Here is a 230,686-nt window from a genome sequence, read left to right as displayed (position 1 = left end):
ACGCCAAACTCTTTGATTAAGTCATCGCTCTGACCAACTGCCACCCAATGACTTCTACTACCAATATCAATGCCTGCTGCATTTTTATTGACTACATCTAAGCTAATTTGTTCTTTCATACTTAAAGATTTTAAAAAGCTCTAAGGAAATGTGCTTTAGGCAAAGAGATTATTCTGAACGGGATTCCCGATAGCTATCGGGATCGCCAATGTACTGATGGCAAACATTTCAACCAGGATTGCGCACGTGCTTACACGCAGTAGCAACACTTTGAAAAACGGCCTTGCAAAGAGCTCAAATTAATTATTTAGAAAGATACGATTTTTACGTTAGCCAACGTAATGAGGAAAGAAGCTTTCTATGGGGGATTGTGGCCAACGGTTTTGTATATGGTTTGTTGCGTGTTTCAAGCAACTAATTTAGTAAATAATTTCCGACCAAGAAAGTCCGCGAGGACTTTCGTAAGTAGGCAAGAAGCCAGCAATAAATTATATACGGTGTTGCCATTTCGTTGTTTTTTCAGTTTCCAACTTATTCCATTTTTTAAATTCCATTGTAATCACAGGGAAAATCTTGAAAATTATCTTCAAATATTTGTTCTTGCTCATTCCATCTTGGAATATTAACTTGTTTAGTGCAAATATCTTCTTCAATGCAACTGTTAAAACATAAAATTATTACAACCAAAAGATTTGATGTTAAGATAAACTTTCCAAATGTTTTGTTTTTTAACCTAAAGTCCATATTTTTATTTTATAAATAGATATTTAAAACAGCAGAGAATCTCATAATTGGATCGTTTCGACTTATACTTGAGTGCCAAGAAGTAGAAATTCCAGCTTCTAAAAAATTTAAATCATAAAGAAAATCAATTGAAATCTCTGAATCAACAATTCCTAAATAAAACTTATTTTCATTTGTAGATACTGATACCAAAAATAAACTATTTTGATTCATTTCATCTTGGTAAATTAAGGTTAAATCTACTTTTGAACTATTGAAAAAAGGAATATATAAACCTGCTCTAATTATAAATTTATTTCTAACCAAAATGTCATAAAAACCGCTTATTCTAATTTGTTGACTTTCAGTTTTAGATATGAATTTATTTCTTTCTAATACAGGACTTAAAGAAAGACTTACAGGATTTATTTCATTGTATGAATTAAAATCATAATAATCTACTCCCAAAAATAAACGTGAGTTTATCTTTCTATGATAAGAGATGTTAGCAAATATTGTTCTCACTCAAACGCTGAAAAATAGTGAATTAAAACTAATCGGTTTTATCACAAAAAAGGAATTTCAAAATGCTGAGCACTCGCTCGCTCGTAAGATTTTGCATGGGAATTTACTCAAATGTGGAATTATAAAACGTGAGAATTTTCTTAAACTCAAAAAAAAATTCGATTCTTTTTCCGCTGATTTTTTCCGTCCGAGTAAAATTCGGCGCAATAGTTTTCGGTTCAGTTTTTTATTCCGCAATAATTTTCACGTTTCTTATGCGTTTCGCTTGTCAGAAATCGGCTTAAAACTCAAAAATTTTCGGTTCAGCTTTTAGTCGGCAAAAAATCCGTTTTCATTCGGTTTTGTATTCAGTTCAGTTTGTCAATTCCGCAATTCAATTCCGCCCACAATATTTTTTTCGGTTCTATTTGGCTGGATTTTTCAAATGTTTACGGATTTTTCTTAAATGGTTGCCAACGTTGTTGTGTAGGAAAAGTTGCGGGTTTAAGCACTAAAGTTAGTAAATAAAACACAAACCAAGAAAAACCGCGAGGTTTTTCGCAAGTAGGCAAGAAGCTAGCAATTTTTTTTACACGGTGTTGGGCTTTCGTTTTTAATTTTCAGTTTTCAATTATTCGTTTTTCCCTTTTTTTTCATAAATAGAACTTAATTCGTATTCACCATTTTTTTTGATATAAAAACCTGCTTCTCTTTCCTTTTCAAATTCGTCATTTGATTTAAACTTACCATTTCTCCAATTTTCAATAATTTTTTCTGTAGAAACAATAATTTCAGGAGATGAAATCATTTGAGAAGGAATTTTATTCCAGGGTAGACTATAAGTTGCTTGTTCAAATTTTATTGAAACAGAATCTCCATATATTTCCTTAAATAATTCAGAAAATTTTTTATTTTTAATTGGTAATGGATAATTATTGAAAGGATTATACATTAGTGGATTTAAAAATTTAGATCCAGCAACTTTTCCTTTTTTTAAAGGAGCAATATATATTCCTGTTCCGCAACCAAAACCTCCAAAAGGAATAGAGTCTTTTGCTCCATTTTTAAATACTGAATAGCTAATTCTAATTCTTGAATTAGGCTTTCCCCAAGTTACATAATAAAATTTTTCATTTGTGGTGTTTTTTAAACCTAAATATATAGAATCTAAATTTTCGAAATCTTTTTTATTATATAACCATTCAACATTTCTGTTTTCATTATTAGGAACATTATTCCAAGCATTTCCCCAAAATTCTATCCAAGGATATTCTTCATCTTTTTCAAAAAATGATTGAACTATAAATAAATCTAAAGAAGCAGGTTGTTCATACAGGCTGTTCTTCCAATTCAAATATTTCCAACCAAAAATTCCAATTAGAATAAATAAAATTAAAAAAAATGTAATTACTATCTTCTTTTTCATTTTTTAGAGTTCGAGTGAGAAATGAAGCCCAACGTGTTTGTATAAGAATAGTTGCGATTTTGTGCGCGAGGAATTTCAGCATGAAATTCAGAAGTGTGCAAAATTGCAACGACCTTTGGTTAAGCTAAAATTAGCAATTATTTTTATACTTTGTTGCCAAATGTAGTTTTTTTCATTGTTAATTTGAGTTTTTGTCAATTCCTCATTTTTTATTTTTCAAGTTTGAGTAAGAATCCCGCTAATTTTCTAAATTCAGTTTCCGAAATTTTGGGATTGAGTGATAATTCCACCATTTAGTTTTCAATTCCGAAACTTCGAAAGAGTAGTTTTTCACATTTTATAAACTCAACATTTTGCTAAAATTCCGATTATCGAGAGAGTGTTTCACAATTTTTAAATTCCTTTTTTAGCTTTAAAAACTCAATTTTCAATTCAGGTTTTGAGTGAGTGAGCTATATTTGGCAACGTGTTTGTATAAGAATAGTTGCGATTTTGTGCGCGAGGAATTTCAGCATGAAATTCAGAAGTGTGCAAAATTGCAACTACCTTTGGTTAGGCTAAAATTAGCAATTATTTTTATACTTTGTTAGCTTTAGTGCTTTTTTGTCCGTTTATTTTTTGGTCAATATTATGTTTCAGTCGGCTTTTTAATTCCGCATTTTGTGGGCGCTTTCATAAAACAACGCATCCCTTGTTTTTACGAGGGATTTGTTGTATTTTGTAGCTATAATAAACCCCGAAAATGGCCAATATAGGCAAAAAACGGGGTTTTAATTTCGATAATTATGAAAGTACGAAGAATTTCTGAAATGCAACACCGCATTTCAATTTTTTCCCCTCAGCGAGAATTATGATGCTCATTATGCGCGATTTTTAGAGGGAGATTTAGGTAAAATCTACTCTGCAATTCCTTGGAATGATTTAGTTAGCTCTTTTGGTATTTCTGAACAATCAAAAGGGAGAAACTATCTTTTTAGTCCTAAAGGAAGACTAGGTTTAATGTTTTTAAAACATTATGCTAATTGTTCAGATAGAAAATTGATTGAGCAACTAAACTCGAATTTAGACTATCAATTTTTCTGTGATATAGAACTAGGTTTTGAACGTTTAACAAACTATAAAATAGTGAGCCAAATACGTTGTGAATTAGCAGAGAAACTCGATATTAATTCCATAGAAAAAATTCTATTCAACTCTTGGAAAAACGAAATTGAAAACCCCAATCAAATTGTAATGGATGCTACTTGTTATGAAAGTGAAGTTCGTTACCCTAGCATCCAAAAATTACTTTGGGAGTCGGTTCATTGGTTGTACAATCAATTACGTAAAACCTGCTCTATATTAGGGGTTAAAATGATTAGAAGTAAATATATCAAGTGGAAAAAACGTTATCAAGGATTTAGTAAAATGCGAAGAAAAACCAAGTCGAAACGTATTTCATTAACCCGAGGTTTACTCAATCTGTTAAGTAAATTTATCAACTTTGAAAAAGAGTTGTCAGAAAATCACAATATTGAGTTTATAGCTTTGTATTATAAGCGAATAAATACAATTCAAAGGATTTACAAACAACAAAAAGATCATTTTGATACAGGAGAAAAAATCAAAGATAGAATTGTAAGCATTCAAAAGGATTATATTCGTCCTATTGTTCGAGGAAAGGAAGTAAAACCTGTTGAATTTGGAGCAAAAGTTAACAAAGTTCAAATTGATGGAATTAGCTTTATCGAACATATTAACTTTAATGCATTTCATGAAGGAAATCGTTTTATTCAAACAGTCCAAAAAGCACAAGGATTAACTCGAAAAAAAGTAAAAATAGCTGGAGCAGATAAAATTTATGCCACCAATAAAAATAGAAAACACTGTAGTTCTAAGAACATAGAAACAGACTTTATCCCCAAGGGAAAAAAGCCGAAAAATCATAAAGAAAAAAAGCAACTTAGAGCTATTATCGCAAAAGAAAGAGCTACAAGATTAGAAGGTTCTTTTGGAAAGGATAAAGAATATTATCACTTACGAAAAATAAAAGCCAAAACTAAAAAGAATGAAATTCTATGGATATTCTTTGGAATACACACAGGGAATGCTCTTGAAATTGGCCGAAGAAAAATAGCTAAAACAGCACAACAAGTAGCCTAAATTTGAAGCATTGAATATAGTTTTATGGGAGAGGTATGTCTTGTTGGGAAATTTTTAAGAAACTGAACCCTTAAAACAGCTTTAAAACAAAAATTGAGGGTAGAATTTAAATAATTATGCCCGCAATTTTAGCTGCATTTTTAAAAATAACCTATTTTCTGAATGTGCCAAAATAATCTTTTTAATTCTCAGAAGCATACCATTCTGCAAAACTGGTATCTGTTTCTTGTAGTTTTATAGAATGAAGTTTGATGTTTTTTGGCAATCTTTTTTTAATTTTTTTAGCAAAATCAATTACCATCATTTCACTCGTTGGCTGGTAATCTACCAATAAAACATCATGTCCTCTGTCCATTAATTCTTTGGCTAATTCTACATGAGGTGTATTTTTATTAAAAACAGTAGCATGGTCGAAAATATCTACAATTTCTTCGTTTACAATTTTTTTTAAATCTCCAAAATCGATAACCATCCCAAATTTTACGTTTGTAGTATCTTTAATTGGTTTTCCTGAAACAGTTACAGAAAGTTTATAAGAATGTCCGTGAACATTTTTACATTTTCCATCATAACCATATAAAGCATGACCTGTTTCAAAATTAAATTGCTTTGTAATTCTAATTGTACTCATTAACGTCTGTTTCTAAATTTATTAAAATAGTATATAATAACTAAAGCTATCGCGATTATTAAAAATAAATGATTTCCTCCCATTTTACGTGTATTTATTATGGTTATGTAATTATTTCTCCACTAAAAAATTATCTAAAACATCAGCAATTTTTCTGTTGTCCGACAATTGCGGAATTTTGTTTTGTCCGCCAAATTTACCAATAGATTTCATATATTCGTGAAAACCACCTTTTTTTACTTTTCTAATAACAAGTTTACGTAATATTTTTCCTTCAATTAAATCGAAGTAATAAATATTTTGTGCCTGCATAGAAGCATCTACTTTTTCGGCAAATTGGTCTAAATTTTCTGGTTCATTTTCAAACTCTATAAACCATTCGTGGTAAGGCAAACCACTTGTAGGATTTACTTGTGGCGCCACTGTAAACTCACTAATATTTATATTGGTTCCTTTTATGGAATCATTCAAGGCTTTCTCTACTTCTTTACCAATAACGTGTTCGCCAAAGGCAGAAATAAAGTGTTTTATTCTTCCTGTTACTTTAATTCTATAAGGTTTTGTTGAAGTAAATTCTACAGTATCGCCAATATTGTAACCCCAAAGACCTGCAGTTGTATTTAAAATAATCACGTAATTCACGCCTATTTTTACATCTTTTATAGAAATTCTTGTAGGATTTTCATCAAAAAACTCGGTTGCAGGAATAAATTCATAAAAAATTCCTGAATCTAATTGCAACAACATTCCTTTTTCGGTTTGCGAATCTTGGTAGGCAATAAAACCTTCGGAAGCTGGGTATAACTCTATATAATCGATTTTTTTACCAATTAAACTTTCGAACTTGTTTTTATAAGGTTCAAAATTTACACCTCCGTAAATAAAGAAATTAAAATTTGGGAACAATTCAGAGACCTTTTTACCCGTTTTTTCAATCAGTTTTTCGAAATACATCTGTACCCAAGATGGTATTCCACTGATAACAGTCATGTCTTCATTTACAGTTTCCTCTACAATAGCATTTACTTTGGTGTCCCAATCTTCAATACAATTGGTTTCCCAACTTGGCAAACGATTTTTTAATAAATATTGTGGTACATAATGTGCCACAATTCCACTTAAACGCCCTAATTTAACACCATTTTTATCTTCTAAAACTGGGCTTCCTTGTAGAAAAATCATTTTTCCATTCACAAAACTGGCGTCGTTTTTTTCAACAATATAAAATAACAGTGCATTTCTGGCTGCTTTTATATGTGTTGGCATCGATTCTTTGGTAATAGGAATGTATTTTGCGCCAGAAGTTGTACCAGAAGTTTTTGCATAATAGAGTGGTTTTCCTTTCCAAAGTACATTTTCTTCGCCAGCAACCATTCTATCTACATAAGGTCTTAAACCTTCGTAATCTGTAACTTTTACGTGTTTTTTAAAATCTTCGTATGTGGTAATTTCATTAAATTTATGATCCTTTCCAAAAGCAGTTTTACTTCCTTCCGCAATTAAATTTTTAAAAACTTTTTCTTGTGTTTCAAATGGTTTTTTAGCCCATTTTTGCACTTTTTTGGTGGCGAATTTGGCAAACGGAATTGCAAAAAAAGATTTGATACTCATTATTTAAAATCGATAAAATTAGTAGGATTTACAGCATAACCACCACTCCAAAGTTCGAAATGCAAATGTGGACCCGTAGTTAATTCTCCAGTAGAACCAACAGTAGCAATAACTTCGCCCGATTTTACAAAATCGCCTTGTTGTTTTAGTAAATTTCCATTGTGTTTGTAAACGGAAATATAATCGTTGCTATGTTTTAGAATAATTACGTAGCCAGTTTCTGTATTCCAGCCAGAAAAAATAACGGTTCCATCTGCAACTGCTTTTATTGGTGTTCCTGTTGTAGCAACAATATCTACTGCAAAATGCTTGGTATTTGAATCGAAATTTTGAGAAATTGAACCCGATAATGGGGCGAAAAAAACAATATTATTCTTATTTCTTGAATTATTTAAGATAGAAAAACGTGTTGCTCGATCTATTTTTTCTCTAAATAAAGAATCTTCTTTAGTAGCATTTAATTTACTTTCGTCAACAATAATAGGAGTATTTTTCGAAATAATAGAATCGATGCTTTCTGGTTTTATTTCTCCTGTTAAAACAGGTTTTAAAGCTTTTGTATAGTTTTCTAAAGTGGTTAATTTGGCTTTTAAAGAATCTGTTTCGAAAGTTAATTTTACAGCAGTTGCTTTTAATTTAGAAGAAGAATAGCCTGGAATGTACTCTTTAATGGGTGTAAATGCAATTAAAACTGTGGTTAAGATAATTAATAAAATTGAGAAAACACCTCCTAAAACAAACACATTTAAACGTGATAGTTTTAAGGAAAAACGCTCTTCGAACGTGTTTTCGTTTAAAACGACTAATCTGTATTTATCAGTTAGTTTTTGTTTTAGTTTTCCCTTTTTTTTATCCTTTTTAGCCACAAATTAAAATTTGAATAGTACAAATATACAGAAACACTTACAGAGCGTATATTTTAGTAACGGAATAAAAATAATTAAATTATTTTTTGTAGAAATTCATTTCGTCTATATAATCCCAAACTTCTTTGGTTAACATAGGTTGTACATTTTTACTTTCTTTAATTCCATTTCGTATCATTGTTGAAGAAATCTCTACAATTGGAGCCTCTACTTTATGAATTTTTGGGTGCTTATCGAATCGAGTTGCTACTTTTCCTTCAGAAATTCTTGGATAAACATATATATGATGATGCTCTAAAATGGTTTCATAATTTTTCCATTTATGAAAACTCTTCAAATTATCTTCACCCATAATTAAACAAAATTCTTTATCAGGGTATTTTTCAGTAATATTTGCTAAGGTAAAAACGGTATAATTGGGTTGAGGTAATTTAAACTCGATATCCGAAGGTTTAATTTTCGGATAATTTTCTGTGGCTCTATAAACCAACTCAAACCTGTGATGATTTTCCAGTAAAGAACTTTTCTTCTTAAATGGGTTGTGAGGAGTAACCACCATCCAAATCTCATCTAAGTCTGAATTTTCTACCATTTGATTGGCAATAATTAAATGCCCCACATGAATGGGGTTAAAAGTGCCAAAATATAAGCCGATTTTCATTGTAAACGGTTTGAAGTTGGAAGCTGGGAGCTTGAAGTATTCAGTCAATATTTAACTTGCTACTTCCCACTTCCTACTTCCCACATTTTTTAAATTTTCTCTATACTTTTCTAATAATCAATTTACCTTCCTGCTTCTCTACTTCGTGCTTTCCACCTTCATACTCCCAACTTCATACTCCCAACTTCCTACTTCAAACTTCCAACTTCCTCTTCATTCAAAAAATCACTCACTAAATCTTCTGCTTCCTTTAAAGCGATATCTAAATCGTAATTTTTAATAATTTTATCGAATTGAGGTGCAGTTGCTAATTCTACTGAAGCTTTTGCGATTCGCATATTTATTTTTTCTTCGCTTTCTGTTTTGCGTTTTTTTAAACGAATTTTAAGTTCATCTACACTTGGTGGTTTCACAAAAACCGACAATGTTTTTTCTGGATATTTCTTCTTAATTCTTAAACCTCCAACCACATCAATATCAAAAATAACATGTTTTTTTTGCGCCCAAATACGTTCGACTTCACTTTTTAAAGTTCCATAGAAATTGTCTCTGTAAACTTCTTCCCATTCTAAAAATTCATTGGCTTTAATTTTATCTTTAAAATCTCTTAGAGAGATAAAATAATAATCTTCGCCATCTTTTTCGAAACCTCTTGGTGATCTTGAAGTTGCAGAAATAGAAAAGGCTAAATTAAATTTTTCTTGTGCCAATAAATGGCGAACAATCGTAGTTTTTCCAGAGCCTGATGGTGCAGAAAACACGAATAATTTTCCTTTAAAATCTTTCATTTTGATAAAATATAATTTTCACTCTAAAGACAGAAAGGAATGTCTGGTTGAGCGCAGTCGAAACCTAAATTTATAGTACGTTTAAAATCTGTTCTTTAATCTGTTCCAACTCATTTTTCATTTGAATAACCGCTTTTTGCATTGGCGCAAAATTGGCTTTAGAACCAGTTGTGTTAATTTCACGTCCCATTTCTTGAACGATAAAACCTAATTTTTTTCCATTAGAATCGTCGGAAGCCAAGGTTTGTAAGAAATAATCTAAATGATTTGCCAAACGAACTTTCTCTTCATTAATGTCTAATTTCTCTAAATAATAGATTAATTCTTGCTCGAAACGATTCTCGTCTGTGTCTACTTTTAAATCGTCAATTGCCTTTTTTAAACGCGTTTTTACATTCTCTACTCTGTCTCCATCCAACGCTTTTACTTCCTCTAAATAGGTTTTAATATTTGCAATTCTTTCCTTAAAATCAATCTCTAAAGAAGATGCTTCATCAATTCTATATTGCACAATTTCTTTAATTGCAATATCTATATGTTCGTTAATGATATTCCACTCATTTTCATCTAATTCTTCACGTTCCGTTTTTAAAGCATCTGGCATTCTTACTGCCATTTTTAGCAATTCAACATCGTTTGAACTTCCAGTTTGCACCACATTTCTTAATTGTTGCATGTATTGTTGCACAACACCATTATTTAAAACAGTTGAAGTTTCATCTGCAGTCATTTCAACGAAAATAGAAAAATCTACCTTTCCTCGAACCAAAGCCTTTGCTAATTTCTTACGAACATTTAGCTCTTGTTCTTTGTAATAAGAAGGAATTCGAACGTTTAAATCGAGGTTTTTACTGTTTAAAGATTTAATTTCTATGGTTACTTTTTTGGTTGGTAATTGTAAAACTGCTTTTCCATAACCAGTCATAGATTGAATCATAAATTCGTCGTTTTTAATAAGTTGCAAATATAGTTTTAATAATGTTTTTTTGAGCTATTATTGAAGTAAAATACAAGACAAACTCGTTAAGTTTTATTGCCACAAATTCACGAATTTTGTTTCTTTCCTAAAAAATAATCAGTATATTTTAAAAAATAATTCGTGAATTCGTGGCATTATTTTATTAAAATTAATTCGTGTTTTTAGCGAAATTCGTGTTTATTTTTTCACCTGCTTTGTTACCAAATAAACACCAAAAAAGATTAATAAAGTAGCACCTATTTTTACCAAATTTAAAGAATCGCTACCTACAATTAAGGCATAAATAGAAGCAATTACAGGTTGTAAATAAATAAAAACACTTACAGTTGTTGGTTTTAATTTCGATAAACCATATAAGTTGAATAAGTAAGTGATACACGTTGTAAAAACAACCACAAAACCAATATTCCAATACATATTAGTAGGAATTGCCTCCCAAACAATTTCCGAAAACTCCCAATAACCAACAGGAATTATAAAAATAAGTCCGAATAAATAGAGCCATTTTACAAAAACAAGCGGATGGTATTTTTTAATTAAATTTTTCGCCAAAACTAAATACAAACCATAGGAGGAAGCATTAACAAAAACCAAGAAATTACCAAGATTGTTATTGGTTGCAGTTCCTTTTGAAGAACTTCCATAGGTAATTAGTAAAATAGTACCAATTAAACCGATAAATACACCAATTATTCGTTGTTTTCCAATCGCTTTTCGAATAAGAATACTCGAAAAAACAAGCACCATAATTGGCGAAGTTACCATCATTACAGAAGCACTTATGGGCGTTGTTAGGCTTAGACCTTTAAAGAAAGACAACATATTTAAACCAACTCCAAAAAAGGAAGCTAAAAGAATTTTTTTATAATCTTCTTTTTCTATTTTTTGAGATTTTACAAACAAACCTAAAACCCAAAAAATGGCAGTAGCACCTAAGACCCTAATAAAAATAAAGCCATAAGGTTTTATGTACATGGGCATAACATCTTTTGCAATGGTGTAATTTACCCCATAGATTATTGTAGCAATGGTAACTGCAATTAATGCTAAAACTCTTTTATTCATAATAATTTATGTAAGAAAAATGAATTTGCAAAGTTGAGGATAATTTTAAAACTAGGCGTAAAAAAAGAGCTTCAAAATAAATTGAAACTCTTTTAAGTTAGGTTAATTAACTTTTGGTTGATTTTTTTTTTAGTTTAATCCACTAAAGGCGGAATTCTTAAAACCTGCCCAGGATAAATTTTGTCTGGGTGAGATAACATAGGTTTGTTCGCTTCAAAAATTACAGGATATTTCATAGCATTTCCATAATATTCTTTGGCAATTTTACCTAAAGTATCTCCACTTTCTACAGTGTGGAATTTTGCCATTTCTGCTTCTTCGATAATTGCTATTTCTGCAACAGACATATTATCTTCCACAGAGGCAACTCCATTGGTATTTCCTACGACTAAAACTACTTTTTCTTTGGTCGCCAAATCTAAAGCTTCTCCCCAAAGTTTTACAGCATCGTCATCTACCTCAATAGATAAATCTTTTACCTCTAAACCTAAGGTTGTAATTACGTTTCTTAACTGTTCAGATTTTTCTGCATTTTCTTCTTCTGTTGTTTTACCAATACCAAAAACTTTTGCTCCTGCATTTTTAATAAATGAAAAAATTCCCATTTTTTTTATTTTTTTTAGTTCTTAAAATTTACCTTAATAAGGTACAAGATACATTTTTTTGCGATAAAATTGCTCGAAAAAAATATTTTTTATGGCATAGTTTTTGTTTAGAGTTTTCTTTTTAGTAATCAATCCAAAACAATTATATAATGAATAAACAATCTTTATTAGCAGTCGCATTTCTTTTTTCAACCTTTTTTTTATTTTCTCAAAACAGTAAAGATAAAGTAGGTGTAAAAAAATCTATGTATGGAGTTCAAACAGGTATTTTAGGTGCTTGGGTTTACAACGAAGCCAGATTAAATAATGAGTTTGCTTTGCGAACCGAAATAGGTTTAGATGCAGGATTTTCTTATGGAAGTAACGATACCCCAAAATATCAATATATTTTATTGCCAGCATTATCTTTAGAACCAAGATGGTATTATAATTTTGAGGAAAGAACTAAAAAAGGAAGATCCGTTAAAAATAATGCAGCCAATTTTTTTAGTTTAAGAACAAAATATAATCCTAATTGGTTTATTATCTCTAATAATAAGAATGTAACAATTAACAGTGGTTTTTTTACGATTATTCCTTCCTGGGGAATTCGAAGAGATTTAGGGTCTAATTTCGATTTTGAATTAAGACTTGGGTATGGTTATGGTTTTATTTCAAGTAAAAACTCTTCTGCCAGTGGTTGGTTAGGCGATTTTTCTGTACGTTTTGGGTATAATTTCTAAAGCTACATAAAATAGTATTTTAAAGCGCAATTTTACTTTTAAAATTGCGCTTTCTTTTTTGTAATTTTGTTAGAAAGACATTACAAATGGAAATACATCATATTGCTGAAAAGAATTCAATCTTAAATAAATTTATCGCAGAAATTAGAGATGTTAACATTCAAAAAGATTCGCTTCGATTTCGAAGAAATATCGAAAGAATTGGCGAAGTTTTAGGCTACGAATTAAGTAAAAAATTATCGTATTCGGGTGTGTATGTTAAAACTCCTTTAGGAAAGAAAAAAATACAATTGTCTTATAATGATGTTGTTTTGTGCTCCATTTTAAGAGCAGGTTTACCTTTACACCAAGGTCTTTTAAATTATTTCGATGATGCAGAAAATGCGTTTATTTCTGCATACAGGCATCATCCTAAAAACGATAATAAATTCGAAATTGTTGTCGAATATTTTGCATCGCCATCAATTGATAATAAAACGTTATTGCTGGCAGACCCAATGTTGGCAACTGGGCAAAGTTTAGTTGCTGTTTACGAAGCAATTAAAAAATATGGAATTCCAAAAGAGATTCATATTGTTGCTGTAATTGGTTCTAAAGAAGGTGTCGATTTTATTAAAAATTATTTTCCAGAAAACACAAAATTATGGATTGCTACAATAGACGATAAATTAAACGATAAAGGCTACATCGTACCAGGTTTGGGAGATGCAGGAGATTTGGCTTACGGAACAAAATTATAGCAATACTGTATATAATACTGAGCTAATTAACAATAAATAGAAAACGACATTCTTAATTAAATCGTTCTTTATCATTTCAAGTCCGTTTGCAACAACTACAGCTGCTGGAAAAATAAGAAAAAGAATTTCTACACCCGTTTTTTCAGGAATTAAAAGCAAGAAAAAAATGGATATTATTAAATTGAATGTTAAAATAATCCAGTTTTTCTTAAAAGAATTATTTACAGAAAGTGCTTTTGGAGTTTTTAAGAAATAGCCAACAACTGTAAATGTTAATATGGCAATTACAATCCAATAAAAATTATTTTCAGCATAAAAAGAAATTTCATTAAACTGCTTAAAAACAAACATATTTGCAAAAAGAGCTACTTCGTTAAACCACAAACAATACGCATAATAAATAAATAAAGGAGCACAAAAACCAACAATTGGCGTTAGCAAAGTGTGTATTGTAATTTTATGGTGCACATAAGTTGCTACATAAATTAGCAATGCAAACATTGCAGAAAAAGGTTCGATAAAAAATAAAATAGCGAGCCAAAAACCACTATCAAATAATTTTTGAAGCACTTTTTTTGAAGATTTTAAGCTGTAAATTTTTCTTAGAAATAGCATGTAAATCAGCAATAAAAAAAGCACTTTAAAAGAAAATAATTTTACAATAAAATAACTTAAAAACACTGTAAAAATAAAGAACGCGTAGCTATTGTCTTTTGTTAAGCTGTTCTTAGAAATCACAAAATTATAAAAGAAAAATATGAGTAAAAAAAGCAATAAAAAGCCAAGATTTTCCATAAAAATAGTAAGCGTAAAAGCTTTGGAAGCATATACTGTAATTGCATCAAATAAAAAGACACAAAAGAATAGTGCTAAAAGCACAATAAAATTGATTGGTTTAGATTTGCTTAAAAAATTGGCTAACATCGTTTTCTTTTGTTATTTTTGCACTGTAAAGATAATTAAGTTATGATAGCAAGCAATATTTTTAGATGGATTGGTAGTTTATTTACAGATCTCTTATTCATCCCTTTTGAATGGTTACGTACAAGTGTAGCACATGCAGATTTTGGATGGTGGGTTTCTAACGCAGTAAACTGGTTTTTTCTATTAGTTTTATTAGTTCTTTTTGCCTACTGGATGAAAGAATCTAAGCGATTTGTAAGAGAAGGAACAGAAGATAGAGCATAATTTTACACCTTGGGAAGCAAAAATAAACTAAAACGTTTCAAAGAAAATGAAACGTTTAAAAATGTCATTCAACCAACGAGAGAAGAAGTTGTAACCAACTTTACTTACAAAGGTAAATGGCATTCTTTTTTTGGAAACGAGAATCCTATTATCGTAGAATTGGGTTGTGGTAAAGGCGAGTATACAATTGCCTTGGCAAGAAAAAACCCAAATAAAAACTATATTGGAATCGATATTAAAGGTGCTCGTTTTTGGCGAGGAGCAAAAACGGCTCTCGAAGAAAATTTGCCAAACGTGGCATTTGTAAGAACACAAATCGAGTTGGTAGACTTTATTTTTGCAGAAAACGAAGTTTCCGAAATTTGGATTACCTTCCCAGATCCACAAATAAAGTACAAGCGTACAAAACACAGAATGACAAATGTAGATTTCTTGAAGAAATATCATCATATTTTAAACGAGAAAGGCATTGTAAACCTAAAAACCGATAGCGAATTTATGCACGGTTACACTTTAGGGTTGTTACATGGAGAAGGGCATGAAGTTTTATACGCAAACCATACAGTATATAAAAACGAAGGCGCTCCAAAAGAAGTAGTGGAAACACAAACTTTTTACGAGAACCAATATTTAGCAGTAAACAAACCTATTACATACATTCAATTTCGATTGAAGTATTAGACGTTTTATTTGCGACGAATTCGCTAATTTTTCTTTAAATTCGATAATAATTAAATTTAGGGACTAATACCTAATAATATTGCACTAAGCTTATTGAAGCGTTTTATATGTTTTCTAAGTACTCATTTGGTAAGCTTAAGAAGCGAAAAGGCGAAATAACAAGTATTTATCAAAAATATTTTTTTAAATCTTGTGAATCTCTGTGCTTTTCTCTGTAAAACTCTGTGTATATTTCCTATCTTTCAAAAATGAAAGAGTCAGATAATTTTTTTGATAAAGTGTATAAAGTGGCACGTTTAATTCCACATGGAAGAGTAACAAGTTATGGCGCAATTGCTACGTATTTAGGTGCTGCAAAATCTGCAAGAATGGTGGGTTGGGCAATGAATAATTCTCATAATCAAAAAAAAGAAGTTCCAGCACATAGAGTTGTCAATAAAAAAGGATTATTAACAGGAAAACATCATTTCGATGGCACAAATCTAATGCAACAATTATTAGAAAGCGAAGGAATTGTGGTTGTTGAAAATCAAATTCAGGATTTAGAAACTGTTTTTTGGAATCCGATGGAAGAGTTATCTTAAAATTTATTACACAGAGTTTTACAGAGAATTAAAGAGATTCGCAGAGTTTTTTTTAAATTATGATTATAAAAAATTAAAAAAAGACACAGATTTCACAAATTTTCACAGATTGTTGCGACGTGATTCACAGATAAACACAGCACTCACAAAGATTGGCTATGTTTTCTATGCTATGTGGTAAAAAAACACTCAGTTTTAACAAATACCCTTTGAGTCTTTGCATCTTTGCGTTTTTTCGAGAAAAAAACTTTGCAAGAAAAAAACAACCATCATTTCCACTTATCAATCTATAAATATTCACAATCCACAAGCTTTCTTTTTTAAACAGTTAAGTGTATCTTTGTAATCAAGATTAAATCTTAATTAAAACTATAAATAGTCTTCTTAAGCATTATTAAAAAATTAAAAACATTTTAATTTGAAGATAAAAGCGCAGCTTATGAGAGGTTTTTATAGAACAAACAAATATATAAGGTCTCGATTGCGCTCGACCTGACATTCGAAAAAAAATGAGTTTTAACAAAAAAGACATACAACAAGCATTAGAAACCATAACAGCTCCTGGAGAAGGAAAAAGTTTGGTGGAAAATAACAACTTAAAAAACGTAGTAATATTTGGTAAAGAAGTAATTGTAGAAATTACAATTAACAATCCAACATTACAGGCGAAAAAGAAAGTTGAGTCAGAAATTATAAAAGCGATTAAAAGCAATGTTTCTGAAGATATAGACATAAAAGTAAATGTAACAGTAGAAAAACCAGTTGCCAAAGAAAATTCAAACCCGAATCAAATTCGTGGTAAGGAAATTCCAAATATTAAAAACATTATTGCAATTGCATCAGGAAAAGGTGGCGTTGGTAAATCTACAATTACAGCAAATACAGCAATTTCACTATCGAAAATGGGCTTTAATGTAGGTATTTTAGATGCCGATGTTTATGGACCATCGCAACATATTATGTTCGATGTAGAGAAAGAAAGACCACTTTCTGTAAAAGTAGATGGACGTTCGAAAATGAAACCCATCGAAAATTACGGAGTAAAATTATTATCTTTAGGGTTTTTTACCGATCCAAACCAAGCTGTAATTTGGAGAGGACCAATGGCTTCAAAAGCATTAAATCAGCTTATTTTCGATGGAGACTGGGGCGAATTAGATTTTCTTTTAATCGATTTACCACCAGGTACAGGAGATGTGCATTTATCAATTGTACAAGCATTGCCAATAAATGGCGCAGTTGTAGTAAGTACACCACAAAATATTGCATTGGCAGATGCTAAAAAAGGAGTTGCCATGTTTCAGCAAGAAAACATTAACGTTCCAGTTTTAGGAATCGTAGAAAATATGGCATATTTTACGCCAGAAGAATTACCAGATAATAAATATTACATTTTTGGAAAAGATGGCGCAAAAAACTTGGCAGAAGATATAAAAACGCAATTTTTAGGCGAAATTCCTTTAGTACAAAGCATTCGTGAATCTAGCGATGTTGGGCATCCAGTGGCGTTACAAGAAGGTACTCTTTTAGAAGAAGCTTTTAACAATATTACCAAAGAAATGGTGGCTCAACTTTTAAAAAGAAACGAAAATTTACCTCCAACAGAAATTGTTAGAATTACAACAATGAGTGGTTGCAGTTCAGTAAAAAAATAAAATATGACAACACAAGAAACACTAGACAATGTAGAAAAAGCGTTAGATGAAATTCGTCCGTTTTTAATGAGCGATGGTGGTAATATTAAGTTACTTTCAATCGAAGATTCTGTTGTAAAAGTACAATTAGAAGGCGCTTGCACAGGTTGTTCTGTAAACCAAATGACGCTAAAAAATGGAGTGGAAGCAACCATTAAAAAGTACGCGCCACAAATAGAAGAAGTTATAAACGTAGCTTAAACTGATAAAAATCAGCTTTTAAACAAACAGAATAATATAATTTTGGGCGTTCCTTAAAAAGGTGGGGTTTTACGTTATATCTTTTTTTAAGAAAAATAAAAAAAGGATGCCACTTCTCCTGGAATTTCGAAACTTAACGTGCTCACGAGAAAGAAAAAAAAGACCTCAAGGATTTTTAAAGCCTTTGAGGTCTAAATAGATAAAGAAGAAAAAAAGTGATTACAACAGATATTTTAATTATTGGTGCAGGGCCCACAGGATTATTTACCGTTTTTGAAGCAGGATTATTAAAACTGCGTTGCCATTTAATAGACGCTTTGCCACAAGCAGGTGGGCAATGTTCAGAAATTTATCCCAAAAAACCAATTTACGATATTCCTGCATATCCAGAAATTTTAGCAGGCGATTTAACCGATAAATTAATGGAACAAATTAAACAATTTGAACCAGGCTTTACCTTAGGCGAACGTGCAGAAACCATCGAAAAACAAGAAGACGAAACTTTTATAGTTACTACAAATAAAGGTACAAAACATCAAGCAAAAGTAGTTGCAATTGCTGGTGGATTAGGTTCTTTCGAGCCAAGAAAACCACCAATTCCTAACATTGCAGATTTCGAAGACAAAGGAGTAGAATACATTATTCGCGATCCAGAATTTTATAGAGATAAAAAAGTGGTGATTTCTGGAGGGGGAGACTCTGCTTTAGACTGGTCTATTTTCTTAACAGATGTAGCTTCTTCAGTTACTTTAATTCACAGAAGAAACGAATTTAGAGGCGCTTTAGATTCTGTAGAAAAAGTACAAGAATTAAAAGACGCAGGTAAAATAAACATGATTACACCTGCAGAAGTAAAAGGAATTATAGGAACAGACAAAGTAGCAGGAGTTTCTGTGGTACAAAAAGGAGGGGAAGAATTCACGATTGAAACAGATCATTTTATTCCGCTTTTTGGCTTGTCACCAAAATTAGGACCAATCGCTAATTGGGGATTAGAAATTGAGAAAAACGCCATAAAAGTGAACAACGCTTTAGATTATCAAACTAATATTCCAGGAATTTACGCAATTGGCGATGTAAACACCTATCCAGGAAAATTAAAATTGATTCTTTGTGGATTCCACGAAGCAACTTTAATGTGCCAAAGTGCGTTTCAAAGAATTTTTCCAGATAAAAAATATGTAATGAAATACACAACAGTTGGTGGTGTAGATGGTTTTGATGGAACCAGAAAAGAAGCCCCAAAAGCAGTTGTTAAAAAGATAGAGTAGGAAGATTTAGTATGTCATCGATCTCTTGTGGAGAAATATTACTTGACGATTACAAAGTTATTGAGCCACTTCAAGTTTTGAATATTTTTTAATAAAACAAAAAAATACAATTTTCTTGAATTTTATTTTAATTTATTCTAAATAAAATTTATATTTGTACTATGGAAATGTTAATTGATGTAACTTTTAATATTCAGCTTAAAAAACATACTTTTTGCAACTATCAATTAAAGATAGGCGAAAAAGTAATGCCCCTTACTTTTCCACAAGTACTTCAGTTAAGAAATAAAATAAATCTTTTAACCACTTTAGATAATTTAGAACACATTATCTCAAATGAAAATTTTGTGTTGTTGTTTATTGCAGATAGAAAGCATTTGGTGTTTTTAGATATCCCTACACTATTAGATTTAAAAGAAGAAATTTCGTACACTTTTTCAGAATTTTAAAGAAAAGTATATTTATTTAGACTGCTTTTAAATTTTTTTATATCAATAAATCAAGTAATTTTTACTGTACCTTTGTATAAAATTAAGAAATTATGAAAACAGCAATAAGAAAACAAATGACAATTCATCCAGAAGTTATGGATGTTTTAAACGATCAAATCGCATTAGAAATGCATGCATCTGCCTCTTATTTGGCAATGGCATCTTGGTGCGACCAACGCGAATTATTAAATAGTAAAGCTTTTTTTTACAAGCAAGCAGAGGAAGAAAGAGCACATGGAATGAAGATTTTTAACTTTATAAACGACGCTGGAGGCGCTGCAATTTCTCCTTCAATTCCAGAAGTTAATAACGACTTTGAGGGACTAAGAGAAATTTACGAAAAATCTTTAGACCAAGAAATACACGTAACACAATCTATTTACAAATGCTTTAAACAAGCAAGAAAAGTAGACGATTTTGCATCGGAAGTATTTTTACAATGGTTTGTAAGCGAGCAAGTAGAAGAAGAAGATACAGTAAGAAGCATTTTAGATGTTTTTGAATTGATGGGAGATATGCCATTAAAAATGATTGACGAACGTTTACCAACAGAGTAAATATTTTCTAAAAATAACAACAAAACCGAAACTTTAAAGTTTCGGTTTTTTTATTTCTATTTTTTTTTAATAAAGTCTTAATATCCTTAAAAAGGAAATACGTATACTTTTTTGTATATTTGAACAACAAACGAAATAGATTGAAATGTATTCAGATTTATTAACATACTTAAAATTCCTAATAAAGCGCAATCCTGAATGAGCGTTTAATGTATAAGTTTTTCAATGTAAAAAATGTAACAATACTTTGCTAAAGCACAATTGTTACGTTGTTTTTATTAACTCATTAATACATTAGCAAATGCCTTTTTATCATAAACTAGGAGAAATTCCACCTAAAAGACACACACAATTCCGCAAAAAAGATGGCAGTTTATATTACGAACAGTTGTTTGGTACCATTGGTTTCGACGGAATGTCTACCAACAGCTATCACGAACACAGACCAACAATGGTTAAACATATTGGTAAACAATATTCCGTAAAACCAAAAATTGCCAAAGCAAATAATATTAAATCTTACAGATTTCGTGGATTTCAAGTTCCGCCAGAAAACGACTATTTAGAAAGTAGAAAAGTTGTTCTTACAAATGCTGATTGTAATATTATTTTAGCGGCACCAAAGAAATCTACCACAGAGTATTTCTATAAAAACACAGATGCAGACGAAGTAATTTTTATCCATAAAGGAACAGGAAAATTAAGAACGCATTTGGGAAATCTCGATTTTAAATATGGAGATTATTTAGTAATTCCACGTGGAATTATTTACAAATTAGATTTCGACAACGAAAATAATCGACTTTTTATCGTAGAATCTTACAGTCCAGTGTATACACCAAAACGTTACAGAAACTGGTTTGGTCAGTTATTAGAACATTCGCCATTTTGCGAGCGAGATTTAAGAAGACCACAAGAATTAGAAACATATAACGAGCTTGGCGATTTCTTAATCAAAGTAAAAAAGCAAGGCGAAATTATAGAAATGACCTACGCTTCTCATCCTTTTGATGTCGTTGGTTACGATGGCTATAATTTTCCTTACGCATTTTCAATTCACGATTTCGAACCAATTACAGGTCGAATTCATCAACCACCACCAGTGCACCAAACTTTCGAGACAAACACATTTGTAATTTGTAGTTTTGTGCCACGTTTGTACGATTACCATCCAGATTCCATTCCTGCGCCTTACAATCATAGTAATATCGATTCAGACGAGGTTTTGTATTACGTAGATGGCGATTTTATGAGTAGGAATGACATCGACCAAGGTCATATTTCCTTGCATCCAGCAGGAATTCCTCATGGTCCACATCCTGGAGCAACAGAACGCAGTATTGGGCACACAAAAACCGAAGAATTAGCAGTTATGGTAGACACTTTTAAACCTTTGCAGGTTACAGAAGAAGCTATGAAAATTGCAGATGAAGATTATTATAAGAGTTGGTTGTAAAAGCCCATCAAAAGGAATTAGCAACATAATTAAAAAACTATGTTTTCTATGTTGCTTTGTAGTAAAAAAAGTTCATTAAAATAATTATTAGAAGCTATTTCCTGCTTTCCACTATATCTTTTTGCAAAAAAGCAAAAAGGATGTCGTTTCAATCAGGGCTATACTTGTTTGCGAACGAATTGCTTTAAGAAATAAAATAGCTACTTTATTAGTAACAAAGACCTCACAGGTTTTTAAAACCTGTGAGGTCTGAAAAAACAAACAGTCAAGAACCCAGAACCCAGAAAGGGTTTAAAACCCTTTCTGGGTTACATTCTGGGTTACAAAACATAAACAAAATGAGTAAAAAAGAAATAAAATCAGTTAATTACGGATTAGAAAAAATATTCGAAGGAGCACAAGATTTCCTTCCATTATTAGGAACAGATTATGTAGAATTTTACGTGGGTAACGCAAAACAAGCTGCACATTTTTACAAAACAGCATTTGGGTTTCAATCGTATGCGTATCGTGGCTTAGAAACTGGCGCAAAAGATTCCGTGAGTTATGTGTTAACCCAAGATAAAATCAAAATTATTTTAACAACACCTTTAAACAGTAAATCGCCCATAAACGACCATATTGTAAAACATGGAGATGGCGTTAAAATAGTGGCACTTTGGGTAGAAGATGCAAGAAAATCTTACAAAGAAACCATTTCTAGAGGCGCAAAATCTTATATGGAACCCACTGTAGAAAAAGACGAACATGGAGAGGTTGTAAGAGCAGGAATTTATACCTATGGAGAAACTGTACACATGTTTGTGGAGCGTAAAAACTACAATGGTGCATTTTTACCAGGTTTTAGAAAATGGGAATCCGATTACAATCCACCAACTTCAGGTTTAAAATATATAGACCATATGGTTGGTAATGTAGGTTGGAATCAAATGAATAAATGGGTAAAATTTTATGAAGATGTAATGGGTTTTGTTAACTTTTTATCATTTGACGATACCCAGATTCATACAGAATATTCAGCATTAATGAGTAAAGTAATGTCGAATGGAAATGGAAGAATTAAATTTCCAATAAACGAGCCAGCAGAAGGAAAAAAACGTTCTCAAATCGAAGAATATTTAGATTTTTACGAAGGTGCAGGTGTACAACATATTGCTATGGCAACAGACGATATTATTAAAACTGTTTCGCAATTAAAAGCAAATGGAATAGAGTTTTTATCTACACCACCAGAAGAATATTACAGGGCAGTTCCTGGAAGATTAGAAGAATTTAGCCACGAATTAAGAGAAGACATCGAAAAATTAAAAGGTTTAGGAATTATGATAGATGCAGATGAAGAAGGCTATTTATTACAAATTTTCACAAAACCAGTAGAAGATAGGCCAACCTTGTTTTTTGAAATCATTCAAAGAATGGGTGCTAAAGGTTTTGGAGCAGGAAACTTTAAAGCGCTTTTTGAATCTATAGAAAGAGAACAGGCAAAAAGAGGAACGCTTTAAAATAGTTTTCAGTTGCAGTTTACAGTATAAATATTACCAGACCCCAAAGGTTTTTAAAACCTTTGAGGTCTTTTTTTTACAAAACTATTTTATCTTTGTTTAACAACTTACAATAATGGAAAGAGGAAAAATTTTAAAAGCAATAGAAGAAAAATACGATAAATTAGGTGTTCCAGTAGACGCAATGTTAGAAGGATTATTGCATAGCAAACCAATTACATATTGGGATTATATTCAAACAGATGCACTTTTAGGTTTGCAAACAACAAGAACTACACAACCAGATGAGATGGTGTTTATTATGTATCATCAAGTAAACGAATTATTGTTTAAAATGATACTTTGGGAAATAGACCAAGTCGCAAAAACAATTGAAGTTACAGTAGATAAATTTTCGATGCATTTGGGACGAATTAGCAGATATTTTGATATGCTTTGTAGTTCATTTAATGTAATGGCAGATGGAATGGAAAAAGAACAATATCTAAAATTTAGAAACACGTTAACGCCTGCAAGTGGTTTTCAATCGGCACAATACAGAAAAATTGAATTTGCTTCCACAGAACTTATTAACTTAATTGATGTGCGTTTTAGAGATAGTATAAACAGAAATTCCTCATTTAAACACGCTTACAATCATTTGTACTGGCAAGCTGCTGGTAAAAATTACACAACTGGACAGAAATCAACCCTATTAAATCTTTTCGAGAAAAAATATATAGGAGATTTTATTGATTTTATGGAAGATTACAACGATATTAATCTTTCTAAAAAGTTTAAACAATTGCCAAAAGAAGTCCGAGAAAACGAAGATTTAATAAAAGAAATGCGTCATTACGATTATACAGTAAACGTAAAATGGGTAATGGCTCATTACAATGCAGCAGCAAAATATATTGGAGGAAAAGAGCAAGATTTAGAAGCAACAGGAGGTAGTAATTGGCGAAAATATATGCATCCAAAATATCAAAGGAGAATCTTTTTTCCCTATTTATGGAGTACAGATGAATTAAAAAACTGGGGAACTTTTTAGCATCAAAAAGAAATTTAAGAAAACGTTAAAAAGTCTATTATAAATTCACTGTAAATAAATTTTTCTTTTTTGGAATGGTAATTGTCAATACTTTTTTATAAGTTTGATAACTATGAAAAAAAATACAATAATTACACTCGTTTTATTTTTAACATTTTCTGTCTTTGCCCAAGAACAAAAGCACGCATTTAAAAGTGGCGAATTGCTTCGTTATAAAATGAGTTATAGTGGGGTTTTAAGAGCTGGAACTGCGGTTTTAGAAGTAGAAGAAACAGAATTAAATGGAAAAAAAGTGTTTCATACCAAGGGTTCTGGTTGGACCTCTGGAATGATAAAATGGTTTTTTAAGGTAGATGATATTTATGAATCTTATTTCGATAAAGACAATGTAAAACCTTATTTATTCAAAAGAAAAATTAATGAAGGAGGTTATAAAAAACATAGAAATACTTCTTTTAATTATACTTCTAACAAAGCGTATGTTCAAGATTTTATAAAACAGAAAGATACTTCTGTCGCTTTTTCGAATGTACAAGATATGTTATCGTCTTTTTATTATTTAAGAAACAAAGACGTAAAAAACATGAAAAAGGGTGATGAAATTGCTATTGATATGTTTATGGACGCACAAATTTATCCTTTTAAACTTCGTTTTTTAGGAAAAGAGGTTTTAGATACAAAATTCGGAGACGTTAATACATTAATTTTTAGACCACTTGTACAATCAGGAAGAGTTTTTAAAGCGCAAGAAAGTGTTACCATTTGGATTACAGACGATGCCAATAAAATTCCAATTAAATTAAAAGCAAACCTTTCTGTAGGTTCTTTACGAGCAGAATTAGAGCAGTATAAGGGTTTAGCGAACGCTTTTGAAACAAAATAAAAGTTTACTTCTGGTAAAATTATAAAAACTTTAACGAAACCGTTATCGGAACTTCATAGGTTAGATTTAAAATAAATCAATTTTATTTGTACTTTTGGGCAACTTATAAAATCACTCCCATTTTTTTGAAAAAAGCACTGCACCTTTTATTGTTTATAATCGTTTTTTCAGCCTGTAGTAATGCTGAAAAAAAGCCAGTTCCAACACCTGTAAAACCAGTAAAACCAAAACCCGTTTACAGGTATGGTTATAAAATTAACGATTATAAAGTAATTCAAGATACCATAAAAAGTGGCGAAAGTTTTGGATATATCCTAGACAGGCATCATGTAACTTATCCGAAAATTAATAATATTGCGACTTCCATTAAAGATATTTTTGATGTTAGAAGAGTAAGAGCAGGAAAGCCTTACACGATTTTAGCGAGTAAAGATTCTCTTGAAGAAGCAAAGATATTTATTTATAAAAATGATAAAATCCGAGCAACAGTTGTCGATTTTTCCGATTCTATTGTAAAAGCACATACGTATTTACAACCCATAAAAACGGTGGAAAGAATTGTGGAAGGAAAAATACATTCCAACCTTTCGAATGCGATGGATAGTTTGCATTTGTCAGCAAATTTAACAAATAATGTTGCAGATATTTATGCGTGGACACTGGATTTTTACAAACTTCAAAAAGGAGATTCTTTTAAACTTGTTTTTGAAGAAAAGTTTATAAAAGATTCTTTATTTGCGGGTTATGGTGAGATAAAATCAGCAGTTTTTAATCATAATGGTAAAGATTTGTATGCTTTTCGCTTTATTGCAGATTCCATAAAAGGCATTCCAGAATATTACGATGAAGATGGAAATATGTTGCGAAGTCAGTTTTTAAAATCACCCATTAAATTTCAATACCGAATTTCTTCAAGATATAATTTAAAAAGAAGAATTGCTTATTATGGAAACAGAATTAAACCTCACAGAGGTACAGATTTTGCGGCAAATATTGGAACTCCTATTTTAGCAACTGCAAGTGGAACTGTTATCGAATCTAGAAGAAAAGGTGGAAACGGAAATTATGTTAAAATAAAACATAATGGAACTTATGCAACACAATACTTGCATATGAAAAGGCGAAAAGTAAAAAAAGGAGATTATGTAAAACAAGGGCAAGTAATTGGTACAGTTGGAATGACAGGAAATACTGGTGGCCCACATGTTTGTTATCGTTTTTGGAAAAACGGAAGACAAGTAGATCCTTTCAGAGAGAAATTACCTGCTGCAGAACCACTAAATAAACAGATAAAACCAAGATTTTTAAAGTTTATAGAACCTTTAAAATATCAATTAGATTATAACCAATTACCAACAGAAGAGCCTTCTAAATTTACAGAAGAAGTTGCACAAAACTAAAGAAATGGCATTAAAGAATATCAACCCAACCAATACAAACGCGTGGAAAAAATTAACAGATCATTTTAATGAGCTAGAGAATATAAACATTAAAGATTTGCATAAAGATGCCAATAGGAAAAACCATTTTTCTTTAGAGTTGAATGATTTATCAGTAGATTTTTCTAAAAATAGAATAACACAAGAAACCATCGATTTATTAGTAGAATTGGCAAAAGAGGTAGATTTAAAAGATGCCATTGAAAAGCAGTTTAATGGAGAAATAATTAATGTTACAGAAGGAAGAGAAGTTTTACACACAGCTCTAAGAAGCAATTCTGAAGCCCCAGTTTTAGTGAACGGAAAGAATGTAAAACCTCAAATACAAACTGCTTTAAGGAAAATTAGAAGCTTTAGTAATAAAGTTATTTCTGGAAAATGGAAAGGCTACACTGGAAAATCGATTACAGATGTTGTAAATATTGGTATTGGTGGAAGTGATTTAGGCCCAGATATGATTGTGGAATCACTACAATATTATAAAAACCAATTAACAACGCATTTTGTTTCAAATATAGATGGAGATCACGTTTCAGAAATCATTAAAAAACTGAACCCAGAAACTACTTTATTTGTAATTGTTTCTAAAACTTTTACAACGCAAGAAACTATAACAAATGCAGAAACGATTAAAAATTGGTTCTTAAAATCCGCAACAATTTTCGATATTCCAAAACACTTTGTGGCGGTTTCTACAAATTTAGAAGCTGTGGATAATTTTGGAATCGACAAAGCAAACGTTTTTCCAATGTGGAATTGGGTTGGTGGTCGTTTTTCTTTATGGTCTGCAGTTGGTTTATCTATTAGTTTATCAGTAGGTTTCGATAATTACCGAGCTTTATTAGATGGAGCAGAAGAAATGGATTTGCATTATAGAAATACAGATTTCAATAAAAACATTCCAGTAATTTTAGCTTTATTAAGCATTTGGTACAATAATTTTTACGGAGCAGAAACCGAAGCTGTTTTACCATACACACAATATTTAAAGAAATTACCAGACTATTTACAGCAAGCCATTATGGAAAGTAATGGAAAAGGAGTCGATAGAAATGGCGATAAAATAGAGTACCAAACAGGAACCATTGTTTGGGGAAGTACAGGAACCAATATGCAACATGCATTTATGCAATTGGTGCATCAAGGAACCAAATTAATCCCTGCCGATTTTATTGGTTATAAAGAATCTTTATATGGTTTAACCGACCATCATAAAAAATTAATGGCGAATTATTATGCACAAATGGATGCTTTGGCTTTTGGAAAATCGAAAGAAGAGGTGCATTTAGAATTAAAATTTGCTGGAGACGAAGATAAAATTGCAGCATTGTTGCCTTTTAAAGTTTTCGAAGGAAATAGACCAAGCAATGCCATTCTTTTTAATAAATTAACACCCCACTCTTTAGGTAAATTAGTCGCTTTATACGAGCATAAAATCTACACACAAGGTATTCTATGGAATATTTATAGTTACGACCAATTTGGTGTAGAATTAGGAAAAGAATTAGCTAAAAAATTGCTAAATAAGCAATAGTGATTCATTTTTAAAGTAGAGAATTTAAAATTTTAACCTTTTTTTGTCTTTGGTTAATAAGTTTGTTAATATGTAATATATTGATAATTAGATAATAGCGCTTATTTTAGTAATTTTCGACATCTTAATCTTTTGTTAAAACTTAACATTAGGTTAACATTAGAAATCTGTAAAAGAAAGAATTTTGCAGAATATTAAAATAATCTAAAATTCAACAATGAAACATTTTAAAAACTTATTATTTGTAGCATTATTTTTTGTAACTGCAACAGTTTTAGGACAAACAAAACTTACTGGAAAGGTGGTAGATGAAACCAACCAACCATTACCAGGAGCAAGTGTTATGGTTAAAGGTACAACAAATGGAACATCAACAGATTTTGATGGAAATTTTACCTTAAACGCAAATTCAAACTCTGGTGCTATTGTAGTTTCATTTATTGGCTATAATAACAAAACAGTTGTTTTTTCATCATCAAAAACGAACTTAGGAACAATTCAACTTACAGAAGATGCAGATTCTTTAGACGAAGTTGTAATTGTAGGAAAAGGTGTAATTGATTTAGCAGGTGGAAGAAAAACCCCTGTAGCTGTATCAACAATTAAAGCAGCTGAAATTCAAAAGAAAATTGGTACACAAGATGTTACAATGACTTTGGTAAATACACCTTCAGTATACGTTTCTGGTCAAGCTGGTGGTTTTGGTGATTCTAGAATGTCAGTTAGAGGGTTTCAACAAGATAATACTGCATATTTGTTAAATGGACAACCTATTAACGGTATGGAAGATGGTAAAATGTATTGGTCTAATTGGTCTGGAATTAATGATGTAGCATCAGCAATTCAAATTCAAAGAGGTTTGGGGGCTTCTAAGTTAGCAATTTCTTCAGTTGGAGGTACAGTAAACTTTGTAACAAAAACAACTGCTAAAAAAGCTGGGGGTTATGTATCATCTTCTTTTGCAAATGATAGCTATTTTAAAACAACTGCATTTTATAATACTGGTCAAAATCAAAATGGATTAGCAGCTTCTGTTATGCTTTCTCATTGGCAAGGTGATGGGTATATGGATGGTACAAGAGGTCAGGGTCAAACATACTTTATTTCATTTGGTTATAAATTAAATGATAAACATAATTTTAACTTATTGGTTACAGGAGCGCCACAATACCATGATCAAGCTTTCAACGAGAAAATATCTACTTATATAAAGCGTGGACAAAGATATAATGGTAATTGGGGTACTTACAAAGGTGAATATCAAACAGAAAGAAGAAATTTTTATCATAAACCAGTTATAAACTTAAATTGGGATTATGATATTAATGAAAGCTCAAATTTATCAACAGTTTTATATGCTTCTTGGGGTCGAGGAGGTGGAACTGGTCCAAGAGGCGCAAGAATTAATGATACGCCTGAAGGTCAGGTAGACTATGACGCTATTTACGCATTAAATGCTAGTACAGGTGGAGATGCATCAAACTTCGGCTCTAAACAAGGTTATATTACTAGAGCTTCAATGAATTTACATAGCTGGTATGGTTTGGTTTCTAATTTTGAGAAAAAAATTAATGATAATTTTACTTTTAACATTGGTTTAGATTTAAGGACTTATTACGGAGAGCACTTTAGAATTGTTGAAAACTTTAGAGGTTTGAATTCTTGGACTGAAGGTATTCGTTTAAGAAATCAAAATGATAGACATCAAACTTATGGTAGTTTTGGGACTTATAAAAATGTTACAACTAAAAAAAGTTTAAATGCTAGTCCTTGGGCAGCACTAACAGCAGATTTTGACGAAAAAGATAAAATTAATTATAGTAACGATGAGAGAATCTCTTATGGTGGTGTTTTTACTCAATTAGAGTATGCAACAGATAATTTTTCTGCATTTTTTCAGGGATCTTTATCAAATCAAACTCATCAAAGATTTGACCACTACCAATATGCCGATCAATCTTTAATAGATGGGACTTCACCACAGTCTACTGGAACACCTTTACCTGCTGGAATAACTTCAGGTGTAGATTCTGAAAAAGCTAACAACCTTGGTTATAATATTAAGAGTGGTAGTAGTTATGTTATAAATGAAAGTAATAAAATATATGGAAACATAGGTTATTATTCTCGTCAGCCATATCATGATAATATTTATTTAAATAATACAAACCAAATTAACCCACTAACTAAAAATGAAAAAATATTTGGTTTAGAAGCTGGTTATAGTTTTTCAAAACCAAATTTTGTTGCTAATGTAAACTTATATAGAACTTCTTGGAAAGATAGAGTTATTGGTTCTTCAAATGTGGTAAATGATGTTGTGCAATTTGAAACGAATCAAGGAGTTGAACAACTACACCAAGGTATTGAAATTGATTTTAATTCAAAATTATTAAATGGAAAGTTAAACTTTAAAGGGTTTACTTCTATTGGAGATTGGAAATTTGTTGGTTCAGGTATAACAAGAGTTGTGGATGAAGATCAAAATGTAATAAGCGAAACGCCAGAAGATTTTGATGGTGGTAAGGTTGGTGATGCAGCACAATTTACTTTAGGTTTTGGTTTAGATTACGATATTACAAATGATTTATCAGTAGATTTTGATTGGAGATTTTACGATAATTTATATGCTAATGTTGGAGCTGTTAAAGAAAACTTACAACTACCATCTTATGACATTACGGATTTTGGTGTTTCTTACAAATTAAATTTAAAAGGAACTAAAAACCAATCAATCAACTTTAGATTAAATGTAAACAATGTTTTCTCTGAAATATATATATCTGATTTAAGAACTAATATTCAAGCGAATTCGGGAGACACTACTTACAATGGAATAAATGTAGATAATAAAGGTATTTTTGGTTGGGGTAGAACTTGGAATGCTAGCGTTAGATATAACTTCTAATATAAATCTTATTATTAAAAACTTAAAACCACCTCTTTCGAAGTTTCGGAAGAGGTGGTTTTTTATGCATAAAAATTAGTAACTTTGTAAGAATTAATAAAACAAACTATTATGATGAAAGATGTGCACTCTTATTGGGCATATTTAGTGCTGGCAATTTTAATTTTTACAGTAATAAATGCAATTATTGGTCTTAGCCAAAAGAAACAATTTACAGACAAAGACTTACGATTAGGTTTATTTACCCTTATTGTCTCTCACATTCAACTTTTAATAGGTTTGGCGTGGTATTTTATGTCTCCTTGGTATAAAGCCCTAAAAGCAGATGCAGGTTCTGTTATGGGAGAAAAAGCTACAAGATTATTAGCAGTAGAACACCCAATTACTATGATTTTAGCAATCGTACTAATTACAATTGGTTGGTCTAAACACAAAAAGAAAACCACAGATACAGCAAAATTTAAAACATTTGCAATCTTTTATGGAATTGCATTGTTATTAATACTTTCAAGAATACCTTGGAACAACTGGTTATAAAATGAAAATAATAAGTTACATACTATCACCAATCTTTGTATTGGTGTTTTTTTTATTCCTAATCATCTTTCATCCACTACAATGGTTAAGTTTAAAATTATTTGGGCATAAAGCACACGATGCAGTTGTTGCTGCTTTAAACTTTTGTTTAATAAAATCGATGCTAATCATTGGAGTTCCTATACGATTAGTAAATAAATATAAAATTCCCGAAAATACTTCCGTTATTTTTGTATCCAACCACCAATCTACATTCGATATTCCACCAATTGGATGGTTTTTTAGAAAACAACATCCAAAATTTGTAGCAAAAATCGAATTAGGAAAAGGCATTCCAAGTGTATCTTTCAATTTAAGAAACGGAGGTGCAGCGTTAATCAATAGAAAAGATCCAAAACAAGCAATTAGCGAGCTGGTCAATTTTTCAAAAAGAATTAACCAAAATAAATGGGGAGCAATCATATTTCCAGAGGGCACAAGAAGTAGAAATGGAACACCAAAAAAATTCGCCATAAATGGCTTAAAAGTAATCACAAAATACAATAAAGAGGGTTATATAGTACCTTTAACCATAAATAACTCCTGGAAAGTTTTTAAATATGGAAAATTTCCATTAGGAATTGGAAGTCCAATAACCATTACAACACACGAGCCAATTAAAATTAATTCCTTATCTTTTGAAGAATTAGTAGAAAAAACAGAAAAAGTAATTAAAGAACATATAAAATAAGAGAATGTCCACAATTAAAAATATTAGAAAAGAAGTAATGTTGCAGCTAGAAAAAAGCATGGATACTTTCATGGAAAGGTATTTAATTCCTGCAGAAAAAATCTGGCAACCAACAGATTTTTTACCCAACTCACAAAAAGATACTTTTATTTCTGAAGTAGAAGAAATAAGAGAATTATCTAAAGAATTACATGACGATTTTTGGGTAGTTTTAGTAGGAGATACAATTACAGAAGAAGCCCTACCAACCTACGAATCTTGGTTATTAGATTTAGATGGCGTTAGCCAAGACCCAGATAATAGCTGGGCAAAATGGGTAAGAACTTGGACTGCAGAAGAAAATAGACATGGAGATACTTTAAATAAATATTTGTATTTATCTGGTCGTGTAAACATGCGTGAAGTAGAAATTTCTACACAACATTTAATTGCAGATGGTTTTGATATTGGTACATCTACAGATCCTTATAAAAACTTCGTGTACACCACATTTCAAGAGTTGGCAACCTACGTTTCTCATAACAACGTTGCGAAAATTGCACGTAAAAAAGGACACAAAGCCTTGGCAAAAATGTCTAAAATTATTGCAGGAGACGAAATGCGTCATCACCAAGCGTATGCACATTTTGTAAAAGAAATTTTTAAAATAGATCCAAGTGAAATGATGTTGGCTTTCCAACACATGATGAAACATAAAATTGTAATGCCAGCCATGCATTTAAGAGAATCTTTTGGTTCAAAAGGAAGTTTATTCGACGATTTCTCTGCAGTTGCACAAAGAGTTGGTGTGTATACAGGTTTCGATTATGTAGATATTTTAAAGAAATTAAATACCATGTGGGAGATAGACAAGATTACAAATCTTACTCCAGAAGCAGAAAAAGCAAGAGATTATTTAATGAAATTGCCAGAAAGAATGTACAGAATTACAGAAAGAATTGTAATTCCAGATACGAAGTTTAATTTCAAATGGATGGTGCCAGCATAAGAAAGCTGTTTAATCGTGTAATTGTTTAACTGTTTAGGCAAGTAAATAATGTAAGTGATTTATTTTTTTTTAAAACACTAGAATTATACAGACCTCACAGATACTGTGTTAAAATCCTAATTTATTTATATTAATTTTCTATTTTTATATTTCATTTAGGAAATCAATTTTATGATTATCCTGTGGGCGATTCATTTCGCCCTTTTTTATTTCCATTGATATTCTGGATTATACTGTTGCTCATTTTTCCATAAGGTATAAATTACAATTAATAGTTTTCTCATCACAGCAATAACTCCTTGTTTTTTAGTATTTTGTTTTTCATTTAATCTTTTATAGAAAGTTTTCATTCTCTGATCAAATCTACAAGCACAAAGTGCTGGCATATACAACGCTTCTCTTATATGCGAGTTCCCTTTTTTTGAAATTCTAGTTCGCCCTGATTTAGTTCCAGATTGATTTTCTACAACATCTAAACCAGCATAACTGACTAATTTACGAATACTACTACATTTTCTAAAACCATCTGTTTCTGCTAATAATTTAACAACAGTAAGCATTTGAATGCCTTTAATTGCTGTTATTCTATTAATTTTTTCTTCTAAATCTTTGTCTTTTGAGACCCATAATTTTATTTCTTTTTCACACTCATTTATACTATCTTCTTGCTGAACCAATAGCTTATTCATAATTGTAAGCACTTCTTCCAAAACACCGTGTTTACTCTCAAACGCATGCAATTGAGATTGTGTTGCAGATTTAGATTTTTTTAATTGTGATAACATTCTACACAAGTCTTTTATGGCTTGAAAATGTTCACTAATTGGTTCCCATAATGCTACTGAAAATGAAAACCCAAAAAGAGCGATTAATTTAGCATCAGCTTTATCTGTTTTTGTTTTTTGATGTAAACTTTTTCCAAAATATTTTATCTTTTGTGCTAATTGTACACTTACTTTTTCTTGCTGTTCAAATAAGAAATAACATAAATTCTCATGATAAACACCTGTAGCCTCCATAATATGAACTAAATAAACTTCCTTTTTACGTTTAGAAAACCATATTAAATAGTCTTTAAAGCCTTTTAGATCATTACTAAAACTACGTGTGCCTTTAATACTTAAACTTCCTGTTTGTGTTTGCTCTTGAAAACATACATCAAATTTCTTACAAGAAACATCAATGCCTACTACTTGTTTAATTACTTTGTCCATTTTGTTAGATTTACAAAGAATTCTTCCCACAGCCTAACCTCGTAATAATACTGGATATAATTATTGAAATTATTCCTAAAATACTGTTCAGGTTCTAAAGAAAGAAAGCTAGGTAAGAGGATATTCTGAAAGACGATATATGCAAATGCATTATCAAGGTTTGTTTCTTGCACTTACCTAGTTCTTTGTTTGTTTAAGTATCAAAACAAAACATTTTTATCCTTTTTTCAATGAACTTTATGTATTTTTATTCTTCAATTTAATCAAACACAAACATACGAGGTTTCCATAACCTGTGAGGTCTTTTTTGTTCCAGAATACAAAACCCCAAAAGGGTTCCAAACCCTTTTGGGGTTACTAAATACCAATTTTTTTAAACCAGCAACTCGTCACAACTTCCTCACCAATTCTATGTTTTCTATGGCCCAATGTGGTAAATTTTCCATCAAAAATCACTCGAACTGACAGTAAAAAAGGATATCGTTTCAATCAGAGCTCAAACTTGTTTACAAACGAATAGAATTATAAAGAATTTCTATATTTTTTGAAATACACAGACCTTACTAGGTTTCCAAAATCTGTGAGGTTTTTTTTATAAAATACCAAAACCCCAAAAGGGTTTGGAACCCTTTTGGGGTTGATAAGTATTAAGTTAATTTAATGTATAAAATCCGTAAAATTCCACATCAATTCTATGTTTTTTTGTGGTAATTTTTCCATTAAAATTTAATAGAAAAAGCATCCATATCATTCAAAAACCCCAATTTATTTCTTACCCTTTCTTGTTTGTTCTTAAAAATTGTTGCAGATACAATACCAACTTCATTTTCAGCTAAAGAAGAAATTTCCTCACCCAAATAATCAATAATTAAAGAATTTCCAGAATACTCGTAATTATTTGCATCTTTTCCAGTTCTATTTACGCCAATAACATAACACATATTTTCAATTGCACGCGCTTTTAAAAGTGTATCCCAAGCTTTAATTCTTGCAACAGGCCAATTCGCCATAAACAATAATAAGTCGTAATTTTCGGCATTTCTTGCCCAAACAGGAAAACGTAAATCGTAACAAATTAGCGGACAAATTTTCCATCCTTTATATTTGATAATTAATTTTTTAGAATCAGCAGTGTACACTTTATCTTCGCCAGCCAAAGTAAAAGAATGTCTTTTATTATACGTTTCAATTGCTCCTGAAGGAAAAACAAAAACAAACCGATTATAGAATTTTCCATTTTCAGAAATCACCAAACTTCCACAAATAGCGGTTTGTTTTTTAGAAGCTATTTTTTGCATCCAAGAAACGGAAAAACCATCCATTTTTTCGGCAACATTTTTAGGATTCATGGTAAAACCAGACGTATACATTTCTGGTAGCACAATTAAATCGACATCCGAATCTAGTTTTTCGATTTTTTGTTCAAAAAAAGCACTGTTTTTAGTGGGGTTTTCCCAAACCAAATCAGCCTGAATGCCCACAATTTTTAATTCGTTTTTCATTTTAAAATCATAAAATTAAAAGATTCAATCACTCAAAAATAAGATAAAAATTGTAATTTGGTTTTTTGAATACAACCTCTCGAAAACTGCGGTTCTAATTTCAATCAAAATTTATTTTGATTTCATTAATGCTCGAGAATACACTTATTTATTTATGTCTGTTCGAGTGCAGTCGAGAACTAATTAACGCTATGCAATCTTTTATTTCCGAAACTTTAGACGATATTTTAAAAACAACCACTTCTTTTGAGAATGTGCTATTTGTACTGCCTTCTCAAAGAGCAAAAGTATTTGTAAAACAGACGTTAAAAGAAAAAATATCAGTCGGTTTTTTGCCAGAAATACAGAATATAGAACAATTTGTGCAACAAGTTTCTGGAATCGAAAAAGCAGATAGTATTCAATTATTATTTCACTTTTATACCATTTATAAAAATATTGAGGAAAACCCAGATTCGTTTGATGTTTTTTCTTCTTGGGCATTTACAGTTTTACAAGATTTTAATGAACTCGACCAACATTTAATAGATACAAAAGAGATTTTTATTTATTTAAGAGACATTCAGCGATTAAAAAAATGGTCGGTTACAGGAACCTTTAAAGAAACAGAATTGGTAAAAGACCATTATGCTTTCTTAGAAAGATTGCATAAGTATTATCCTGTTTTTTATGCTTTTTTATTGGAGAAAAAAATTGGATATCAGGGAATCATGTACAGAGAAGCTTCAAAAAATATTTCTGCTTTTTTAGAGAAAAATTCTCATAAAAAAATAGTTTTTATTGGTTTTAATGCGCTAAATAAAGCTGAAGAATTTTTATTTCAAAGAGTATTAGAAAATGGAAATTCAGAGATTTATTGGGATTTGGACGAGGCATTTTTCAAAACCAATCATCAAGCTGGAACTTTTATTAGAAAGTATAAGAAAGAGTGGAAATATTACGAAAAGCACGATTTAAAAACCCTTGGAAGCTCATTTTCCGAACCGAAAAACATACAAGTTATTGGTGCTTCTAAAAACACAACACAAATAAAATATGCTGGAGAAATTTTAGAGAAATTCGAGAATTTTAACAATACTGCTTTGGTAATGGCAGATGAAACGTTGTTGCCAATAACATTGAATTCTCTGCCTAAAAACATAAATGCCATAAATATAACAATGGGTTATCCTTTGAAAGATATTCCAACAACGACATTAATTTTTTCGATATTTCAGCTTTTTACTTCACAAGAAAAATTGCAAAAAACAGCAACAAATGAGTTTTATTACAAAGACGTGGTTCGGTTTTTTAAAAATCAGGCGATTTATAAATTACTAATTGAAGAAAAAAATGCACTTGTAGATAATTTCTGTGATAGAATTGCGAAAGAAAATTTAACCTTCATTTCTAAAAATGAAATAGACCAATTATTAGAAAAAAGTAACGAAGAAACAAGAAAAGGAATCAGCACTATTTTTATGCCATTTTCTACAATTGCAGATTCTATTGAAGGAGTTTTAGGGCTTATTAATTTATTAAAAGAAGAAACAACAGATTTAGAAAAGGAATATTTATTCCGTTTTTATACGGTTTTTACGCAGTTGAAAAACTTGCATTTGGAATATAATTATTTCCAAGATTTAAAAACATTAGCGTTGTTTTTTAGACAATTAATAGCTTCAGAAACCTTATCTTTTCAAGGAGAACCGTTAAAAGGATTGCAATTAATGGGCATGTTAGAAACGCGTGTTTTAGATTTCGAAAACGTAATTTTAACTTCTACAAACGAAGGTGTTTTACCAGCAAGTTCGCAACAAAATTCGTTTATTCCTTTCGATGTAAAAGTGGCTTTTGGTTTGCCAACTTACAGAGAAAAAGATGCTATTTTTTCGTATCACTTTTTTAGATTGTTGCAAAGAGCAAAAAACATTTTTATTTTATATAATACAGAACACGACGTTTTTGGAAGTGGAGAAAAAAGCCGATTTGTTACGCAATTAGAAATGCTAAAGCCAAACATTATTCAGAAAATAGTTTCGCCAGAAGTGGTTTTAGATACGATTGATTTAAAGCAAATTAGTAAAAATAAATCTGTTTTCAAGCAATTGAAAATTTTGGCAGAAAAGGGTATTTCTCCATCTGCATTTACAAACTATTTGCACAACCCTATTTCGTTCTATAAACAGAAAATTTTAAAGTTAAAAGAGTTTGATGATGTTGAAGAAACAGTTGCTTTTAACACCCTAGGAACTGTTGTGCATGAAACTTTAGATGAATTATATACGCCTTTTGTAGGTAAATTTCTAAACAAAGAAGTTGTTTCAAAAATGGAGAAAGAAGCAAAAAGTTTGGTCGTAAAACATTTCAAAATTCATTTTAAAAATGGAGATATTTCAACAGGAAAAAACCGCTTAATTTTTGAAGTTGCAAATAGATTCGTTTCTAACTTTTTATCACATGAAAAAAAGTTGGTTTCAGATATTAATAATCAACTTAAAATATTGGCAACAGAGGAAAATTTAGCCACAGAAATTACCATTGATGGTATTGATTTTCCCATAAAGATTCATGGTCAAGTAGATCGAGTAGATGAGTTGAATGGCGAAATACGAATTATAGATTACAAAACAGGAATGGTAGATGCATCGAATTTGCGAGTTGTAAATTACGACGATTTACGAGAAGATAAATTCCACAAAGCCATTCAGGTTTTATTGTATGCGTTGTTATTTACAAGAAGTAAAAACTACGATTTTAAACAACCATTAACAGCAGGAATTTATTCTTTTAAAAACTTAAATAAAGGGTTTTTATCCGTTAATTTTTCATCGAATTATAGACAACCAGACACGTTAATAACCCAAGAAAAATTAGATGAATTTTTGGAAGAAATAAAAATTTATATTAAAGAAATTTACGACCCAGAAATAGATTTTATAGAACCTGCAGATTTGAAGTATTAGAAATTAATTTCTAAATAAGCAATTGTTTTGTATTTTTCTTTTTGAATGAATTCAGAAATAACTTCAAAGCGATTTTTAAGGATTTTAGCAATGTTTTTTGTGCTTGTATTTCCAGTTCTCAACCAAAGAATTTTTGGAGGATTTCCTTTTATATTTGCAATATCAGAGAAATCTGCATCAAATGTAACAATTACAAAATCATTTTCTTTTGCAAATTCCCATTTTTTAGAATCCGACGCATTTTCTAAATTTAAAACTCGAACTTGTTTAGAATTTGGGTAATAAGAATCGATTTGTTTTAGAATACGAAAAGAAATATTTTGGTCGAATAACAACTTCATTAAGCTACTCTTATGCTATTTTCTCTATTTGCAACAAAAGATAAACATGCATTAATACTTTCTTCTTTTAGCTCTGGAAAGTCTATTAAAATTTCTTTTTTAGACATACCATTTGCCAACCAATTTAAAACATCATAAACAGATATTCTTGTTCCAATAAGTATTGGTTTTCCAAATCTTTTATTAGGCTCAATTGCTATATATTTTTTATAATCAACCATCATTTTTTTCTTAAATATAGAGAATTTAAAACGAAACTCCTATTTCCCTTTCAAAATTAACAAAGGAACAGCAGTATAAAATTCTTCTTTTAAGATGGTACTTTTTTCCCATAATTTCTTAAAAAAGCCTCTTTTACGTCTAAAAACACATAATAAGTCAGGATTATGGGTTTTACTATGCTCTAAAACAGCCTGAAATGTAGTTGCATTTTCAGTAACTGTTAATGTAGATTTTAGTTCTTCTAAACCTTTATTTAAAACCAAATCTTCTTCAGTATAATCAGGTGTTTTTACCAATAATAAATTTACTGTAGCGTTAAATTTCTTAGTAATAAACTGTAAAGGTTTTAAAGCGTGTTTTCTTTTTACAATTCCCGATTTAAAAGCCATTAAAATATTTTCTATCGGTTTAAAAACATAAGATTCTGGAACTACTAAAACAGATAAATCGGACATTTTTGCTAATTTTCCAGCAGTATTTCCTAAAAACAATTCTTCTTTAATAGAATTACTTTTTGAGCCAACAATTATTAAATCGACACCAATTTCGTTGTGCACGGCTTCTACACTATCAATTAAACTTCCTTGAGAAGCGATTAATTTAATGTTTACATTTTTCGTATTTACAGAAGCAACTAATGTGCGTAAATATAGGTTGGTTTCACGTTCTATAATCGAGTTTACATTAATCATTGTTCCTGCTTTCGATTTTGCATTGTATGCTCTAAAAACAAATACTTTTGCATCGATTTCAGATGCGAAATCAATAGCATACTGTAAAGTGTTTTGTGCGCTTACTGTAGATCCAATAGGTACTAAAATGTGTTTCATAGTGGTAAAATTTTAACTATGCAAAGTTAGTTAAATTTCAGAGAATCCATTCTATTTCTATTTTTTAGATATGTACATTTGCAAAAAATATTTTTTTTTTGAACACAAATATTAGTTTTAAGAATATTAATAAATTGGCAATTCCTGCCTTAATTGCTGGTATTGCAGAGCCTGTGTTATCTATTACAGATACTGCAATTATTGGTAATATAGATATAAATGCCACAGAAAGTTTGGCAGCTGTTGGTATTGTTGGAGCATTTATTTCGATGCTGGTTTGGGTTTTCGGACAAGTTAGAAGTGCCATTTCTTCGATAATTTCGCAATATGTTGGTGCTAATAAATTAGATGAAGTTAAAAATTTACCAGCACAAGCCATTACAATTGTAGTTTTAGGAAGCTTATTGGTTTTAGCGATTTCTTTTCCGTTTTCTAGAAAAATTTTTGCATTTTATAATGCATCAGGAGAAATTTTAGAGTATTGTATTACCTATTTTAATATTAGAATTTTTGGTTTTCCCTTTTCATTGTTTGTATTTGCTATTTTCGGAACATTTAGAGGTTTACAAAACACTTTTTATCCGATGATAATTGCCATTATTGGAGCTTCGTTAAACATTGTTTTAGATATTATTTTGGTTTATGGAATCGAAGGCTATATTCCTGCAATGGACATAAAAGGAGCTGCGTATGCAAGTGTAATTGCCCAAATTACTATGGCAATAATTTCTGTAGTTTTATTATTGAAAAAGACAAAAATATCTTTAAAAATTTCGTTTCCTTTTCATCCAGAAATAAAACGATTGTTAGGAATGATGGGAAATCTTTTTATAAGAACCATCGCTTTAAATACGGCTTTGTATTTTGCAACTTCTTATGCCACAAGTTATGGGAAAGAATACATTGCAGCATACACAATTGGTTTAAATTTATGGCTTTTAGGTGCTTTTAGTATCGATGGTTATTCGAGTGCTGGAAATATATTATCAGGAAAACTATTAGGCGCAAAAGATTACAAAACATTATTAAAATTAAGTAATAAATTAATTTTCTACGGTTTTTTAACTGGTGTTGTTATGGCATTTATTGGATTTGTTTTTTATGAACCAATTGGTAGAATTTTTACAAAAGACAATTTAGTTTTAGATCAATTTTATATGACTTTTTGGTTAATTTTAGCCATGCAACCCATTTGTGGAATTACCTATATTTTAGATGGAATGTTTAAAGGAATGGGAGAAATGAAGTTTTTAAGAAACCTTTTAATAGCATCTACAGGACTGGTTTTTATTCCTTCTTTGCTGTTTTTCGATTCTTTAGATTTAAAATTATATGCAATTTGGATTACTTTCGTTTTATGGATGATTATTAGAGGGCTTCCTATATTTATTAAATTTAGAAATAAGTTTTTACCATTGGCGGAAAAGTGATTTTATTTTGAGATAGATTTCACAGGTTTTTACAGAGAATGTTTGCAGACTTTATGATTTTTTTTTTTGACAGTTTGTTCTCTTGATTTGAAAAGAAATTAGAAAAGCGATTTGAATAATTAAAACTACAAGAGTGAAATTTCTCTGTGTAACTTTGCGACTTCTTTGTATAACTTTTTGTTATAATTAATTCCCTAATAATTTTGATTATTTTAGATAAAAATAAAAATTATTTAATCTTCTCTATATTCTAAAATATCTGCAGGTTGGCAGTCCAAAGCATCGCAAATTGCTTCTAAAGTAGAGAAATGAATTGCTTTTGCTTTGCCAGATTTTAAAATGGATAAATTAGCGGTTGTAATGCCGATAATTTCTTCCAAATCTTTGCTTTTCATTTTGCGTATGGCAAGCATTACATCTAAATTTACTACGATTGCCATATTTATATTGTTAAATCGTTTTCTTGTTTTAGGTTTCTTGCATTTGTAAATATTTTACTAAACAGAATAAAAAACAATCCTGTGATGATTAAAAAAACACATTTCAAATCAAAAGCAGCAATTATAATATTAAATATTGTAATAAAGATGTTAATTGGTTTATATAAATTGAAGAAATTAACTGAATTAAAATTGTTGGAAGCCCAATTATCAAAAAAAAAATCAGCACTAAAAAGTACTGATTTTCTTTAAATTTATAAGATAAATGCCTTAATCCCTAGACATAAAAATCGATAATACATACCAGAAAAGTAACATTAAAGAAGCGAATAAACCTAAGGCTGCAGGAATGTAATCTTCTGTACCAAACTTGTTTACCAAGTTAGAGGTTTGGTATAAAATAGCTCCACCAGCCAAAACACACATACCCACTGAGAACCACAAACCTAAATTAAAACCGAATAAAGAGCCAGCAATAATTAATCCAATTGCAATAAAGAAACCAATTGTTAACCCAGATTTTATAAAAGAAAAATCTTTTTTTGTAATAAAAACAATAGAAGAAATTCCCACAAATAAAGCCAAAGTAACAATAGTTGCTTGTTGCAATAAATCGTAACTTTCTGTATAAATAATTGCCATATATAAAAGTGGTACAAAAATAATAGCTTCAGCAAAAATGTAAATTGCATAGGCTAAATATTGTTTATTTTTATCAGCAGTTTTTAAGGCAGTACTTTCTGCATAATTGGTTATAAACATAAAACCACCTAGCATTACTAACCATTTCCAACCCTGTGTCATCGAAAGCATAAACTCTACAAGAGTATTGCTTTGCAGTAAAAGATATTCGAAAAGTATAAATAATAAGATGCCACCACCAACATGTGCGTATGTTTTTTTATAAAATTCTACACGAACTTTATCTGTTGCTTGTGTTAAAAGTAATTTGTTTTCAAAATTTTCAAAAGCATTTTCCATAATTTAAAATTTAAATATTATTTTGTTATAATTTTTTAATCACGTTTGTTACAATTCCCCAAATTATAAAATCGTTTTCTTCTGTAATTTTTATAATGGGATAATCTGGGTTTTCTGGTTGCAACCAAACTTCATTATTTTGAACTCTTAGTCGTTTTACAGTAAATTCTCCATCGACATAACAAACTGCAATTTTTTTATCTTCTGGCTGTAAACTTCTGTCAATAACTAATAAATCGTTGTTATTTAGCCCAGCATTAATCATCGATTGACCTTTTACTTTCGCAAAAAAAGTACTGTTTTTATTTTTAATTAACTCTTCATCTAAAGAAACCTTTTCTTGCTCAAAATCTCCTGAAGGAATAGGAAAACCTGCAGAAATACCAGTATCTATTAATAGAGCACCATCGATTGTAGATGGTTTTGGATTGAAAAAAATAAGATTTTTAGATGTTTCCATTTGCTTGTAAAATTATAACTTTTCTTTAAATTTTACAGAATTTATTTTAAAATAAGTTTTCGAAAAATAATTCTAAAATATTGTCTTACAGTTATTACAAATGTGTCTTATTTTTTCGAAAAATGGGAATAACATATAAAATACATTCTTTTTTTGAATCGATGCAATTAATATTCTGTTAGAATTACAATTGGAGCAAAAAATATCGTTTCCATTTTTCAATGTAAATTGAGTATGACCTTTACTAGACAAAGGGTTGGTATAAAAATTATCAAAGCAAGAATTTTTAGGAGCTAAGGGAGGTGATAATGGAGAGTAGTTTTTGTTTAAGTCAGTTGGATTAATGATTTGATTACCACCACTAATATTTAAGCTACTATAAGTTGGTACAAAGTTAAATTGTCTTTGTTGTATATATTCATGAAGTTCATTTGGTAGTTCTGCAAAGTTTTCAATATCATAAACTCCACCATTAGCGTTATCTATAGCTAACATAGTTGAATTGGAATTTAAGCGTTTTTCATCAATTAACTTTTTCCGCCTTTGCAATTTTAATTTGTAATGACTTTTTTATTTAAGTATCTTGTCGTTCTTAAAAAGAACTCAAGATGAAATCAATATTTTTTACAATTCTAATCGTTTTCGGAATGCTTTTTGTTGCTTGTAAGAAAGAAAATCCATTAAAAAAATATATGGCAAAGAGTTGGCAAACAACGTATTTAAAATTAGAAATGCCAACCTATCAAAAATCAGATTCTTTAGAAATATACGAAGATAAGTTTGATGATGATCCAGAAATTTTAGCACAATCTAAATACAATTTAGATGGAACATTTTCTGCTTGGTTTATGAATAAAAAAGGAGAAAAAACTTCCAATTCTAATGGAAAATGGCGTGTAGAAAACGATTCTCTTTTTGTAGAATTTTTTTATATAGATCGAGAGATGAAAGTGAGTTATCATATTACAAAAACAAAAGAAGGTTTTCTTGCCAAAAGTAAATACGATTGGGATAAAGATGGCGATTTCGACGATCTTTTAACAATGAAAACAAAACAAATAAAAGAATAATAATTTGAAAATATTCAAAAATGTTTCCTTAAGGATTCGTATTTTTTTATCGATGATTTTATTGGTGTTATTAGCATCAATTTTAATATTGGTTGTTACTATCTATCAATATGACGAGCAAACGAAAGACTATAACATTCAGCGTTTCGAAAGAAAAGAAGCCATTGCAAAACAAATTATAGATTTAGAACTTACCAATAAAACAACCTATGCTGTAAATACAGAAAATTTAGATAAAATTTTTAAAGAACGTATTTACGAAATTTCTTCAATAAATAAGTTGAACATTGCCATTTACGATTTGAATGGAAATTTGTTAAAATCTTCAATAGCAAGTGCTTTCGAAAAGATAGATGTAATGCCACTTTCTGAAGAAATAATTAAAGAATTGGCGCAAAACTCTAACCATAGAATTTTAAAAAATTTAGAAGTAGAAGATAAGAGTTATCAAACTTCGTATTCTTATATAAGCGATGCTAAATACAAAAGAATAGGTATTTTAGAATTGCAGTTTACACAAGATAATTCCGAAATCGAACACGAACTTCGAGAGTTTATGTACAGGTTAAGTTTGGTATATATCTTAATGTTTTTAATTGCAATTGCCCTTGCGTTTTTTCTATCAAGTTACATTACACGTTCTATAAAAACGATTTCAGACAAGATGCAACAAACGCGTTTGAATGAGCAAAATGAGAAAATTATTTTAAATAAAGCAAGTTCAGAAATTGAGGTTTTAGTAGATGCATATAATAATATGATCGACCAATTAGAAGAAAGTGCTGTAAAATTAGCAAAAAGCGAAAGAGAACAAGCGTGGAGAGAAATGGCAAAACAAGTGGCACACGAAATTAAAAACCCGTTAACTCCAATGCGATTAACTGTGCAAAGTTTCGAGCGAAAGTTTAATGCTGAAGATCCAAAAATTAAGGAGAAATTAAAAGAGTATTCGCAAACTTTAATTCAGCAAATAGATGTAATGAGTTCTATTGCCTCTGCGTTTTCTGACTTTGCAAAAATGCCATCTCAGAAAAAAGAAAAAATAGAAGTAATTGATGTGGTAAAGTTAGCTTTGGATATTTTTAACGAAAAAGCGATTAAATACATTGCTAAAGAAGAGGAATTGTATGCTTTTTTAGACAAGACACAGTTGATTAGAATTGTAACAAACTTGGTAAAAAATGCTTTACAAGCAACAGAAAAGGAAGAAAATCCATTAGTTGAAGTAGAAGTTTTATCTGAAAACGAAAATGTAAAAATTATTGTTTCAGACAATGGAAAGGGAATTTCAGAAGAAGTAAAGGAATTAATATTCGAACCTAAATTTACGACCAAATCAAGTGGAATGGGCTTAGGTTTAGGGATTATAAAAAATATTATTGAAGTGTATGGAGGCTCTATTTCATTTACTTCTAAAGAAGGAGTTGGAACTACTTTTACAGTTATTTTACCAATGGAATAAAAAAAATTTGCAGTCTAAGTTATAGTTTACAAATAGCGTTTAAATAAAAATAATAACAAAATTATTTTTGTGAAATAAGAGCCTATAAAAATTAAATGTTATCCACGAAATTTCGGAAGAGCTAGTCTAAGTAAAGTCTTAAATATAATTTTTAAAACATAATAAATATGAATTACGAAAATCTATTAGTTTCAAAAAGCAATGGTATCGCACAAATAACCATTAATCGCCCTAAGAAATTAAACGCTTTAAATAAAGCAACCATACAAGAATTACATAAAGCTTTCGATACTTTAGAAAGCGATTTAAGTGTAGAAACAATTATTGTTACAGGAAGTGGAGATAAAGCTTTTGTTGCAGGTGCAGATATTGCAGAATTTGCTCATTTTTCAGTAGAAGAAGGCGCAAATTTAGCAAGAGCAGGACAAGAAATGTTGTTTAACTTTGTGGAAAATTTAGCAACTCCTGTTATAGCAGCTGTAAATGGTTTTGCTTTAGGTGGAGGTTTAGAGTTGGCAATGGCGTGTCATTTTAGAATTGCATCTAACAATGCAAAAATGGGGTTACCAGAAGTATCTTTAGGTGTAATTCCGGGTTATGGAGGTACACAACGTTTGCCACAATTGGTTGGTAAAGGAAAGGCAATGGAGTTAATTATGACAGCTGGAATGATTTCTGCAGAAGAAGCAAAAGAATGTGGTTTGGTGAATCATGTGGTTTCCCAAGAAGAATTATTACCATTGGCAGAAAAAATTGCCAGTAAAATTATGCGAAATTCTTCTGTAGCAATTGCAGCAGCGATTAAGGCTGTAAATGCGAATTTCGAAGATGGTGTAAATGGCTTTGATATAGAAATAGAAGAGTTTGGAAAATGCTTTGGAACCGAAGATTTCGAAGAAGGAACTACAGCTTTTTTAGAAAAAAGAAAGCCAAATTTCTCGGGGAATTAATTATATAAATGAAGCTTATTTTTAATAAAAAATTAGAAACACAAAAAAAAGCGAACTAATAAAGGTTCGCTTTTTCTAATCAAAATAAAAGAAATATTTTATTTGATATTTTACTTTATTTTTTAAAGATTAAAGTCCTGTTCGTAAGATTTATTGTTTGTGTAAACAATTACTTTATAGTCTCCTCTTAATTTTTTAGAAACTCTATAAACTCTACTTAAAATTCTCTCTGTTTCTTTAATTGTTTCAGAATAAATAACTTCATTTTTATAAAAAATAGTTACTTGTAAAGGTTTTTTGTTGAAAGAAATTTTGGAAATTAAAACCAATTCGTTTTCAGTTCTTATTACTGGTTTAAATTCAGTTTCATTTTTTTTAGAAAAAAGAACAGTTCCATTTTCTACTTTAAAAGTCTTTTTAATAATTTCGAAATCTTTCTCTAACGCTGCAATGTAGTTTCCAGAAGCCAATGCAGAAAAGTCGAATGTTTTAGAGAATGTTCCTGCTTCTGTAATTTTAGATGTATATAAAGTAACACCATTTTCTTGTTTTATAGTAAGTGTGTTTCCTTTTTTAACAGCGTTAAATTCAACCTTTACTCTCTTGCCATTAATAGGGTTAATAGATGTATTGTTTTCTTTTGCGTAACTTAATAATGTTCCGAATATTAATGCTACTACTAAGTATTTTTTAATTGTTTTCATTTTTCTTTTTTTGTTTGTTATAATTAACACTGCAAATTTATGGCAGATTCAAGTGTCTGAAAACATCAAAATTGACAAGTATCTATGCTAAATTATCACAGATACTATTGTTAAATTAATGTAAAGTTAATATAGCATACAATAAAGGTAATTTTATATATTTTATTACTTTTTAGAGTTGTAATTTTGCTTTTCGAAAAAGAAGATTATGAAAACAAAACCAACATTAGAGAAAATTGTACCAAGTTTTGGAAGTTCTTTATTGGTTAAAAAACACGTACAGTTTTTAAAAACGAAAAAAGCGTTCTGGCATTTTCATCCAGAAATAGAATTGGTTTACGTGAATAAAGGAAAAGGGAAAAGACATATTGGAAACCATATTAGCTATTTTAACAATAGTCAATTAGTTTTAATAGGTTCTAATTTGCCACATTTAGGGTATATGGATCGTTTAACAACAAATGGTTCCGAAACTTTAATACAGTTTAAACCCGAATTTTTAGGCGATAATTTCTTTAAAATTCCAGAAATGCTTTCCATCGATCAACTTTTCGAGCGTGCTAAAAAAGGAATTCGTTTTAATATTGAAATTAAAAAAAGAATAGGAGCCAAAATTGAAGAGTTAGTAGATTTAGAAGGTGCAGATAGAATTATATCGTTCTTAGATATTTTAAAAGAGTTGGCAACTACAAACGATTATACCATTTTAAATGCAGACGGATTTGCTTTTGAAACCCAACCACAAGATAGCGAAAAGATAGATTTGGTTTTTAAACACATAAACGAAAACTTTACAAGACACATTTCTTTAGATGAAGTTGCAGATGTGGTAAGTATGACAGTTCCTGCATTTTGTAGATTTTTTAAAAAAACAACCACAAAAACATTTACAAAATTGGTAAATGAATATCGAGTTGTGCATGCAACAAAATTATTATCGGAAAGTAATATGAGTATTGCAGATGTTTCTTACGAATGTGGTTTTAACAATTTTTCTCACTTTAATAAATTGTTTAAAGAATTTACGGGAAAATCTGCATCGAAATACAGAAGCGAAATGTTAAATCTTGTTCAATAAGAAAAATTTACGAAAAATATCATAAAACAATTTTTAAGGAGTTTTAAAGGTACTTTTAGTAGGTGTCTTAAGAATTACTATAAGAAAAAAAGAAACGTCTTTAAACAATAACTTAAAAAGATATTTTTTATAGTTTAAATTTATAATTATTTTTTATTTATCAAAAATATTTATTTAACACCATTCCACTCATTATAGAATTGTTCTAAATATTTTTCCATAAATTTATGTCTTTCTATGGCGATTCGTTTTCCAGTTTCTGTGTTCATTTGATCTTTTAACAATAACAATTTTTCATAAAAATGATTAATTGTTGGGGCAGAAGAACTTTTGTATTCCTCTTTGGTCATGTTTAAATTTGGTGCAATTTCTGGGTCGTATAAAACGTTGTTTTTAAAACCACCATAATTAAAGCAACGAGCAATTCCAATCGCACCAATTGCATCTAACCTATCTGCATCTTGTACAATTTCTAACTCTTTAGAAGTAAATTTCTTGTTATTTACTTGTGTTGAACTTGTTTCAGTATCAAAGGAATTTTTAAAAGAAATATGCTTTATAATATTTACTACATGCATGCCAATATCTTTCGGAATTTTCTCAGAAATTAAAAAATCACGTGCTTTTTTAGGTCCTATAGCTTCATCTCCATTATTAAATTTTGGATCTGCAATATCATGTAATAAAGCCGCTAAAGAAATCACAAAAACATTGGCTTTTTCTTCTCTAGAAATTAGAATTGCGTTGTTAAAAACACGTTTAATATGAAACCAATCATGGCCACCTTCAGCATTTTTTAATGCTTCTTTTACAAATGCAATTGTGTTGGAAATTACTTTTTCTTTGTTCATTATTTAGTTCTGTCAGCCAATTCTTTTTTTAGTTTTTTTAATTCAAAAAGCATTATAATTTCCATTGGGATAAAAAATAGAGGTAAAAAAGTTTGAAAAGAAATTCCATTTTTTATAGAAGAAAAAATAGCAAAAGCAATCATTAATAAAATAATAAACCCATGAATTATTGCCATCTTTTTTTGGGTTTTAATTTTCTTTTTTAACTCTTCAGTTGTGTTGGTAGAATGTAAAGAAGCCATTTGTTTGGTTTTTGTGTAAAAGTAAAAAATCCACTCTATATAGAATGGATTTTAAAAGTTATCTTTTTGAAAAAACAGAAATTAATTATAGATTTAAAAACCTGTTTACAATTCTTAAAATTTTCAAAAAAAGAAAAAGCTTCTTAAAGTCTTTCTCTAAGGGAAGTATTTAAGATGAGATTAGCAAAACTCTTCGTAAGCCTGTGCTAAATTCTGTGCAATCATCTGTGCAGAACGACCTTCTATATGATGTCTTTCTAACATGTGTACCAAGTTTCCATCTTTAAACAACGCCATTGCTGGAGAAGAAGGAGGAAAAGGAATCATAAACTCACGTGCTTTTTGCGTAGATTCTTTCTCTACACCAGCAAAAACAGTAGTTAAATTGTCTGGTGTTTTCTCTGCTCCTAAAGAAGCAATTGCTCCTGGTCTTGCAGTTCCTGCTGCACAACCACAAACAGAGTTTACAACCACTAAAGTTGTTCCTTTTTTTGCCATTACTTCTTCTACGTCTTCACTTGTATATAATGCTTTAAAACCTGCATTAATTAACTCGTCGCGCATTGGTTTTACTAATTCTTCTGGATACATAATTTTTAATTTAATTCTCTGCAAAGATACTTAATATTTTCTTTTTTTGGGGCATGCCCATTTTTAAAAATACTATTCTGTTATCACTACATTCTATTTTAAAAAATCGTCAGGTTGGAGTTTATTTTAAGCTTAGTCGAAAGACACTCGCTTTTTTATGCTGAATTTATTTCAGTACCTTTTAATTCAAGTTAAACCTCTTAATTAAAGAACATATATCGTATCGAGTTAAGCATAAAAAGAGCTCAAACAAATATCTCTATCCTTCACGCAAAATTTTCTCTTGCATTAAAATAGAGATAAATTTTCAAAGTCGCAAAGTTTTAAAACACGATAAACAGAAGATTTGAAAAACGAAACTTTAAAAGGAACTTTGTAACTTTGCTCCTTAATATAAAGAAAAAGAATAAAATATGGCAAATTTTACAAAATGGTTGGGTGCAGGATTAGGCTTTACTTTAGGAGGGCCAATAGGTGCAGCTATAGGTTTTGCAATAGGTAGTTTTGTAGATGGTTTTTCGGAGAAAGATTTACTTTTAGAACAAGGAGAATATCAGCAAAAACAAAAAAGAAATACGACTGTAAATACACAATCTGGCGATTTTGAAATAAGTTTGCTTGTTTTGGCATCAATAGTTATAAAGTCGGATGGAAAAGTAGACAAACGAGAATTAGAGTTTGTAAGATCTCAGTTTTTAAGTATGTATGGTAAAGAAAGAGCCAACAATGCATTTAAATTATTTAAAGGAATAGTAAAAAAAGAGATTTCTGCAAGACAAGTTTGTATTCAAATTAGAGAACACATGTCTCATGCTTCTCGTTTACAATTGTTACATTTCTTGTTTGGAATTGCAAAAGCAGACGAGTTTGTCACCGAAAAAGAAGTTAATGAAATTAATAAAATTGCCAACTATTTATATATTAATTCAAGAGATTTTGAGTCTATAAAAGCCATGTTTTACGATGCTTCAGATAATGCATATAAAATCTTGGAAATTACAAAGTCTGCCACAGACAACGAATTAAAATCTGCCTACAGAAAAATGGTGAAAAAGTACCATCCAGATAAATTACAAGATTTAGGTAAAGAACATTTACAAGGAGCTAAAGAAAAGTTTCAAAGCATACAACTAGCATACGAAAAGATTAAAAAAGAGAGAGGTTTGTAGAAGTAATAATTGCTTTTTAACATAAAATTAATATTTTTTGTTTAATTTTGTGTTATATATAATGTATGTACTATGAGTGCTCAGATACGCATAAGTAATATTAATTTTTTATTAGTATTAATTCTATCTTTCTTTAGTTTAAAGTCTCATGGGCAAGCCTCATGTAAAAATGCAGCAGATTATACAACAGTGTGTATTGGTACAAACCAAACATTTGCAGCGAGTACAACAGGTGTAAATGCTAGCACAACAAATCCTGGAAATAATTATGGTTGTTTAAGGAGTTCTCCCAATCCTGCATGGTTTTATTTTAAAGCATCTTCTAATGGTTCTTTAAAAATTAATCAATCTAACTCTGCAAATCGCGATGTGGATGGTGCTTTGTGGGGACCTTTTGATTCTTTAGCAGACATGACAGCTTCTTGTAATGCTTTTGGAGTACCCTTAGCATGCGATTATGCTTCTGCATCAACATTTTCTTTTAATATAACTGCTCAAAAAGATAAATATTATGCATTATTAGTTGCAAATTATTCTGGTAGAGCTACAAATATTACACTTTCTGATGGAGGAAGTACAGCAACAACAGATTGTAGTCCGGATATTGTAGTTGAAAAAAAAGTAAACAATACCACACCTGAAGAGAATGATACAGTAAATTGGACAGTTTCTGTCGAAAATAAAGGAGTAACAAATGCTACCAACGTTAAGTTAACAGATTTGTTACCAGCTGGAGTAAGTTATGTTTCTCATACTGTAAATGGAACCTACGTACCAAGTTCTGGTCTATGGACAATTGGAAGTTTGTCTGTTGGACAAGTAAAAACTTTAAATATAGTTAGTACTGTAGATTCAGGTACACAAGGTAAGTCAATAATAAACCAAGTAAAAGATGTGTTATTAGATCAAGTGGAATCTAATTCTTTTCCAGATAATTTAACAGCAACTATAAATGTAGAAACTAATTTTGCAGATTTAAGCATTAAAAAAACAATAGGTAAAGCGATTGTTAAAAAAGGAGATCAAGTTGTTTTTACGCTGTTGTTAAAAAATAATGGACCAAGAATTGCTAGTAATATAAAGGTAAAGGACGTATTACCATCTGGACTAACATATAATCCTTCAGGTTCTATTATTCCTGCAGGAACAACTTACAATCAAATAACTGGCATTTGGGATTTATTAACAACTACTTTAGCGGTTGGCGGTTCCATTGAGCTTAAGATAGCAGTAAAAGTTATAAATACGGGTGCTATTATTACAAATGCTTCAGAAGTAATTAATCTTTCGGAAACAGATCCAGATTCTGTTCCAAATAATGGTAATTAGTTTTTAAAATATTAATAACTCAATATTTTAGGTAAAATGTTAAAGTATAAGTTAGTGCACTTTGCTTAATTTTGTAAGGGTTTCTCTAAAAAATCTTGTTTTATGTATGTATTGAATTGTAAACTGTTTACTTTTCTTAAAATAATATTATTTTTAAGTGTTTGGTTGTTTGGTGTTCGATCTTATGCACAATTAGATAATGAACATTATTTACCACCTTTAAAACAAGTAGCTAATAAACAAAGTATTGTGCAGCAGGCAGTATATTTTTCTACGCCAGAGACGACTCCTTTTTCAATTGAAATATATAGAGGTACAAGTACAACTCCTATAAGAACAATAACGGGTTTATCGAAAGGAAATGCTAAGGTTTTCGATAATACGAATGGTTTAGGAAATGGAGATAATAATATTACTTTAGTAACAAATGCAAATACTGGTAAAGTTTTAGCAAATGCTGGGTTAAGAATTGTTTCATCAAATGGTAAGAAATTTTATGTAAACTACAGGGGTAGGTCTAAGTCGCAAGCAGGTTCTTTAACCTCTAAAGGAGCCAAAGCAAAAGGAACCGAATTTAGATGGGGTGGTATTCCAAACAGAGCAAAAAATGCAAATTTAACAACCAGTTTAGGAATGATGGCAACAGAAAATGGAACTGTTGTTACAGTTTCTGGTTACGACCCAAATTGTAAGTTTAGAAAAGGAAATGCAAGGGGAGGAATCACTGCAGACACACAAACGATTACATTAAATAAAGGACAATCTTTTGTCTTAGAAGCTGCAAAAAACGAAACTACGGCTAATATAGATGGTTGGTTAGGCTCAAAAATTCAATCTACAAAACCTATAGTAATAAGTAATGGAGGTTTAAACGTTGGGGTAAGGTCTACAAGTCAGGCAAGAGATGTTGGTATAGATCAACCTGTTGACGTTTCTTCTTTAGGAAGGGAATATGTTTTTGTAAGAGGTTTAGGGGCTAACGAAACAGAGTTTCCAATAATTGTAGCAACCCAAAATAATACAGAAGTATATGCTGGTGGAACTTTAATAGGGACCATTAACGATGGAGATTATTTAGAGGTTCCAGGAAGTTATTATTCTTCGAACTCTGCAGGTGCAAGTATGTTTGTAACCACTTCAAGAGAGGTATATGCATATCAATGTTTACAGGGTGCTACAAATAAAATACAAACTATTGGTATGAATTTTATAGCACCTGTAAATTGCTTGTTACCTAATTTAATGGACGAAATTTCTGATATAGATAAAATTGCTGGCGCAAATTCAAATATATCTGCAATTACAATTATAGCCTCGTCTTTAACTGCAAATTCGAATATTGTTGTAAGAGAAAATGGTGTTAGAGTGGCTTTGCCAGCACCAACAATTCCTGCAGGAACTTCCGATTGGAAAACTTTCTATGTAACAGGTTTGGCTGGAGAAATAGACGTAACTTCTACAGGGCCAATTGCAGTTGGTACATTTATGAGTTTAGGTTCTAATGCTGGTTTGGCAGGTTATTTTTCTGGTTTTGATACAGTGCCAGTAGTTGGAGTACAAATTACGGGTGGAGGTTGTTATCCAGCTGGAGATTTGGAGGAAACTACAAAGAGTTTTGACGCATATCAATGGTATAGAAACAATGTTTTAATTCCAGGAGCAACATCATTTACTTATACACCAACAGGAATTGGGGAATATAACGTTATTGTAACAGAAGGTACTTGCTCTTATTCTTCTAAAATAGTATCTGTTTATAATTGTGACCCAGATATTGCTATTAAAAAAACGGCAGATAAATCAAATGTTACAGATGGAGATATTATCAATTTTACAGTTACAGTAGAGAGTTTTGGTTTACAGCCAGTAACAAATTTAGTAATTAAAGATATTTTTCCTACAGAGTTAGATTTAATTAGTGTAACTCCAAGTCAAGGAACTTGGAGTAGCCCAGACTGGACCATTGGAACTATGGAAGCAGGAGAGTTGTTTACATTAAAATTTGTTTCTAAAGTGCCAAAAAAACCTCAAGAAGGAACTTTTACTAATGTGGTTTCTAATACCCAAGATCAAACAGATTCTAACTTATCTACAGACGATTTAACAGAGAGTTTTACGATAACTGCTAAAAAAATAGATTTATCTATAGAGAAAAAAGTAGATAAACCTATTGTTAAAAAAGGAGATAATGTAACTTTTACCATTTCAATAACCAATAAAGGGCCACAAGTTGCTACAGGTGTAGAAATAAAAGATTTATTACCATCTGGATTAACTTATGTGTCATTAGGTTCAATAATACCAACAAACACAACTTACAACGCAGTTACTGGTATTTGGAAGCTTACAAGAGATATACAAAATAACGAAACAATTACATTAACACTAAAAGCAAAAGTAACAGCTACAAATATTGTATTGAATACTACAGAAGTATTTAAAACGGAACAAAAAGATTTAGATTCAAACCCCAATTCTAAAAACTAATTTATAAACTCTTTTTTTTAAAAAAATAGTTTTTTTGTTAAAAAATGTTAAAAAAAACTTATATTCGTTTTTTAAAGTGTCTATTTAATTACTTATCTTTAGCAAACAAAACCTAATATTATAGAATCGTTTAAAGGTGGGGTATTATTTATTTTTTTTGACACTTATAAGACCGATTTTGGTTATTTGAGATGTTATAGTAACTATAAAATGGCACGATGGTTTTATTTGTGTGAAGTGCAAACACACTAAGTATATAATTCGAAAGCCTAACTATGCACGCGATTGTAACTTATGTTATAGAGAGCCCAACAGTAAATACCTTATTTTATAAGGTTAAGTTTGGAGTTCGTAAAGCATTTGCTATTGTTTTTGAGATGAGTGCTACAACAAAAAAAGTATCTCTTCGTCTCAAATGGCAAGACGTTTAAAAGTTACAAAAGAAATAACTTGGTTATTTATGTGTAAAGTATGTATGGCAATGAAAAGCAGTGAACTGAAGCCTATAATTGGCTATGTATTGAATTGATGAGTTCGTTTATGGAGGTAACGAATATTTGAAACAAGGAAGAAGTAACAATAGTAAAAACAAGAAAATAGTTGTCGCTATAGAAGTTGATAATAAACGAGGTGTTAAACGTGTTTTTTTAAACGAATAGATAATTACTCGTCAAAGGAACTAAGTAAAACTTTTGTTAGCTATGTTTCTACGAATACAAAATAATTACAGACAAATGGAAAGGCTTTTGCTGCTAAAAAAAGACTATTACATCACTCAAATAAAAAGTAATGTTTCAGTTTTTTTGAAATAAACACAATTACTCATCAATTAAAAGCTGGATTAAGAAGCAAATGCTCTTGGATGGCATTAAGGAGCTATTGAAAAGTATTTAGATGAGTATAGTTATCGTTTAAACGGGTCTATTCATAAACAAACTATTTTTGACAACCTAAATAAAAAGAATGATTAAAAACAAAAATATTAGTTATCAACAAATTAACAAATTAAAATAAGAACCTAAGTAGATACCTCTATATTTTTTTAACTTTAATACATTCAACAGTTCATTAGTAACAATTATCGAACAAGTTTGTTGTTTCAACGAATACTTATGCAATTAAGATTTTAAATTGAATTTAAGTATTAATTTTATCAGCCAATTTTAAAAAATAAGATTTTGAAAAAAAAAATACTTTTATCAATCACATATATACTTTTAATTTGTACATCTGTCTTTGCAGATGGTACTAAACAAGTGATGCCAGACCCTAATAATGGTGTGGCGATGTATATTACAGATGATGGAAGATATGGTCCATATTTAAATGCTCCAGCATCACAAAGATTACAATTTAGAATTTTAGATCACACAACAGAAAATTTATATTTTGGAATAAATCCTAGAGAAAGAGATGGTAATCCTTTAGTTTTAAGTAATAATTTATACTATGTAATAAAAAATGCTGCAGGAGCAACTGTAGCAGGACCAATAAAATTTAACACTACAGGTGCAGGTTACATAAGTACTTATAACCAAGCAGTTGCAGGGCCAAACATTGGGGGAGCTGTTCCTGCTGGTTACACGCCTTTGAGTTTTAACCCTACAGCAAACGGAGACTATTATATAGAAATGTATAAGAGTAATGATGCTGGTGTTACAAGAACCACAGATGGCGATAATATTGTTATTCCATACTTTGATTTTACAGTATCAGATACATCAAATAATAGAACAGAAGGTCGTATTTTTTCTCAAAAATGGGGGTTCATAACTTATGACCCTGCTACGTTTGTTCCTTCAATTAACTTTGATTTTAAAGGAAAATTTTTCGGTTATACAGATGATAAGATTGTTGTTACTGTAGAGTTTCAAGAAGGATTTAGACCTTTTGGTTATTTATTAGCAATGAATAAGTTTGGTATTGTAGATGATGATAATGATCCTACAAATGTGTGGACAACAACAAGAAAATCTATTTCTTACAATGGGGCTACAGGAAATACAATTCCAACATTATTAAACGGTTTCCCCGTTTTTATTACAGAACCAGATGCTGCTGCTTTTCCTATTGGTGTTCAAGTAATTCCCGTTTCTGTGGGTAAAATATTTGGCTGTCCTGGTAATTATTTAATTCCTGTAAAAATCCAAGAAGCAGGAGATGTAGACGTAACAATAGATTTAAATGGAGTTCCTGGGTATCAAAAAAATACGAAAGATGTTATAGTGCAAGCATTTAATCAGCCCAAAGGAAATATTGTAATTCCTTGGGATGGTTTAGATGGGCAAGGTAACCCTGTTTCTGGGAATACAACATCTGCAGCAAAATTAACAAGTTTAAGAGGAAGAACAAGTGTGCCAATGATAGATGCAGAATTAAATCCTAATGGACTGGTTATAAATTCTGTAAAGCCAGTTTTGCTAAATAGAAGAATGTATTGGGATGATTCAGGAGTTGTAGTAACACCTAACAATAATACAGTTGGAGGAGCAGATCAATCAAGACCAGAAGATGGTAAACTCGGTCCAACACATAAATGGAATGGAGATAACCCACCGATTAATAATACAGTAAACACACCAGCACCTTCAGGTTCTAAAGGGAGTACTACAAATTCTACAACAGATGATTTTGGTAATGAAAGAGTGTTAAATACTTGGTTTTATGGAGAAGAGGTTACTTCACCAAATGCTTCTGTAGTTTTGCCAGATTGCGATATAGATAATGATGGATATTCAGACAATGTAGATTTAGATGATGATAATGATGGTATTTTAGACACAGTAGAATTAGGTTCTTTCGACCCAAATGGAGATCATGATGGAGATACAATTCCAGATTACATAGATCCTCAATTCCCTGGCTTTGTAGATACAAATTCAGATGGTGTAGATGATCGTTTCGATTTAGATTTAGATGGTATTGTTAACCATTGGGATCTAGACTCAGATGGAGATGGAATACCAGATGCAGTAGAGGCGCAAGCAACAGTTGGTTATGAAACACCAAGTGTAAATGTAAATATAGAAGGAATACCAACAAATTTTATATTTGCTTCTGCACCAATAGATACAGATTTAGATGGTAATGCAGACTTTTTAGACACAGATTCAGATAATGACGGCTTGCTAGACACACAAGAAGCTGGAATTACATTAACCAATTTAGATGCAGATAATGATGGATTAGACAATGCTACAGATGTTACAACTGGTCCAACAGATGTAGATGGAAATATTGTACCCAATGCGCTTCCAGATGAAGACAACGATTTAGGAATTGACGGAGGAGATGTTAATTATAGAGATATATTTTTTAGTGATAACGATAGAGATGGCATTCCAAATGGTACAGATTTAGATGATGATAATGATGGTATTTTAGATAATGATGAAGGCTGTTTTATAAGTAATGTTGAAAATTTCGAAAACTCAACAACTTCAAATAGTGGTTATGATAATTATAGCGCAGCTTTTCCAACAGGAACAAGTCAAATTAGAAACTCTAGAGGTTCTGCAGGCTATTTTAAAAACCCTCCTTCACTTTTAGGGCAAATTACTGCATTAGAAGGAGTTGCTTTTATGGGGTTGCATAGTAATGGATCTTATTCACAAGAAGTTGTTAAGATAGATTTAGCACCAGGTGAAAAATTAATTCCTCAACTTGTCTATAATTTTTCATTTTTATCATATCAAATGAATTTAGGAAGAACTGCAGGAGGCGTATTTAAAAACCCTGGTCATATTGATATATATGGGATTAGAGTAGGAGTTGCAAACCCAACAAATGCACAACAATCAAATACAAATACAATTGCTTCACAAGCTGGAATAGATTTTTTAGGTAGATCTCTTAAAATTACAAACACTGATAGTTGGAAAAGATACACTATTTCATTTAAAGCAAACCATAATTACGATCGTATATTAATTGTGCCAACATCAGAATCTTTAGCAGGTACAGGAACAAGTACAGATACATATTTAGGTATAGATGATATAAAATACCCAGTTAAAGTAGATACAGATAATGATGGTATTTCAGATTGTTCAGACACAGATAGCGATAACGATGGTTGTGCAGATGCCATAGAAGCAGCAGGAAGCTTTCAGAACTCTAATTTAGTTAATCCAGGAACAGACGATAGCTTAGGAGATGTTGTAGAAACAAATACACAAAGTAGTAACTATGGTGTGCCAATTATTAATGGTAATTCAACACAACAAGCAAATACTGCAGGAGTTAAAGATAACACTGTAAAAGATGCCTGTTTGGTAGATTTAAGTGTATTAAAAACGGTAGACAAACCTATAAAAAAAGTTGGCGAAAAAATTGTTTTTACCATTACATTAAAAAATGAAGGAAATGCTGATGCTACAAACATAAAAGTAAAAGATTTGTTACCACCAGGCTTAACTTACAACCCTTCAACTTCTATTGCACCACCTAACACGACCTATACAGCCACAACTGGTATTTGGGATTTAAGCGCCTTAACAATTACAAAAAATCAAACAATTGAATTAAAAATTGGCGCAACAATAACAACAACAGGTACAATAATTACAAATAAAACAGAAGTTTTTTCTGTAACAGAGACAGACAAAGACTCAACCTCTAATAGCAACAACTAACAAGTAAAAGAATAAAGATGAAAAAAATGTACACAATTTTCAACTTAAATGGAAAAGTCCAGAAAAAGGCAAGAAAACTTTTACTTGTTTTAATAATTGGGCTTTTATCGAGTTTTTCTTACGCCCAAGGTGTAAAAATTATTGTAAATGCAACAACACCAAATGGTAGTGATGATGCTGGAGATACCATAGAGTATACAGCATCTGTTATTAATTCTGGTGGTACAGCACTAAATGCAGTAACATTTACTTCTTCTTTAGGAACAACAATGACTCTGCAAAGTGGTGGAGACATAAATAATAATTCTATTTTAGACCCAAACGAATGTTGGATTTATAAAGGAACACACACAGTTACAGCAGCAAATATTACAGCTACAAAAGTAGAGAATACATTCTCTTTAAACGCTACAGAGTTGCCAACAGCTCCAACTTTTACACATACAGAAAATGTACATGAAGACGATATTTCTTTTGCAAGTGTAATTGCAATAAACGATATAGATGCTGTAAATGATGACTTTTCGGCAACAGCAATTAATGGTATTACAGGAAACCCATCATCTGGTGATATAACAACAAACGATTTATTAAATAGTGTTGCTGTTACAGATACAGCCATTAATATTACAATAGAAAATAATGGAGGTTTAACAGGAGTTACTGTAGATGCAAATGGAAATATTAGTGTACCAGCCAATTCTGCAACAGGAACCTATACAATTACCTATAAAATTTGTGAAAAAGCAAATACAACAAATTGTGATACTGCAACTGTAAAAGTTAAAGTAGATGGAGACACAGACAAAGATGGAGTTTTAGATTCAGTTGACAAATGTAATGGTTTCGACGATAATGCAGATAATGATAACGATGGAGTAGCAGATGGTTGTGACTTAGATGATGATAATGATGGAATTTTAGACACCGCAGAAAATGCTACAAGTGGAGATCCATTTGTAGATGTAAATAATAATGGAGTTTTAGATTATAAAGACCCAGCTTTACCAGGATTTGTAGATGGTAATGGAGATAATATCGCAGATAAATACGATATCGATCAAGATGGAAAAATAGACCAATTCGATACAGATTCAGATGGCGATGGTTGTAACGATGTTATTGAAGCAGGTCATAAAGAAAGTGCTACAAAAGCAGGAGAAGTTAGTGGAACAGGTTACAATGCTACAGATGGTAAAGTAACAGGAGTTACCACAGCATATACAGGAACAAATTCTAACGTTTCATCAGCAGGAACACCACCCACAATAACAGCACAACCACCAAATAGAAATATAATTGTTGGCGGAACAACTACTTTTCCAGTAACTACAGATGGTACAGTTTTTAAATGGGAATCAAGTACAGATGGAGGTACTACATATAATACTATTTTAAATGGAGGCGTTTACAGTGGAGCAACAACAAATACATTAACAATTACAGGAGTAACAGCCGCACAAAACAATAGTAAGTTTAGAGTAATTGTTTCTAAAGCAGATTATGTTTGTCCAGTTACCTCAAGTGCAGGAACATTAACAACATTTACAAACGATCCGCCAGTTGCAAGTAGTAATGCAATTACAGTAGACGAAGAAAGTACAGGAACATCTTTAGGGCTAACAGCTCCAACAGATCCAGATGGAAACACACTAACAATTACAGTTACAGGTTTACCAACTTTAGGAATTGTTAAAAAAGCAGACAATACAGTAGTAACAAATGGAGCTACTTTAACTCCAGCAGAAGTTGCGGGTTTAAAATACGATGCACCAACAAGTTACGATGGTGCTGCAGACCCAGGAGATTTTACATATACAGTTTCAGATGGTATTGCACCAGCAGTAACAGGAACTGGAGATATTACAGTTAATGCAGTAAACGATTTACCAGTTGCAGTTGGCGAATCTGGAACAGCTTTAGAAGACAATCCAATAACATTAACAACAATTGGTGGAAATGATACAGATGAAGATGGAAATGTAGTTCCATCAACAATAACTTTAATAGATCCAACAAATGCTGCGAACACTGGTAAAACAGGAACACCATTAGTAATTACAGGAAAAGGAACTTATACAGTAGATGCTGCAGGGACTGTGGTTTTTACACCAGAAGCAAACTTTAATGGAAGTGCAGATATTAAGTACACAATTAAAGATAATAGTGGTTTTGCTTCAAACCAAGCAACTTTAGGCTTTACAATTACACCAGTAAATGATGCACCTACTTTAGTTGCAGATGTAAATTCAACAACAGAAAATACAACTTTAACAGTTGCAGTACCAAATGGAGTTTTAAGTAATGATACTGATGTAGATACAGGAACAACTCTAAGAGTTGTAAGTTTTACAATAGCAGGAAGTACAACAGTTTATACAGCAGATAATACAGCAACTAAAACAGCTACCAACACAGCTACAATTGTAGGGGTTGGTACATTAAAAATTAATGCAAATGGTAGCTACGAATTTGTTCCAGAAGCAAATTATACAGGAGCAGTACCAGTAGCAACATATTCTGCAACAGACGATGATGCAACTGCACCAGCAATTGTTTCAACAACATTAACAATTACAATAGACCCAGATTCAGATAATGATGGAGTAGCAGATAAAATAGATTTAGATTCAGACAACGATGGTATTTTAGATGTTGTTGAAGGACAAGGAACAGACCCAACTGCAGATGCAGATGGAGATGGAATACTAAATTATTTAGATGCAGATTTCCCTGGAGGTACAGCACAGTTCGATTTCGATGGCGATGGAATTCCAAACCATTTAGATTTAGATTCAGATAACGATGCAATTCCAGATGTTTTAGAAGCAGGTTATACAGATGCGAATAACGATGGTATTGCAGATGCTTCAGCAACACCAGCATTGGTAGGTGCAAATGGATTTGGAAATGCTTTAGAAACGACACCAGAAAGTGGTATTGTAGCAACAGCTCCAAGAAATACAGATGCCTCTTCAGATATTGTATCAACATTAATTAACTCATTAGATAGAGATTCAGATAATGATGGTATTTCAGATACAGAAGAAGCATTTTCAAATAACGCAACTTTTAACGACACTACAAATGATGGTATTATAGATGGTTTTGTAGATGTAGATAATAATGGTTGGGACGATAGAATATCAGCTCCAACACTAGCAACATTTCCAACTTTCTTAAATTCAGATGCTGATGCCATTCCTAACTATTTAGACTTAGATTCAGATGGAGATGGTCTACCAGATACATTTGAAGGAAACTTCCAAGTTATAGATGGAGACAACAATGGTATTGTGGGCACTGGAAAACCTGCAGATGCAGACAAAGATGGTCTTGCAGATACAAACGATCCAGATGCTGCAGGAAATATTTTAGGAAGTTTTGGTTTCAACAAAGACAGAGATGGAGATGGTGTAAAAAACTACTTAGATATCGATATTGATAATGATGGAATTATAGATAATATCGAAGGTCAGGCAACTGCGTCTTACGTAGCTCCAAAAGGAACGGATGCAGATAACGATGGTATAGATGATGCTTATGATGTAGATTCTGCAGGTGTGGCAGTTGGTTATACAAATATAGACGGAGGTTCTGCACCAGATTACGCAGATACAGATGTAGAGAATGATGGTATTTTTGATATTAATGAAGGATTTTACAAAGCAATAGTTCTTACTAATAATTTAGATACAGACGCAAACGGAATCGTAGATCCTGTAAAATTTGTAGATGTAGATGGAGATGGTTTACATGACGATTTTGATGAGGTTCTTACAGGTACATCAACAGCAAATAACGCAACAAATGGAGGGCAAACTCCTCAAACACATCCAGATGATGATCCTGCAGCACCAGGTGGAAATAGAGATTGGAGAGAAGCATCAGCTCAAGATAATGATGGAGATGGAATTAATGATATTGTAGATTTAGATGACGATAATGATGGAATATTAGATACAGATGAAGATTTAAATCTAGATGGAGATAATAATCCAAGAACAGGAGTTTCTGATTCAGATGGAGATGGTATTCCAAATTATTTCGATTTAGATTCAGATAACGATGGTATTCCAGATTACGCAGAAGCAGGTGGTACAAACGACCCTGATGGAAATGGACAACCAGGAACAGGAACTTTAACTAGTACAGATGTAAACACAAAAGGTATTCCTTTAGATGTTTCTACAGATACAGTTGTTGCTGGTATAGCTGAAACTTCTAATTTAGCAATTCCAGACACAGATGGAGATACAATTGAAGATTTTATTGATATTGATTCAGACAACGATGGTATTGTAGATGCAATTGAAGCTGGAGGTACAGATCCTGATGGAGATGGACATATTGGTGCAGGTACTGCAAATGATGCAGATTCAGATGGTTTGGCAGATGCAGTAGATCCAGTAGATCAAGATGCTAGTGGTAGTTCTGGCTTTACTGCTGGTACAAAATTACCAATTACAAATAGCGATACAGATACGATTCCAAATTATTTAGATTTAGATTCAGACAACGACACAATTCCAGATAATATTGAAGCACAAACAACCGCTGGTTATATAGCACCTTCTGCAACTTTTACAGATACAGATAAAGATGGTTTAGATGATGCTTACGATACAACAAATTCTGGAACAGCAATCATTCCAGTAAATACAGATGGTACAGACAATCCAGATTATTTAGATTTAGATTCAGATAATGATTTAATTAATGACATTATAGAGTTTGGAAATCTTTCTAAAGACACAAATAACAATGGAACTACAAACGGAACTGTTGGAACAAATGGTTTAGACAATACAGTAGAAACCGCAGATAATTATACAGATGTTAATGGAAATCAAACAAATACTTTAGATGAAGACAACGATTTAGCTTCAGGAGGAGATGTAGATTTTAGAGATATTTTAGATGCAGATAAAGATGGTGTTGCAGATGCTATAGACGAAGATGACGATAATGATGGGATTTTAGACATTGCAGAAACTCCAGGTGGAGTAAATCCAGATGCAGATTCAGATAATGATGGTATTCCAAATTACAAAGATGTAACTCCAGCGAACGATACCAATAACGATGGTATTGTAGATACTTTTGATACAGATAATGATGGTAAACCAGATCATCAAGATACAGATTCAGACAACGATTCTTGTCCAGATGTTACAGAAGCAGGCTATACAAAGAGCACAACAAAATCTGGCGAAGTTGCTGGTACAGGTTATGAAACAAACGGAAGAGTATCAGGGCACACCTATACAGCTACTCTTGCAGAACCAAACAAAACAAATAAAGTTACAGCAGGATCACCAGTTGTAATAAGTACACAACCATCAGACCAAACAGGTTTTATTGCTGGTTCAGCTAAATTTAAAGTGGTTTCTACAGGTTCTGTTTTCCAATGGCAACAAAGTACAGATGGTGGAACAACCTTTACAAACATTACAGATGGAGGTATTTATTCAGGAGCAACCACAAACGAGTTAACAATCTCTAATTTAACAACTACACAAAACGGATATAAATACCAAGTAGTTGTTTCTAAAACAGATTATGCTTGTGATATTCCATCAACACCACCAGCAACATTAACGGTTAGTAATAACCCACCAGTTGCAGTAGACGACCAAGATGGAACAAATCCTTTTACAACAAATGAAGACGTTGCAATTACAATCCCAACAATTGCTGCAAACGATACAGATGTAGAAGACACAACACCAGATGCATCAACAATTACGTTAATCGATCCAAATAATGCATCAAATACAGGAAAAACAGGAACACCTTTAGTAATCGCTAATGTAGGTTCATATACAGTTGATCCATTAGGAAACGTGAAGTTTACACCAGTTTTAAATTTCAATGGAGATGCAGATATAAAGTACACTATTAAAGATAGTAGTAATAATACTTCAAATCAAGCAAATATAGATATTGCTGTTACAGATGTTAATGATGCGCCAGTGGCAAATAACGATTCTTCCACAGGTTTAGAAGGAGCTGCTCAAACAATAACAAGTATTGGAGCAAATGATACAGATGTAGATGGAACAATAGATTCAACAACCATTACTTTAATAGACCCAAGTAACCCTTCTAATACAGGAAAAATAGGGGTGCCATTAGTAATTGCAAATGTTGGAACATATAGCGTAAATGGATCAGAATCAGGAACTGTTACTTTTACACCTTTTTCAGAAAACTTTAATGGTTCTGCAGATATAAAATATACAATAAAAGATAATGATGGATTGGTTTCTAACCAAGCAACATTAGATATTACAGTAACACCTGTAAATGATGCACCAGTTGCACAACCAGATTCAGTAACATCTCCAGAAGATGTTACTTTAAATGTAGCAACAGCAGATGGTTTATTAAAGAACGATTCAGATGTAGATGCAAATCCATTAAGCGTTACGAAATTTGTAGTGGGTGGAACTACAGTTACTGTAGATCCTACTTCAGGAGGTAGCACAACAATTGCAGGAAAAGGAACATTAACAGTAAATAAAGATGGTAGTTATACTTTTGTACCAGTTGCAAACTTTAACGGAACTGTACCTCAAGTTACCTATACAGTAAGTGATGGAATAAATTCTGTAAACTCAACTTTAGATATTACAATAAGCCCAGTAAATGATAATCCAGATGCAGTAGACGACTATTATACTACAGATGAAGATACCTCAGTTACTTTATTCCCATTAACGGGTGATAGTAATGTCGATGGAGATGCATTTAGAATTACAAACATCAACGGAACCCCATTAGTTTCAGTACAAACTATTACAGTTCCAAATGGAGTTGTAAATAGAACAGTTACAGGTGAATTAATATTTACGCCAACAGCTAATTATAATGGAAGCTCTACTTTTCCTTACACTATTACTAGTAATAGAACAGGGAGAACAGACATTGCAAATCAGATTATTACAATAAATGCAGTAAACGATTCACCAGTAGCAGTAAATGATACAGGAACTGTAAACGAAGACACTACTTTAACAGTAGCAAAAGCAGATGGATTAATCGATAAAAATGATTCAGATGTAGATGGAGACGCTTTAAATGTAACTCAATTTGTAGTTGGTGGAACCAGAGTAACAGTAACCCCAACCACACCAGGAGTAAGAGCAATACCAAATGTTGGAAGCATTACTGTAAATACAGATGGTAGTTACAGTTTTGTACCAGTTGCCGATTTTAATGGAGTTGTACCAGAGATTACTTATACCATAAGTGATGGAACAAATACCAACAATGCGAAATTAAACATTACAGTTACTCCAGTAAACGACGATCCAGTATTAGTAGCAGACACAAATTCTACAAATGAAGATGTTACCTTAACAGTAACAGGCGCAAATGGAGTATTAAAGAATGATACAGATGTAGATGCAGGAACAACCTTAACAGTTTCAAGCTTTACAATTCCAGTAATTGTAGGAAGTACAAACGCAGGCGATCCAGCAGTAACAATTCCAAATGTAGGAACTTTCCAAATGAATGCAGATGGAGGTTATGTTTTTGCACCAGCAAAAGATTATGTAGGGGAAGTTCCAGTAATTACATATACAGCCACAGATGGGGCCTCACCAAAAACAAGCACATTAACAATAACGATTGTACCACAAAACGATGCACCAGTAGCAGTAAATGATACAGGTTCCGTAAATGAAGACACTACTTTAACAGTAGCAAAAGCAAATGGATTAATCGATAAAAATGATTCAGATGTAGATGGAGACGCTTTAAATGTAACTCAATTTGTAGTAGCAGGAACTACAGTAGCAGTAACTCCAACCACACCAGGAGTAAGAACAATACCAAATGTTGGAACCATCACTATAAATACAGATGGTAGTTACAGTTTTGTACCAGTTGCCGATTTTAATGGAAACGTACCAGAGATTACTTATACAATAAGTGATGGTACAAACACAGGCAATGCAAAATTAAATATTACTGTAAATCCTGTAAATGATGTACCAATTGCAAGACCAGACACAAAATCAATAAATGAAGATACCGTTTTAATAGTTGCAAAAGCAGATGGTTTAATAGATGCAAATGATGAAGATGTAGATGGCGACATTTTAAGAGTTATGCAATTTATAATTGATGGAGGAAGCTCAACAACATTAAATCAAGGAGAAACAAAAAACAATATAATTTCGGGTGTAGGAAGGATTACTATTAGTTCAGATGGAAGTTATAATTTTATACCTCTTTTAAATTTCAATGGTAATGTACCAACAATAACGTATAGAATAACTGATGGACCAAACATCGTAAACTCAACATTAAATATAACTGTAAATCCTGTAAATGATGCACCAGTTGCCAGACCAGACACAAAATCAATAGATGAAGATACTACTTTAACAGTTTCAAAATCAAACGGTTTAATAGATGTTAATGATGAAGATGTAGATGGCGACACATTAAATGTAACTCAATTTGTAGTCGATGGAACTACAATAACAGTAAGCCCAACCACACCAGGAGTAAGAGCAATACCAAATGTTGGAACCATCACAATAAATACAGATGGTAGTTACAGTTTTGTACCATTTACCAATTTTAATGGAAACGTACCAGAGATTACTTATACAATAAGTGATGGAACAAATACCGACAATGCAAAATTAAACATTACAGTTACTGCTGTAAACGACAATCCAGTATTGGCAGCAGACACAAATTCTACAAATGAAGATGTTACTTTAACAGTAACAGGCGCAAATGGAGTATTAAAGAACGATACAGATGTAGATGCAGGAACGACTTTAACAGTTTCAAGCTTTACAATTGCAGGAGTTTCAGGAAGTACAAACGCAGGCGATCCAGCAGTTACGATTCCAAATGTAGGAACTTTTCAAATGAATGCAGATGGAGGTTATGTTTTTGCACCAGCCAAAGATTATGTAGGGGCAGTTCCAGTAATTACATATACAGCGACAGATGGGGTCTCACCACAAACAAGCACATTAACAATAACAATTGTACCACAAAACGATGCACCAGTAGCAGTAGATGATACAGCCACTGTAAATGAAGACACTACTTTAACAGTAGCAAAAGCAAATGGATTAATCGATAAAAATGATTCAGATGTAGATGGAGACGCTTTAAATGTAACTCAATTTGTAGTTGGAGGAACCACAGTAGCAGTAACTCCAACCACACCAGGAGTAAGAGCAATACCAAATGTTGGAACCATCACTATAAATACAGATGGTAGTTACAGTTTTGTACCAGTTGCCGATTTTAATGGAAACGTACCAGAGATTACTTACACAATAAGCGATGGTACAAACACAGGTAATGCAAAATTAAATGTTACAGTAAGCCCAGTAAATGATAATCCAGTTGCAACAAACGATACAACAGGTACAGATCCAGGAGTTGCTATAGATATTCCAGTTTTAACGAATGATAATGACTTAGATGGAGACGTAATTACAGTAAGTAGCATTACTGCACAACCTTCAAATGGAACAGCAACTATTAATTCTAATGGAACAATAAAGTACACTCCAAATGCAGGTTTTAATAATGGTACAGATAGTTTTACATACGAGATTTCAGATGGAAATGGAGGAACAGATACAGCAGTTGTAAATGTTACAGTGCCAATTTCACCTTTCCCACCAGTTGCAAATCCAGATACGAATTCAGTAAATGAGGATACTACTCTAACAGTTACAGCAGCAAATGGAATTCTTAAGAATGATACAGATGGAAATTTAGACGCTTTAAAAGTAGTAAACTATACAATTGCAGGCATTCCAGGAACAAAAACATTAGGAACAGTTACAAGTATTCCAAATGTTGGTTCAATAAAAATTAACGAAGATGGTAGTTACGAGTTTATACCAGTAGCAAACTTTAATGGAGCAATTCCAGAAATTACTTATACAGTTACAGATAGTTCTGGTTTAACAACAGACGATACAAGTACTTTAAATATTACTGTAAATCCTACAAACGATACTCCAGTAGCAGTAGCCGATACCAATTCAACAGCAGAAGACATTAAATTAACAGTTTCAGCAGCAAATGGTGTTCTTAAAAACGATTCCGATTTAGATGGAGATGCAATAAGCGTTAAAGAATTTAAAATTAATGGAACAACTGTTACAGCTGGTACAGCAGTTACTTTAACAGAAGGAGTATTTACATTATTATCAGATGGTAGTTATACATTTACCCCAGCAAAAGATTTTAATGGAAATGTACCAGAAGTAACTTATACAATGACGGATGGAACAGTAGATGTAGATGCAACATTAAACATTTCTGTAACACCAGTTAACGATCCACCAGTAGCAGTAGATAATTTAGGAAATGTTGCTAATGAAGACAATCCTGTAACAATTACAGCAATTGGAACAAACGATACAGACGATGGAACAATAGATCCATCAACAGTAAGATTAATAGATCCTAATAATCCATCAAACTTTGGAAACTCTAGTACACCATTAGTAATTTCTGGAGTAGGAACATACACTGTAAATGCAAATGGAGATGTAGTATTTACTCCAGTTGCAAACTTTAATGGTTCAGCAAATATTAAATATACTATCAAAGATAATGATGGAGTTACTTCATTAAATCAAGGAACTATTGGTATTACAATTACGCCTACAAACGATGTTCCAGTTGCAGTAGCAGATACAAATACTGTAGATGAAGAAGCTACTTTAACAGTTACAGCAGCAAATGGAGTTCTTAAGAACGATACAGATATAGATGGTAATCCATTAACAGTAACTCAAATTACTATTGGAGGAACTTCATATCCAGCAGGAACTACAGCAACAATTACAGAAGGAACTTTAGTCGTAAAATCAGATGGTAGTTATACATTTACTCCAGCAGGAGATTTCAATGGAGACATTCCTCAAGTTACGTATACAGTTTCAGACGGAACAACAACTACAACAGCTACTTTAGATATTAAAGTAAACCCAGTTAACGATAGACCAGTTGCTAGTCCAGATACCAACACAACAAACGAAGATATTTTATTAACAGTTACAGCTGTAAATGGAATTCTTACAAACGATTTAGATGTAGACAACGATCCATTAACAGTAACAGGTTATACTGTAAATGGCGCAACAAGAACTATTGGAATAGATGTAGTATTAACAGAAGGAACATTAAAAATAAATGCAGATGGTAGTTATACTTTTCAACCAGCTTTAAACTTCAATGGAGATGTGCCTCAAGTTACTTATACAGTTTCAGATGGTAATTTATCTGCAACAAGTACTTTAGATATTAAAGTGAATCCAATTAACGATGCTCCAACAGCAGTGCCAGATACAAACACTGTTGCAGAGGATGTTACCTTAACAGTAACAGCTGCAAATGGAGTTCTTAAAAATGATTCCGATATAGATATGGATGGTTTAACAGTAACTAAATTTACAGTTGGAGGAACAACTTATAATGCAGGAGATACTGTACCATTAACAGAAGGTTCACTTAAATTAAATTCAGATGGTAGTTATTCATTTACACCAGCAGCAAATTTTAATGGAACAGTTCCAACCATAACATACATAGTTTCAGATGGTACAAATACATCCAATACAACATTAAAAATTACAGTAACTCCAGTGAACGATGCACCAGATTTAGTTGCAGATACAAATACAACTATAGAAGATACACAGTTAACAGTAACAGCAGCAAATGGAGTTCTTAAAAACGATACAGATAAAGAGAACAATACAATTTCTGTAACTAAATTTACAGTTAGTGGAACAGATTTCACAGCAGGAGCTACAGCTACTTTAACAGAAGGTACTTTAAAGTTAAATGCAGATGGAGGTTATGTATTCAAACCAGCACCAAACTTTAATGGGTCTTATCCACAAGTTATTTATACAGCAACAGATGGTACAGATACAGCAACATCTACATTAAACCTTACTGTAACACCAGTAAACGATTCGCCAGTAGCATTAACAGATATAAATTCTACAAACGAAGACACACCATTAAATGTTACAGCTACAAACGGATTGTTAAAGAACGATACAGATCCAGAAAACGATCCATTAACAGTTACACAATTTACAGTTGGTGGAAACACTTTTACAGTAGGAACAACAGCTACAATTACAGAAGGAGTTATAAAAATTAATTCTGATGGTAGTTACACATTTACACCAGCAACAAATTATAACGGACCAGTTCCTGTAATTAATTATACAATTACAGATGGTACAAATACAGCGAACAGTACATTAAAATTAACTGTAAATGCAGTAAATGATGCACCAACAGCTGTTGCAGATACAAACACAACTACAGAAGACGTTACGTTAACAGTTGCACCAGCAAATGGAGTTCTTAAAAATGATTCAGATTTAGATGGTAATGCAATTAATGTAACAGGTTTCGAAGTAGGAGGAAATTCTTATTTAGCAGGAGAAACAGCAACAACAGCTGCAGGAACTATAAAATTAGATTCTAATGGAGGTTATACATATGTGCCAGCAAATAACTTTAATGGAGCTGTACCACAAGTAACATATACAATTACAGATGGTTCTTTAACAGCTACAACAACATTAGATATTACTGTAACACCAGTTAACGATGCACCAGTTGCAACACCAGATACAAATTCTACAAATGAAGATGTAACTTTAAATGTACCAGCTGCAACAGGATTATTAAATAACGATTCAGATCCTGAAGGAAATGCAATTTCTGTAACCAAATTTACAATTAACGGAACAGTGTACACTGCAGGAACATCTGCAACAATTACTGAAGGAGTTATAAAAGTAAATGCAGATGGTAGTTATTCATTTACCCCAGCATTAAATTATAATGGAGCTGTACCAGTTGTAAATTATACAATTTCAGACGGTTCTAGTACTGCAAATAGCACATTAACACTTACAATAAATCCTATTAATGATGCTCCAACAGCAGTTGCAGATACAAACACAACTCCAGAAGACGTAACATTAACAGTTACAGGAGCAAATGGTGTTTTAAAGAACGATTCAGATATCGATGGAAATACAATAACAGTATCGCAATTCGAAGTAGGTGGAACAACTGTTACAGCAGGAAATCCAACTACAATTACAGAAGGAACGATTACTGTAAATACAGATGGTGGATACGTATTTGTACCAACAGCAAACTTTAATGGAACTGTACCAACAATTACATACACAGTTTCAGACGGAACAACAGACGTAGCAACAGCAACATTAATTATTACAGTAACACCAACTAACGATACACCAACGCTAGTTGTAGATACAAATACAACACCAGAAGATACTGCACTTTCTGTGAATGCAGCATCTGGAGTTTTAAGTAATGATACAGATATAGATGGAGATACAGTTACTGTATCTAAATTTACAGTTGGAGGAACAACATACAATGCTGGTCAAACAGCAACCATCCCTTCAGGAACTATTAAATTAAATGCTGATGGAAGTTACAATTACACTCCAGTATTAAATTTTAATGGAACTGTACCAACAATTACTTATACAGTAACAGATGGTTCTAACACAGCAAACAGTACATTAAAAATTACAGTTACTCCAGTTAACGATAACCCAGTAGCTGTTGATGATACTTCAGCTACAGACCCAGGTGTTGCAGTTAACATTCCAGTATTAACAAATGATTCAGATTTAGATGGAGATATGTTGTCCATTAGTACAATTACTGTAGGTCCTACAAAAGGAACAGCTGTAATTAATGATAATGGAACACCTGGAGATACTTCAGATGATGTGGTGAGATATACACCTCAAGCAGGGTTTAATAACGGAACAGATACTTTCACTTATCAGATATCTGATGGAAATGGAGGGTTAGATACAGCAGTGGTAACAATTACAGTACCACAATCTGCATTCTCTCCAGTAGCAAACCCAGATACGAATGTAACAGATGAAGAAGTAACTTTAACAGTTGCTAATGGAAATGCGAAGAGTTTAATTAAAAACGATACAGATGCAAATTTAGACCCTATAACTGTAATACAATTTGTAGCAGCAGGAACGATTTATAATGCAGGAGATACTGCAAATCTTACAGAAGGAGACTTAACAATTAATGCAGGTGGAGGATATGTTTTCGTGCCAAAACCAAACTTTAATGGAGTTGTACCAGCAGTAAATTATACAATTACAGATAGTCAAGGAACACCAAATGCAAGTAGTACATTAACTATTACTGTAAATCCAATTAACGATACACCAGTTGCAAATCCAGATGTAAAAACTACTTTAGAGGATACTACATTAACAGTTAATACAGCAAATGGATTGTTAGACAACGATACAGATATAGATGGAGATGCACTTTCAGTTAAAGAATTTAAAATTGGTGCTACAACTTATGCAGTTGGAGTAGCAGTTAATTTACCAGAAGGTTCATTAACAATAAGTTCAGATGGTAGTTACACATTTGTACCTGCACCAGACTCAACAGCCAATTTACCACAAGTAACTTATACAATTACAGATGGTATAATAGATACTGTTACAAGTACTTTAGATATTTCAGTAACAGGAGTAAATGATGCTCCAGTTGCAGTAGACGATTTAGGAAACACAACGAATGAAGATACAGACAAAATTGTAACAACAATTGGAACTAATGATACAGATGATGGAGCAGTAGATGTTGCAACAATAACATTAATAGACCCAAGCAATCCAGCAAATACAGGAAAAACAGGAACACCTTTAGTAATTACAGGAGTTGGAACATATACTGTAGACAATTTAGGAAATGTAACTTTTAATCCAACAGAAAATTATAATGGTCCAGCAAATGTAAATTATACAGTTAAGGATAACGATCCAACAACACCATTAACATCTAATGTTGCAACAATAGCAATTACGGTTACCTCTGTAAACGATATTCCAGTAGTTCAAAACGAAACAGACACAACAGCAGAAGATACACAATTAGTAGTTTCTGGAACAAGTACAGACAGGTTATTGAATAACGATACAGATGTAGATGGAGATCCATTAACAATTACGACTTTCACTATTAATGGAGATGCAACTGTATACAATGCAGGGACAACCGCAACTTTAACAGAAGGTACATTAAAATTATTTGCAGATGGAGGTTATGTATTTACACCAGCATCTAACTTTAATGGAACTGTACCTCAAGTAACCTATAATGTTACAGATGGTAAAGTAGTAACACCAATTGCTGGAACTTTAGACATTACAGTTACTCCAATTAATGATGCTCCAATAGCAGTAAACGATTCAGGAAACATTACGAATGAAGATACTGATAAAATTGTAGCAACAATAGTAGGGAATGATACAGATGATGTTGGAATAGATGTTGCAACAGTAACATTAATAGATCCAAAGAATCCTTCAAACACAGGAAAAACAGGAACACCATTAATTATTCCAGGAGTTGGAACATATACAGTAGATAATTTAGGAAACGTAACATTTAAGCCAATACCAAATTATAATGGTTCAGCAAACGTAAATTATACAGTTAAAGATAACGATCCAACAACACCATTAACATCTAACGTTGCAACGATTGAAATTACAGTAACTTCTGTAAATGATGTTCCAGTAGTTCAAAATGAAACAAATACAACTCCAGAAGATACCCAGTTAGTAGTATCAACTGCGAATGGATTATTAAATAACGACTCAGATCCAGATGGAGACCCATTAACAATTTCAACATTTGTAGCAGAAGGAACTACTTATAATGCAGGAAATACTGCAGTATTAAATAACGGAACATTAAAAATGAATTCAGATGGTAGTTATATATTTACTCCTAATGAAGACTTTAATGGAGCAATTCCAAAAGTAACTTATAATGTTACAGATGGTACAGATACAGTTGTAGGAGAATTAGATATTACTGTAAGTTCAGTAAATGATGCACCATTAGCAGTAGACGATTTAGGAAATACAACAAATGAAGATACAAATCTACTAGTAGCAACTATTGGAGGAAATGATACAGACGATTCTGGTATTAATCCAGCAACTGTAACTTTAATCGATCCTAAAACCCCTTCTAACACAGGAAATACTACAACACCATTAGTTATTCCAGGAGTTGGAACATATACAGTAGATAACTTAGGAAATGTAACATTTAAACCAGTACCAAATTACAATGGTTCTGCAAATGTAAACTATACAGTTAAAGATAACGATCCAACAACACCATTAACATCTAATGTTGCAAAAATTGGTATTACAGTAACAGCTGTAAATGATGCACCAATAGTTGCAAATGAAACAACAACAAACTTAATTTTTGAAGATATTCCTTATACAGAGTCAACAGCAACAGGATTATTAATTAATGATTCAGATACAGATGGAGATCCTTTATCAATTTCAACATATATTGTCGATGGTAAAACCTACAATGCTGGTCAGTCTGCCAACTTAACGCAAGGAACATTAAAAATTAATACAGATGGTAGTTACACATTTACATCAGCGTTAAATTACTTTGGTTCAGTACCTCCAATCACCTATAATGTTTCTGATGGAACAACAACGACACCAGCATCCTTAACAATTGCTGTAGTACCAGTTAACGATCCACCAATAGCAGTAACCGATAAGAATACTACAAATGAAGATACAATATTAACAGTATCTCAAGCAAATGGTATTTTAACAAATGATTCTGATATAGAAAACGATGCTCTAACAGTTACAGCATTAACAGTAAATGGAAACCCAGCAACAGTTGGAAGCCCAATTAATTTAACAGAAGGAGTTTTAACAATACAATCTAATGGTAGTTATGTATTTACACCAACCGCTAATTTTAATGGAACTGTACCAACAGTAACATACACAGTAAGCGATGGAACAGATACAACAACAAGTACATTAAAAATTACTGTTTTACCAATAAATGATGTGCCTATTGCAGTAGCAGATACGAATACTACACCAGAAGATGTAGCAATTACAGTAAATGTTACAAACGGATTGTTAAAGAACGATTCAGATCCAGAAAATAATTCATTAACTGTAACAAGATTTACAGTTGGCGGAACAACATATCTTGCAGGAAACACTGTTACTTTAACAGAAGGTTCTTTAGTAATTAACTCTAATGGTAGTTATACATTTACACCAGCATTAAATTATAATGGAACTGTACCTACAGTATCATATACTTTAAGCGATGGAACAAACACTGCAAATAGTACATTAGATATAACAGTAACACCAGTTAACGATGCACCAGTGGCAACAGATGATATTTCATCTACAGACCCAGGAGTTTCAGTTATTATACCAGTCTTGCCAAACGATAAGGATTTAGATGGAAATACATTAACAATTTCTAGCATTGTAACACAACCAGGAAATGGAACAGTTACAATAAATGCAGATGGAACAATTACATACACACCAACCCCAGGCTTTAATACAGGTACAGATGTATTTGTATACCAAGTTTGTGATGGAAATGGACTTTGTGATACAGCAACAGTTTCTGTTAAAGTTCCAAAGTCATTACTACCACCAATAGCAAACCCAGATGTAAGATTTACATCAGAAGATGTTACATTAACAGTAGCAACTGCTAATGGATTATTAAATAACGATACAGATGCAAATCCAGGAGAAACGTTAACAGTAACTAAATTCCAAATTAAAGGAACAAATTACAACCCTGGAGATACAGCAACAATTACAGAAGGTACAATTACAATAAACGCAAATGGTAGCTATACATATGTGCCAGCAGCAAATTATAATGGTTCTGTGCCAGTTGTAAACTATACAATTTCAGACGGTACAGGAACTGCAACAGCATCTAGCACTTTAACAATAACAGTTACAGGTATTAATGATACGCCAGTAGCAAACCCAGATATGAATACAACACCAGAAGACACACAATTAAGTGTTTCTGCTGCAAATGGTTTAATTAATAATGATACAGATCCAGATGGAACACCATTAACATTAACTCAGTTTGTTGTAAAAGGTATTACAAGTACTGCAGGAGCAACAGTTACATTAACTGAAGGTTCTTTAACAGTAAATGGAGATGGTAGTTACACATTTAACCCAGCAAAGGATTATGTTGGAACTCTACCACAAGTAACTTATACAGTTACAGATGGTGTAGAAAATGTAACAAGTACATTAGATATTACAGTAACAGGAGTAAATGATGCACCTATTGTAGTAGACGATTCTGTTACAACAGCAGAAGACACACCAGTAACAATTTCTAACATTACAGGAAACGATACAGATGATAATACTGTAGACCCTTCTACTGTTACATTAATTGATCCTAATAATCCTTCAAATACAGGAAATTCAAATACACCTCTAGTTGTAACAGGAGTAGGAACTTATACAGTAGACAATTCTGGAAATGTAACATTTACACCAGATCCTAACTTTAATGGTTCTGCAGATATAAATTATACAGTAAAAGATAATGATGGATTGATAACAAAAACACCTGCAAAAATTAGTATTACTGTAACACCAGTAAACGATACCCCAAGTGCAGTTGCAGATATAAACACGACAATAGAAGATACTCCATTAATGGTATCATCTGCAAACGGAGTTTTATCTAACGATTCAGATGTAGAAGGAACTCTATTAACTGTATTAGAATTCACAATTAATGGAACAGGCTATCCAGCTGGAACAATAGCAACAATTACAGAAGGAACTTTAGTAATAAATTCTGATGGTAGTTACACGTACACACCAGCATTAGACTATGTAGGTGCTGTGCCACAAGTTACTTATACTGTTTCAGATGGAGTTAATAATACAAGTACAACATTAAATATAACAGTAACAGGTCAAAACGATGCACCAGTCGCAGTAAACGATTCTAGTACAACCATTCAAAATAACCCAGTAACAATACCAACAATTGGAGGTAATGATACAGATACAGATGGTACAGTAGATGTAAGTACAGTAGAATTAATAGACCCTAAAAACCCTACAAATAAAGGGAATTCAACAACACCATTAGTAATCTCAGGAGAAGGAACTTATACAGTAGATAATTTAGGAAATGTAACATTTACTCCATTGCCAGAATTTACAGGAGATTCGAAAGTAAATTATACTGTAAAAGATAACGATGGTTTAGTTTCTAATGTTGCAGAAGTTAAAGTTACAGTTCAATCAGATAATGATGGAGATGGTATTATAGATACTGTAGATTTAGATGATGATAATGATGGTATTCCAGATACTGTAGAAAATGGAGGAGACGATCCTTTAAAAGATACAGATAACGATGGTATTCCAGATTATAAAGACACAGATAACATCACCACAGACAAAAACAACGATGGTATAGATGATAAATACGATTCAGATGGAGATGGTATTATAGACCAGTTTGATACAGATGGAGATAATGATGGAATTCCAGACTTAGTAGAAGGTGGAGGAACAGATACAGATGGAAATGGTAAAGTAGATAATTTCACAGATACGAATAAAGATGGTTTAGATGATAACATTGCAACTACACCATTAACAACTCCAGATACAGATGGAGATGGAGTACCAAACTATCAAGATATAGATTCAGATAACGATGGAATTATAGACAATATTGAAGGCCAAAACCCTGCAAATTATATCTCTCCATCAGGAAATGATACAGATAAAGATGGTATAGACGATGCTTACGATACAGATTGTACACCTTGTGGTTCTGTAACAGGAAGCCCAATTAACACTCCAGAAAATTCAGATTCAGATGCAATACCTAACTATTTAGATATCGATGCAGATAATGACGGAATTGTAGATAATATCGAATGGCAAGCAACGTCAGGATATATTGCACCAGGAGTAGATACAGATGGTAACGGTTTAGCAGATGTTTACGAAACAATGCCAGGTTCTGGTATTCCAATCAGTAATCCTGTAAATACAGATGGAACAGATACACCAGATTATACAGATACAGATTCAGATGGAGATGGAGTATTAGACACTGTTGAAGCATATGATACAAATGGAGATAATGTAGCAGAAATCGTTGCATCTGGAATAGACACAGATAAAGATGGTTTAGACGATGCATTTGATTTAAATGCGAACGGACCAGCAGATTCTGGAGCAGCATCAAATAACAACCAAGATGTTACAAAGTTCCCTAACGATCAAGATCCAGGAACCGCAGAAGTAGATTTTAGAGATAAAGTTACATTTGGTGTATTAGTAGATACAGATGGAGATGGTATTACAGATAATATTGATATTGATGACGATAACGATGGTATTATAGATGTTGTAGAATCTCTAGGATTCACACCATCAGGAAATGCAAATAGTTCAAATTGTATTTTGCCTAACGTAAGCTTTAAAAACCCAGTTTATATTACAGGTACAGGAGTAACAGGCTCAGGTTCAATTGGAGCAAAGTATCGTTTCGAAGATGTAATAGACGTAACAGGTTTTGGAGGTACAGGAGGTATTTTAGATGCAATTGTTGAAATTACAGACATCCAAGGAGGAGCCTCTTTAATCTCCATTGATAATTCTACAACAGGTAACCCAGATGCTTGGCAGCCAGAATACACAGTGCCTACACCAACAGGTAATAAAGCAGAAATGGCATTCAAAGTCATTTTAGTAAACGACAATACAAATACGTTATATAATATTAGCAGATTTAGTGGAGTTATATATGATATAGATGGCGCAAATGCAAGAGAATCAGTAATCTTATCAAGACCAGGACTATATGCAGTAGACAATGAAACATTATTAAATGTTACAGACAATCCAGCAACAGGTTTAGTAACTTTCCAAGGGCCAGACGATACCTATTCAGGAGTAGATTTATCACCAAGATTGGCAACATTCTTTGGTTATTATAACTCAGCTTCGTTTAATATTCGTTTCTCTGCGGAATTATTATCAGCAACTTCGAATACTAGCTTAGGTTCTGTATTATTTTCAGGATGTGCAATCAATGGTTTATTTGATGCATCTAATACAACATCAGCAAGTGCATCACAAACTACAGGCTCATCATTACCTTCAGGTCCTGGTACATTCCCTGTATTTACTGTAAATGATGGAATTGATAGCGATGGAGATGGAAAATCAGACGAAAAAGATATCGATTCAGATAACGATGGTATTCCAGATAACGTAGAAGCACAACCAACAGTTGGATATATAATGCCAAATAATCCATTTGCAGACGCAGATAATGATGGTTTAGCAGATATCTATGATAATGCAACAAACGATGGATTAAAAACTGTAGATACAGATGGAGATAATATTCCAGATTATTTAGATAAAGATTCAGATAACGATGGAATTGATGATACAAAAGAAGCAGGTTTCACAAAATCAACAGCAAATAACGATGCAGATAACGATGGTTTATTAGATGCTTACGACGATGTAAATACAGGAACAGGATTATTTGATGTAAATGACAACCAAAATAACGGAGCAATAGATTTACCAGATAACGATAATACAGCAACTACAAACGAAGTTGACTATAGAGAAATTAAAGATAATGATGGAGATGGTATTCCAGACTCTGTAGATTTAGACGACGATAATGATGGTATTCCAGACACAGTAGAACAAAATGGAAATCCTAATAGAGATACAGATAAAGATGGTACACCAGATCATTTAGACTTAGATTCAGATGGAGATGGCGTAAATGACTTAACAGAATCAGGTTTCGGTCAAACAGATTTAAATGACGATGGAGTAATTGATGGTTCAGATACAGGTTCTGGTTCAAATGGTTTATTCGATTTAATTGAAACAACACCAGAAAGTGGAGTAACAAAAGATACTCCAATGGATACAGATAAAGATGGAACACCAGACTTCCAAGATGTAGATGACGATGGAGATGGAGTTCCAACAAAAGAAGAAGACGTTGTTACAGTTAATGGAGATCCAAGAGACGATGATACAGATAAAGATGGTACTCCAAACTATTTAGATGTCGATGACGATGGAGATGGAGTTCCAACAAAAGAAGAGGACAACAATAATAATGGAGACTTTACAGATGATGATGACAATGGAGATGGAACACCAGATTATTTAGATAATTTAGATACAGATGGAGACAAGATTCCAGATAGCAAAGATTCAGATGACGATAATGATGGTAACCCAGATGCAGCAGATCCAAATCCATTACTGCCAACAGTAGCAGGAGATCTACTAACAGTTGTAGAAGGTGTACCAGGAAAAGTAAACATTTTAATCAATGACGATTATCTTCCAGGCTCAAACACTACCATCGTAGATGCAGGAACAGGAACAGCGAAAGGCCTTATAGTATTTGATCCATTAAGTGGAGAATTTACTTACACATCTTTCCCTGGAGAAGAAGGAAAAATTGTAACCGTAGATTATACAGTTTGTAATACAGCAGTAAACCCTGAAGTATGTAAAAATTCAATAATTACAATTACAGTTCAAGCAGATAACGATAAAGATGGTATTCCAGATGTAACAGATTTAGATGACGATAATGATGGTAATCCAGATACAACAGATCCAAATCCACTGGTTCCAACACTTACAGAAGATGTATTAACAGTTGTAGAAGGTCAATCAGGAAAAGTAAACGTCTTAACCAATGACGATTATCTTCCAGGATCAAACACTACCATTGTAGATGCCGGAACAGGAACAGCAAAAGGTCTTGTAGCATTCGATCCATTAACAGGAGAAATGACGTATACACCAGCAACTGGAGAAGAAGGAAAAACTGTAACTGTAGATTATACAGTCTGCAACACAGCAGTAAACCCTGCAGTATGTAAAACAGCAACTGTAACCATTACAGTTCAAACAGATAATGATAAAGATGGTATTCCAGACGTAACAGATTTAGATGACGATAATGATGGAAATCCAGATACAACAGATCCAAATCCATTAGTGCCAACAGTGGCAGGAGACTTGTTAACAGTTGTAGAAGGAGTTTCTGGAAAAGTAAACATTTTAACCAATGACGATTACCTACCAGGTACAAACACTACCATTGTAGATGCAGGAACAGGAACAGCAAAAGGTCTTGTAGCATTCGATCCATTAACAGGAGAAATGACGTATACACCAGCAGCTGGAGAAGAAGGAAAAACTGTAACTGTAGATTATACAGTCTGTAACACAGCAGTAAACCCTGCAGTATGTAAAACAGCAACTGTAACCATTACAGTTCAAACAGATAATGATAACGATGGTATTCCAGATGTAACAGATTTAGATGACGATAATGATGGTAATCCAGATATAACAGATCCAAATCCATTAGTACCAACACTTACAGAAGATGTATTAACAGTTGTAGAAGGTCAATTAGGAAAAGTAAACATTTTAACCAATGACGATTACTTACCAGGTACAAACACTACCATTGTAGATGCAGGAACAGGAACAGCAAAAGGTCTTGTAGCATTCGATCCATTAACAGGAGAAATGACGTATACACCAGCAGCTGGAGAAGAAGGAAAAACTGTAACTGTAGATTATACAGTCTGTAACACAGCAGTAAACCCTGCAGTATGTAAAACAGCAACTGTAACCATTACAGTTCAAACAGATAACGATAAAGATGGTATTCCAGATGTAACAGATTTAGATGACGATAATGATGGTAATCCAGATACAACAGATCCAAATCCATTAGTACCAACAGTGGCAGGAGATGTGTTAACAGCAACTATCGAGGTACCAGCAATCGTTAATGTATTAACTAACGACGATTATCTTCCAGGTTCAAACACTACCATTGTAGATGCAGGAACAGGAACAGCTAAAGGATTTATAAGTTTCAATCCATTAACAGGAGAGTTAACATATATTCCAACATTGGCAGAAGAAGGAAAAATAATTACAGTAGATTATACAGTGTGTAATACAGCAGTAAATCCAGCAGTATGTAAAACAGCAACTGTAACAATAACTGTTAGAGGAGATAATGATGGAGATGGTATTCCAGATGATGTAGATTTAGATGACGATAATGATGGTATTCCAGACTTAATAGAACAAGATGGAGATCTTAATAGAGATACAGATGGAGATGGTACACCAGATCATTTAGATTTAGATTCAGATGGAGATGGCGTAAACGATGTTATCGAATCAGGAAGTGGAGAACTAGACCAAGATAACGATGGTATTATCGATGGTTCAGACACAGGTTCAGGTTCAAACGGATTATTTGATGGAGTAGAAGATACACCAGAAAGTGGTAATTTAGATTATACACCAATAGATACAGATAAAGATGGTACACCAGATTTCCAAGACACAGATGACGATGGAGATGGAGTTCCAACGAAAAACGAAGACGTTGTAAATGTAAATGGAGATCCTAGAGACGATGATACAGATAACGATGGCATACCAAACTATTTAGATATCGATGATGATGGAGATGGAGTTCCAACAAAAGATGAAGACGTTGTATTTGTAGATGGAGACCCAACAAATGATGATACAGATAACGATGGTACACCAAACTATTTAGATATCGATGATGATGGAGATGGAGTTCTTACAAAAGACGAGTTTATGTTAGATTGTGATACAGATAACACCCCAGATCATTTAGATGTAACAAATTGCGATTTAGTTCCAAATGCGTTCTCTCCAAATGGAGATGGTGTTAACGATACTTTTGTAATCCCAGCAGTATCTAAATACCCTAACTTTAAGTTAGAGATTTATAACAGATGGGGTAATCAAGTATATGATTACGAAAACAAAGGTAAAACCAATCCAGATTGGTGGAATGGTTATTCAACAGGAAGATTAACGTTAAATGATAGTAAACCATTACCAGTAGGAACATATTACTACATCATATATTTTAACGATGGATCAAGAAAACCAATAACAGGATGGGTATATTTAAACAGATAATTAAGATAAAGGCAAAAGAGATGAAAAAAATTATAGTAATACTTGCAGTTATATTATTTACTGTTTCTGCAAAAGCGCAACAAGACCCACAATACACACAGTACATGTACAACATGAATATCATAAACCCAGCTTATGCTGGGTCATATGATGTGTTAAGTATTAATTTACTGGGAAGATCTCAATGGGTTGGTATAGATGGAGCACCAAGAACACTTACAATGGGTATTAATTCGCCAGTAGGTAAAAATGTTGGTTTAGGACTATCTGTAATTGTAGACGAAATTGGGCCCGTACAAGAACAAAATGTATATGGAGACTTTTCCTACACGTTAAAAGTAGGGGAAAATGCAAAGTTAGCATTAGGTTTAAAAGCGGGTTTTACATTCTTTAATATTTGTTTACCATGTTTAGAAACTGTAAATGGAGGAGACCAAGCCTTTGTAAATCAAAACGCAAATAAAATAATGCCAAATATAGGAGCAGGTGCATTTTATTACACAAATAAGTTTTATGCAGGTTTATCAATACCTAATTTGTTAAAAACGTTTCATTTTGATAAAAAAGGAGGACAGATATCGAGAGCCTCAGAAACGAATCACTTTTTCTTTACATCTGGTTATGTATTCGATTTATCGAACGATGTTAAATTAAAGCCATCTACAATGATAAAAGCAGCAGAAGGCTCTCCATTATCCATAGATTTCTCTGGAAATGTATTGTTATACGATAAGTTAGAATTTGGTCTTTCTTATAGATTAGACGAATCTGTATCTGCATTAATTAACATAAGAGCCTCAAATACACTAAGAATAGGTTACGCATACGATTATACCTTAACAAACCTTGGAAATTACAATTCAGGATCTCATGAGGTATTTGTACTATTTAATTTCGATTTTGAAAGAAATAAAATTAAATCACCAAGATTCTTCTAGTTAATAAAACAATTATGAAAAAAACAATACAACTTACACTCGTACTTTTATTCAGCTCTCTAACCATACTTGGGCAAACTAAAGATACGAAAAAAGCAGACGTCCATTTCGAAAATTTATCTTATGCATTAGCAGCGCAAGAATATAAGAAACTTGCAGAAGAAAATGCTACAGAGCATGTATTGCAAAGACTAGCAGATAGTTATTATTTTAACGTAAAGATGCAAGAAGCATCAGCTGCATACAGTAGGCTATTTACTAATTTTCCAACACAAAAACCAGAGTATATTTTTAGATATGCACAAGCATTAAGAGCGACAGGAAATTTTAGCGATTCAAATGCTTGGATGAAAAAATTTCACGAAGCAAAAAAGAACGACTCAAGAGGAATTCACTTTACAAATCACAAAGCCACTTTAAATGAACTTAGAAATGGGAAACCAAACTATACTGTTAGTAATTTAAGAAGTATAAATACGGTTAATTCCGATTTTGGAGTAACAGATTATGGAAACACAATTCTATTCTCTTCACCAAGAAAAGGAAATGTGTTTGTAAAGAGAAGTCATACAAGAAACAATAAAAACTTCCTTGATATCTACAAAGTAATTAAAGAAAAAATTACAACGAACGAAGGAGATAATTCGGATGTAAGACCAATGTTTACAGACGAAGTAAACTCCAAATACCACGAATCTTCTGTAGCATTTTCTCCAGATAAAAAAACAATGTACTTTACCAGAAATAATTACAACAAAGGTGTTTATAAAAACGATAAAAAAGGCTATAACAACCTAAAAATCTACAAAGCAGTTTGGGTAGATAATAAATGGACAAACGTAGAAGAAGTCTCTTTTAATAGTAACGAATATTCAACAGGACATCCATCTGTTAGTAAAGATGGTAAAACATTGTATTTTGCATCAGACATACCAGGAGGAATAGGAAAAACAGATATTTACAAAGTAGCAATTAATAATGATGGATCTTTTGGAACACCACAAAATTTAGGTTCAAAAGTAAATACAGAAGGTAGAGAAATGTTTCCTTTTATTTCAGATGAAGAGGTATTGTATTTTTCTTCAGATGGTCATTTTGGTATAGGAGCCTTAGACGTATTTGCAACCAGAATAGAAAAAGGAGAATATAAAACTCCTGTAAATTTAAAAGCACCAGTAAATTCTCCATTAGACGATTTTGCTTTTTCAATAAACTCAATAGACAGAACAGGGTATTTATCTTCTAACAGAGAAGGTGGAGTTGGAGACGATGATATTTATGCAGTTGTAGAATTAGAAAAACCTGAAATAATTTCAGTAAAACTTCCATGTATGCAAGTAGTTTCTGGTGTTGTAAAAGACAAGAAACTTCAAACACCTTTGCCAGGAGCAAAATTAGTTTTAAAAGATGCAAAAGCAAAGATTGTTAAAGAAGTGTATGCAGATGCGAATGCAGCATTTTCCTTTACATTACCTTGTAATCGACAATATACATTAGAGGTAACAAAAGAGTACTATGAGCCAGATACAGTTTCTTTTATGAGTACAGAAAAGAAAGAAATAGCACTTAACTTAGATTTTGCCTTAGATATTGTATCAGACTTTGCTTATAACGAAAGAGGAGAGTTAATAATTAAAATAGAACCTATATATTTCGATTATAATAAAGCGAACATAAGACCAGATGCAGCAATAGAACTGAATCATATTGCTAATATTATGAAAAAATACCCAAAATTAGTAATTAGATCTAGTTCACATACAGATGCTAGAGGTAAAGCACGTTATAACGAAGCATTATCAAACAGAAGAGCAAAATCTTCTGTAGCTTACATCATCGAAAAAGGAATTAGTTCGTCAAGAATCATAGGAAAAGGTTTTGGAGAAACAAGATTGATAAACGAATGTGTAGATAACGATAACCATACAAATCGTGTAAAATGTACCAAAGAACAGCACCAAGCAAACAGAAGAACAGAGTTTGTAATTGTTAAAATGTAACATTTTATTCCTTAAAATATAAGAAGAGCCTTAAAAGGCTCTTTTTTTGTGCCATAAAACCAAGAATTAATAGAAATTGATTAATTTCGCAATCTTATCAGAAAAGAGATAAAATGAAAGCGAAAACTTTAATTTTTAGTAGATTATATATTTAAAATAATCTTCTCAAAAAAAAAATCAAGTTTACATCTTACAATTAAATGAAAAACAAAAAAATAGAGATGAAATTTCCTGAATATAAAGGTCTTGACTTGCCAAAAGTAGCAGAAGAAATTCTTAACTATTGGGAAGAAAATAACATATTTAAAAAAAGTGTAACCACAAGAGAAGGTGCAGAGCCTTTTGTCTTTTTTGAAGGACCACCCTCAGCAAACGGATTGCCAGGAGTTCATCATGTTTTGGCAAGAGCTATAAAAGATATTTTTCCTCGTTATAAAACCATGAAAGGTTATCAAGTAAAGCGTAAAGCTGGTTGGGATACACATGGTTTGCCAATAGAATTAGGCGTAGAAAAAGAATTGGGAATTACCAAAGAAGACATTGGAAAGAAAATTTCTGTAGAAGATTACAACGCAGCTTGTAGAAAAGCAGTAATGCGTTACACAGATATTTGGAACGATTTAACCCAAAAAATGGGTTATTGGGTAGATATGAACGATCCTTATATTACCTACGAACCAAAATATATGGAATCTGTTTGGTGGTTATTAAAGCAAATTTATAACAAAGAACTAATTTACAAAGGCTATACAATTCAGCCATATTCGCCAAAAGCAGGAACAGGATTAAGTTCGCACGAATTAAATCAACCAGGAACATATCAAGATGTAACAGATACCACAATTGTGGCTCAGTTTAAAGCAGATGAAAGTTCATTGCCAGATTTTCTAAAAAAATACGATCATTTAAACTTTATTGCTTGGACAACTACACCTTGGACACTGCCAAGTAATACTGCATTAACAGTAGGACCAAAAATTGATTATGTTGTTGTTGCAACTTACAATCAATATACTTTTGAGCCAATTCACGTTATTTTAGCAAAGAATTTAGTTTCTAAACAGTTTGATAAAAAATTCAAACAAACAGAAGTTGTTTCTGAACTATCAGCATATACAAAAGAAGATAAAAAGATTCCTTTTTTAATTTGTGAAGAATGCAAAGGAAAAGATTTAGTTGACATAAAATACGAGCAATTATTAGATTACGTTTTACCGAACGACAATCCAGAAAATGCATTTAGAGTAATTGCTGGAGATTTTGTGACTACAGAAGATGGAACAGGAATTGTACACACAGCACCCACTTTTGGAGCAGATGATGCTTTGGTTGCCAAACAAGCAACACCAGAAATACCACCAATGTTAGTAAAAGATGCGAATGATAATTTGGTTCCTTTAGTAGATTTACAAGGTAAATTTAGACCAGAAGTTACTGAATTTGCTGGTAAATATGTAAAAAATGAATATTATGCTGATGATGAAGCACCAGGAAAATCTGTAGATGTAGAAATTGCTATCAAACTAAAAACAGAAAACAAGGCTTTTAAAGTCGAAAAATACAAGCACAGTTATCCAAATTGTTGGAGAACAGACAAGCCTATTTTATATTATCCATTAGATTCTTGGTTTATAAAAGTTACAGATATAAAAGACAGAATGCACGAGTTGAACAAAACCATCAATTGGAAACCAGAATCTACAGGAACTGGTCGTTTTGGAAACTGGTTGGCAAATGCAAACGACTGGAATTTATCTCGTTCGAGATATTGGGGAATTCCATTGCCAATTTGGAGAACAGAAGATGGTAAAGAAGAAATTTGTATTGGTTCTGTAAAAGAATTAAAAGAAGAAATGGCGAAAGCTGTGGAAGCAGGAGTTTTAGCAAAAGATATTTTTGAAGATTTTGAAGTAGATAACAATTCCGAAGAAAACTATGCAAAAATAGATTTACATAAGAATATTGTTGATGAAATTGTATTGGTTTCAGCATCAGGACAACCCATGAAACGCGAAAGCGACTTAATTGATGTTTGGTTCGATTCTGGTTCTATGCCTTATGCACAATGGCATTATCCTTTCGAAAATAAAAATAAAATTGATGGAAATGAGTCTTTTCCTGCAGATTTTATTGCTGAAGGAGTAGACCAAACAAGAGGTTGGTTTTATACATTACATGCAATTGCAACGATGGTTTTCGATTCAGTTGCGTATAAAAACGTAGTTTCTAACGGTTTGGTTTTAGACAAAAACGGACATAAAATGTCCAAGCGTTTAGGAAATGCAACAGACCCTTTTACAACATTATCAACTTATGGAGCAGATGCAACTCGTTGGTACATGATTTCGAATGCAAATCCTTGGGACAATTTAAAATTCGATTTAGAAGGAATAGAAGAAGTAAAACGTAAGTTTTTCGGAACGTTATACAACACGTATTCATTCTTTTCATTATATACAAATATCGATGGTTTTTCTTACGGCGAAGAAGATATTGCTTTAAATGAAAGACCAGAAATAGATAGATGGATTCTATCAGAATTACATACTTTAATTGCTAAAGTAGATAAATTCTACGCAGCATATGAGCCTACAAGAGCTGCAAGAGCCATAAGCGACTTTACTCAAGATTACCTAAGTAACTGGTATGTTCGTTTGAGCAGAAGACGTTTTTGGAAAGGAGATTATCAAACAGATAAAATTTCTGCCTACCAAACATTGTACACTTGTATGGTTACAATTGCAAAATTAAGTGCGCCAATTGCTCCGTTTTTTATGGATAGATTGTACCAAGATTTAAATTCTGTAACAGGTAAAGAATCTTCAGAAAGCATCCATTTATCCGATTTTCCAAAATTTGAAGCAAGCTTTGTAGATAAGTCTTTGGAGCGTAAAATGGAAAATGCACAAACAATTTCTTCTTTAGTGTTATCATTAAGAGCAAAAGAAAAAATTAAGGTGCGTCAGCCATTGCAAAAAATTATGATTCCTGTTGATAACAATCAGCAAAAAGAAGAAATTTTAGCAGTTGCAAATTTAATTAAGAGCGAAGTAAATATTAAAGAAGTAGATATTTTAGAAGATGCATCCGACATATTAATTAAACAAATTAAGCCTAATTTTAAAGCTTTAGGGCCTAAGTTTGGCAAAGATATGCGTTTTGTTGCAGGTGCTGTTCAAAAATTTACACAAGAAGATATTAACAAAATAGAGAAAGATAAAAACATTTCTCTTGACATTAATGGAAAAAATATTACTTTAGGACTCGAAGATGTAGAAATTTCGTCAAAAGATATCGAAGGTTGGTTAGTTGCAAACGAAGGCGCGTTAACAGTAGCTTTAGATGTTACAATTACAGAAGAATTGCGTAAAGAAGGTGTTGCCAGAGAATTGGTAAATAGAATTCAAAACACACGTAAAGACACTGGTTTAGAAGTAACAGATAAAATTAAGCTTACGGTCTTAAACTACGAGAACTTACAACAGTCTATCTTAGAAAACAAAACCTACATTATGAGTGAAACATTAACCGAAGATTTGGTTTTTGTAGACGAATTAACAAATGGTACAGAAATAGAATTCGATACCATTAAAAGTAAAATATTAATCGAAAAAATTTAAGAAAATGGGAGACGTTAAACTAAAATATTCGGATGAAGATTTACAGGAGTTTAAAGAAATTATCGAAAAAAAAATAGCAAGAGCAGAAGAAGATTTAGCATTGTTGCAAGCATCTTATAAAAACGATGCAAATAATGGTACAGACGATACTTCGCCATCGTTTAAATCTTTTGACGAAGGTTCTGAGGTAATGAGCAAAGAAGCGAATGTACAATTAGCTATTAGACAAGAAAAATTCATCAGAGATCTTAAAAATGCCTTATTACGTATCGAAAACAAAACGTATGGTGTTTGTAGAGTTACAAGAAAACTAATACAAAAAGAGCGTTTAAAATTAGTGCCTCATGCAACTTTAAGCATAGAAGCAAAACGTAAACAATAACAATAAAAAAGCTTTCTTTTCGAAATTTTGGTTTAGAAAGCTTTTTTTATTTTTTTAATCTTATGGCTGTTCGAGTTTTATTAAAATTAAGAAGTATTTTAATTGAAAGTAAAAAACACAGTATCATACCAATTTTTTTATGCCTGCTATTTATTTCTAATACTACTTTTTCTCAGAAAAAAGTAACAAAGAAGTTCCAAACCACATCAAATAAAGTAGAAATATCTACAGTAGGTTTAGACGATTTAGTAATCGAAAACTCCGAATCTGAATTTATTGAAATTTATCTATACTCAGAGAACCCAAATAAAAACCATATTATTTTCGAAGAAGAATATGATGTTGTAAAACTTCGGTTTAACATTCCTTCTTTCGAAATGGAAGACAAAATTTTTAGAAAATATATTACCAAAAGATTAAATAGAGCAAGAGCTGTTGTAAAAATTCCCTTTAATAAAAACATTTCTGTTTTTGGAGAAAAAATAGGAGTTTCTTCTAAAAGTTACAATGGAAATTTAAAAATTTATATGGAAGAAGGAACTGTAAAATTAGATACAATTCAGCAAAATTTATTAGTAAAGTTATATGTTGGTAATGTTTTTGGAACATTTAAAAAATCGAATGTAAATGTAGTTTCAAGAGTTGGCAAAATTAAAATTAACAAAGATTTTTATCAAAAAAAGTACAAAAAAACAGACAATTCTTCAGACAAAAAAATAGACATTACTTCTATAAAAGGGAATATTTTCTTAACAAGCCAATAAACGCAATAATATTGTTATTTTTGCAAGCACAAATTCAATAAAAAATGTCAAAAAAGACACTGGCAATACTTACGGTTTTAATCGCTATTATTTTAGATCAAGTTATAAAAATTTATGTAAAAACTCATTTTGCTTTAAATGAAGAAATTGTTGTTTTCGAATGGTTTAAGATCCATTTTACCGAAAATAATGGAATGGCAATGGGTATTGAGTTTGGTGGAAAAGCAGGGAAACTCTTTTTAACATTCTTTAGAATTATAGCAGTGGGTGCAATTATTTATTGGTTAAAAGGCACGATAAAAAGAGTTGTAAATAATGCAGTAGTTGTTGCAATTGCACTAATTTTAGCAGGTGCAGTTGGTAATATTATAGATTCGGTTTTTTATGGAGTAATTTTCGACGACTCTTACCACAAAATAGCTACCTTATTTTCCGACAATCCTTATGGAACACTATTTCATGGAAAAGTAGTAGATATGTTTTACTTTCCTATTTGGCAAGGAGTTTTACCAGATTGGATTCCTTTTGTTGGTGGAGAAATGTACACGTTCTTCCAGTATATTTTTAACCCTGCAGATGCCTATATTACCATTGGTGTAATTTTACTTTTTCTTTTTAACAAACAAGCTTTCCCAAAAGAAGAGAAAAAAGTCGCTGAATAATATTTTAGTATCTTTAATTTAAAATTTATTTTGATGGAATTTTTCGAAGTTTTCGATTCGAACTCGTTAAGTTATCAAAATAATTAAAAGATAAAAAAAATGCGCTTTTTAAAATACATTGCTATTTTCTTATTTGGTTTTTTAATAGCCAAGTTTTGGTACGAACCAAAGGTAGAAAATCACAAACAAGAAGAAATAAAAGTCGTGGTTCATGCCATTAAAAACATGAGTAAATTGGTGGTTTCTAGCGGAACTTTTTCTGAAGTTTACAATTATTCCGATTCTAAAAAATATTTTTACAATTACCTTTCTTTTGATAAGAAAGCCATTGTTACTGTAAATGCAAAGGTAGAGGTTGGGTATGATTTATCGAAATTAGAAATTCAGATAGATTCTGTTAAGAAGAAAATCTATATCAATAAAATACCAAAAGAGGAAATTGTAATTTCTCCAAATGTAAAATATTTCGATTTACAACAGAGTTCATTCAATACTTTTTCTAAAAGAGAATTGAATAAAATAAACGAGAAAAGTATCGAAAAAATCAAAGAAACAATAGAGGTAACCAACCTTAAAAAAGATGCAAAAACAAGATTGTTTGAAGAGTTATCTAAAATATACCAACTTTCTAATATTTACAATTGGAAAGTTGTAGATAATACGAATTCTGGGTTTTTAGAGCGGTTTAAAGATTAAAAAAAGCCGATACAAAAGTATCGGCTTCGAATAGTTTTTTTATTAAAACCCTGTTCCTGGGGCTTCAGGGCTTGCAGCTTGCGCTTTTTGTGGGTTCAATATCATATAAGTCCCTAAAGCTGTTAAAGCAGCATATTTACCATAATTTCCTATTTTTTTAATTGCTTCTTTACGCGTAATTTCTTGAGCAATATCTTCATTTTTTTTATTTTGATTTTCCATGATGTTTTGTCTTAAAATTATCGTTTTTATTCTATAATTATTTTTTTATTCAACTTGCCATTATTTGTAGTAAGTTCTACAATATAAACGCCTATTGCTAATTCTGGTATAGGAAATTCTTTTACTCCATTAGAATCGAAAGAAGTATTAAATACTTTTTTACCAAGAAGATTGTATAATTTTACAGATGCTTTTTCTTGTTGTAAACCGGCAATTCTTATTGTCGAATTATCAATTTTATAAATACTAATATTTTCTAAAGCTACCTCTTTATCAACACTTAAAACACTACTAGTAGTATGTATATAAAAGCGTCCAATACCATTTAAACTTTTTTTAATGTTAATTGTGTAGCTACTATCAACTTTATCTAGCCTTGTGAACGTATTTGATACTTTATCTTCTAAGAAAATCTTTAAATCGGCTGGAAAACTATTAGTTTGTAAAGAAAATGTTATTTGTTTACCTGCAGATGCATTAATACCAATAGGTATAATCATATTTTCGTAATTTACATTCGGTAAAGTTTGTATGGCAAGATTTTTACCTTGATTCTTAGAAACTAGCTGAGTATATATTGCGAAAGGGTTCGAAACACCGTTAAACATAGAACTGTCATAACCATCATCGAAACCAGTTGTTTTATTGTCTATATAAAAGATGTCTGTATGCTTTATGTTAGTGCCATCAGTTAAAGAAAGTTTAATTTGAGGTTTAGCTTCTTGCTTTAAAAAGGAACCTCCTCCTAAATGGGTTTGTAACGCTTCTGAAAAAGTTACATTTCCAGTAGCTAAAGCTTTAACAAAAAAACCTTGCCCAGGAGCTATTTTATATGCAGTTGTGCTATTTGTTGTAATATAATCTCCTACACCACTATTTGCCTCAGGATCCCAAAGCCAAATTGTTTTTTCTGTTAATCTTCCTGCTGTAATGTTATCTAAGAATGTACCACTGTTAATATAAGAAGTATATGGGTTTCCAATTGCATTAAATTGATCTCCAGTTGCTTTAACTTCTATAGAAACACCTGTATTGTTTGTGTTTAAAAAACCATTAAATGTTAGTGTTCCTGCAGTAGATTTTTTAGCAGTATAGCCTTTTCCTTCAGTAAAAAAACCAGGAACATCTGCTGTAGTATAATAATCCCATTTAAAAGTTGCTGCATTGGTATTTACGTAAGGTGCTATTCCACGTTTTGTTCCATTTGTTACTAAGCTTCCGTAAAAATCATCGATGTTTTTACCATTTACAGGAGAAGATATGGTATGCCAACCTTTTAAAGCGTCTCCAGAAGTAGAAACATATCTTTTATAATCTACAGTTCCTATTCCAGAGTGTGTTCCTTTTACAATTAAAGAACCATTGGAAGTTGCATTAGAGTTTATAGTAAATGTTCCATTTTGTGTTAAGTTTCCTTCGATAGTTAAGGAACCTCCAGCAGCTATAGTTAAAGATGAAGAAGCATCAATAGTAATATTATTTGCTACTGCTGTTGTACCAGAAGTAATTATTGGTTGTATTGTTACATTAGGTATTATTATATCGTCTGTAGCTATTGGTGTAGAATTTGAATTCCAATTACTGGCAGTATTCCAATCTGTTGTTGTTCCTAACCAAGTTATTGCTACTGTTGTAAAATTAAATGTTGTTTCATCGGATATTCCAGGAAAACTATTTCCAGAAGTGTCGTCTACTGCAGTAGCTGCAATTTGTATGGCATAAGCATTAGAGTTTATTAAATTGTTAATTGGGTTGATATAAATCTTGTCGTTTACGATTCCAATTCTTCCAGGAGTAGGAGAAGTTGTTGCTCCATCATTTTCGGTAGCTACATTAAAAGTTTCTACATCTGAAGCACTAGTTACATTACGAAGTGTAATAAAACCAGTTCCTAATGCAATATTTTCGTTAAAATCAATTACAATATTGTTGGCTGTAGCAACGTTAGTTGCATTGTCATTTGGTGTAGAGTCTGCACTGTTAAAACTTGGGTTTGTTTCATCTGCAGTTGTAAAATTAAATGTTGTTTCATCGGATATTCCAGAAAAACTATTTCCAGAAGTATCGTCTATAGCTGTAGCTGCAATTTGAATTGCATACATATTTAATTCTGTTAAGTTGTTTGTAGGATTAATGTATATTTTATCGTTTACGATTCCAATTCTTCCAGAAGTAGGAGAAGTTGTTGCTCCATCATTTTGGGTAGCTACATTAAAAGTTTCTACATTTGAAGCACCAGTTACATCACGAAGTGTAATAAAACCAGTTCCTAATGCAATATTTTCGTTAAAATCAATTACAATATTGTTGGCTGTAGCAACGTTAGTTGCATTGTCATTTGGTGTAGAGTCTGCACTGTTAAAACTTGGGTTTGTTTCATCTGCAGTTGTAAAATTAAATGTTGTTTCATCGGATATTCCAGAAAAACTATTTCCAGAAGTATCGTCTATAGCTGTAGCTGCAATTTGAATTGCATACATATTTAATTCTGTTAAGTTGTTTGTAGGATTAATGTATATTTTATCGTTTACGATTCCAATTCTTCCAGAAGTAGGAGAAGTTGTTGCTCCATCATTTTGGGTAGCTACATTAAAAGTTTCTACATTTGAAGCACCAGTTACATCACGAAGTGTAATAAAACCAGTTCCTAATGCAATATTTTCGTTAAAATCAATTACAATATTGTTGGCTGTAGCAACGTTAGTTGCATTGTCATTTGGTGTAGAGTCTGCACTGTTAAAACTTGGGTTTGTTTCATCTGCAGTTGTAAAATTAAATGTTGTTTCATCGGATATTCCAGAAAAACTATTTCCAGAAGTATCGTCTATAGCTGTAGCTGCAATTTGAATTGCATACATATTTAATTCTGTTAAGTTGTTTGTAGGATTAATGTATATTTTATCGTTTACGATTCCAATTCTTCCAGAAGTAGGAGAAGTTGTTGCTCCATCATTTTGGGTAGCTACATTAAAAGTTTCTACATTTGAAGCACCAGTTACATCACGAAGTGTAATAAAACCAGTTCCTAATGCAATATTTTCGTTAAAATCAATTACAATATTGTTGGCTGTAGCAACGTTAGTTGCATTGTCATTTGGTGTAGAGTTTGCACTGTTAAAATTAGGTGCAATATTATCTAAAACAATAATAGAAATTGCTTTTGCAAAATTATCTGTACCATCATTGGTATTTACTCTTATACTATAAGTTCCAGCATTTAAAGCAGATGAAGTTCTTAAAGTACTACCACTGATGTTAAAACTACCATTATTTGTGCTCCCAGAACCACTTACTAAAGAATACGTATGCGAATCTGCTGCATCTGCATCTGTAGTAGATAAAGTACCTACTGTTACATTTGTGCCTGTTGCAGTTTGGTTTATAGAGCTAGGTGATAAAGTGATATTTGTAGGAGCGTTATTAGCGGCTACCACACCTGTAACTAATAAATCATCAAATAATAATTCTCCTTGTGAACCTTGGGAGTTAAAAAGTACACGAACAATCATAGAAGAACCAGTTCCAGAAATTGAACTTGTTATTTCTTGTGAAACTTGACTGACTACAATATCATCACCACCCCCAGTTATTCCATTGTTAGATGCATCGTAATAATATTTTCCATCACTATTAGCACCACCTGTATTAATAATTGTTTGAAAAGCAGCACCATTTATGGAAGTTTGTACTCGCAAAAAGTCATTTGAATCGTATCTACCTCCATTATTACCTCTTGGTGCAGCCAAACGGAATTTAAAGGTAAGAGAAGAAGCGCCAGTAATATTTATAGCGTTTGTAGTAATAGAATGATCTCCACTAAAACCAGCACCATCATGATCTTCTAAAGCAATAACCTTTCCAGTAAAACCTGTTACAGTATTCCCTAAAGGCAATGAACCTGGGTTTGCTCTGGTAATATAGTCAGGTCCATTAACATTAAAGCCAACAGCGGTTCCCACAGAATTTTTTAATTGATAAGTGTCAAAATCTGTACTACCTTCAAAATCTTGAGAATATAAAGTTGTTACTTGTGCATAATTTTTACTTATGGGTAAAATAAACGCTAATAATAAGACGAGAAGTATTTTTGTTTTCATGATTAAAATATTTTAAATATAAACTAGGTATAAAAATATTAATTATTTTAAATAAAAAAACAGGTATTTATACCTGTTTTTTATTTTGCTTTTTTAACTTCTACTGGGATAAACACCAACTAAAGCAATTATATAATTTATAGCAAGATAGGGCTGCATATTATTATGCGATAAATTACCTCCTTGATTATGAACAGTTGTGGTTGTTTTCACAGAATTAGTGTTCATTTCTGTATTTGGTATTTCATTACTAAAAACTTCAGAGCCAGAGGTTGTGCCACTTGCAATGGATACACCTGCTTTTAGAGTGTCATCATCTCCTGGGTTATTTTGCCCATACAGTTTAGATGCTGTAGATGCAATATGATTATGAATAGGCATTTCAGGAATTGTTAAAGTATGTGTTTCTTGTCCACCTCTTTGTCCCCAAAATTTTGGTGTGAGTCCAGGTCCATTTCCAACACTTATTGGAGCTCTACCTCTTAAATCGGGTAAGCCAAAAGTGGTTCTTCCATCGCCACCATAAGTAGTTCCTAAAATTGAAAATAATGATGAGTTTGATGAAATTGCTAATAATTGTCCATTGCAGAATGCCCAACCTTTTGGTGCGAAATTTCCTGCAAAAATTGCTACGTCTCCTATGTATGGGTCTACTGGCATAATATTGTTTTTTTAGTTCGTAATTTATTTTATTGTAAGTTCGGGTAATTTTATTTCTATTAGATTACCATTGTTAGTACTAATTTCTAAAGAACCATATTGGTTTATAGTAAGGGTAAGGTCTCCACCACCTTCATATCTATAATAAGCTTCTGTTGTTTGTACTCTTATTAAAACACCCCAAGTTTCTTTGGGTATTGGGTAGCCAATTATTTTTTTATCGCCTAAATCTAAAAGAGAAATTGTTCCTTGACCATAAATAGAGAGTATACCATCGCCTAAATTGTCTATAGTTTGCGATGTTTTGGGTTTTATATTAAAAATTCTGTTTCCTGTGCTTCCTTTAAAACCACATTCGTATTTGTAGTTGTTAGTAATGGTTAAATTATACATTGTGCTGTGTTTTATGTTACATAAGCAAATGTAGTTTCGATTATTAGTAATTTAAAGACTGGAAACACTTCATTGTAAAAACAAGTAATACTACTTGTTTTTAGATATTAAAATCTGGAGAAATTTCTATTAATTTTTTTTGTATGCCATAAATAACCAAACCAGCCACATTTTTAGATTTTGTTTTTGCAAGTAAATTATTTCTATGCCCTTCTACTGTTCTAGGGCTAATAAAAAGTTTATCGGCAATTTCCATAGTTGTGTATTGATTACAGATAAGCTCTAAAACTTCTATTTCTCTGTCTGAGAGAAGTTTTTTATCTAAATCGCTTTTAATACGTTTTCCACTGGAAGAAATAATATTTTCATAAACAATTTTTAAGACTTCTTCGTCATAATAAAATCCTTTTTCAAACACTTCATTAACAGTATGGATTACCATTTTAGGGCTGGTGTTTTTAAGTAGATAAGAAGATGCACCAACATCTATCATGTTAGTTATAAAAGATTTGCCACCATAACTAGTTAAAGCAATTATTTTTATGTTTGGGTGTCTTTTATTAATAATTTTTGTAGTCTCAACACCATTTAGTTCTGGCATTTTTAAATCCATTAAAATAACATCTGGAAACTCTTCTGTATTGCTAAGAAAATTTACCATTTCTTGTCCATTATCTGCTTCAAAAATAACATTAAAATTGGCTTCTCTTTCTAAAAGAAAACGAATCCCTTTTCTAAACAACTGTTCATCATCTGCAATGGCAATATTTATTTTTTTCATTTGGAGGGATTTATGATGGTTATCGTTATTTTAAAACCTTTATTTAAGGCAGTTTCAATAGCATAATTACCTTTTAAAATTGCAATTCTACTTTCTATGTTTTTCATTCCTAATCCTTTTTGATGATGTTGGCTTTTAACATCAAAACCACAACCATCGTCAGAATAAGTAAAGAGTAAACTTTTTGATGTACAATTTATATTTAATATGCTATTTTTTGCTTTTCCATGACGTACGGAATTGTTAATTAACTCTTGAACAATTCTAAATAAATGCAATTCTTTTTCTGGAATTAAATATGCTTTCGTGTATTCTAAATTATATTTTATGTTAATTTTTCTACTGTTACTAAAAGAATCTGCCAATTCTTCTATAGCGTCTTTTAAACCAAATTTATCTAAAATTGGAGGTAATAAATTATGAGCTATTTTTCTGGCACTTTCTAATGTTTTGCCTGTTGTTTCTAAAATGGTATTATTAATTGTTGAATATTCTTCATGTTTTAATTCTCCATCTTTTAAAAGATTGGCATTTAGGTTAATTACATTTAGTTTAGAGCTAATATCATCATGCAAATCTTGTGCAATGCGTTTGCGTTCTTCTTCTTGGGTAATAATTATAGATTCTATAATTTCTTTTTGATGGTTAATTTCTAAAGATTTTTTCTCTAACTCTTTTTCAACAATTTTCTTTCTAGAAAAGAAGAAAAATGTTAACAATGCACCTCCCATTAAAAGAAGTAATAGAGTTCCTATTATTACTATAGCAATCACTTGGTTGTCTTTGGTAAAGAATTCTTCCATTAAAGGTTTTAATTAAGTAAAACGAAATTAAGGAAAAATAATTTTATGCTAAATATAGGTGTAAAAAGGATGGTTTATCTAACTAATTTTAAAAACAGGTGTTTCTACTTGTTTTTAAAATTATTGCTATTTTTCTATACTTTTTTGCAAGGAAAATGGTTTTCTAAAGTTTTTATACCACTCTATAAAAATTAATATTTGATAAATTAAGTACAAGATAATGTTTAAAAACCAAACATATCTTTTTATATTTTTTGCAGAACCTGAATCGTTTACAAAGTTGCCAACAGAAAATAAAAAAGTACTTGAAATTAAATAAATAAAAATTCCTGAGTTTATATAAATAAATTTTTTTGAAAAATTGAGGTTTTCAAAAAAGTGCAAAAAGGAATAAAAGATAATAGGTAAAGAAGTAATAATAACTTCAATTAAGTTAAATTGGTAATATTCGTTTGGCTTTATAATGTATATAAGTAGTACTAAAACAGGAATAACAATTAAACATAGTTTAACTAATTTTTTTTTAATCTCAATTTCAAAAATATTTTTATAAAAAAAACTCAATAATAAAAACTGACCTACAAAATAATAATGAGATAAAAATAGGTTGGGTGTTTTATAGTAACTTAAATAAGAAGTCCATAACTGTATTGTTAAAGAAAATAAAAGGTAAAAACATATAATTTTAAAAGCTACAGAATTTTTTCGATAGCTTTTAAAATATAAAATAGTATTTAATAACAAAACGAAATGGCCAAAATAGATAACTATTTTAAATGGATTCATAAGTTTTTAATTAGGTCCACCATTTAAAGGACTATCATCATCACAAGCAGAAGGACAAGGCTCTGTAAAATCATAAATATCTCCACCTTCTGAATCTAATACATCTGCGTCTTCAGAAGATAATTTTAGCATGTCTTTACCGTTTTTATCAACACCAACAATCATTAATTTTTCAATAAAAACATTTTCACCTTCAACTTTTAATTTTTCTACTCCAATATAACCTCTAACACCTGCTACACCCTCTTCTTGCAATACTTCAATTAAGTCTTTTTTAGGAATATTAAAGGCTCTGCACTCAAAATATTTGTTGTAAGAAGCTTCATCATCTCTCCATTCTTTAGCCCATTTTTTTGCAGTTTTTAAACTAATGGTATTTCTTGGATTTGGTTTTGGGGCATCATTCGGATTGTTCATTTTTTTTTAAAAGTTTAGTTAATAAATAAGTTTGGTTAGATGTTAAAAATATATAAATTAGTTGAAAACGTAGTATTAATACCTAAAATTAAATTTAAAAAGAGTTTTTTTTCTTGGTTTATAGCTAATTATTATAGATGTTTTCCTATGGAATGTATTTAAAAACTTGTATTTTCGTTTTATGTTATCGTCTTTAGAATTGCAATTAAAAACCTTACCAACTTCTCCAGGAGTATATCAATATTTGGATAAAGAAGATACAATTATTTATGTAGGTAAAGCAAAAAATTTAAAGAAAAGAGTTTCTTCTTACTTCACAAAGAAACACGAAAACGGAAAAACAAGAGTTTTAGTAAAAAAGATCGTTCGTATAAAGCACATTGTTGTAAATACAGAAACAGATGCTTTATTATTAGAAAATAATTTGATAAAAAAATACAAACCACGATATAATGTTTTATTAAAAGACGATAAAAGTTATCCTTGGTTATGTATAAAAAAAGAACGTTTTCCACGAATATTTTTAACACGAAGAGTTATTAAAGATGGCTCGGAATATTACGGGCCTTATACTTCAGTAAAAACAGTACGTGTTTTGTTAGATTTAATTAAAGAACTATACCCATTAAGAACTTGCAAGTACGATTTAAGTCAAAAAAATATTAACGAAGGCAAGTATAAAGTTTGTTTAGAGTATCATTTAGGTAATTGTAATGGTGCTTGTGAAGGGTTAGAAACGGAAGCGCATTACCAAAATTCAATAAAAGAAATTAGAAATATTATTAAAGGGAACTTTAAAGAAAGTATAGATAAGTTTAAGAAAATGATGCTCGATTTTTCCGAAAATATGGAGTTTGAAAAAGCCCAAAAAATTAAAGAAAAATTAAATATTTTAAACAACTATCAAGCAAAAAGTACCATTATAAACCCATCTATAAACAATGTAGATGTTTTTTCTATTATTTCTGATGAAACGCATGGATATGCAAACTTTTTAAAGATTTCTAACGGTTCCATTATTCAATCTCATACCACAGAAATTAAGAAGAAGTTAGACGAAACTGATAAAGAATTGTTAGAACTCTTTATTGTTGAAATAAGACAACGTTTCAATTCGCAATCTCCAGAAATTTATGTGCCTTTTAAAGTAAATTTAGGAGAAACTGTAAAAGTTACCATCCCAAAATTAGGCGACAAAAAACGCATCGTAGATCTTTCTGAAAGAAATGCCAAGTATTACAGAATGGAACAATTTAAACAAATTAAAATTGTAGATCCAGATAGGCATATAAAACGAATTATGGCGCAAATGAAAAAAGATTTACGACTTTCTGTGGAGCCAAGACATATAGAATGTTTCGATAACTCGAATATCCAAGGAACAAATCCTGTGGCTGCTTGTGTGGTTTTTAAAGATGGAAAACCCAGTAAAAAAGATTACAGACATTACAATATAAAAACCGTGGTTGGGCCAGACGATTTTGGTTCTATGGAAGAAGTGGTTTATAGAAGATACAAGCGTTTGTTGGCAGAAGACGAGCCTTTACCACAATTAATTATTGTAGATGGAGGAAAAGGACAATTATTCTCAGGTTTAAAAGCTTTGGAGCGATTAGGTTTACGAGGTAAAATTGCCATTATAGGAATTGCAAAACGTTTAGAGGAAATTTATTATCCAGGAGATCCAATTCCTTTGTATTTAGATAAAAAGTCCGAAACCCTAAAAATTACACAATATTTAAGAAACGAAGCACACAGATTCGGAATTACATTTCATAGAAATAAACGTAGTAAAAGTGCCATTCAATCGGAATTAGAGCAAATTCCTGATGTTGGTAAACAAACAATTACAACTTTATTACGTACATTTAAGTCTGCAAAGCGAGTTAAAGAAGCTTCTTTGGAAGATTTAAAGAAATCGATTGGACATGCAAGAGCCATAAAAGTGTATGCGTTTTATCACCCCAAAAAAGAAAAAGAAAAATGAAAAATAGCTTAGTTTTATTCTTATTGATGTTTCCAATGTTGTTATTAGGACAACAAAAACAGCCAAAAGTTGGGTTGGTTTTAAGTGGTGGAGGTGCAAAAGGATTCGCACATATTGCTATTTTAAAAGAAATAGATAAAGCCGGCGTTCAATTAGATTATATTGGCGGCACAAGTATGGGCGCTATTATTGGTGGTTTTTATGCAGCTGGTTATTCTGCAAATCAAATAGAAGAAATTATTTTAAAAACAGACTTTCTAACGCTTCTTAGAGACGATTTACCAAGAAGCTCAGAAACTTTTTTCGAAAAAGAATTTGGAGAAAAAACAGTAATTACTTTGCCTGTAAATAAAGGTAAAATAGGGTTGCCAAAAGGTGTTTCTAAAGGGCAAAATATTTTAAATTTATTGTTAGAATTGTTCGATTCTGTAGATGGCAATCAAGATTTTTCGAAACTTCCAATTCCATTTTTTTGTATCGCTACAGATGTAGAAAATGGAGCTCCAGTAATATTAGAAAAAGGTTCTTTACCAATATCTTTAAGAGCGAGTGGTTCTTTTCCATCGCTTTTAAACCCTGTAGTAATAGAAGATAAACTTCTAATTGATGGTGGCATTGCAAATAATTTTCCTGTTAGTATTATGAGAGACAAGGGAATGGATATTGTAATTGGAGTAGATGTGGAAGGAAAATTATTTCAAAAAGATAAAATTAACTCTGTTGTAGCTTTATTAAACCAAATAATGAGCTACCAAATGTATAGCAAAACAGACGAAGAAATAAAAAAGTTAGATGTTTACATTCATCCAGAAATATTCGATTATACAGTTGTAGATTTTGATAAAAAAGCCGAAATTATAGAAAAAGGCGCTGTTGAAGCTAAAAAATATGCAGAAGTTTTTAAGCAAATTGCTACAAAACAAGTTGTAAAGAAAAAAAGAAAAACGATAAAATTTAGCAATGAAAAATTAAAAATTTCAGAGGTTGGTATACATGGACAAGAAAATTACACTAGAGCTTATATTTTAGGAAAATTAAATATTAAAGAAGGAGATAGTTTGTCTAGACACAACATTACAGAAAAAATATACTTACTATCTGCCACAAGGAATTTTAATAGAATAGAATATAATTTAATTAAAAAAGTAGATGATAGCTATTTATTAGATTTTAACATTAGAGAATCTAACGAAAAGGCAAATTTAAAACTAGGCATACATTACGATCATTTGTATAAATCGGGTATAATTGCTAATTACAATCACAAAAGTATTTTAAAAAAGAACGACATGCTTTCTCTAAATGTTGTTTTTGGAGACAATTTAAGATACGATTTTACCTATTTTGTAGATAATGGGTTTTATACAAGTTATGGTTTTAGATCTAGGTATAATCATTTTCGTTCTCAAGTGCCTTTTAACGAAATTGCTTCTCCGAATATTAAGAGTGTAAACTTAAAGTATTCCGATTTTACAAATGAGATATTTCTACAAACAACATTTAATAGAAAATTTGCTTTAGGTGTAGGAGTAGAGGTAAAAAAAATACAAGCTTTAACAGATAATATAAGCCCATTAAATAATAACAATATAGCAGACGATAGTGTTTATTTTAATGTTTTAGGTTATTTAAAATTAGATACTTACAATAAAAAATATTTTGCTACCAAGGGAGTTTTCGCAGATTTAGGTTTTAAATGGTATTTGCTTTCTTCCGATTTTGCAAATAATTTCGAACGCTATGCACAAGCAAAAGGTAAAATAGGTTTTGCAACTTCTTTTTGGGATAATTTTACATTACAATATACAGGAGAAGCTGGTTTTTCTTTGAGAGAAGTAGAATCTGACGTTTTTAATTTCCAATTAGGAGGAAACAATCAAAATTACATCAATAATTTTATTTCTTTTTATGGATATGAATTTGCAGATTTAAGCGACAAATCTTTTGTAAAATCTGAATTTAATGTACGTTACAGATTTTTACCTAAGCATTATTTTTCTGCAATTGCAAACTATGCACGTTTAGATAGTAATGTTTTTAAAGATATCGATTTGTTTAAAAATATAAAATCTGGCTATGCAGTTGGTTATAGTTACGACTCTTTCCTTGGTCCTATAGAGTTAAAGTATAGTTGGTCTCCAGACAAAAATGAAAACGTTTGGTTGTTTAATTTAGGTTTTTGGTTTTAAAATTTTAAATAAAGTACAAAGTATTCAGTACAAAGTATTTAGTACAAAGTATTCAGTACAAAGTATTCAGTACAGAATTTGTCACTTCGACTGTAATATGTAAATCTTATTTATTGAATTTCTATATTTTATATTTTTCGACTTCGCTCAAAATGATTTGCTAAATTTACTTTTGAGATAGCTTAATTTATGTATGCTTAAAGACTTGGTTGTTTTAAAATATTATAATTGGTTTTGTTTCGTGCTTAAATGAAACTCTTCATATGTTTGTAATAAGCTCATTAAAGCAGTAATTAAATCTTTTGTTTCTAATAAAACACTAAAATATAAAGTGGTGTTTTTAGGACTTGTTTCGTCGGTTCTAATTCTAGAAACTTGTTTTTCAATCGAAGCAGAAACACTCGTTAATAACTCATTCTTTTCAATAATAAGCGCATTTAAATCATCTAAATCTCTATTTTCGAAAATAGTAGCTTCTTTAACTAATAAAGTAGATAATTGGATGTCTATTCCTTTTAAATCTTTTATTTGCCCCTTCTTTAAATTTTTATGATTGTTATTTACGTGCTTGTAACTCGCTCTAGAAATGTAACTAATAGATTGTGCAACATCTTGTAAATAACCTAAAACCATAATATAGAATCTACTTGCTTGTACAGAAGTTTCGTCTAAAGATTTAATAAAATAGAAAACACCATCTTTTAAACCATCGATTTCGTCGTTTAATTTATTTACGTGTTTATCGGTTTTACGTAATTTATTTAAATCGTGATTCGCTAAATCATTTACAACATTGGTATATAATTTATTTACACGTGTAATAACTCCAGAAATATGATCTGCACTTTCCTCAATTACGCCATTAATCGTAATTAATTCTGCTCTTTCTATATATTCTTGTTTTTTAATTTCTTTTGTTTTATTTCTGTGGATTAACGTGTTTCTTCCTATCAATAAAGCAACAATTGCTAATAAAATAGGAATCATAACCATATTCCAGCTAATTAAATAAGCTACAACTGCAGCTGCTAAAAACGCTGTAATTGCCGTTAAAAACCAACCACCAATAACGTTAAGAACTCCTGCAACTCTATATACTGCACTTTCTCTTCCCCAAGCTCTATCTGCTAAAGAAGTACCCATTGCAACCATAAAGGTTACATAAGTTGTAGATAATGGTAATTTCATAGAAGTTGCAAACGAAATTAAAATACCAGCAACAATTAAATTAACTGCAGCTCTTACCAAATCGAAAGCTGGTAATTCGTAAGTTTTATCTTTCGTTAAAGGAATTACTGGTTTCTGAAACTTAGAATCTACAAATACTAAAGTAGATTTTGGAATTATATAACTAATTCCTGCGTTAATTCCCATTGCTGCTCTTACTACAATTCTAGATAATGGGTTTGGTTGAAATTTCTCATGACCTTCTCCTTGTCTCGATAAATCGATTCCTGTTTTTATTACATTTTGTGCTTTGCTAGAAGTCCATAATGTAACAACCATAATTGCTCCAGCTAATAATAATAACCAAACATTAGAAGGTACTTTCTTCGCTAAAATTCCCATAGAAAAAGAATCTGCAGCAACACTAGAAATTTCCCAAGCTTGGTAAGAGTTCCAAGCTGCAATTGGTACGCCAACAAAGTTTACCAAATCGTTTCCAGAAAAAGCCATTGCTAAAGAAAAAGTACCAACTCCAATAATTAATTTTAAGATGTTTATTTTAAAAACCTGAATTAATAATTGAGAAATTAGAGACCAAACTACAAAACTTCCTGCAATAATTAAAAGTGTATTTCCTTCAATTAGAAACTTAATATCTTTATAAAAAGGAGTTCCTTTCATTCCTTTTATAATAATAAAATAGGTAATTGCAGTAATTGCAAAACCACCAAATAAAGCATTAATATAAGTGGCTCTTTTATCGAAATTAAAAGAATAAATTAGTCTCGATACAAATTGAACAATTGCACCAACAGAAAAAGCGACGATTACAGAGAGTAGTATTCCATAAATAATTTCTAATGCTTTTTTATGGTTAATGTAATTCCATATATCTAAAACAGATTGTGAGTCGTTTGCAGAAATTTTTATCAAAGAAATACAAACTGCAGCTCCTAATAATTCAAAAACGATAGAAACTGTTGTAGACGTTGGCATTCCTAACGAATTAAAGATATCTAATAATAAAATATCTGTAATCATTACTGCCATAAAAATAATCATGATATCCTGGAACATAAACATGCTTGGGTTAAAAATTCCCTTACGTGCAACTTCCATCATTCCACTAGAGGTTACTGCTCCAAAAAATACACCTAAACTGGCAATAATCATAATATTTTTTACAGAAATAGCTTTAGAGCCAATGGCCGAATTTAAAAAATTTACAGCATCGTTACTAACTCCTACAACTAAGTCTACAATAGCTAAAACAGCTAAAGCAACAAGCATTAAAATATATGGATCTCCCATTTTTCTTTAAAATTTAGTTTTGCAAATTTACGAACACGAAATGTTGCGAATGTTATGTTTATGTTATGTTAATTGTTTTAAAAATGAATGTCTACTTGTAATCTACAAAGTAATTGATTTGTCTTAAACCCTATGTTTGTATGGCTTACATACATCTGTTTGTATTTTTAATTTATGTCTTAATTGAATTCCAATATCTCTATCTCTATCTCTATCAATATTAAATCTACTATTTAATAAAGAACGATCTACTTGTTGCAAATTTGCAGAAGAAATTACACGTTCTCTATTTCCTGGTAATTTTGTTTGTCCAAACCATAAAACAAAGTTACCAGCGAAATTCCATTTTAAAACGGCATCCATAACATATATTGGAATATAGCTTGTGAGTGGCGAAATTCTAGATTGTTCTCTATTAGAAAAACCTAACTCAATTTTATATTTTAGTTTTGGCGAAAAAGCAAAACCATCGAATTTTAAACGAGATCGTCTAATTAACATCGAAGATTCTAGATTGGAAAGTCCATTTTGTACATCCCAATTAGAAGTTGCTAAAGTTTGGAATCGTAAACTAATTTTCATGGTAAAAGTGCTGTCTTTTCCAACTAAATTAAAAAGACCTTCGCCAAATTTTGGTGCATTTATTTTTTTGGAGTTTGTATCTAAAAAATAGAAAATACAAATAATCATTACTAACGTACGTAGTAACTTTAAAATCATAAAATAGTAGTTTTTGTCGTTGCAAAGAAGCGATAAAAACGTTAATTTAATGTTAAGTTAACGTTAATTTAAAGAAAACTATCTTTAGCTAAGATAGTTATATTATAAAGTAATTGTTAACAAAAACTAAAATTTTATAAAAAAGACATTCTTTGTAAGAATGGCTTAAAGATTTATTTTTAATTTGAAGACAATGTTTTTTTAAAATTAATAAAACGTTAACTATTTTTTCTAACTTAACATTTAGGTAATGTTTCTGTAACTCAATAATAATTTACAACTAACATAGAATTTACAAAACAGGTAGACTTTTGCAGAAGTTTAAAATACGAAATAATGAAGAAATTTTTATGTATTGCTTTTATCGCTTTAAGTCAAGTTTTAATAGCACAAGACAAAGGAACTGTTAAAGGGTTGTTAACGGATAAAGAGATGAGCAACGAACCATTGGCATTTGCAAATGTTCTTATAAAAGGTACAGCAATAGGATCTACTACAGATTTCGATGGTTTGTATTCTTTTAAAGTACCTGCAGGAACACATACAGTTCAGTTTAGCTTTGTAGGTTATAAAACAATCGAAAAAGTATTTACAATAAAAGCTGGAGAAACAGTTACATTAAACCAATTAATGTCTGCAGAAGAAGGTGTTGGTTTAGATGAGGTTGTTGTTAAATCTTCTACAAGTAAAGAAAAGACGAGTGCTTTAATTTTAAAACAAAAGAAGGCAGTTGCTATTACTACCACTATTGGAGCACAAGAATTATCTGTAAAAGGAGTTTCTGATGCAGAGGGAGCAGTTACAAAAACAGCAGGTGTTTCTAAAGGATCTAAAAATGTTGTGGTAAGAGGTTTAGGAGATCGTTATAATTCTACCACTTTAAATGGCTTGCCTTTACCATCTGAAGATCCAGAATATAAAAATATATCCTTAGATTTTTTTGGAACAGGTATTATAAAAAATATTGAAGTAAATAAAGTATTCACATCAGAATTATATGGAGATGTTGGTGGTGCAAACATTAATATTGCATCAAAAGAATTGATAAAAAAGAGTTTGTTAAATGTAAATGCTTCTTTAGGTGTAAATACACAAACAGTGTCTAAAGAGTTTTTAACGATAGATGGAACGAATAGATTTGGCACTCAAAAAGCGAGCATTTCAGTAAACGATTTATCTAAATATTCTTTTAGAAATTCGTTTAAACCTCATAGTCAAGATTTTCAATTGAACAATAGCCTTTCTTTTGCTGGTGGAAAAAAATACGATGTTGGAGAAGACACTTTTAGCTTTTTTATAGTTGGTGGTTTCGATGGAAGTTACAATTATATAGATGGAAACATTAAGCAAACAACAAGTTCTGGAGAGATTTTTCAAGACCAATCTTTTACGAAATATGAATATAATGTTTCGCAAATTTTAATGGCGAACTTACAATATAAATTCGAAGAAGGTCATAATATTGCTTACAACCATTTATTTATTCATAATAATAAACAATCTATTGGAGATTATTTAGGTTTTAATAATCCAGAACAAGATGGCGATTTAGAGTTTCAAAGAAGACAGCAAACAAATAATAACGAGTTATATGTAAATCAATTAATTGCAAATTACAAGTTTACAGAAAGACTAGATTTTAAAGCAAAAGGTTCTTTAAATTTTATTAGAGGAAACGAGCCAGACAGAAGAACGAATAAATATTTATTTAGAGATAATTATTACAGTCCAGAAACAAGTTCTGCAGGAGAGAACGAACGTTATTTCGCAAAGTTAGAAGAAAACGATTATGCAGCAAAAGGAAAGTTTTCTTATAAATTGAAAGAAGACGAAGAAGATGTTAGTACTTTAGAATTTGGAGGAGATTATAGATATACAGAGCGTTTATTCTCGGCGACTATTTTTAATCACGATTTTTCTAGCAGAGTTGCTATAGATATCGAAAATCCAGATGCTGTTTTTTCTCAATCTTCGATAGATAATAATATTTTTGAATTAGAAACGGGTAGAGGTGGAGCAAGTAATCCAAATGCATTTGTTCCTTTTACTTACAGAGGTAAAAGACAAATATTTGCAGGTTTTGGTAATTTAGTATATCAATTAGGAGATAATTTTATCGCTTCTGTTGGTGGTAGATTTGAGAAAATTCAACAACGAGTTACTTATAATACAAACATTGCACAATCTGCCATAGATGGAGCTTCAAATTTAGATAGAACGTATGTTTTACCAAGCTTCAACTTAAAATATAACTTTAACGAAAACAGTATTTTAAGAATTGCAGGGAGCCAAAGTTATACGTTTCCACAGTTTAAAGAAACTGCTCCATTTAAATATCAGGATATAAGTTTTTCTTCTCAGGGAAATCCAGATTTAAAACCTTCAGATAATTATAATTTAGATGCTAAATACGAATACTATATGTCTTCGTCTGAATTATTTACAGTAACTGGTTTCTACAAATACATTCAAAATCCTATATCTAGAAGTGAGATTCCTTCAGGAGGAAATACATTAACGTATTTAAATGTTGGAGACGATGCAAGTGTTTATGGAATAGAAATAGAAGCTAGAAAAAACATTTACGAAATTGAAGATAAAGATTTAAAAATTATGGGAGGTTTAAATACATCTTACTTAGTTTCTAATGTAAACTTAGATGCAAATTCTGTGGCACAATTTACAAATACAACAAGCGATTTAGAAGGAGCAACACCATTTTTAATAAATGCAGATATTTCAATCAACAAAAAATACAACGATAATACGTTTATTTCTTCATTGGTATTTAATTATTTCAGTGAGAGAGTTTATTCTGTTGGAACCAGAGGTTTTGCAAATATTTTAGAAAAAGGGATCCCAACATTAGATTTGGTTTCTTCTTACGAGTTTAACGAAAACTATCGTTTAAAACTAAAAGTAACAAACTTATTAAACCCAAATTTTCAATTATCTAGAGCAGGTTTTAATGGAGGAGATAATGTTGTGTTAAGTAATTATAAAAAAGGTGTTAATATAAGTTTAGGATTCTCTTACGATTTTTAGGTTTTAGTGAGTTTTAATAACAATTCTTTAAAATTTAGGTAAGACAAAAGAAACATAATTAGTTCAATTTTGCAGAAGATAATCAAACAAACAAACAATTAAACAAATTAATAAGAAAAAATGAAAAAATCAATTTTATCAATCGTAGCAATTGCATCTTTAGTATTCGCTAGTTGTTCTTTAAGCGACGACGATAACACTCCAGTAACTGGAGGAGATGTAACACCACAAAATTTAGCAGGGAACTTAACATCCGATTTAACTTTAAAATCTGGAATTGCACACAATTTAACAGGAGCTCTTTTAGTAAAAGATGGAGCAACTTTAACCATTGAAGCAGGTACAACAATTAATGCATTAGCAGGTGGTACAGATGTTTATATTTTAGTAGAAAAAGGAGGAAAGTTAATAGCAGATGGTACTGCAGCAAATCCTATTAAATTTACATCTAGTGCTACAAATCCAAAAGCTGGAGATTGGGGAGGAATTATTTTAAATGGGAAAGCACCTTTAAGTCGCCAAACTGGAGCAGAAAGTAATGCAGCAACAGAAGTTAAAAATTCAATTTTATTTGGAGGTTCTGTAGCAGCCGATAATTCAGGAATTATAAACTATGTAATTTTAGAATATACTGGAGCAAGAATAGATGACGAAGCAGAGCACAATGGTTTAACTTTAAACGGAGTTGGTTCTGGAACTACATTATCTAACATTGCTATTTTAAATGGAGATGATGATGGTATTGAGTTTTTCGGAGGAACAGTAAATGCATCTAACATTTTAGTAGTAAATGCGAAAGACGATATGTTCGATTTTACACAAGGTTATGTTGGAACTTGTACAAATTTATACGGAATTAGAGAAGCTGGTTATTCTGCAGTAACAAAAGACCCAAGAGGAATTGAAGCAGATGGTAACTTAGATGGAAAATCTACTTCAGACATAAATCAATCGAACTTTACAGTTAATGGTGTTACTATTATTAATAACAATGCTGTAAAAACAACAAATGGTGCAGAGTCTGGAGGAATGACTGATGGAATAAAAATAAGACGTGGAGCCACTGCAACAATTACAAATGCTTATTTAGCCTTAGGTTCTGGTGCTAAATTTGACGATGTAGTTGATTTACAAGATAAAAGAGGTGATGCTAATGATAAAACATCTATTACTGTTAATGCAAATACTGCAAATGGTTTAGATATTAAAGATATTAAAAATACAGTTTCTGGCGGGGCAACTATTAAGTTAACTGCTGCAACTTCTGGTGGAGCAGATAAATCTGTATTTACTTGGACTGGTTATAAGTTCTAAGTAAAAAACAAGAATGAACATAAAAAAGCAGGCTTTAAGCCTGCTTTTTTGTTTTAAATAAATTTTAAAAATAATATTTTATTCTGAAGCTTCAGTAGCTTTGTATAAATCTCCTCCTGCAATTCCATCTACAAAGGCGATTAAGTCTTTTTTAGAGGTTTTGTTAGCATCGAACTGAATGTTTGCAACGCTATCTTTAAAAATAACTTTTGCCTCTAAAACACCTTCTTTTTTAGATAATTTAGATTGTATTGTTTTAGCACAACCAATCTCACAAGTCATTCCAGAAATATGTAAGGCAACCATTTGTTGTTTTGCTGCAACAACCTCCGTTTTTTCAGTTGTTTTAGTATTTTCGCTTTTACAACCAACTAGTGTAAAACTTGCAATTACTACTGCTATTACTATTTTTTGAATTCTCATTAGATTTAATTATAAAGTGATGTTACAAATTTATAAATAATAAGTTTCTAATTTAAAGAATTGTTAGACTTTTGCAACTTATTTAACACACTATGAGCAATCAGCAACAAAAATGGCTTTATCTATGTTTACTTTCCTTAGTTTGGGGAAGTTCTTTTATTTTGATGAAAAAAGCGTTGTTGGGTGTTACTCCAATTCAATTAGGAGCATTAAGAATGCTTTTTACAGCGATTTTTCTACTTTCTGTTGCACCAAAATCTTTAAAGAAAATTCAGAAAAAACATTATAAGTATATTGTTTATACTGCTTTAGCAGGAACTTTTATTCCTGGTTTCTTATTTGCATTTGCAATTACAAGTATAGATAGTGCTGTGGTTTCTATTTTAAATTCACTAACGCCTTTTTTTACCTTAATTTTAGGTGCTCTTATCTTTGGTTTTGCGTTTAAAAGAACACAGTTATATGGTATTTTAATTGGTTTGGTGGGTACTTTAATTTTAATATTGAATGGAGCTGTTGTAAACCCGAATCAGAATTATTGGTTTGCTTTGTTAATTATTATTGCTTCTGTTGGTTACGCTTTTAATGCAAATATGGTAAAGAAGTATTTACATGATTTAAATGCGCTTTCTATTGTAACTGGTAATTTTTTATTGCTAATTGTTCCAGCACTTATTGTTTTAGCATTTACAGGTTTCTTTTCAACTTTTAGTTTTCAAGATAAAATTTTAATAAAGTCTTTAGGGTATTTGGTGGTTTTATCGGTTCTAGGCACTGGAGTTGCAAAAACAATTTATAACAAATTGGTTCATATTTCAGACCCTGTTTTTTCTTCTTCTGTAACCTATTTAATTCCATTAGTGGCAATTTTTTGGGGAGTGTTAGATGGAGAAAAGTTAAGTCCGCTTCAAATATTTGCAGGAAGCATTATTTTGTTGGGGGTTTATTTGGTGAATAAGAAGAAGTAGTTTTTTTAGTTTCAAAGTTTCAAAGTTTCAAAGTTTCAAAGTTTCAAAGTTTCAAAGTTTTTCTCGTAAAGTCACGAAGGCGCAAAGTTTTTTTGTTCATCTTAAATTTCTTGATTCTTGATTCTTGATTCTTGATTCTTGATTCTTGATTCTTGATTCAAAAAAGTCTTCGACAAGCTTAGACTGACATTTCGAATTTAAATTGTAATTTGAAGAATAAAAGAAAAATTTCAAATAAATCTACAAACATTCTCCGTGAAAATTTTTGGAATCTATGTCAATAAAAACACAAAAAAAGAGTCAAAACACAAAGTCTTGACTCTTTTAATCTATTAGATTATTCTGTACTAATTATTTAAAATCAGCTTCAGAGACTCCTTCGTTTATTTTAATTTCTTTTACTTTAAAATCAAACGACATTGGACCATTTTGTATGCCAATAGAATGAGGGAACATAATTCCATTTACTGCTTTATAATCTGAATAAACAGTTGGAGTTTCTATTTCTTTTCCATCGGGTGTTTTTACAGTTTTTACTTCTTTTACTTTTAAACCAGAAGTCATATCATAATAAATATCAGTATCATTATATTTTAAAACAATTGCATTTTTGCCATCTATAGGCTCAATTCTTACTAATTTACCAGTTGTATATGCTAAATCGCTAAAAATAGCATTTCCACTTTTTGCTTCTGCAATTTGTTCTGGAGTCATAGGTGTTTTTTGACCTCTAGATTCGGAAAATCCAGTAGTACCATTAAAAACAGTTTTTTGCATTACATTACCCATAACAGAAATTTCTTGCGAAGATTTGTTTGGAGATAACGCTTTTATTTTCATAACCAAAGGAGTTCCTTGAATCGTTGCGTTGGCAACCATCATTGTAGTTTTAACATCCATTACCTTGTCTTTACCTCCAATGGCTTCTAAATATTTATTTATTACAGTTTCAGCTGTCATTCCATCAGGAATTGGCAAAGTCATTGCTGGTTTTGTAGTAGGATTTCCTTCTTTGTCGAAATATTTAATAACGTAGTCTGTTTTTTCAAGATTTTTTAGAACATCTATTCCTTTTCCAGTAACAACAATTCTTGCTTTATCTCCTCTAAAATATTTAATTGCAGCATTTTGTACATCATCTACAGTTACAGAGTTAATATTTTTAATATAGTTTGCATAAAAATCTTCTGGTAAATTATAAAGTGCGATCTTTAATTCAAAGTTAGCTGCGGTTTCAGGCTTTTGAACATTCATTACAAAATTACCAATGTACTCTTCTTTAGCATCTTGTAGTTCTTTTTCGGATACTTTCTGGTAACGAATTTTATTAATTTCTTTTTGTATTTCTACAATAGAGCTATCAGTTACCATATTTCTTACACTTGCATAAGCTTTAAAAACGCCAGTTTGTCTACTTTGGCTAATACTAGAGTAAGAACCATAAGTGTATGCTTTGTCTTCTCTTAAATTATTAAAAAGTCTGGCAGAACCACCACCTCCAAGAATTTTATTTGCTAATAAAGCAGCATAATAATCTTTATCTCCTAGAGTTAAATCTATTGAATTTACAATTGAAACTTCAGATTGTTTTGCTGTTGGCATGTTCACAAAATCAATTTCTGTAGTAGAAACATTTTCTGGTTTTGGAAAACTAGAAACAGGGATTACTCCTTTCTTCCAATCAGAAAACAGCTTTTTCACTAATTCTTTTGTTTCATTTGGGTTAATATCTCCAACAATAACTAAATAGGCATTGTTTGGTCTATAGTAAGTATTAAAGTTGTCTTTAACATTTTGTAATGTAATTTTGTTTATAGATTCTTTGCTTGTAAATTGTCCATTAGGATGTTTTTTACCATAGACTAAAAGTCTTTCAACTCTGCTTGCAATCGCAGGAATGTTTTTCTCTGTAGCTTTTAAGCTTTCTAAAGTTACTTTTTTTTCTTTATCGAATTCTTCTTGAGTAAATTGAGAGTTTTTTATACCATCTGCCATTAAACCCAATACTTCAGGGAAGTATTTTTTTAAAGATCTAGCAGAAGCGCCAGAGCTAAAAAAGCCTACATTTGCACCTAAATAGTCTACTTTCTCGTTAAAATCGTCTTTAGAGATATTTGTAGTTCCTCTTCCCAGTAAACTACCCATCATGTCAGAAACTCCAGCAATTTCTCCTTCAAAGTAAGGTTTGTTGTCTATTTCTAAAGTAGCAGAAACTCTCGGTAATTTATGGTTTTCTACCATAATTACTGTTAAGCCATTGTCTAAAGAGAATTTTTTTGCTTCGCCTAATTTTATAACAGGATCTGGTCCTGGAGTAGGCATTTTACTTCTGTCTATTTGCGCATTTGTGGCAAAAGACATTGTTATAATTGCTATTAATAATAAAATTTTTGTCTTCATCTTTTTATATTTATTTTTTCTTAGGTAAATAATCTAAGATTAATCTTTGGTTTTTATTTAAGTATTTTTTTGCAACTTCTCTAATTTCTTCGCGAGTTATAGATCTATATACTTCAATTTCTGAATTAATTAAATTCGTATTTCCATACATAACATGGTAACTAGCTAAAGATTCTGCAATACCAACTACGCTAGAATTTGCATTTACATAGTTGTTTTCGAACTGATTTTGTATTTTTTGAAAATCTCTTTCAGAAATTAAATCTGTTTGAATCTTTAAAATTTCTTCATCCATCTCTTTTACTAAAGCATCTAAAGTTACTTCTCCTAAAGGAAGTGCAAAAAGTGCATAAATACCATAATCTTGCTGACTTAGATTTACAGCCTGTGCTGCCAATGCCATTTTTTTAGTATCTACCATTTTTTTGTAAAGTACAGAACTTTTACCACCACTTAAATAGGTAGAAATCATATCTAAGACTTTAGAGTCTCTTGTTTTAAAAGAAGGTGTTCTATAAGCAACAACAACAGCAGGTATTTGAATATTTTCATCATAAGCTTTTGCTGTAAATTCTTTGGTAATTGGTTCTTCTTTTGGGAAAGTTCTAACTACTTCTGCTCCTCTTGGAATTGGACCAAAGTAATCTTTAATCATTTTCTTTGTTGTAGCAAAATCAATATCACCAGCAACTACTAAGGTAGCATTGTTTGGTACATAATATTTTTTATTAAATGCTAAAAACTCTTCTAAAGTTGCAGCATCTAAATCTTTCATGTAACCAATATTAGGGTCTTTGTAAGGGTGTACTTTAAATATATTTTTACTAATCTCATTTACTAAATTAGAGTAAGGTCTTATTCCTTGCCTCTTTTCTTCTTTTACAACTTCGTTTTGTGTATCTACACCTTGCTGTTTAATAATTGGATGTAATAAGCGTTCAGATTCCATCCATAAACCTAATTCTAATTTGTTAGATGGAAATATTTCATAATAGTAAGTTCTATCTTGAGAAGTGTTCGCATTGTTTCTACCACCATTAGAAGACACAATTTTAAACCATTCTCCTTTTCCAATGTTTTTTGTGCCTTCAAATAAAAGATGTTCGAAAAAGTGTGCAAAACCAGTTCTTTTTCTGTTTCCATCTTTACCACCAACACCATACATTACAGAGGTAATTACAACAGGTGCAGAGTTATCTTGATGCAATATTACATGCATTCCATTGTCTAAATCATACTCCTCAAATTCAACTTTTTGTGCACTTGCAGAAAACGCAACTAACAAAGCTGAAGCCAGAGTTAAAATACTTTTTTTCATTTACTTTTTATTTAATTAATAATTGATGTTTAATATGACGCCCTGTTATTTAATTTGTTACAACAAATTAACAATAAAGCTAAAAGATTGTCAAAAGTAAAAAGATTCTATCTAAATATAAAGTTAAAAAATGTTTATTCTCTTGATTATGATTGTATTATTTTTATAATCAAATATTGTATTAAACCAAAAAAGATGTATATTTGCACCCGCATTTTCGGCAACGAAAAGCAAAAACACAGTATAAATACGCAAAACAAATAGTATGTACGCAATCGTAGAGATAGCAGGGCAGCAGTTTAAAGTTGCAAAAGACCAAAAAGTATACGTACACCGTTTAAAAGGAGAGGAAGGATCGAAAGTAACTTTCGATAATGTTCTTTTACTTGACGACGCAGGTAACGTAACTCTTGGCGCCCCAGCTATAGAAGGAGCTTCAGTAACAGCTCAAATTTTAAATCACTTAAAAGGTGATAAAGTAATCGTTTTCAAAAAGAAAAGAAGAAAAGGTTACCAAAAGAAAAATGGTCACAGACAAGCTTTAAGCGAGATTCAAATTGAATCTATTGCAGCTTCTGGTACTAAAAAAGCGGCTCCTAAAAAAGCAGAAGCTAAAAAAGAAGTTCCAAAAGTAGAGAAGAAAGAAGCTACTAAAAAAGCAACTCCCAAAAAAGCTACTAAAAAAGGCGACGATTTAAAGAAAATTGAAGGTGCTGGACCTAAAGCTGCAGAGGCTTTAGTTGCTGCAGGTATCGATACTTTTGCAAAAGTAGCAAAAACAGATGCTGCTAAATTAAGTGAAATCTTAACAGAGGCAAGCTCAAGATTATCTCATATCGTAACAGATACTTGGCCAAAGCAAGCAGGTTTAGCTGCAGAAGGTAAATGGGATGAATTAAAAGAATTACAAGATAGATTAGATGGTGGTATTGAAAAATAACCGCTAAACAATTTAACTTTTAACCTATAAAAACTCAATAAAATGGCACATAAAAAAGGTGTAGGTAGTTCAAAGAATGGTAGAGAATCAGAATCGAAACGTTTAGGCGTAAAGATTTTTGGTGGTCAAGCAGCAATTGCTGGTAACATTATTGTTCGTCAAAGAGGAACTACACACAATCCAGGAGAAAACGTTTACATGGGTAAAGATCATACTTTACATGCAAAGGTTGATGGAATCGTAGAATTTCAAAAGAAAAGAGATAATAGATCTTACGTTTCTATTACTCCATTCGAAGCTTAGTAAGCTAAGTTTAAAAAATATCAAACGCCCAAACAATAAAATTGTTTGGGCGTTTTTGTTTTACCACATAAATTTATGAGAAAACATAGCTAATATTTGCGAAAAAAAAATTGCAAATCCATTGCCTTTCATGCATTTCCTTAGAGGGAAACCAATTAAACGAGAAAAAACTTTGCGCCTTTGCGAGAAAAAAACGTGTTAATCTCTGTGTAATTTCTCTGCGAATCTCTGTAAAATAAACCAATAATCAGTAAAAATCTGTTTCTTTTTATAAAATACACTAACTTCTATTTCGTACTTTTACAAGATGAAATTTTTGTACGATTTTGCAATTTTTTTAGCATCACTATTATTGCCAATAGCTGCCATCTTTAATAAAAAAATAAAACTTTTTGTTGATGGAAGAAAAGAAACTTTCTCTAAAATTGAAGCTTTAAAAAAAGAAAAAGTTATTTGGTTTCATGCAGCTTCTTTAGGGGAATTTGAACAAGCAAGACCCATTATTGAAGCTTTAAAAAAGAAGGCTAAAAAATATAAAATTTTAGTTACTTTTTTCTCGCCCTCAGGTTACGAAATTCGAAAGAATTATAAGTTAGCAGACGTAATTTGTTATTTGCCATTAGACTCTAAATCGAATGCGAAAAAATTTGTAAAAGTTCTTAACCCAGAATTGGCAGTTTTTATAAAATATGAATTTTGGCCCAATTTCTTAAATGAATTAGAAAATAAGAAAATTTCTACTATTTTAGTTTCAGGAATTTTAAGAGAAAAGCAAGTTTTTTTTAAGAATTATGGTAAATTTATGCGAAAATCTTTGGAGGCATTTCATCACTTTTTTGTACAAGACTTAAATTCACAAAAATTACTAAATTCTATCAATTTTAATAATGTAACAGTTGCTGGAGATACACGTTTCGATAGAGTTTCTAAAATTTTAGAACAAGACAATTCGTTAGACTTTATCAATCGATTTAAAGACAATAAATACACAATTGTTGCAGGAAGTACTTGGGCAGCAGACGAAGAGTTATTAGTAAACTATATTAATAATACAGCTTTAGAAGATGAGAAATTTATTATTGCACCACATAATATTAAAGCTGATGCAATTTTAGAATTACAAAAATCAATCAATAAAAAAGTTGTTAAATATTCTGATGTCTGTTCGAGTCTTTCGAGGAAGCCTGTATTGAGCAAAGTCGAAATGCTCAAGAAGAATTCCATCGAGAAATCTAAAAATTTAGCAGATTATCAAGTTTTTATAATCGATACCATTGGTATTCTAACCAAAATTTATGCTACTGCAGATATTGCCTATGTTGGTGGAGGTTTAAAAACAGGTTTGCATAATATTTTAGAACCAGCAACTTTCGGAATTCCTGTAGTTATTGGAAATAAATACGACAAATTTAAAGAAGCTGTAGATTTGGTAAAAATTGGAGGTTGTCTTTCAGTAAAAAATCAACAAGAATTAACGTCTACTTTTAAAGATTTGAAGAATGATATTAGCTTTAGAAACTTAACAGGAATTATCAACAAAAAATATATTGAAGATAATTTAGGAGCAACAAAATTAATTATGAATTATATTAACAATACTATTTAGAATGTCTGTTTAAGTGCAGTCGAGAACTACTTTAAATTATTAAACTATGGATTTTATTTTACAACCTTGGCCTTGGTTTGTTGGAGGGCCATTAATTGCACTATCACTTTTTCTCTATTTTTATTTTGGAAAAAATTTCGGGGCATCCACAAATTTCGAAACATTATGCACCATGGTTGGCGCAGGAAAAGTGTCTAATTATTTTAAAAAAGATTGGAAAGAACGTGATTTTGCATTGCTTTTTGTAGTTGGACTAGTTATTGGTGGTTTTATTTCTGCGACGTATTTAATTCCGAGTCAAAGCATAGATTTAAACCCAAAAACAGTGCAAGAATTAACAGATTTAGGGTTTAGTAATGTTGCGAATCAGTATTTTCCCGATGAAATTTTTAGCGAAGATGTCGTTTTTTCTTTAAAAGGATTTTTAATATTAATTTTATCTGGAGTTTTAATCGGTTTTGGAACACGCTATGCAGGTGGTTGCACTTCTGGGCACGCAATTACTGGTTTAAGTAGTTTACAATTACCGTCTTTATTAGCTGTAATTGGTTTTTTTATTGGCGGTATTATTGCGGCTTGGTTTGTAATTCCAGTCTTGTTTTAGCTAACGAAAAAACAATTCTCTTACAAGGTTTCAAAATCATCCTGCAAGGTTTCAAAAACCTTGTAGGTATAAAAAAATAAGTAAAAATAAAATATACCTACAAGGTCAAGAAAAAGACCTTGCAGCATAAAAATATATTCAAAATGAAAAACATTAAATTTTTAATTCTCGGAATCTTTTTCGCAATTGTATTAAGTAAAACCCAAGCCATTTCTTGGTATCGATTTTACGAAATGTTCCGTTTTCAATCTTTCCATATGTATGGAATTATTGGAGGAGCAGTTGTATTATCCGCAATAATAATGCAACTGTTTAAAAGCGGAAAAGTAAAAGATATGAATGGAAATAAAATTGTTCCAAAACCAAAGAAAAAAGGTTTTATTAGTACTATTTTAGGAGGAACATTATTTGGTTTAGGCTGGGGAATTTCTGGAGCCTGTGCAGCACCAATTTTTGTAATTCTTGGATTTAAATTTTTACCAGCTTTAATTTTATTAGTAGGTGCACTTTTAGGAGCTTTTTTATATGGAATTGTAAGTAAAAAACTTCCAAATTAGAATAACAAATAAGTGACTATTATCATAAAGTAAGCGTTAAAAACACTGTAATTTTGCAATATAAATGAGCAAATTAATAGACAATTTCGGGCGACAAATGGAGTACGTACGTTTGGCGGTTACAGATCGTTGTAACTTACGTTGCCAATATTGTATGCCTGCTCATGGAATAGCTATTGTACCAAGAGAAGAACTACTTTCTTACAAAGAAATGTATCGTTTAATTCGTGTTTTAACAGAATTGGGTGTTACAAAAGTGCGTTTAACTGGTGGAGAACCTTTTGTTCGTAAAGATTTTGTCGGTTTTTTAAAAATGCTGTCTTATAACGATTTGTTAGACGCAATTAATATCACCACAAATGGCGCAATGATTTCTCAACATATTCCAACCATTGAAAAGTTAGAGAAAGTAAAACACATCAACTTAAGTATTGACAGTTTACAGCAAGAAAAATTCGCTAAAATTACAAGAAGAGATGTTTTTCCTGAAGTGTATAAAACATTCGAATTACTAGAAAAAAGCAGTTTAAATTTAAAACTAAATGTTGTTGTACAATCTGGTTTTAATACGGATGAAATTGTGGATTTTGTAAGATTAACGAAAGATAAAAATGTGGCTGTTCGTTTTATTGAAGAAATGCCTTTCAATGGAAAAGGACAACGAGATATGCAAGAAAATTGGACGTTCAAGAAGATTTTAAACGAGATAAAAACGGAGTTTGATGTTCAAGAAATTAAATCTGAAAAATCATCAACTTCAAGAAATTATAAAGTTGAAAATCATGTAGGTTCTGTGGGAATTATTCCTGCATTTACAAGAACAATTTGTAACGATTGTAATCGAATTAGAATTACAAGTACAGGAACTTTTAAAAACTGTTTGTTTGATGATGGCGTTTTTAATTTGCGTGATTTTATAAGAAAAGGAGCTTCCAATAACGATTTAGCAGCACTTTTTTTATCTTTAGTAAAACAAAAACCAGAAAACGGATTTATAGCAGAAGCAAATCGTAAAAAAGGTGGCGTTTCTGAAAGTATGAGTACAATTGGAGGGTAACATCCTATCTTTAACTTTCCCAAAGGTAAGAGACACTGTTGGGTTATTATTACTCTAAGTTATTTTATGATTAAATAAATTCTTTTGCTTAGTTTGTAGTTCCATACCTTTGGAAGGGTTAGGATAGGCTTATTAATACAATTTTTTATAATGATTTCAGTAAAAGAAGCAAAAAATATAATTTTAAAGGCAACTCAAAATTTTGGAGTTGAAGAAATTCCGTTTCTAAAATCTGTTGGTAGAATTTTAAATGAAGACATACTTGCAGATAGAGATTTCCCTCCATTTAATAGAGTTTCTATGGACGGAATTGCAATTGATTTCGAAGAATTTAGTTCTCGACTGCGCTCGAACAGACAGTTAAATTTTAAAATTGAAGGAATTCAAGGTGCAGGAAGTGAGCAAATAACTTTAAAAAATTCAGAAAATTGTATTGAAGTTATGACTGGTGCAGTTTTGCCAAAAAACGCAAATACAGTAATTCGTTACGAAGATTTAGAAATAGAAAATGGGTTTGCAAAAATAATACCTGAAGGCATCTGCGATGCCCAAAACGTTCATCCGAAAGGAAAAGACGGAAAAGTTGGCGATTTATTAATCAAACAAAATACAAAAATAGCAGCAGCAGAAATTGGTGTTTTAGCAACCGTTGGAAAATCCAAAGTAAAAGTTGCAAAACAACCAAAAATACTAATTATTTCCACTGGAGATGAATTGGTTGGTGTAGATGAAATTCCTTTAGAACATCAAATAAGAAGAAGCAATGTTTTTACATTGGTTTCATTATTAGAAAGATTGCATATTCCTTCTGAAGCTGCTCATATTACAGATGATAAACCCATTTTAAAACAAAAAATAGCAACCTATTTACAAGAATATGACGTTTTGCTTTTCAGTGGAGCAGTAAGCAAAGGAAAATTCGATTTTTTACCCCAAGTTTTTGATAAATTAGGAGTAGAGAAATTGTTTCACAAAATTGCACAAAGACCTGGGAAACCTTTTTTCTATGGAAAAACAGATAAATGCAACGTCTTCGGATTTCCAGGAAACCCAATTTCGACATTTGTAAATTGTTTGGCGTATTTTTATCCTTGGTATTATAAATCAGTTGGAGTAGAAGTTGAAGAAGAAACCGCAATTTTAGCAGAAGATTTTGCCTTTAAACCAAACTTAACTTATTTTTTACAAGTAAAATTAAGTTACAAATTTGGGCATTTAGTGGCAACTCCAATTACTGGAAATGGTTCTGGAGATTTAGCAAGTTTGGTAAATGCAGATGCTTTTATTCAATTGCCAAATGATAAAAATGAATTTAAAAGTGGAGAAGTTTTTCCAATAATAAGATATAGATAATCGTATTTTCATAATTCAACTTACGTAACGTCAGTTCGAGTGATTTCGCTTTTTTCCAAGCGAAATTGTATCGAGAACATTTTTAAGAACAACGAAATATTGAATTGGAAAATAACTTCTCGATACAAAATTCTTGAAAAAAGAATTTCACTCGAAGTGACAGCGCTTGAGTTTTTGAGCGTAAGAGTAAGAAAGTACTGTCAGTTCGAGTGAATTTTTTATTGAAATGAAATGGAAATAGAAAATTTGTATCGAGAACACATCATGATTAACATTCTAAAAAACCAAATATGAAAATCTATTACGTTTATATTTTAAAATGTTCAGATAAAACATATTATACTGGTTTTACATCAAATTTAGAAAAACGATTTTTTGAGCATCAAAAAGGAAAACATATAGAAAGTTATACATATAAAAGAAGACCTTTGGAATTAGTTTTTTATTGCGAGTTCACAAACGCAGGTTTTGGAATTGATACAGAAAAGCAAATAAAAAAATGGTCTAAAGCTAAAAAGGAAGCTTTAATTAATGATGAATATGAAAAACTCCCTAATTTAGCAAAGAAGAAATTTAAGAAGTGACAGTGAGTGAGCAACTAAAGGTAGGAGTAAGCAAGTACTGTCAGTTCGAGTGAATTTTTTATTGAAATGAAATGGAAATAGAAAATTTGTATCGAGAACACTTTAGATAAATAACTTCTCGATACAAAATTCTTGAAAAAAGAATTTCACTCGAAGTGACAGTAAGTGAGTTTTTGTACACAAGAGTAAGCACAAGCTGTCAGTTCGAGTGTCAAGCTTTTTCAGCTTGATGTATCGAGAACACGTTAAATGATAATTATAGTCAATGAGTAATTTCACACACATAAACAAAAAAGGAAATCCTAAAATGGTAAATGTTTCTGATAAGAAAATTACCAAAAGAACAGCAATTGCAAAAGCAACCATGTTTTTGGGAAAAGAGGTGATTTCTAATTTTTCTGATAACGAGTTAACAACCAAAAAAGGCTCAGTTTTTCAAACGGCAATTATTGCAGGAATTCAAGCTGTTAAAAAAACATCAGAATTAATACCAATGTGTCATCCATTATTAATTAATGGCGTAGATATTGATATTAAAATTATCGATTCAGAAAATATAGAAGTGTTTTGTGAAGTTACTATCGAAGGAAAAACGGGTGTAGAAATGGAAGCGTTAACTGGCGCAAACATAACTTGCCTAACGATTTATGATATGTGTAAAAGCATCAGTAAAAAAATGGTGATTAAAGAAGTAAAATTAGTAGAAAAAACAGGTGGAAAATCGGATATTAAAATCCCATCTTAATCTTCCCAAAGGGAAGAAACACTCTTGTGTTAACGTATGATGTTAAATTGTCATTTCGAACGAAACAAAGTGGAGTTGAGAAATCTCTGAAGTCATTTATTTTTTGAGATTTCTCCATAAAGTCGAAATGACAAAATAAACTGAAAATAAGCTCAGCATAAAAATGAAAAAACACAAAAAACATACAAATTTAGAAAGAAGAGATAACGATAATTTTGCGCCAAACGAAATCGCTATTTTAGGAACCAATTGTGGAATAATTTCAGACTTAGTTCATAAGGTTTCAGAGAAATTATCAAACTATAAATTAGCGTATTTTGATGCTTCTCACGCAAAGAACGTTCAAGAAAATAAGTTATCAGAATATACTTTTCATCATGAGGGAAATTTACAAATTACCACTTCTGGAAATGTAAATAAGTTTGAACAGCGTTTGCAATTTGCACAATACGATTATGTTTTTATCAATGGAAATCATTATCAAGGGGCAAAACAAATTCTAATTTTAGACGAAGCAAAAGAAGCTTCCGTATTCAAAAGATTGGAACAATTAGACAGTATTCAGTTTATTGTTAAGTTGAAAATAGAAACGGAGTTTTTTGACTTTTTAGTTGAAAAATACCCGAATATAAAAAATAAGATTTGCTACACAATTGATGAAGTTGATAAAATTGCAAATCATATAAACAATCTCATTCAAGAGAAAATTGCGCCCATAAAAGGACTTGTTTTAGTGGGTGGAAAAAGCACAAGAATGGGACAAGATAAATCTGAACTAAATTATTTTGGAAAACCACAAAAAGAATACGCAAAAGAATTGTTAGAAAACAACAATTTCGAAACGTATTATTCTGTGAGACCTTTCGACTGCGCTCAAGGTAACAATAGGAATTCGAATGTCATTTCGCGAGAAGTCGAGAAATCTAAAAGCGAAATTCCAGATGTTTTTCTAAATCTTGGCCCTTTTGGTGGAATTTGTTCTGCGTTTCAGAAAGACCCAAATTCTGCCTGGTTGGTTTTGGCAACAGATGTTCCTTTTGTAAATGATTCTGTAATTCAGCAATTATTAAAACATAGAAATCCAAGTAAAGTTGCTACAGCAATTAAAGGAAAAAGTAAAGAGTTTGTAGAACCTTTAATTACCATTTACGAACCCAAAGCATATGCAATTTTATTACAATATTTAGCACAAGGATATTCTTGTCCGCGTAAAATGCTAATTAATTCTGATGTTGAAATTGTAGAAATTGAGGATGATTTAATTAGAAATGTAAATACTCCAGAAGAGTTTGAGATGGCTAAAAAGGAAGTTCAAAAATTAACTAATAAATAGATTGTATGAATTACAAACCCTTATTTAGTCTGTTGTTGCTTTGTATAATAATTCAAAGTTGTAATAACAGTAAATTTAAATGTTCTGATTTTAAGACTGGAAAATTCTTTATTCCTGAAACTGAAGAATTACTTAAATATACCAGAGAGTATCAAGATAGTATTAGTGAGTTTTTTATTAAAAGAGATAAAAAAATACAAAAGTATTTAGTGATAAGAAAAAAATCTACCCAAACTGAATGGGTTAATGGTGAGAATAAAGGAAATCCAGTTTATGAAAAGATTGAATGGGTAAATGACTGTAGCTATAGATTAACTTATGATGAAAGCAAGATGGAGTTGGATGAATATCAAATTAATTTAAATAAAAACAAAGGTATTCTTGTTGAAATGACAGGTTTTTTTGGTAATTGTGCTAAATATGAAGCAACTTTCACTTCAGAAACAGGAGAAATTACTAAACAAAAAGGAACATTTTGTAAATATTAAATAATAGATATTTTAATGCAGGATATAAAAAACCAATTTTTCAAACGTCAAATAACATTATCCGAAATAGGAGAAGTTGGGCAAGAAAAACTACAAAACGCATCTGTTTTGGTAGTTGGTTGTGGAGGTTTGGGAAGCCCAATTGCAGTATATTTGGCTTCAAGTGGTATTGGAAAAATCCATTTGGTAGATTTCGATACGGTTGATATTACCAATTTGCACAGACAAGTTTTCTATTCTTTAGACGATGTAGATTTACCAAAAGCGGCAATTTTATCTGCATTTATAAAAAAAAGAGCGCCTTTTACAGAAGTAACTTTTTCTAACCAACCAATTACAAAAGAAAATGTCTTTGAATTGATTGAAAAAGTAGATATTATTGTAGATGGAACAGATTCTTTACCCACAAAATATTTATTAAATGATGCCTGTGTTATAAAAAACAAACCTTTGGTTTATGGTTCTTTGTATAAGTTCGATGGTTATGTGGCTACTTTTAATGTCTTACAAAAAGACGGAAGTTATTCCACAAATTTAAGAGATGCTTTTCCAGAAATGGCAACAGATATCCCAAATTGCGAAGAAGCAGGAACGTTAAATGCAATTGTTGGTACAATTGCCATGCAACAAGTAAATGAAGTTTTAAAATTAGTTACAGGCATTGGAAAACCGTTAACAAATCAACTTCGTATATATAATACATTGCAAAATACCGAGTTAAAAATGAAGTTAAAACCTACTTTTTTGAAAGATAGAATTGCAAAACTTTTTAAAGTGCAAACCTATGTAGATGTTGCTTGTAGTGGGCAAAATCCTGATTGGCAAATAGCTCCAGAAGAGTTAAAAAAACGTTTGTCTTTACAAACGGAGTCTAAAAATCTGGAAATTATAGCTGTTTTAAATAATTTGAAACTGCCTTTTGATGTGCAACAAACCATTCATATAAATAGTTTCGATGCAGATAAAATTACAATTGATAAAAATAAAACCTATATAATGGTTTGCCAGCGTGGTTTTAACAGTTACAGAGCTACAGTAAAATTAAAAAATAAATATCCAGATTTAGAAGTGTTGAATTTAACTGGAGGAATTTCTAGCTACAAATAAAAGACATGAAAAACCCTTTAGAATTTTACACAAACTATAAAGCTAAATTAGAAACAAAAGCGAGAAAATTAAAAAAAAAGTCAGCCAATTTAAGCATCTTTAGATTTGTCGTTTTTTTAGCAACTTGTTTCTTAGTTTACTTAACTTTCGGGAAATATCCTGATGTTTTTATTATTGCTTTTTTAGGACTCTTACTATTTGGTTTTTTAGTAACAAAACATATAAATCTTAAAAGAAAAAGAAATATTCTCGATGAAAAAATTAAAATAAATACTGTTGAAATTGAAGTTTTAAATAGGCATTTTCATCATTTAGAAACTGGCGAGGAATTTGTAAATCCTGCTCATTTTTATAGTAATGATATTGATTTATTTGGATTGGGTTCTTTCTTTCAATATATAAACAGAACCAAAACAAAAGACGGAAAAGTAGTTTTAGCAAACTGCTTAACAGAAAATAAAACAGCGTCCATTTTAGAGAAACAAAAAACTTTAGAAGAACTTTCGGGTAAAGTTGAATGGCGTCAGCATTTTTCTGCTTTGGCAAGTTTGGTTTCTGTAAATAGCACCACAAATGCAATTGTTAGTTGGATTTCTGGTTACAGTTCTGTTTTTCCGAAATTTTTAAAAACGCTTCAAATTGTTTTTACAATTGTGTCTTTGACTTTAATTGGGTTGATTTCTGTCGGACAAATTTCCTTTACCTATATTATTATTTGGTTTTTTGTCGGACTTTTTATTACGGGCAAATTTGTACTAAAAATAAACCATTTATATACAGAAGCAAGCAAAGCAAGAGATACATTTAAGCAATATCATCCATTATTAAATGAAATTGAGAAGGAGGCATTTACGTCAAAAATATTAAAAGAGAAACAGCAAATTATCAATTCAGAAAATAAAAAAGCGTCTGCTATTTTTAAAGAATTTGCACGGATTTTAGACACTTTCGATCAGAGAAATAACATTATTATCGCAGTTTTTGGAAATGGATTATTTTTAACAGAAATTTACAATGTTTGTAAAGTCGAAAAATGGATTTCAACCTACAAACACACTGTCGAAAACTGGTTTGAAGTTGTTGCTTATTTCGATGCTACAAATTCGTTGGCGAACTTTAAATTCAATCATCCAAAATTTATATTTCCAGAAATTACTTCAGAAAAAAATGTGATTACAGCTACCAATTTAGGGCATCCTTTATTGAATGTTGATAAACGAGTTGATAATAACTTCAACATAAATAAAGAAGAATTTTTTATTGTTACTGGTGCAAATATGGCTGGAAAAAGTACGTTTTTAAGAACGGTTTCTTTATCTATAATTATGGCAAATTGTGGTTTGCCTGTTTGCGCAGCAAGCTTTAAATATCATCCCATAAAACTGATTACAAGTATGCGAACTACAGATTCTTTAACAGAAGACGAATCGTATTTTTATTCAGAATTAAAACGGTTAAAATTTATTGTTGATGAAATTGAAGACAAAGATTACTTTATAATTTTAGATGAAATTTTAAAAGGAACCAACAGTAAAGACAAGGCAATTGGCTCTAAAAAGTTTGTGGAGAAACTCACAAAATCGAAATCTACAGGAATTATTGCAACACACGATGTTAGTTTATGTGAATTGGAAAATGAATTCGAAAACATTAAAAACTATTATTTCGATGCAGAAATTATTAACAACGAATTGCATTTCGATTATACTTTAAAAAACGGAATTTGTAAAAATATGAACGCTTCTTTCTTGTTGAAAAAAATGGAGATTGTTTAGTTTTTTTCGAAAAAGAGACCAGAACTAAGAATCAAGAGAGATAAGACTTGATGACAATTGACGTAAGATTTTATCAGCTTATTATTTTGATATTAAGAGGTGATATAACTCTTTACTGATTTTTTTATTTTCAGTTATAATAGTATTATTAGTAGATACTTGCATGGTTCCTTTTAGAACGATTTTATTATTTTCTATAAAATTAAAATCTAAATTAAATTTTTGTTTTCTTTCCTTAATCTTATAATTGTTGAAATTTTTAAAGTTGTCTATTTCAATTTTACAAAGTTGATTGTAGTTTTCAGATGAATGTTTCTTTGTTGGAATTTCTTTTATATCCTCTTTCAAGCTTGCTTCTTTTAAATTATAATTGAAAGCAGTTTTAATACCATTTTTTTTAAAACGTTTTTTTATTTTTTTAGATAAATTCTTATAAAAATAAATAAGATGACTGTCGCCCGAAAATTCAAATAAAATAGTTTTTGGTAATTGATGTTTTGAAATAATTTCTTTTTCAATTAGCTTAACACCAGTTTTAAATTCTTTTTTTTCCTGAGAAAAAATTACTGTAGAAAATGATACCAAAAAAAATAAAATAAATGATTTCATAATAATATAAAGTTTTTACAAACTGTTTTTTAAGTTACAAACTTATTTTTTCTTTTAAGTTAATTAAAAAATAAGTAAATATTTTGGATAGTTTTAATAATAGAATTAGATTATATTTAGAACAAGTAGAAAAACCTCTACGTAAAAATCCGTGAAATTTGTGTCTTTTTAAATTTTTCATTTCCATTCAAGTGTCTCCACCAATCGCAAAATATCTTCTTTAATATAAGCTACAGCTGGTAAAATTGAATCGTAATTTGGTTTTGCGTAGAAATATAGTGATCCTTTTATAAAATGTTTTGTGCTGTCTGTCACATGAAATTGTAATTGAGAAGCAGCGTTTCCAGTAATCTCATATAAACTTCCAAATACTCTTTTTTTAGGATTTACAAAATCTTTTGGTATAATTTGTTCCGCTTTTATAGTGTGTTTAAATACTAGTTTTTCGGCTTCCGTTAATAATTCTTTAATATTATTTTCTACAGGTCTGTAAGTAATATCTAACGAAGCTTTTAAATGTGGGTATTTAATTGTTAACCAGTTTTTAGGTTCGTTAACTACTTCAGTATTTTTTAAAACTTCAAAAGTATAGGGTCTTTCAATTGGTAGTTTTTGATATGCTTTTGTAGGATAATTTAAGCTCAAATACGCCTTTGGTTTTGGCAAAACATCTTCTTTGCAGGAGATAAAAAATACTATAAAAAGCAAAAAAAAGAGATTACGCATTTCTGGTGGCTTTAACTTGTTTTATACGTTTTCTGTCTAACGCTTCAATAGTAAACGTATAATTCTTAAAGTTTATTTTCTCACCTCTTTTTGGAAATTTACCTGAAACCTCTAAGATAAAACCAGCCAAGGTTTCACTCTCGCCTTTTTCTTCCTCGAAAATAGCTTCATCTTCATCATCTAAAACTTTACAAAAATCTTTTATGGTTGTTTTTCCTTCGAAAATATAATTGTTGGCATCTATTTTAGAGTAGGCTAAATCTTCGTCATCAAATTCGTCATTTATATCTCCAACGATTTCTTCGATAACATCATCTAAAGTTACGAGTCCACTTGTTCCTCCATATTCGTCTACAACAATCGCTAAATGATTTTTTATGGCTCTAAAATCGCCTAACAAATCGTCTAATTTTTTATTTTCTGGTACAAAAAATGGTTCGCGAAGTAACGTTTGCCATTTAAATGATTTTTTATACAAATGAGCCAATAAATCTTTGGCGTATAAAACACCTACGATATTGTCTATATTTTCGTGATAAACAGGATTTCTGGAATAACCATTTGCGAGAATTTTCTCTAAAACTACGTCGTAAGACTCCTCGTCTGAAAGCGCAAAAATATCAATTCGAGGTTTCATAATTTGTACGGTTTCTGTGTTTCCAAAATTTACGATTCCTTCTAAAATTTTTTGCTCGTCTTTGGTAGTTGCGCCTTGTGAGGTTAGCTCTAAAGCTTGCGATAAGGTTTCTACAGAAAAGTTGGTTCCTTTGCTTCCTAGTTTTTTTTCAATCCATTTTGTTAAATTGATTAATGGCAGTGTAAAGGGAGTTAGAATTGTGTTTATTACATGAATAAATTTAGACATTGCTTTCGAAAAAGCAAGTGCATTTCTCGAAGCATATACCTTTGGTAAAACCTCGCCAAACAAGAGAATTAAAAAAGTAACTAAAATTATTTCTATTAAGAAACGAACTGGTATTTGAAACAGAACTAAGTCTAAAGAATAATCGAAATTACCAAATAATGTTTCTGCCAAAGAAGCAAAAAGCAGTACAATTAAAATATTGATAAAGTTATTGGTAATAAGTATGGTTGCTAATAATTTTCTGGGTCTTTCTAATAAAGTAACTACAATATTTTGCTGTTTTCCATTGTTAGAAAGTTCGTTAATATCGGTCTGAGAAAGAGAGAAAAAAGCAACTTCTGTGCCAGATACCAAAGCCGAGCTTAATAGCAATAAAAGAAGTGCAATTCCATTTAAAGCAGTAATGAAATCTATAGAAGCTAATAGGAAATATAATTGTTCGGGATCTGGATCCAATTTTAATATTTTTATATGTTAGAAGGGTAAATCGTCATTTTCTTCTGGTGCAATCGATTTTTGCTCAGAAGCTGTATTTGTTGGTTGCTTAGCTGTATTTGCAGGTTGTGGATTTGTTGAATTATCTGCATTTTTCTTCGTGTTTAACATTGTCATTTCTAAAACATGAACCTCTGTAGAATAACGTTTTACACCATCTTGTTCCCATTGTCTGTTTTTTAGTTTTCCTTCCACGTAAACTTTATCTCCTTTAGATAAATATTTCTCACAAATTTTTGCCAAACCGTTTCTTGCCACAATATTATGCCAATCTGTATTGGTTACTTTTTCGCCAGTTTGTTTGTTGGTATAGCTTTCGCTAGTGGCAATAGGAAAACGACCTATACAGTTTTGGTCATCAAAATAATGCATTTTTACATCGTCGCCCAAATTTCCAATCAAAATTACTTTGTTAATTGTACTTGCCATAGCTTTATATTTTGTAAGGTCGAGCGCAGTCGAGCCCTAAATTAAACCTCTCGCAAGCTGCGCTTTTATCTTCAAATTAAAAAATATTTTAATTTTTAATAATGCTCGAGGAGACAAACTTTAATGTTTGTAAAATTATAATCAAATGTACTAAAAATATCATTAATTTTTAGATTGAAATTCTTCCAAAAAGTTAGAAATTAAAACAGGAACAGGAAAATCTTGTATGTTTTCCCAAGAAATAGTAGTGTTTTCCAAAGATTTTGTCTCTATAATCCAAAATTGTGTATATAAATGTTGGTGAGATAATTTATGTACAATTTCCTTCTTATTATGTAATAAAATTGTAGTTTCATTAGGAAATAAATCCGTAAATTTTTCGGTTGAAATCAGTTCATTTTTATTAATGATTTGCTCACTTTCAATCAACGGAAATTCATATAAGCCTTGCCAAATTCCTTTTCCTTTTCTTTTGGATAAAATGGTTTTATTATCAGCTGTTTTAATCACTAGAAAATTAAAATATCGTTTTCTAATCTTTATTTTTTTCTCCTTTATAGGTAGTTTTTTAACGAGATTTTTTTCAAAAGCAACACAACTATTAGTAAAAGGACAAGAATCACATAATGGATTTTGAGGTTTGCAATGCAGTGCACCAAAATCCATAATTGCTTGGTTATACATTCCTGGTTGGCTTTTATCTATTAAAGATTGTGCAATTTTTTTAAACTCTTTAATTCCTGCAGTGGAATTGATGGGTGTAGAAATTCCAAAATAACGAGAAAGCACTCTATAAACATTACCATCTACAACAGCTGTTGGTTCGTTAAAACAAATAGAAGCAATTGCAGAAGCTGTATAATCTCCAATTCCTTTTAATTTTATAATTTCTAAAAACGTAGTTGGAAATTCTCCATTTAGTTCGTTTACAATGTGTTTTGCACTAAAATGAAGGTTTCTTGCACGAGAGTAATACCCTAAACCTTGCCACATTTTTAAAACGATACTTTCATGTGCTTTTGCGAGGTCGAAAACTGTTGGAAATGCTTCCGTAAATTTTAAATAATATGCCAAACCTTGCGCAACTCTTGTTTGTTGAAGCATAATTTCGCTCAGCCAAATAAAATATGGGTTCTTCGTTTCTCGCCAAGGAAGGTTCCGTTTGTTTTGTAAATACCAGTATGTTAACTTTTTAGAAAACTTCATTTATAAATGAGAATATTCTGCGAAATTAAAGGATTAAATAGAACACTGTATCCTAAAATTAGAAAATAATATTCTACGTTGTTAAAATAGTTTGTAATTTATTACAACTTTAAACGACATAAAGCAAATTAGGAAGATTATTATTTTAACAAATATTTTTTGTATATTAACTTAATATTAAGTTTGGTTTTTTTAAGAACCCCATAAAAAAACTCAAGTAATTTTAGTTAAATAGTAGAATTTACTTGTATAATTAACAATAAATTATGAATATTGCAGACAATTAATTCAAAATAATTTATAATGAAATTTAATTTTAATGTTATTTTAACGTTATTCTTAGCGTTTTTTGTGCAAATATCTTTTGCGCAACGAAAAACAGTTACAGGTACTGTTTCAGATAAATCTGGGCCTCTGCCAGGGGTTTCAATTATTATAAAAGGTAGTAATAAAGGAACTGAGACAGATTTTGATGGTAAATTTACTGTTAATGTAAAACAAGGAGATGTACTTGTGTTTAGGTATTTGGGGATGAAAACCTTAGAAAAAGAGGTGGGGTCAAGTGATACTATTAACGTTGTTTTGGTAGAAAACGCTCAATCTTTAGATGAGATTGTTATTACGACAGGTTATGAAACAATTAGGAAAAAAAGATTTACAGGAGCCTCTACAACAGTTAAAGGAGCTGATCTTAAAATAGATGGTGTTGTAGATGCTACCCGAATGTTAGAAGGTAGGGTTGCTGGTGTAAGTATACAAAATGTTTCTGGTACTTTTGGTGCAGCACCAAATATTACTATTAGAGGTGCTTCGTCTGTATTTGGTAATAATACCCCTTTGTATGTAATTGATGGTATTGTGCAAGAAGATATTGTAGATACTACAGGTTTAGAAGCGTTAACTAATGGAGATGCACAAACACTTTTAAGTTCTTCTATTGCAGGTATAAATGCAAATGATATTAAAGATGTTCAAATACTAAAAGATGTTTCTGCTACAGCTTTATATGGTGCAAGAGCTAGAAATGGGGTGGTTGTTATTACAACAAAGAGTGGTAGAAAAAATGCTCCTTTAAAAGTAACTTATACGTTAGAACAAACATTAAGAGATATTCCATATTACAGTAATTTCGATATACTTAATTCAAAAGAGAATATGAGTATATTGAAAGAGTTAGAGGCTAAAGGGTTTTTAAATCCAGAAGATGTGGCTCAATCAAGATATGGTGGTATATATACAACAATGGAGCAAAGAGTAAATACTTTTAATGGTTCTGGTGGGTTTTTATTAAGTAATACTCCTGAGGCTAGAAACCGCTTTTTAAAACAATACGAATTAGCAAATACAGACTGGTTTAGAACTTTGTTTAGACAATCTATGACGCAAAACCATTCAATTAGTTTAAGTGGTGGTGGTGAAAAAAACACACTTTATGCGTCGCTAAGTTTCTTTACAGATCCAGGTTGGTCTATTGCAGAAAATGTTAAAAGGTTAACTTCTACTATAAAAGATACTTATTTTTTGTCTGATAAGTTTAATGTAACTTTTACTACAGTAGCATCTGTTCGTAACCAAAGAGCGCCTGGAACTTTTTCTAGAGAAACAGATGATTTTAATGGAGAGGTTTCAAGAGATTTTGATATAAACCCATTTTCTTATGCTTTAAATACATCTAGAACTTTAAGACCAAGAGATGAAAATGGAAATTATGAATACAATAGAAACAATTGGGCTCCTTTTAACATCTTAGAAGAAATAGATAATAACTATTTAGATTTAGATGTAAAGGATATCAGATTTCAGTTAGATGCAAATTACAAGCTTAATGATCATTTAACTTATTCTTTTAATTCTGCTGCACGTTATGTAAATAGTACATCCGAACACCAAATTAGAAGAAACTCTAATGTTGTTTCTGCATATAATGCAAACGAAACTACTATTGTTAGAGATGCTAATAACTTTTTGTATACAGATCCAGACAATCCTTTGTTACAACCAATTCCTGTTTTTCCTAGAGGAGGTTTGTTTATAAAAAGAAATAACTATTTAACTTCTTACTATATTAGAAATAGTATTAATTACGATAAAACATTTGAAAATAATCATAACTTAAATGTGTTTTTAGGTCAAGAGATGAGGTATGTAGATCGTAATAGAGATAATTTTACAGGATATGGTTTGCAGTATAATAATGGGTACACTCCATTTACAGATTCTAGATTGTTAGAAAAAGTACTAGCTAGTGGAGATAATTATTTTGATGTAAATCAAGAAAGAGAAAGAACTGTAGCGTTTTTTGGTAAAGCTACTTATTCTTTTAATGATAAATATATCTTAACGCTTACAGGAAGGTTCGATGGTTCTAACAGACAAGGGGTAACTTCTAGTTCTAGATGGCTACCTACAGGATCCGTAAGTGCTAAATGGAATGCTAATGAAGAAGATTTTATAAAAGATTCCGAAATAATTAACAACTTAGCAATTAGAACTTCTTATGGTTTAACTGCTACTCCAGGAAATGCTACAAATTCATTGGCTATATATAGGAGTCAAATTACAGATAGATTAAACCTGAGAGATAGAGAAAACTTTTTAGATATAGAAGCTCTGCCAAATTTAGATTTAACTTGGGAAAAACAGTATGAATTAAACATAGGTTTTGATTTAGGTTTAAACAATAATGCAATTCAACTTAGTGCAGATTATTTTAAAAGAGATATTTTTGATAATATAGATTTTATTAGAACTTCTGGTGTTGGAGGTCAGTTTATAAAAGAAGGTAATAACTCTACAATGGATATTCATGGTTTTGAATTAAATTTGAATACTAGAAATATTTCCACAGATGATTTTTCTTGGAGTACCAATTTTAATGCTTCTTACGTTAACCAAAAAATTACAGATCTTCAAAGCCAAACAAATGCTTTTGACTTGATAGATGCAACAGGTTCTAATATCGTTGGTTTTGCACCACAGTCTATATTTTCTTTTAAATTTGCTGGTTTAAACAATAGAGGGTATCCTACTTACGATTTAGGAGATTTGGATCCAATAAAGGGGTTAGATTTTCAAGAAACTCAAAATTTAGCAACATTATTAAAACATGAAGGTTCTGTAATACCTAATATTCAAGGAGGTTTTACAAATAATTTTAGATATAAGAATTGGAATTTAAATGTACTAATAACTGGAGCTGGAGGAAATAAAATAAGACTTAATCCTGTGTTTAGTTCTACTTATAATGATTTATCTGTCTTTACAAAAGACTTTAAGAATAGATGGATTATTGCTGGAGATGAAAAAATAACAAACATACCAACAATAGTATCTAGTAGAGATGCAAGAAACCAAGATTTAGTTCGTGCATATAATGCATATAATTATTCTACTGCAAGAATTGCAGATGGATCTTTTGTAAGAATGAAAAACGTTTCTTTAGGCTATTCTTTTGATAAAGATGTAACAGATAAATTAGGTATTACTTCCTTAAATGTTAGATTGCAGGGTACTAACTTATTTTTAATTTATGCAGATGATAAATTAAATGGGCAGGATCCAGAATTTTACCAAACAGGTGGAGTTGCGTTGCCTATTAGAAGGCAATATACATTATCAATTAATTTAGGAATGTAATAAAAATATATATTATGAAATCAAATTATAAATACTTAACCAATATCACATTGCTTTGTAGTCTTATTTTATTTATAGGATGCAACGAATTTTTATCAGAAATACCAGACAATAGATCTCAAATAGATAGTCCAGACAAAATTTCTCAGTTAATTACTGGTGCTTATTCAACAGCAAATTATCAGTTAATGGCTTCTATAATGTCAGACAATTCAGAAATTAAAGTAGAAGGTATTGGAGATAGAATGCAAAAAACACTTTACAACTGGGAAGACGCTACAACCTTCGAAACAGATAGAGATTCACCAACGTATTTTTGGAATAATACTTATGCAGCTATTTCACAAGCTAACGCAGCTTTAGAGGCTATATCTAAGTTAGAAGGTAAATACGATTTAAAGAGTCAAAAAGGAGAGGCTCTAATAGCTAGAGCTTACGGTCATTTTATGATTGCAAATTTTTGGTGTAAACAATACAATCCAAAATCAGCCAAAACAGATTTGGGTATACCTTACGTTTTAAAACCTGAAAAAAATCTAATACAAAACTATGACAGAGGTACTTTGGCAGAAGTTTATGAACTTATAGAAAAAGATTTAGAAGAAGGTTTAGCTATTGTAGGGAATGATTATGTAGCTCCTAAATTTCATTTTACAGAATTATCTGCAAGTGCTTTTGCGGCTAGGTTTTATCTATATAAAGGAGATTGGGATAAAGTTATAAAATATAGTTCTAAAGCAGTAACCAACCCTGAAAAACAACTTAGAAATATGGTTGCCTATAAAGCTTTGTCTTATGATGGAAATAGATTACTATACCCAAGTGTAAAGGAAGAATCTAATTTATTAATAGCCTCAACAGCTAGTTTGTGGGCAAGAAGATTCGCAGGAACCAATTTTGGATTATCTATTAATAAGGCCAATCAATTGTTTTTTGGTAGCCCAGGAAATCCATTTAAAAAGTCATGGGCATATACTGTTTATGGTGGTACAGATCTTGTATACAATTTTCCAAAATTTAGAGAATATTTTAAAATTACCAATCAAAATGCAGGTATAGGATCTCCATATACAGGAATTGTTTTATTTGATAGAGATGAAACTATTTTAAATAGAGCAGAAGCTTATGTTATGAAAGAAAATTATGCAAGTGCTTTAAAAGATTTAAACATTTTTCTGTCTAAAAAAACACTTTCTTACAACGCTACAACAGATATACTTACAGAAGATATGGTTGTAGCACAATACCCTGTCGTTCCAAAAGAATATACACCTTTTTACACATTAAATGATAAACAAACCTCCTTTGTAAAATTTATTGCAGAACTAAAAAGAAGAGAATCATATCATCAAGGTTTACGTTGGTTCGATGTTAAAAGATTCGACTTAGAAGTTTCTCGTAAACTCAGTATCTTAGGAGACCCTAATGTACTTGTTAAAGGAGATAAAAGAAGACTTTTAAAAATTCCAAAAAATGCACTTAATTTCGGAATAGTAGATAATCCTAGATAAATTAAAATTACTTAAATATGAAAAAATATATATTATTACTTATTGCACTTGTTGCCATATCTTCATGTAAATTAGAAGATAAAATCACTGAAAGTGATTTAGATGTTAGTACACCAAAATTATCTGAATTAGATGCTTGGTTAAGAAAAGAATTTACAACACCTTACAATATAGATGTTCGTTATTCTTGGGATGATGATGAGGTAGACCAAAGCCGTTATTTATTTCCTCCTTTAATTGATAATGTTAAACCAGCAATGGAAGCAATTAAAACAATATGGGTAGATACTTATACGAAAGTTGGAGGAAAAGATTTTATCAAAAAAATTGCTCCTAGAAATATTGTTTTGATAGGAGGTATAAACTTAAACCCTTCAGGAACAATAACATTAGGTCTTGCTGAGGGTGGTAAAAAAATTGTATTCTTTAGCGTAGATTTAGTAGATTTTAAAAATAGAGCTAGTTTAACTCGTTTTATATCTACAATACAACATGAATATACCCACATCTTAAATCAAACCGTACCTTTTGACGAGCCAAATTATGGGCAAATTACACCAGGTAACTACACTGCACAATGGTTTAATGAGTCTATTAAAAAATCAAGAGAATTAGGGTATATTACGAGTTATGCAAGAGCTAATCCTTTTGAAGATTTTGCAGAAATGGTAAAAACTATGTTATCAAGTGATAAAACTGGTTATGACAAAATAATAAACAATATAACTAGCGCTAAAGCTAAGAAAGATTTAAGGAAAAAAGAAGCATTTGTGGTAGAATACTTCTTAACTGAATTTAATATAGATTTTTATGAATTACAAAAAGTAGCAGCAGCAAATATTGAAAAAATTTTAAACTAAAATTATGAAAAAGTATAAAAAAATATTTAAAACACTAGCCCTTTTTAATTTATGTATTATTGCATTTAGTTCATGTCAACAAACTGAAACAAAAGAGCTGTTTGATCAATCAGCAACAAAAAGGTTTAATGCTAAAGAAAAAGAACTTAGTTCTTTATTAACATCAGCAGAAAATGGTTGGCATGCGACTTATTTTACAGATGATTCGTCTTTAGGCGGTTATACTTTTTTATTTAAGTTTAAAAAAGATGGAAAAGTTAGTACTGCTTCAGATTTAACATCAGATACAAGCGTTAAAGAAAGTGAATATGATATTAACATTGGTACAACAGTACAATTATCTTTTACAACGAGAGGTCCAATACATAAGTTATCAGACTCAAATAACGGACCATTTAAAGGGCAGGGTTATAGAGGTGCCTTTGATTTTAGTTATTATGGTAAAGATGGTGAAGACTTACTTTTTAGAGATGTAAAAGCTTTTAAAGAAATTCGATTTAAAAAAGCTACTGCAAATGATTGGACAGATATTAGAAAAAATGCTACTATTAGAAACCTTATAACTGGACAGTCTTTAGCCTATGAAGTTAATAAAGAAGTTAATTTTTTTAGCTATAATAATATTAGAAGGTTTGCAACCAATAAAAATTCTAAAGTTAAAAAAACAAATTTTGGAATTGGATTTTCATCTACAGGAATTTTGATAAGCCCTTCTGTAGTTGCGGATAATGGTATGTCATATAGTGAGCTCACTTTAAATGATAAAAGAAATAAGTTTGTATCAGAAGATGGTAAGTTTTCTATTTTTATTTTGAGTACACCTTTTGACGTGAATCAAAACTGGAGAATAAGGGTTGGTGTTGTTGGAGAAGTGTCTAAAGAGTTTTCTAAGACTTTCAATGCTATTTCAAAAAGTAATACTAGCATATATTCAGAAACACTATCTACAACTATTCGTTTTGGGAATACTTTCCGTGATACTCCTGCTGGTATTTTATTTCGATCTTTTTCTGACCCAACAACTGGTGCTGGTTACTGGGCAGAATACACTCCATCTTTTTCAGCAGCATATCCAGATTTGGAGATGTTAAACATTACTAGATCTGTAGGTGCTTATAACTGGAGATTTTATAAACATCTTGATCCTTTAATAGCTTTAATTGTAGATAATGCTCCATACGAATTAGAAAAAACACCTTCAGACAACCCAACTTCAATTAAATTAACCAGTAAATCAAACCCAGATGTTTGGTTTACAATTAGAAGGTAAGTAATATTATTAAAAAATATAATACTTAAGTCTAAACATTAGTTTAAACTAAATACAAACAAATTTCAAAAGCCAGTATAAATTTATACTGGCTTTTTTATAAAATGTAAAAGAACTCTCTAAATGAAGTCATCTTATGTATATGAATTAAAATGAAATTTTATATACCAGAATTTTTTTAAGAAAACTTTCGTTATTATTTAAGTTATTGTTTTTGGAATAGATTAATTATCATATATTTGCATCCGCATTTTTGAGATTAAATTAATAAAAATATAGTAAAAATAGAGACATGACGAAAGCAGATATCGTATCGAAAATTTCAGAGAAATCAGGAATTGAAAAAACAGATGTTTTGGCAACTGTAGAAGCATTTATGACTGAGGTAAAGGATGCATTAGAAAATGGTGACAACGTTTATTTAAGAGGTTTTGGTAGTTTTATTATTAAAACAAGAGCAGAAAAAACTGGTAGAAATATTTCTAAAAATACAACTATTAAGATTCCAGCTCACAACATTCCAGCTTTTAAACCAGCGAAAACTTTTACTGAAGGAGTAAAAAGTAAAGTAGCTGTTAAGTAACACAATACTAATCTAAACCTTAAATTGGTTTAAAAAACAACAAGCATTATGCCAAGTGGTAAAAAAAGAAAGAGAGCAAAAATCTCTACACACAAAAGAAAGAAAAGAGCTAGAGCAAATAGACACAAGAAAAAAAAGTAAGCTAATGCTTACTTTTTCGCTTATTGTTTAGCGAAAAAACAAAAACGTTCATTGACATTTGAAGATTTAACAACTGCTAGCGCAGAAAATCTTCGCACGGTATTTAAAAATACCTGACAATATTAATCCATCTGCACAATTACGTGCAGTGTTAAAACCAAATTCAGCATGAAAACAGAATTAATAATTCGTTCAAATTCATCTGATATTGATTTTGCCTTATTAAGAGATGGAAAACTTATTGAATTAAATAATGAAACAACTGACAACAAATTCTCTGTTGGCGATATTTTTTTAGCCAAAATAGGAAAAGTGTTAACAGGTTTAAATGCAGCCTTTGTAAATGTAGGATACCCAAAAGATGGGTTTTTACATTATCACGATTTAGGCGCGCAAGTAAACTCATTAAACTCATTCATTAAGAAAGTAAGCACAGGTAAGTATAAAGAATTCACTTTAAAGAACTTCCGATTTGAGGAAGACATCAACAAAGACGGTAGTATTAACAAAGTATTAAAAACAGGACAAAACCTGTTAGTACAAATTGTAAAAGAACCAATTTCTACAAAAGGACCAAGATTAAGTTCCGAACTTTCTATAGCTGGTAGATTTTTAGTTTTAGTTCCTTTTTCTAACAGAGTTTCTGTTTCGCAAAAAATAGAAAACCCAAAAGAAAAAGAACGCTTAAAAAGATTAGCAAAGAGCATAAGACCAAAAGGTTTTGGCGTTATTCTAAGAACTGTAGCAGAAGACAAAAAAGTCGCAGAATTAGATAAAGATTTGCAAAACTCATTAGAACGATGGAAAACCATGTGTAAGCGAATCGCAAACACAAATACACCAACAAAAATATTGAGTGAATTGAACAGAGCATCTTCTATTTTAAGAGATGTTATGAACGATTCTTTTACAAACATTGTAACAAATGATGAAACACTGAAAGTAGAAATTAAAGAGTATTTACAAGAAATTTATCCCGAAAAGGAGAGTATTGTAAAGCTACACAGATCTGAAACTCCAATTTTCGAAAAATATGGAATAGAAAGACAAATTAAAACATCGTTTGGAAAAACTGTTTCCATGAGCAAAGGTGCCTATTTAGTTATAGAGCATACAGAAGCTTTACATGTTATAGATGTAAACAGTGGAAATCGTTCGAATAAAGCAGGCTCTCAAGAAGATACAGCATTAGAAGTAAATCTAATTTCAGCTACAGAAATAGCACGTCAATTACAATTGCGTGATATGGGAGGAATTATAGTGGTAGATTTTATTGATATGCACAAAGCAGAAAATAGAAACAAACTGTATCAGCATTTAAAAGAGCAAATGGCTTTAGATAGAACAAAACACAAAATATTACCTCCAAGTAAATTTGGATTGGTACAAATTACAAGACAAAGGGTAAGACCAGAGTTAAGTATAAAAACTACCGAAACCAATCCAAACAAAAATGGAGAAGTAGAAGCGCCAATTGTCTTATTAGACAAGATTGAAGCAGATTTAGAAAAATTTATTTCTAATCCAAAGAATAAAAAGATTCAATTACATTTGCATCCTTTTATTGCTGCTTATCTATTAAAAGGCATTAATTCTATTCGTTTTAAATGGTATTTAAAACACAAAAAGTGGATTACAATTATACCTAGAGATGCTTACACTTACTTACATTATCAATTTAAATCTGTAAAAGATTAAACGATAATAAGGCAATAATTTTTTATCAAAGAAAAACCCAAAACTCTAAAAGTTTTGGGTTTTTTCATTTTAGATTAAGTTTCGAGTTTCTTTTTTAAATCTTGATTTATTTTTCTAAAAAACTATTTTTTCTCTTTAATCAAATACATATATACTGGAAAATGATCTGAATAACCTCCAGTGTAACCTCCATTAGAAAAACTTCTAAAAGGATATCCTTTATACCTTCCTTTTTTCTGACTTAAAAAGCGTTTGTTAAAAATATTTGCCTGAAACATTTTGTAGTTAGAGAAGTCTTTTTTTCCTTTATCTAATAAAGGCGACGAGATTAAAATCATATCAAAAAGGTTTAAATTATCTCTGTAAGCTAATGTATTAAAGCCTCTTCTATGCAAATCTTCATAAGGGTTGTATATATCATTTTCTTCGACATTTTTCTTTCTACTTTTTGTTTTCAAAACTTTTTTAAAGCTAGAATTAATTGGGTCGTCGTTAAAGTCTCCCATTATTAAAATTTTGGCATTCGGGTCTTTATCTCTAATTTGTGCAATTATTTTAGTGTTTTGGTAAGCCGCTTTTTCTCTTAAAGGCCTGCTTTTAGCTTCTCCACCACTTCTAGAAGGCCAGTGGTTTACAATTAGATGAATTAATTCGTCATCTAAATAACCAGAGACTAATAATTGATCCCTTGTATACACTTTCCTGTTTTCTCTATAAATATTAGGATTAAATGTTTGATGAAAAACAGGTTTAAAATATCTTTTTTGATATAGTAAAGCCACATCAATGCCTCTTTTATCTGGAGAATCGTAATGGATAATACCATAATGTTTTTTCGCCAAATGTTTCGATTTTACCAAATCTTCTAAAACACTTAAATTTTCAACTTCAGCAACCCCTATTATGGCAGGGCTTGTTTTTGCTTTGTCTAAACCAATTTTAGAGATTACACTACCCAATTTATCAATTTTGTCCCAATAAACTTTAGAACGATTTGCTTTTAATTCCATCATTGGGCTAGCCTCATCGTTAATAGAAGTATCGTTTATAGTATCAAAAAGGTTTTCTAAGTTATAAAAAGCGATAGTTCTAATGTTATATTTCTTTCCTTTTTTCTGAGAAAAAGTAGCGAAAACAGTTAATAGAAGTACTAAGAAAGTAGCAATATTTTTATTCATTACTGTATAATTTATGTTTGCAAACATATAAAACAAAATTTAGGTCAAAATTATATAATGGTATTTTAACATTGGTGTTTGTTAAAAAGTGTTAATTTTGCATATATTTTAATGTAAAAATAATATAAATATTCAAACAAACTTTTATGAGAAAAATTTTTCTATCAATGTTTTTGCTTTTCTGCTGTACAGCACTCCTACAAGCACAAAATGTTGTAAAGGGAATTGTTGTAGATGGCGATTCTGAAAACCCTCTACAAAGTGTCTTAGTAACCGTAAAAAGTACAACCATTAGTAAAGTAACAGGTGCAGATGGTGTATTTAATCTTACAGGTATTTCTAATGGCAATTATATTGTAGAGATTAAATTAGCAGGTTACGAAACGCAAAATTTTCCTGTAGAGTTTTCTGGTAATGTTGTAGATTTAGGTACTATTTTGTTTTTTAAAGACATTACAGAAGATCAAGACTTAAGTTTAATTACCATTACAGATGACGAATTGAATGGAGAGGCAAGCGCAGCAGACAATATTTCTGGTTTGCTACAAGCAACAAGAGATGTTTTTTTAAGATCTGCCGCTTTCGAGTTTAGTTCTTCTTTCTTTAGAATTAAAGGGTTAGATTCTGGAAATGGAAAAGTACTTATCAATGGAATAGAAATGAACAAAATTTACGATGGTAGAGCACAGTGGAGTAATTGGGGTGGTTTAAACGATGTGTTAAGAAACCAAGAATTTAGCAATGGATTGTCTCCATCTAATTTTACTTTTGGTGGTGTTCTAGGTTCTACAAATATAAATACTAGAGCATCTCAACAAAGACCTGGAGTTAGAATTTCTTACTCTTCTTCCAACAGAAGTTACCAACACAGAGCCATGACCACCTATTCTACAGGAATGTTAGAAGGGGGGTGGGCAATGACATTTTCTGGAAGTAGAAGAGCAGGTTTAGAAGGTTTTAATAAAGGGACAACCTATAATGCCTATTCTCTTTTTGCTTCTGTAGAAAAGAAAATTAACGACCATCATAGTCTTAGCTTTACCTCTATATTTACACCAAATAGAAGAGGTAAATCTTCTCCAAACACACAGGAAGTTTTCGATTTAAAAGGAATCGAATACAACGAATATTGGGGGAATTTAAATGGTAGAAAAGTAAATTCTAGAATTAAAACAGTAGAAGAACCAATTTTAATGTTAAATCATTTTTGGGACATATCTCAAGAAACTTCCTTACAAACAAACGTAGCATATCAATTTGGTAAAATAGGAAATAGTCGTATCGACTACAATGGAGGTGCAAATCCGAGCCCAACTTATTATAAGTATTTGCCAAGTAGTTTTTTAGCAAATGATGATAAAGAAGGTGCTTATGATGCACTACAAAACTTTCAAAATGATGGACAAGTTGACTGGGATAGAATTTTCGATGCCAATGTTACAACTGCTCAACAAGGTCAAAGCAATGCGTATGTGTTATATGAAGACAGAATTGATAGTAAACAATTAAGCGTAAATACAATATTAAATTCTGAAATTACAAACAACATAACCTTTAATAGTAAATTAGAATACAAACAATTAAGATCTAGAAATTTTGCAGAAGTTATAGATTTACTTGGAGGAAATGGGTATTTAGACATAAACCCCTTTGCAGAGACAGAAGACCAAGCTCAAAACAATATACTAAATCCAAATAGAATTGTAGGTAAAGGAGATAAATTTAAATATAATTATAATATTAATTCAGATATTATTTCTGCATTTGCACAAGCACAATTTAAGTATAATAAAGTAGATTTTTATGTTGCAGCAAATGTTTCTAGAACTTCTCACCAAAGAGAAGGTTTATATAAAAGTGGAGGCTTTCCAGACAACTCTTTAGGAAAATCTAAAAAATTAAGTTTTACAAACTATGGCGCAAAGGCTGGTGCAACTTATAAAATAACGGGGCGTCATCTAATAGATGCTAATGTGGCATATATTACAGATGCACCAACAATAAGAAATTCTTTTTCTAATCCAAGAAGTAATAATTTTGAAGTAAGAGATATTACAAGCCAGAAAATATTTTCAACAGATGTTAGCTATATTTTAAGAAGTCCAAATTTACAAGCAAAAGTAACTGGGTTTTATACAAAGATAAAGGATGCTACAGACATTGGCTTTTTCTTTTCACAAGGAGCGAATACAAACACCTTTTTACAAGAAATAGTTACAGATTTAAACACAAAACATTTTGGAGCAGAATTGGGTTTAGAAGCACAAATTACAGCAACAATTAAGTTAAAAGGAGCTGCAAATATTGCCCAGTATACGTATGATAATAATCCAAATGTGTATCTAACTGCAGAAGATTTTGTAGTTGTAGATCAAGGAAATGATAATAACCCAGAAGGAATAAGAGAACAAGGAGCTGCAAATTTAAAAAATTATAAATTAGCAGCAGGTCCACAAAAAGCTTATTCTGTTGGTTTTGAATACAGAGATCCAGATTATTGGTGGATAGGAGCAACAGCAAACTTTTTTGATGAAGCTTATCTAGACGTAAGTCCATTATTAAGAACAGCATCTTTTTATAAAGATAATGATGGATTACCATTTAATAATTATGATCCCAAAATAGCAAAAGAACTATTAAAACAAGAAAAGTTTGATAGCTATATGTCCGTAAATTTAATAGGAGGTAAATCTTGGAAAATAGGCGATTATTATATTGGTTTATTTGCAACCGTAAATAACTTATTCAATGAAATATACAAAACAGGAGGTTATGAGCAAGGAAGAGCATCTGATTATAACAGATTAAAAGAAGATGTTAGTTTGCCTGTAAGACAATTTGGACCAAAATATTGGTATGGTAGAGGAACAACGTACTTTTTAAATGTAAGCATTAGTTTCTAAAAAAAATATTAAAACAAATTAAAATGAAAACAAATAAATTAATCATCTTAGTAATAGCCATTATTACAGGAATTTCTTTTACTTCTTGTGTAGAAGATGGAGACTTTACAGTACCACAAAATTTAGGTGTAGAAGAAAATGCTAAATTAAACGAACTATTAGCGGATAATATAGATATTAAAACAATTTCTCAAGTTAAATCACTTTTTTCATCAGGAAGTGCCCCTGTAGAAATAACAGATAAACTAGTGGTAAAAGGCTATGTAACTTCTTCTGATAAATCAGGTAACTTTTTTAAAGAAATTTATTTACAAGATAATCCAGAAAACCCAACAGAGGCAATTAAAGTAGTTTTAGAACTAAACGATACCTACAATAAATACAACATTGGTAGAGAAGTTTATATTAACTTGGAAGGCTTATTTGTTGGAGAAACACGTTCAAGAGATGGTGTTACAGCAATTGGTGGAAAAGCAGATGGAAATAAGTTGGTAAACTTATCTTTAAATCAAATAGAAAAAAATATGTTACGCTCTACAAAAACAGAAAAAATTGTACCATTAAAGTTAAGCTTATCTCAAATTTCTGAAAGTAATGTTGGTATGTTTGTTCAAATAGATAATGTTGAATTTCCTTCAAATATAGCAGGAGAAAAAAATTATTTTGATGATAATGATAGATTTGACACCAAAAGAACTTTACAAAGTTGTGAAGGTTTTGGATATAGTAATTTCGAACTAGAAACAAGTTCTTTTGCAAGTTTTGCTCGAAGAACTTTACCAAAAAAAGCAGGAACTTTAAAAGCAGTAGTTGTAAAAACATTCGATGGGAGAGATGTAGTTTTAGCTTTAAACGACATTGCAGATATAGATTTTTCTAAAGATAGATGTACACCTTTAGATGCTAATGATTTTAAAACAAGTTACGAAGAAGATTTTGAATCTATGGCATCTTCAAATCCCTTAGAAGGTAATGGTTGGATTTCTTTTGCTGAAGAAGGTCGTTTTAATTGGAGAGTACTTACGACCACTGATAGTGGGAACCCTGGAAGTAAAATAGCTTCTATGGGAGCTTATAATTCTGGTGAACCAACAAATATTGCGTGGCTAATATCGCCAAGTATAGATTTAGATGCACAAGATGTAGAATTTGTAAGCTTTCAATCTTCTAATCGTTATGCAGATAATAGCGAGTTAGAATTTTTAATTTCTACAGATTGGGATGGTACAAAAGCAAACATAACAACAGCAAATTGGTCTAAATTACCCGCAAATATCGTTTCAGACGATACAAACTTTAAAAGTTGGGTAGATTCTGGCGCAACAGATTTAAGTGCTTTTTCAGGAAAAGCATATATTGCGTTTAAATATATTGGTGGAGACGATAGTGGAAGCGCACCACCTAATACAGGTACTATAGATGGTGGTTTTGAAATTGATAACTTTAAAATTCTCGTAAAAAAATAGTTTTTTAACATATAAAAAAACCAGTAAAGTATTTTCTTTGCTGGTTTTTTCTATTTTTACACTATGAAAAAAATAGAACATATTGGAATCGCCGTAAAAGATTTAGAAACCTCAAATACATTATTTGCTTCACTTTTTGGAAAACCACATTACAAATTAGAAGAAGTAGCTTCTGAAGGTGTAAAAACATCATTTTTTAAATCTGGACCTAATAAAATAGAACTCTTACAAGCCACGAATCCAGAAAGCGCTATTGCAAAATTTATAGATAAAAAAGGAGAGGGAATTCATCACATTGCATTTGCAGTTTCTAATATAAAAGCAGAAATAGAAAGACTTACAAAAGAAGGCTTTGTGGTTTTAAATAAAGAACCAAAAATAGGAGCAGACAACAAACTAGTCGCATTTTTACACCCAAAAACTACCAATAGTGTTTTAATAGAATTGTGTCAAGAAAGAGATTAGTTAAAATACTGCTAACGAACACTGTCAAATGCTCGCTAATTATTATCTTGCACCATTAAAAAAATAGTACGAATGGCTACAAAGTTCGAATCTTATCAAAAAAGACGTTTAGCATCTTCTTACATTTCTGTGGTAATAAGTATTGCTTTGGTACTCTTTATGGTAGGAATTTTAGGTTTTGTTCTTTTAAAATCTTCTTTAGTTGCCAATCGAGTAAAAGAAAAAGTAGCAATTACATTGTTTTTAAAAGACAATGTAAGTAGAAAACAAATAAATAGCTTTAAAGAATCTCTACAAAAAGAAGAATTCACAAAAAGAATTATTTACACCTCTAAACAACAAGCAGCAAAGAATTATAGCAAAGAAATTGGCGAAGATTTTATGAAGTTTGTTGGCGAAAATCCATTAAAAAACGGAATAGATATTTATTTAAAAGCGGCATTCGTAACACCAGAAAAAATGCAGGAATTAGAAACTCGATTTCTAAAAAATGCATTTGTGGCAGAGGTAACTTACGATAAATTACTCATAAATTTAATAACAAAAAACATTAAAAGAATTAGTTTTTGGTTGTTAATTTTAAGTGGTTTCTTTGGTTTGGTAGCAATTATTTTAATTAATAGTTCTATTCGATTATCAATTTACTCTAAAAGATTTAATATAAAAACCATGCAAATGGTTGGGGCAACAAAAAGTTTTATTAGAAAACCTTTTATTTGGCGAAGTATAAAATTAGGCTTTATTGGTGCTTTTTTAGCATTAATTGGCTTAGCAGTGGTAATTTACTATGCAAATAAATTTGCACCAAGCCTAGGTTTGCTAAAAGATTACCTTTCTTTATCTTATTTAGCGGTTGGTGTTTTAATCATAGCATTTTTAATTACTTGGTTAAGTACATTTTTTGCTACACAACGTTTCTTAAATTTACGAACAGACGAACTTTATTATTAATTATATGGAAAACGAAAATATTAAAAAACCAGAATTTTTATTTGGCAAAAAGAACTATATTATTATGGTAGTGGGTCTTGTTTTTATCTCTTTAGGCTTTATTTTTATGGCAGGTGGAGGTAGTGATAGTCTTGAAGTTTTTAACGAAGAAATTTACAATTGGCATCGAATTCGTTTAGCACCAACGTTGGTTATTATTGGTTTGGGAATTGAGATTTACGCAATATTAGCAAATCCTAATAAATAAGAATGGATATTTTAGAAGCAATTATCCTTGGAATTATACAAGGCTTAACAGAGTTTTTACCAGTCTCTTCAAGCGGACATTTAGAATTGGCAAAAGCCATTTTAGGAGACACCTCTGTACCAGAAGAAAGCCTAACGTTTACAGTTGTTTTACATTTTGCCACAGCATTAAGTACCATTGTAATTTTTAGAAAAGAAATTATTGAAATTTTTAGAGGATTGTTTCAGTTTAAGTGGAACGAAGAATTTAAATTTTCTTTAAAAATTATTATTTCTATGATTCCTGCTGTAGTTGTGGGTTTACTTTTCGAAGAAGAGTTAGCGTCTTTTTTCGGAGGAAAAATATTGTTAGTGGGTTGTATGTTAATTTTAACGGCTTTGTTGTTATTATTGGCAGATAAAGCAAAAGAAACAAATAAAAAAGTCTCTTTTTCGAACTCCGTAATTATTGGAATCTCACAAGCAATAGCAATGTTGCCAGGAATTTCTAGATCTGGAGCAACCATCTCTACATCCGTTTTATTAGGAATCGATAGAACTAGAGCTGCTCGTTTTTCTTTCTTAATGGTTGTTCCATTAATATTTGGTAAAATAGGAAAAGATGTTTTAAGTGGAGATTTAAATTTCGAATCCTCGCAAATGATTCCGATTTTAATAGGTTTTGTTACCGCTTTTTTGGCTGGTTTATTTGCTTGTAAATGGATGATTTCTTTAGTAAAGAAAAGCAAACTTTCTTACTTTTCGATCTATTGTGCAATTGTAGGAAGTATTGCAATTGGCTATGCATTATTAAATTAATAAAACTTTAAATTTCAGCAAATAAATGACTGAAGAAGATTACAAAAACGGACAAGTTTTATTGATTGATAAACCACTAAATTGGACCTCTTTTCAAGTCGTAAATAAATTGCGTTGGGAAATTAAACAGCGTTTTAAACTCAAAAAAATTAAAGTGGGTCATGCAGGAACTTTAGACCCTCTAGCCACAGGTTTGTTAATTATTTGTACAGGAAAGCAAACCAAAGAAATCGATACCTATCAAGGGCAAATTAAAGAATATACTGGAACCTTTACAGTTGGTGCAACCACACCAAGTTACGATTTAGAAACAGCAATAAACGAAACCTATTCAATAGATCATATTTCTAAAAAATTATTAGAAGAAACTACCCAACAATTTATCGGTAAAATTCAGCAAAAACCACCTATTTTTTCAGCAATTAAAAAAGACGGAAAACGTTTGTACGAATTGGCAAGAAAAGGAGAAACTACAGAAATTAAAGCAAGAACTGTAACTGTTTCGGAATTTGAAATTACTAACGTTAACTTACCAAAAGTAGATTTTAGAATCGTTTGTAGCAAAGGAACTTACATTCGTTCCATCGCTTTCGATTATGGAAAAGCACTCAACTCAGGCGCTCATTTATCAACATTAAGGAGAACAAAAATTGGAGATTTTTCTGTAGATAAAGCCCTTTCTTTAGAAGAATTTATTCAGAATTTAAAAGAAAATTAATTCCATATTTCTTAATCACTCTAAGAGAAACCTTAAAGAGTCCATAATAAATTTATTTGTGTTAAGCTTAGGCTTGTTGTTCATATAATTTTGTGTCGTAATTATTAATTAAAAAGGATAAAGATGATGAAAATGAATTCAATTAAATTATTTGCAACTGCATTAACAGTTTTTAGTTTTATGTTAGTTTCATGTAACAATGGAAATAAAAAAGCATCCGAAGCAAAGTCAGAAATTTCTGAGAATATAGAAGCTAAGACGAATAATATTAAGGAAGAAGAAGTGGAAGAAGAAGTTAAAACCCGAACTTACAAGATGAAAGATGGTACTTCTATCACTTACGATTTAGATTCTAAAGGTATTGCTGCTTTCGACGATTGGAAAGATTATACTGTCGTAAACTATGAATTGGCAGTAATGAGAAAGTTTAAAAACCTTACCACTGCACAACGTATTAAAAACATAAACTACAGAATAGCTAATTTAGGAAACACAATTCCTGTTTGGTTAAGAACTAAAGATGTGGTAGAAAATGTTGTAGACGTTCAGAAAAAATACAAAGAATTAATAGACGATAAAGAAGCTTCTGAACAAGAAATGAAAAAAAACTTAGAAGAAGTTATAGAACAATTCGACGATTTAAAAGAAGAATTAAATAAAACTGTAAAAGAATACACAAAAATGCATGAAGCAGCAATCGAAGAATTTAACGAAGAGATTAAAAAAGGAAAAATAGATGCGGCTATTGAAGAGTATAACGAAGAAATAAGAAAATTAGATAAAATTATTGAAAAGAAATAGTTTTCTTTTAGCGATTACAACTCTACATAAAGAGGCTGTTTGAAAAGTAAAATTCAAATTATTTTTTGGTTGACAAAACACTAAAAACCATCATATTTGTGCTAAAAATGATGGCTTTTCTTAAAATTTAGAATGTGCTATAGAAAAAAGTATTCAATAAATTTTTTCAAACAGTCTTATCTTTGTTTTAAATGAAAGCATAAAAAAACCACTCTTAGAGTGGTTTTTTACGTTTTTTAAAAAGCTAAAAATTATTTAGCATCTTGCTCTAACAAATCAAAAAATTGATTTAATTTAGGCATAATAATAATTTTTGTTCTTCTATTTTTCGCCATGTTTTCAGGAGAATTGTTTTCTACCAAAGGTACATATTGGCTTCTACCAGCAGCAATTAAACGCTCTGGCTTAACCCCAAATTTGTATTGTAAAATACGAGTAATAGAAGTTGCTCTTAAAGCAGATAAATCCCAGTTATCTTGTATTAAATTTCTCTTAATTGGAGTTGGATCTGTATGTCCTTCAATCATTACCTCCATTTGAGGCTGGTCTTTAATAACTTTTGCGATTTTTTCTAAAACCGTGTAAGCATTGTCTGTTACGTTATAGCTTCCACTTTTAAACAATAATTTGTCTGAGATAGAAATAAAAACAACAGTTTTTTCAACATTTACTTCGATATCTTTATCTTGTATACCATCCGTTAAATTTCTCGTTAAATGGTATTTAATAGCCAAGTTAATAGAATCTTTCTGAGTCATTGCTTTTCTAATTCCATTAATATACTTGTCTTTCTCACTTAATTGAGAAATTACAGTTTTAATATTATCAGACGAAGATTGTGTTAAAACAGTTAAATTTTCCACTTGTTTTAAAGCAGATTTTTTATCTTCTTTTAAGTATTTTACCTGTTCTTGCAAAGCAAAAACTTTACTATCTTCTTTTTCTTTCTCAATTAAACACTTCTGTAAATTGGTTTTTACAGCAAGTAATTCTTTTTCTGTATTTTCTTTTTCCGTTTGTAATGCTGCAAATTCTTTCTTAGATACACATGAACTAGCCAAAACTACGGATAATAATACTAACGATATTTTCTTCATTATTTTTAAACTTAATGATTTATTATTCCCACAAATTTAACAAAATCAATGAATAAAAAGGGGTAATATCAATAATTTATGAAAAAATTATATATTATTTTTGTAGCTTAGATTTTATAATTATGAAAACATACAGTTTCTCCCTTTCTCTGTTAGTATTTTTATTACTAACCTCATGCGAAAATGAGATTAAAAATGAAGATTTTACTTTAAAAGGGTTTGTATTCGGAACCACTTATAAGATAACTTACTTAGATGCTCCTAAGAATTATCAAAAATCGATAGATAGTTTATTTCGCTTGGTAAATAAATCCGTTTCTACTTATATGCCGAAATCAGATATTTCAAAAATAAATAGTGGAGACACCACTGTTATAGTAGATAAATATTTTAAAGAAATTTTTAAAAAATCGAAAAGAATTTATAAAGAAACAAACGGGTTTTTTGATCCAACAGTGGGTAATTTAGTAAATGCTTGGGGGTTTGGACCCAAAAAAGAAAAAAATGATCTAACAAAAGAGGAGATTGTAAAACAGATGAAACTTGTTGGTTTAGATAAAGTAGATGTTTTAAATAATAAAGTTGTAAAACAAGACCCTGCAATTTATTTAGACTTTAACTCTATTGGAAAAGGATTTGGTATTGATGTAATTGCACGTTTTTTAGAAAGTAAACATATTTCGAATTATTTAGTAGAAATTGGTGGAGAAATTCGTGCAAAAGGAACTAAAAAGAAAGGAAAACCTTGGGTTATTAAATTAGTAGATCCAATAAAAAGCAATTCTAATGCTGGTTATAAAATTTTAAATCTATCAAATAAATCTATGGCAACTTCTGGGAATTATAGAAAATTTAGAATTGCAAACAATGGAAAAAAATATGTACACACCATTAACCCGAAAACAGGCTATGCTTTAGAAAGTAATTTATTAAGTGCATCTGTAATTGCAAATTTAGATTGTGCAGATGTAGATGGTTATGCAACTGCTTTTATGGCTATGGGTTTAGAAAAAACAAAAGATTTTATTAAAAACAATTCAACCATAAGTGTAATTCTTATTTACTTAAATAAAGATGGAAATTTAGAAGAATTTACAAATTATACCTACAAGTAGGTATTTAATTAACCAATTTAAATACTATTTTTGTTATATTGCATAACTTACAAAGGGGAAATCTTAAACTATTATGAAAAAAATACTACTAACGCTTTGTTGCGTTATAACATTTTCGATGTCATATGCTCAATCTAATTTAGATATTGCAAATGTTTATATTAAAAGAGCAAATTCTGTTATAGAAGAAAGTATAAATTACAAAGAAGCATTGTCGCTCTTCGAGAAAGCAATGAAATATATGGATACTATAACTTCGCCAGAAATTGCAAGTTTAGGTTCTAGAATTTATTTTGAATTGGAAAATTATAGAGAAGCAAAAAAATATTCGAAACAATTTTTTCTAGTATCTAAAAATAGGAAATCTGATATGTACCAGCAACAATTAGATTTGTTTGTAACTATTAACGAGGAGTTAGAATTGCAAATTGCAGAAGAAAAAAGAATAGAAGCAGAGCGAATTAAAAAGGAGAAAGAACTACAAAGAATAGATTCTTTAAAAACAGTTTGGAAAGCAGCTTCAGAAAAACTTGCTATAAAGGTTGATAGTATATATAGTTTTAATAAAAATAATTACGCTCTTTATAGCAAAGAAGGTAAGTTTGGAGTAATAAACGATGTTGGCAGTATTGTTGTTGAAGCTTCCGAGTTTCCTTATGGAATTAGTTTCGAAGGTTATATAGTTTTACAGAACAAAAAAGAAGATCCTAATAAAATTTTCTATTTCAACACCTATAAAGGTACAGGAAATATGTTGCCAAATCCGTCAGATTTTAATTCTATTTCTACACATTTTGGAGAAGTTATGTTGCCAAGATCTAATGGCAGGTTGGTAACCTATCCAAATAATTCTTACGAACCTATGATTTACGATTTAAATGTAAAAAAAGTTGTAAAGGTTTCTAACCAAAAAGATTTATTAAAAACTTTAAAGAAAGGAGATATTATTCGTAAATATAATAAAGATGGAGAAGTTAAAATAGAAAAAGAATGGTATATTTTCGGAGGCCATTTGGGTGGAGGAGTTCATCCTTTATATGTAGAAGACGATTATAACATTAATGCCTATTTATTTTCTGTAGATGGAACTGTGTCGCCTGCAAATTCTAAATATAAATATTTAGGAGCTTTCCATAATAACAAAATAGAGGCTATAAAAGAAAATGAAAGAGTTTGGCTCAACCAAAATGGAACGAAAGTAGACGATCTTAAAGACGCAATAGCTAACTACGAAGGAAACTCGAAAGTAGTAAAGCTAGAGGATGGAAAATACCAAATATTAAAAGATGGTAAAATTGTAAAAGGAACAGAATCTTTGGAAAAAATGGTAGATTATTTAAGGAAATTTAATTAATTATTTGTAACATACAGGAAGAATTTCGTTCTTCATTAAACAAAATCGTTCCATTTCTTCTGGGGCGATTTTTTTTGTATAATCTACTTCGTTTACCGTAAAACCAATGGAACGTAATTTGTTAAAATAATCTCGTCCGTAAATTCTTACATGATCATATTGGCCAAAGATTTTAGCACGTTCTTTTGGGTTTGTTATAGAATCGTCTTCAAAAGTTTTTTCTTTTGAAAGATCTTGTGGAATTTGAAAAATGCCAAAACCACCAGGCTTTAAAACTCTATATAATTCTTGCATGGCTTTGGTATCGTTTGGAATGTGCTCTAAAACATGATTGCAAAAAACAATATCAAATTCATTGTCTTTAAAAGGTAAGTCGCAAATATCTGCCTTAACATCTGCAATTGGCGATTCTAAATCGGAAGTGATATACTTTAAGTTTTTCTGTTTCCTAAAAATATCTAAAAAACACTGTTCTGGTGCAATATGTAATACTTTTAATTCTTTTGTTGAAGTAAAAAAATGGGTTTCATCCTTCAAAAAAAGCCACATTAATCGATGTCTTTCTAATGATAATGTAGAAGGAGATAAAGCATTTTCTCTTTGTTTTCCATATCCATAAGGTAAAAATTTCTTAAAACTTCTACCATCTATTGGGTCTGTAAAATTATTACCTTTTAAATACCAGGCAATTATAGGGCGCACCAAATAACTAGCCTTTATTAGAATGGGTCTTGGAATTGTATTTAGGACAAATTTAGATATAGACATGAATTATTTATGCGATTTTAAATTATAGACACAGATTTCACGGATTTTCACTGATGATTGTGTTATAAAATTACTCTATTATATTTTAAACTATCTTCTCCGAAATTAATTAATAAACCAATTTTTAATTTTGAGACTGCTAAATAATTTAATGTTTGCTTTGTGTGAGCAGAAGTTAAACATTGTATGGCTTTTATTTCCAAAACTATTTTATCATCAATTATAAAATCAGATTTATATTGATGAGCCAAAATATTTCCTTTATAATTAATGTTGAATTTTTTCTCTCTTGTATAACTAATATTATTATCTATAAACTCAATTTCTAAAGCATCTCCATAAACAACTTCACTAAAACCTTTTCCTAATTCATTATGAACTTCCATACAAATTCCAATAATCTTATAAGTATCTTCTTTGTATAGTAATTTATTCATATTCGATTATTTATTTGCGAGAATTTTTATAAAAACTACAATATAATTAGCAGTGTAAATCTGTGAAATCTGGGTCTTTTATCTAATTTATTACTCTGCAAAATATATTTTCATCAATTTATAAAAAGCTTTGTTTTAGCCAAATTTATTAGTGAAAATCTGTGAAATCCGTGTCTATAATTTAAAATCTCTGCGTAATAATTACTGTCGAAATTCCTCCTCCTCATCAGTAACAATCCCTAAAGCCTCATGAACATATTTAAACGTAGAAAGTAATTCTGGCTTTCCATTTAAAATCGCAACATCATGCTCGAAATGTGCAGATGGTTTATTATCTAAAGTGGTAATTGTCCAACCATCCGAATGTTGTCTTATTTTATGTGTTCCTAAATTTGTCATTGGTTCAATAGCTACAACCATGCCTTCTGCAAATTTTTTTCCTTTTCCTCTTCGTCCGTAATTTGGCATTTCTGGATCTTCGTGCATTTCTTTTCCTAAACCATGACCTACCAATTCTCTTACAACTCCATAACCATGGTCTTCCGTAAATTTTTGAATGGCATACCCAACATCTCCAACACGATTTCCTGCTTTGAATTCTCGAATACCAACATATAAACTTTCTCTAGTAACTTCTAATAGTTTTTTGGTGGCTTCCTCTATTTCGCCAACTGCAAACGTGTAAGCATGATCTCCATAAAACCCGTTTTTCTTAGCGCCACAATCTATGGAAATAATATCACCTTCTTTTAACGGATTTTTATTAGGAATTCCATGAACTACTTGCGAATTCGGACTCATACAAAGGGTATTAGGGAAGTCGTACAAACCTAAAAAACCAGGAATTGCACCTTCTGCTCTAATAAAATCTTCTGCAAGTTTATCTAAATATAAACTAGAAACACCAGGTTTTACTTCTTTGGCTAACATTCCTAAAGTTTTAGAAACGATTAATGCACTTTCGCGCATAATTTCTATTTCTTCTTTGGTTTTAATTTGAATCATATTAAAAAAATTGAAACGCAAAGTTACTATAATTTAAAGAATTTAGAGTGTAGTTAGGCTATTTGAAAAAAGAGAAAAAACCTCTTCTCTTTTTTACAATTGGTTCGTAGTTAAAAATTTGTTTGTAAACAGCTGTCCAACCAATAAAACCACCAATATTTCTGTCGTCGATAAATAAATCTGCATGGATTTTCCTGCTGTCTTTTCCGTCGAAATTTTCTTCAGGATAACTATTGTTTACTGCATAAAATTCGATGCCATTTTTTTTACAAAAAGCAACAGCTTCCTCTAATTTAGCACCACTTCTATAGGTCCAAAGTATTAATCTGTAACCTTCGGATTGTAGTTTGCGAAGTGTTTCAAAAGCAAAAATTAATGGTTTTCCAATTTCTGGATATGCGTCTTCTACAATGGTGCCATCAAAATCTACTGCAATTAATAGGTTGTTGTTAAAAGGCATTATTTACTTTTATCGTAGGAATGTTTGTAAGGTTGTTTTGAAAGAATTTTTAAAATATCTTTTTCTAAAGATTCTCTTGCATATTCTACATAACGACCTACTTCTTTATCATTTTTATAAAAAATAAAGGTTGGTACTCTTAAAATATTGAAACTTTCTTGTAAATTATCTGGTGTTTTTTTAGAACGATTTACAGTAACCAATTCTAATTTATTCATGTTAAAATTTGCAGCTTCTAATATTTTGAATAAATGTGGTGTTTCTCTCTTACTATCTCCACACCAAGTTCCCATAAAACCTTTAATTTTATAGCCTTTTAATTCTTTTTTTAAAGCTTCGATGGTTTTAGCATCTGGTTTATAATTCTTATAATTTTGAGTAAACCAAGCATTGTAAGGCGCTTGCATAAAAGAGGTTTTATTAGCAAAACCAACTAAGTCTCCACTTTTGTTTTTTGCTGCTGTAATTTCTTGTTGTGCACTGCAAGAAGTTAGTGTTATTGTAAATAAGAATAAAAATAGATATTTCATTTTTTAAGATTTTTAATTTTATAATAAAGAATGTTGTGTCATTTCTTTTGGTTGTTCTACGCCCATTAAATCTAAAATAGTAGGGGCAATATCGCCCAAGATACCACTTTTTACGGATTTTATTTCATTATCAATTAAAATAAAAGGAACAGGGTTTGTAGTGTGAGATGTATGAGGAGAGCCATCTGGATTCATCATTGTTTCGCAATTTCCATGATCTGCTATTAATAAAGTAGAATATCCGTTTTTTAAACCTGTTTCAATTACGTCTTTTGCACAAATATCTACAGTTTCGCACGCTTTAATAGCAGCTTCCATAATTCCAGTATGCCCAACCATATCTCCATTTGCAAAGTTTAAGCAAACAAAATCTGCCTCTCCTTTTTCTAAATCTTTACAAAGTGCATCTCTTAATTCATAGGCACTCATTTCTGGTTTTAAGTCGTAGGTTGCTACTTTTGGTGAATTTCTTAAAATACGAGATTCGCCTTCGAAAGGAGTTTCTTGTCCGCCAGAAAAGAAAAAAGTAACATGTGGATATTTTTCTGTTTCCGCAATTCTAATCTGTCTTTTGCCAGCTTTCGATAAAACTTCTCCCAAGGTATTTTTAATATTTTCGTTTGTGTAAATGGTGTTTATACCTTTAAAAGTATCGTCATATAAAGTAATGGTTGTGTAATAAAGGTCTAATTTTTTCATTCCAAAATCAGGAAAATCATTTTGAGACAAGGCATTTGTTAATTCTCTTCCTCTGTCTGTTCTATAATTAAAAAATAAAACAACATCACCATCTTTTATTTGGGTTTTTGGAGTTCCATCTTCATTTGTTAAGATAATGGGTTCTATAAACTCATCAGTAATATCAGCTTCATAATGCTTGTTTATGGTTGCAATAACATCTGTGGTTTTTGTTCCAATACCATTTACAAGACCTTTGTAAGCAATGCCAATTCTTTCCCAACGATTATCTCTATCCATTGCATAATAACGCCCAGTTACAGTTGCTAATTCTCCAGTGGTTTCTTTCATGTAATTTTGAATATCATTTATGAAAAAAGTACCAGATTTTGGGTCGCAATCTCGTCCATCTGTAAAAGCATGTAAGAATACATTTTCTACATTATTTTCTTTCGCTACATCTAAAATTCCTTTTAAATGATCTATATGCGCATGAATTCCTCCATTAGAAACTAAGCCTAATAAGTGTACATTTTTATTGTTTTCTTTGGCGTAGTTAAAAGTATCTATCAATACTTTTTCTTTTCCTAAAGTTTTTTCTTTAACAGCTTTGTTAATTCTCGCTAAATTTTGATATACAATTCTACCAGCACCTAAATTCATATGACCAACTTCCGAATTTCCCATTTGTCCTTCAGGCAAACCAACATGCAAACCATCGGTTCTTAATTCCGCATGCGGATATTGCTTGTATAAATTGTTAATATATGGTGTGTTTGCGTTGTAAATTGCGGATACTTTTGGATCTTGTGTAATTCCCCAACCATCCAAAATCATTAAAATTACTTTCTTATTCATCATCTAAAATTGAACAGTAAAAATAAGAAAGATTTTTGGCTTCTCTTTAATTTTTTACGAAACCGATAGCGTAAAGGATAACTGCCAATAAAATAATTATTACAAGTACTTTTCGAAAGAAAATAATATTATTTTCTTTCTGCATTTTTTCTCTAATTTCTGCAATTTCTTTTGGAGTTGCTTTGTTTTTAAAATGCAATTCGCTTTTGGTACATTTTTTTAAATCTTTTATTTTATCAAAAGTAGAAACTCGAGTTCTTTTATTTGCTTTTAAACTTGCAATCATCGCAGAAACAGAACCTCCAAAACTCATAATAAATAATTTAGTGTTTGCTTATTAGTAATAAAAAATATAGAAATGTTACAAAAGTTAATTTTTCACTAAAATTATTTATCAATCAGTTTAAAAAAAATGTTATAAATATAAATACAGAAAAAGGAGCTTTTGGATGTTAAAAAATATAAAAACAATATTATAATATGTAATTTTGTAAGAATATTATAATTGTATGTTATGGATGCTCATTTTGAATTGAACGATGTTACCAAGAAACTTCCCAAACATTTACACAAGTTTGTGGTGCAACAACCGTATGACGAATATACAGCGCAAAACCAAGCAGTTTGGCGTTATGTAATGAGAATGAATGTCGATTATTTGAGTAAAGTTGCACACGATTCGTATGTAAAAGGTTTGAAAAAAACAGGAATTTCTATCGATAAAATTCCACATATGGAAGGCATGAATCGTATTTTAAAAGACATTGGTTGGGCTGCAGTTTCTGTAGATGGTTTTATTCCACCCAATGCTTTTATGGAGTTTCAAGCCTATAATGTGTTGGTAATTGCATCAGATATGCGAACAATTAATCACATAGAATATACTCCAGCACCAGATATTATTCATGAAGCTGCAGGACATGCGCCCATTATTTCCAATCCAGAATATGCAGAATATTTAAGGCGATTTGGCGAAATTGGTAGCAAAGCAATTTCCTCTGCAAAAGATTACGAAATGTACGAAGCAATTCGTTTGTTGTCTATTTTAAAAGAAGACCCAAATTCTACAGAAAAAGAAGTAGAAGAAGCACAAGCAAAAGTAGAATATCTGCAAGATAATATGGGAGAATTGTCTGAAATGGCACAAATTAGAAACTTACATTGGTGGACTGTAGAATATGGTTTAATTGGTAGCTTAGAAGCCCCAAAAATTTATGGAGCAGGGTTACTTTCATCCATTGGCGAGAGTGCTTGGTGTATGAAAGGTGAAGTAAAAAAAGTACCTTATTCGATTGAAGCTGCAAATATAAATTTCGACATTACAAAACCACAACCGCAATTATTTGTAACACCAGATTTTGCACATTTAAGTTTGGTGTTAGAGCAGTTTGCCAATAAAATGGCAATTCGAAAAGGAGGTTTAAAAGGCATTCAAAAATTGATGAATTCCAAAAACTTAGGAACGATAGAATTAAGTACAGGAATTCAAATTTCGGGCGTTTTTACTAATGTTATTGAAGATGAAAATGGAAAACCAATTTACTTTCAAACGACAGGAAATACAGCTTTAGCAAACAGAGACAAAGAATTAATTGGCCATGGAGTAGAAAACCATTCTAGTGGTTTTGGGAGCCCTGTAGGAAAGCTGAAAGGTATTAATATTGCCATTGAAAATATGAGCCCAAGAGATTTAGAAGCTTACCAAATTTACGAAGGCAAAAAAATAACACTAGAGTTTGAAGGTGGAGTTAGAGTAGAAGGAGATGTAATTACAGGAACTAGAGATTTAAGAGGTAAAATCTTAATAATTTCTTTCGAAAACTGTACAGTTACACATGGAGAAACTGTGTTATTTAAACCAGAATGGGGTATTTACGATATGGCAGTTGGTAAAGAAGTAGTCTCAGCCTATTCTGGAGCTGCAGATATCAATTCTTTTGAAGATACATCTAAGGTTTCTGAAACGAAAACGCATAAAATTAAATATTCCGAAAACGAGAAAGTTCTCTACAATTTATACGACCATGTTCGTGAAATGCGCTCAACAAACACAGCCTCTCAAGAAAAAATAAAATCTATTTTTAATCAAGTAAAAATAAATTTTCCTTTAGATTGGTTGCTTAGTTTAGAATTATATGAAGTAGCTTTGCAAAATAATTTTGCTGTACAAACAGATATTTTAAATTATCTTTTGGAGTTACAGAAAAATAAAGTGTATAAAAAATTAATTGAAAACGGATTGAATTTGTTGCAGGTAAACGAATTACAATTATAAACTATTAAAAAATGGGATTGTTTGGAATTTTTAGTCAGAAAGATAAAGCTGAAGTTATAAAAGAGTATTTAGAGAAAGATGCAATAATTTTAGATGTTAGAACGCAAGTTGAGTGGAATGAAGGGCATATTGAAAACTCGAAACACATCGTTTTAAATTTAATTCCGTTAGAAATAGAGCAAATAAAATCTTGGGAAAAACCTATAATTGCAGTTTGTAGAAGTGGAGGAAGAAGTGGGCAAGCAACACAATTTTTAGCTCAAAATGGTGTAGATGTTGTAAATGGTGGTCCATGGCAAAATGTGGCACAGCATTTAGACTAACGATAGTTGCCAAACCCTTTTTTTCTTCGTTTTTGAAGGCGGTTGTAAATACTATAAGAATCCAGTATTTTAGTAATAATCGCAAAAACGCCACCTAACATTGCACCTACAAAAGCGCCCATTGTTAAGGCATCAAAATCGTGACCAGTTGTTAAATATTTTATGTAAAATAAAATAATTCCTATAACAATAGATACAAAAAAAGTTTGCAGTTTCGATTTTGAAATGGAATTATATACTCCACAAAAAACTCCTGCAATTATTGAAGTTGCTGTAATTTTAGTTAAAAATAATTCCAGCAAATTATTTGTATTTGTTACAATTACAGAAGTAACAAACATACCAATTAAAGTACCTGCGATTATACCTGTTAAAATTTTTCGAATCATTTTTAATAACGACTATTTTTTAAAGGTACAAAATTTAATTTTTTAAATAAGATTTCTTTTTTGCGCTTTTATTACAGTTTCCATTTTACTGTGTAGTTGTAGTTTTTTGTAAATGTTTTCGATATGTTTTTTAACTGGAGAAGTCGAAATAATTAAATTATTTGAAATTTCGTTATAGTTTAACTCCCTTATTAATAATAATTTATGTTTCTATTTTCGATAATTTTATTCCCTCTAACTCTTCTTTTTTGTTCTAATTTTTTTTTTGAATTTCGTAATAAATTAAGTGTTTTTAAAGCAATATTTGGCGTTATTGGAGCACCACGTTTGGTAACTTGTTATTAAAAAAATAAAAGATAAATGGAACTCAGCCAAATAAAAGCATTTTATTATGTCGAATAAAAGATAGATTTTAATATATAGCTTGTTTTACAAGCCGTAAAAATCAGAAATAATACATTAGTAAAAAAAATATGACAAATGCCCTTATTTTAGAACGAAATAAAAGGAAAATCAGTTGTAATTTTAGCTTTTTTATGGTCTAAATTTTTTAAAAATTTCTGATGTTTTTCAGAATTCTCATGAAAAGGTTTGTGAGCAATTCCTTTTTGAATCATTTCAACTTCTTGCATGGTCGTTTTAGAATCTTCAGTAAACCAAGTAGCTACAAATTTTTCCCAAATATAATTGATGGCTGTTTTGTTCGGATGAATCATGTCTTCCGCATAAAAACGATAGTCTCGCAATTCGTCCATCATAATTTCATAAGAAGGAAAGTAAGAAATGTTTCTTCGGCTGCAGTCGAGAAGTTGGTGAATACCCGAAATTAAATGCGATTTACTTCGCATATTTTCCACAAAACCATCCTTTAAATGTCTAACAGGAGACACTGTAAATAAAATTATAGCCTCTTTATTTACAGTTTTTATAAGTTCGATAATTGCTTCTAAACTTTCGGAAATTTCATTTACAGTCAGTAGTTCTTTTAAGAATTTTTTCTGTGGAATTTTATGGCAATTTGCAACAATTGTATCTGTTTCTATAAATCTGTATACCCAAGAAGTTCCTAAAGTAATAATTATATGAGAAGTTTCTGTAAGTTGTTTTTTAGTTAAAGAAATTGCAGAATTTAAGTTGTGTAGTAACTCATTTTTATCAGCAGCACTTAAATTAGAATGTGCCTCAAAACAATGCCAACGTTCATTTTGGTAAATTAAATCGTCTTCCGAATAATTTTTTTCGTTGATTGCATTTGTAATAATTTTCTCAATAGCTTTTGGTTGAAACAATATTCCAAAAGGATTTTGAACTGACTGAAATTTATAGAATGCTAATTTATTACCAATATTTTCTGAAAAACAAGAACCTAATAAGAGAATTTTAGAATTATAATCTATTTGGTTTCTAGCCTTTTTCTTAAGTGGAATTTGGGTTAGCAGATTCATTTTTTTAAACAATATAGTCCTGAGCTTTTTCCAAAGCTTTAGGTATTCCTCCAGGGTTTTTTCCACCAGCAGTTGCGAAGAAATTTTGTCCTCCACCACCACCATGAATTAATTTTCCTAGTTCTCTTACTACTTTCCCTGCATCGTAACCACGTTCGTTGGCTAATTCTTTAGAAATATAACACGTTAGCATTGCTTTTTCTTTACTTGGAGCAGTTGCGAATAATAAAAATAAATTTTTGTGGTCTTTTCCTAAATCGAAAGCTAAATTCTTAATTCCGTTTGCGTCTAAATCTACTTTTGTCGCTAAAAATTGAACACCATTAATTTCTTGTAACTGGCTTTTTAATTCTCCAGATAAATTTTTGGCTTTGTCTTTTAAAAGTTGCTCTATTTGCTTTTGTAAACTGGCATTTTCCTCTTGCAATTTCTGCACTGCTTTTACAGGTTCTTTTGCGTTATTTAACAAGTCTTTAATTTCAAATAAAGTTCTATTATTTTCATAATAAAAGTCTTTAACAGCTTCGTTTGTAATCGCTTCTATTCTACGAATTCCTGCAGCAACTGCGCCTTCCGATTTTATTTTAAAATGCCAAATATCAGCTGTATTTTTTACATGCGTTCCACCACAAAGTTCCATAGATTTTCCAAATTTTATAGCTCTAACAGTGTCGCCATATTTTTCGCCAAACAAAGCCAAAGCACCTTCGTTTAAAGCTTGTTGTATTGGAATGTTCCTTCTTTCAACTAAAGGAATTTTACCAGCAATTCTTGCGTTTACAAAATCTTCTATATCTCGTAATTCATCAACTGTTAATTTAGAAAAATGAGAAAAATCGAAACGTAAATATTTAGAATGTACTGCAGATCCTTTTTGCGCTACATGCGTGCCTAAAATTTCTCTTAAAGCTTGGTGTAAAAGATGTGTTGCTGTATGGTTGCACTCGGTTCTGTAACGTTGTTTTTCATCTACAACCGCTTTAAAACTCTCATTTAAGTGCTTTGGAAGGTTTTTCGTAAAATGAATAATTACGTTGTTTTCTTTTTTGGTATCTAAAATATAAACGACATCTCCATGAATGTCTTCTAAATATCCTTTATCGCCAACTTGTCCACCACCTTCAGGATAAAAAGGTGTTAAATTGAATACCAACTGATACATTTCGCCATCTTTTTTAGAAGTAACTTTTCTGTATCTCGTTAGTTTTACATTTGCTTCCAAAGTATCGTAACCAATAAATTCTTCTAGAGTATCCTCTATTAAAATAGTCCAATCGTCGGTAGACATTTCGCTTGCGGCTCTCGATCTATTTTTTTGTTTCTGAAGTTCCTCTTGGAATCCTTTTTCATCTAAAGTAAATCCTTTTTCAGAAAGAATTAAAGCAGTTAAATCTACAGGAAAACCAAAAGTATCATATAATTCGAACACTTTTTCTCCAGAAATTTCTTTTGAGGAAGCATTTTTGATAATTGCATCTAACAAAACCAAACCTTGATCTAAAGTTCTTAAAAAAGAAGTTTCTTCCTCTTTAATTACACTTTCTATCAATTGTTTTTGAGCTTTCAATTCTGGGAAAGCTTCGCCCATTTTTTTGCTTAAAACATCTACCAATCTATAAAGAAAAGGTTCTTTTTTATCCAAAAAAGTAAATCCATAACGAACGGCTCTTCGTAAAATTCTACGAATTACATAACCAGCACCAGTATTACTTGGCAGTTGTCCATCTGCAATTGAAAAAGCAACAGCTCTTACGTGATCGGAAATTACACGAGTTGCAATGTCTTGTTTTTCGTTATTTCCATATTTTGTATTGGTAATGGTTTCAATTTCTCTAATAATTGGTGTAAAAACATCTGTATCGTAATTCGATTGTACGTTTTGTAAAACCATACACAAACGTTCGAAACCCATTCCAGTATCTATATGTTTATTGGGTAAATTTTCAAGCGAACCATCTGCTTTTCGGTTGTATTGCATAAAAACCAAATTCCAAATTTCTACTACTTGCGGATGGTCTTCATTAATTAAAGTGCGTCCATCTACTTTCGCTTTTTCTTCGACAGAACGAATATCTACATGAATTTCAGAACAAGGGCCACAAGGTCCTTGCTCGCCCATTTCCCAGAAATTATCCTTTTTATTTCCTTTTAAAATCCGGTCTTCCGCAATAAATTCTTTCCATAAATCATACGCTTCAGTATCCATTTTTAAATTGTCGGAATCTTCAGTTCCTTCAAAAACAGTAACATATAAAATGTCTTTGTCAATTTTATAAACTTCGGTTAATAGTTCCCAAGCCCAAGCAATTGCTTCTTTTTTAAAATAATCTCCAAAAGACCAATTTCCTAACATTTCGAATAATGTATGATGATAGGTGTCGTAACCCACTTCTTCTAAATCGTTGTGTTTTCCTGAAACTCGTAAACATTTTTGCGAATCTGCAATTCGGTTATTTTTTGGAGTTCCATTTCCTAAGAAATACTCTTTAAATGGTGCCATACCAGAGTTTACAAATAGTAAAGTGGGGTCGTCTTTGGTAACCATAGGAGCAGAAGGTACAATTAAATGCTGTTTTTCTTTATAAAAGTTTAAAAAAGTAGTACGAACATCTTGAGATTTCATAGAATAGAAGTTTCTGTTTTTATTGGATTTTTGTTAATTAATTTCTAAAAAACTACTTCAAAAAAGCAGTTGTAAAACATTTTGTAAATTTGTGAGTTATTAAAAACAAGATTCCAATAAAAAACGAATTTAAGAGCACAAAAATAGTACATTTAACAATATGGCAAAAGTAAAATATTATTACGATGCAGATACGCTTTCTTACAGAAAAATTGCTGTAAAGAAAAGTGCTTATCTAAAAAAAACTGTATTTGGTATTTTTGCTGTTTTTTTAATTGCTTTTATTGGTTTTATTCTCTTTAGTCAGTTTATAATGTCTCCAAACGAAAGAGCACTAAAACGAGAAAACGAGCACTTAAAACTGAATTACGAGCTTTTATCAAAAAGAATTGAAGAAAATGCAGAAATTTTAGCACAGATTCAAGAACGAGACGATAATATCTATAGAACGTATTTCGAAGCAAATCCAATTCCTGAAGAACAAAGGAAAGCTGGTTTTGGTGGTGTAAATAGGTATAAGCATTTAGATGGTTACGATAATTCTAAAATGATTACAAAAATTACGAAAGATGTAGATGTTTTGTCGAAACAAATGGTGGTTCAATCGAAATCTTTAGATGAAATTGTTGCATTGGCCAAAGAAAAGGAAGAAATGTTGGCTTCGATTCCAGCAATTCAACCTGTAAAAAACGAAGATTTAAAAAGAATGGCTTCTGGTTATGGAATGCGAATACATCCTATTTTAAAATATCGTAAAATGCATAAAGGAATGGATTTTACAGCGCCAGTTGGTACTCCAATTTATGCGACAGGTAATGGAACAGTAATTCGTGCGCAAAGAAGTAGTTCTTTTGGTAATGTGGTTTATATCGACCATGGTTATGGTTACAAAACGATTTATGCACACATGAGCAAGATAAAAACTAGAAAAGGAAAAAAAGTAAAACGTGGCGATTTAATTGGGTATGTTGGAAATACAGGCTTATCTGCAGCAGCACATTTACATTACGAAGTACATAAAAACGATCGACCAGTAAATCCTATTTATTTTTATTATGGCGATTTATCTCCAGAAGAATTCAAAGCGATGCAAAAAGCAGCAGATATAGAAGGGCAGTCTTATGATTAAGTTTGAAGTTGGAAGCACGAAGTTTGAAGTTGGAAGTTTGGAGTTGGAAGCACGAAGTTGGGAGTGAAAAATAATTGAATAACTTTTTCGCAATAACATCTTTTTTTAAAACTTAATTATTTACTTTGAATCTTGAATTCAAAACAAACCTTGAACCCACAGTATGCACGTAGATTTACCAGAAAAAAGATACTACAAAATTGGCGAAGTTGCGAAAGCTTTTAACGTAAATGCGTCTTTAATTCGCTTTTGGGAAAAGGAGTTTGCGATTATAAAACCCAAGAAAAACGCCAAAGGAAACCGTCTTTTTACACAAGATGATATTGCAAACTTTAAGCTAATTTTTAATTTAGTAAAAGAAAGAGGCTTTACCTTAGAAGGCGCAAAACAAAAGCTGAAGAAAAACCCAGAATCTACCTTTAATAAGCACGAAATAATTACAAGATTAGAATCTGTAAAAGCAGAATTGAATAAAATAAAAAATCAGTTGTAACAGAATAGATATTTCTGTGTCTAATAATTAATATAACCTTTAAATTCTCACGAATATTAGGTATTTTTGAAGCAATAAAAAAAATCAACTAATAAATTAAAAATAGAAATTATGAAAAAATGGTTAATCCCAGTAATAGTAATTGTTGTAATTGTATTTGGAGTATACAGCTGGGCAAAAGGTTTTAATAACGAAGCAGTAGTTTTGCAAGAAGACGCAAAAACAACTTGGTCTAACGTAGAAAGTTCTTACCAACGTAGAAACGATTTAATTGGAAACTTAGTAAAAACAGTACAAGGAGCTGCAGATTTCGAAAAAGAAACCTTAACGCAAGTTATAGAAGCAAGAGCTAAAGCAACATCGACTACAATAAATGCTGGAGATTTATCACCAGAAAAAATGGCGCAATTTCAACAAGCACAATCTGGTTTAAGTGGTGCTTTATCTAAATTATTGTTAGTAGTGGAGCGTTATCCTGATTTAAAGGCGAATGCCAATTTTTTAGAATTACAGAGCCAATTAGAAGGAACAGAAAACAGAATTAATGTTGCAAGAGACCGTTTTAATGCAGGTGTAAATAAGTACAATAAGCATATAAAAATATTTCCTAACTCAGTTTTAGCAGGTATTTTTAATTTTGATGAAATGGCTCGTTACAAGGCAGATGCTGGTTCAGAAAATGCACCAGATGTAAATTTTGATTTTAAAAAGAAATAAATAGTATGTCTAAAGTAGAAGAATTTCTTAGTCCAGCAGAAGAAAAAGAAATTATTTCTGCGATTAGAATAGCAGAGAAAAATACTTCTGGCGAAATACGTGTACATATAGAAGATTCTTCCAATAAAGACCATTATAAGCGTGCGTTAGAAGTATTTCATCTGTTAAAAATGAACAATACAAAAGACGCAAATGCGGTCTTAATTTATGTGGCTGTAAATGATAAAAAGTTTGTTATTTATGGTGATAAAGGAATTAATGAAGTGGTTCCCAAAGACTTTTGGAATACCACCAAAGATGTAATTCAAAACAACTTTAAAAAAGGAAATTTCAAACAAGGTATTGTTGATGGGATTTTAAAAGCCGGTGAAGAATTACAAGACCATTTTCCTTGGCATATAGACGATAAAGACGAACTTTCTAATGAAATTTCTAAAGGATGAGTTTGAGTAAGCAGTATTCAGTAGGCAGTTTTCAGTCATTAGTTTGTGGTAAAAAGTTCCTTTTTCTAGTCGCTCTTTTATTTTCATTCAATCTTTTTTCTCAAGGATATACAATTCCAGAAAAACCAAGTTTTATTCCTGCACTTATAGATAGTATTGGTCTTTTAGATGATTTTCAGTTTAAAAAATTATCTAAAAAATTAGAAGTTTATAGCGATTCTACTTCCACAGAAGTTTTTGTAGCGATAATAAGTACTACAAAAGGAGAAGATATCGCTTATTTAGCCACAAATTGGGGGCATAAATGGGAAATTGGAAAAAAAGGAAAAGACAATGGAGTTTTTGTTTTAGTAGCAAAAGACGATAGAAAAGTAACTATACAATCTGGTTATGGAACAGAGCATCTTCTTACCGATTTTATGTCTCGCAGAATTATTGAAAGAGAAATTACTCCTGCTTTTAAACAAGGTAATTTTTACGGAGGTTTAGATAAAGGAACAGATGCCATTTTTAAGGTTCTTAGTGGAGAATATAAAGGAGAAAAAAAGCAAGGTTCAAATGGTTTTGATCCTGGAATTATATTTTTTATCTTAATAATTATCATCTTTATTATTTTAATTTCTAGAGGAAACAAAAACAATGGAAGTGGAGGCAAACGATTTCGAAGAGGATCGTTAGCAGACACAATTTTCGACACGATTATTTTAAGCAACGCTGGTAGAGGTGGAGGAAGTTTTGGTGGCGGTTTTGGAGGTTCTTCTGGAGGTGGTTTTGGAGGTTCATCTGGAGGAGGATTTGGTGGCTTTGGTGGAGGTGGCGGCTTTGGTGGAGGTGGAGCTTCTGGTGGTTGGTAACTTTCATAGTACACTTTTTAATGATTATTAAGAAAAAAATAGCTGTATTTATGTTGAAGAAAATTTCGTTTGTTTTTAGTTTTTTATTGTTGCTAAGTTGTCAGAATTTCGGGCAATTAAAAATATTGGCAGACCTGCCTAAAGATTTAAAAGAAGTTTCTGGAACTGAAATTGTAGCAAAATCTGATTTAATTTGGATGATTAATGATGGAGGAAACAAACCAGAATTGTTTGGTTTAAATGAAAAAGGAGAAATTATTAAAGAGATTTACATCAAAGCGAAAAACCACGATTGGGAAGATTTAACTTCCGACGCAAAGGGTACTATTTATATTGGAGATTTTGGAAACAATGTAAATAGAAGAAAAAATTTATCCATAATTATTGTCGAACATAAGGAGTTGGACGAAAAAAATGCAGAGGTAGACAAAATTGAATTCGAATACCCCAATCAACATAAATTTCCACCTAAAAAGAAAAACCGTTTTTTCGACACAGAATCTTTTTTTTACTTTAAAGGTTCGTTATATCTTTTTACAAAAAGTAGAGTAAAACATCAATATGGAAAAACGACGATGTATAAAATTCCTGCAAAAAAAGGAGAATATACAGCCGAAATTGTTGACGAATTTGACAATGGAAGCGATTTAGAATGCTGGATTACTTCTGCAGATATTTCTAACGATGGAAAAAAAGTAGCTTTATTATCACAAAAACACGTACTTATTTTTACAGATTTTAAAGATGATAATTTCCTCTCGGGAAAGGTTCAAAAAATTGAATTAACACATCGTTCTCAAAAAGAAAGCATCACTTTTAAAGACAATAATACTTTATTAATTACAGACGAAAAAGCACATGGAACTGGAGGAAATTTGTATGAGTTGAAAATTTAGTTAAAAAGTACCACAAACTTATAAAACAACAACACCCAACCAGCTACTAAAAACAAACCTCCTAAAGGGGTTATTGGACCCAAAAATTTCAATTTCTTATTATTTGCAGAAGAAATTACCAAGCCATAAATAGAAAACGAAAACAAGAAAACACCAATTATAAAAGCATTTATAATGTAACTGTCAAATGGAATTTCGGAGTTTAGTTGAAAACCCAAAATCAATAATACAATTGCGTGATACATTTGGTATTTCACGCCAGTTTCAAAACTTTGTAACTGCTCTGTTGTTAATTTTTTCTTTAACAAATGTGCCCCAAAAGCACCTAAAATAATTGCTAAGCATCCAAAGAACGCTCCAAAAAGTAATCCTTGCTGACTCATATTTTTCTAAAAATCGAAACCTAAACTAAATGTTATTCTTAAACCATCACTACTATTAAATGCACCAACACTTGTGGTTAGTATATTTGCCGCATTTAAGAAAAAGCCACCTCCATAGGAAGTATTTGGAGTTGAAGACTTTAATGGAGCAAATACGACGTTATTTGGAGAACCCCAAACTTTTCCATAATCGAAACCAGCATAAATACCAATATTAATTGGCAAAATTGCCGTTCTTAAATTACTAATATTATAACGAATATCTGTAGTATGGTAAAATGCGTTCTTCCCAGTAAAACGTTCGTTTCTATAACCACGTAAACCTTCATTTCCACCAATCGTTGCTGCTTGGTAAAATTCAAAATCATTTCCAAAAGTAAAATGTCCATCTATTTTAGAAGCCAATACTAATTTTCCATTCGGAATTAATTTGTGCGTAACTCCTAAAGATGTTGTAGCATAAGAAAAATTACGTTTGCTATTTAAACTTCTTGTATGCCCAACCAATGCATTAAATTCTACACCTAATGTTGGAAAAGCAGGATTGTCGGAATGTTGGTAATAATAACTTGCTTCTGTATTCAAAAAATTCTGTGCCTTAAAAATTCTGTTAGAAGCTTTGTACTGTGTTTCCAAAAAACGACCAGTAGTTCTTGCTACGTCAAAATTTTGAAAATTTGCAGCTAACTTAATTTCAGCACCTAAATCTCCTCGATATTTTAAAAAAGATCCTGCTTGAATTTTTCTAATTTTAACTCGATTAAAATCTCTGTTTTCTAAATCGTCGGCTTCTGGATTGTAAGAATTATTTCCATATCCAAAGAAATTTTGTGCATAATTAGGACTGTTAAATTCCGCATTAAAGCCCAAGTTCAAACGATCTAAAATATTCGCATATTCTCCATTGTATTTTAATTCGTAACCATTTGTTGCGAAATAATAATAACCTTCAATAATGTGTTTTCTTGTAAATGGATTCCTTTCGAAACTATTTACTAAAAGCATGTTTTTTAAACCAACTTTAATTCCATCATCTGGGTTATAACCAATTGCTGGAGAAATTAAATTGCTCTTACTTTTTAATTTTTTGTAATTGTAGGTATTTGTTTTATAATCGTCTGTAATTTTTTTATGAATATTTGCTGTTTTAAACGTATTTTTTTTCGATTTTTGGTCGTACACTTTTACGTTTTTTTTATTGTTAATTTCGTAAGTATCGTTGTTTAAACCACCAATAATTTTCAGCTTTATGGTTTTGTTTCCATTTTTTCCATTGAGAACAAAAACATCATCATCATCCAAACCATATATCCAAATTTCTTTGGTAACCTTTTGTTTGTACGTTCTTTGGTGCACAATATCTGCTTTTTCTCCATCTTTAATTCTATAAACAGCAACTTTTGTATCGCCATTTGGAAAGCGCTCAATTTCGAACCAATCGTCTTTGTTGGTTCCTGTAATTACCTGAAATTTATTTAAGTGTTTAAAATATTTATCAGAAATTTTTTGAAGATTTTTTCTCCTTCCTTTCAATTTTCGTTTGATATCGTCAATGCTTTCATCTCTAACTTCTTTTGGGAATTTAGAAAAAGCACTTTCTATCACTTCATCTGTTATTTGATTCTGAATAATAGCAACTTGTTTGTCCCAAATCTTTTTATCAGCTTCTCTAATCAATCTCATGTCTAATGGATATGCAGACATGCTAAAATGCTGTGGATTTTTAATGTCTTCTGTATAAGAACGCATTCCTTTTAAAGCAGGAATAGAACCTGTTAAAAGGTTCATTAGAAAACCATCGCTAAAAATAGAAAAAGCTTGATCCCTATCTCTTGGAACGGGTCTGTAAACTATCTTTTTTCCTTCTTCGAATTTTGCCCATCTCCACTGGTCTTGGTGCCTGTCCCAATCTCCAATTAACATATCAAATAAACGAGCTCTAATGTAGGAAGCTTCATCTAAAACATACTTTTCGTCTTTGGCTAAATTCTTTCTTAAATCGTCTGTACTTATAATTTCATCAGAAAAACCAAAGTGTTTTTTATCTCCATGACCATCTGCAGTTCTTGCTTCAATCATATATAATTCATCACCAAATTCTGCATTAAATTCTTTTAAACCTTTTTGTTTTGGAACATAAAATAAAATTGGTTTCGTATGATAAACGTCAATGGCTTCCGCTAATTTATCAATCGTAAAAGGCGCATAAGGGTGTGAGCCTGTAAAAACATCTAACAACAAGTCCTCTGTATAAGTTTTGTCGAACTGACCTTCTACATATTGGTCTTTAAAAGCAACCGCTTGCAAATATTGTACTGCATTTTTGCGCAAAGCTCGCATTACATATTCTCTACCATCTTTATCTTCTAGACGTAATGATTTAGATTGATGTCCTCCACCTTTTCTAACAGGTTTTAAGCCACCATATAAAGTGTCTATATTTACAGTTGGAGCGACTATTTTTTGTCCAAAATATTTACGATATCTTTTTCCCCAGAGAAATTTATAAAATTTACTTCTTTTAGTTTCGGAATCTTTATAAATTTCTGCTTCTTTTTCTGTGAGTTTTGCATTTGGAAAATCGGTGTATTCTATAATACTATCTTTTTTAAAAACGTTGGCTTCAAAAACTATTTTACGTTCTTTTGCGGTATAAAAATGCACTGTAGAAGCTCCATCTTCATATACATCTAACCTTGCAAAACCCTGTGTTCCGTAAGAAAAAACACCACCATTTACATTTTTTGTAGCCGTTAATTTAGACCCAGAACCACTTACAATTTGTGGAATATTATCCTGCACAATATATTGAATGCTGTGTTCGTGACCAGAAACGAAAATTATTTTTTCGTTTTGTTGTGCCAAGCTAATAATACGTTTTCTTAGATGATTGTATTTATCGTTTTGTTGATCTGTATTGGTTACTCCAGATGCTTTTCTTAAAATATTTAAAGCAGAACCATAGATAGGTAATGGTTTCATGTGGCTTTTAAAAGAATAATAACCACCATGAGGACCATTCGTAAACATGGGGTGATGTAAGGCAATAAGAGTTGTTTTACCTTGAGATTTTTTAATCATTCCCTCAAATTCCTCGAAGAATTTTTCTCTTGTTTTAATTTCACATTTGTCATTTATTCCTGGATGATTGTCCCAGTTTGTAACATACCAATGTGTGTCTACAACAATAATATTAATATCGTCATTTACCTCTATTTTCTCTAAAGGACAACCATTTTCTGGCTGAAAAGTATTTTTTCCTAAAGCTTCTTCAACTAATTTTTCCTGTCTTTTTAATCCTTTTAAACCACTATACCAATCGTGGTTTCCAGGAATAATTAATGTTTTTCCTGGAAAATTTTTGCCAATATCTGTTTGAACTTTTAAACGATGTTTGGCAAGTTTGTAATTTTTTGAATTTTCATCAGGAATTCCTTTTTCATACACATTATCTCCTAAAAAAATAAGGGTAGAATTCTTTTTAGCGGATTGTATTTCTTGTGCTAGATAAGAAAGGGCAGAATCTCTTTTGTATAAATCGGAATTACCAGCATCTCCAATTAAATAAAAAGAGTGAATTACTTTCGAAGAATCTTCTCTTGGAACATATTTATAATTTGGTGAAACTTGCATTTTTATGGTAGCACAAGCAGAAATAAGCAGAATTATAATTATAGAAAAAGCATATTTGTATAGTTTCATAAATGTTAAAAATTACTTCGATATTAATTTTTTATAAGACTCGAAATCTTCTTTGGTATCAATATCGATAAAATTTGTGCTCAATTTGGGGCAAAGAACATCATTTTTTTTGGCATTTATGAACTCTTTTGCACCTTTATCTCCCTCTATCCATAATAATGTTGAAAAATATTTTTTTGGAATTATTGCAGGAACACCAAATTTGTTTCCATAATTTGAAGCGATTATTTTAGTCTTCTCTCTCTCAAATAATTGGTACATAGCTTTTAAGTAAGATTTTTCTATCGCTGGTTGATCCGCTAAAAGGACACAAATCCCATCGAAACTTAATCCGTTTTTTTGCAGATATTTCACTCCAGAAACGATGCTGGAACTCAGTCCTTTTTCCGGATTTTTATTTACAATAATAGTGCAGTTTTCGAATTTTATTTTTTCTTGAATTTCTTCAGAATTATTACCCAAAACACAAAAAATATGCTGTTTTTGAATTGAAAAGGCTTTTTCTAAAACGAGTTCAAGCAAATAGTTATCGCCAATTTTAAGCAATTGTTTTGGCGTTTTCATTCGAGAAGAAAAACCACCTGCCAGTATTAAAACTGCAATTTTAACCATTTTATTGATGAATTTTTCCTGATAGATTTCGCAAAGAAAATGGTTCTTTTTTTCGGATGACAGATAATATTTCGGCAATAATAGAAACTGCGATTTCCTCTGGGGTTTGCGCGCCAACATGCAAACCTGCAGGAGTATAAATAATATCTAAAAATTCTTCGGAAGTTTTTGGAGCAAAGTCAAAAAGCTCGTTAAACAAACGTTCTCTTCTGTTTGGTGCGCCTAAAATGCCAATGTATTTTGGGTTGAATTCCGTAAGTTTTACCAAATATTTTAAATCTTGCACGTAACTATGGTTCATAATTACAATGGCAGTATTTGTATTAATGTTTTTAAATTGTATCGTTTCTGGACTTTCGCCAATAACAGCAGTTGCTCCTGGGAAATAAATGAGTTGTTTGCTAACTTTTATAGATGTAATTACGGTTATTTCCCAACCCAAATGAGAAGCGATTTTACATAATTTTACAGCATCGTGTTCACCGCCAATTATAATTAATTTGAATGCGGGTTCTAAAATCTGAGTAAAAACAAGTGCTGAATTTTTATGTTGAAGATGAAAGGATTCAGAAAATAAAAATTGTTTGTTATTTTTAAAAGTAATTGCTGAACCAAAATTTCCAAAAACTTCATCTTCTTTAGCATACAATGAAGTCATTTTTAAAGATTCTCTATTTTTCGAAGCTCCAGAAAAAGTGAATAAAAAGTCATTTGAGATAAAAAAAGGTTCTAATAAAATATATAAAGTTCCTTCACAACCTAATCTATATCTACCATCATACGTAATTATTTTTGGTTTGTTGTCTCTAAAAACTGTTTTTACTCTTTGTACAATTTCTTTTTCTACACAGCCACCAGAAATTGCTCCTACTGAATTTAAGTCTTCTGAAATTAACATTCGAACGCCTGGTTTTCTGTAAGAAGAACCGTCTAAATCCACAACAGTTGCCAAGACATTTTTTAATCCTTTTTGTTGATTAATAATGGCTTGTTCTATAATTTCTTTGAGTTCGTGAATCATTAAAAGTACAATTTTATTTATACTAAGATAAAAATTTAAAGTGGAAAATAATTTTTAAATAGCTATTTCAAAAGGTTAAAATGTTTAAAAGTTCGTATTTCTGTTAAATTTAATAAAATACCTTTTGTACAACTCTAAAAAGAGTTTTAAAGTTGTTGGTTTAAGAACTGCAAGACAACATAGAGCAACCTACTTTATTTCTCGCCCATTCTGGTCTTTTTGCAAACCATTTTTTATTTTTTAGTTGTTCTTTATAAGGGTTTTTTAAGAGTTGAAATAATTCGTCAATTAAAGAATAATCGCCTTCATCTGCTTTGTCAATTGCCAACTGAGCCATATAATTTCGCAACACATATTTAGGATTTACGCCATTCATTTTTTCTTCTCTTTCGGAATTGGAAAGTGTTTCTTTTTGAAGCCTTTCAGCATATTTTTGAAACCATAAATTCCATCTACTTTTTATTTCGCCAGAAATAGCTTCAAGATTGTAAAAAGCATCTTCAACAATTTTTAAGAGGGATGATTTTTCATTCAGATTACCTAAATTTCTAAAGAAAATAGTCATATCTGTTTCTGTCAATTGTAAATTGTCTTCTAAATCTTGTATCAATTTTAAATCGTTTTTATCATCAACATATAAACCTAATTTGTCTTTCATCATCTGTAAAGAGTTCTTTTCAAAATCAATTTTATATTGATTCAAAATTTCTTCCAAAGGTTTTGCATCTTCAATTAATGGATGTAACGCGTTTGCCAATTGATACAAATTCCACAACCCAATGTTTGGTTGATTTCCATATCTGTAGCGTTTATTTTGACGATCTGTAGTGTTTGGTGTCCAGCCAAAATCGAAACCTTCTAACCAGCCATAAGGTCCAAAATCGATGGTTAAACCTAAAATGGACATGTTATCGGTATTCATAACTCCATGTACAAAACCCACTCTTTGCCAATGTATAATCATTTGTAAAGTACGTTCCGAAACTTCTTTAAAAAAGTTAATATATGTTTCTTTGGAAGGATTTCCTAAATGCGAAAAATGATGTTTTATAGTGTAATCTGTTAGTATTTTTAAATTTTTAATATCATTTCTTGCAGAAAATATTTCAAAATTACCAAAGCGTAAAAAACTAGGGGCTGTTCTCGCAACAATTGCTCCTTTTTCGAAGGCAGGATTTCCATCGTATAAAACGTCGCGCAAAACTTGGTCTCCAGACAAACTTAAAGACAAAGCACGCGTTGTTGGAACACCTAAATGAAACATGGCTTCGCTACATAAATATTCTCTAATGGAAGATCGTAAAACCGCCAAACCATCTGCAGTTCTTGAGTATGGCGTTTCGCCAGCACCTTTTAATTGCACTTTCCAATTTTTATTTTTGTGTTCCACTTCAAACAAATTTATGGCTCTTCCATCTCCTAATTGTCCTGCCCAATTGCCAAATTGATGCCCTGCATAACACATCGCAAAAGGTTTTGTTTCAGGATATATTTCATTTCCAGTAACAATATTTTTAAAGAAATTGGTTTTTGTTTCTGCTGAGGAAATACCTAATTCAGAAGCCATTTCTTTAGAAACGTGCAACACTTTTGGGTTTTTAGTTTTTTTTGGAGAAACATAAGAAAACACAGCGTTTTTCACCTGTCTTCTTGAGTTTTCTAAGTTTTTATCTGCTGGTAAACTTTCTGTAAAAGTATGTTTTATGTTTAGTTTCATTTATTTTGTTTAACAAGATTTAAACTACTTGTTGTTTTTCCAACCATTTCAATAATTCCTTTTCAGAAGAATTTTTTAACTTTTTTTTATCAATTGTAATTGTTGGAAAATTTAACTTTCTATTTGCATACAATTTACGTAATTCTTTGGCATTTTTTAAATTTTGCTCCACATCTAAAAACGCGTAATCTAAACTACGCGCTTTTAAAAATGTTTTATAGTGTTGGGTTTTATGGCATCTTTCTGCGCCATAAAGTTTAATAATAGTTTCATATTTTATATCCTTGAGCGCAGTCGAAACGTTTCAAGAGTTCTCGACTGCGCTCGAACTGACATCAACTAATTTGTCTGCATGTAATTTTCTTAATTTCGCCAATTTTGGTTCAATAACAAAACTACAATATCCTTGTTGTGTATTTTCTCTATAATAATTTTGATGCTCTTGCTCAGCTTCATAAAAAATTGGTAGTGGACTAATTTCAGTCACAATTTTATCAGAATAATACCGCTGAATTTGCTTTACAACTTCCTCCGCAATTTTATGTTGCGTTTCGTTATGATAATAAATTACAGAACGATATTGTGTACCTCTATCTGCACCTTGTTGATTTAAAGTTGTAGGATCGTGCGTGGTCATAAAAATAACTAAAATGTCTTCAAAAGAAATAATACTCGAATCGAACGTTATTTGAATTACTTCTGCATGCCCTGTTAAACCTGAACAAATTTCTCTGTATGTTGGTTTTCCTGGCGCATTTCCACCAGCATAACCAGAAATTACTTTTTCTACCCCTTTTACTTCTTGAAATACAGCTTCTGTACACCAAAAACAACCACCTCCTAATGTAGCGATTTGTATGTTTTTATTCATTTTTAATTTATCTTTTGAAACAAAGGGTTTAAACCCCTTACTGTACATAAAATTTTCGCACCTTTGCGTTTAAATATTTTTATTTTGTATCTAAAATCATAGATTCTGAATTGATACAATAACGCAAACCACTTGGTTCTGGTCCGTCAGGAAAAATATGTCCTAAATGTGCATCGCAAGTGTTACATAATACTTCTACTCGAACCATACCAAAAGAAATATCTTTGTGATATTTTATAGCATTTTCTTTAATAGGTTGTGTAAAACTTGGCCAACCAGAGTTGGAATCGAACTTTATGGTGGAATCGAACAAAGGCATATTACAACACACGCAGTTGTATTGTCCTTCATCAAAAATACTACACAAATCTCCAGTATGTGGTCTTTCTGTACCTTTTTGTCTTGTAATTCTAAACTGTTCTGGCGTTAAAATTTCTTTCCATTCAGCTTCTGTTTTTTCTACTCTTCTGTCTGGTTTTGGATTTCCTTTCCTAGAAAATCGAATTATTTCTTTCCATGTTAGCATAAGATAACTTCCTTTCTTTTTTTAATTAATTATGTATGCTTTATCGCTTGTTTTTAGTCGAAAAATAGATGATTTTCTTACAAAGAACATTTCATTTTGAATTTCCAAAAGCATTACCTAAATTTACAATATAATATACAAACCAATGGCAATTAATTTTGACTATTTTTGTGTGAAATTAAATATTTATGACTGAATTAATTGCAGCTATAGAAAAATTCGTTTATGGGTTGTTGAGTGAGGAATTGCATGCAAATTATGTGTATCATAATTTGGCACACACACAAAGAGTAGTTGAAAAAACGAAAGAATTAGCAGAAAATTTAGAAATTGTAAAAGTAGATGCAGATAATCTGGAAATTGCAGCTTGGTTTCATGATGTTGGTTATACAAAGGGTTCTGAAGATCACGAAGAAAATAGCGTGATAATTGCGAAAAAATTTTTAAAAACAAAGAATTTTTCAGAAAACAGAATTACTGCTATTTGCGATTTAATTTTAGCAACAAAAATGAATTATCTTCCACAAAATAAGTTGGAAGCAATTATAAAAGATGCAGATTCTTCTCATTTAGCTTCAAAAAATTTTTTTAATTACACTTCTTTATTAAGAAGAGAATGGGAGCTTATTTTAGAAAAAAAATACACAAATTCTGAGTGGATAGATTTAAATCTGTCTTTTTTAACCCATAAACATAGGTATTATTCGGATTTTGCTTTAAAAAATTGGAGTAAAGATAAGGAGAAGAATTTGGCAAAATTATTGAAAAATCAGAAGAAACTTAGAAAAGAGAATAAGAAGTTTAAACAGAAAAAAGTTGCTTTAGATTTAAAGAAAAATAAAAGTATTGTGCCAGAACGTGGTGTAGAAACTATGTTTAGAGTGGCGTTAAGAAATCACATAACGTTAAGTGATATTGCAGATACAAAAGCCAACATTTTACTTTCTGTAAATGCCATTATTGTTTCTTTAGCTTTATCTAATTTGTTGCCTAAGTTAGACAATCCTTCGAATTCTCACTTATTAATACCTACCATTATTTTTGTTGCGTTTACAGTGGTTTCGATAATTTTGTCGATTATTGCAACAAGACCAAATGTTACCGAGGGAAAATTTACAAAAGAAGATGTTTCTAATCGAAAAGTAAATTTGTTGTTTTTTGGAAATTTCCATCAAATGAAATTGGAAGATTTCGAATGGGGAATCTCAGAAATGATGACAGATAGAGATTATTTATACGGCTCTTTAACGAAAGATTTGTATTTTTTAGGATTGGTTTTAAATAGAAAATATAAAATATTACGTCTTACGTACACCGTTTTTATGATTGGAATAATTGTAAGTGTAATAGCCTTTGGAATTTCATTTAAATTTAAAGGAGCTTAAGCTTCAATTTGTTTTATTAAATCGTTTAGTGTAATAGTTTTCTTTTCGTCGAAATCTTTTTGATAAATAACTTCTACTCTTAATGCTTTTAAGCCAGAAACTCCTTGTAAATCTTCCAATTCGTAAAACTCAATTTTACCCAATTGATTTCTCGACTGTAAGAAATTAATATATTTAATATACTCTAAAGCATCTTTGTCTTGAGAATAAATTACAGCAATTTTTCCAGGTTGTGTAATACGTTCTTCTGTGTTTTTAATATGCGCTTTATCAATCCGTTTTTTAATAATTTCGTAACGAATATTATATGCTCCATCTACATCGAATTGTTTTTCGTCCATTCGAAATTTAATCGCCATAGAATTGCTATGCACCAAAATTAGGGAAGCTACTCTTAAATTATGCTCCATTTTGTCTAATAAAGAAAAAGCAATATTTTCCATTTCGCAGATGGTTTGTAGTTGCCACAATCGTAAATTATACAAGTAAATTTCGTCGAATTTTTTATCTTTTGCAATCGATTGCCCAATGTACATGTTAAATTCTACACCATCGGTTTTGTATTTTTCGAAATAATGAGGAAACATTTCTTGTGCATCTTTTTGTTTTTTATCGATAAATTTAGATAGTTTATCGTTAATAAGATTTACACTTTTTTCGTATTGCTTACGTTTTTCATATACAACGTTTAAATCTTTATCTAAACGATTCATATAAACATTTACTTTTTTAGCAAGTACTTTGTTAATGGTTTTTATATGTTTAAAAATAGGATATATTTCTCGTTGTAAAAAATCGAGAATGTTAATTTCGTCGCCTGCATTTAATTCGTCTTTAACATCTTTTAAAAATGTGGAAACACGAAACATTAATTCGTTATAAATAGGTAATTTTTCTGTTTTACAAGCGTCTTTTAAAACAGCAATTGCCAAAGAAAGTTGGGTAATTAAATCTGCTCTAATGGCTTTGTTTCTTGCGTCAGAGGAGCCTTTAATATCGCTTTGTCCATACAAGGGAAAAACATCATCAAAAATAATTTCATCTAATTTAGCATTATCATTTGTTTGAGATTCTAAATAATATTTCTGCGCTGCTTGGTAAAAACGCCATTTTACAGAAGGATGTATAGAGGTATAATTTTCTTGAATGGTTGCTTCTAAAACATTTTGTCTTTCTTCTGAAGTTCTTTTTACAGCGGCTTCAAAAACGGGTAAAATATCTTTCAGTTTGTTAATATTTACCGAGTTTAAATCGTACGCTCTTGGAGAGGCAATTTCCAATAAAGCCAAGTCTCCATTGTCGTTTGCTTTGATAGGAATTAGGATGATACTTTGTATTCCTGAATCGTATAAGCTTTTATAAAACGGATTTTTATCCGTACTTTTTCCATATTGTTCCAAATCGGAAACTACAAAAGTTTCGTGATCTATAAATACTTTTTGAATAACATTCTGGCAAAAATAATCGGTGGAACAAATTATTTGCTCTTCGTTATTTAAAATAATACTATTCGATTTATTTACAATGGTTTCGCATAATTTTCCATTGAATTTATCGAAAATAGAATAGCCTAATTTTAGGTCTCTAATACTGTAAAAATCGCGTAGATTATTTTGAAGTTTAAATATTAAATTATCGCCACCACCCAATAAATTGGCTTTTATGGAAGATAGCATTTCTTCGGAGGTAACATCGAATAAATTAATAATTCCGAAACCTTTAAAAATGTAACTATTGGGTGGAAATTTTTCTTTCCAAAGATTAATGTTGTCAAAATTATTTAATAGTTCTCTAAAGTCTTCTTGCGTTATTTTTGGCGCATTTTCTGTAGCTGTAATTTCTGAAAAATCGGCATTAAAAGTTGCTCTATAATATTTCATAGTTCCAGTTTTTTTGTCTGGAATATCAAAATAAAAAGGTCTTTTAATATCTACATTATAACCATACACAAGACTTAAAATAAATGTACAAGACATAATGTACATACTTTTGTCTTCTAAGTTTCTTACGGTAAATTCGTAATCTTCGCCTGCGTTTTTTATAATGTTTTCGAAACGAGTTGTAAATTTAAAGGAAGTAAAAGAAAACGGAATACTTGCGGCCTTAATTTCGTTGCTTAATAAAGCTTCAGGAAAAAGAGAATCTAACAATAAATTTACTGGTTCCTTGTATTTTTCTAATAAAGAGTAATCTGAAAACCCATCTATAAGTGCTGGATATTGTCCTAATAAGGAAACTATTTTTTTTGCAGAAGTATGGTAAGGATGATGTTCGTTTTTCTTTTGAGCATATTTTTCGAACATCACAAAAACTTTCTTGAACGAAATATTTAATTGCAATGGAAAGTCAACTTCAGCAACTAAGCTCGATTCTATAATTTTCATATCCTTCTTTTTACACCTCCAATTTACAAAATAGTTTGTTAATGGTTGTAATTTCTTATTGATACTTTCTTTTTGAAGGTTTTTTTGTAGAATTATTTTTGATAAAATTGCCACGAATTCACAAATTATTTAAAAATGTGAATTGGTACATTTAATTTTACAAACTACTATGAATTTTGATTGCAATAAGTGAGTTTGAGTAAGCGCGTTAGGGATTGCAGTGGAAATCCTTTTGCCTTTTTTAAGGCAAAAGATTGAAACGGAAAGCCCGCTCGAACGCCCAAAAAAATATAAAAAAACAGCTACAAATTGATTTTATTTTTGCCTGAAATAAATGGTAATTGGAACGCCAGAAAAGTTGTAGATTTCTCTTAATTTATTCTCTACAAAACGTTTGTATGGATCTCTAACATATTGTGGTAAATTACAGAAAAACGCAAACTGAGGCGTTTGTGTTGGCAATTGCATACAATACTTTATTTTTACATATTTCCCCTTAATTGCTGGTGGTGGGTAACTTTTTACGATGTCTAACATGGCATCGTTAAACTTACTTGTAGGAATTTTATTTTTTCTGTTTTCGAAAACTTCAACAGTGGTTTCTATGGCTTTAAAAATACGTTGTTTTGTTAAAGCGGAAATAAATACAATTGGTACATCTGTAAAAGGTTCAATTTGTTTGCGAACCATTGCTTCGAAATCGCGCATGGTATTGGTTTCTTTCTCCACCAAATCCCATTTATTTATTAAAATAACAACTCCTTTTCTGTTTTTTTCTGCCAACCAAAAAATGTTTTGGTCTTGCCCTTCGAAACCACGAGTGGCATCGACCACCAAAATAATAACGTCTGCATATTCAATGGAACGCACTGCACGCATTACAGAATAGAACTCTAAATCTTCTTTTACTTTCGATTTTTTACGAATTCCTGCTGTGTCAATTAGGTTAAAATCGAACCCAAATCGGTTGTATTTTGTATCGATAGAATCTCTTGTGGTTCCTGCAATGTTGGTTACGATGTTTCTATCTTCTCCTATTAAAGCGTTTATAAAAGACGATTTTCCTGCATTTGGTCGACCAACAACCGCAAATCTTGGCAGTTCTTCTTTTTCTAAATCCAATTCTTCTGGAGTTGGCATTTTTTCTGCCAAAGCATCTAATAAATCTCCAGTTCCACTTCCATTTATAGAAGAAATTGTGTGATAATCGCCTAAGCCTAAATTGTAAAATTCTACAGCATCTGCATCTCGCATTGCGTTATCTACTTTATTTACGGTAACAAAAATTGGCTTTTTTACTTTGCGAAGTATTTTTGCAACTTCTGCATCCATAGGTGTAATTCCTTCTTCTACATCTACCACAAAAACGATTAAATCTGCCTCTTCAATGGCCAATTTTACTTGTTTTCTAATTTCTTCTTCAAAAATATCATCGGAACCAATTGCGTAACCACCAGTATCTATCACGGAAAACTCCTTTCCATTCCAGTCCGATTTTCCATAATGCCTATCTCTTGTAACTCCGCTTACAGAATCTACAATTGCTTCTCTACGTTGTACTAATCTGTTAAAAAGTGTTGACTTCCCTACATTTGGTCTTCCTACAATGGCAACAATACTATTCATCTTGATTGAAATTTTTTGCAAAGATACAATTTAGTATATGATAATTAATTGTAATTTTAGACAGTTATAAAATCCGTTTTTATGAGTGATAAAAAGACACTTCTTATTGAAAAAAGAAATAGCGAATTATTTCTAAGACCACGATTTTCTATTGATTTAGAAGAAAATGCAGCCATTTTATTAAACAGGTTTTCTGAAGCGTTTAAAAAGAAAGAAAACAACTTTCGAGGAAGTATTGTAGATGGGCATATTTTTATAAATGTTCCGCAGAAAGAGGAACATTTTTGGTCGCCACAATTGCATTTAGAAATTGTAGAAAAAGAAAATAACGAAACTGAATTAAAAGGTTTATTTGGTCCAAAACCCCAAGTTTGGACGCTTTTTATGTTTGTGCATTTTGTAATAGGAATTTCTTTTTTGGGGTTTTGCGTGTTGTTATACACAAGATTGTCTTTAAATGAATCGCTTGTTTTGCCTATAATTATGATGGTTGTTTTGCCACTAATTTGGATTTTATTGTATTTTTTAGGTCAAATAGGGAAGGATACAGGAAAATCTCAAATAAAAGATTTGCATGATTTTATGATTGCTATTATTTAAAAAGTGTTTTTTATGCTGATAAAAATTAGCATTCGTTTTTAATTGAAATCGAAAGGCGCTTTCATAAAACAACGAATCCCTTGTTTTTACGAGGGATTTGTTGTATTTTGTAGCTATAATAAACCCCGAAAATGGCCAATATAGGCAAAAAACGGGGTTTTAATTTCGACAATTATGAAAGTACGAAGAATTTCTGAAATGCAACACCGCATTTCAATTTTTTCCCCTCAGCGAGAATTATGATGCTCATTATGCGCGATTTTTAGAGGGAGATTTAGGTAAAATCTACTCTGCAATTCCTTGGAATGATTTAGTTAGCTCTTTTGGTATTTCTGAACAATCAAAAGGGAGAAACTATCTTTTTAGTCCTAAAGGAAGACTAGGTTTAATGTTTTTAAAACATTATGCTAATTGTTCAGATAGAAAATTGATTGAGCAACTAAACTCGAATTTAGACTATCAATTTTTCTGTGATATAGAACTAGGTTTTGAACGCTTAACAAACTATAAAATAGTGAGCCAAATACGTTGTGAATTAGCAGAGAAACTCGATATTAATTCCATAGAAAAAATTCTATTCAACTCTTGGAAAAACGAAATTGAAAACCCCAATCAAATTGTAATGGATGCTACTTGTTATGAAAGTGAAGTTCGTTACCCTAGCATCCAAAAATTACTTTGGGAGTCGGTTCATTGGTTGTACAATCAATTACGTAAAACCTGCTCTATATTAGGGGTTAAAATGATTAGAAGTAAATATATCAAGTGGAAAAAACGTTATCAAGGATTTAGTAAAATGCGAAGAAAAACCAAGTCGAAACGTATTTCATTAACCCGAGGTTTACTCAATCTGTTAAGTAAATTTATCAACTTTGAAAAAGAGTTGTCAGAAAATCACAATATTGAGTTTATAGCTTTGTATTATAAGCGAATAAATACAATTCAAAGGATTTACAAACAACAAAAAGATCATTTTGATACAGGAGAAAAAATCAAAGATAGAATTGTAAGCATTCAAAAGGATTATATTCGTCCTATTGTTCGAGGAAAGGAAGTAAAACCTGTTGAATTTGGAGCAAAAGTTAACAAAGTTCAAATTGATGGAATTAGCTTTATCGAACATATTAACTTTAATGCATTTCATGAAGGAAATCGTTTTATTCAAACAGTCCAAAAAGCACAAGGATTAACTCGAAAAAAAGTAAAAATAGCTGGAGCAGATAAAATTTATGCCACCAATAAAAATAGAAAACACTGTAGTTCTAAGAACATAGAAACAGACTTTATCCCCAAGGGAAAAAAGCCGAAAAATCATAAAGAAAAAAAGCAACTTAGAGCTATTATCGCAAAAGAAAGAGCTACAAGATTAGAAGGTTCTTTTGGAAAGGATAAAGAATATTATCACTTACGAAAAATAAAAGCCAAAACTAAAAAGAATGAAATTCTATGGATATTCTTTGGAATACACACAGGGAATGCTCTTGAAATTGGCCGAAGAAAAATAGCTAAAACAGCACAACAAGTAGTCTAAATTTGAAGCATTGAATATAGTTTTATGGGAGAGGTATGTCTTGTTGGGAAGTTTTTAAGAAACTGAACACTTAAAACAGCTTTAAAACAAAAATTGAGGGTAGAATTTAAATAATTCTGCCCGCAATTTTAGCTGCATTTTTAAAAATAACCTATTTTCTGAATGTGCCTCGAAATCTAAAATAACCTTTTATTAATTCTGGTTATATCCAAAACGTTTTAACTGGTTTTTATCGCTTCTCCAGTTTTTATTCACTTTTACATACAATTCTATAAAAACTTTTTTCTCGAAAAACTTCTCTAAATCCTTTCTTGCTTCTGCACCAACTCGTTTAATAGCAGCTCCTTTGTGACCAATAATAATTCCTTTTTGAGTTTCTCTCTCCACCATAATTACAGAACGAATTCTAATGATATGTTCTTCTTCGGCAAATTCTTCGGTTTCTACTTCTACCGAATACGGAATTTCCTTTTTGTAGTGCATTAGAATTTTTTCTCTAATTTTTTCATTTACAAAAAAACGTTCGGGTTTGTCTGTTAATTGATCTTTTGGATAAAAAGCAGGCGACTTTGGTAATAATTCCTTTATTTTTTCGAAAACGGCGGAAACATTAAAACCTTCCAAAGCGGAAATTACAAAAACATCGGCATTTGGAACTTTATTTTTCCAGTATTTTATTTTTTCTTCTACTTCTTCTTGTGAAGATTTATCTATTTTATTCAATAATAAAATCACAGGAATTTCACTATGAATTATCTTGTTGAAGAAAGCTTCGTTTTTTAGTTCTTTTTCGCCAACTTCTACCATATAAATAAGAATATCTGCGTCTTCTAAGGCAGATTTCACGAAATCCATCATAGAAGATTGCAATTCGTAAGCAGGTTTTATAATTCCTGGCGTATCCGAAAATACAATTTGATGGTTTTCGTCGTTTACAATTCCTAAAATTCGATGCCTTGTTGTTTGTGCTTTTGAGGTAATAATAGACAGCTTTTCGCCTACCAACGCGTTCATTAACGTAGATTTACCAACATTAGGATTTCCAATAATATTTACAAAACCAGCTTTGTGTGTCATGCTGCAAAGATAAATTCTTTTTACAGTTGATTCAATTTTAGTTGATTAAAAAATAATTAAGATAAAGTTTGGTAATTACTTACATTGTGTTGTATATTTGCAGTTCAAATCGCGGGATAGAGCAGTAGGTAGCTCGTCGGGCTCATAACCCGAAGGTCACTGGTTCGAGTCCAGTTCCCGCTACTAAAAACAAAAAGTCAGCAGAAATGCTGACTTTTTTTTGTTGTCTTTTGAATCCTTTGCTGCGATTGAGGTTAATTCGAAAAAAGAGTTTACATTATTGGTTAGATGTTTTTTGCTGTCAAAATCTAATTCTCTTTCTAAGAATGGAAAGAATGTGAGATTTAAGATATGTAAAACATAAAGAAGAGGAAGAGAATTAACAGAAATTTAAATTTTTAACCAAGCGCTCGAAGCCACTTTTTTAACGACAATCTAGAGCTACACCTTTTAAGTGGTTTTTGCTTTTTTTTAAGCATTATTTTGAACTCAAATCTTTTTCATTTTAAATCTTTTAACAACAATTGCACAGATTTATAACCATTCCATTTATTTTCATCTAAAGTATAGACAATATCAAATTCGTCTTGTACAAACTCTATTTTATTACCCAAATTAAAACCAATTGCATTGTAGGTTTTTTTATTATCACCTTGAAAAACATTTAATTTTAAATGGGTTTTATCTGCGCCAACCTGTTTCCCATAACCATTATCTCTTACACAGGTAGATTTAAAAACGGGTTTCATATTCATTGGTCCAAAAGGTGCCATTTGTTGTATAATTCGAAAGAATTTATGTGTAATTTCAGATAAATCGATTTCTGCATCAATCGAAATTTCTGGGGTTAATAATTCTTTATCAATCGTTTTTTTTACAACTTCTTCGAACTTATTTTTAAAATTCTCGTAGTTTTCTGGTAATAAAGTCAACCCAGCAGCATATTTATGTCCGCCAAATTGTTCTATAAATTCGCTACATGCTTCCAATGCATTATACACATCGAAACCTTTTACAGAACGTGCAGAGGCTGCTAATTTATCGCCACTTTTTGTAAAAACTAAAGTAGGTCTGTAATATTTTTCTATCAATCTAGAGGCTACAATTCCAATAACACCTTTGTGCCAATCTTCTTGAAAAACGACAGATGTGAAACGCTCTTCCTCTTTATTATCTATAATTTGTATTAAAGCTTCGTTGGTTATTTTTTTATCTAATTCTTTACGATCTGCATTATTAATTTCAATAGCTGCAGCAAATTCAATAGCAGCATCTAAATCCATTTCTGTTAATAATTCCACAGCATAATTACCATGTTTCATTCTTCCAGCTGCATTAATTCTTGGCGCGATTATAAAAACGACATCTGTAATGGTAAGTTCTTTCTTTTTAATTTGATGAATAATGGCTTTAATTCCGTTTCTTGGTTGCGAATTAATTACTTGCAATCCAAAATAAGCCAAGGTTCTATTTTCGCCATTCATGGGTACAATATCTGCAGCAATTGCAGTGGCTACTAAATCTAAATAAGGCACAAAATGTTCTATGGTTTGGTTTCTGGAAACACCCAAAGCCTGAATTAGTTTAAAACCAACTCCACAACCACAAAGTTCATCAAAAGGGTAATTACAATCTTCTTGTTTTGCGTTTAAAACAGCAACCGCATTTGGAATTTCTTTCCCAGGTTTATGGTGGTCGCAAATAATAAAATCGATATTTTTTTCTTTAGCATACGCTACCTTTTCAATGGCTTTTATACCACAATCTAATGCAATAATTAAAGAAAAATCGTTGTCTTTGGCAAAATCGATTCCTAAATACGAAACACCATAACCTTCTGCATATCTATCTGGAATATAAGTGGCAACATTTGGGTGAATTGTTTTTAAATAAGAAGAAACCAAAGAAACAGCAGTAGTTCCATCTACATCATAATCACCAAAAACTAAAATATTTTCGTTGTTAGCAATTGCTTTTTCAATTCTCTGAACAGCCAAATGCATGCCTTTCATCAAAAAAGGATTGTGAATATCTTCTAAACTAGGGCGAAAATATGTTTTTGCTTCTTCGAATGTAGTTACGTTTCTTTGACAAAGAATGGTAGCAATGGTTTTATCAACCTGCAAATCTTTCGCAAGTTGTGCAATTTTTTCTTTGTTAGGTGTTGGTTTTAAAGTCCATCTCATAGTTTTTATGCTGTATCTAAAATTTGTGGAGTTTCAGCATCATTTTAATTGTACTTTATTCTTTTATAGAAATATCGTGCAAAAATATTTCGGTTTCTATTTCTGCAAATTGTCTAAACATTTCCATAACTCCACAATATTTTGTAACAGATAAATTTACGGCTTTCTGGATTTTTTCTGGCTGTAATTCGCTGTCTGTAAAATGATAATCTACTTTTACCTTGTTGTAGAATTTAGGGTGTTCGTCTGTTAATTCTGCAGTAACTTCAATTTTAAAATCTTCCACTTCTGCACGCATTTTTTCTAATAAAGAAACAATATCTAAACCAGAGCAACCTGCTAAAGAAGATAACATTAATGCTTTTGGAGCAAAACCAACAGTGTCTCCATTATCTTGCGATTTGTCGAACATTGTAAATTTGTAACCACTAGGATTGTCGGTTTCGAACTTCGATTTTTCTGTCCAAACTGTAGTAACTATATTTTTAACCATAAAATTATATTTTTTTAAAATTGAAGTATTAAATTGGGGTTTCTTACAAAAATAGCAACATCGTTTACAAGTTAATAATTAAAATGGAGAAAATTTATCAATTGAAAAGTAATCTAATTTTTTTATGTGCATTATTAATGCCTGTTTTGTTATACTCACAAACAGATAATGCTCCTGTAATTACTGCAAATGGCGACCAAGCTTTTTGTATTGGAAATGCTATAAATATTGTCGAAGATTTTACAATAACAGATTCCGATGATATTGGAATCGAATTTTTCTACATTCAAATTTCTTCTGGTTATCAAAAAGGTTTCGACTTTTTAAATTTAGCAAGTCATCCAACAATTACACGAAGTTGGAATTCAAATGAAGGAAAGTTAACTTTATTTTCGAAAGTTGCAGGAACAGAAATGCTATTTGCAGATTTAATAGACGCTGTAAAACAAGTAGTTTTTACAACAACTGCAAATGCAGTTTCCAAAGAAAGAATATTTTCTTTAACAGCAGACGATAAAAACTACCTAAAAGAAACAGATCATTTTTACGAATTTGTACCAGCACAAGGAATTACTTGGAAAAATGCCAAAATCGCAGCAGAAAATAGATTTTATTATGGTAGGAAAGGATATTTAGCAACTTTAACAAGCGAAATTGAAGCAAATTTTGCTGGAAAACAAGCCTCTGGAACAGGTTGGATTGGAGGTTCTGACGAAGAAACGGAAGGTGTTTGGAAATGGGTTACTGGCCCAGAAGCTGGTACCATTTTTTGGAATGGACAAATTAGCGGTTCTTCTCCTCAAGGTCAGTATGCGAAATGGAATATAAATGAGCCAAATGATTATAGAGGAAACAATACAACAGGAGAAGATTACGCACATATTACAGATCCTTCAATAGGAATTCGTGGTGCCTGGAACGATTTACCAAACACGGGTGGAACAGGCCTGTACTTAGCAAAAGGTTATGTTGTAGAATATGGAACTTTGGGAGATCCTCCATTAAATATTGTAGGAAGTTCTCGTATTTATATTCCACAAATAACTACAACAACAGAAGCTAGTGTTTGCGAATCTGGAACAGTAACGATCTCTGCAATTCCAAGCGAGGGACAAGTTTTATGGTACACTGCAGCAACTGGTGGAACTTCAATTTTTACAGGAAACGATTTTACAGCTACAGTTTCGGAAACCACAACATTTTATGCATCAGTTTCTGTTGGCGGTTGTACAAGTTTGCCAAGAACACCTATTAGAATAATTGTAAATCAAAGACCCACCATAACAAATATAAAAAACGATTTAATTTGTTCTGGAACCGCAGTATTAACAGCAACAGCTTCTAGAGGTGAAGTAAATTGGTACGATTCTTTAACAGGTGGAACACTAGTTTATACAGGAAATACTTACAGAACTCCCATTTTAACTGCAACAACTTCTTACTTTGTAGAAGCGAATATTTCTAACTGTATGTCTTTAAATAGAACAGAGGTGGTTGCAGAGGTAGATACTACAATTCCAAGTTTTAATGTTGAAAAAGAGAATGTTGTTTTATGTAAAGATATTGGTTCTGTAGATTTAAAAGTGATAAATAAGCAAGGAGCTTATACATATGTTTGGAAAAAAGAAGGTGTTTTAATAGCAGGAAATACTTCAGAAATAAATATAAAAGAAGCTGGAAATTATACCGTAAAAGCATTTTCTAAAGCAGGTTGCGAATCTTTAGAAAAAACAATTATTGTAAACGATTCTGAAATTGCAAATATTACCAAAGACGATATTTTAATTATAGACGATTCTGATAATAATTCTATTTCAGTGGAAGTACAAAACATAGGATCTGGAAATTATAAATTTTCGTTGGATAATGAGTTTGGTCCTTTTAAAGATCGTGGTTTTTTTGATGGAATAACAACAGGATTACATACTTTATTTATTAAAGATAAAGGTGGTTGTGGAACTGCTAAATATAATTTTTCGATATTAGAATATCCACGATTTTTTACTCCTAATAACGATAGAAAAAATGATTTTTGGCATTTAAAAGGATATAATAAAGATTTTTATACAGTTTCAGATATTTATATTTACGACAGATATGGAGTACTTTTAACTAAAATATCACAAGAAAGTGAAGGTTGGGATGGAACATATAAAGGGAAATTACTACCTTCCAACAGTTATTGGTTTCAAGTAATTTTAACAGATAAAAACGGCTTGTCTATAGAAAAAAAAGGAAGTTTTAGTTTAATAAGAAAATAATAAAACAGAAATATATGCCATTAGTAACACCTCTTATAGCGGAACACGATTTAGAAACAAAAAAATTAGCAGAATTTTTTAATGAAACCTTGGGTTTTTGTCCAAATTCTGTCTTAACAATGCAAAGAAGACCTGCCATTTCTAAAGCATTTATCAACTTAAACAAAGCTGTAATGGCAAATGAAGGTAGAGTAACTTCTGCTTTAAAAAGGTTGATTGCTTGGGTTTCTAGCAACGCAACAGGTTGTAGATATTGCCAAGCTCATGCAATTAGAGCTGCAGAACGTTATGGAGCAGAACAAGAACAATTAGATAATATTTGGGAATACAAAACACATAGCGCTTTTTCTGATGCAGAAAGAGCTGCACTAGATTTTTCTTTAGCAGCATCTATGGTGCCAAATGCAGTAGATGCAAAAATTAAAGAAAAACTTTATAAATATTGGGACGAAGGAGAAATCGTAGAAATGTTGGGTGTAATTTCTTTATTTGGTTACTTAAATCGTTGGAACGATTCTATGGGAACTACTTTAGAGAAAGACGCCATAGAATCTGGAAATCAGTTTTTGGGGAAACATGGTTTCGAAGTTGGTAAACACAATGGCTCTAAATATTAGAGAAAAATAAAAACAAAGAAGCCTTTTCGTTTTTATAGAAAAGGTTTCGTATAAACATTAAGGGTTTCCCCAAACTCTTTTTTTCTTAAAATTTAGTAAACAACATAACTTCTATTTTTGCAAAATTAGAGACTATTTAAAATATATGGAATTTAAAAAGGTACAAAAAATTAAAAATAGAAAGTTAAAATTGAGCCTTTAATTTCTTGATTATCTTTCTAGAAACAGCATCAATTGTTTTTTGTGATTTTTCAATATCAAGTTCAATACTATTTTCGTCTAAAACCATGTCTTTTGTGGTAGATAACGATTTTTTATACCAATCGTTCCAAGCAGTAATAATTTCGATTTGTGTTTCTAAAGAATCGCCATTATTTAAAGCAATTTTACTTTGTTTCAATTCTTCATTTAATCTTTCAATAGCCGCTTTTTCTAAATTATAAATTATAGTTTTAGCTGTATTTTCATCGGCATTTAATAAAGTATATGCAGCAATTAAAGCTGCAGTTCCAACATTTTTTAATGTCGTTTTAGAAACTTTATCAATTCGATCGTTATCTGTGTGATAAAACTGATCTGTAAAATGCCAAAATAAAACACTTGGAATGTTTTCTTTTAAAAAAGGAACGTGATCGCTTCCACCTTCAAACGGATTTGTATTTACAATCCAATTTGCTCTTTTTGCTTGAGCCTTAAATTTATCGATTAAAAAATCGTTTAAATAATGCGGTTTCATTTGTTCTAAACTCATTTCAGTTCCTCCCCATTCTGTATGTTTGTCATTTCCACGCGCCCAAATTGCACTTGGATCTGGCATTTTTTCAATTAAGAAAGTTCCACCAGTTTTTTCGGTATCTTCTCCAACCATGTCTAAAGAAATTCCCCATTTTATATCTTTTGCTCTTGTAAGATCTTCTTGTACATATCTTCTTGTAGAAACAATTTCGTCTCCCCATAAAAAAGTTAACGTTCTTTTAGGTTGAAATTCTTTTTGATTGATAAATTTCGCAGTTAACGAAGCCATTTCTAAAGTAACACCCACTCCAGTGGCATTGTCATTTGCACCAGGTTCTTGAATGTGTGCACTAAAAACTAAACGTTCTTTCGGTTTTTCTGCACCTTTAACATCTGCCACAATTGTTAATTCTTCGGAAGCATAAATATTGGTTTCAATTTTTACATTTAGTTTTGTTTTTCCTTTTTCTAACGTTTTTTTTAAACGTTCTTTTGCTTGGTAAGAAAGTGCAATTGCCCAAGGTTTGTTTATAGAATCATAAGGAATAGAACGAAATTGAATAGAAGTCGTGTTTTTTTGGGGTTGTAAATAAGAAGGGTTATCATAAGTGATAATACCTGTGGCTTTTCCTTCAATAATTGCCGATTTGTAAAGTTCGTATGGACTCGTTTCCGCAAAAACGATTTTTCCTTTTACGTTTGTTTTGTTAATGTTTTTAATGTCTTTGATATAAATTACTTCTGCAGAAATTCCTTCTTTAGGAGTGCTGTAAGAATTTAAAGCAATCATATTTCTATTAGTACTGTGTTGCAACAAAGGTTCTATTTCTCCTTCAATTTTTAAAACTGCATCTACAGATTCCCAAGTTGGGTTTTTAAGTGGACGTTTCTCAATTCTATAAGTTAAAACATCTTTTTTAGTAGCTTTTTCCTCTAAAATATAACCTGCTTTTTCTAACTCTTCTGCAATTTTATAAACACTTTTATTAAAACCGGTATTTCCAACAACTCGCCAATATTTCTCGATAAACGAGGTCGTTTTATACGCTAAATCTCCAGTAAATTCTTTGTTTATTATGTCAGTATAATTTTTTGGTGGTAATTTTTTTGGCTTTTCATCAGTTTTACATTGAAAAAGTAGAAATGAAAATAATAAAAGGTAGATTAATTTTTTTAACATGAGACCAAGTTTTTTATGCCATAAAAATAGTTTTTTTTGAAAAAAAATCCTCGATTTTTTAATAAAATTGCCATTAAAAATTCCATTCTTAATAGAACAGGAGTCTAAAAAGTATTATAAATAAGCTAATTAGAAATTTTTATCATACTTTTTAAATCTCTGGAATAAGAAGGATACGTAAAAATAAGTTTTTTAAATTGAGAAACGATCATTTTCTAGTTAATTGCCATCATAATATATTTATACATTCATTCTCTTCTGAGCCTAATAAGTGCGCCCCAACAATAATATTTGTTTTTTTTTTTTATTGATGATAATTTTATACGCATACATCTTTTTCATTAGATTTTTTTGAATTTTATCAAAAAAAATAAGAATATAAATATTTGTTGATTGTAACGAGTAATTTATAAACGGATGTACTTCTACATTATAAAAATATTTAAGCTCTTTGTCTCTCTGTTAAGCTTTGTGGAATAAATAAACCACAAGGAAAACCCTTAATACATAAACCCAAATAAATAAAGCGGAATAATATTTAAACCGCCAACTTCCATATCATCTCTCACAACAAACCCATTTTCTACGCCTTTAATTTGTTTTGTAGGTTTATTTTTTCCACCAATTTCAAACGTATATTTTTTATTAATTAGAAAATCGCCCTTTTCTGCCAAATGAATTTCGTGTATGTGTTTCATCTGATTCGCGAAAAAAGTTTCTCTTAATGTATCAACTTCGGCTTGTTTTTTATCCAAAGCAAAAATTAAATTGGTGTTGTTTAAGTATAATTTTTCTGGTTTCGTTAAGGCTCCAACCCCTTTTGTAGGCTTAAATAGTTCCATAACCAAATCTGCTCTGTTTAATAATTTTATAGCGTTTATTAAAAAGGTTCTGTTAATACCTAAACGTTCACTTAATTTTTTAATATTTGGTGAAAACGGAACACTTTGTGCAATCGCTAAAAGTAGTTTTTTTATTTTTCTACTATCTTCATAAGCAATATTTTCCACAGCATTCAAATCGGATTCTATAATTAAATTAATCGTTTGTATTAATTTTAAATTATAACTTTCTACATCTTCTAAAAAATACGGATAATTGCCATATTCTAAATATTCTTTAAAATATTTTAAAGGGTGTATTTAATTTTGTTGAAATTTCTCTGGCATATTCTTTATGATTTTTTAAAATGTCTTCTAAATCTAAAATTGGTAGTTTTTCTCCAGTTTTAAAATAAAGAAACTCTCTAAATGACAATTCTTTTAAATAATAAGGAACCACTCTTCTGCTTAAATCAGATTCTCCTTTGTAGATTTCTAACATTGAAGAAGAAGTGAAAACGGTTTTCAATTTCGGAAATTGGTCATAAATTAATTTTATTTCTCTCGACCAATTTGGGTATTTATGTACTTCATCTAAAAATAAATGTGTGCCACCCTGCAAAACAAATTCTTCTGCTAAATCTACCAAGTTATTTTCTAAAAAATACAAATTATCTAAAGAAGCATACAAAGGTTCTGCGTCTTTTGGTAAATAGAACTTTATTTGTTGCAACAGTAAAGTAGTTTTCCCAGAACCTCTTGCACCTTTAATAGCAATCAATCTGTTAGACCAGTTTATTTTTGTGATTAGATAACGCTCTTTTGTAAAAACCTTGTCCAAAAACAGTTTTTGAAGCGTGAGTAATTTTTCCATTTTGTTATATTGAATAACAAACATATACAAATAATGTTATTTAAAATAACAAAATAATATAAAAAGTGTTATTTTAAATAACAAAATACACTATTTTATTTTCAAAGATTCACCTTCAAAAGACAAACCCTCAAAACCAGTTTTCATAAAGTTTCTTATATTTTGATGAGCATCTCCATTTTTATCTTCTAAAACAGATTTATAATGTTCTCCAAAACAAAATAAGGTTTCTTCTTTAGATAATTTTTGAAGTTTAGCAAACGCAAATAATTTGCAAGAACCAGAATTTTCGCCAGCATTGTTTTTGAGTTCTCCGTTTGTAAAATTGGTTGGTGTGAAATTATAATTATCTTCAATTACTTGCATCGTTTCTGAAAACGTAATTGCTGTTGGATTTGATTTTAGTATTGTTTTGAATTGTTGGATTATCATTTATAATATTTTTTTATTTTAAAGACCTCACAGGTTTTAAAAACCTCGTGAGGTCTGTAAACTGTTATTTCTTCCCTTCAACAATTACCACAATTTCTCCTTTTGGTGGTTTTGCAGTATAATGTGCTAATACTTCTGTGGCAGTTCCTCTAATGGTTTCTTCAAACATTTTTGTGAGTTCTCTAGAAACAGATACTCTTCTTTCTGCACCAAAATATGCTACAAAATGCCCTAATGTTTTTACCAGTTTGTGTGGAGATTCATAAAAAATCATCGTTCTTGTTTCTTCTGCTAACAACAAAAAACGAGTTTGTCTTCCTTTTTTAACAGGTAAAAAACCTTCAAAAACAAATTTGTCATTGGGCAAACCAGAATTTACCAAAGCTGGTACAAAAGCTGTTGCACCTGGTAAACAATCGACTTCTATATTATTTTCTACACAAGCTCTTGTGAGTAAAAAACCAGGATCTGAAATTGCTGGAGTTCCAGCATCAGAAATTAATGCACAGGTTTCTCCATTCTCGATTCTTTGCACCACACCTTTTACAGATTTATGCTCATTATGCATATGATGACTGTGCATTTGCGTAGCAATCTCAAAATGCTTTAACAATTTTCCACTTGTACGTGTGTCTTCTGCTAAAATAAAATCGACTTCTTTTAGAATTCTAATCGCTCTAAAAGTTATGTCTTCTAAATTACCAATTGGTGTTGGGACTATATATAATTTGCTCATTTTAATTAGCCGTTAAAAATTTCTAAATAATCATCAAAAGTATAAAGACGATTTCTTTGAGAACCTGTTATTTCTTTTAAGATTTTCAAGTTTTCAAGTTTGTTTATTAGTTGATATGCAGATTGTGGGTTTTTCTCTATAATTTCTCCAACTTTTTGGGCATCAACAACAGGATTGCTATATAGATAATCAACTATTTTATGAGCATCGGAACTTCTTGCCCCTAGTTTAGTAATTTTCTCTTCTGTAGATTTTGAAAGATGCATAATTGAATTAAAAGTATCTACACCTTTCTTGGAAGTTTCTATAATTCCTGTTAGAAAAAATTTAAACCATTGATTGATATCATTATGGGTTCTGACTCTCATTAGGTTATCATAATATAAAGTTCTGTGTTTTTCAAAAAAATCTGATAAATATAAAATAGGCCGTTTTAAAATTCCTTTGTTTACTAAATATAAAGTAATTAAAAGTCTTCCAACTCTTCCATTTCCATCTAAAAAAGGGTGGATAGTTTCGAATTGATAATGAATTAGAGCTATTTTTAATAAATCTGGCATAGGATTTTCTAAATCGTTTGCAAATTTTTCAATGTCAGAAATAAAATCGTTTACAGTATTGTGAATAGGAGGTATAAAAACGGCATCATTTATAGAAGCTCCACCAATCCAATTTTGACTGCTTCTATACTCTCCAGGTAATTTGTGATTACCTCTTACACCTTGTAATAAAATTTTATGAGTTTGTTTTATTAGTCGACTTGAAAAAGGAAGCTTATGTAACAAACCAACTGCATGGTTCATTGCTTGAATATAATTTTGTACTTCTTCCCAATCATCTCTTTTTTCACTTGAAACATCTTCTTTTTTTAGAAAGACTTCTTCCATATTAGTCTGTGTACCTTCTATTTTAGAAGATTGTGTGGCCTCTTTTGCAATATGCATCTGTGTAAATAAATCAACATTTACATATTCAGAATACATATCTAACCTTCCTAATTGTCTATCTGCAAGACTTAATAACTGAATTAGTTTCATGTCGTTAATCATCCAATCTCTATTAATTTGAGTAGGTTGAAAACTTTTATAATATCCTTGATTTTGATATAATCCAGATTTAAAATTTATCATAATAAGAGTTTTTGTTATTATGTAAATATATAAAAAATCATAATTAAATATTTTATTATTATGAATTTCATATAAAAAGCATAATAATTGATTTTCTTATTATGTTTTAAATAGATTCATATGCTTCCACAGTAATATTTGCAACAATATCGCCAGTGTGTTTTGTAGTAAGTGGCTCAAACAACAAAATAAAAACTTCTTCTTTGGCAACTGGTTTATGCTCCACTCCTTTTGGAACAATATAAAACTCGCCTTCGTTAATCGTAATAATTTTATCTCTTAAATGGATTTCTAAAACGCCTTTTTGTACCATAAAAAGCTCGTCTTCATTGTCGTGCTTATGAAAAACAAATTCTCCTTTTATTTTGGCTAATAAAATCTGTTGTTCGTTTAATTCTCCTATTTTCTTTGGCGACCAATAATCTGAAAATAAATTGAATTTCTCTTGAATATTAATTACACTCATAAAGACAAATTTACGAAGAATTAGACGGATTCTGCGTTACCGATTAAAGTACTTCGAATTCGCTAAGCACAGGCTAATGTTTAAACTCTTTTTGTTTAAAAAAAGTGAGTGCGAAAAGCGTAGTATTTCTGTTTAGAAATGAACACCCAAAACATTCATATTTAATGGAAAATGATTAATTTCGCAACTTAAATTATTCATAGAAATGTATAAAAGTCATTCTTGTGGCGAGTTAAGAGATTCGCATATAAATACAGAAGTAACCTTGGCTGGTTGGGTACAAAAATCGCGCGATAAAGGTTTTATGATTTGGGTAGATTTACGCGATCGTTATGGAGTTACACAGTTAATGTTCGATGAAGAACGCACACCAAAAGAAATGATGGAGAAAGCAAAATCTCTGGGAAGAGAGTTTGTAATTCAGGTTACTGGAAGGGTGATTGAACGTGAGTCGAAAAACAGTAAAATGCCAACTGGAAATGTGGAAGTTTTAGTTTCTAAATTAGAAATTTTGAATGAATCTGTAACTCCGCCTTTTACGATTGAAGACAAAACCGATGGTGGAGATGACCTAAGAATGAAATACAGATACTTGGATATTCGAAGAAATCCGGTAAAAGAGAGTTTAATTTTCCGTCATAAAGTTTCGATGGAAGTTCGTAAATACTTGTCTGACCAAGAATTTATTGAAGTTGAAACGCCTTATTTAATAAAATCTACACCAGAAGGTGCAAGAGATTTTGTGGTTCCTTCGAGAATGAATGAAGGTCAGTTTTATGCCTTACCACAATCTCCACAAACTTTCAAACAACTATTAATGGTTGGTGGAATGGATAAATATTTTCAGATTGTAAAATGTTTTAGAGATGAAGATTTACGTGCAGACAGACAGCCTGAATTTACACAAATTGACTGTGAAATGGCGTTTGTGGAACAAGAAGATATTTTAAATATTTTCGAAGGATTAACGCGTCATTTACTAAAAGAAGTAAATGGAGTTGAAGTAGATAAATTTCCAAGAATGTTGTATGATGATGCAATGCGTTTGTATGGAAATGACAAACCAGACATCCGTTTTGGAATGGAATTCGCTGAATTAAATTCAGTTACACAACACAAAGATTTTGGTGTTTTTAACAATGCTGAATTGGTAGTTGGAATTGCAGTTCCAGGAGGAAACTCATACACAAGAAAAGAAATTGACAATATTATAAAATGGGTTAAAAGACCACAAGTAGGTGCTTTAGGAATGATTTATTGTCGTGTAAACGAAGATGGTACTTTTAAATCTTCTGTAGATAAATTTTATGACCAAGAAGACTTGGCAAAATGGGCAGAAGCTACAGGTGCAAAACCTGGAGATTTAATCTGTATTTTGTCTGGAGAAACCAATAAAGTAAGAGCACAATTATCTGCTTTAAGAATGGAGTTGGCAGAACGTTTAGGATTGAGAGATCCAAAAGTATTTGCGCCACTTTGGGTAATAGATTTTCCATTATTAGAATTAGATGAAGAAACAGGGCATTATCATGCCATGCACCATCCATTTACTTCACCAAAACCTGGTCAAATGGAGTTGTTAGAAACAAATCCTGGAGCAGTAAAAGCAAACGCATACGATTTGGTTTTAAACGGAAATGAAATTGGCGGAGGTTCAATTCGTATTCACGATAAGCAAATGCAAGCAACCATGTTAAAGCATTTAGGTTTTTCTGAAGAAGATGCAAAAGCACAATTTGGTTTCTTAATGGACGCATTCGAATATGGAGCACCACCTCATGGAGGTTTGGCTTTTGGTTTGGATAGATTAGTTGCCATTTTAGGCGGACAAGAAACCATCCGCGATTTTATTGCATTTCCAAAAAATAATTCTGGAAGAGATGTTATGATAGATGCACCTGCTTTTATCGACGAAGAACAATTGAAAGAATTAAGCTTAAAATTAAATATTCAAGAATAAATAAAAATCCCGCAAAAGCGGGATTTTTTGTTAAATTTAAAGTATGAAAAATCTAATCTCACTTACAATACTTTTTACCACAATAATTTCATTTTCACAAGAGATTACAGGAAATCAATTATTGGAAAAAGCCATTGAATTTCACGACCCAAATGGAAATTGGAAAACCTTTAAAGGCGAACTTTTTGTAACCATGGAAACTCCCAAAGGACAGTCAAGAGAAAGTAGAATTAGAATTAATTTACCTAAACAATACTTTTTTGTGAAAGCCAAAAGAGATAAGATTACTACAGAATACGCAATTCACAAAGGAGATTGTAGTATGGCAGTTAATGGTAATACAAAACCGTCTGAAGAACTTAAAAAGAAACATGGTTTAAGTTGTGAGCGTGCAAAACGCTTCAAAAATTATTACACATATTTATATGGTTTGCCAATGAAGTTGAAAGATAAAGGAACAATTATCGATAAAAAGGTAGAAAGAAAAATGTTCAAAGGAAAAAAGTATTTAGTTTTAAAAGCAACGTATAACAAAGAAGTTGGTAAAGATACTTGGTGCTTTTATTTTAATTCCAAAACGTATGCTATGGAAGTGTATCAATTTTTTAAAGAAGCAAAAGATAGTGGAGAATATGTTTTATTATCTGGTTTAGAAACGATTAATGGTGTAAAAATGCCCAAAAATAGAGCTTGGTATTATAATAAAGATAATGGTTATTTAGGAACGGATATTTTGTCGAAAACAAATAATTAAAAATGTCAGCAAAAAATAAAATTCTAAAAAAAATTCTAAAATGGAAATATAAGCATATTTCCAATCAGCAATTTACTAATATTTCCAGTGCAGTAATTGGTTTATTGGCAGGTTTAGGAGCAGTAACTTTAAAGAATTTTACGCATTTTATTCAGCATTTATTAGAAGAAGATTTTATTAAAGAAATACACACAGCGTTTTATTTTATTTTTCCAATTTTAGGGCTTTTTATTGTTCTTTTAATTGTTAAATATATTATTAAGAAAAAAGTAGGTCATGGTATTCCTTCTACATTGTATGCAATTTCCAAACAAAAAGGAATGATGCCAAAACATCAAATGTGGGCATCAATTTTTACAGCACCATTAACTGTTGGTTTTGGGGGTTCTGTTGGTTTAGAGGGGCCAACAGTAGCTACAGGAGCTGCTTTAGGATCTAATTTTGCACGACTTTTTCGTTTAAATCAAACAACAAAAACGTTATTAATTGGTGCAGCAGCAGCAGGAGCCATGTCTTCTATTTTTAAAGCACCAATTGCAGCAATTGTTTTTGCCGTAGAAATTTTTAGCTTAGAATTAACATTGGCCTCTATGGTTCCTTTATTATTAGCATCTATAACTGCAATTTTAACTTCTTATTTCTTTTTAGGAGATGATGTTTTACTACATTTCGATTTAAAAGATAAATTTTTATTAATAGACGTTCCTTTTTATATTTTATTGGGTGTTTTTTCTGCAACAATTTCTGTTTATTTTAGTAAAATATATTTCTTAATAGCAGATTTATTTAAGAAAACTAAAAATGTTTACAAACGTTTATTGGTTGGTGGAATCTTATTAGGCATACTCGTCTATATAGTACCTCCATTATTTGGTGAAGGTTACGAAACGATTAATAATATTTTAAGAGGAAACGTTACTCCGATTATAAATACAAACATTTTTAATTTTGTTGCAGACAATATTTTAACGGTTATTGTATTTTTAATAGGGTTAATTCTCTTAAAAATTGTTGCAGCTTCTTTAACTTTTGGGGCAGGTGGTATTGGAGGTATTTTTGCTCCAACACTTTTTACGGGCAGTATTACTGGTTATGTTTTTGCAACTTTTATTAATTATACCAATTTATTTACTCATAAATTATTAGTAGTAAATTATGCTATGGTAGGTATGGCTGGTTTAATGGCAGGTGTACTATTGGCGCCATTAACCGCTATTTTTTTAATAGCAGAAATTACAGGAGGTTACGAACTATTTGTACCTTTAATGATTGTTGCTTCAATCTCTTTTATAATTACCAAAAGATACATTCCGCATAATATTTATGCAGCACAATTGGCAAAAAGAGGAGAACTTATTACACATAATAAAGATAAAAATGTGCTAATGCTAATGCAAATTGAAGATTTAATAGAAACGAATTTTAAATCGATACTATTAGAAATGAATTTGGGCGAACTATTAACAAATAACGTCGCAAAATCGAGCAGAAATATATACCCTGTTGTAGATGAAGAAAACCATTTTTTAGGCATTGTTCTTTTAGACGACATTAGATCTATGATGTTTAATAGAGAATTGTATGAGAAAATTAAAGTTGCAGATATTATGAAATCTGCTCCAGAAGTTATTTTTAGTGAAGATAAACTAGAGGTTGTTATGCAAAAATTTAAACAAAGTAATGCATGGAATTTACCTGTAGTAAATAATTCTAAATACGTTGGTTTTATTTCAAAATCGAAACTATTAACAGCTTATAGGAATAAGTTAATTGAAGTAACCTCGTAATTATAGTTGTAAAAAAAGAAGTAATTTGTCAGGAAAATCAGTAAAAGCGCCGTCGACATTTGCATCAATTAACAAGGTTTGCATCATTTCTTCAAACGAATTAAATTCATCTAATTGGTCTGCTCTAAAGGTGTAAGGATGCACTTTTAAACCTAATTGATGCGCCTTAGAAACTAAAGGGGTAAATTGCCATTTACCATCCACTTTTTTGTCTAGAATTTGTTTGTACCAAGGGCCAATTCCATCTGCATACCTTGCAAAATGTTTTAAATTTTTAGCCTCTTCTGGAAATTCCATTAATTGTACCAAAAATAAATTAGACTTTAATTCTTTGCGAATTCTTTCTAATTCTTTGGCATCGAAACATTGTAAAATACAATTATCTTTTTTGGTTTTGTAACCATAATCCGCAAGTATTTTTAAAACAATTTTAGTTAGATTCTTTCCTTCTTTTTTATGAAATTCAGGTTCTTTAATTTCTGGATAAATCCCAATATTTTTTCCAGTAGCTTTATTTAAACCTTGTATCATTTCTATTTCTTGTTGAAAAGAATGTAGTTTAAAATTTCCTTTTCCTTTTGGAAATCGGTTTTTGTAAAATTGTTCGCCAGTTTTAGGGTTAAAACGTTCGGAAACTGCTAAAGTTTGTAGCTCTTCAAAGGTAAAATCAATTACATAATAACGGTTATCTTCCCTTTTTTTGCTAGGAAATTTTGTGGCAACATCTGTAACATCATCCAAATAAATATCATGAATTACAATAGGAACATTATCTTTACTCAGCACCAAATCTTGCTCGATAAAATCGGGATTCATTGCATAAGCCATAGCCTTTGCTTCCATGGTATGTTCAGGTAAATAGCCAGAAGCGCCTCTGTGAGCAATTACTACTTTTTTGTTCATAACAGGTTGTTTTTTAGTTTCACTACAAGAAATGAATAGCAAACCTATTAAAAATAATAAAATTGATTTCATTTATAAAATTTTTTGTTTCCTCGAACGAAGTCGAGAGATTTATAATTTTTCATTATAATTAGGTTTCGACTGCGCTCAACCAGACATAATTACTAATTTTTAAAAAATAAAGATAGACTTTTTGTAGTTTTGCAGTATGAAAATTTTATTAAAAATACTTTTTATTGTTTTTTTAGTTTGGGTAACAGTTGGTGCTTACTTGATAAATACTAACCACGAGAAAGCAAAAATAGTTATGGGTTTATGTGTTTTATATTTGTCTTTTATATGTATGCCAATTTTTATTTATTTTAGGTATAGAGATGGTAAATACAAAAAGTATATTATAAATGATGATAAACTAAGAAACGCTTTTAAGCAACAAGGAAAAAGCTAATCTTCTTTTTTCAAAAATGCATATACAGGGAAATGATCCGAAAAACCACCTTGGTACCAAGGACCAATATAAGTTCTAAAAGGACTTCCTTTTAATTTTCCTTTAAATACTTTTAGCCATTTTTTATTAAAAACTTCTGCATGTTTAAAATAAAGTTTGTGATCTTTTTTTTCTAAAAAATTCTTAGAAAACAAAATTTGATCGAACAAATTCCACTTTTTATTATAAGTAGTAGTTCCGTATTTTTCTTTGTGTAGCAACTTTTTCATCGGATTTGTAAAATCGTTGTTAGCCAAAATTTGTAAACTAACACTGTTTGGATTATCATTAAAATCGCCCATAATTATAATTTTAGCATCAAAACTTTGTGCAGTAATTTTCGCAATAATACTTCTATTAAGTTCTGCAGCTTTTATTCTTTTATATTCAGTAGTCTCTGGGCCATCTCTTCTCGAAGGCCAATGATTTACTAAAATATGAACCAACTCTCCATGTAAATTTCCAGTAACTTTTAAAACATCTCTTGTATAATCTCTAACACCAGGCTCATTTTCTATCTCTAAAACATAAGTTTTCGACCCCAAAAGTTCAAAAGCGTGTTTGTTGTATAAAAGAGCGACATCAATTCCTCTTTCGTCTGGAGAATCGTGATGCACAAATCCATATGGATGTTTTTTTAAGTTGGAAGAATTTACCAAATCATCCACCACTTTTGCATTTTCAACTTCCACCAAACCAACAATTGCAGGAGGGTTTTTAGAACGATTCATTCCTAATTGAGAAATTACAGAACCCAATTTTTTAATTTTTATTCTGTAGCGTTTATTCGTCCACTTGTATTTTCCTTCATTTGTATAATCGTTATCTAAAGTTTTTGGATCATCAATAGTATCAAACAAATTCTCGACATTATAAAATGCGATGGTTGTAATTTTTTCACTTTGTTTTTTAGACGAAATAGATGGAAACATAGAAAAAGTTTAGTTGTAAATGTAACGAAATAATTGCTGAATTTAGCGGTAATTTAACATTGTGTTTTAGGGACTTTAGGGTAAATTAAATGTTTTGTTTGTTATTTATTATTAGAATTTTATTATCAGTAAAAATATGATATGTTTTTCTAGTTTATGCTACATTTTCATCAATTTAAGATAAATGTAAATTTTTAAAAAATACGCATTAAGATAACCAAAACTAAATTGTATCATAACATAAAAAATCATTTTAAAAATAAGTTTGTATGTAAATTTACATCGCTGGCAAGCAACACATAAAAATTTAAAAACAAAAAGAAATTAAAATTTAAAAAAATGAAAAAGCTAACAATTGTATTTTTAGTAACTGTTATGACAACCTTATCTACATTTTCTAACAATGAAAATAAAGATGAGAAAATAAAAAAAGAAAATATTGAATTAAGAACAAAAGTTGTAAATCTTTTAAAGAGTTTTAAAATAGAATTAAAAGAAAATATCGCAGTTTCAATTAAATTTATTATAAATTCTGAAGGAGAAATTGTTGTACTTTCTGTAGATTCGAAAGAAGAAAGCGTCGTAAAATTCGTAAAAACGAGATTAAATTACCAAAAGGTTTCTTTAAAAAAATCGCAAAGAATGAATACCTATATTGTTCCTGTAAAATTTATTTCGAAATAATTAATTAACATTAATAATAAGATTTCTTAATAAGAATTATTCTTTAAAAAGCCTTTAAGGCACTAATTTTGTTTCGTAGTAAGAGTTTGAAAAATTTGAAACTGAATTTGAATTAATTAAGAAAACCTCGGCTTTTGTCGAGGTTTTTTTTATGCTGTTTTAAAACTAAAACTTTGTACTTTTGTAATCTATGATAGACGCAAAAGAAGCCATTTCCGAAAAAGCTGTGTTAATTGGTATTATTACACAACTTCAAGACGAAGAAAAATCGGAAGAATATTTAGATGAATTACAATTTTTAACAGAAACTGCAGGTGGAGTTCCTGTAAAACGTTTTGTTCAAAAAATGGAAAGACCCAACCCTAAAACTTTTTTAGGAACAGGTAAATTAGACGATGTAAAAGCATATATAGATGCTCATAATATAGGAACCGCCATTTTCGATGACGAATTATCGCCAGCGCAATTAAGAAATATCGAAAAAATTCTCGATTGTAAAATCTTAGACAGAACCAATTTAATTTTAGATATTTTCGCACAAAGAGCACAAACAAGTTCTGCAAAAACCCAAGTAGAGTTGGCGCAACATCAATATTTATTACCAAGATTAACCCGACTTTGGACGCACTTAGATAAGCAAAAAGGAGGAATTGGAATGCGTGGACCTGGAGAAACAGAAATAGAAACAGATAGGCGTATTATTAACGATAGAATTGCGCTCTTAAAAAAGAAGCTAAAAACGATTGATAAGCAAATGGCTGTACAACGCAAAAACCGTGGAAAAATGGTGCGAGTTGCGTTGGTGGGTTATACAAACGTTGGAAAATCTACGTTAATGAATGTAATTAGTAAAAGCGATGTTTTTGCAGAAAACAAACTCTTTGCAACTTTAGATACCACTGTTCGTAAAGTGGTTATTAAAAATATTCCTTTTTTAATGACAGATACTGTTGGTTTTATTAGAAAATTACCAACACAATTGGTAGAATCTTTTAAATCTACCTTAGATGAAGTTCGCGAAGCAGATTTATTATTGCATGTGGTAGATATTTCTCACCCAAATTTTGAAGATCATATTGCTTCTGTAAATACCATTCTAGATGATATTAAATGTGCAGACAAACCAACTTTAATGGTGTTTAATAAGATTGATGCTTACGAGCATGAAACTATAGAAGAAGACGATTTGGTAACCGAAAAAAACAAAGAACATTACACTTTACAAGATTGGAAAAAAACGTGGATGAACGACAAAGAGGTAGAATCTATTTTTATTTCTGCCTTAAACAAAGAGAATTTAGAAGATTTTAAGGAGAAAACATACGAAGAAGTAAAGAAAATTCACATTCAACGTTTTCCTTATAACGACTTTTTGTATTATGAGTATAAAGGAGAGGAGTAGGAGTTTTAGCATATCCTGCAAGCTCTCTTTTTTGAGCTTGTATGTATAACTTTTCCCATTATTGTAATGCCTAAAAAGTTTTTGAAATTTTGCAGAATTTTAACTCAAAAATCTATAATTTTTATTCAAGATTTTCTTCCTCAATAATTCCCATTCTTTTTGCACGATTTTCCCAAGACTTTCTTGCTAAAGCTTGTAAATCTGCCACAGAATCGCTCTCGTCCATAATTTCTAAACCTAGTAAAGTTTCAATTACGTCTTCCTGAGAAACAATACCACTTACAGAACCATATTCATCTACAACCAAGGCAATATGTTCTTTTTCTTTGATTAATTTATCGAACAAATCTGGGATAGATAATTCTCTATCAGTCACTAAAATATTTCTTTTTATGGAAGCCAAAGTTTCGTTTCCTTTTTTATTTATTAAGGCTTCTAGCATATCATCTTTTAGAAAATAACCAGTAACAGCATCTGGATTTTCAGAAAAAACAGGAATTCTAGAAAAACGCAATTTTTTATGTTCTTTGTAAAAATCTTCAATCGTTTGGGTTTCATCCGCAATTTCTAGAACAACTCTTGGCGTCATTACATCATTTACTTTTATCTCTTTAAAGCCCAATAAATTTCTAATTACCTTGCTTTCATTTTCTTTAAAAACACCTTCTTTTTCAGCCATATCTGCCATCACTAAAAAGCTTTCTCTACTTAAAATACTTCCATGACCCTTTCCGCCAATTAGCTTTGTAGTTAATTGTAAAATCCAAAGAATACCAGTGTATTTTAGTGGAAAAATCATTACTTTTAAGGCTTTCGAGGTAAAATTAGCCAACTGTTTCCAATAAGTTGCACCAATAGTTTTTGGTATAATTTCTGAAGCCACTAATATTAAAATCGTCATAATTGTAGAAACAATTCCAACCATTACATCTTCAGTGATTTTTAAACCCAAAATGGTTTTTGCTTCTGTTCCATACATTTCTGCATAGGCAACTTTTGCTTGCACACCAACTAAAATCGCACCAACTGTGTGTGCAATCGTATTTATGGTTAAAATAGCAATTAAAGGTTTATCTACATCCTTTTTAAAAGTTTCTAATTGATTTGCATAATCTAATCCTTCACTCTTTTTAAGGTTGATAAAAGTAGGAGTAATACTCAATAAAACTGCTTCTAAAATAGAACACAGAAAAGAGAAAAATATAGAAATGGTAGCAAAAATTATTAGTAATGTCATAAATAATTATTTTGAATAGCAAAGTTACAAAATAAAAAACCTCAATGCTTCGAGACTTCATTCTAAATTTTATAGTGGTAAAAGTATTTTTTTAAGTGAAAAATTATAATATAATGCAAAAATAGTATTAGAAGCATCCGTTTTTGTTGTAGCATTATATTTTTATATTAATAAATTTGTAAGATGCATTATATCAAAAAAATAAATATAGCATACAAATGAAAAAAGCCGTAAATATTTTAGTAGTATTACTTATAGCTCAATCTGTATTTGCACAGAGCAATTACCAACCAACTAAAGAAAATTTAGAGGCAAGGCAAGAATTTCAAAACGATAAGTTTGGTATGTTTATTCATTGGGGAGTGTATAGTATTTTAGGAGACGCAGAGTGGGTTATGACAAACCAAAATATTAAAGTAAATCGTTACGAATTATTACCATCTTTTTTTAATCCTATAGATTTCGATGCTAAAAAAATAGTAAAATTAGCCAAAGATGCAGGTATGAAATATATTACAATTACCACAAAACATCATGATGGTTTTGCGATGTATCATTCTAAAGTATCGAAATATAACATTGTGGATAACACACCTTTTAAAAGGGATATTTTTAGAGAATTAGAGCAAGAATGCGAAAACCAAGGAATAAAATTATACGCTTATTACTCTCAGTTAGATTGGCATCATAAAGATTATTTTCCAAGAGGTTACACAGGAAATGGAGTGGGTAGACCAGAATCTGGAGATTGGGAAAATTACCTAAAATACCAAGATGCTCAAATTAAAGAATTGGCAGAAAATTATAACATTGCTGGTTTTTGGTTCGATGGATTTTGGGATGTTTTAAAAGAAAAAGGACGCACACCAGAAACCAGAAAAGCAGGAGAAGATCGATGGAAAATCGAACAAACTTATAAAATGATTCACGATGTAAATCCTAAATTATTAATTGGAAACAACCATCACTTAGCACCTTTTGAAGGGGAAGACTTTCAAATGTTCGAGAAAGATTTACCAGGAAAAAATACTACTGGCTTTGGAGGTTTAAGTATTGGAGATTTGCCATTAGAAACTTGCGAAACGATTAATCATTCTTGGGGGTTTAACCTTCAGGACGATAAACACAAATCTGTAAACGCTTTAATTAAATATGTAATTAAAGCTGCTGGAAATAACGCCAATTTCTTACTAAATGTGGGACCAATGCCAAATGGAGAAATTCAAAAAGAACATATTATGCGTTTAAAAGCAGTTGGAGCATGGTTAAAAAAAAATGGCGAAACAATTTATGGAACTCGTGGAGGAATTATTCCTGCAACAGACAATTATGTTTCCACTCAAAAGAACAAAATACTTTATTTACATGTTTTAAATAATAAAATAGAAAAATTAAATATTGATGATTTTAAAGAACGCATTAAAAAAGTAGTTTTATTTGAAGATAAAAGTAGGGTTAAATTCAACCTTAAAAAAGGACAATTAGTAATTAACCTTCCTGAATTTGATAAAAATACTGTTGATACAATTATAGAAATTACATTAAGATAAAAAGTTAGTAAAAAAAATAAAGTATAATTATGAAAAAATGTCTCGGATTATTTGTCTTTCTTTTAAGCATAGTATCTTGTAATACCTCAAGAGAAGAGTTGCCTAAAACAAGTTCTACAATTGCAATTGATGCAGATGATACGAAAGACTCTATTATTTTTAAAGCCGCACATGTTGTACCAACTAAAAATCAATACGAAGCTTTAAAAAACGAATACATTGCGTTTATTCATTTTGGTCCCAATACATTTACACGAATGGAATGGGGAAATGGAATGGAAGATCCTAAAATTTTCGACCTTAAAAATTTAGACACAGATCAATGGTGTAAAACGATGAAAGATGCACAAATGAAAATGGTAATTATTACTGTTAAACATCATGATGGTTTTGTATTGTGGCAAAGTCGTTATACAAAACATGGTATTATGTCTACTGGTTTTAGAGATGGGAAAGGAGATATTTTAAAAGAATTGTCTGCTTCTTGCCAGAAATACGGCTTAAAATTAGGCGTGTATTTATCACCAGCAGATTTATATCAAATTGAAAACAAAGAAGGTCTTTATGGAAATTTAAGCAAGTATACAGATCGTGTAATTCCAAGAAAGGTTGGAGGTCGTCCATTCAAAAATAAAACAACTTTTACTTTTAATGTAGATGATTATAATGAGTATTTCTTAAACCAATTATTCGAATTATTAACAGAGTATGGCCCAATCCACGAAGTTTGGTTTGATGGAGCGCATCCAAAACGAAAAGGAGGACAAAAATACAATTACATCGCTTGGAAAGAATTAATTTCAACCTTAGCTCCAGAAGCTGTTGTTTTTGGAAAACAAGATATTCGTTGGTGTGGAAATGAATCTGGAGCAACAAGAAATACAGAGTGGAATGTAATTCCGTATGAAAACAATCCTCATGCAATGAATAGTTTCGCAGACATTACAGGGAAAGATATTGGTAGTAGAGAAAAATTATATAAAGCCAAATTTTTACACTATCAGCAAGCAGAAACAAATACCTCCATTCGAGAAGGCTGGTTTTATAGAGATGAAGACAAGCAAAAAGTAAGAAGTGCAGACGATGTTTTTGATATGTACGAACGTTCTGTAGGAGGTAATTCAACTTTTTTATTAAACATTCCACCAAATAGAGAAGGTAAATTTTCCTCTGAAGATGTAAGGGTTTTAGAAGAAGTTGGGCAACGAATTAAAGAAACGTATGGAACAAATTTATTTTCAGATGCTTCAGGTGCAGAAGATGCATTAGATAACGACACAACTACATACGAATTGTTAAATTCAAAGAAAAAAGAAATTATTATTAAAACGAAAAATAATATAACTATAAATCGCTTAGTTCTTAAAGAAGCAATTGTTACACATAGCGAACGCGTAGAAAAACATGTAGTGGATGCTTGGGTAAATAATGCTTGGAAAGAAATTGTTTCGGCTACAAATATTGGTTATAAGCGAATTTTACGTTTTCCAGAAGTAACATCAAACAAGTTTAGAATCCGCGTTTTGGAATCTCGTTTAAGTCCTGCAATTTCTATTATTACAGCACATTATTATAAAACGCGTCCACCACAGTTAAGTATTACAAGAAATTTGGATGGTTTGGTGAGTCTTCAACCTAAAAAACACAAATTTGGCTGGAAACCACATGGAGAAGATACTTCAAAAAATATAAATTCGGGAATAGAAATTAGATATACTATAGATGGAAGTGTTCCTAACAAAACTTCAAAAATTTATAAAGAACCATTTTTAGTAACTTCAGGAGAAGTAAAAGCATTGGCTTTTTCAAAAGATAAAAAAGGAAGTGTTGTTTCAAGAAAAATAGGAATTCTAAAAAAGAAATGGAAAGTTTTAAACGAAGATAGCTGGGCATCTACTCATGTTGGAGAATTTGCAATCGACGAAAATTCAACTACTTTTTGGATGTCGAATGAAAAAGGAAAATCGCATTTTATTGAAATTGATTTAGGCGAAGAATACACCTTAAAAGCGTTTGGTTACACTCCGCAAACTAAAAATTCAAACGGAATGATAGAACAAGGAGTTGTAAAAGTTAGCAGTAATGGTAAAACTTGGAAAACTTACGAAAATTTCGAGTTTGGAAACTTAATAAACGACCCAACACCAAGAATTCATTATTTTAAAAAAGAAATAACTACACGCTTTGTAAGAATAGAATCTAAAACAATTGCAGGAAATAAAAAACAAGCTTCCATTGCTGAATTAAATTTTTATAAATAAATTAAGAATACTCAATGAAAATAAAGAACAATCTTTTTATTATTTCAATTTTACTTTTTTCTGTTTTTGGAAACGCTCAAAACAATACAGACGATTTACGTTTGTATGATAAATTTGAACCTATTTCAACAGATAATATTTTTAAAACTGACGGGTATTATAATTGTGGAACTTCTATTATTAAAGGAAATGATGGAAAATACCACCTGTTTTATTCCAGATGGAAAAAAGAATATTCGTTTTATGGCTGGTTAACACATTCAGAAATTGCACATGCAACTTCTAAAAATCCTGCTGGTCCATGGAAATTTAAAGAAACGGTTTTAGAAGGTACACGAAAAAACAGATGGGATGCAATTACGGCTCACAATCCTAAAATAAAGCATTTCGATGGGAAATACTACCTGTATTATATCGCCACTAATTTTGGAGACAAACCATTTACAGAAAAAGAATTAGTAGCAATTGCACTCACAGGATATAGCCACCCTAATTGGAATGCTTTACGTGTAAACCAACGAACAGGAGTCGCAGTTTCAAACTCCATTAATGGGCCATGGAAAACAATGGACAAACCTTTAATTGAACCTGCTGGGCCAATAACTACACTTACTGTAAACCCTGCCATCGATAAAGGGAAAGATGGTAAATATTACTTAATTGTAAAAGGAGATAAGCCTAATGATAAGAATTTTGTTAGAAATAAAGCAATGGCGATTTCAAATTCTCCTTTAGGGCCTTTCGAAATACAAGAAAAACCGGTAATAGATTATATAGATACAGAAGATATGTCTCTTTGGTATGATAAAACAAGAGAGCGTTTTTATGGTGTTTTCCATGCCAATGGATTTATTGGAATGGTTACATCAGAAGATGGCATTAATTGGAAAAAATCTAACGAATATGTTTTAATGTCTAAAAAAGTAAAAATGGCAGATGGCTCTCAGTTAATTCCAGATAAATTAGAGCGTCCATTTATTTATCATGAAAATGGGAAACCTAAAGTACTAAGTTTAACCGTAAAAAAAGACAATGAATCTTACAGTATTTTTATTCCTATAAAAGAAAATAAATATCCAGTTCCAAATAAAAGGCAATTGGCTTGGCAAGAGGCAGAATTAGGTGTGGTTTTCCATTACGATTTACATGTTTTTGATGGCGTAAAATACAAACAAGGAGGCAATAGAATTGATCCAATTCCAGATTATCAAATTTTTAATCCGAAAGAATTAGATACCGATCAATGGGTAAAATCTGCTAAAGATGCTGGTGCAAAATTTGCGATTTTAACTGCGACTCACGAAACAGGTTTTGCTTTGTATCAATCGGATGTAAACCCTTATAGTTTAAAGGCTTTAAAGTGGAAAGAAGGAAAAGGAGATATTGTTGCAGATTTTGTAGCTTCTTGTAAAAAATATGGAATAAAACCAGGAATTTATTTAGGAATTCGTTGGAATTCATTTATGGGAGTTCATGATTTTAAGGTAAATGGAGAAGGCGTATTTAGAGAGAATCGTCAAAAATGGTACAATAAAATGGTAGAAGGAATGGTAAAAGAAATTTGTACCAAATATGGAGACCTTTTTGAAATTTGGTTCGATGGTGGAGCCGATCACCCAGATAATGGAGCACCAGATGTGTTACCAATTGTAAGAAAATACCAACCTAATTGTTTGTTTTATCATAATAGACAATTGGCAGAAGCACGTTGGGGAGGCTCAGAATCTGGAACAATAGGTTATCCTAACTGGTCTACTTTTCCATACATTTCTATAGGAGCAGGTAAAAGTGCACAAAAAGATATTTATAAAAACGATTATAAATTATTAAAGGAAGGAGATAAAAATGGTAAGTTTTGGGTTCCAGCAATGGCAGATGCTCCATTAAGAGGTTTTAATGGTCGCCATGAATGGTTCTGGGAACCTGGAGATGAAGCACATATTTTTCCAGTAGAAAATTTAATGGAAATGTATTACAAATCTGTTGGAAGAAATTCAACTTTAATTATGGGATTAACTCCAAATCCTGATGGATTAATGCCAGTACCAGATGTAAAAAGATTAAAAGAATGGGGAGACGAAATTAAAAGAAGATTTCAAAACCCAATCGCTTCAACATCTGCAAAAGGAAAAAAAATAACATTAAAATTGAATAAAAAAACGTTAATTAACCATATAATTATTCAAGAAGATATTACAAAAGGAGAACGTGTTAGAACTTATATTGTGGAAGGTTTAGTTAATGGAAAATGGAAAACACTTACAAAAGGAGAAAGTATAGGACACAAAAGAATAGCGCAATTTAAAACAGTAGAAGTCAGTAAAATTAAACTCAAAATTTTAAAAGCAGATAGAGAACCTCAAATAAAAAATTTAAGTGTTTACAATGTAATAACTCCAAAAAAATGATAAAAAGTTAATCATAACATATTATTACTCATAGTGGTTATGACTTTATTAATTGTACTGGTTAAAAAAAATAAAGAATGAATAAATAGGTAATAACGGTTGGAATATAATTCAGTTTAACAAGGGCTTATGCGATTTATGCTATCAAAACAAAAATTCTAAAATACAAGGAAATCGAGATAAAATACATGGAAAAATTACGAAGTTTCTTTCAAGAGAAATTTTTTTAAAAAAAACTAATATAAGCTGTAAAAGAAAGAATTGTAGTAAAAACAATTTGTTTTAACATAAAATATAAAGTAAAAAATGTCAAAAAACAACCTAGTGCTAGTTCTATTTTTAATTTTGTTGATGAATTGTAAAAATTCACCAACAAAAATTGTTAATGGTTACCTATACATTCAGCAAGATACTCTTAAGGGAAAAGACTGGAAATTAATATGGTTAGATAATTTTGATCAAACAGAAATAGATAGCCTAAAATGGACACGTATTCCCAGAAATAATGCAGATTGGGGAAATTATATGACCAGTAATTCTAAGTGTTACAATATTTCTAATGGAATATTGTCTTTAAAAGGTATTGTAAATAAAGATACGCTTTCAGATTCAAGACCATATTTAACAGGAGGTATTTATACAAAAGGCAAGTTTGCGTTTCAATATGGTAAAATTGAAATAAGAGCAAAATTAGAAAGTGCACAAGGTGCTTGGCCTGCTATTTGGATGTTATCCGAAAATAATAAATACGGAAAATATCCAAGAAATGGAGAAATAGATATTATGGAGCATCTAAATTACGATTCTATCATTTATCAAACCACACATTCGTACTACACATTAGAACTTAAGCAAAAAGATAATCCATCATATTATAAGACAACCAAAGCCAATACAAAAAAGTTTAATATTTACGGCTTAGAATGGTATCCAGATAAATTGGTTTACACATTAAATGGAGAGGAAACATATACCTATCCAAGAATAGAAAATGTAGATAAATCTCAATGGCCATTTAATCAACCATTTTATATTTTGATTGATCAACAATTAGAAGGTTCTTGGGTTGGAAAAGTTAATTCCGAAGATTTACCAGTAAATATGATGATAGATTGGGTAAAAGTATATCAATAAATAAAAAATAGGTTATTAATCGTATTCGCTTTATTTGTTTTTTAGGTTATAAATAACAATCTAAAAATAAAAACTCTTAGCGTTCAAAAAAAAATAAGAAAAGTATAAAACAGCGGTTTCTTTAATAGAAGTAAATGCAGAAAAAGCAAGTTTAAGAGCCGTAAAATATAAACCTAATAGTATTTGATTAATTATAAACAAAAAAACATGAATTATTTTCGATTTTATAGACTATTGCTTCTAAGTTTACTTTTTATTACTTGTAAAGAACAAGAAGCAAAAAAGCAAGAACCCATAAAAATTGCTTGCATTGGAAACAGTATTACTTATGGAGCAGGTTTGGCAGATAGAGAGCATGATTGCTACCCACAACAACTTCAAGAATTTTTAGGCGATAACTACAAAGTAGAAAATTTTGGAGTGAATGGAAATACGTTACTTAAAAGGGGCGATTACCCATATTGGAAATCCGATAAATACAAAGAAGCATTAGCATTTAAACCAGATATTGTTTTTATTAAATTAGGTACAAATGACAGTAAATTACAAAATCGAGTTCATTTAAAGGCAGATTTTGTGAATGATTATAAAGAACTTATCAATTCATTTAAACAGAGAAATAAAGAGGCAAGAATCGTTTTATTGTTACCAGTTCCTTCCTATGCAAAGGATACTTCAAGAATTTGGAATCCGATTATTAAGAATAAAATAATTCCTTTAACCCAAAAGGTAGCATTCGAAACGAATAGCGAAATGATTGATTTATACCATTTATTTGAGAATAAACCCGATTTATTTCCAGACAATATTCACCCATCTGCTTTAGGTGCAACTCGAATGGCAAAAAGAGTTTACGAATCTGTAATTCAGGAATTTGAAAGTAATAATAACGGATTTGATTTTTCGAAAGTAGATAAAAAAAGTGAATCTAATTTTTACGGTTACAAACAAACCAATTTCAATTTTAATACTATTTCTTGTAAAATAGTATCACCAAAAAGAATTTTAAAAGGAAAACCTTGGGTTTTACGTGCCCGTTTTTGGGGTCATGAACCACAAACCGATATTGCTCTTTTAGACAGAGGTTTTCATATAGTTTATTGCGATGTTGCTAATTTATTTGGAAATAATGAAGCCGTAAATCGTTGGAATAAATTTTACGATTTAATGATTGAAAATAACTTCTCTAAAAAAGTAGTTTTAGAAGGAATGAGTCGAGGAGGATTAATTATTTACAATTGGGCAGCAGAAAATTTAGAAAAAGTTGCCTGTATTTATGCAGATGCTCCAGTTTTAGATGGAACAAGTTGGCCAGGAGGAAAAGGAAAAGGTGTTGGAAGTAAAGCAGATTGGGAAAACTTTAAAAAAATGTATAACATCTTTTCGGAAGATAAAATGGCTGATTTTAAAGGAAATCCAATTCATAAAATAGAGACTATTGCAAAAGGAGGTTTCCCAATGTTTCATGTTTGTGGTGTTGCAGATAAAGTAGTTCCTGTTGATGAAAATACTCGAATTTTTGAGCAAAAAATAAAAGAAGCTGGTGGAAAAATAGAGGTAATTTACAAGGAAGGTGTGGGGCATCATCCACATAGTTTAAAAAACCCAACACCAATTGTAAATTTTATTTTAAAAGCAACAGGATATTTCAAGCAGTAAAATTTCAAAAATTTAAGATAGGAGGTTTTTTTTATAAAATTGTAAAAGGAGTAAAAAAGCAATGTTTTGTGCAAAACTAAAAAGGGAGTAGATTTTTTAAAATCACACTCCCTTTTTAATTTCGAATTTTATTTTTTAGAAAGCATAGCTCAAGCCAACTAAGAAATAAGATTGTAATTTGTTGTCAACATCATTAAATGTTGCATTTGGGTTAGGGTTATTAGTTCTTGTTTGTAAATTGTCTAAAGCTTCTTGTTTGTTTTTACGCAAACCTAATTCGAAACCTACACCAATTCCTTTCCAAAGTGTATATCCTAAAGAGTTAGTCCAAGTCCAGTTAGAAAAATCTGAAGATTTATAACTTTGGAAAACAGATAAATTAGATTTTACACTCAATTTATTATATTTCTTTGTGTAATCTGCAACAACTTTAGCACCTAGAGAAGATTCAAAAACGGTCTCTCCACTACTAAAAACAAAGTTGTAGTTTCCAGGGTGTATCACAACTACTAAGTTATTTGTTGGAGTCCAAGTTGCACCAGCACCAAAATCTAAATAACCAGGATCATTAAAATTGTCGATAATTGTAGTTCTGTATTCAGCCAAAGCAGATAATGCCCAAGTTTTACTTATTTTTCTACCATATAAAGAAGAAATTGTAAAAACATCTGTTGCAGTATCAAAACCTTCGTCTCCAGAAACACCTTTTTCGTCTAATTTTACCCAACCTAAATTTACGGCTGCAGAATTTCTCCAAAAGAAATCTTCTTCAATTAAATTTGCGAAAGCGTTTACAGTAATACCAATATTTCCTGCAGATGCAGTTGGTGCAGATCTAGAGTACCAGTTTTTAAAACCAGAAAGACTTCCACCTACAGTACCAAAGGCTCCTTTTCTCCACCCTGGAAGTGCGTCTATTTTAGCCTGAATCGCTTTTACTTCTCCTTGTAACTTTTTAATTTGCTCTTTTTTGGGAGCTTGTTCTTTTTTTAATTCTTCTTTAGTTTGCGCATTTGAGGCAAAACCTAAGAAAACAAATAATAATAGGGTCGATAATTTTTTCATTTTAATATCTATTTTAATTTAATTTTATTGTTAAGACAGTTTACTTTTTAATAAGTCACTTTTTCGTGGAAACTATAATTTATCCCCAAACCAAACAGTTCTCGATATTGCAACCTTCCAGAAGCGTTATCATCGAAAATTGTGTGGACAGTAATATGCATTTTAATGCTTTTATTTACCTTAAATCGAAGGTTCGCTTGATATTCTAAATCTATATTTTGTGGTTTATTTAAATAATCGGAATACACTGTTAAGATATTTTCTAGCTCAACATTGGTCATAATATTTGTTTTGTAATAACCTGCTAAATTAAAACCTAAACTTAATGCTGTGTTTTTCCCTTTATCGACACCAAATTTTCCAGAAAAAATATCGTTTACGAATGTAAGTCTTGCGGTTGCTGGAGCGATGTTTATGTTTAAGTTATCCGATTTTTTCCATAACATTCCAGGTCCAAAACTTAAGTAAGCAGGAGAAAGAAAGTCGGAAACAGGTAGTTCTGGCGTTTTAGAATAATCGAAACCTCTTGTATATTGTGTTTTTATATTTGTAAAATAAGAGAAGAACCAATATTTAGAAGATTTTAAACCTAAAAGAGTGTTGAGTTCGAATCTATCATCCGTTTTTCTATATCCTTTTGCAGTTAAATAACTTAATCCATAGCCTGTTATTAACCTGGTATCCCAGTTCCATTTATTTTTTTTGTAATTAAAATCGTAGTTAATAGTTACGTTTCCTGCAACTGTATTTTGCCCTCCAGCAGCCCAATTCGAAAAAGCAGATTGATTAAAAATAAAAGTAAACCTACCAAGAATTTTCCATTTTGGAACAGGCACTTTCTTCTTTTCTACTTTTTTTTGCTGCGAGTTTACAGCAATGGAAAACACAAGAAATAGCGTTAGAAATAAATATCTAAAAGTTGGGTTGGTTTTAAACAAAATGCGATAGTTTATTTTTTTGCTTTAAATAATGGAACTGTAGAGCATGCTTCTCCAAACATAATCGATTTTGCAATGGGTTGTAATTTTGCTATTAAAAATGCATATGCAGATTTTGGAATCGGCTTATCTGCACAACCTTTAATAATTACAGGAACATTTGTAAAGTCTCTAAAATCTATAAATTGCAACAACTCTTGATATAAAATCGTTTCTAATAATTCCAAGTTACCAATCACTACTTTGTTTGCAAAAGGTGTTAATTCAGAGGCAACTAACATAAAAGCCCAAGAAGGTATTATAGCATCTACAGAACAGGTAATTGCTACAAATTTATTTTTATACAGAGACCAATCGTGATTTTTTACAAGCATTCTAAAATCTCTTTCTTTTAATATCAATTCTTGAAACAACCAGTCTTTAATATCAAATAAAACTCTATCTCCTTCAGGGTAAATCTCCTCTAAATCGAACGTTTTTAATTTGCTATTTGCAATTCTATTGATAATTTCTTCTTGCATCTTTTCTTATTTAGTTTCAAAGTTTTAAGGTTTCAAAAGTTGAGGTTTCTCCTATCGTAGAAATGACAGCCGTTAGGATTTTTAGTTTTGAATACTGAATACTGAATACTGAATATTTCGACTGTCTATTGAGCTCTATAACATTCCTAACTCTAACTTCGCCTCTTCGCTCATCATTTCTTGTGTCCAAGTTGGGTCGAAAGTAATTTCTACCTCACAATCTTCAATTTCTTTTAAAGACTTTACTTTTTCTTCTACATCTCTTGGTAAAGATTCTGCAACAGGGCAGTTTGGCGAGGTTAAGGTCATTAATATTTTTGCGTTGTTTTCATCAGAAACAAAAACATCGTAAATTAAACCCAATTCGTAAATATCTACAGGAATTTCTGGATCATAAATTGTTTTTAAAACACGTACAATTTTGTCTCCAATTTCTTCTAATTCTTTGTCAGTCATTATATTTTTCTTTGCAAGAGGTCAAACCTATTGTAATTTAATTTTCAATTTTTGTTTGTTGCGCAATCGCATACATTTTTATTTGCTTAATCATAGAAACCAAACCATTAGCTCTTGTAGGCGATAAATGTTCTTTTAAACCAATTTCGTCTATAAAAGTGGTTTCTGCAGTTAGAATATCTTCTGGTTTTTGTTCGGAAAAGACCCTCAATAATAATGCCACAATACCTTTGGTTAAAATGGCATCGCTATCGGCTGTAAATTTAACTTTATCGTCCTCTAATTCAGAATATAACCAAACTTTAGATTGGCAACCTTTTATCAGGTTCTCATCCAGTTTAAACTTTTCATCTATAATTGGTAAAGATTTTCCAAGTTCTATAATGTATTCATAGCGTTCCATCCAATCGTCGAACATCGAAAACTCGTCAATAATTTCTTCTTGTATTTCTTTGATAGTCATTTTTAAAACTTATTTTTGCGCTGTATTAAAACAGTCTTTTTAAAAAAGGCAAAATTACACAAAAAATAAGGAATGAGTAAATTATTAGCAGTTGGAACTGTTGCGTTTGACGCAATTGAAACACCTTTTGGAAAAACCGATAAAATTTTAGGAGGTTCTGGGTCTTATATAGGGTTATCTGCATCTCAATTTGGAGTAAAAACAGGCATTGTTTCTGTGGTTGGAGGAGATTTTCCACAATCTTATTTAGAGATGATGAATTCCAAAGGAATAAATACAGAGGGAGTAGAGATTGATAAAAACGGAAAAACATTTTTCTGGAGTGGAAAATATCATAACGATATGAATTCACGTGATACTTTAATTACAGAATTAAATGTTTTAGAAACATTTACACCAGTGGTTCCAGACAGTTTTAAAGATGCAGGTATTGTAATGTTGGGTAATTTACATCCACTAACACAAGCATCTGTTTTAGATCAAATGTCTAAAAAACCAAAATTAGTTGTTTTAGACACGATGAATTTTTGGATGGATATTGCTTTAGACGATTTATATGCTGTTTTAAAAAGAGTAGATGTAATTACAATTAACGACGAAGAAGCACGCCAACTTTCTGGAGAATATTCTTTGGTAAATGCAGCGAAAAAGATTCATACAATGGGCCCAAAGTATGTGGTAATTAAAAAAGGAGAACATGGAGCATTGTTATTTAATGATGGGAAAATGTTTTTTGCACCAGCTTTACCATTGGCAGAAGTTTTCGATCCAACAGGAGCTGGAGATACATTTGCAGGAGGGTTTTGTGGTTATTTAGCAAAAACAGAAGATGTATCTTTCGAAAATATGAAGAATGCAATTATTTACGGATCTAATTTAGCTTCTTTTTGTGTAGAAAAGTTTGGGACAGAACGCATGCAAGAGCTTACAGCAAAAGAAGTTAAAACACGTTTACAAGCTTTTAAAGATTTAACACAATTTGATATAAAAATATCTTAATTTTAATCCGCGGTTTCGACCGCGGATTTTTGTTACAAAAACACAATAAAAAACTACAAATACCAATGAGTGACGCTATTAAACACGAATGTGGAATTGCACTTGTTCGATTAAAAAAACCTTTACAATTTTATAAAGATAAATACGGTTCTGCTTTTTACGGGATAAATAAAATGTATTTATTAATGGAAAAACAGCACAATCGTGGTCAAGATGGAGCTGGTTTTGCAAGCGTAAAATTTAATGTAGCACCAGGTACAAGATATGTAAGTAGAGTACGTTCCAATCAATCGCAACCCATACAAGATATTTTTGCCCAAATTAACAATCGTTTAAATGGTGTTTTGGAGCAGCACCCAGATAAAAAAGACGATGTTGCTTGGCAAGAAGAAAACATGCCTTACATTGGTAACTTGTTTTTAGGACACGTTCGTTATGGAACTTTTGGTAAAAATAGTATCGAAAGTGTGCATCCATTTTTGCGTCAGAGTAATTGGAGGCATCAAAATTTAATTGTTGCTGGGAATTTTAATATGACGAATTCTAAACAGTTATTAGAAGAACTAATTGAGTTAGGACAACACCCAAAAGAGTTTACAGACACTGTAACTGTAATGGAAAAAATAGGTCATTTTTTAGAAGATGAAGTGGCTAAATTATATCAAAAAGCGAAGAAAAAAGGGTTCACAAAAAAGAACGCCTCCCCATATATCGAAGAAAATTTAAGTCTTAAAAAGATATTAAAAAGGTCTTCAAAAAACTGGGATGGTGGTTATGCTATGGCTGGCTTGGTAGGTCATGGAGATGCTTTTGTGTTAAGGGATCCAAATGGAATTAGACCTACTTATTTTTATGAAGATGAAGAAGTTGTTGTAGTTGCTTCAGAAAGACCTGTAATTCAAACTGTTTTTAATGTTAAGATTGATGATGTAAAGGAGTTAGAAAGAGGGCATGCATTAATCATTAAAAAAAGTGGAAAAACTTCTATTAAACAAGTTTTAGAGCCAAAAGAAAAAAAATCGTGTTCTTTCGAACGCATTTATTTCTCAAGAGGAAGTGATGCAAGTATTTACGAAGAACGAAAAAATTTAGGAAAATTAGTGTTTCCAGAAATTTTAAAATCTATAGATAGCGATATTTCTAATACTGTATTTTCTTACATACCAAACACAGCAGAAACCTCTTTTTATGGGATGACAGAAGCTGCAGAGGATTTATTAAATCAACAAAAAACGGCTAAAATTTTAGCGGGAGGAAAAGAGCTTTCAGCAAATAAAGTTACTGAAATTTTATCTGAAAGACCACGTTTCGAAAAAATTGCCATTAAAGATGCAAAACTAAGAACTTTTATTGCAGACGATAGCAGCAGAGACGATTTAGTAGAGCATGTTTACGATATTACTTACGGAGTTGTAAAGCCAACAGACAATTTGGTAATTATAGACGATAGTATTGTACGTGGAACGACTTTAAAGAAAAGTATTATTAGAATTTTAGACAGGTTAAGTCCCAAGAAGATAGTCGTAGTTTCTTCTGCTCCACAAATTCGTTACCCAGATTGTTATGGAATTGACATGGCAAGAATAGATGCATTTATAGCATTTAAAGCAGCAATAGAGTTATTAAAAGACACAAAACAAGAACATATTATTGACGAAGTTTATAAAAAATCGAAAGCTCAACAAACAGAAAATGATACAGAAATTGTAAACTTTGTAAAAGAAATTTATAAGCCATTTACTGCCAAAGAAATTTCGGCAAAAATAGCAGAAATGTTAAAGACCGATGATATTAAAGCAGAGGTAGAAGTTATTTACCAAACAATAGAAGGTTTGCACAAAGCGTGCCCAGATAATTTAGGAGATTGGTATTTTACAGGAAATTACCCAACACCTGGTGGAATGCGAGTTGTAAATCAAGCATTTATTAATTTCTATGAAGGTAATAATAAGAGAGCTTATTAATGTGTAATTAAATTTTTTTTTTAAAATTAGAAAAATAATTATTTTTGCATAACTTAATACTATTCCCCAATTATTATACTACTACCACATAGTATTTTTAAATAATATAGTTATGATTAATCAATTACATAAAGCTTTATTTTTTGCAATTTTACTTTCAATAAACACAATAGTTTCACAAACAGGTCCTGGAGGTGTTGGTACTGTAGATGGTACATCTAATTTAGAATACTGGATAGATGCTAATAAGAATGTTACAGGCGCCCCTGTTACTAATTGGTTAGATTTGTCGGGTAATGCTGTTGGTAATACGATAACTGGCGGGCCTACTTTAACAACAAATTCTTTAAACGGTCAAAGTGTTATTACATTCGATGGTGTTGATGACCATATTGTAACTAATTTAAGTATCAATGCAGGTGTTTTTCCAAATTTAACAGTAATTGCTTTGTATGTTCCTAGAATAGATGGTTCTGGTGGTGTTTGGGGGGAAGATGATGAAGGTTGGGATCGTTTTATTTTAGATAAAGGAACAAATCTTAATTCTATGGTTTCAAAAGGTACAGGACCAGAATTAAATATTACAGGTATTTTTCCTAGACTTACACCTGTTATTACAACAGTGGCATATCAAGAAGATGTTACAAATGGTTCAACTGTTTATGCGAATGGAAAACCTCAAAGAACATTTACTTCTAATTTTGCTCCAGAAGCTTCTAATAACTTACATATA

Annotated in this window: 185 protein-coding genes, 1 tRNA gene and 1 pseudogene (2 of these 187 running past the window's edge); 103 read left to right on the top strand and 84 right to left on the bottom strand. The window is 30.9% G+C overall.

Going from position 1 to position 230,686, the window contains the following annotated elements; all coding sequences use genetic code 11:
• From J3359_RS08055 to J3359_RS08040, 4 genes are all read right to left on the bottom strand, one after another.
• On the bottom strand, nt 1-119 hold the beginning of the coding sequence (locus J3359_RS08055; protein ID WP_208080185.1) for an IS110 family RNA-guided transposase. 1,240 nt of this gene lie to the left of the window's left edge; the window shows 119 of its 1,359 coding nt (coding positions 1-119); the start codon lies at nt 117-119; its stop codon lies beyond the left edge, outside the window.
• Between the two features lie 424 nt (nt 120-543).
• Nucleotides 544-744 (bottom strand): hypothetical protein, encoded by a 201-nt coding sequence (locus J3359_RS08050; RefSeq protein WP_208080184.1) that lies wholly within the window; start codon nt 742-744, stop codon nt 544-546.
• Between the two features lie 9 nt (nt 745-753).
• Nucleotides 754-1,248 carry a hypothetical protein gene (locus J3359_RS08045; RefSeq protein ID WP_208080183.1) on the bottom strand — a complete coding sequence of 165 codons (495 nt, stop codon included), beginning with the start codon at nt 1,246-1,248 and terminating at the stop codon, nt 754-756.
• A gap of 610 nt (nt 1,249-1,858) precedes the next feature.
• Nucleotides 1,859-2,653 carry a hypothetical protein gene (locus J3359_RS08040; protein ID WP_208080182.1) on the bottom strand — a complete coding sequence of 265 codons (795 nt, stop codon included), beginning with the start codon at nt 2,651-2,653 and terminating at the stop codon, nt 1,859-1,861.
• Between the two features lie 804 nt (nt 2,654-3,457).
• On the opposite strand from J3359_RS08040, the gene J3359_RS08035 reads away from it, so the two are divergent.
• On the top strand, nt 3,458-4,795 hold the full coding sequence (locus tag J3359_RS08035; RefSeq protein ID WP_367890392.1) for a transposase: 1,338 nt from the start codon (nt 3,458-3,460) through the stop codon (nt 4,793-4,795).
• Nucleotides 4,796-4,976: 181 nt separating this feature from the next.
• Here the strand turns inward: J3359_RS08035 and J3359_RS08030 are convergent, their stop codons facing one another.
• The 8 genes from J3359_RS08030 to lysM all read right to left on the bottom strand — a co-directional run bounded on the left by J3359_RS08030 (nt 4,977) and on the right by lysM (nt 12,001).
• Nucleotides 4,977-5,426: a 6-pyruvoyl trahydropterin synthase family protein gene (locus J3359_RS08030; RefSeq protein ID WP_208080181.1), complete on the bottom strand. Its 450-nt coding sequence runs from the start codon at nt 5,424-5,426 to the stop codon at nt 4,977-4,979.
• A 111-nt stretch (nt 5,427-5,537) separates the two neighbouring features.
• Nucleotides 5,538-7,037, bottom strand: a complete 1,500-nt coding sequence (locus J3359_RS08025; protein ID WP_208080180.1) for a GH3 auxin-responsive promoter family protein — start codon at nt 7,035-7,037, stop codon at nt 5,538-5,540.
• The gene (locus J3359_RS08020) at nt 7,037-7,903 is read right to left on the bottom strand and encodes a M23 family metallopeptidase (RefSeq protein ID WP_208080179.1); all 867 of its coding nucleotides are present in this window, start codon (nt 7,901-7,903) and stop codon (nt 7,037-7,039) included. The genes J3359_RS08025 and J3359_RS08020 overlap by 1 nt, the downstream gene beginning before the upstream one ends.
• A 79-nt stretch (nt 7,904-7,982) precedes the next feature.
• Entirely contained in the window at nt 7,983-8,564 is a 582-nt protein-coding gene (nadD, locus tag J3359_RS08015; RefSeq protein WP_208080178.1) for a nicotinate (nicotinamide) nucleotide adenylyltransferase, read from the bottom strand.
• A gap of 188 nt (nt 8,565-8,752) precedes the next feature.
• Nucleotides 8,753-9,352 carry a guanylate kinase gene (gene gmk, locus J3359_RS08010; RefSeq protein ID WP_208080177.1) on the bottom strand — a complete coding sequence of 200 codons (600 nt, stop codon included), beginning with the start codon at nt 9,350-9,352 and terminating at the stop codon, nt 8,753-8,755.
• 70 nt (nt 9,353-9,422) lie between these two features.
• Nucleotides 9,423-10,277 (bottom strand): YicC family protein, encoded by an 855-nt coding sequence (locus J3359_RS08005; protein ID WP_208080441.1) that lies wholly within the window; start codon nt 10,275-10,277, stop codon nt 9,423-9,425.
• A gap of 231 nt (nt 10,278-10,508) precedes the next feature.
• Entirely contained in the window at nt 10,509-11,396 is an 888-nt protein-coding gene (locus tag J3359_RS08000; RefSeq protein ID WP_208080176.1) for a DMT family transporter, read from the bottom strand.
• Between the two features lie 134 nt (nt 11,397-11,530).
• Nucleotides 11,531-12,001, bottom strand: coding sequence for a peptidoglycan-binding protein LysM (lysM, locus tag J3359_RS07995; protein ID WP_208080175.1), 471 nt, complete (start codon nt 11,999-12,001; stop codon nt 11,531-11,533).
• A 149-nt stretch (nt 12,002-12,150) separates the two neighbouring features.
• Here lysM and J3359_RS07990 point away from each other — a divergent pair, with 149 nt between their 5' ends.
• Entirely contained in the window at nt 12,151-12,723 is a 573-nt protein-coding gene (locus J3359_RS07990) for a hypothetical protein (protein WP_208080174.1), read from the top strand.
• An 86-nt stretch (nt 12,724-12,809) separates the two neighbouring features.
• A complete protein-coding gene (gene upp, locus J3359_RS07985; protein WP_208080173.1) occupies nt 12,810-13,463 on the top strand; it encodes a uracil phosphoribosyltransferase in 654 nt (217 codons plus the stop codon).
• Here upp and J3359_RS07980 read toward each other — a convergent pair.
• Nucleotides 13,458-14,387 (bottom strand): DUF6427 family protein, encoded by a 930-nt coding sequence (locus J3359_RS07980; RefSeq protein ID WP_208080172.1) that lies wholly within the window; start codon nt 14,385-14,387, stop codon nt 13,458-13,460. The two genes, upp and J3359_RS07980, sit on opposite strands and share 6 nt — an antisense overlap.
• A 42-nt stretch (nt 14,388-14,429) precedes the next feature.
• Between J3359_RS07980 and J3359_RS07975 the strand changes: the two genes are divergently transcribed.
• The 18 genes from J3359_RS07975 to J3359_RS07890 all read left to right on the top strand — a co-directional run bounded on the left by J3359_RS07975 (nt 14,430) and on the right by J3359_RS07890 (nt 33,140).
• Complete coding sequence (locus tag J3359_RS07975; protein WP_208080171.1) at nt 14,430-14,651, top strand: DUF6341 family protein; 222 nt, start codon at nt 14,430-14,432, stop codon at nt 14,649-14,651.
• A 9-nt stretch (nt 14,652-14,660) separates the two neighbouring features.
• Complete coding sequence (gene trmB / locus J3359_RS07970; protein WP_208080170.1) at nt 14,661-15,332, top strand: tRNA (guanosine(46)-N7)-methyltransferase TrmB; 672 nt, start codon at nt 14,661-14,663, stop codon at nt 15,330-15,332.
• A gap of 248 nt (nt 15,333-15,580) precedes the next feature.
• On the top strand, nt 15,581-15,916 hold the full coding sequence (locus tag J3359_RS07965; protein WP_208080169.1) for an MGMT family protein: 336 nt from the start codon (nt 15,581-15,583) through the stop codon (nt 15,914-15,916).
• A gap of 509 nt (nt 15,917-16,425) precedes the next feature.
• The gene (locus J3359_RS07960; protein WP_208080168.1) at nt 16,426-17,571 is read left to right on the top strand and encodes an Mrp/NBP35 family ATP-binding protein; all 1,146 of its coding nucleotides are present in this window, start codon (nt 16,426-16,428) and stop codon (nt 17,569-17,571) included.
• A gap of 3 nt (nt 17,572-17,574) precedes the next feature.
• On the top strand, nt 17,575-17,811 hold the full coding sequence (locus J3359_RS07955) for a NifU family protein (RefSeq protein ID WP_208080167.1): 237 nt from the start codon (nt 17,575-17,577) through the stop codon (nt 17,809-17,811).
• A gap of 215 nt (nt 17,812-18,026) precedes the next feature.
• Entirely contained in the window at nt 18,027-19,082 is a 1,056-nt protein-coding gene (locus J3359_RS07950) for an NAD(P)/FAD-dependent oxidoreductase (RefSeq protein ID WP_208080166.1), read from the top strand.
• 161 nt (nt 19,083-19,243) lie between these two features.
• Nucleotides 19,244-19,531, top strand: a complete 288-nt coding sequence (locus tag J3359_RS07945) for a hypothetical protein (RefSeq protein ID WP_208080165.1) — start codon at nt 19,244-19,246, stop codon at nt 19,529-19,531.
• A gap of 92 nt (nt 19,532-19,623) precedes the next feature.
• Nucleotides 19,624-20,130, top strand: a complete 507-nt coding sequence (locus tag J3359_RS07940) for a ferritin (RefSeq protein WP_208080164.1) — start codon at nt 19,624-19,626, stop codon at nt 20,128-20,130.
• Nucleotides 20,131-20,431: 301 nt separating this feature from the next.
• Nucleotides 20,432-21,586: a homogentisate 1,2-dioxygenase gene (locus tag J3359_RS07935; protein ID WP_208080163.1), complete on the top strand. Its 1,155-nt coding sequence runs from the start codon at nt 20,432-20,434 to the stop codon at nt 21,584-21,586.
• A 338-nt stretch (nt 21,587-21,924) separates the two neighbouring features.
• Nucleotides 21,925-23,088: a 4-hydroxyphenylpyruvate dioxygenase gene (gene hppD, locus J3359_RS07930; protein WP_208080162.1), complete on the top strand. Its 1,164-nt coding sequence runs from the start codon at nt 21,925-21,927 to the stop codon at nt 23,086-23,088.
• 115 nt (nt 23,089-23,203) lie between these two features.
• Nucleotides 23,204-24,121 carry a tryptophan 2,3-dioxygenase family protein gene (locus tag J3359_RS07925; RefSeq protein WP_208080161.1) on the top strand — a complete coding sequence of 306 codons (918 nt, stop codon included), beginning with the start codon at nt 23,204-23,206 and terminating at the stop codon, nt 24,119-24,121.
• 112 nt (nt 24,122-24,233) lie between these two features.
• Nucleotides 24,234-25,004, top strand: coding sequence for a DUF3108 domain-containing protein (locus tag J3359_RS07920; RefSeq protein WP_208080160.1), 771 nt, complete (start codon nt 24,234-24,236; stop codon nt 25,002-25,004).
• A gap of 125 nt (nt 25,005-25,129) precedes the next feature.
• Nucleotides 25,130-26,404 (top strand): peptidoglycan DD-metalloendopeptidase family protein, encoded by a 1,275-nt coding sequence (locus J3359_RS07915; protein ID WP_208080159.1) that lies wholly within the window; start codon nt 25,130-25,132, stop codon nt 26,402-26,404.
• A 4-nt stretch (nt 26,405-26,408) separates the two neighbouring features.
• Nucleotides 26,409-27,977, top strand: a complete 1,569-nt coding sequence (gene pgi, locus J3359_RS07910) for a glucose-6-phosphate isomerase (RefSeq protein WP_208080158.1) — start codon at nt 26,409-26,411, stop codon at nt 27,975-27,977.
• A 217-nt stretch (nt 27,978-28,194) separates the two neighbouring features.
• On the top strand, nt 28,195-30,885 hold the full coding sequence (locus J3359_RS07905) for a TonB-dependent receptor (protein WP_208080157.1): 2,691 nt from the start codon (nt 28,195-28,197) through the stop codon (nt 30,883-30,885).
• Nucleotides 30,886-30,999: 114 nt separating this feature from the next.
• The gene (locus tag J3359_RS07900) at nt 31,000-31,422 is read left to right on the top strand and encodes a hypothetical protein (protein WP_208080440.1); all 423 of its coding nucleotides are present in this window, start codon (nt 31,000-31,002) and stop codon (nt 31,420-31,422) included.
• A 1-nt stretch (nt 31,423) separates the two neighbouring features.
• Nucleotides 31,424-32,152 (top strand): lysophospholipid acyltransferase family protein, encoded by a 729-nt coding sequence (locus J3359_RS07895; RefSeq protein WP_208080156.1) that lies wholly within the window; start codon nt 31,424-31,426, stop codon nt 32,150-32,152.
• 4 nt (nt 32,153-32,156) lie between these two features.
• The gene (locus J3359_RS07890; RefSeq protein ID WP_208080155.1) at nt 32,157-33,140 is read left to right on the top strand and encodes an acyl-ACP desaturase; all 984 of its coding nucleotides are present in this window, start codon (nt 32,157-32,159) and stop codon (nt 33,138-33,140) included.
• 206 nt (nt 33,141-33,346) lie between these two features.
• Here the strand turns inward: J3359_RS07890 and J3359_RS07885 are convergent, their stop codons facing one another.
• Together J3359_RS07885 and J3359_RS07880 are read right to left on the bottom strand one after the other, a co-directional pair.
• Nucleotides 33,347-34,354, bottom strand: coding sequence for an IS110 family RNA-guided transposase (locus J3359_RS07885; RefSeq protein ID WP_208077854.1), 1,008 nt, complete (start codon nt 34,352-34,354; stop codon nt 33,347-33,349).
• Nucleotides 34,355-35,073: 719 nt separating this feature from the next.
• Nucleotides 35,074-35,856: an amidohydrolase gene (locus tag J3359_RS07880; RefSeq protein WP_208080154.1), complete on the bottom strand. Its 783-nt coding sequence runs from the start codon at nt 35,854-35,856 to the stop codon at nt 35,074-35,076.
• A gap of 191 nt (nt 35,857-36,047) precedes the next feature.
• On the opposite strand from J3359_RS07880, the gene J3359_RS07875 reads away from it, so the two are divergent.
• Nucleotides 36,048-38,801, top strand: a complete 2,754-nt coding sequence (locus tag J3359_RS07875; protein ID WP_208080153.1) for a PD-(D/E)XK nuclease family protein — start codon at nt 36,048-36,050, stop codon at nt 38,799-38,801.
• On the opposite strand, the gene J3359_RS07870 is transcribed toward J3359_RS07875, so the two are convergent.
• The 3 genes from J3359_RS07870 to J3359_RS07860 are packed head-to-tail and all read right to left on the bottom strand — an operon-like array spanning nt 38,798 to nt 40,194.
• Nucleotides 38,798-39,142 carry a DUF5615 family PIN-like protein gene (locus J3359_RS07870; protein ID WP_208080152.1) on the bottom strand — a complete coding sequence of 115 codons (345 nt, stop codon included), beginning with the start codon at nt 39,140-39,142 and terminating at the stop codon, nt 38,798-38,800. The genes J3359_RS07875 and J3359_RS07870 overlap by 4 nt on opposite strands.
• Nucleotides 39,142-39,366, bottom strand: a complete 225-nt coding sequence (locus tag J3359_RS07865; protein ID WP_243766004.1) for a DUF433 domain-containing protein — start codon at nt 39,364-39,366, stop codon at nt 39,142-39,144. Before J3359_RS07865 ends, J3359_RS07870 begins: the two co-directional genes overlap by 1 nt.
• 36 nt (nt 39,367-39,402) lie before the next feature.
• Nucleotides 39,403-40,194 (bottom strand): universal stress protein, encoded by a 792-nt coding sequence (locus J3359_RS07860; RefSeq protein WP_208080151.1) that lies wholly within the window; start codon nt 40,192-40,194, stop codon nt 39,403-39,405.
• A gap of 98 nt (nt 40,195-40,292) precedes the next feature.
• On the opposite strand from J3359_RS07860, the gene J3359_RS07855 reads away from it, so the two are divergent.
• Nucleotides 40,293-41,624 (top strand): MATE family efflux transporter, encoded by a 1,332-nt coding sequence (locus J3359_RS07855; RefSeq protein WP_208080150.1) that lies wholly within the window; start codon nt 40,293-40,295, stop codon nt 41,622-41,624.
• A 233-nt stretch (nt 41,625-41,857) separates the two neighbouring features.
• Here the strand turns inward: J3359_RS07855 and J3359_RS07850 are convergent, their stop codons facing one another.
• Nucleotides 41,858-42,064, bottom strand: a complete 207-nt coding sequence (locus J3359_RS07850) for a helix-turn-helix domain-containing protein (protein WP_208080149.1) — start codon at nt 42,062-42,064, stop codon at nt 41,858-41,860.
• Between the two features lie 84 nt (nt 42,065-42,148).
• On the opposite strand from J3359_RS07850, the gene J3359_RS07845 reads away from it, so the two are divergent.
• Complete coding sequence (locus tag J3359_RS07845) at nt 42,149-42,316, top strand: hypothetical protein (protein ID WP_208080148.1); 168 nt, start codon at nt 42,149-42,151, stop codon at nt 42,314-42,316.
• An 18-nt stretch (nt 42,317-42,334) separates the two neighbouring features.
• Here the strand turns inward: J3359_RS07845 and J3359_RS07840 are convergent, their stop codons facing one another.
• The 3 genes from J3359_RS07840 to J3359_RS07830 form a co-directional block, all read right to left on the bottom strand.
• Nucleotides 42,335-43,045, bottom strand: a complete 711-nt coding sequence (locus J3359_RS07840; RefSeq protein ID WP_208080147.1) for a Bax inhibitor-1/YccA family protein — start codon at nt 43,043-43,045, stop codon at nt 42,335-42,337.
• A 25-nt stretch (nt 43,046-43,070) separates the two neighbouring features.
• Nucleotides 43,071-43,505 carry a LexA family protein gene (locus J3359_RS07835; RefSeq protein WP_208080146.1) on the bottom strand — a complete coding sequence of 145 codons (435 nt, stop codon included), beginning with the start codon at nt 43,503-43,505 and terminating at the stop codon, nt 43,071-43,073.
• Between the two features lie 72 nt (nt 43,506-43,577).
• On the bottom strand, nt 43,578-44,000 hold the full coding sequence (locus tag J3359_RS07830; protein ID WP_208080145.1) for a hypothetical protein: 423 nt from the start codon (nt 43,998-44,000) through the stop codon (nt 43,578-43,580).
• Nucleotides 44,001-44,113: 113 nt separating this feature from the next.
• Between J3359_RS07830 and J3359_RS07825 the strand changes: the two genes are divergently transcribed.
• The 3 genes from J3359_RS07825 to J3359_RS07815 all read left to right on the top strand — a co-directional run bounded on the left by J3359_RS07825 (nt 44,114) and on the right by J3359_RS07815 (nt 46,987).
• Nucleotides 44,114-44,575 (top strand): hypothetical protein, encoded by a 462-nt coding sequence (locus J3359_RS07825; RefSeq protein WP_208080144.1) that lies wholly within the window; start codon nt 44,114-44,116, stop codon nt 44,573-44,575.
• A 52-nt stretch (nt 44,576-44,627) separates the two neighbouring features.
• The gene (locus J3359_RS07820) at nt 44,628-46,037 is read left to right on the top strand and encodes a sensor histidine kinase (RefSeq protein WP_208080438.1); all 1,410 of its coding nucleotides are present in this window, start codon (nt 44,628-44,630) and stop codon (nt 46,035-46,037) included.
• Between the two features lie 167 nt (nt 46,038-46,204).
• The gene (locus tag J3359_RS07815) at nt 46,205-46,987 is read left to right on the top strand and encodes an enoyl-CoA hydratase/isomerase family protein (protein WP_208080143.1); all 783 of its coding nucleotides are present in this window, start codon (nt 46,205-46,207) and stop codon (nt 46,985-46,987) included.
• Between the two features lie 122 nt (nt 46,988-47,109).
• On the opposite strand, the gene J3359_RS07810 is transcribed toward J3359_RS07815, so the two are convergent.
• Entirely contained in the window at nt 47,110-47,691 is a 582-nt protein-coding gene (locus J3359_RS07810; RefSeq protein WP_208080142.1) for a T9SS type A sorting domain-containing protein, read from the bottom strand.
• Nucleotides 47,692-47,899: 208 nt separating this feature from the next.
• On the opposite strand from J3359_RS07810, the gene J3359_RS07805 reads away from it, so the two are divergent.
• Nucleotides 47,900-48,769 carry an AraC family transcriptional regulator gene (locus J3359_RS07805; protein WP_208080141.1) on the top strand — a complete coding sequence of 290 codons (870 nt, stop codon included), beginning with the start codon at nt 47,900-47,902 and terminating at the stop codon, nt 48,767-48,769.
• A gap of 170 nt (nt 48,770-48,939) precedes the next feature.
• On the opposite strand, the gene J3359_RS07800 is transcribed toward J3359_RS07805, so the two are convergent.
• From J3359_RS07800 to J3359_RS07790, 3 genes are all read right to left on the bottom strand, one after another.
• Nucleotides 48,940-49,620, bottom strand: a complete 681-nt coding sequence (locus J3359_RS07800; RefSeq protein ID WP_208080140.1) for an HD domain-containing protein — start codon at nt 49,618-49,620, stop codon at nt 48,940-48,942.
• Complete coding sequence (locus J3359_RS07795; RefSeq protein ID WP_208080139.1) at nt 49,620-49,862, bottom strand: hypothetical protein; 243 nt, start codon at nt 49,860-49,862, stop codon at nt 49,620-49,622. The genes J3359_RS07800 and J3359_RS07795 overlap by 1 nt, the downstream gene beginning before the upstream one ends.
• A gap of 180 nt (nt 49,863-50,042) precedes the next feature.
• Nucleotides 50,043-50,453, bottom strand: a complete 411-nt coding sequence (locus J3359_RS07790; protein ID WP_208080138.1) for a BrxA/BrxB family bacilliredoxin — start codon at nt 50,451-50,453, stop codon at nt 50,043-50,045.
• A 413-nt stretch (nt 50,454-50,866) separates the two neighbouring features.
• Here J3359_RS07790 and J3359_RS07785 point away from each other — a divergent pair, with 413 nt between their 5' ends.
• From J3359_RS07785 to J3359_RS07725, 13 genes and pseudogenes are all read left to right on the top strand, one after another.
• Nucleotides 50,867-51,622 carry a TerB family tellurite resistance protein gene (locus tag J3359_RS07785; RefSeq protein ID WP_208080137.1) on the top strand — a complete coding sequence of 252 codons (756 nt, stop codon included), beginning with the start codon at nt 50,867-50,869 and terminating at the stop codon, nt 51,620-51,622.
• 72 nt (nt 51,623-51,694) lie between these two features.
• Nucleotides 51,695-52,951: a DUF11 domain-containing protein gene (locus J3359_RS07780; protein WP_208080136.1), complete on the top strand. Its 1,257-nt coding sequence runs from the start codon at nt 51,695-51,697 to the stop codon at nt 52,949-52,951.
• 102 nt (nt 52,952-53,053) lie between these two features.
• Nucleotides 53,054-55,438 carry a DUF11 domain-containing protein gene (locus tag J3359_RS07775; RefSeq protein ID WP_208080135.1) on the top strand — a complete coding sequence of 795 codons (2,385 nt, stop codon included), beginning with the start codon at nt 53,054-53,056 and terminating at the stop codon, nt 55,436-55,438.
• 120 nt (nt 55,439-55,558) lie between these two features.
• A pseudogene (locus J3359_RS07770) lies at nt 55,559-56,452 on the top strand (IS1595 family transposase).
• Between the two features lie 164 nt (nt 56,453-56,616).
• Nucleotides 56,617-60,072 (top strand): DUF11 domain-containing protein, encoded by a 3,456-nt coding sequence (locus J3359_RS07765; RefSeq protein ID WP_208080134.1) that lies wholly within the window; start codon nt 56,617-56,619, stop codon nt 60,070-60,072.
• Nucleotides 60,073-60,089: 17 nt separating this feature from the next.
• On the top strand, nt 60,090-85,064 hold the full coding sequence (locus J3359_RS07760) for a cadherin-like domain-containing protein (protein WP_208080133.1): 24,975 nt from the start codon (nt 60,090-60,092) through the stop codon (nt 85,062-85,064).
• 20 nt (nt 85,065-85,084) lie between these two features.
• Nucleotides 85,085-86,002: a PorP/SprF family type IX secretion system membrane protein gene (locus J3359_RS07755; RefSeq protein ID WP_208080132.1), complete on the top strand. Its 918-nt coding sequence runs from the start codon at nt 85,085-85,087 to the stop codon at nt 86,000-86,002.
• A 14-nt stretch (nt 86,003-86,016) separates the two neighbouring features.
• Nucleotides 86,017-88,002, top strand: a complete 1,986-nt coding sequence (locus J3359_RS07750) for an OmpA family protein (RefSeq protein ID WP_243766003.1) — start codon at nt 86,017-86,019, stop codon at nt 88,000-88,002.
• A gap of 215 nt (nt 88,003-88,217) precedes the next feature.
• Nucleotides 88,218-91,622, top strand: coding sequence for an isoleucine--tRNA ligase (ileS, locus tag J3359_RS07745; RefSeq protein WP_208080436.1), 3,405 nt, complete (start codon nt 88,218-88,220; stop codon nt 91,620-91,622).
• Between the two features lie 4 nt (nt 91,623-91,626).
• Nucleotides 91,627-92,004, top strand: a complete 378-nt coding sequence (locus tag J3359_RS07740; RefSeq protein ID WP_208080131.1) for a TraR/DksA family transcriptional regulator — start codon at nt 91,627-91,629, stop codon at nt 92,002-92,004.
• Between the two features lie 62 nt (nt 92,005-92,066).
• On the top strand, nt 92,067-92,768 hold the full coding sequence (locus J3359_RS07735) for a hypothetical protein (RefSeq protein WP_208080130.1): 702 nt from the start codon (nt 92,067-92,069) through the stop codon (nt 92,766-92,768).
• 44 nt (nt 92,769-92,812) lie between these two features.
• Entirely contained in the window at nt 92,813-93,430 is a 618-nt protein-coding gene (locus tag J3359_RS07730) for a lipoprotein signal peptidase (protein ID WP_208080129.1), read from the top strand.
• Nucleotides 93,431-93,529: 99 nt separating this feature from the next.
• Nucleotides 93,530-94,126: a DUF4230 domain-containing protein gene (locus J3359_RS07725; RefSeq protein ID WP_208080128.1), complete on the top strand. Its 597-nt coding sequence runs from the start codon at nt 93,530-93,532 to the stop codon at nt 94,124-94,126.
• A 42-nt stretch (nt 94,127-94,168) separates the two neighbouring features.
• Here J3359_RS07725 and J3359_RS07720 read toward each other — a convergent pair whose 3' ends face one another.
• The 7 genes from J3359_RS07720 to J3359_RS07690 all read right to left on the bottom strand — a co-directional run bounded on the left by J3359_RS07720 (nt 94,169) and on the right by J3359_RS07690 (nt 102,285).
• Nucleotides 94,169-94,348 (bottom strand): hypothetical protein, encoded by a 180-nt coding sequence (locus J3359_RS07720; protein WP_208080127.1) that lies wholly within the window; start codon nt 94,346-94,348, stop codon nt 94,169-94,171.
• 26 nt (nt 94,349-94,374) lie between these two features.
• Complete coding sequence (locus tag J3359_RS07715; RefSeq protein WP_208080126.1) at nt 94,375-98,445, bottom strand: DUF8693 domain-containing protein; 4,071 nt, start codon at nt 98,443-98,445, stop codon at nt 94,375-94,377.
• Between the two features lie 93 nt (nt 98,446-98,538).
• Nucleotides 98,539-99,105, bottom strand: coding sequence for a phage tail protein (locus J3359_RS07710; protein WP_208080125.1), 567 nt, complete (start codon nt 99,103-99,105; stop codon nt 98,539-98,541).
• Between the two features lie 24 nt (nt 99,106-99,129).
• Nucleotides 99,130-99,498: a hypothetical protein gene (locus tag J3359_RS07705; RefSeq protein WP_208080124.1), complete on the bottom strand. Its 369-nt coding sequence runs from the start codon at nt 99,496-99,498 to the stop codon at nt 99,130-99,132.
• Nucleotides 99,499-99,598: 100 nt separating this feature from the next.
• Nucleotides 99,599-100,279: a response regulator transcription factor gene (locus J3359_RS07700; protein WP_208080123.1), complete on the bottom strand. Its 681-nt coding sequence runs from the start codon at nt 100,277-100,279 to the stop codon at nt 99,599-99,601.
• On the bottom strand, nt 100,276-101,082 hold the full coding sequence (locus J3359_RS07695) for a sensor histidine kinase (protein WP_208080122.1): 807 nt from the start codon (nt 101,080-101,082) through the stop codon (nt 100,276-100,278). Before J3359_RS07695 ends, J3359_RS07700 begins: the two co-directional genes overlap by 4 nt.
• 792 nt (nt 101,083-101,874) lie before the next feature.
• A complete protein-coding gene (locus tag J3359_RS07690; protein WP_208080121.1) occupies nt 101,875-102,285 on the bottom strand; it encodes a hypothetical protein in 411 nt (136 codons plus the stop codon).
• Between the two features lie 181 nt (nt 102,286-102,466).
• Between J3359_RS07690 and uvrC the strand changes: the two genes are divergently transcribed.
• Nucleotides 102,467-104,272, top strand: coding sequence for an excinuclease ABC subunit UvrC (gene uvrC / locus J3359_RS07685; RefSeq protein ID WP_208080120.1), 1,806 nt, complete (start codon nt 102,467-102,469; stop codon nt 104,270-104,272).
• The gene (locus tag J3359_RS07680; RefSeq protein WP_208080119.1) at nt 104,269-106,461 is read left to right on the top strand and encodes a patatin-like phospholipase family protein; all 2,193 of its coding nucleotides are present in this window, start codon (nt 104,269-104,271) and stop codon (nt 106,459-106,461) included. The genes uvrC and J3359_RS07680 overlap by 4 nt, the downstream gene beginning before the upstream one ends.
• Nucleotides 106,462-106,683: 222 nt before the next feature.
• Here the strand turns inward: J3359_RS07680 and J3359_RS07675 are convergent, their stop codons facing one another.
• Both J3359_RS07675 and J3359_RS07670 read right to left on the bottom strand, forming a co-directional pair.
• Nucleotides 106,684-108,939: an inorganic phosphate transporter gene (locus tag J3359_RS07675; RefSeq protein ID WP_208080118.1), complete on the bottom strand. Its 2,256-nt coding sequence runs from the start codon at nt 108,937-108,939 to the stop codon at nt 106,684-106,686.
• A 123-nt stretch (nt 108,940-109,062) separates the two neighbouring features.
• Entirely contained in the window at nt 109,063-109,659 is a 597-nt protein-coding gene (locus J3359_RS07670; protein ID WP_208080117.1) for a porin, read from the bottom strand.
• Between the two features lie 336 nt (nt 109,660-109,995).
• On the opposite strand from J3359_RS07670, the gene J3359_RS07665 reads away from it, so the two are divergent.
• Nucleotides 109,996-112,704 carry a TonB-dependent receptor gene (locus J3359_RS07665; protein ID WP_208080116.1) on the top strand — a complete coding sequence of 903 codons (2,709 nt, stop codon included), beginning with the start codon at nt 109,996-109,998 and terminating at the stop codon, nt 112,702-112,704.
• Nucleotides 112,705-112,824: 120 nt separating this feature from the next.
• A complete protein-coding gene (locus J3359_RS07660) occupies nt 112,825-114,018 on the top strand; it encodes a beta-helix domain-containing protein (RefSeq protein WP_208080115.1) in 1,194 nt (397 codons plus the stop codon).
• Between the two features lie 78 nt (nt 114,019-114,096).
• Here J3359_RS07660 and J3359_RS07655 read toward each other — a convergent pair whose 3' ends face one another.
• Nucleotides 114,097-114,441, bottom strand: coding sequence for a heavy-metal-associated domain-containing protein (locus J3359_RS07655; RefSeq protein ID WP_208080114.1), 345 nt, complete (start codon nt 114,439-114,441; stop codon nt 114,097-114,099).
• A 92-nt stretch (nt 114,442-114,533) separates the two neighbouring features.
• Between J3359_RS07655 and J3359_RS07650 the strand changes: the two genes are divergently transcribed.
• On the top strand, nt 114,534-115,409 hold the full coding sequence (locus tag J3359_RS07650; RefSeq protein WP_208080113.1) for a DMT family transporter: 876 nt from the start codon (nt 114,534-114,536) through the stop codon (nt 115,407-115,409).
• A 351-nt stretch (nt 115,410-115,760) separates the two neighbouring features.
• On the opposite strand, the gene J3359_RS07645 is transcribed toward J3359_RS07650, so the two are convergent.
• A complete protein-coding gene (locus J3359_RS07645) occupies nt 115,761-117,809 on the bottom strand; it encodes a M16 family metallopeptidase (RefSeq protein ID WP_208080112.1) in 2,049 nt (682 codons plus the stop codon).
• 10 nt (nt 117,810-117,819) lie between these two features.
• On the bottom strand, nt 117,820-119,127 hold the full coding sequence (locus tag J3359_RS07640; protein WP_208080111.1) for a M16 family metallopeptidase: 1,308 nt from the start codon (nt 119,125-119,127) through the stop codon (nt 117,820-117,822).
• Nucleotides 119,128-119,392: 265 nt separating this feature from the next.
• Here J3359_RS07640 and rplU point away from each other — a divergent pair, with 265 nt between their 5' ends.
• From rplU to J3359_RS07575, 13 genes are all read left to right on the top strand, one after another.
• A complete protein-coding gene (gene rplU, locus J3359_RS07635) occupies nt 119,393-120,067 on the top strand; it encodes a 50S ribosomal protein L21 (RefSeq protein WP_208080110.1) in 675 nt (224 codons plus the stop codon).
• 42 nt (nt 120,068-120,109) lie between these two features.
• Nucleotides 120,110-120,370, top strand: coding sequence for a 50S ribosomal protein L27 (gene rpmA, locus J3359_RS07630; protein ID WP_208080109.1), 261 nt, complete (start codon nt 120,110-120,112; stop codon nt 120,368-120,370).
• A gap of 307 nt (nt 120,371-120,677) precedes the next feature.
• Complete coding sequence (locus J3359_RS07625; RefSeq protein WP_208080108.1) at nt 120,678-121,976, top strand: 3-deoxy-D-manno-octulosonic acid transferase; 1,299 nt, start codon at nt 120,678-120,680, stop codon at nt 121,974-121,976.
• A 46-nt stretch (nt 121,977-122,022) separates the two neighbouring features.
• Nucleotides 122,023-122,580, top strand: coding sequence for a YeeE/YedE family protein (locus J3359_RS07620; RefSeq protein ID WP_208080107.1), 558 nt, complete (start codon nt 122,023-122,025; stop codon nt 122,578-122,580).
• Nucleotides 122,581-122,723: 143 nt separating this feature from the next.
• Complete coding sequence (locus J3359_RS07615) at nt 122,724-123,137, top strand: YeeE/YedE thiosulfate transporter family protein (protein WP_208080106.1); 414 nt, start codon at nt 122,724-122,726, stop codon at nt 123,135-123,137.
• 64 nt (nt 123,138-123,201) lie between these two features.
• The gene (gene moaA, locus J3359_RS07610; protein ID WP_208080105.1) at nt 123,202-124,194 is read left to right on the top strand and encodes a GTP 3',8-cyclase MoaA; all 993 of its coding nucleotides are present in this window, start codon (nt 123,202-123,204) and stop codon (nt 124,192-124,194) included.
• A 150-nt stretch (nt 124,195-124,344) separates the two neighbouring features.
• Entirely contained in the window at nt 124,345-125,547 is a 1,203-nt protein-coding gene (locus tag J3359_RS07605; RefSeq protein ID WP_208080104.1) for a molybdopterin molybdotransferase MoeA, read from the top strand.
• Nucleotides 125,548-125,837: 290 nt separating this feature from the next.
• Nucleotides 125,838-126,131, top strand: a complete 294-nt coding sequence (locus J3359_RS07600) for a GIY-YIG nuclease family protein (RefSeq protein ID WP_208080103.1) — start codon at nt 125,838-125,840, stop codon at nt 126,129-126,131.
• 265 nt (nt 126,132-126,396) lie between these two features.
• Nucleotides 126,397-126,876, top strand: coding sequence for a cyclic pyranopterin monophosphate synthase MoaC (gene moaC, locus J3359_RS07595; RefSeq protein WP_208080102.1), 480 nt, complete (start codon nt 126,397-126,399; stop codon nt 126,874-126,876).
• A gap of 163 nt (nt 126,877-127,039) precedes the next feature.
• Nucleotides 127,040-128,209, top strand: a complete 1,170-nt coding sequence (locus J3359_RS07590; RefSeq protein ID WP_208080101.1) for an NTP transferase domain-containing protein — start codon at nt 127,040-127,042, stop codon at nt 128,207-128,209.
• 5 nt (nt 128,210-128,214) lie between these two features.
• Nucleotides 128,215-128,697: a hypothetical protein gene (locus J3359_RS07585; protein ID WP_208080100.1), complete on the top strand. Its 483-nt coding sequence runs from the start codon at nt 128,215-128,217 to the stop codon at nt 128,695-128,697.
• A gap of 15 nt (nt 128,698-128,712) precedes the next feature.
• Complete coding sequence (locus tag J3359_RS07580; RefSeq protein ID WP_208080099.1) at nt 128,713-129,804, top strand: HesA/MoeB/ThiF family protein; 1,092 nt, start codon at nt 128,713-128,715, stop codon at nt 129,802-129,804.
• Nucleotides 129,805-129,809: 5 nt separating this feature from the next.
• The gene (locus J3359_RS07575) at nt 129,810-131,579 is read left to right on the top strand and encodes a MutS-related protein (RefSeq protein WP_208080098.1); all 1,770 of its coding nucleotides are present in this window, start codon (nt 129,810-129,812) and stop codon (nt 131,577-131,579) included.
• Between the two features lie 81 nt (nt 131,580-131,660).
• On the opposite strand, the gene J3359_RS07570 is transcribed toward J3359_RS07575, so the two are convergent.
• From J3359_RS07570 to mutY, 5 genes are all read right to left on the bottom strand, one after another.
• Nucleotides 131,661-132,188: a hypothetical protein gene (locus tag J3359_RS07570; RefSeq protein ID WP_208080097.1), complete on the bottom strand. Its 528-nt coding sequence runs from the start codon at nt 132,186-132,188 to the stop codon at nt 131,661-131,663.
• 177 nt (nt 132,189-132,365) lie between these two features.
• The gene (gene gldD, locus J3359_RS07565) at nt 132,366-132,914 is read right to left on the bottom strand and encodes a gliding motility lipoprotein GldD (protein WP_208080096.1); all 549 of its coding nucleotides are present in this window, start codon (nt 132,912-132,914) and stop codon (nt 132,366-132,368) included.
• Nucleotides 132,907-134,235, bottom strand: a complete 1,329-nt coding sequence (locus J3359_RS07560) for a gliding motility-associated protein GldE (protein ID WP_208080095.1) — start codon at nt 134,233-134,235, stop codon at nt 132,907-132,909. The genes gldD and J3359_RS07560 overlap by 8 nt, the downstream gene beginning before the upstream one ends.
• Before the next feature lie 18 nt (nt 134,236-134,253).
• Complete coding sequence (locus J3359_RS07555; protein WP_208080094.1) at nt 134,254-134,703, bottom strand: single-stranded DNA-binding protein; 450 nt, start codon at nt 134,701-134,703, stop codon at nt 134,254-134,256.
• A gap of 162 nt (nt 134,704-134,865) precedes the next feature.
• Complete coding sequence (mutY, locus tag J3359_RS07550) at nt 134,866-135,909, bottom strand: A/G-specific adenine glycosylase (RefSeq protein ID WP_208080093.1); 1,044 nt, start codon at nt 135,907-135,909, stop codon at nt 134,866-134,868.
• Between the two features lie 303 nt (nt 135,910-136,212).
• Here mutY and J3359_RS07545 point away from each other — a divergent pair, with 303 nt between their 5' ends.
• The 6 genes from J3359_RS07545 to J3359_RS07520 all read left to right on the top strand — a co-directional run bounded on the left by J3359_RS07545 (nt 136,213) and on the right by J3359_RS07520 (nt 145,608).
• A complete protein-coding gene (locus J3359_RS07545) occupies nt 136,213-139,545 on the top strand; it encodes a SusC/RagA family TonB-linked outer membrane protein (RefSeq protein ID WP_208080092.1) in 3,333 nt (1,110 codons plus the stop codon).
• Nucleotides 139,546-139,559: 14 nt separating this feature from the next.
• Entirely contained in the window at nt 139,560-141,056 is a 1,497-nt protein-coding gene (locus J3359_RS07540; RefSeq protein WP_208080091.1) for a RagB/SusD family nutrient uptake outer membrane protein, read from the top strand.
• Nucleotides 141,057-141,073: 17 nt separating this feature from the next.
• Nucleotides 141,074-141,916 carry a substrate import-associated zinc metallohydrolase lipoprotein gene (locus J3359_RS07535; protein ID WP_208080090.1) on the top strand — a complete coding sequence of 281 codons (843 nt, stop codon included), beginning with the start codon at nt 141,074-141,076 and terminating at the stop codon, nt 141,914-141,916.
• A gap of 4 nt (nt 141,917-141,920) precedes the next feature.
• Complete coding sequence (locus J3359_RS07530) at nt 141,921-143,186, top strand: DUF4302 domain-containing protein (RefSeq protein ID WP_208080089.1); 1,266 nt, start codon at nt 141,921-141,923, stop codon at nt 143,184-143,186.
• 292 nt (nt 143,187-143,478) lie between these two features.
• A complete protein-coding gene (locus J3359_RS07525; RefSeq protein ID WP_208080088.1) occupies nt 143,479-143,769 on the top strand; it encodes an HU family DNA-binding protein in 291 nt (96 codons plus the stop codon).
• Nucleotides 143,770-144,078: 309 nt separating this feature from the next.
• The gene (locus tag J3359_RS07520) at nt 144,079-145,608 is read left to right on the top strand and encodes an Rne/Rng family ribonuclease (RefSeq protein WP_208080087.1); all 1,530 of its coding nucleotides are present in this window, start codon (nt 144,079-144,081) and stop codon (nt 145,606-145,608) included.
• A gap of 122 nt (nt 145,609-145,730) precedes the next feature.
• Here the strand turns inward: J3359_RS07520 and J3359_RS07515 are convergent, their stop codons facing one another.
• Entirely contained in the window at nt 145,731-146,786 is a 1,056-nt protein-coding gene (locus tag J3359_RS07515) for an endonuclease/exonuclease/phosphatase family protein (protein WP_208080086.1), read from the bottom strand.
• A gap of 146 nt (nt 146,787-146,932) precedes the next feature.
• On the opposite strand from J3359_RS07515, the gene J3359_RS07510 reads away from it, so the two are divergent.
• The 8 genes from J3359_RS07510 to J3359_RS07475 all read left to right on the top strand — a co-directional run bounded on the left by J3359_RS07510 (nt 146,933) and on the right by J3359_RS07475 (nt 155,134).
• Nucleotides 146,933-149,689, top strand: coding sequence for a carboxypeptidase-like regulatory domain-containing protein (locus J3359_RS07510; RefSeq protein ID WP_208080085.1), 2,757 nt, complete (start codon nt 146,933-146,935; stop codon nt 149,687-149,689).
• Nucleotides 149,690-149,712: 23 nt separating this feature from the next.
• Nucleotides 149,713-151,155: a DUF5689 domain-containing protein gene (locus J3359_RS07505; RefSeq protein WP_208080084.1), complete on the top strand. Its 1,443-nt coding sequence runs from the start codon at nt 149,713-149,715 to the stop codon at nt 151,153-151,155.
• Nucleotides 151,156-151,218: 63 nt separating this feature from the next.
• Nucleotides 151,219-151,620, top strand: coding sequence for a methylmalonyl-CoA epimerase (mce, locus tag J3359_RS07500; RefSeq protein WP_208080083.1), 402 nt, complete (start codon nt 151,219-151,221; stop codon nt 151,618-151,620).
• 72 nt (nt 151,621-151,692) lie between these two features.
• Entirely contained in the window at nt 151,693-152,571 is an 879-nt protein-coding gene (locus J3359_RS07495; RefSeq protein WP_208080082.1) for a cell division protein FtsX, read from the top strand.
• Between the two features lie 4 nt (nt 152,572-152,575).
• Entirely contained in the window at nt 152,576-152,818 is a 243-nt protein-coding gene (locus J3359_RS07490) for a DUF3098 domain-containing protein (RefSeq protein ID WP_208080081.1), read from the top strand.
• 2 nt (nt 152,819-152,820) lie between these two features.
• The gene (locus J3359_RS07485; RefSeq protein ID WP_208080080.1) at nt 152,821-153,615 is read left to right on the top strand and encodes an undecaprenyl-diphosphate phosphatase; all 795 of its coding nucleotides are present in this window, start codon (nt 152,821-152,823) and stop codon (nt 153,613-153,615) included.
• A 25-nt stretch (nt 153,616-153,640) separates the two neighbouring features.
• The gene (truB, locus tag J3359_RS07480; protein WP_208080079.1) at nt 153,641-154,333 is read left to right on the top strand and encodes a tRNA pseudouridine(55) synthase TruB; all 693 of its coding nucleotides are present in this window, start codon (nt 153,641-153,643) and stop codon (nt 154,331-154,333) included.
• 132 nt (nt 154,334-154,465) lie between these two features.
• Nucleotides 154,466-155,134 (top strand): hypothetical protein, encoded by a 669-nt coding sequence (locus tag J3359_RS07475; RefSeq protein ID WP_208080078.1) that lies wholly within the window; start codon nt 154,466-154,468, stop codon nt 155,132-155,134.
• A gap of 251 nt (nt 155,135-155,385) precedes the next feature.
• Here J3359_RS07475 and J3359_RS07470 read toward each other — a convergent pair whose 3' ends face one another.
• A complete protein-coding gene (locus J3359_RS07470) occupies nt 155,386-156,231 on the bottom strand; it encodes an OmpA/MotB family protein (protein ID WP_208080077.1) in 846 nt (281 codons plus the stop codon).
• Between the two features lie 122 nt (nt 156,232-156,353).
• On the opposite strand from J3359_RS07470, the gene J3359_RS07465 reads away from it, so the two are divergent.
• Together J3359_RS07465 and J3359_RS07460 are read left to right on the top strand one after the other, a co-directional pair.
• On the top strand, nt 156,354-157,346 hold the full coding sequence (locus J3359_RS07465; RefSeq protein WP_208080076.1) for an FAD:protein FMN transferase: 993 nt from the start codon (nt 156,354-156,356) through the stop codon (nt 157,344-157,346).
• Between the two features lie 73 nt (nt 157,347-157,419).
• Nucleotides 157,420-158,700, top strand: coding sequence for a hypothetical protein (locus tag J3359_RS07460; RefSeq protein ID WP_208080075.1), 1,281 nt, complete (start codon nt 157,420-157,422; stop codon nt 158,698-158,700).
• Here J3359_RS07460 and J3359_RS07455 read toward each other — a convergent pair whose 3' ends face one another.
• The 7 genes from J3359_RS07455 to J3359_RS07425 form a co-directional block, all read right to left on the bottom strand.
• Entirely contained in the window at nt 158,701-159,468 is a 768-nt protein-coding gene (locus J3359_RS07455) for a class I SAM-dependent methyltransferase (RefSeq protein ID WP_208080074.1), read from the bottom strand.
• Nucleotides 159,469-159,530: 62 nt separating this feature from the next.
• Nucleotides 159,531-159,905: a GxxExxY protein gene (locus J3359_RS07450; RefSeq protein ID WP_208080073.1), complete on the bottom strand. Its 375-nt coding sequence runs from the start codon at nt 159,903-159,905 to the stop codon at nt 159,531-159,533.
• Between the two features lie 201 nt (nt 159,906-160,106).
• The gene (gene map, locus J3359_RS07445) at nt 160,107-160,910 is read right to left on the bottom strand and encodes a type I methionyl aminopeptidase (protein ID WP_208080072.1); all 804 of its coding nucleotides are present in this window, start codon (nt 160,908-160,910) and stop codon (nt 160,107-160,109) included.
• A gap of 58 nt (nt 160,911-160,968) precedes the next feature.
• Nucleotides 160,969-161,370, bottom strand: a complete 402-nt coding sequence (locus tag J3359_RS07440) for a BT0820 family HAD-type phosphatase (protein ID WP_208080071.1) — start codon at nt 161,368-161,370, stop codon at nt 160,969-160,971.
• Nucleotides 161,370-161,900 (bottom strand): thioredoxin family protein, encoded by a 531-nt coding sequence (locus tag J3359_RS07435; RefSeq protein ID WP_208080070.1) that lies wholly within the window; start codon nt 161,898-161,900, stop codon nt 161,370-161,372. The genes J3359_RS07440 and J3359_RS07435 overlap by 1 nt, the downstream gene beginning before the upstream one ends.
• A gap of 18 nt (nt 161,901-161,918) precedes the next feature.
• Complete coding sequence (gene gpmI, locus J3359_RS07430; protein ID WP_208080069.1) at nt 161,919-163,436, bottom strand: 2,3-bisphosphoglycerate-independent phosphoglycerate mutase; 1,518 nt, start codon at nt 163,434-163,436, stop codon at nt 161,919-161,921.
• Between the two features lie 46 nt (nt 163,437-163,482).
• On the bottom strand, nt 163,483-163,749 hold the full coding sequence (locus J3359_RS07425; RefSeq protein ID WP_208080068.1) for a hypothetical protein: 267 nt from the start codon (nt 163,747-163,749) through the stop codon (nt 163,483-163,485).
• Between the two features lie 201 nt (nt 163,750-163,950).
• Here J3359_RS07425 and J3359_RS07420 point away from each other — a divergent pair, with 201 nt between their 5' ends.
• Both J3359_RS07420 and J3359_RS07415 read left to right on the top strand, forming a co-directional pair.
• Nucleotides 163,951-165,711 carry an aromatic amino acid hydroxylase gene (locus tag J3359_RS07420; protein ID WP_208080067.1) on the top strand — a complete coding sequence of 587 codons (1,761 nt, stop codon included), beginning with the start codon at nt 163,951-163,953 and terminating at the stop codon, nt 165,709-165,711.
• 11 nt (nt 165,712-165,722) lie between these two features.
• On the top strand, nt 165,723-166,034 hold the full coding sequence (locus tag J3359_RS07415; RefSeq protein ID WP_208080066.1) for a rhodanese-like domain-containing protein: 312 nt from the start codon (nt 165,723-165,725) through the stop codon (nt 166,032-166,034).
• On the opposite strand, the gene J3359_RS07410 is transcribed toward J3359_RS07415, so the two are convergent.
• From J3359_RS07410 to alaS, 4 genes are all read right to left on the bottom strand, one after another.
• Nucleotides 166,031-166,423: a hypothetical protein gene (locus J3359_RS07410; protein ID WP_208080065.1), complete on the bottom strand. Its 393-nt coding sequence runs from the start codon at nt 166,421-166,423 to the stop codon at nt 166,031-166,033. The two genes, J3359_RS07415 and J3359_RS07410, sit on opposite strands and share 4 nt — an antisense overlap.
• A 42-nt stretch (nt 166,424-166,465) precedes the next feature.
• Entirely contained in the window at nt 166,466-166,546 is an 81-nt protein-coding gene (locus J3359_RS18530) for a hypothetical protein (protein ID WP_367890396.1), read from the bottom strand.
• Nucleotides 166,547-166,914: 368 nt separating this feature from the next.
• Nucleotides 166,915-167,868, bottom strand: a complete 954-nt coding sequence (locus tag J3359_RS07400) for a GSCFA domain-containing protein (protein WP_208080064.1) — start codon at nt 167,866-167,868, stop codon at nt 166,915-166,917.
• A 4-nt stretch (nt 167,869-167,872) separates the two neighbouring features.
• The gene (alaS, locus tag J3359_RS07395) at nt 167,873-170,491 is read right to left on the bottom strand and encodes an alanine--tRNA ligase (RefSeq protein ID WP_208080063.1); all 2,619 of its coding nucleotides are present in this window, start codon (nt 170,489-170,491) and stop codon (nt 167,873-167,875) included.
• 160 nt (nt 170,492-170,651) lie between these two features.
• Between alaS and J3359_RS07390 the strand changes: the two genes are divergently transcribed.
• The 6 genes from J3359_RS07390 to J3359_RS07365 all read left to right on the top strand — a co-directional run bounded on the left by J3359_RS07390 (nt 170,652) and on the right by J3359_RS07365 (nt 175,023).
• Nucleotides 170,652-171,620: a M23 family metallopeptidase gene (locus J3359_RS07390; RefSeq protein WP_208080062.1), complete on the top strand. Its 969-nt coding sequence runs from the start codon at nt 170,652-170,654 to the stop codon at nt 171,618-171,620.
• A 163-nt stretch (nt 171,621-171,783) separates the two neighbouring features.
• Nucleotides 171,784-172,113, top strand: coding sequence for a MerR family transcriptional regulator (locus J3359_RS07385; protein WP_208080061.1), 330 nt, complete (start codon nt 171,784-171,786; stop codon nt 172,111-172,113).
• A 111-nt stretch (nt 172,114-172,224) separates the two neighbouring features.
• The gene (locus J3359_RS07380) at nt 172,225-172,830 is read left to right on the top strand and encodes a LemA family protein (RefSeq protein ID WP_208080060.1); all 606 of its coding nucleotides are present in this window, start codon (nt 172,225-172,227) and stop codon (nt 172,828-172,830) included.
• Nucleotides 172,831-172,835: 5 nt separating this feature from the next.
• Nucleotides 172,836-173,273, top strand: coding sequence for a TPM domain-containing protein (locus J3359_RS07375; protein WP_208080059.1), 438 nt, complete (start codon nt 172,836-172,838; stop codon nt 173,271-173,273).
• Nucleotides 173,270-174,127, top strand: coding sequence for a TPM domain-containing protein (locus J3359_RS07370; protein ID WP_208080058.1), 858 nt, complete (start codon nt 173,270-173,272; stop codon nt 174,125-174,127). Before J3359_RS07375 ends, J3359_RS07370 begins: the two co-directional genes overlap by 4 nt.
• Nucleotides 174,128-174,147: 20 nt before the next feature.
• A complete protein-coding gene (locus J3359_RS07365; RefSeq protein WP_243766002.1) occupies nt 174,148-175,023 on the top strand; it encodes a hypothetical protein in 876 nt (291 codons plus the stop codon).
• On the opposite strand, the gene J3359_RS07360 is transcribed toward J3359_RS07365, so the two are convergent.
• The 8 genes from J3359_RS07360 to msrB form a co-directional block, all read right to left on the bottom strand.
• On the bottom strand, nt 175,020-175,406 hold the full coding sequence (locus J3359_RS07360; RefSeq protein ID WP_208080057.1) for a DUF423 domain-containing protein: 387 nt from the start codon (nt 175,404-175,406) through the stop codon (nt 175,020-175,022). The genes J3359_RS07365 and J3359_RS07360 overlap by 4 nt on opposite strands.
• Before the next feature lie 6 nt (nt 175,407-175,412).
• The gene (locus tag J3359_RS07355) at nt 175,413-179,108 is read right to left on the bottom strand and encodes a metallophosphoesterase (protein ID WP_208080056.1); all 3,696 of its coding nucleotides are present in this window, start codon (nt 179,106-179,108) and stop codon (nt 175,413-175,415) included.
• Between the two features lie 12 nt (nt 179,109-179,120).
• Nucleotides 179,121-179,720, bottom strand: coding sequence for a nucleotidyltransferase family protein (locus tag J3359_RS07350; protein ID WP_208080055.1), 600 nt, complete (start codon nt 179,718-179,720; stop codon nt 179,121-179,123).
• 1 nt (nt 179,721) lies between these two features.
• Complete coding sequence (locus tag J3359_RS07345) at nt 179,722-180,741, bottom strand: XdhC family protein (protein WP_208080054.1); 1,020 nt, start codon at nt 180,739-180,741, stop codon at nt 179,722-179,724.
• Between the two features lie 160 nt (nt 180,742-180,901).
• Nucleotides 180,902-182,458, bottom strand: a complete 1,557-nt coding sequence (locus tag J3359_RS07340) for a protein adenylyltransferase SelO (RefSeq protein WP_208080053.1) — start codon at nt 182,456-182,458, stop codon at nt 180,902-180,904.
• A gap of 19 nt (nt 182,459-182,477) precedes the next feature.
• On the bottom strand, nt 182,478-182,630 hold the full coding sequence (locus tag J3359_RS18525; protein WP_367890391.1) for a hypothetical protein: 153 nt from the start codon (nt 182,628-182,630) through the stop codon (nt 182,478-182,480).
• 132 nt (nt 182,631-182,762) lie between these two features.
• Entirely contained in the window at nt 182,763-183,329 is a 567-nt protein-coding gene (gene msrA, locus J3359_RS07330) for a peptide-methionine (S)-S-oxide reductase MsrA (protein WP_208080052.1), read from the bottom strand.
• A 79-nt stretch (nt 183,330-183,408) separates the two neighbouring features.
• Nucleotides 183,409-183,855 carry a peptide-methionine (R)-S-oxide reductase MsrB gene (gene msrB / locus J3359_RS07325; RefSeq protein ID WP_208080051.1) on the bottom strand — a complete coding sequence of 149 codons (447 nt, stop codon included), beginning with the start codon at nt 183,853-183,855 and terminating at the stop codon, nt 183,409-183,411.
• A gap of 188 nt (nt 183,856-184,043) precedes the next feature.
• On the opposite strand from msrB, the gene J3359_RS07320 reads away from it, so the two are divergent.
• Nucleotides 184,044-185,240 carry a Pycsar system effector family protein gene (locus J3359_RS07320; RefSeq protein ID WP_208080050.1) on the top strand — a complete coding sequence of 399 codons (1,197 nt, stop codon included), beginning with the start codon at nt 184,044-184,046 and terminating at the stop codon, nt 185,238-185,240.
• Here J3359_RS07320 and J3359_RS07315 read toward each other — a convergent pair.
• A complete protein-coding gene (locus J3359_RS07315; RefSeq protein WP_208080049.1) occupies nt 185,237-187,624 on the bottom strand; it encodes a GAF domain-containing protein in 2,388 nt (795 codons plus the stop codon). The two genes, J3359_RS07320 and J3359_RS07315, sit on opposite strands and share 4 nt — an antisense overlap.
• A 315-nt stretch (nt 187,625-187,939) precedes the next feature.
• Nucleotides 187,940-189,250 carry a ribosome biogenesis GTPase Der gene (gene der / locus J3359_RS07310; RefSeq protein ID WP_208080048.1) on the bottom strand — a complete coding sequence of 437 codons (1,311 nt, stop codon included), beginning with the start codon at nt 189,248-189,250 and terminating at the stop codon, nt 187,940-187,942.
• Between the two features lie 81 nt (nt 189,251-189,331).
• Between der and J3359_RS07305 the strand changes: the two genes are divergently transcribed.
• Complete coding sequence (locus J3359_RS07305; RefSeq protein WP_208080047.1) at nt 189,332-189,850, top strand: GTP-binding protein; 519 nt, start codon at nt 189,332-189,334, stop codon at nt 189,848-189,850.
• A 193-nt stretch (nt 189,851-190,043) separates the two neighbouring features.
• Nucleotides 190,044-191,381: a transposase gene (locus J3359_RS07300; RefSeq protein ID WP_367890395.1), complete on the top strand. Its 1,338-nt coding sequence runs from the start codon at nt 190,044-190,046 to the stop codon at nt 191,379-191,381.
• A gap of 192 nt (nt 191,382-191,573) precedes the next feature.
• Here J3359_RS07300 and era read toward each other — a convergent pair whose 3' ends face one another.
• Nucleotides 191,574-192,458: a GTPase Era gene (gene era / locus J3359_RS07295; RefSeq protein WP_208080046.1), complete on the bottom strand. Its 885-nt coding sequence runs from the start codon at nt 192,456-192,458 to the stop codon at nt 191,574-191,576.
• A 110-nt stretch (nt 192,459-192,568) separates the two neighbouring features.
• On the opposite strand from era, the gene J3359_RS07290 reads away from it, so the two are divergent.
• A tRNA-Met gene (locus tag J3359_RS07290) sits at nt 192,569-192,641 on the top strand.
• A gap of 317 nt (nt 192,642-192,958) precedes the next feature.
• Here the strand turns inward: J3359_RS07290 and recJ are convergent.
• Together recJ and J3359_RS07280 are read right to left on the bottom strand one after the other, a co-directional pair.
• Nucleotides 192,959-194,644, bottom strand: a complete 1,686-nt coding sequence (gene recJ / locus J3359_RS07285) for a single-stranded-DNA-specific exonuclease RecJ (protein WP_208080045.1) — start codon at nt 194,642-194,644, stop codon at nt 192,959-192,961.
• Nucleotides 194,645-194,699: 55 nt separating this feature from the next.
• Complete coding sequence (locus tag J3359_RS07280; RefSeq protein ID WP_208080044.1) at nt 194,700-195,137, bottom strand: OsmC family protein; 438 nt, start codon at nt 195,135-195,137, stop codon at nt 194,700-194,702.
• Between the two features lie 83 nt (nt 195,138-195,220).
• On the opposite strand from J3359_RS07280, the gene J3359_RS07275 reads away from it, so the two are divergent.
• Nucleotides 195,221-197,398 (top strand): Ig-like domain-containing protein, encoded by a 2,178-nt coding sequence (locus tag J3359_RS07275; RefSeq protein WP_243766001.1) that lies wholly within the window; start codon nt 195,221-195,223, stop codon nt 197,396-197,398.
• Nucleotides 197,399-197,412: 14 nt separating this feature from the next.
• Nucleotides 197,413-198,015 carry a carboxymuconolactone decarboxylase family protein gene (locus J3359_RS07270; protein ID WP_208080043.1) on the top strand — a complete coding sequence of 201 codons (603 nt, stop codon included), beginning with the start codon at nt 197,413-197,415 and terminating at the stop codon, nt 198,013-198,015.
• 184 nt (nt 198,016-198,199) lie between these two features.
• Here the strand turns inward: J3359_RS07270 and J3359_RS07265 are convergent, their stop codons facing one another.
• From J3359_RS07265 to J3359_RS07240, 7 genes are all read right to left on the bottom strand, one after another.
• Nucleotides 198,200-199,930, bottom strand: a complete 1,731-nt coding sequence (locus J3359_RS07265; protein WP_208080042.1) for a M28 family peptidase — start codon at nt 199,928-199,930, stop codon at nt 198,200-198,202.
• A 500-nt stretch (nt 199,931-200,430) separates the two neighbouring features.
• On the bottom strand, nt 200,431-201,072 hold the full coding sequence (locus tag J3359_RS18300; protein ID WP_496559662.1) for a DUF8612 domain-containing protein: 642 nt from the start codon (nt 201,070-201,072) through the stop codon (nt 200,431-200,433).
• The gene (locus J3359_RS18295) at nt 201,050-201,625 is read right to left on the bottom strand and encodes an ATP-binding protein (protein WP_243765999.1); all 576 of its coding nucleotides are present in this window, start codon (nt 201,623-201,625) and stop codon (nt 201,050-201,052) included. Before J3359_RS18295 ends, J3359_RS18300 begins: the two co-directional genes overlap by 23 nt.
• Nucleotides 201,626-201,715: 90 nt before the next feature.
• The gene (locus J3359_RS07255) at nt 201,716-202,057 is read right to left on the bottom strand and encodes a HopJ type III effector protein (RefSeq protein ID WP_208080041.1); all 342 of its coding nucleotides are present in this window, start codon (nt 202,055-202,057) and stop codon (nt 201,716-201,718) included.
• Between the two features lie 64 nt (nt 202,058-202,121).
• Nucleotides 202,122-202,793, bottom strand: a complete 672-nt coding sequence (gene rsmI, locus J3359_RS07250) for a 16S rRNA (cytidine(1402)-2'-O)-methyltransferase (RefSeq protein ID WP_208080040.1) — start codon at nt 202,791-202,793, stop codon at nt 202,122-202,124.
• Between the two features lie 5 nt (nt 202,794-202,798).
• Nucleotides 202,799-203,923, bottom strand: a complete 1,125-nt coding sequence (locus J3359_RS07245) for a Fic family protein (protein ID WP_208080039.1) — start codon at nt 203,921-203,923, stop codon at nt 202,799-202,801.
• A gap of 106 nt (nt 203,924-204,029) precedes the next feature.
• Entirely contained in the window at nt 204,030-204,389 is a 360-nt protein-coding gene (locus tag J3359_RS07240; protein WP_208080038.1) for a cupin domain-containing protein, read from the bottom strand.
• 205 nt (nt 204,390-204,594) lie between these two features.
• Here J3359_RS07240 and aspS point away from each other — a divergent pair, with 205 nt between their 5' ends.
• Genes aspS through J3359_RS07225 form a run of 3 tightly spaced genes read left to right on the top strand, consistent with a single transcriptional unit; the run spans nt 204,595 to nt 208,890 of the window.
• Nucleotides 204,595-206,349, top strand: coding sequence for an aspartate--tRNA ligase (gene aspS / locus J3359_RS07235; protein WP_208080037.1), 1,755 nt, complete (start codon nt 204,595-204,597; stop codon nt 206,347-206,349).
• A 43-nt stretch (nt 206,350-206,392) separates the two neighbouring features.
• Nucleotides 206,393-207,103 (top strand): DUF6503 family protein, encoded by a 711-nt coding sequence (locus J3359_RS07230; protein WP_208080036.1) that lies wholly within the window; start codon nt 206,393-206,395, stop codon nt 207,101-207,103.
• A 2-nt stretch (nt 207,104-207,105) separates the two neighbouring features.
• A complete protein-coding gene (locus tag J3359_RS07225) occupies nt 207,106-208,890 on the top strand; it encodes a chloride channel protein (RefSeq protein WP_208080035.1) in 1,785 nt (594 codons plus the stop codon).
• Here the strand turns inward: J3359_RS07225 and glpQ are convergent, their stop codons facing one another.
• Complete coding sequence (glpQ, locus tag J3359_RS07220) at nt 208,891-209,865, bottom strand: glycerophosphodiester phosphodiesterase (RefSeq protein WP_208080034.1); 975 nt, start codon at nt 209,863-209,865, stop codon at nt 208,891-208,893.
• A gap of 136 nt (nt 209,866-210,001) precedes the next feature.
• Here glpQ and J3359_RS07215 point away from each other — a divergent pair, with 136 nt between their 5' ends.
• Nucleotides 210,002-210,241, top strand: coding sequence for a hypothetical protein (locus J3359_RS07215; protein WP_208080033.1), 240 nt, complete (start codon nt 210,002-210,004; stop codon nt 210,239-210,241).
• Here the strand turns inward: J3359_RS07215 and J3359_RS07210 are convergent.
• Complete coding sequence (locus J3359_RS07210; RefSeq protein ID WP_208080032.1) at nt 210,238-211,212, bottom strand: endonuclease/exonuclease/phosphatase family protein; 975 nt, start codon at nt 211,210-211,212, stop codon at nt 210,238-210,240. The two genes, J3359_RS07215 and J3359_RS07210, sit on opposite strands and share 4 nt — an antisense overlap.
• A 339-nt stretch (nt 211,213-211,551) precedes the next feature.
• On the opposite strand from J3359_RS07210, the gene J3359_RS07205 reads away from it, so the two are divergent.
• On the top strand, nt 211,552-211,896 hold the full coding sequence (locus tag J3359_RS07205) for a hypothetical protein (RefSeq protein ID WP_208080031.1): 345 nt from the start codon (nt 211,552-211,554) through the stop codon (nt 211,894-211,896).
• Between the two features lie 190 nt (nt 211,897-212,086).
• Nucleotides 212,087-213,298: a GTPase HflX gene (gene hflX / locus J3359_RS07200; protein WP_208080030.1), complete on the top strand. Its 1,212-nt coding sequence runs from the start codon at nt 212,087-212,089 to the stop codon at nt 213,296-213,298.
• A 121-nt stretch (nt 213,299-213,419) separates the two neighbouring features.
• On the opposite strand, the gene J3359_RS07195 is transcribed toward hflX, so the two are convergent.
• Nucleotides 213,420-214,535 carry a CNNM domain-containing protein gene (locus J3359_RS07195; RefSeq protein WP_208080029.1) on the bottom strand — a complete coding sequence of 372 codons (1,116 nt, stop codon included), beginning with the start codon at nt 214,533-214,535 and terminating at the stop codon, nt 213,420-213,422.
• Nucleotides 214,536-214,753: 218 nt separating this feature from the next.
• Here J3359_RS07195 and J3359_RS07190 point away from each other — a divergent pair, with 218 nt between their 5' ends.
• The 5 genes from J3359_RS07190 (at nt 214,754) to J3359_RS07170 (ending at nt 223,547) form a co-directional block, all read left to right on the top strand.
• Nucleotides 214,754-216,085 carry an alpha-L-fucosidase gene (locus tag J3359_RS07190; protein WP_208080028.1) on the top strand — a complete coding sequence of 444 codons (1,332 nt, stop codon included), beginning with the start codon at nt 214,754-214,756 and terminating at the stop codon, nt 216,083-216,085.
• A gap of 29 nt (nt 216,086-216,114) precedes the next feature.
• Nucleotides 216,115-218,346, top strand: a complete 2,232-nt coding sequence (locus tag J3359_RS07185) for an alpha-L-fucosidase (RefSeq protein ID WP_208080027.1) — start codon at nt 216,115-216,117, stop codon at nt 218,344-218,346.
• Nucleotides 218,347-218,360: 14 nt separating this feature from the next.
• A complete protein-coding gene (locus tag J3359_RS18290) occupies nt 218,361-220,754 on the top strand; it encodes an alpha-L-fucosidase (RefSeq protein WP_243765998.1) in 2,394 nt (797 codons plus the stop codon).
• A 351-nt stretch (nt 220,755-221,105) separates the two neighbouring features.
• Nucleotides 221,106-221,888 carry a glycoside hydrolase family 16 protein gene (locus J3359_RS07175; RefSeq protein WP_243765997.1) on the top strand — a complete coding sequence of 261 codons (783 nt, stop codon included), beginning with the start codon at nt 221,106-221,108 and terminating at the stop codon, nt 221,886-221,888.
• Between the two features lie 207 nt (nt 221,889-222,095).
• Nucleotides 222,096-223,547: a GDSL-type esterase/lipase family protein gene (locus J3359_RS07170; RefSeq protein WP_208080025.1), complete on the top strand. Its 1,452-nt coding sequence runs from the start codon at nt 222,096-222,098 to the stop codon at nt 223,545-223,547.
• 135 nt (nt 223,548-223,682) lie between these two features.
• On the opposite strand, the gene J3359_RS07165 is transcribed toward J3359_RS07170, so the two are convergent.
• The 5 genes from J3359_RS07165 to J3359_RS07145 form a co-directional block, all read right to left on the bottom strand.
• Nucleotides 223,683-224,612 carry a DUF3078 domain-containing protein gene (locus J3359_RS07165; protein WP_208080024.1) on the bottom strand — a complete coding sequence of 310 codons (930 nt, stop codon included), beginning with the start codon at nt 224,610-224,612 and terminating at the stop codon, nt 223,683-223,685.
• A 47-nt stretch (nt 224,613-224,659) separates the two neighbouring features.
• Entirely contained in the window at nt 224,660-225,550 is an 891-nt protein-coding gene (locus J3359_RS07160) for a DUF3078 domain-containing protein (RefSeq protein WP_208080023.1), read from the bottom strand.
• Nucleotides 225,551-225,561: 11 nt separating this feature from the next.
• Entirely contained in the window at nt 225,562-226,071 is a 510-nt protein-coding gene (locus J3359_RS07155; protein ID WP_208080022.1) for a DUF2480 family protein, read from the bottom strand.
• A gap of 135 nt (nt 226,072-226,206) precedes the next feature.
• Nucleotides 226,207-226,527 carry a DUF59 domain-containing protein gene (locus J3359_RS07150; RefSeq protein WP_208080021.1) on the bottom strand — a complete coding sequence of 107 codons (321 nt, stop codon included), beginning with the start codon at nt 226,525-226,527 and terminating at the stop codon, nt 226,207-226,209.
• Nucleotides 226,528-226,564: 37 nt separating this feature from the next.
• On the bottom strand, nt 226,565-226,990 hold the full coding sequence (locus J3359_RS07145) for a SufE family protein (protein WP_208080020.1): 426 nt from the start codon (nt 226,988-226,990) through the stop codon (nt 226,565-226,567).
• 72 nt (nt 226,991-227,062) lie between these two features.
• On the opposite strand from J3359_RS07145, the gene J3359_RS07140 reads away from it, so the two are divergent.
• From J3359_RS07140 to J3359_RS07130, 3 genes are all read left to right on the top strand, one after another.
• Nucleotides 227,063-227,989 carry a PfkB family carbohydrate kinase gene (locus J3359_RS07140; protein WP_208080019.1) on the top strand — a complete coding sequence of 309 codons (927 nt, stop codon included), beginning with the start codon at nt 227,063-227,065 and terminating at the stop codon, nt 227,987-227,989.
• A 65-nt stretch (nt 227,990-228,054) separates the two neighbouring features.
• The gene (locus tag J3359_RS07135; protein WP_208080018.1) at nt 228,055-229,953 is read left to right on the top strand and encodes an amidophosphoribosyltransferase; all 1,899 of its coding nucleotides are present in this window, start codon (nt 228,055-228,057) and stop codon (nt 229,951-229,953) included.
• A 112-nt stretch (nt 229,954-230,065) separates the two neighbouring features.
• A protein-coding gene (locus J3359_RS07130; protein ID WP_208080017.1) for a DUF8693 domain-containing protein crosses the window boundary here: on the top strand, nt 230,066-230,686 show its 5' portion. It continues 2,424 nt past the right edge of the window; only the first 621 of its 3,045 coding nucleotides appear in the window; its start codon is at nt 230,066-230,068; its stop codon lies off the right edge, out of view.

The sequence above is a fragment of the Polaribacter cellanae genome (assembly GCF_017569185.1).
Classification (GTDB): Bacteria; Bacteroidota; Bacteroidia; order Flavobacteriales; family Flavobacteriaceae; genus Polaribacter; species Polaribacter cellanae.
This window is presented reverse-complemented; position numbering and strand designations above follow the sequence as displayed.

Coding starts and splice junctions, on each gene's coding strand:
- J3359_RS08050 (WP_208080184.1), bottom strand. CDS start 744: ATGGACTTTAGGTTAAAAAACAAAACATTTGGAAAGTTTATCTTAACA.
- J3359_RS08040 (WP_208080182.1), bottom strand. CDS start 2,653: ATGAAAAAGAAGATAGTAATTACATTTTTTTTAATTTTATTTATTCTA.
- J3359_RS08030 (WP_208080181.1), bottom strand. CDS start 5,426: ATGAGTACAATTAGAATTACAAAGCAATTTAATTTTGAAACAGGTCAT.
- J3359_RS08025 (WP_208080180.1), bottom strand. CDS start 7,037: ATGAGTATCAAATCTTTTTTTGCAATTCCGTTTGCCAAATTCGCCACC.
- nadD (WP_208080178.1), bottom strand. CDS start 8,564: ATGAAAATCGGCTTATATTTTGGCACTTTTAACCCCATTCATGTGGGG.
- gmk (WP_208080177.1), bottom strand. CDS start 9,352: ATGAAAGATTTTAAAGGAAAATTATTCGTGTTTTCTGCACCATCAGGC.
- J3359_RS08005 (WP_208080441.1), bottom strand. CDS start 10,277: ATGACTGGTTATGGAAAAGCAGTTTTACAATTACCAACCAAAAAAGTA.
- J3359_RS08000 (WP_208080176.1), bottom strand. CDS start 11,396: ATGAATAAAAGAGTTTTAGCATTAATTGCAGTTACCATTGCTACAATA.
- lysM (WP_208080175.1), bottom strand. CDS start 12,001: ATGGGAATTTTTTCATTTATTAAAAATGCAGGAGCAAAAGTTTTTGGT.
- J3359_RS07990 (WP_208080174.1), top strand. CDS start 12,151: ATGAATAAACAATCTTTATTAGCAGTCGCATTTCTTTTTTCAACCTTT.
- upp (WP_208080173.1), top strand. CDS start 12,810: ATGGAAATACATCATATTGCTGAAAAGAATTCAATCTTAAATAAATTT.
- J3359_RS07980 (WP_208080172.1), bottom strand. CDS start 14,387: ATGTTAGCCAATTTTTTAAGCAAATCTAAACCAATCAATTTTATTGTG.
- J3359_RS07975 (WP_208080171.1), top strand. CDS start 14,430: ATGATAGCAAGCAATATTTTTAGATGGATTGGTAGTTTATTTACAGAT.
- J3359_RS07965 (WP_208080169.1), top strand. CDS start 15,581: ATGAAAGAGTCAGATAATTTTTTTGATAAAGTGTATAAAGTGGCACGT.
- J3359_RS07960 (WP_208080168.1), top strand. CDS start 16,426: ATGAGTTTTAACAAAAAAGACATACAACAAGCATTAGAAACCATAACA.
- J3359_RS07955 (WP_208080167.1), top strand. CDS start 17,575: ATGACAACACAAGAAACACTAGACAATGTAGAAAAAGCGTTAGATGAA.
- J3359_RS07945 (WP_208080165.1), top strand. CDS start 19,244: ATGGAAATGTTAATTGATGTAACTTTTAATATTCAGCTTAAAAAACAT.
- J3359_RS07940 (WP_208080164.1), top strand. CDS start 19,624: ATGAAAACAGCAATAAGAAAACAAATGACAATTCATCCAGAAGTTATG.
- J3359_RS07935 (WP_208080163.1), top strand. CDS start 20,432: ATGCCTTTTTATCATAAACTAGGAGAAATTCCACCTAAAAGACACACA.
- hppD (WP_208080162.1), top strand. CDS start 21,925: ATGAGTAAAAAAGAAATAAAATCAGTTAATTACGGATTAGAAAAAATA.
- J3359_RS07925 (WP_208080161.1), top strand. CDS start 23,204: ATGGAAAGAGGAAAAATTTTAAAAGCAATAGAAGAAAAATACGATAAA.
- J3359_RS07920 (WP_208080160.1), top strand. CDS start 24,234: ATGAAAAAAAATACAATAATTACACTCGTTTTATTTTTAACATTTTCT.
- pgi (WP_208080158.1), top strand. CDS start 26,409: ATGGCATTAAAGAATATCAACCCAACCAATACAAACGCGTGGAAAAAA.
- J3359_RS07905 (WP_208080157.1), top strand. CDS start 28,195: ATGAAACATTTTAAAAACTTATTATTTGTAGCATTATTTTTTGTAACT.
- J3359_RS07900 (WP_208080440.1), top strand. CDS start 31,000: ATGAAAGATGTGCACTCTTATTGGGCATATTTAGTGCTGGCAATTTTA.
- J3359_RS07895 (WP_208080156.1), top strand. CDS start 31,424: ATGAAAATAATAAGTTACATACTATCACCAATCTTTGTATTGGTGTTT.
- J3359_RS07890 (WP_208080155.1), top strand. CDS start 32,157: ATGTCCACAATTAAAAATATTAGAAAAGAAGTAATGTTGCAGCTAGAA.
- J3359_RS07885 (WP_208077854.1), bottom strand. CDS start 34,354: ATGGACAAAGTAATTAAACAAGTAGTAGGCATTGATGTTTCTTGTAAG.
- J3359_RS07880 (WP_208080154.1), bottom strand. CDS start 35,856: ATGAAAAACGAATTAAAAATTGTGGGCATTCAGGCTGATTTGGTTTGG.
- J3359_RS07875 (WP_208080153.1), top strand. CDS start 36,048: ATGCAATCTTTTATTTCCGAAACTTTAGACGATATTTTAAAAACAACC.
- J3359_RS07870 (WP_208080152.1), bottom strand. CDS start 39,142: ATGAAGTTGTTATTCGACCAAAATATTTCTTTTCGTATTCTAAAACAA.
- J3359_RS07865 (WP_243766004.1), bottom strand. CDS start 39,366: ATGATGGTTGATTATAAAAAATATATAGCAATTGAGCCTAATAAAAGA.
- J3359_RS07860 (WP_208080151.1), bottom strand. CDS start 40,194: ATGAAACACATTTTAGTACCTATTGGATCTACAGTAAGCGCACAAAAC.
- J3359_RS07850 (WP_208080149.1), bottom strand. CDS start 42,064: ATGGCAATCGTAGTAAATTTAGATGTAATGCTTGCCATACGCAAAATG.
- J3359_RS07845 (WP_208080148.1), top strand. CDS start 42,149: ATGATTAAAAAAACACATTTCAAATCAAAAGCAGCAATTATAATATTA.
- J3359_RS07840 (WP_208080147.1), bottom strand. CDS start 43,045: ATGGAAAATGCTTTTGAAAATTTTGAAAACAAATTACTTTTAACACAA.
- J3359_RS07835 (WP_208080146.1), bottom strand. CDS start 43,505: ATGGAAACATCTAAAAATCTTATTTTTTTCAATCCAAAACCATCTACA.
- J3359_RS07830 (WP_208080145.1), bottom strand. CDS start 44,000: ATGTTAGCTATAGATAACGCTAATGGTGGAGTTTATGATATTGAAAAC.
- J3359_RS07825 (WP_208080144.1), top strand. CDS start 44,114: ATGAAATCAATATTTTTTACAATTCTAATCGTTTTCGGAATGCTTTTT.
- J3359_RS07820 (WP_208080438.1), top strand. CDS start 44,628: ATGATTTTATTGGTGTTATTAGCATCAATTTTAATATTGGTTGTTACT.
- J3359_RS07815 (WP_208080143.1), top strand. CDS start 46,205: ATGAATTACGAAAATCTATTAGTTTCAAAAAGCAATGGTATCGCACAA.
- J3359_RS07810 (WP_208080142.1), bottom strand. CDS start 47,691: ATGAAAACAATTAAAAAATACTTAGTAGTAGCATTAATATTCGGAACA.
- J3359_RS07805 (WP_208080141.1), top strand. CDS start 47,900: ATGAAAACAAAACCAACATTAGAGAAAATTGTACCAAGTTTTGGAAGT.
- J3359_RS07800 (WP_208080140.1), bottom strand. CDS start 49,620: ATGAACAAAGAAAAAGTAATTTCCAACACAATTGCATTTGTAAAAGAA.
- J3359_RS07795 (WP_208080139.1), bottom strand. CDS start 49,862: ATGGCTTCTTTACATTCTACCAACACAACTGAAGAGTTAAAAAAGAAA.
- J3359_RS07790 (WP_208080138.1), bottom strand. CDS start 50,453: ATGTATCCAGAAGAATTAGTAAAACCAATGCGCGACGAGTTAATTAAT.
- J3359_RS07785 (WP_208080137.1), top strand. CDS start 50,867: ATGGCAAATTTTACAAAATGGTTGGGTGCAGGATTAGGCTTTACTTTA.
- J3359_RS07780 (WP_208080136.1), top strand. CDS start 51,695: ATGAGTGCTCAGATACGCATAAGTAATATTAATTTTTTATTAGTATTA.
- J3359_RS07775 (WP_208080135.1), top strand. CDS start 53,054: ATGTATGTATTGAATTGTAAACTGTTTACTTTTCTTAAAATAATATTA.
- J3359_RS07760 (WP_208080133.1), top strand. CDS start 60,090: ATGAAAAAAATGTACACAATTTTCAACTTAAATGGAAAAGTCCAGAAA.
- J3359_RS07755 (WP_208080132.1), top strand. CDS start 85,085: ATGAAAAAAATTATAGTAATACTTGCAGTTATATTATTTACTGTTTCT.
- J3359_RS07750 (WP_243766003.1), top strand. CDS start 86,017: ATGAAAAAAACAATACAACTTACACTCGTACTTTTATTCAGCTCTCTA.
- J3359_RS07740 (WP_208080131.1), top strand. CDS start 91,627: ATGGGAGACGTTAAACTAAAATATTCGGATGAAGATTTACAGGAGTTT.
- J3359_RS07735 (WP_208080130.1), top strand. CDS start 92,067: ATGGCTGTTCGAGTTTTATTAAAATTAAGAAGTATTTTAATTGAAAGT.
- J3359_RS07730 (WP_208080129.1), top strand. CDS start 92,813: ATGTCAAAAAAGACACTGGCAATACTTACGGTTTTAATCGCTATTATT.
- J3359_RS07725 (WP_208080128.1), top strand. CDS start 93,530: ATGCGCTTTTTAAAATACATTGCTATTTTCTTATTTGGTTTTTTAATA.
- J3359_RS07720 (WP_208080127.1), bottom strand. CDS start 94,348: ATGGAAAATCAAAATAAAAAAAATGAAGATATTGCTCAAGAAATTACG.
- J3359_RS07715 (WP_208080126.1), bottom strand. CDS start 98,445: ATGAAAACAAAAATACTTCTCGTCTTATTATTAGCGTTTATTTTACCC.
- J3359_RS07710 (WP_208080125.1), bottom strand. CDS start 99,105: ATGCCAGTAGACCCATACATAGGAGACGTAGCAATTTTTGCAGGAAAT.
- J3359_RS07705 (WP_208080124.1), bottom strand. CDS start 99,498: ATGTATAATTTAACCATTACTAACAACTACAAATACGAATGTGGTTTT.
- J3359_RS07700 (WP_208080123.1), bottom strand. CDS start 100,279: ATGAAAAAAATAAATATTGCCATTGCAGATGATGAACAGTTGTTTAGA.
- J3359_RS07695 (WP_208080122.1), bottom strand. CDS start 101,082: ATGGAAGAATTCTTTACCAAAGACAACCAAGTGATTGCTATAGTAATA.
- J3359_RS07690 (WP_208080121.1), bottom strand. CDS start 102,285: ATGAACAATCCGAATGATGCCCCAAAACCAAATCCAAGAAATACCATT.
- uvrC (WP_208080120.1), top strand. CDS start 102,467: ATGTTATCGTCTTTAGAATTGCAATTAAAAACCTTACCAACTTCTCCA.
- J3359_RS07680 (WP_208080119.1), top strand. CDS start 104,269: ATGAAAAATAGCTTAGTTTTATTCTTATTGATGTTTCCAATGTTGTTA.
- J3359_RS07675 (WP_208080118.1), bottom strand. CDS start 108,939: ATGGGAGATCCATATATTTTAATGCTTGTTGCTTTAGCTGTTTTAGCT.
- J3359_RS07670 (WP_208080117.1), bottom strand. CDS start 109,659: ATGATTTTAAAGTTACTACGTACGTTAGTAATGATTATTTGTATTTTC.
- J3359_RS07665 (WP_208080116.1), top strand. CDS start 109,996: ATGAAGAAATTTTTATGTATTGCTTTTATCGCTTTAAGTCAAGTTTTA.
- J3359_RS07660 (WP_208080115.1), top strand. CDS start 112,825: ATGAAAAAATCAATTTTATCAATCGTAGCAATTGCATCTTTAGTATTC.
- J3359_RS07655 (WP_208080114.1), bottom strand. CDS start 114,441: ATGAGAATTCAAAAAATAGTAATAGCAGTAGTAATTGCAAGTTTTACA.
- J3359_RS07650 (WP_208080113.1), top strand. CDS start 114,534: ATGAGCAATCAGCAACAAAAATGGCTTTATCTATGTTTACTTTCCTTA.
- J3359_RS07645 (WP_208080112.1), bottom strand. CDS start 117,809: ATGAAGACAAAAATTTTATTATTAATAGCAATTATAACAATGTCTTTT.
- J3359_RS07640 (WP_208080111.1), bottom strand. CDS start 119,127: ATGAAAAAAAGTATTTTAACTCTGGCTTCAGCTTTGTTAGTTGCGTTT.
- rplU (WP_208080110.1), top strand. CDS start 119,393: ATGTACGCAATCGTAGAGATAGCAGGGCAGCAGTTTAAAGTTGCAAAA.
- rpmA (WP_208080109.1), top strand. CDS start 120,110: ATGGCACATAAAAAAGGTGTAGGTAGTTCAAAGAATGGTAGAGAATCA.
- J3359_RS07625 (WP_208080108.1), top strand. CDS start 120,678: ATGAAATTTTTGTACGATTTTGCAATTTTTTTAGCATCACTATTATTG.
- J3359_RS07620 (WP_208080107.1), top strand. CDS start 122,023: ATGGATTTTATTTTACAACCTTGGCCTTGGTTTGTTGGAGGGCCATTA.
- J3359_RS07615 (WP_208080106.1), top strand. CDS start 122,724: ATGAAAAACATTAAATTTTTAATTCTCGGAATCTTTTTCGCAATTGTA.
- moaA (WP_208080105.1), top strand. CDS start 123,202: ATGAGCAAATTAATAGACAATTTCGGGCGACAAATGGAGTACGTACGT.
- J3359_RS07605 (WP_208080104.1), top strand. CDS start 124,345: ATGATTTCAGTAAAAGAAGCAAAAAATATAATTTTAAAGGCAACTCAA.
- J3359_RS07600 (WP_208080103.1), top strand. CDS start 125,838: ATGAAAATCTATTACGTTTATATTTTAAAATGTTCAGATAAAACATAT.
- moaC (WP_208080102.1), top strand. CDS start 126,397: ATGAGTAATTTCACACACATAAACAAAAAAGGAAATCCTAAAATGGTA.
- J3359_RS07590 (WP_208080101.1), top strand. CDS start 127,040: ATGAAAAAACACAAAAAACATACAAATTTAGAAAGAAGAGATAACGAT.
- J3359_RS07585 (WP_208080100.1), top strand. CDS start 128,215: ATGAATTACAAACCCTTATTTAGTCTGTTGTTGCTTTGTATAATAATT.
- J3359_RS07580 (WP_208080099.1), top strand. CDS start 128,713: ATGCAGGATATAAAAAACCAATTTTTCAAACGTCAAATAACATTATCC.
- J3359_RS07575 (WP_208080098.1), top strand. CDS start 129,810: ATGAAAAACCCTTTAGAATTTTACACAAACTATAAAGCTAAATTAGAA.
- J3359_RS07570 (WP_208080097.1), bottom strand. CDS start 132,188: ATGAAATCATTTATTTTATTTTTTTTGGTATCATTTTCTACAGTAATT.
- gldD (WP_208080096.1), bottom strand. CDS start 132,914: ATGCGTAATCTCTTTTTTTTGCTTTTTATAGTATTTTTTATCTCCTGC.
- J3359_RS07555 (WP_208080094.1), bottom strand. CDS start 134,703: ATGGCAAGTACAATTAACAAAGTAATTTTGATTGGAAATTTGGGCGAC.
- mutY (WP_208080093.1), bottom strand. CDS start 135,909: ATGAAGTTTTCTAAAAAGTTAACATACTGGTATTTACAAAACAAACGG.
- J3359_RS07545 (WP_208080092.1), top strand. CDS start 136,213: ATGAAATTTAATTTTAATGTTATTTTAACGTTATTCTTAGCGTTTTTT.
- J3359_RS07540 (WP_208080091.1), top strand. CDS start 139,560: ATGAAATCAAATTATAAATACTTAACCAATATCACATTGCTTTGTAGT.
- J3359_RS07535 (WP_208080090.1), top strand. CDS start 141,074: ATGAAAAAATATATATTATTACTTATTGCACTTGTTGCCATATCTTCA.
- J3359_RS07530 (WP_208080089.1), top strand. CDS start 141,921: ATGAAAAAGTATAAAAAAATATTTAAAACACTAGCCCTTTTTAATTTA.
- J3359_RS07525 (WP_208080088.1), top strand. CDS start 143,479: ATGACGAAAGCAGATATCGTATCGAAAATTTCAGAGAAATCAGGAATT.
- J3359_RS07520 (WP_208080087.1), top strand. CDS start 144,079: ATGAAAACAGAATTAATAATTCGTTCAAATTCATCTGATATTGATTTT.
- J3359_RS07515 (WP_208080086.1), bottom strand. CDS start 146,786: ATGAATAAAAATATTGCTACTTTCTTAGTACTTCTATTAACTGTTTTC.
- J3359_RS07510 (WP_208080085.1), top strand. CDS start 146,933: ATGAGAAAAATTTTTCTATCAATGTTTTTGCTTTTCTGCTGTACAGCA.
- J3359_RS07505 (WP_208080084.1), top strand. CDS start 149,713: ATGAAAACAAATAAATTAATCATCTTAGTAATAGCCATTATTACAGGA.
- mce (WP_208080083.1), top strand. CDS start 151,219: ATGAAAAAAATAGAACATATTGGAATCGCCGTAAAAGATTTAGAAACC.
- J3359_RS07495 (WP_208080082.1), top strand. CDS start 151,693: ATGGCTACAAAGTTCGAATCTTATCAAAAAAGACGTTTAGCATCTTCT.
- J3359_RS07490 (WP_208080081.1), top strand. CDS start 152,576: ATGGAAAACGAAAATATTAAAAAACCAGAATTTTTATTTGGCAAAAAG.
- J3359_RS07485 (WP_208080080.1), top strand. CDS start 152,821: ATGGATATTTTAGAAGCAATTATCCTTGGAATTATACAAGGCTTAACA.
- truB (WP_208080079.1), top strand. CDS start 153,641: ATGACTGAAGAAGATTACAAAAACGGACAAGTTTTATTGATTGATAAA.
- J3359_RS07475 (WP_208080078.1), top strand. CDS start 154,466: ATGAATTCAATTAAATTATTTGCAACTGCATTAACAGTTTTTAGTTTT.
- J3359_RS07470 (WP_208080077.1), bottom strand. CDS start 156,231: ATGAAGAAAATATCGTTAGTATTATTATCCGTAGTTTTGGCTAGTTCA.
- J3359_RS07465 (WP_208080076.1), top strand. CDS start 156,354: ATGAAAACATACAGTTTCTCCCTTTCTCTGTTAGTATTTTTATTACTA.
- J3359_RS07460 (WP_208080075.1), top strand. CDS start 157,420: ATGAAAAAAATACTACTAACGCTTTGTTGCGTTATAACATTTTCGATG.
- J3359_RS07455 (WP_208080074.1), bottom strand. CDS start 159,468: ATGTCTATATCTAAATTTGTCCTAAATACAATTCCAAGACCCATTCTA.
- J3359_RS07450 (WP_208080073.1), bottom strand. CDS start 159,905: ATGAATAAATTACTATACAAAGAAGATACTTATAAGATTATTGGAATT.
- map (WP_208080072.1), bottom strand. CDS start 160,910: ATGATTCAAATTAAAACCAAAGAAGAAATAGAAATTATGCGCGAAAGT.
- J3359_RS07440 (WP_208080071.1), bottom strand. CDS start 161,370: ATGCCTTTTAACAACAACCTATTAATTGCAGTAGATTTTGATGGCACC.
- J3359_RS07435 (WP_208080070.1), bottom strand. CDS start 161,900: ATGAAATATCTATTTTTATTCTTATTTACAATAACACTAACTTCTTGC.
- gpmI (WP_208080069.1), bottom strand. CDS start 163,436: ATGAATAAGAAAGTAATTTTAATGATTTTGGATGGTTGGGGAATTACA.
- J3359_RS07425 (WP_208080068.1), bottom strand. CDS start 163,749: ATGAGTTTTGGAGGTTCTGTTTCTGCGATGATTGCAAGTTTAAAAGCA.
- J3359_RS07420 (WP_208080067.1), top strand. CDS start 163,951: ATGGATGCTCATTTTGAATTGAACGATGTTACCAAGAAACTTCCCAAA.
- J3359_RS07415 (WP_208080066.1), top strand. CDS start 165,723: ATGGGATTGTTTGGAATTTTTAGTCAGAAAGATAAAGCTGAAGTTATA.
- J3359_RS07410 (WP_208080065.1), bottom strand. CDS start 166,423: ATGATTCGAAAAATTTTAACAGGTATAATCGCAGGTACTTTAATTGGT.
- J3359_RS07400 (WP_208080064.1), bottom strand. CDS start 167,868: ATGAATCTGCTAACCCAAATTCCACTTAAGAAAAAGGCTAGAAACCAA.
- alaS (WP_208080063.1), bottom strand. CDS start 170,491: ATGAAATCTCAAGATGTTCGTACTACTTTTTTAAACTTTTATAAAGAA.
- J3359_RS07390 (WP_208080062.1), top strand. CDS start 170,652: ATGGCAAAAGTAAAATATTATTACGATGCAGATACGCTTTCTTACAGA.
- J3359_RS07385 (WP_208080061.1), top strand. CDS start 171,784: ATGCACGTAGATTTACCAGAAAAAAGATACTACAAAATTGGCGAAGTT.
- J3359_RS07380 (WP_208080060.1), top strand. CDS start 172,225: ATGAAAAAATGGTTAATCCCAGTAATAGTAATTGTTGTAATTGTATTT.
- J3359_RS07375 (WP_208080059.1), top strand. CDS start 172,836: ATGTCTAAAGTAGAAGAATTTCTTAGTCCAGCAGAAGAAAAAGAAATT.
- J3359_RS07370 (WP_208080058.1), top strand. CDS start 173,270: ATGAGTTTGAGTAAGCAGTATTCAGTAGGCAGTTTTCAGTCATTAGTT.
- J3359_RS07365 (WP_243766002.1), top strand. CDS start 174,148: ATGATTATTAAGAAAAAAATAGCTGTATTTATGTTGAAGAAAATTTCG.
- J3359_RS07360 (WP_208080057.1), bottom strand. CDS start 175,406: ATGAGTCAGCAAGGATTACTTTTTGGAGCGTTCTTTGGATGCTTAGCA.
- J3359_RS07355 (WP_208080056.1), bottom strand. CDS start 179,108: ATGAAACTATACAAATATGCTTTTTCTATAATTATAATTCTGCTTATT.
- J3359_RS07350 (WP_208080055.1), bottom strand. CDS start 179,720: ATGGTTAAAATTGCAGTTTTAATACTGGCAGGTGGTTTTTCTTCTCGA.
- J3359_RS07345 (WP_208080054.1), bottom strand. CDS start 180,741: ATGATTCACGAACTCAAAGAAATTATAGAACAAGCCATTATTAATCAA.
- J3359_RS07340 (WP_208080053.1), bottom strand. CDS start 182,458: ATGAAACTAAACATAAAACATACTTTTACAGAAAGTTTACCAGCAGAT.
- msrA (WP_208080052.1), bottom strand. CDS start 183,329: ATGAATAAAAACATACAAATCGCTACATTAGGAGGTGGTTGTTTTTGG.
- msrB (WP_208080051.1), bottom strand. CDS start 183,855: ATGCTAACATGGAAAGAAATAATTCGATTTTCTAGGAAAGGAAATCCA.
- J3359_RS07320 (WP_208080050.1), top strand. CDS start 184,044: ATGACTGAATTAATTGCAGCTATAGAAAAATTCGTTTATGGGTTGTTG.
- J3359_RS07315 (WP_208080049.1), bottom strand. CDS start 187,624: ATGAAAATTATAGAATCGAGCTTAGTTGCTGAAGTTGACTTTCCATTG.
- der (WP_208080048.1), bottom strand. CDS start 189,250: ATGAATAGTATTGTTGCCATTGTAGGAAGACCAAATGTAGGGAAGTCA.
- J3359_RS07305 (WP_208080047.1), top strand. CDS start 189,332: ATGAGTGATAAAAAGACACTTCTTATTGAAAAAAGAAATAGCGAATTA.
- era (WP_208080046.1), bottom strand. CDS start 192,458: ATGACACACAAAGCTGGTTTTGTAAATATTATTGGAAATCCTAATGTT.
- recJ (WP_208080045.1), bottom strand. CDS start 194,644: ATGAGATGGACTTTAAAACCAACACCTAACAAAGAAAAAATTGCACAA.
- J3359_RS07280 (WP_208080044.1), bottom strand. CDS start 195,137: ATGGTTAAAAATATAGTTACTACAGTTTGGACAGAAAAATCGAAGTTC.
- J3359_RS07275 (WP_243766001.1), top strand. CDS start 195,221: ATGGAGAAAATTTATCAATTGAAAAGTAATCTAATTTTTTTATGTGCA.
- J3359_RS07270 (WP_208080043.1), top strand. CDS start 197,413: ATGCCATTAGTAACACCTCTTATAGCGGAACACGATTTAGAAACAAAA.
- J3359_RS07265 (WP_208080042.1), bottom strand. CDS start 199,930: ATGTTAAAAAAATTAATCTACCTTTTATTATTTTCATTTCTACTTTTT.
- J3359_RS18295 (WP_243765999.1), bottom strand. CDS start 201,625: ATGGAAAAATTACTCACGCTTCAAAAACTGTTTTTGGACAAGGTTTTT.
- J3359_RS07255 (WP_208080041.1), bottom strand. CDS start 202,057: ATGATAATCCAACAATTCAAAACAATACTAAAATCAAATCCAACAGCA.
- rsmI (WP_208080040.1), bottom strand. CDS start 202,793: ATGAGCAAATTATATATAGTCCCAACACCAATTGGTAATTTAGAAGAC.
- J3359_RS07245 (WP_208080039.1), bottom strand. CDS start 203,923: ATGATAAATTTTAAATCTGGATTATATCAAAATCAAGGATATTATAAA.
- J3359_RS07240 (WP_208080038.1), bottom strand. CDS start 204,389: ATGAGTGTAATTAATATTCAAGAGAAATTCAATTTATTTTCAGATTAT.
- aspS (WP_208080037.1), top strand. CDS start 204,595: ATGTATAAAAGTCATTCTTGTGGCGAGTTAAGAGATTCGCATATAAAT.
- J3359_RS07230 (WP_208080036.1), top strand. CDS start 206,393: ATGAAAAATCTAATCTCACTTACAATACTTTTTACCACAATAATTTCA.
- J3359_RS07225 (WP_208080035.1), top strand. CDS start 207,106: ATGTCAGCAAAAAATAAAATTCTAAAAAAAATTCTAAAATGGAAATAT.
- glpQ (WP_208080034.1), bottom strand. CDS start 209,865: ATGAAATCAATTTTATTATTTTTAATAGGTTTGCTATTCATTTCTTGT.
- J3359_RS07215 (WP_208080033.1), top strand. CDS start 210,002: ATGAAAATTTTATTAAAAATACTTTTTATTGTTTTTTTAGTTTGGGTA.
- J3359_RS07210 (WP_208080032.1), bottom strand. CDS start 211,212: ATGTTTCCATCTATTTCGTCTAAAAAACAAAGTGAAAAAATTACAACC.
- J3359_RS07205 (WP_208080031.1), top strand. CDS start 211,552: ATGAAAAAGCTAACAATTGTATTTTTAGTAACTGTTATGACAACCTTA.
- hflX (WP_208080030.1), top strand. CDS start 212,087: ATGATAGACGCAAAAGAAGCCATTTCCGAAAAAGCTGTGTTAATTGGT.
- J3359_RS07195 (WP_208080029.1), bottom strand. CDS start 214,535: ATGACATTACTAATAATTTTTGCTACCATTTCTATATTTTTCTCTTTT.
- J3359_RS07190 (WP_208080028.1), top strand. CDS start 214,754: ATGAAAAAAGCCGTAAATATTTTAGTAGTATTACTTATAGCTCAATCT.
- J3359_RS07185 (WP_208080027.1), top strand. CDS start 216,115: ATGAAAAAATGTCTCGGATTATTTGTCTTTCTTTTAAGCATAGTATCT.
- J3359_RS18290 (WP_243765998.1), top strand. CDS start 218,361: ATGAAAATAAAGAACAATCTTTTTATTATTTCAATTTTACTTTTTTCT.
- J3359_RS07175 (WP_243765997.1), top strand. CDS start 221,106: ATGAATTGTAAAAATTCACCAACAAAAATTGTTAATGGTTACCTATAC.
- J3359_RS07170 (WP_208080025.1), top strand. CDS start 222,096: ATGAATTATTTTCGATTTTATAGACTATTGCTTCTAAGTTTACTTTTT.
- J3359_RS07165 (WP_208080024.1), bottom strand. CDS start 224,612: ATGAAAAAATTATCGACCCTATTATTATTTGTTTTCTTAGGTTTTGCC.
- J3359_RS07155 (WP_208080022.1), bottom strand. CDS start 226,071: ATGCAAGAAGAAATTATCAATAGAATTGCAAATAGCAAATTAAAAACG.
- J3359_RS07150 (WP_208080021.1), bottom strand. CDS start 226,527: ATGACTGACAAAGAATTAGAAGAAATTGGAGACAAAATTGTACGTGTT.
- J3359_RS07145 (WP_208080020.1), bottom strand. CDS start 226,990: ATGACTATCAAAGAAATACAAGAAGAAATTATTGACGAGTTTTCGATG.
- J3359_RS07140 (WP_208080019.1), top strand. CDS start 227,063: ATGAGTAAATTATTAGCAGTTGGAACTGTTGCGTTTGACGCAATTGAA.
- J3359_RS07135 (WP_208080018.1), top strand. CDS start 228,055: ATGAGTGACGCTATTAAACACGAATGTGGAATTGCACTTGTTCGATTA.